189 protein-coding genes, 2 tRNA genes and 1 pseudogene (2 of these 192 only partly in view) are annotated in these 230686 nt (G+C 55.8%); 87 read left to right on the forward strand and 105 right to left on the reverse strand.

The annotated features are described in order from the left end of the window. Positions 1–1220, reverse strand: the 5' portion of a protein-coding gene (locus FTW19_RS07630) for a hypothetical protein (RefSeq protein ID WP_147647064.1). 103 nt of this gene lie to the left of the window's left edge; the window shows 1220 of its 1323 coding nt (coding positions 1–1220); it begins with the start codon at positions 1218–1220; its stop codon lies off the left edge, out of view. A gap of 230 nt (positions 1221–1450) precedes the next feature. Here FTW19_RS07630 and FTW19_RS07635 point away from each other — a divergent pair, with 230 nt between their 5' ends. From FTW19_RS07635 to FTW19_RS07645, 3 genes are all read left to right on the forward strand, one after another. Then, complete coding sequence (locus FTW19_RS07635) at positions 1451–5131, forward strand: carboxypeptidase-like regulatory domain-containing protein (protein ID WP_187143351.1); 3681 nt, start codon at positions 1451–1453, stop codon at positions 5129–5131. A 140-nt stretch (positions 5132–5271) separates the two neighbouring features. Next, on the forward strand, positions 5272–6270 hold the full coding sequence (locus FTW19_RS07640; protein ID WP_147647066.1) for a family 43 glycosylhydrolase: 999 nt from the start codon (positions 5272–5274) through the stop codon (positions 6268–6270). Positions 6271–6311: 41 nt separating this feature from the next. After that, the gene (locus tag FTW19_RS07645) at positions 6312–8444 is read left to right on the forward strand and encodes a TIM-barrel domain-containing protein (protein ID WP_147647067.1); all 2133 of its coding nucleotides are present in this window, start codon (positions 6312–6314) and stop codon (positions 8442–8444) included. A 65-nt stretch (positions 8445–8509) separates the two neighbouring features. Here the strand turns inward: FTW19_RS07645 and FTW19_RS07650 are convergent, their stop codons facing one another. Continuing rightward, positions 8510–9490, reverse strand: a complete 981-nt coding sequence (locus FTW19_RS07650; protein WP_147647068.1) for an SDR family NAD(P)-dependent oxidoreductase — start codon at positions 9488–9490, stop codon at positions 8510–8512. A gap of 114 nt (positions 9491–9604) precedes the next feature. On the opposite strand from FTW19_RS07650, the gene FTW19_RS07655 reads away from it, so the two are divergent. The 3 genes from FTW19_RS07655 to FTW19_RS07665 all read left to right on the forward strand — a co-directional run bounded on the left by FTW19_RS07655 (position 9605) and on the right by FTW19_RS07665 (position 12474). Continuing rightward, a complete protein-coding gene (locus FTW19_RS07655) occupies positions 9605–10183 on the forward strand; it encodes a TetR/AcrR family transcriptional regulator (protein ID WP_147647069.1) in 579 nt (192 codons plus the stop codon). Between the two features lie 111 nt (positions 10184–10294). Further along, a complete protein-coding gene (locus FTW19_RS07660) occupies positions 10295–10681 on the forward strand; it encodes a BlaI/MecI/CopY family transcriptional regulator (RefSeq protein WP_147647070.1) in 387 nt (128 codons plus the stop codon). Beyond that, on the forward strand, positions 10678–12474 hold the full coding sequence (locus tag FTW19_RS07665) for a M56 family metallopeptidase (RefSeq protein WP_147647071.1): 1797 nt from the start codon (positions 10678–10680) through the stop codon (positions 12472–12474). The genes FTW19_RS07660 and FTW19_RS07665 overlap by 4 nt, the downstream gene beginning before the upstream one ends. Before the next feature lie 167 nt (positions 12475–12641). Here the strand turns inward: FTW19_RS07665 and FTW19_RS07670 are convergent, their stop codons facing one another. The 10 genes from FTW19_RS07670 to cpaB all read right to left on the reverse strand — a co-directional run bounded on the left by FTW19_RS07670 (position 12642) and on the right by cpaB (position 21124). After that, complete coding sequence (locus tag FTW19_RS07670) at positions 12642–13553, reverse strand: NADP-dependent oxidoreductase (protein ID WP_147647072.1); 912 nt, start codon at positions 13551–13553, stop codon at positions 12642–12644. A gap of 126 nt (positions 13554–13679) precedes the next feature. Beyond that, positions 13680–14402, reverse strand: coding sequence for a class I SAM-dependent methyltransferase (locus FTW19_RS07675; protein WP_147647073.1), 723 nt, complete (start codon positions 14400–14402; stop codon positions 13680–13682). 16 nt (positions 14403–14418) lie between these two features. Next, positions 14419–16032 carry a hypothetical protein gene (locus FTW19_RS07680; protein ID WP_147647074.1) on the reverse strand — a complete coding sequence of 538 codons (1614 nt, stop codon included), beginning with the start codon at positions 16030–16032 and terminating at the stop codon, positions 14419–14421. 2 nt (positions 16033–16034) lie between these two features. After that, a complete protein-coding gene (locus tag FTW19_RS07685) occupies positions 16035–17096 on the reverse strand; it encodes a glycosyltransferase family 2 protein (protein WP_147647075.1) in 1062 nt (353 codons plus the stop codon). A 112-nt stretch (positions 17097–17208) separates the two neighbouring features. Further along, complete coding sequence (locus tag FTW19_RS07690) at positions 17209–17406, reverse strand: Flp family type IVb pilin (RefSeq protein ID WP_147647076.1); 198 nt, start codon at positions 17404–17406, stop codon at positions 17209–17211. 162 nt (positions 17407–17568) lie between these two features. Beyond that, entirely contained in the window at positions 17569–17766 is a 198-nt protein-coding gene (locus FTW19_RS07695) for a Flp family type IVb pilin (RefSeq protein ID WP_147647077.1), read from the reverse strand. A 67-nt stretch (positions 17767–17833) separates the two neighbouring features. Then, positions 17834–18157, reverse strand: a complete 324-nt coding sequence (locus FTW19_RS07700) for a hypothetical protein (protein ID WP_147647078.1) — start codon at positions 18155–18157, stop codon at positions 17834–17836. A 122-nt stretch (positions 18158–18279) separates the two neighbouring features. Continuing rightward, positions 18280–18717 (reverse strand): DUF192 domain-containing protein, encoded by a 438-nt coding sequence (locus tag FTW19_RS26410; RefSeq protein ID WP_432445169.1) that lies wholly within the window; start codon positions 18715–18717, stop codon positions 18280–18282. A 2-nt stretch (positions 18718–18719) separates the two neighbouring features. After that, on the reverse strand, positions 18720–20207 hold the full coding sequence (locus FTW19_RS07710; RefSeq protein ID WP_147647080.1) for a type II and III secretion system protein family protein: 1488 nt from the start codon (positions 20205–20207) through the stop codon (positions 18720–18722). 62 nt (positions 20208–20269) lie between these two features. Next, on the reverse strand, positions 20270–21124 hold the full coding sequence (gene cpaB / locus FTW19_RS07715) for a Flp pilus assembly protein CpaB (protein ID WP_147647081.1): 855 nt from the start codon (positions 21122–21124) through the stop codon (positions 20270–20272). 255 nt (positions 21125–21379) lie between these two features. Here cpaB and FTW19_RS07720 point away from each other — a divergent pair, with 255 nt between their 5' ends. Continuing rightward, the gene (locus FTW19_RS07720) at positions 21380–22774 is read left to right on the forward strand and encodes a hypothetical protein (RefSeq protein WP_147647082.1); all 1395 of its coding nucleotides are present in this window, start codon (positions 21380–21382) and stop codon (positions 22772–22774) included. A gap of 729 nt (positions 22775–23503) precedes the next feature. On the opposite strand, the gene FTW19_RS07730 is transcribed toward FTW19_RS07720, so the two are convergent. The 9 genes from FTW19_RS07730 to FTW19_RS07770 all read right to left on the reverse strand — a co-directional run bounded on the left by FTW19_RS07730 (position 23504) and on the right by FTW19_RS07770 (position 32272). Beyond that, positions 23504–24988: a pilus assembly protein TadG-related protein gene (locus FTW19_RS07730; RefSeq protein ID WP_147647083.1), complete on the reverse strand. Its 1485-nt coding sequence runs from the start codon at positions 24986–24988 to the stop codon at positions 23504–23506. An 11-nt stretch (positions 24989–24999) separates the two neighbouring features. Then, positions 25000–25461 carry a TadE/TadG family type IV pilus assembly protein gene (locus FTW19_RS07735; protein WP_147647084.1) on the reverse strand — a complete coding sequence of 154 codons (462 nt, stop codon included), beginning with the start codon at positions 25459–25461 and terminating at the stop codon, positions 25000–25002. Beyond that, positions 25458–26321 carry a TadE/TadG family type IV pilus assembly protein gene (locus tag FTW19_RS07740; protein WP_147647085.1) on the reverse strand — a complete coding sequence of 288 codons (864 nt, stop codon included), beginning with the start codon at positions 26319–26321 and terminating at the stop codon, positions 25458–25460. Before FTW19_RS07740 ends, FTW19_RS07735 begins: the two co-directional genes overlap by 4 nt. A gap of 34 nt (positions 26322–26355) precedes the next feature. Then, positions 26356–26778, reverse strand: coding sequence for a DUF192 domain-containing protein (locus FTW19_RS07745; protein ID WP_147647086.1), 423 nt, complete (start codon positions 26776–26778; stop codon positions 26356–26358). A gap of 471 nt (positions 26779–27249) precedes the next feature. After that, positions 27250–28164, reverse strand: coding sequence for a type II secretion system F family protein (locus FTW19_RS07750; RefSeq protein WP_147647087.1), 915 nt, complete (start codon positions 28162–28164; stop codon positions 27250–27252). A 10-nt stretch (positions 28165–28174) separates the two neighbouring features. Continuing rightward, the gene (locus tag FTW19_RS07755; protein WP_147647088.1) at positions 28175–29143 is read right to left on the reverse strand and encodes a type II secretion system F family protein; all 969 of its coding nucleotides are present in this window, start codon (positions 29141–29143) and stop codon (positions 28175–28177) included. Between the two features lie 10 nt (positions 29144–29153). Continuing rightward, positions 29154–30434 (reverse strand): CpaF family protein, encoded by a 1281-nt coding sequence (locus FTW19_RS07760; RefSeq protein WP_147647089.1) that lies wholly within the window; start codon positions 30432–30434, stop codon positions 29154–29156. A 32-nt stretch (positions 30435–30466) separates the two neighbouring features. Further along, positions 30467–31627: an AAA family ATPase gene (locus FTW19_RS07765; RefSeq protein WP_246153633.1), complete on the reverse strand. Its 1161-nt coding sequence runs from the start codon at positions 31625–31627 to the stop codon at positions 30467–30469. A 129-nt stretch (positions 31628–31756) separates the two neighbouring features. Continuing rightward, a complete protein-coding gene (locus tag FTW19_RS07770; protein ID WP_147647091.1) occupies positions 31757–32272 on the reverse strand; it encodes an A24 family peptidase in 516 nt (171 codons plus the stop codon). A gap of 392 nt (positions 32273–32664) precedes the next feature. Between FTW19_RS07770 and FTW19_RS07775 the strand changes: the two genes are divergently transcribed. Beyond that, positions 32665–34065, forward strand: a complete 1401-nt coding sequence (locus tag FTW19_RS07775) for a sigma-54 dependent transcriptional regulator (protein WP_147647092.1) — start codon at positions 32665–32667, stop codon at positions 34063–34065. Beyond that, positions 34062–35558, forward strand: coding sequence for a hypothetical protein (locus FTW19_RS07780; protein ID WP_147647093.1), 1497 nt, complete (start codon positions 34062–34064; stop codon positions 35556–35558). Before FTW19_RS07775 ends, FTW19_RS07780 begins: the two co-directional genes overlap by 4 nt. Before the next feature lie 146 nt (positions 35559–35704). On the opposite strand, the gene FTW19_RS07785 is transcribed toward FTW19_RS07780, so the two are convergent. Beyond that, a complete protein-coding gene (locus FTW19_RS07785) occupies positions 35705–36376 on the reverse strand; it encodes a TetR/AcrR family transcriptional regulator (RefSeq protein WP_147647094.1) in 672 nt (223 codons plus the stop codon). A 170-nt stretch (positions 36377–36546) separates the two neighbouring features. On the opposite strand from FTW19_RS07785, the gene FTW19_RS07790 reads away from it, so the two are divergent. The 3 genes from FTW19_RS07790 (at position 36547) to FTW19_RS07800 (ending at position 38495) form a co-directional block, all read left to right on the forward strand. After that, positions 36547–37218 carry a class I SAM-dependent methyltransferase gene (locus FTW19_RS07790; RefSeq protein ID WP_147647095.1) on the forward strand — a complete coding sequence of 224 codons (672 nt, stop codon included), beginning with the start codon at positions 36547–36549 and terminating at the stop codon, positions 37216–37218. Beyond that, the gene (locus FTW19_RS07795; protein WP_147647096.1) at positions 37218–37451 is read left to right on the forward strand and encodes a hypothetical protein; all 234 of its coding nucleotides are present in this window, start codon (positions 37218–37220) and stop codon (positions 37449–37451) included. The genes FTW19_RS07790 and FTW19_RS07795 overlap by 1 nt, the downstream gene beginning before the upstream one ends. A gap of 84 nt (positions 37452–37535) precedes the next feature. Continuing rightward, positions 37536–38495, forward strand: coding sequence for a helix-turn-helix domain-containing protein (locus FTW19_RS07800; RefSeq protein ID WP_147647097.1), 960 nt, complete (start codon positions 37536–37538; stop codon positions 38493–38495). 15 nt (positions 38496–38510) lie between these two features. On the opposite strand, the gene FTW19_RS07805 is transcribed toward FTW19_RS07800, so the two are convergent. Continuing rightward, entirely contained in the window at positions 38511–39647 is a 1137-nt protein-coding gene (locus FTW19_RS07805) for a glycosyltransferase (protein WP_147647098.1), read from the reverse strand. A 91-nt stretch (positions 39648–39738) separates the two neighbouring features. Here FTW19_RS07805 and FTW19_RS07810 point away from each other — a divergent pair, with 91 nt between their 5' ends. Then, positions 39739–40236 carry a hypothetical protein gene (locus FTW19_RS07810; RefSeq protein ID WP_147647099.1) on the forward strand — a complete coding sequence of 166 codons (498 nt, stop codon included), beginning with the start codon at positions 39739–39741 and terminating at the stop codon, positions 40234–40236. Between the two features lie 187 nt (positions 40237–40423). Here FTW19_RS07810 and FTW19_RS07815 read toward each other — a convergent pair whose 3' ends face one another. From FTW19_RS07815 to FTW19_RS07835, 5 genes are all read right to left on the reverse strand, one after another. Beyond that, the gene (locus FTW19_RS07815; protein WP_147647100.1) at positions 40424–41422 is read right to left on the reverse strand and encodes a YncE family protein; all 999 of its coding nucleotides are present in this window, start codon (positions 41420–41422) and stop codon (positions 40424–40426) included. 62 nt (positions 41423–41484) lie between these two features. Beyond that, complete coding sequence (gene chrA / locus FTW19_RS07820; protein WP_147647101.1) at positions 41485–42627, reverse strand: chromate efflux transporter; 1143 nt, start codon at positions 42625–42627, stop codon at positions 41485–41487. A gap of 4 nt (positions 42628–42631) precedes the next feature. Next, positions 42632–43534 (reverse strand): DUF1259 domain-containing protein, encoded by a 903-nt coding sequence (locus FTW19_RS07825; RefSeq protein WP_147647102.1) that lies wholly within the window; start codon positions 43532–43534, stop codon positions 42632–42634. 91 nt (positions 43535–43625) lie between these two features. Beyond that, positions 43626–44546, reverse strand: coding sequence for a chromate resistance protein ChrB domain-containing protein (locus tag FTW19_RS07830; RefSeq protein WP_147647103.1), 921 nt, complete (start codon positions 44544–44546; stop codon positions 43626–43628). 285 nt (positions 44547–44831) lie between these two features. Further along, positions 44832–46115 carry a hypothetical protein gene (locus FTW19_RS07835; protein WP_187143352.1) on the reverse strand — a complete coding sequence of 428 codons (1284 nt, stop codon included), beginning with the start codon at positions 46113–46115 and terminating at the stop codon, positions 44832–44834. A 268-nt stretch (positions 46116–46383) separates the two neighbouring features. Here FTW19_RS07835 and FTW19_RS07840 point away from each other — a divergent pair, with 268 nt between their 5' ends. From FTW19_RS07840 to FTW19_RS07855, 4 genes are all read left to right on the forward strand, one after another. Further along, complete coding sequence (locus FTW19_RS07840) at positions 46384–48081, forward strand: secretin N-terminal domain-containing protein (RefSeq protein ID WP_187143353.1); 1698 nt, start codon at positions 46384–46386, stop codon at positions 48079–48081. Positions 48082–48319: 238 nt separating this feature from the next. Continuing rightward, positions 48320–49315 (forward strand): nucleoside hydrolase, encoded by a 996-nt coding sequence (locus tag FTW19_RS07845; protein WP_147647106.1) that lies wholly within the window; start codon positions 48320–48322, stop codon positions 49313–49315. Positions 49316–49403: 88 nt separating this feature from the next. Beyond that, positions 49404–50879, forward strand: a complete 1476-nt coding sequence (locus FTW19_RS07850) for a hypothetical protein (RefSeq protein ID WP_187143354.1) — start codon at positions 49404–49406, stop codon at positions 50877–50879. Beyond that, on the forward strand, positions 50876–52651 hold the full coding sequence (locus tag FTW19_RS07855; RefSeq protein ID WP_147647107.1) for a multicopper oxidase family protein: 1776 nt from the start codon (positions 50876–50878) through the stop codon (positions 52649–52651). Before FTW19_RS07850 ends, FTW19_RS07855 begins: the two co-directional genes overlap by 4 nt. A gap of 80 nt (positions 52652–52731) precedes the next feature. Here the strand turns inward: FTW19_RS07855 and FTW19_RS07860 are convergent, their stop codons facing one another. Both FTW19_RS07860 and FTW19_RS07865 read right to left on the reverse strand, forming a co-directional pair. Then, on the reverse strand, positions 52732–53280 hold the full coding sequence (locus FTW19_RS07860; RefSeq protein ID WP_147647108.1) for a carboxymuconolactone decarboxylase family protein: 549 nt from the start codon (positions 53278–53280) through the stop codon (positions 52732–52734). A gap of 11 nt (positions 53281–53291) precedes the next feature. Beyond that, positions 53292–54551 carry an MFS transporter gene (locus tag FTW19_RS07865; protein ID WP_147647109.1) on the reverse strand — a complete coding sequence of 420 codons (1260 nt, stop codon included), beginning with the start codon at positions 54549–54551 and terminating at the stop codon, positions 53292–53294. A 170-nt stretch (positions 54552–54721) separates the two neighbouring features. On the opposite strand from FTW19_RS07865, the gene FTW19_RS07870 reads away from it, so the two are divergent. Together FTW19_RS07870 and pdxA are read left to right on the forward strand one after the other, a co-directional pair. Next, entirely contained in the window at positions 54722–55738 is a 1017-nt protein-coding gene (locus FTW19_RS07870; RefSeq protein WP_147647110.1) for a 2-keto-3-deoxygluconate permease, read from the forward strand. 45 nt (positions 55739–55783) lie between these two features. Continuing rightward, on the forward strand, positions 55784–56782 hold the full coding sequence (pdxA, locus tag FTW19_RS07875; protein ID WP_147647111.1) for a 4-hydroxythreonine-4-phosphate dehydrogenase PdxA: 999 nt from the start codon (positions 55784–55786) through the stop codon (positions 56780–56782). A 198-nt stretch (positions 56783–56980) separates the two neighbouring features. Here pdxA and FTW19_RS07880 read toward each other — a convergent pair whose 3' ends face one another. Then, a complete protein-coding gene (locus tag FTW19_RS07880; protein WP_246153634.1) occupies positions 56981–58741 on the reverse strand; it encodes a MutS-related protein in 1761 nt (586 codons plus the stop codon). Between the two features lie 217 nt (positions 58742–58958). Here FTW19_RS07880 and FTW19_RS07885 point away from each other — a divergent pair, with 217 nt between their 5' ends. From FTW19_RS07885 to FTW19_RS07900, 4 genes are all read left to right on the forward strand, one after another. Beyond that, positions 58959–59321 carry a GntR family transcriptional regulator gene (locus FTW19_RS07885; RefSeq protein ID WP_147647113.1) on the forward strand — a complete coding sequence of 121 codons (363 nt, stop codon included), beginning with the start codon at positions 58959–58961 and terminating at the stop codon, positions 59319–59321. Then, positions 59318–60181: an ABC transporter ATP-binding protein gene (locus FTW19_RS07890; RefSeq protein WP_147647114.1), complete on the forward strand. Its 864-nt coding sequence runs from the start codon at positions 59318–59320 to the stop codon at positions 60179–60181. The genes FTW19_RS07885 and FTW19_RS07890 overlap by 4 nt, the downstream gene beginning before the upstream one ends. Further along, a complete protein-coding gene (locus FTW19_RS07895) occupies positions 60178–61104 on the forward strand; it encodes an ABC transporter permease (RefSeq protein ID WP_147647115.1) in 927 nt (308 codons plus the stop codon). The genes FTW19_RS07890 and FTW19_RS07895 overlap by 4 nt, the downstream gene beginning before the upstream one ends. 306 nt (positions 61105–61410) lie before the next feature. Then, entirely contained in the window at positions 61411–62292 is an 882-nt protein-coding gene (locus tag FTW19_RS07900) for a creatininase family protein (protein ID WP_246153635.1), read from the forward strand. Positions 62293–62334: 42 nt separating this feature from the next. On the opposite strand, the gene FTW19_RS07905 is transcribed toward FTW19_RS07900, so the two are convergent. Next, positions 62335–63099 (reverse strand): 3-hydroxyacyl-CoA dehydrogenase, encoded by a 765-nt coding sequence (locus tag FTW19_RS07905; protein ID WP_147647116.1) that lies wholly within the window; start codon positions 63097–63099, stop codon positions 62335–62337. A 188-nt stretch (positions 63100–63287) separates the two neighbouring features. On the opposite strand from FTW19_RS07905, the gene FTW19_RS07910 reads away from it, so the two are divergent. From FTW19_RS07910 to FTW19_RS07935, 6 genes are all read left to right on the forward strand, one after another. Beyond that, the gene (locus tag FTW19_RS07910) at positions 63288–64442 is read left to right on the forward strand and encodes an acyl-CoA dehydrogenase family protein (RefSeq protein ID WP_147647117.1); all 1155 of its coding nucleotides are present in this window, start codon (positions 63288–63290) and stop codon (positions 64440–64442) included. Continuing rightward, positions 64439–65551, forward strand: coding sequence for an enoyl-CoA hydratase/isomerase family protein (locus FTW19_RS07915; protein WP_147647118.1), 1113 nt, complete (start codon positions 64439–64441; stop codon positions 65549–65551). The genes FTW19_RS07910 and FTW19_RS07915 overlap by 4 nt, the downstream gene beginning before the upstream one ends. Next, positions 65544–66335: an enoyl-CoA hydratase gene (locus FTW19_RS07920; protein WP_147647119.1), complete on the forward strand. Its 792-nt coding sequence runs from the start codon at positions 65544–65546 to the stop codon at positions 66333–66335. Before FTW19_RS07915 ends, FTW19_RS07920 begins: the two co-directional genes overlap by 8 nt. Positions 66336–66407: 72 nt before the next feature. Beyond that, positions 66408–67316, forward strand: a complete 909-nt coding sequence (gene prpB / locus FTW19_RS07925) for a methylisocitrate lyase (protein ID WP_246153636.1) — start codon at positions 66408–66410, stop codon at positions 67314–67316. Between the two features lie 27 nt (positions 67317–67343). Next, the gene (gene prpC, locus FTW19_RS07930; RefSeq protein ID WP_147647120.1) at positions 67344–68510 is read left to right on the forward strand and encodes a bifunctional 2-methylcitrate synthase/citrate synthase; all 1167 of its coding nucleotides are present in this window, start codon (positions 67344–67346) and stop codon (positions 68508–68510) included. A 33-nt stretch (positions 68511–68543) separates the two neighbouring features. Further along, complete coding sequence (locus tag FTW19_RS07935; RefSeq protein ID WP_147647121.1) at positions 68544–69992, forward strand: bifunctional 2-methylcitrate dehydratase/aconitate hydratase; 1449 nt, start codon at positions 68544–68546, stop codon at positions 69990–69992. 76 nt (positions 69993–70068) lie between these two features. On the opposite strand, the gene FTW19_RS07940 is transcribed toward FTW19_RS07935, so the two are convergent. Next, entirely contained in the window at positions 70069–70482 is a 414-nt protein-coding gene (locus FTW19_RS07940) for a hypothetical protein (RefSeq protein WP_187143355.1), read from the reverse strand. 193 nt (positions 70483–70675) lie between these two features. Here FTW19_RS07940 and FTW19_RS07945 point away from each other — a divergent pair, with 193 nt between their 5' ends. Continuing rightward, a complete protein-coding gene (locus FTW19_RS07945) occupies positions 70676–71749 on the forward strand; it encodes an AraC family transcriptional regulator (protein WP_147647123.1) in 1074 nt (357 codons plus the stop codon). A 67-nt stretch (positions 71750–71816) separates the two neighbouring features. After that, positions 71817–72965, forward strand: a complete 1149-nt coding sequence (locus tag FTW19_RS07950) for a glycoside hydrolase family 172 protein (protein WP_147647124.1) — start codon at positions 71817–71819, stop codon at positions 72963–72965. A 15-nt stretch (positions 72966–72980) separates the two neighbouring features. Here the strand turns inward: FTW19_RS07950 and FTW19_RS07955 are convergent, their stop codons facing one another. Together FTW19_RS07955 and FTW19_RS07960 are read right to left on the reverse strand one after the other, a co-directional pair. Continuing rightward, complete coding sequence (locus FTW19_RS07955) at positions 72981–74111, reverse strand: phosphatase PAP2 family protein (protein WP_147647125.1); 1131 nt, start codon at positions 74109–74111, stop codon at positions 72981–72983. A gap of 106 nt (positions 74112–74217) precedes the next feature. Further along, a complete protein-coding gene (locus FTW19_RS07960) occupies positions 74218–75090 on the reverse strand; it encodes a diacylglycerol/lipid kinase family protein (protein ID WP_187143356.1) in 873 nt (290 codons plus the stop codon). Positions 75091–75407: 317 nt separating this feature from the next. On the opposite strand from FTW19_RS07960, the gene FTW19_RS07965 reads away from it, so the two are divergent. The 3 genes from FTW19_RS07965 to FTW19_RS07975 all read left to right on the forward strand — a co-directional run bounded on the left by FTW19_RS07965 (position 75408) and on the right by FTW19_RS07975 (position 80439). Beyond that, positions 75408–76241 carry an acyloxyacyl hydrolase gene (locus tag FTW19_RS07965; protein ID WP_147647127.1) on the forward strand — a complete coding sequence of 278 codons (834 nt, stop codon included), beginning with the start codon at positions 75408–75410 and terminating at the stop codon, positions 76239–76241. Positions 76242–76909: 668 nt separating this feature from the next. Beyond that, on the forward strand, positions 76910–78130 hold the full coding sequence (locus FTW19_RS07970) for an alkaline phosphatase family protein (RefSeq protein WP_147647128.1): 1221 nt from the start codon (positions 76910–76912) through the stop codon (positions 78128–78130). Positions 78131–78645: 515 nt separating this feature from the next. Beyond that, positions 78646–80439 (forward strand): mechanosensitive ion channel domain-containing protein, encoded by a 1794-nt coding sequence (locus FTW19_RS07975; protein ID WP_187143357.1) that lies wholly within the window; start codon positions 78646–78648, stop codon positions 80437–80439. Positions 80440–80445: 6 nt separating this feature from the next. Here FTW19_RS07975 and rocD read toward each other — a convergent pair whose 3' ends face one another. Together rocD and FTW19_RS07985 are read right to left on the reverse strand one after the other, a co-directional pair. Then, the gene (gene rocD / locus FTW19_RS07980; protein ID WP_147647129.1) at positions 80446–81660 is read right to left on the reverse strand and encodes an ornithine--oxo-acid transaminase; all 1215 of its coding nucleotides are present in this window, start codon (positions 81658–81660) and stop codon (positions 80446–80448) included. Beyond that, positions 81651–82559: a dimethylarginine dimethylaminohydrolase family protein gene (locus tag FTW19_RS07985; protein ID WP_147647130.1), complete on the reverse strand. Its 909-nt coding sequence runs from the start codon at positions 82557–82559 to the stop codon at positions 81651–81653. Before FTW19_RS07985 ends, rocD begins: the two co-directional genes overlap by 10 nt. A 493-nt stretch (positions 82560–83052) precedes the next feature. Here FTW19_RS07985 and FTW19_RS07990 point away from each other — a divergent pair, with 493 nt between their 5' ends. The 3 genes from FTW19_RS07990 (at position 83053) to amaB (ending at position 87091) form a co-directional block, all read left to right on the forward strand. Further along, a complete protein-coding gene (locus tag FTW19_RS07990; RefSeq protein WP_147650535.1) occupies positions 83053–84438 on the forward strand; it encodes an acetyl ornithine aminotransferase family protein in 1386 nt (461 codons plus the stop codon). A gap of 26 nt (positions 84439–84464) precedes the next feature. Next, complete coding sequence (locus FTW19_RS07995; RefSeq protein ID WP_147647131.1) at positions 84465–85493, forward strand: DUF1338 domain-containing protein; 1029 nt, start codon at positions 84465–84467, stop codon at positions 85491–85493. A gap of 98 nt (positions 85494–85591) precedes the next feature. Further along, on the forward strand, positions 85592–87091 hold the full coding sequence (gene amaB / locus FTW19_RS08000) for an L-piperidine-6-carboxylate dehydrogenase (RefSeq protein ID WP_246153741.1): 1500 nt from the start codon (positions 85592–85594) through the stop codon (positions 87089–87091). A 79-nt stretch (positions 87092–87170) separates the two neighbouring features. Here amaB and FTW19_RS08005 read toward each other — a convergent pair whose 3' ends face one another. From FTW19_RS08005 to rfbF, 7 genes are all read right to left on the reverse strand, one after another. Then, positions 87171–88784, reverse strand: coding sequence for an alpha-galactosidase (locus FTW19_RS08005; protein WP_187143358.1), 1614 nt, complete (start codon positions 88782–88784; stop codon positions 87171–87173). A gap of 175 nt (positions 88785–88959) precedes the next feature. Continuing rightward, a complete protein-coding gene (locus FTW19_RS08010; protein ID WP_147647134.1) occupies positions 88960–89913 on the reverse strand; it encodes a TIGR01777 family oxidoreductase in 954 nt (317 codons plus the stop codon). Further along, on the reverse strand, positions 89910–90425 hold the full coding sequence (locus FTW19_RS08015) for an SRPBCC family protein (RefSeq protein ID WP_147647135.1): 516 nt from the start codon (positions 90423–90425) through the stop codon (positions 89910–89912). Before FTW19_RS08015 ends, FTW19_RS08010 begins: the two co-directional genes overlap by 4 nt. Positions 90426–90433: 8 nt before the next feature. After that, a complete protein-coding gene (locus FTW19_RS08020) occupies positions 90434–91114 on the reverse strand; it encodes a TetR/AcrR family transcriptional regulator (RefSeq protein ID WP_147647136.1) in 681 nt (226 codons plus the stop codon). A 342-nt stretch (positions 91115–91456) separates the two neighbouring features. Then, entirely contained in the window at positions 91457–93337 is a 1881-nt protein-coding gene (gene treZ / locus FTW19_RS08025; protein WP_147647137.1) for a malto-oligosyltrehalose trehalohydrolase, read from the reverse strand. Between the two features lie 672 nt (positions 93338–94009). Further along, positions 94010–95125, reverse strand: coding sequence for a CDP-glucose 4,6-dehydratase (rfbG, locus tag FTW19_RS08030; RefSeq protein WP_348641820.1), 1116 nt, complete (start codon positions 95123–95125; stop codon positions 94010–94012). Next, positions 95122–95892: a glucose-1-phosphate cytidylyltransferase gene (gene rfbF / locus FTW19_RS08035; protein WP_147647139.1), complete on the reverse strand. Its 771-nt coding sequence runs from the start codon at positions 95890–95892 to the stop codon at positions 95122–95124. The genes rfbG and rfbF overlap by 4 nt, the downstream gene beginning before the upstream one ends. Before the next feature lie 137 nt (positions 95893–96029). Here rfbF and rfbH point away from each other — a divergent pair, with 137 nt between their 5' ends. Beyond that, a complete protein-coding gene (gene rfbH, locus FTW19_RS08040) occupies positions 96030–97367 on the forward strand; it encodes a lipopolysaccharide biosynthesis protein RfbH (protein ID WP_147647140.1) in 1338 nt (445 codons plus the stop codon). A gap of 358 nt (positions 97368–97725) precedes the next feature. Here the strand turns inward: rfbH and FTW19_RS08045 are convergent, their stop codons facing one another. The 4 genes from FTW19_RS08045 to FTW19_RS08060 all read right to left on the reverse strand — a co-directional run bounded on the left by FTW19_RS08045 (position 97726) and on the right by FTW19_RS08060 (position 104031). After that, the gene (locus FTW19_RS08045) at positions 97726–98775 is read right to left on the reverse strand and encodes a glycosyltransferase family 2 protein (protein WP_222705545.1); all 1050 of its coding nucleotides are present in this window, start codon (positions 98773–98775) and stop codon (positions 97726–97728) included. A gap of 20 nt (positions 98776–98795) precedes the next feature. Further along, on the reverse strand, positions 98796–99296 hold the full coding sequence (locus FTW19_RS08050; protein ID WP_187143359.1) for a GtrA family protein: 501 nt from the start codon (positions 99294–99296) through the stop codon (positions 98796–98798). A 243-nt stretch (positions 99297–99539) separates the two neighbouring features. After that, positions 99540–101021, reverse strand: coding sequence for a hypothetical protein (locus FTW19_RS08055; RefSeq protein WP_147647143.1), 1482 nt, complete (start codon positions 101019–101021; stop codon positions 99540–99542). A gap of 268 nt (positions 101022–101289) precedes the next feature. Continuing rightward, positions 101290–104031 (reverse strand): hypothetical protein, encoded by a 2742-nt coding sequence (locus FTW19_RS08060; RefSeq protein WP_147647144.1) that lies wholly within the window; start codon positions 104029–104031, stop codon positions 101290–101292. Positions 104032–104221: 190 nt separating this feature from the next. Between FTW19_RS08060 and FTW19_RS08065 the strand changes: the two genes are divergently transcribed. Then, the gene (locus tag FTW19_RS08065) at positions 104222–104992 is read left to right on the forward strand and encodes a TIGR03435 family protein (RefSeq protein ID WP_187143360.1); all 771 of its coding nucleotides are present in this window, start codon (positions 104222–104224) and stop codon (positions 104990–104992) included. 53 nt (positions 104993–105045) lie between these two features. On the opposite strand, the gene FTW19_RS08070 is transcribed toward FTW19_RS08065, so the two are convergent. Beyond that, positions 105046–106710: an acido-empty-quinoprotein group A gene (locus FTW19_RS08070; protein ID WP_147647146.1), complete on the reverse strand. Its 1665-nt coding sequence runs from the start codon at positions 106708–106710 to the stop codon at positions 105046–105048. Then, entirely contained in the window at positions 106707–107591 is an 885-nt protein-coding gene (locus tag FTW19_RS08075) for a c-type cytochrome (RefSeq protein WP_147647147.1), read from the reverse strand. The genes FTW19_RS08070 and FTW19_RS08075 overlap by 4 nt, the downstream gene beginning before the upstream one ends. Positions 107592–107871: 280 nt before the next feature. Between FTW19_RS08075 and FTW19_RS08080 the strand changes: the two genes are divergently transcribed. From FTW19_RS08080 to FTW19_RS08140, 13 genes are all read left to right on the forward strand, one after another. Beyond that, on the forward strand, positions 107872–108669 hold the full coding sequence (locus FTW19_RS08080) for an aldolase/citrate lyase family protein (protein ID WP_187143361.1): 798 nt from the start codon (positions 107872–107874) through the stop codon (positions 108667–108669). Beyond that, positions 108666–109379 carry an SDR family oxidoreductase gene (locus FTW19_RS08085; RefSeq protein ID WP_147647148.1) on the forward strand — a complete coding sequence of 238 codons (714 nt, stop codon included), beginning with the start codon at positions 108666–108668 and terminating at the stop codon, positions 109377–109379. Before FTW19_RS08080 ends, FTW19_RS08085 begins: the two co-directional genes overlap by 4 nt. 28 nt (positions 109380–109407) lie before the next feature. Continuing rightward, positions 109408–110436 (forward strand): 3-dehydroquinate synthase, encoded by a 1029-nt coding sequence (locus FTW19_RS08090; protein ID WP_246153638.1) that lies wholly within the window; start codon positions 109408–109410, stop codon positions 110434–110436. Then, positions 110436–112214, forward strand: a complete 1779-nt coding sequence (locus tag FTW19_RS08095) for a thiamine pyrophosphate-binding protein (protein ID WP_147647150.1) — start codon at positions 110436–110438, stop codon at positions 112212–112214. Before FTW19_RS08090 ends, FTW19_RS08095 begins: the two co-directional genes overlap by 1 nt. After that, positions 112211–113275, forward strand: coding sequence for an NAD-dependent epimerase/dehydratase family protein (locus FTW19_RS08100; protein ID WP_147647151.1), 1065 nt, complete (start codon positions 112211–112213; stop codon positions 113273–113275). Before FTW19_RS08095 ends, FTW19_RS08100 begins: the two co-directional genes overlap by 4 nt. A 292-nt stretch (positions 113276–113567) precedes the next feature. Beyond that, a complete protein-coding gene (locus tag FTW19_RS08105; protein WP_222705546.1) occupies positions 113568–113786 on the forward strand; it encodes a hypothetical protein in 219 nt (72 codons plus the stop codon). Between the two features lie 109 nt (positions 113787–113895). Further along, positions 113896–114792: a ThuA domain-containing protein gene (locus FTW19_RS08110; RefSeq protein WP_147647152.1), complete on the forward strand. Its 897-nt coding sequence runs from the start codon at positions 113896–113898 to the stop codon at positions 114790–114792. A gap of 43 nt (positions 114793–114835) precedes the next feature. After that, the gene (locus tag FTW19_RS08115) at positions 114836–116119 is read left to right on the forward strand and encodes an MFS transporter (RefSeq protein WP_187143362.1); all 1284 of its coding nucleotides are present in this window, start codon (positions 114836–114838) and stop codon (positions 116117–116119) included. A 104-nt stretch (positions 116120–116223) separates the two neighbouring features. Then, positions 116224–116760, forward strand: a complete 537-nt coding sequence (locus FTW19_RS08120; protein ID WP_187143363.1) for a TlpA family protein disulfide reductase — start codon at positions 116224–116226, stop codon at positions 116758–116760. A 152-nt stretch (positions 116761–116912) separates the two neighbouring features. Then, positions 116913–117668 carry an SDR family NAD(P)-dependent oxidoreductase gene (locus FTW19_RS08125; protein WP_147647155.1) on the forward strand — a complete coding sequence of 252 codons (756 nt, stop codon included), beginning with the start codon at positions 116913–116915 and terminating at the stop codon, positions 117666–117668. 98 nt (positions 117669–117766) lie between these two features. Then, positions 117767–120106 (forward strand): pyrroloquinoline quinone-dependent dehydrogenase, encoded by a 2340-nt coding sequence (locus FTW19_RS08130; protein WP_147647156.1) that lies wholly within the window; start codon positions 117767–117769, stop codon positions 120104–120106. A gap of 1214 nt (positions 120107–121320) precedes the next feature. Next, on the forward strand, positions 121321–123165 hold the full coding sequence (locus FTW19_RS08135) for an HAD-IIIC family phosphatase (RefSeq protein ID WP_246153639.1): 1845 nt from the start codon (positions 121321–121323) through the stop codon (positions 123163–123165). Positions 123166–123203: 38 nt separating this feature from the next. Next, complete coding sequence (locus FTW19_RS08140) at positions 123204–123446, forward strand: acyl carrier protein (RefSeq protein ID WP_147647157.1); 243 nt, start codon at positions 123204–123206, stop codon at positions 123444–123446. Between the two features lie 179 nt (positions 123447–123625). Here the strand turns inward: FTW19_RS08140 and FTW19_RS08145 are convergent, their stop codons facing one another. The 4 genes from FTW19_RS08145 to FTW19_RS08160 form a co-directional block, all read right to left on the reverse strand. After that, entirely contained in the window at positions 123626–125155 is a 1530-nt protein-coding gene (locus tag FTW19_RS08145; protein ID WP_147647158.1) for an MBOAT family O-acyltransferase, read from the reverse strand. A gap of 34 nt (positions 125156–125189) precedes the next feature. Beyond that, entirely contained in the window at positions 125190–126149 is a 960-nt protein-coding gene (locus tag FTW19_RS08150) for a hypothetical protein (RefSeq protein WP_147647159.1), read from the reverse strand. A 645-nt stretch (positions 126150–126794) separates the two neighbouring features. Beyond that, positions 126795–127076, reverse strand: coding sequence for a hypothetical protein (locus FTW19_RS08155; RefSeq protein ID WP_147647160.1), 282 nt, complete (start codon positions 127074–127076; stop codon positions 126795–126797). A 756-nt stretch (positions 127077–127832) separates the two neighbouring features. Further along, complete coding sequence (locus FTW19_RS08160; protein WP_147647161.1) at positions 127833–128033, reverse strand: cold-shock protein; 201 nt, start codon at positions 128031–128033, stop codon at positions 127833–127835. A gap of 448 nt (positions 128034–128481) precedes the next feature. Here FTW19_RS08160 and FTW19_RS08165 point away from each other — a divergent pair, with 448 nt between their 5' ends. Both FTW19_RS08165 and FTW19_RS08170 read left to right on the forward strand, forming a co-directional pair. Further along, complete coding sequence (locus FTW19_RS08165) at positions 128482–129081, forward strand: response regulator (RefSeq protein WP_147647162.1); 600 nt, start codon at positions 128482–128484, stop codon at positions 129079–129081. 865 nt (positions 129082–129946) lie between these two features. Then, complete coding sequence (locus FTW19_RS08170; protein WP_147647163.1) at positions 129947–130342, forward strand: hypothetical protein; 396 nt, start codon at positions 129947–129949, stop codon at positions 130340–130342. 857 nt (positions 130343–131199) lie between these two features. Here the strand turns inward: FTW19_RS08170 and FTW19_RS08175 are convergent. Beyond that, positions 131200–132687, reverse strand: coding sequence for a two-component system sensor histidine kinase NtrB (locus FTW19_RS08175; protein WP_187143364.1), 1488 nt, complete (start codon positions 132685–132687; stop codon positions 131200–131202). Positions 132688–133392: 705 nt separating this feature from the next. Between FTW19_RS08175 and FTW19_RS08180 the strand changes: the two genes are divergently transcribed. The 3 genes from FTW19_RS08180 (at position 133393) to FTW19_RS26415 (ending at position 135550) form a co-directional block, all read left to right on the forward strand. Beyond that, complete coding sequence (locus tag FTW19_RS08180; protein WP_187143365.1) at positions 133393–133869, forward strand: hypothetical protein; 477 nt, start codon at positions 133393–133395, stop codon at positions 133867–133869. 152 nt (positions 133870–134021) lie between these two features. Next, the gene (locus FTW19_RS08185; RefSeq protein WP_246153640.1) at positions 134022–134384 is read left to right on the forward strand and encodes a hypothetical protein; all 363 of its coding nucleotides are present in this window, start codon (positions 134022–134024) and stop codon (positions 134382–134384) included. A 737-nt stretch (positions 134385–135121) separates the two neighbouring features. Beyond that, positions 135122–135550, forward strand: a complete 429-nt coding sequence (locus FTW19_RS26415) for a winged helix-turn-helix domain-containing protein (protein WP_187143366.1) — start codon at positions 135122–135124, stop codon at positions 135548–135550. 120 nt (positions 135551–135670) lie between these two features. Here FTW19_RS26415 and FTW19_RS08195 read toward each other — a convergent pair whose 3' ends face one another. Next, positions 135671–135886, reverse strand: coding sequence for a hypothetical protein (locus tag FTW19_RS08195; protein WP_147647167.1), 216 nt, complete (start codon positions 135884–135886; stop codon positions 135671–135673). Between the two features lie 938 nt (positions 135887–136824). Here FTW19_RS08195 and FTW19_RS08200 point away from each other — a divergent pair. Further along, entirely contained in the window at positions 136825–137277 is a 453-nt protein-coding gene (locus tag FTW19_RS08200; protein ID WP_147647168.1) for a hypothetical protein, read from the forward strand. 150 nt (positions 137278–137427) lie between these two features. Continuing rightward, positions 137428–137631 carry a hypothetical protein gene (locus FTW19_RS08205; RefSeq protein ID WP_147647169.1) on the forward strand — a complete coding sequence of 68 codons (204 nt, stop codon included), beginning with the start codon at positions 137428–137430 and terminating at the stop codon, positions 137629–137631. 413 nt (positions 137632–138044) lie between these two features. On the opposite strand, the gene FTW19_RS08210 is transcribed toward FTW19_RS08205, so the two are convergent. From FTW19_RS08210 to FTW19_RS25740, 4 genes are all read right to left on the reverse strand, one after another. After that, complete coding sequence (locus tag FTW19_RS08210; RefSeq protein ID WP_147647170.1) at positions 138045–138260, reverse strand: DNA-directed RNA polymerase subunit omega; 216 nt, start codon at positions 138258–138260, stop codon at positions 138045–138047. Positions 138261–138315: 55 nt separating this feature from the next. Next, positions 138316–138690 carry a hypothetical protein gene (locus FTW19_RS08215; protein ID WP_147647171.1) on the reverse strand — a complete coding sequence of 125 codons (375 nt, stop codon included), beginning with the start codon at positions 138688–138690 and terminating at the stop codon, positions 138316–138318. A gap of 345 nt (positions 138691–139035) precedes the next feature. Beyond that, complete coding sequence (locus tag FTW19_RS08220) at positions 139036–140064, reverse strand: radical SAM protein (RefSeq protein WP_147647172.1); 1029 nt, start codon at positions 140062–140064, stop codon at positions 139036–139038. Positions 140065–140269: 205 nt separating this feature from the next. Continuing rightward, positions 140270–140446 carry a hypothetical protein gene (locus FTW19_RS25740; RefSeq protein ID WP_187143490.1) on the reverse strand — a complete coding sequence of 59 codons (177 nt, stop codon included), beginning with the start codon at positions 140444–140446 and terminating at the stop codon, positions 140270–140272. Positions 140447–140489: 43 nt separating this feature from the next. Between FTW19_RS25740 and FTW19_RS08225 the strand changes: the two genes are divergently transcribed. After that, entirely contained in the window at positions 140490–140840 is a 351-nt protein-coding gene (locus FTW19_RS08225; RefSeq protein ID WP_246153742.1) for a hypothetical protein, read from the forward strand. Positions 140841–140899: 59 nt separating this feature from the next. Here FTW19_RS08225 and FTW19_RS08230 read toward each other — a convergent pair whose 3' ends face one another. Together FTW19_RS08230 and FTW19_RS08235 are read right to left on the reverse strand one after the other, a co-directional pair. Beyond that, the gene (locus FTW19_RS08230; protein ID WP_246153641.1) at positions 140900–143590 is read right to left on the reverse strand and encodes an ABC transporter permease; all 2691 of its coding nucleotides are present in this window, start codon (positions 143588–143590) and stop codon (positions 140900–140902) included. Next, positions 143587–143946 carry a PadR family transcriptional regulator gene (locus FTW19_RS08235; RefSeq protein ID WP_147647173.1) on the reverse strand — a complete coding sequence of 120 codons (360 nt, stop codon included), beginning with the start codon at positions 143944–143946 and terminating at the stop codon, positions 143587–143589. The genes FTW19_RS08230 and FTW19_RS08235 overlap by 4 nt, the downstream gene beginning before the upstream one ends. Before the next feature lie 83 nt (positions 143947–144029). On the opposite strand from FTW19_RS08235, the gene FTW19_RS08240 reads away from it, so the two are divergent. After that, a complete protein-coding gene (locus FTW19_RS08240; protein WP_246153642.1) occupies positions 144030–144296 on the forward strand; it encodes a tyrosine-type recombinase/integrase in 267 nt (88 codons plus the stop codon). Between the two features lie 64 nt (positions 144297–144360). Here FTW19_RS08240 and FTW19_RS08245 read toward each other — a convergent pair. From FTW19_RS08245 to FTW19_RS08255, 4 genes are all read right to left on the reverse strand, one after another. Beyond that, positions 144361–144477, reverse strand: a tRNA-Glu gene (locus FTW19_RS08245). 409 nt (positions 144478–144886) lie between these two features. Next, positions 144887–145567 (reverse strand): FtsX-like permease family protein, encoded by a 681-nt coding sequence (locus FTW19_RS26420; protein WP_147647175.1) that lies wholly within the window; start codon positions 145565–145567, stop codon positions 144887–144889. A 24-nt stretch (positions 145568–145591) separates the two neighbouring features. Beyond that, positions 145592–145738, reverse strand: coding sequence for a hypothetical protein (locus tag FTW19_RS25750; RefSeq protein ID WP_187143368.1), 147 nt, complete (start codon positions 145736–145738; stop codon positions 145592–145594). A 179-nt stretch (positions 145739–145917) separates the two neighbouring features. Next, the gene (locus FTW19_RS08255; protein ID WP_147647176.1) at positions 145918–148611 is read right to left on the reverse strand and encodes a glycosyl hydrolase family 28-related protein; all 2694 of its coding nucleotides are present in this window, start codon (positions 148609–148611) and stop codon (positions 145918–145920) included. Between the two features lie 235 nt (positions 148612–148846). On the opposite strand from FTW19_RS08255, the gene FTW19_RS08260 reads away from it, so the two are divergent. After that, positions 148847–150118 (forward strand): hypothetical protein, encoded by a 1272-nt coding sequence (locus FTW19_RS08260; protein ID WP_147647177.1) that lies wholly within the window; start codon positions 148847–148849, stop codon positions 150116–150118. Between the two features lie 592 nt (positions 150119–150710). Further along, positions 150711–151379, forward strand: a complete 669-nt coding sequence (locus FTW19_RS08265; protein WP_246153743.1) for a carboxypeptidase-like regulatory domain-containing protein — start codon at positions 150711–150713, stop codon at positions 151377–151379. 203 nt (positions 151380–151582) lie between these two features. On the opposite strand, the gene FTW19_RS08270 is transcribed toward FTW19_RS08265, so the two are convergent. Continuing rightward, positions 151583–152635 carry an IS110 family transposase gene (locus tag FTW19_RS08270; protein WP_147647179.1) on the reverse strand — a complete coding sequence of 351 codons (1053 nt, stop codon included), beginning with the start codon at positions 152633–152635 and terminating at the stop codon, positions 151583–151585. Between the two features lie 92 nt (positions 152636–152727). On the opposite strand from FTW19_RS08270, the gene FTW19_RS08275 reads away from it, so the two are divergent. The 3 genes from FTW19_RS08275 (at position 152728) to FTW19_RS08285 (ending at position 157894) form a co-directional block, all read left to right on the forward strand. After that, entirely contained in the window at positions 152728–155418 is a 2691-nt protein-coding gene (locus FTW19_RS08275; RefSeq protein ID WP_147647180.1) for a TonB-dependent receptor domain-containing protein, read from the forward strand. Between the two features lie 91 nt (positions 155419–155509). Then, a complete protein-coding gene (locus FTW19_RS08280) occupies positions 155510–156235 on the forward strand; it encodes an SGNH/GDSL hydrolase family protein (RefSeq protein ID WP_187143370.1) in 726 nt (241 codons plus the stop codon). 54 nt (positions 156236–156289) lie between these two features. After that, positions 156290–157894: a glycoside hydrolase family 28 protein gene (locus FTW19_RS08285; protein ID WP_147647182.1), complete on the forward strand. Its 1605-nt coding sequence runs from the start codon at positions 156290–156292 to the stop codon at positions 157892–157894. Between the two features lie 1863 nt (positions 157895–159757). Here FTW19_RS08285 and FTW19_RS08295 read toward each other — a convergent pair. The 10 genes from FTW19_RS08295 to FTW19_RS08335 all read right to left on the reverse strand — a co-directional run bounded on the left by FTW19_RS08295 (position 159758) and on the right by FTW19_RS08335 (position 175690). Continuing rightward, positions 159758–160072 carry a hypothetical protein gene (locus tag FTW19_RS08295; RefSeq protein ID WP_147647183.1) on the reverse strand — a complete coding sequence of 105 codons (315 nt, stop codon included), beginning with the start codon at positions 160070–160072 and terminating at the stop codon, positions 159758–159760. Positions 160073–160330: 258 nt separating this feature from the next. Then, positions 160331–160642 carry a contact-dependent growth inhibition system immunity protein gene (locus tag FTW19_RS26425; RefSeq protein ID WP_187143371.1) on the reverse strand — a complete coding sequence of 104 codons (312 nt, stop codon included), beginning with the start codon at positions 160640–160642 and terminating at the stop codon, positions 160331–160333. A gap of 132 nt (positions 160643–160774) precedes the next feature. Next, positions 160775–161164, reverse strand: coding sequence for a hypothetical protein (locus tag FTW19_RS08300; RefSeq protein WP_147647184.1), 390 nt, complete (start codon positions 161162–161164; stop codon positions 160775–160777). Positions 161165–161242: 78 nt separating this feature from the next. Beyond that, positions 161243–161554: a contact-dependent growth inhibition system immunity protein gene (locus FTW19_RS08305; RefSeq protein ID WP_147647185.1), complete on the reverse strand. Its 312-nt coding sequence runs from the start codon at positions 161552–161554 to the stop codon at positions 161243–161245. 280 nt (positions 161555–161834) lie between these two features. Next, a complete protein-coding gene (locus FTW19_RS08310; protein ID WP_147647186.1) occupies positions 161835–162152 on the reverse strand; it encodes an NTF2 fold immunity protein in 318 nt (105 codons plus the stop codon). Positions 162153–162586: 434 nt separating this feature from the next. Continuing rightward, positions 162587–162910 (reverse strand): hypothetical protein, encoded by a 324-nt coding sequence (locus FTW19_RS08315; RefSeq protein WP_147647187.1) that lies wholly within the window; start codon positions 162908–162910, stop codon positions 162587–162589. Between the two features lie 77 nt (positions 162911–162987). Next, entirely contained in the window at positions 162988–163890 is a 903-nt protein-coding gene (locus FTW19_RS08320) for an RHS repeat-associated core domain-containing protein (RefSeq protein ID WP_147647188.1), read from the reverse strand. Between the two features lie 130 nt (positions 163891–164020). Then, entirely contained in the window at positions 164021–164893 is an 873-nt protein-coding gene (locus FTW19_RS08325; protein ID WP_147647189.1) for a hypothetical protein, read from the reverse strand. Positions 164894–164976: 83 nt separating this feature from the next. After that, the gene (locus FTW19_RS08330; RefSeq protein WP_147647190.1) at positions 164977–170328 is read right to left on the reverse strand and encodes an RHS repeat-associated core domain-containing protein; all 5352 of its coding nucleotides are present in this window, start codon (positions 170326–170328) and stop codon (positions 164977–164979) included. 64 nt (positions 170329–170392) lie between these two features. Beyond that, positions 170393–175690, reverse strand: coding sequence for a beta strand repeat-containing protein (locus FTW19_RS08335; protein WP_147647191.1), 5298 nt, complete (start codon positions 175688–175690; stop codon positions 170393–170395). A 660-nt stretch (positions 175691–176350) separates the two neighbouring features. On the opposite strand from FTW19_RS08335, the gene FTW19_RS08340 reads away from it, so the two are divergent. Next, positions 176351–177298, forward strand: coding sequence for a DUF1152 domain-containing protein (locus FTW19_RS08340; protein WP_147647192.1), 948 nt, complete (start codon positions 176351–176353; stop codon positions 177296–177298). 264 nt (positions 177299–177562) lie between these two features. Continuing rightward, positions 177563–178729, forward strand: coding sequence for a tyrosine-type recombinase/integrase (locus FTW19_RS08345; protein WP_246153744.1), 1167 nt, complete (start codon positions 177563–177565; stop codon positions 178727–178729). Between the two features lie 95 nt (positions 178730–178824). On the opposite strand, the gene FTW19_RS08350 is transcribed toward FTW19_RS08345, so the two are convergent. Next, positions 178825–178902 (reverse strand) — tRNA-Glu (locus FTW19_RS08350). Between the two features lie 65 nt (positions 178903–178967). On the opposite strand from FTW19_RS08350, the gene FTW19_RS08355 reads away from it, so the two are divergent. After that, positions 178968–179675, forward strand: coding sequence for a queuosine precursor transporter (locus FTW19_RS08355; RefSeq protein ID WP_147647194.1), 708 nt, complete (start codon positions 178968–178970; stop codon positions 179673–179675). On the opposite strand, the gene dgt is transcribed toward FTW19_RS08355, so the two are convergent. The 5 genes from dgt to FTW19_RS08380 form a co-directional block, all read right to left on the reverse strand. Next, complete coding sequence (gene dgt / locus FTW19_RS08360) at positions 179672–180808, reverse strand: dGTP triphosphohydrolase (RefSeq protein WP_147647195.1); 1137 nt, start codon at positions 180806–180808, stop codon at positions 179672–179674. The genes FTW19_RS08355 and dgt overlap by 4 nt on opposite strands. Before the next feature lie 111 nt (positions 180809–180919). Next, positions 180920–183001, reverse strand: a complete 2082-nt coding sequence (locus tag FTW19_RS08365; protein ID WP_147647196.1) for a tetratricopeptide repeat protein — start codon at positions 182999–183001, stop codon at positions 180920–180922. Between the two features lie 90 nt (positions 183002–183091). Beyond that, complete coding sequence (gene purH, locus FTW19_RS08370; RefSeq protein ID WP_147647197.1) at positions 183092–184699, reverse strand: bifunctional phosphoribosylaminoimidazolecarboxamide formyltransferase/IMP cyclohydrolase; 1608 nt, start codon at positions 184697–184699, stop codon at positions 183092–183094. A 149-nt stretch (positions 184700–184848) separates the two neighbouring features. After that, complete coding sequence (locus tag FTW19_RS08375; protein ID WP_147647198.1) at positions 184849–185631, reverse strand: 3-keto-disaccharide hydrolase; 783 nt, start codon at positions 185629–185631, stop codon at positions 184849–184851. A 27-nt stretch (positions 185632–185658) separates the two neighbouring features. After that, complete coding sequence (locus FTW19_RS08380; RefSeq protein ID WP_147650540.1) at positions 185659–186567, reverse strand: dihydroorotate dehydrogenase; 909 nt, start codon at positions 186565–186567, stop codon at positions 185659–185661. Between the two features lie 129 nt (positions 186568–186696). On the opposite strand from FTW19_RS08380, the gene FTW19_RS08385 reads away from it, so the two are divergent. Further along, positions 186697–187188: a cupin domain-containing protein gene (locus tag FTW19_RS08385; RefSeq protein ID WP_147647199.1), complete on the forward strand. Its 492-nt coding sequence runs from the start codon at positions 186697–186699 to the stop codon at positions 187186–187188. Between the two features lie 86 nt (positions 187189–187274). Here FTW19_RS08385 and FTW19_RS25760 read toward each other — a convergent pair whose 3' ends face one another. Then, positions 187275–187421: a hypothetical protein gene (locus FTW19_RS25760; RefSeq protein ID WP_187143374.1), complete on the reverse strand. Its 147-nt coding sequence runs from the start codon at positions 187419–187421 to the stop codon at positions 187275–187277. A 192-nt stretch (positions 187422–187613) separates the two neighbouring features. On the opposite strand from FTW19_RS25760, the gene serS reads away from it, so the two are divergent. From serS to FTW19_RS08400, 3 genes are read left to right on the forward strand one after another with little or no spacing between them, the layout of a single operon-like run. Then, positions 187614–188933, forward strand: a complete 1320-nt coding sequence (gene serS / locus FTW19_RS08390; protein ID WP_147647200.1) for a serine--tRNA ligase — start codon at positions 187614–187616, stop codon at positions 188931–188933. Beyond that, a complete protein-coding gene (locus FTW19_RS08395) occupies positions 188933–189289 on the forward strand; it encodes a hypothetical protein (RefSeq protein WP_246153645.1) in 357 nt (118 codons plus the stop codon). Before serS ends, FTW19_RS08395 begins: the two co-directional genes overlap by 1 nt. A gap of 59 nt (positions 189290–189348) precedes the next feature. Beyond that, the gene (locus FTW19_RS08400; protein WP_147647202.1) at positions 189349–190044 is read left to right on the forward strand and encodes a LolA family protein; all 696 of its coding nucleotides are present in this window, start codon (positions 189349–189351) and stop codon (positions 190042–190044) included. 135 nt (positions 190045–190179) lie between these two features. Here FTW19_RS08400 and FTW19_RS08405 read toward each other — a convergent pair whose 3' ends face one another. The 3 genes from FTW19_RS08405 to FTW19_RS08415 all read right to left on the reverse strand — a co-directional run bounded on the left by FTW19_RS08405 (position 190180) and on the right by FTW19_RS08415 (position 194483). Continuing rightward, positions 190180–192624, reverse strand: a complete 2445-nt coding sequence (locus FTW19_RS08405; RefSeq protein ID WP_147647203.1) for an ABC transporter permease — start codon at positions 192622–192624, stop codon at positions 190180–190182. Between the two features lie 85 nt (positions 192625–192709). Continuing rightward, the gene (locus FTW19_RS08410; protein WP_147647204.1) at positions 192710–193702 is read right to left on the reverse strand and encodes an alpha/beta fold hydrolase; all 993 of its coding nucleotides are present in this window, start codon (positions 193700–193702) and stop codon (positions 192710–192712) included. A 151-nt stretch (positions 193703–193853) separates the two neighbouring features. Beyond that, positions 193854–194483, reverse strand: coding sequence for a DUF6624 domain-containing protein (locus FTW19_RS08415; protein ID WP_147647205.1), 630 nt, complete (start codon positions 194481–194483; stop codon positions 193854–193856). 148 nt (positions 194484–194631) lie between these two features. Between FTW19_RS08415 and fusA the strand changes: the two are divergent. Next, positions 194632–194907, forward strand: a pseudogene (gene fusA, locus FTW19_RS08420) (elongation factor G); the annotation flags it as partial. Positions 194908–195034: 127 nt separating this feature from the next. Here the strand turns inward: fusA and FTW19_RS08425 are convergent. The 12 genes from FTW19_RS08425 to FTW19_RS08480 all read right to left on the reverse strand — a co-directional run bounded on the left by FTW19_RS08425 (position 195035) and on the right by FTW19_RS08480 (position 208976). Next, positions 195035–195988, reverse strand: a complete 954-nt coding sequence (locus FTW19_RS08425) for an alpha/beta fold hydrolase (protein ID WP_147650541.1) — start codon at positions 195986–195988, stop codon at positions 195035–195037. Positions 195989–196599: 611 nt separating this feature from the next. Further along, complete coding sequence (locus FTW19_RS08430; RefSeq protein WP_147647206.1) at positions 196600–197097, reverse strand: PadR family transcriptional regulator; 498 nt, start codon at positions 197095–197097, stop codon at positions 196600–196602. A gap of 219 nt (positions 197098–197316) precedes the next feature. After that, positions 197317–198111 (reverse strand): NIPSNAP family protein, encoded by a 795-nt coding sequence (locus FTW19_RS08435; protein WP_187143376.1) that lies wholly within the window; start codon positions 198109–198111, stop codon positions 197317–197319. A 78-nt stretch (positions 198112–198189) separates the two neighbouring features. After that, complete coding sequence (ilvC, locus tag FTW19_RS08440; RefSeq protein WP_147647207.1) at positions 198190–199212, reverse strand: ketol-acid reductoisomerase; 1023 nt, start codon at positions 199210–199212, stop codon at positions 198190–198192. Between the two features lie 80 nt (positions 199213–199292). Further along, positions 199293–199910, reverse strand: a complete 618-nt coding sequence (gene ilvN / locus FTW19_RS08445; RefSeq protein WP_147647208.1) for an acetolactate synthase small subunit — start codon at positions 199908–199910, stop codon at positions 199293–199295. Positions 199911–199927: 17 nt separating this feature from the next. Next, a complete protein-coding gene (locus tag FTW19_RS08450; protein WP_147647209.1) occupies positions 199928–200455 on the reverse strand; it encodes a hypothetical protein in 528 nt (175 codons plus the stop codon). A 252-nt stretch (positions 200456–200707) separates the two neighbouring features. Next, on the reverse strand, positions 200708–202459 hold the full coding sequence (gene ilvB, locus FTW19_RS08455) for a biosynthetic-type acetolactate synthase large subunit (RefSeq protein ID WP_147650543.1): 1752 nt from the start codon (positions 202457–202459) through the stop codon (positions 200708–200710). Positions 202460–202784: 325 nt separating this feature from the next. After that, on the reverse strand, positions 202785–204485 hold the full coding sequence (gene ilvD, locus FTW19_RS08460; RefSeq protein WP_147647210.1) for a dihydroxy-acid dehydratase: 1701 nt from the start codon (positions 204483–204485) through the stop codon (positions 202785–202787). A gap of 12 nt (positions 204486–204497) precedes the next feature. Further along, on the reverse strand, positions 204498–205130 hold the full coding sequence (gene leuD, locus FTW19_RS08465) for a 3-isopropylmalate dehydratase small subunit (protein WP_147647211.1): 633 nt from the start codon (positions 205128–205130) through the stop codon (positions 204498–204500). Next, positions 205130–206554, reverse strand: coding sequence for a 3-isopropylmalate dehydratase large subunit (leuC, locus tag FTW19_RS08470; protein WP_147647212.1), 1425 nt, complete (start codon positions 206552–206554; stop codon positions 205130–205132). The genes leuD and leuC overlap by 1 nt, the downstream gene beginning before the upstream one ends. 39 nt (positions 206555–206593) lie before the next feature. Further along, a complete protein-coding gene (leuB, locus tag FTW19_RS08475; protein ID WP_147650544.1) occupies positions 206594–207670 on the reverse strand; it encodes a 3-isopropylmalate dehydrogenase in 1077 nt (358 codons plus the stop codon). A 124-nt stretch (positions 207671–207794) separates the two neighbouring features. Further along, complete coding sequence (locus FTW19_RS08480) at positions 207795–208976, reverse strand: 2-isopropylmalate synthase (RefSeq protein WP_147647213.1); 1182 nt, start codon at positions 208974–208976, stop codon at positions 207795–207797. 97 nt (positions 208977–209073) lie between these two features. Between FTW19_RS08480 and FTW19_RS08485 the strand changes: the two genes are divergently transcribed. After that, positions 209074–210003, forward strand: coding sequence for a LysR family transcriptional regulator (locus FTW19_RS08485; RefSeq protein ID WP_147647214.1), 930 nt, complete (start codon positions 209074–209076; stop codon positions 210001–210003). A 97-nt stretch (positions 210004–210100) separates the two neighbouring features. Further along, on the forward strand, positions 210101–210505 hold the full coding sequence (locus FTW19_RS08490) for a hypothetical protein (protein ID WP_147647215.1): 405 nt from the start codon (positions 210101–210103) through the stop codon (positions 210503–210505). A gap of 186 nt (positions 210506–210691) precedes the next feature. Here the strand turns inward: FTW19_RS08490 and galE are convergent, their stop codons facing one another. Then, positions 210692–211660: a UDP-glucose 4-epimerase GalE gene (galE, locus tag FTW19_RS08495; protein ID WP_147647216.1), complete on the reverse strand. Its 969-nt coding sequence runs from the start codon at positions 211658–211660 to the stop codon at positions 210692–210694. A gap of 388 nt (positions 211661–212048) precedes the next feature. Here galE and FTW19_RS08500 point away from each other — a divergent pair, with 388 nt between their 5' ends. The 3 genes from FTW19_RS08500 (at position 212049) to FTW19_RS08510 (ending at position 215877) form a co-directional block, all read left to right on the forward strand. Further along, on the forward strand, positions 212049–213155 hold the full coding sequence (locus FTW19_RS08500) for an energy transducer TonB (RefSeq protein ID WP_147647217.1): 1107 nt from the start codon (positions 212049–212051) through the stop codon (positions 213153–213155). Between the two features lie 115 nt (positions 213156–213270). Continuing rightward, the gene (locus FTW19_RS25765) at positions 213271–215184 is read left to right on the forward strand and encodes a hypothetical protein (RefSeq protein WP_222705547.1); all 1914 of its coding nucleotides are present in this window, start codon (positions 213271–213273) and stop codon (positions 215182–215184) included. A 102-nt stretch (positions 215185–215286) separates the two neighbouring features. Next, a complete protein-coding gene (locus FTW19_RS08510; protein WP_187143377.1) occupies positions 215287–215877 on the forward strand; it encodes an outer membrane beta-barrel protein in 591 nt (196 codons plus the stop codon). Positions 215878–215967: 90 nt separating this feature from the next. On the opposite strand, the gene FTW19_RS08515 is transcribed toward FTW19_RS08510, so the two are convergent. Continuing rightward, positions 215968–216564, reverse strand: a complete 597-nt coding sequence (locus FTW19_RS08515; RefSeq protein ID WP_246153646.1) for an outer membrane protein — start codon at positions 216562–216564, stop codon at positions 215968–215970. Further along, positions 216561–216746 carry a hypothetical protein gene (locus FTW19_RS08520; protein ID WP_147647219.1) on the reverse strand — a complete coding sequence of 62 codons (186 nt, stop codon included), beginning with the start codon at positions 216744–216746 and terminating at the stop codon, positions 216561–216563. The genes FTW19_RS08515 and FTW19_RS08520 overlap by 4 nt, the downstream gene beginning before the upstream one ends. A gap of 17 nt (positions 216747–216763) precedes the next feature. Between FTW19_RS08520 and FTW19_RS08525 the strand changes: the two genes are divergently transcribed. Further along, a complete protein-coding gene (locus tag FTW19_RS08525; RefSeq protein WP_147647220.1) occupies positions 216764–217345 on the forward strand; it encodes a DUF421 domain-containing protein in 582 nt (193 codons plus the stop codon). 10 nt (positions 217346–217355) lie between these two features. Here the strand turns inward: FTW19_RS08525 and FTW19_RS08530 are convergent, their stop codons facing one another. Beyond that, complete coding sequence (locus tag FTW19_RS08530) at positions 217356–217544, reverse strand: hypothetical protein (RefSeq protein ID WP_147647221.1); 189 nt, start codon at positions 217542–217544, stop codon at positions 217356–217358. Positions 217545–217611: 67 nt separating this feature from the next. On the opposite strand from FTW19_RS08530, the gene acs reads away from it, so the two are divergent. From acs to FTW19_RS08545, 3 genes are all read left to right on the forward strand, one after another. Continuing rightward, a complete protein-coding gene (acs, locus tag FTW19_RS08535) occupies positions 217612–219570 on the forward strand; it encodes an acetate--CoA ligase (RefSeq protein ID WP_147647222.1) in 1959 nt (652 codons plus the stop codon). A gap of 117 nt (positions 219571–219687) precedes the next feature. After that, on the forward strand, positions 219688–220290 hold the full coding sequence (locus FTW19_RS08540) for a hypothetical protein (protein WP_147647223.1): 603 nt from the start codon (positions 219688–219690) through the stop codon (positions 220288–220290). A gap of 205 nt (positions 220291–220495) precedes the next feature. After that, positions 220496–222871 carry a PAS domain S-box protein gene (locus tag FTW19_RS08545; RefSeq protein WP_147647224.1) on the forward strand — a complete coding sequence of 792 codons (2376 nt, stop codon included), beginning with the start codon at positions 220496–220498 and terminating at the stop codon, positions 222869–222871. A gap of 130 nt (positions 222872–223001) precedes the next feature. On the opposite strand, the gene FTW19_RS08550 is transcribed toward FTW19_RS08545, so the two are convergent. Further along, positions 223002–223562, reverse strand: coding sequence for a YybH family protein (locus FTW19_RS08550; RefSeq protein ID WP_147647225.1), 561 nt, complete (start codon positions 223560–223562; stop codon positions 223002–223004). Between the two features lie 57 nt (positions 223563–223619). On the opposite strand from FTW19_RS08550, the gene FTW19_RS08555 reads away from it, so the two are divergent. The 4 genes from FTW19_RS08555 to FTW19_RS08570 all read left to right on the forward strand — a co-directional run bounded on the left by FTW19_RS08555 (position 223620) and on the right by FTW19_RS08570 (position 229386). Then, positions 223620–224966 (forward strand): dicarboxylate/amino acid:cation symporter, encoded by a 1347-nt coding sequence (locus FTW19_RS08555; RefSeq protein ID WP_246153647.1) that lies wholly within the window; start codon positions 223620–223622, stop codon positions 224964–224966. Between the two features lie 32 nt (positions 224967–224998). Continuing rightward, positions 224999–226885: a 1-deoxy-D-xylulose-5-phosphate synthase gene (gene dxs, locus FTW19_RS08560; RefSeq protein ID WP_147647227.1), complete on the forward strand. Its 1887-nt coding sequence runs from the start codon at positions 224999–225001 to the stop codon at positions 226883–226885. Positions 226886–227149: 264 nt separating this feature from the next. Then, positions 227150–228658, forward strand: coding sequence for a glycerol kinase GlpK (glpK, locus tag FTW19_RS08565; protein ID WP_246153648.1), 1509 nt, complete (start codon positions 227150–227152; stop codon positions 228656–228658). After that, positions 228658–229386, forward strand: coding sequence for an MIP/aquaporin family protein (locus tag FTW19_RS08570; protein ID WP_147647228.1), 729 nt, complete (start codon positions 228658–228660; stop codon positions 229384–229386). Before glpK ends, FTW19_RS08570 begins: the two co-directional genes overlap by 1 nt. A gap of 925 nt (positions 229387–230311) precedes the next feature. On the opposite strand, the gene FTW19_RS08575 is transcribed toward FTW19_RS08570, so the two are convergent. Continuing rightward, positions 230312–230686: the 3' end of a glycerol-3-phosphate dehydrogenase/oxidase gene (locus tag FTW19_RS08575; protein WP_147647229.1), read on the reverse strand. It continues 1185 nt past the right edge of the window; the window shows 375 of its 1560 coding nt (coding positions 1186–1560); its start codon lies beyond the right edge, outside the window; the stop codon is at positions 230312–230314.

The raw sequence follows: 230686 nt of genomic DNA on the forward strand, positions 1-230686 counted from the left end.
GCCCGCGCGGCCACTTCATTCCAGGACGACTCCTGCGAGACGAATTCTCCCGCGATCTGATTGCCGAAGCTGTGCAGTCCGGCGAGGGACAGGAAGGGTTCATGCGTCACTGGATCAAAGGTCCGGGTCACGATGGCATAGTCTTTCGCCTGCGGCTCCGGATAAGTGCGAAGCAGGGACCATGACCGTTGCGGGTTGAAGGCGTCCCGGATGCGCGGCGGCCCGCTGTCAGAGTCGCCGCGGTCGAAGGTAAAACGCAGCCCGGCAACATTCTGTTGGGTCCAGGGATTGGAGAATGAGCCGATCGCAATGATCGGGTGGCCGCGAAGCTCGTCCATCTTCAGATCGGTACCCTGGCGAACCAGGGGAGTCTTGCCCTTCCGTTCCAACGCAAGCGTAACCGACAGTGTCGCCTGAAGGACCGGTAACGAGACGTGCCAGTTATGAAAGGTCTGAACGTCCGCCAGTCCAAGATTTATTGACTCGCCCGGTTTCAGCCGGGAGAACTGCTGCATGGCGTTGGGTTGGAACTGAAGTGTATCGGTGGTCGGCAGACTGACGACCGGCGAGGACGGAGCATCCAGGATGGGCTGCCAGAAACGATCGAAGTTGGTCGTGTGGGGGCGAAGCGCAAGCGTCATCCATACGGCCACGACGATAAGGGCAACGGCTCCGCTCCCCCAGAAGAGCCTGACGCGTCCCGGCATCGTCGCGTGCTGACCGACCGACTCTTCGGTTGCTGCGACGTGCGGGTGGTCTTCCTGAAGGGAGACCGGCGGCCGATCGATGGGGCTGGGCAGGGCTGAGTTGGGCTGGGGCGAGGGCTGGCTCTGCGTCTCCTGAAGCTTCCAATGAAACTCCGGAATATATCCCCCGGCCATCAGGTCGATCCGCACCGGCGTCGCAGATCGCTGACTGGAGTAGTACTGCGCTAGTCTCCGGCGGACATCGTTCGCCCTTACCCGGACGATGGAATCGGTTGCGGTCTCATAGTCGACCGCCCGGCCAAAGAGCTCTACACCCAGGAACCGTTCGGTCAGGCTGTCGGCGTCGCCGGCAAGGGCATGCTTGACGACGAACTCAAGAAAATCCCTGCACCGTTTACTGCTCGAAAAACTATCGCTGGTCAAAATTCTCGCCAGCTCATCTAGAGCCGCGTCTACCTGCTCCCGGGAAGGGGGCGACGCGTGCGCTGACGATTGCGCTAAAGAGGAAGTCATTGTCTTCTCGTTGGGAAACCAAGCATATCACGCTCGTAACGTGCTCGTAACGTTCTTTGTAAAAGCGCGCAAGTTATTGATGAGCTTCATGATGCGGCCATTCTGCACGGCTGAACTGTTCCAAACGTTGACACCCCGATTTCAGCAAAAGAGACTCGGCGACGTTCAGGAACAGGGTGCTTGACGAGTAGATGCTCCCTGTCCTTCGGATGCTCATTAGGAGGCTTTCAGTGAAAGCACGTATAGCAAGTCATCAACGGTGGGGTTGGAATCTGGCAGTCAGGTCGTTCGCAATCGGTATGCTCTGCCTTCTGTTCGCCGGAGCAATCGGTTCCTTACATGGACAGGTCCTGCAGCGGCTTCTCGGGAGGGTCAGTGACCCCTCAGGCGCTGTTGTTCCCGAGGCGACCGTAACTATTACGAATGAAGAGACGGGGGTGGTGACGACGACACAGACCTCCAAAACAGGAGATTGGGTCGCGCCTTATCTCTCTCCCGGACGTTACACAGTCTCGGCCGCAAGGCCAGGTTTCACCACCGCCATCGAGACCGGAGTCATTCTGAACGTCGGACAACTACGGTCAGTCGATCTTGAATTGAAGATCGGTGCGACGACGGAGTCCGTCACCACAACGGCGCACACCCTGGCGCTCGACACGGTCTCGGCCGACAGGCAAGCGGTGATCGAAGGTACAGCGGTCTCTGATCTGCCCTTCAACGCCAGGAACGTGATGGTCAGCACCATCGCAGTCCCAGGAGTAGGCAGCAAGAACGGCCTTAACAATCAGCTTCCCTATGGCAATATCACCAGCGGCCTGGTGGTGAACAGCTCGGCGCTGTCGATCAACATGGACGGTGTAAATAACATGTCCACCGGCTTCCAGACGATGTCGTACCTTCCGTTGGTCGATACCGTCCAGGAGATGGTTGTGGACACCACGCCGTATGACGCCGGTGCGGTAGGCTTTGCGACGGCCGGCAATCTCGACGTCCACTTGAAGAGCGGAACAAATACGTTGCACGGAACCGTGTACGAGTACTACAAGAGCACCGGCCTGGATGCGAACAGCTACCAGAACAACTACTTCGGAAGACCGAGGGCGAGTCATAAGAGCAACCAATACGGTTTTGAGCTCGATGGACCGGTTCGTATCCCTCTCGTCTATAACGGTGTCGATAGAACCTTCTTCACCATCGCGTTTGAGAACTTCCGCAACCTGACGCCAAATCCGATCACAACGTCGGTTCCCGGAGTCTTTGGTGGAGCATCATGGTTCACGCCGATCAATGGCTATTACCAGTTCAATGGCCTCGTCCAGGGAAATGGTGCGGCTATTACGCTCTACGACCCTGCATCTCCGAATGCCGCGGCGCGTAAGTCGTTTCTCAGCGAGGGTGCGCCGAATAGCTATTCCATTCCTGTATCGCGGGTGAATACGGCGGCTCTGAATATCCTCAAGTACTATCCGGCTCCGAATGTCGCTGCTCCTGCGGGCTCGGCTCCCTGGCAGAACAACTACTACTTCAACGGATCGATTCCCAGCATCTACCGGAACTTCATGATCAAACTCGATCACAATCTCAGTCCGAACGACCGCGTATCGGCCCGCTGGGGTTGGTGGAATCAGTTCCAGACAAGCAACACAAACGGCTTTGCCGCGAATAGTCCGGCGGTCTATGGCCAGTTCCCGAATGGGCAGAAATTCCAGACCTTCTTCGCCGACTGGGTACATACCTTCAGTGCGCACGCGGTCTTCAACTTCAAGGCGAGCGTCAATATGGACGAAGCGGAGAACAAGGCATCCATCCCCTTCGATACGAGTTCTCTGGGGACTCCGAATGTATCTGCGGGGGTGACGCAACAGAGCCTTCTCGGGTTCTTCCCGCAAGTAGGCCTCAGCGGATTTGCGCAGATGGGATCAACGGCAACGTCGATTGCCATCCACAATCAACTCAGCATCCTGCCATCCATCACACTGGTCCACGGTCCGCATGATATCCATATCGGACTGGACAACCGTGAGTACCAGATATCCGCGAAGCAGAATGCCGGTGGGTTCACCCTCACCTCGAACCAGCAGTGGACGCAGGCAAGCAATGCGAACACGGCGGATGCCGCCTCCGGCCTCTCGATTGCGTCGTTTATGTTGGACCACGGATATCTTTCGGCAACCGCTTCTGTCCCCACGGCCCCGAACACGGTCACTGGCGGTCTGGTTCAGCCGGCGCAGGAGTTCCGCTCGTTCCACTACTGGGGCGTCTTCTTCCAGGACAACTACAAGGTCAAACAGAATCTGACGCTCAATCTGGGATTGCGCTATGACTTCCCGACACAGGCCGTCGATCGTCACAACCGCTATACCAACACCTTCAACTCGACTGTCGTGAATCCCATCAGTGCGGCGGCGGGAAGCGTGTACACGGGCGGCCTTACCTTCTCCGGCGTGAATGGAACTCCGCGAACCCAGATCCCGCGAGCATGGTACCTGTTTGAACCGCGCTTCGGCTTCTCGTACAGCCTCAACCAGAAAACTGTGATCAAGGGAGGCATTGGAGGCACCTTCAACTGGGCGGCATATACCGGCTCGCAGACCGGATTCAGCGCGACAACGCCGCTTACTGCCTCTCCGACGACCCTCTACACAACGCCGACGTCAACGCTCGATACTCCATTTCCCGGTGGCTATGTTTCTGCTCCAGGAGCGTCGTTGGGATATCTTGCCGGTCTCGGCTCAAACATCAGTTATTACAGCCCGGACACGCGCTTCGGCGAGACCTGGAACTACTCCCTCGGTATTCAGCGGCAGTTGAGCCGAGGAGACATCCTTGATGTCAGCTACGAAGGGAAGTCCTTCACCAAGGGACCGACCGGCGACGACATCAACGTTGTGCCTGCGAGCTGGTACGCGCAGTGCAATGCCGAGATCGGTGGCAATCCCACTCTCTGCACCGCTGCGAATACGGCGAATCCCTTCAAGGGCGTCAATGGGTTTCAGGGAACGAACTTTTACACCGCGTCCACGGTGCAGAGTGGAGTCTTCAAGCAAGCCTTCCCGCAGTACACGGCGGTCTTCCAAAACGGAGCCCAGAACCATAACGGCCTGTGGCTGAACTCGTTCCAGGTCTCCGAGACTCATCGCTTTGCCCATAGCCTTACGTCCACCGCGAGCTATGCCTATTCCAGAATCATGGATAACAATGGATGGCTCGACTACACCTATCGCATCAACGCGAGAATCCAGGATCAGAACGACCTGAATCATCGCATCACGTTCACTGGTGTTTATCAGCTACCGGTCGGAAGAGGACAATCTTTCCTCGGGCAGGCAAACCGCCTCGTAGATGCGCTTCTCGGAGGATGGAAGGTCGGTGGGCTCTTCCTCTTTGAGACCGGCAGACCATGGCAGCCGCAATGCGGCGGTGGGCAGCACGCTGGTCTGGGTGGATCGACAGGCTGCCTGGAAACTCCCTTCGGCCTGAGCCCGATCAAAATGGCACGCACTGTGTCTGGTTCGGGGCCTCAGGTGATTCGCGGTGCAGCACCATGCGTGGGCGATCGCAATGCAACCACCGGAGCGATTGTTCTTCGCGCCTCGGCGATCTCCTACGGATGCCAACAGGCGAACTTCGTCTACAAGGCGCTCTATGCACCGGTGCAGCAGATCACGTCGTTCGGCATCCGGCTCGGAAACACGTCGGAGTTTGACGCTAATCTCAGCAAGAGCTTCAAGATGTGGGAGAACTACACCCTCATCTTCAAGGTCGATGCTTTCAACGCGCTCAATCATGCGGTCTGGAATAACAGCTATCAGACTACGAACGATGCTAACTTCGGCGCCCTGTTGAAGGGACCGACGGGGCAGGGCAATCAACCGCGACAGGTCCAGTTATCCGGCACTGTCCGCTGGTAAATGCGGGGGGGGCGCGTTCGTACAGGGCGTGCCTCCTTTGACGCAGGAATCCCGCTGCCAGCAGAATGGCTGCGACTGCTCCGCTGATTGTGCTCGGGCAGATCTTACGCATTCATGGTTCGCGGAAAGGATCTTGGAAGATGAAGAGGTCGAGGTGGCTGTTCACGTTGGTTTCCAGCATTTGTGTGGGTGTCATGTTGCAGCAAGCGTGCTCAGCACAGGAGAAGATCATTCGGCCGGGAGATGTATGGCTTGATGACCGTGGGCGTTCCATTGAGGCGCACGGTGGTGGGATCCTGAAGGTGAAGGATACGTACTTCTGGTTTGGAGAAGACCGCACTCCCACGAATGATCCCGATAAGCGTTATGTCTCCTGCTATTCCTCAACAGACCTGGTGCATTGGAAGTTTCGCAACCAGGTGTTGAAGCTGAGCAATCCTGAGAACCTTACCAACTGGATTCTGGAACGGCCGAAGGTCTTCTACAACAGGCAAACGAAGAAGTTTGTCATGTATGCCCACCTGGATGCTGCTGGCTACAAGCTTGCGCGCGTGGCCGTTGCGGTGAGCGACGCGGTAGATGGCGACTACAAGTACGTGAAGAGCTTTCGTCCTCTCGATCAGGAGAGCCGCGATATCGGTCAGTTTATCGATGATGATGGCGCTGCCTACCTGATCTTCGAATCGCGTCCGACGCACGGATTCTTTATCGCCAAACTCTCAAACGATTATCTGTCGATCGAAAAGCAGGTCAGCTTTATCCAGGCTCCGCTCGAAGGCGGAGCGATTGTGCATTACAAGGGGCTGTACTACGTTCTTGGCTCGCATCTCACCGGCTGGAAGCCAAACCCCAACGTCTATGCCACGTCCAAGTCACTGGCGGGGCCATGGAGTGAGTTCAAGGATGTCGCTCCACCGGAAGTGAACACCTATGCCTCGCAGTCGAGCATGTTGGTCAAAGTTACCGGGACGAAAGATACAACCGTGATCTATATCGGCGACCGCTGGAAGCCGTCTGCGCTCACTGATAGCCGCTATATCTGGATGCCGCTCGCGATCGGGGAAGGAAACATGAAGCTGCCTGAGCCAAGGCCGTGGACCCTGGACGTAAAGAGCGGCATAGCGGCGGTTCTTCCATAGCCGCGAAATTTGTTTGCACCACAACATACGAAGGAAGGTCGATGTCATCGAATCGGATTACGAGAAGAAGCCTGGCGAAACGTCTCCTGATGACGAGCGCTGCAGCCTCAACGCCAGGAGTATTGTTTGCTCAGGAGAAAGAACAGTCATCACGGCAAGCAGCAGACTGGACCGAGGTTCGCCCGGGTGTATGGAGAGCACGCATTGGAACTCCGGAGTCCTACACCCCGGTCTCAGGCCGGCTGGTGGATCCGCAGATCAACGGATTTGATCGCCTGCCTCATGTGGCCGAATCTCCACTTCCTTCTATCTCAGGCACTATTTCCATCCGCGGAACAGTCGTTCAATTGCCGCTCCGGCCCAACGAGCTTGTCTTCGGCTTAGGGTTGCAACTTCTTTCCTTCGATCAACGCGGGAAGAAGAAGACCATCCGCGTGAATGCCGATCCCAGGTTTGATTCAGGAGACTCTCACGCCCCCGTGCCGTTTTACGTCACGACCAAGGGCGTAGGGATCCTGGTCGATACCACTCGTTACGCAACCTTCTTTGTCGGGAACGCACGGCCCAAGCCGGAGGAGCCGGCAACGAACGTCAGCAACGTCAATCCTGATCCGAATTACACACACAACATTGAGACGGACGATCAGGGGCAGGTTACGGTGGAGATCCCGAACGCCGCTGGCGTCGATGTCTATCTCTTCGCCGGGCCGAGCATGCTGGATGCCGTGCGTCGTTATAACGTCTTTTCTGGCGGTGGTTTTGTTCCGCCGGAGTGGGGGCTGGGGTTCTGGTATCGGGCAGATTCACGGGCGACATCGCAGAGAGTCGTGTCACTCATGAAAGAGTTCCGTGATCGCAAAATCCCCTGCGATGTCTTCGGATTGGAGCCGGGCTGGCAGAGTCACTCGTACTCCTGCACCTTTGCGTGGGAGGGGCAACGGTTTCCGGAGCCGACAGCATTCCTGTCGGAGATGAAGGCGTTGAACTGCCGCGTCAATCTCTGGGAGCACGCTTTCGTCCATCCGGCTTCACCCATGTTTCCCGCAATGCGGTCACTGTCGGGAGACTATGGCGTTTGGGGAGGTCTGACTCCGGACTTTGCGGATCCTGCAGCAAGACGCGTGTTCGGCGAATACCATGGCAAGACCTTTGTCGATGCGGGTGTCAGCGGTTTCAAGCTGGATGAATGCGACAACTCTGACTACACCGGAGGCTGGTCGTTTCCTGAGCTCAGCCGTTTTCCCTCAGGGCTGGATGGGGAACAGATGCACAGCGTGTTTGGTCTTCGCTATCAATTCACCATCTGGGATGAGTATCGCAAGCGGAATCTGAAGACCTACGGTCTGGTGCGTTCCAGCGGCGCCCTGGCTGCGCCTTACCCCTTTGTTCTCTATAGCGATCTGTATAACCATCGAGACTTCATTCGCGGCTTGGCAAACTCCGGCTTTAGCGGTTTGCTGTGGTGTCCGGAGGTACGCGATGCCGCCAGCGAAGAGGATCTGCTGAGGCGCCTGCAAAGCGTCGTCTTCTCGCCGCTGGCGCTTGTGAATGGTTGGTACATCAAGAGTCCGCCGTGGCGACAACTGAATCGCAAGCTGAATAATGCGGGACAGGACATGGCCAACTGGGAGGCGACTGAGTCGCGCTGCCGCGAGATTATCGGCTGGCGCATGAGCCTGATCCCATATCTGAAGAGCGCATTTCATCGCTATGCGGCGGACGGAACTCCTCCGTTCCGCGCACTGGTGATGGACTGGCCGACTGATGCCCGCCTGACCAAAGTGGACGATCAATACATGATCGGCGATCGCATGATGGTGGCTCCGTTGTTCGCCGGAGAGGCAAAGAGGGAAGTTGTTTTCCCCGGCGGGAGCGACTGGCATGATTTATGGACAGGAGAGCTGATCAAGGGCGGCACTACAATTACAGTCGATCGAACTGCCGAGAAGATTCCTGTGTATGTGAAGGCTGGCAGCATTGTGCCCTGGGCCGATGTGGGAGCTCATACAGCCGCGCCGGAGTCCAGGCGTCTATCGGCGCGGGTATACGGTAATGGATCACTGAGCTTCAAGTTCGAGGGCGATGCCGGCGCGGAGATGCGGTGGTCTGGCGGGAAAGGGGCAGTCGCCGGTGAGACGGACTATCGCATTCATCACTGGCAGCACCTCGGTTGAGTAGCGATCGGGTAGAAGTACAAAGCGGAGCCATGTGGCTCCGCTTTTGTAGTTACCAGATGGATTTACGCGAAGGTCTCGCCCACCATCTCTTCGCTCTTCTTCCAGAGACCTGCCGCATTTGCGGGGTCGAGAGCGTAGCCGCGAACGCCTTCGCTGATGGCGCTGATCACTACGTCGTCTGCAACGATATGGCCAACGTGGCAATTCTCGCAGTACTGACCGCCGACCTCATCGCTACCGGCGACCACAGCCGCCCAGACAGAGGTTGAGGAACCCTGCGGAATGGTCTTGAACTCGAAGCCGCTCTTGCCTTCGTTGGCGAGCTGCTCATTGATCGCGTCGACCATCTTCTCGATGGCTCCGGGATCCATGTGACGCGCCAGCTCGGTCATAATTCCGCCGGGATGTACCGCGGCCGCGCGTACGCCGCGCCCGCGATGACGGCGGTCGAACTCCACGGCAAACAGAATGTTAGCCGTCTTCGAGCGTCCATAGGCAATGAAGGGTTCATACGGAGTGGTTTCGAAGTTCGGGTCGTTCAAATCGATATTCGAGAAACGATGACCGGATGAGGCAAGGTTTACCAGACGGCCTCCATCCTTGATGAGCGATGCAATGCGGTTGATGAAGACAAAGTGGCCCAGATGGTTGGTGCCGAACTGCGTCTCGAATCCGTCCTCGGTTTTGCCCAAGGGAGTTGCCATTACGCCTGCGTTCGCGATGATCACATCGAAAGGCTTGCCTGCAGCGACCAGCCTGTCAGCGGCCGCGCGGACGCTCTTCAGGCTGGCGAGGTCCAGCTCAATCAACTCAAAGCCACCGCCGCCGGCCTCAGCCGCTTTGGTGATCTCTGCGGTGGCTCGCTTCGCCTTTTGCAGGTCACGCGCGGCTCCGACGACATCTGCTCCATGCGCCGCAAGGGCGCGGGCCGTCTCCACACCCAGACCGGCGGAGACGCCAGTGACTAGAATTCGTTTGCCCTTCAGGCTGATACCGGCAAGAACCTCATCGGTGGTTGTTGTGTATCCAAACTGCGCTGCCATATTGCTTCCTCCGCATAGAACCTTTTGACCCGGACCGCGCCGGGGAGTAAAACGGAGAGTGTCTCCGCTCGGAAGATAGGATTACCGGAGACTCTCTCCGGATACAAAAAGATTATGGCTGGAAGATCCGCTCCTCCTGTTGCCCGTAAACCGCGCGCCGACGCACTGCGGAATCGCGAGCGAATTCTTGCAGTTGCGAAGAAGGCGTTTACGCGCAGTGGAGCCAATGCCAGTCTGGATGAGATCGCCAAACAGGCCGAAGTAGGACCGGGAACACTCTATCGTCACTTTCCGACTCGTGATGATCTGCTGGCAGCGGTCTACCGTTCGGAAGTTGAGAAGCTGGGTGAGGCGCAGGAGCGATTCTCGGCATCCATGCCGCCAATCGAGGCGCTGCGGGAGTGGCTGCTGCTCTTTGTCGATTACATTGCGGCTAAGAAGATCATTGCGCCGGCTCTTGAATCAATCGCCGGAGGGCCGTCGCGGCTCTACGAAAACACGACAGGTGTTTTAACGGGAGCGATCAACACGCTGGTCCGGCGTGCTGTCGAGAGCGGCGATGTGTTGCCGGATACGGATCCTATGGATCTGCTCCGCGCGGTCTACGGAGTGAGCAGCGTGGCTCCGGACGTGGATTGGACAGCCAGCGCCAGGCGCATGGTGGAGATTCTTATTCGCGGTCTGCGACCTTAGAGCGTTATCCCTGTAGGGTTTAATAGACGGATTTTTATGCCGAGAAAGTAATTTTCATAATTACGATAAAGATCGTTGACGTACGATTATAGTCGTACTAATCTCCTGGCTATGAAGAAGAATGCACCACTGCCGCTGCCAACAGAGGCCGAGCTCGAGATTCTGAATGTTCTCTGGAACTCCGGTCCTTCTACGGTTCGTGAAGTCCATGCTGTTCTGGGGCGTGATACCGGCTACACCACGGTGCTGAAACAGATGCAGGTGATGGCTGCAAAGGGATTGCTCAGCCGCAGCGAACGTTTCCGTTCCCACGTGTACGAGGCACGCCTGCCCAAACAGGAGACGCAACAGCGGCTTGCAGGCAATCTGCTGAACCGTGCCTTTGAAGGCTCGGCGTCTCACCTGGTGCTGGGTGCTCTCTCTTCCAAGCCGGTCTCCGCGAAGGAACTCGCTGAGATCCGGCGCATCCTCGACGACTTTGAAAGGGGATCGAAATGACGACCGGCCAATATCTTGCTCATGTCTTCGGATGGACGCTGCTTCATTTCTGCTGGCAGGGAACGCTGATCGCTCTTCTGCTGGCTTGCGTTCTCGCGTTGCTCTCAAAGCATTCCCCGCAACTTCGTTACGGTGTCTGTTGCGCGGCGCTCGCCCTGAATCTCGTCACGCTTGCAATTACGTTCGAACGCGTAGCAGTGAATGACGGGGGGCGTCTGCGGCATGCCGTCGTAAGTCCAAATGGATGGTTTGGAGGCGTGCCGGAGGACCTGGTCCAAGTGACCCCATCGCGGTTGGATGAACTCGAACAGGCGCTTGATCATTCGTTGCCGGTCGTTGTCATCGTGTGGAGCCTTGGCTTTGCGCTCTGCGTTACTCGTCTGAGCCTGGGACTTGCTGCTGCAAGACGTCTGAGGCTGACTGGTACGATGCCGGCGTCTATAGAAGAGACGCATCTATTCCTTGCTCTCCGCGAACGTATCGGCATCGATCGTCCTGTCAGATTGTTGCGCTCGGCGGTGGTGCAGGTGCCGGCGGTCGTGGGTTGGCTGCGGCCAGTCGTTCTAATCCCGATAGGCGCGCTCGCTGGTCTGTCTCAGGTGCAGATTGAGGCTATCTTTGCGCATGAGTTGGCGCATATTCGCCGTCACGACTATCTGGTCGGTATCCTGCAGTCCGTTGCTGAATCGCTGCTCTTCTATCATCCGGCCGTCTGGTGGATCTCGCACCAGATCCGTAAAGAGCGTGAGCTCTGCTGCGACGATCTCGCGGTCTCCTGGACCGGCGATCCGGTTCTCTATGCACATGCGCTCTTTCAGCTTGCAGCGCAGCGGTCCAATTCACCTGCAATCACACTCAATGCCAACGGAGGCTCTCTCACGATGCGTATCCGCCGTCTGCTCAACCAGAACAATCCGCCGGCCGTTCAACCTTTTGCGGTACTCTCTGTGCTTGCACTCGCGTTCATCGTAGCTGGTGTCTGTTTCAGCAGTGCACAAGCACAACACTCACTCACCGCAGTCGACCGGTTGAATATGATTCATGCCATCACGGGTGTGCATTCTGTCATCGACACGGCCTCCAAAGAGAGCAGCGATCTGATGGTTGCAAAGGTCGCTCAGCCCGCACAGCCGCTGCTTACTACCGCTGACTTATCGACGCTCGCTGTGGCTGATCAGAAGGAACAGGAAAAGAAGAAACCGATCAGGGTCTCCGCTTCGATTATGGCTGGTCAAATCGTTTCGACGGTAAACCCCGTTTATCCCGAAGCGGCCAGAAAGGCGCGGATCGAGGGAACCGTCGTGTTGCATGCGATCATCTCAGAGACCGGCGATGTCATGGCGCTTCAGGTGCTCAGCGGTCCTACAGCGCTTCTTGATAGTGCTATCGACGCAGTGCAGCAGTGGAAGTACAAGCCCTATCTGTTGAATGGGCAGCCAATCGAAGTTTCAACGACCATAAGTGTGACCTATTCGATCAGCGATGAATCCTCAGCCGTGGCTCCATGCACGACCCAGAACTCGGGATGCACGATGCCGGTGCTGCTCTCTGCAGTAGAGCCCGAGTATCCATCCCAGGCGCGCGAGGCGAAGTCGTCCGGGGTTGTGATCGTGAGCCTTACCGTCGATGAGAAGGGCACTCCGCAGAACCTCGCCGTATTCAGCTCTGCAGGGCATGGCTTTGACGAGAAGGCGCTCGAAGCGGTTCGCAGATACAGATTTCAGCCGGCGACAAGGAACGGTCTTCCAACAGTTGCGGAGCTGAAGATCACAGTTAACTTCCAGTTGTTCTAGAGATTTCTCTAGTCTCGGGACGGCTTATGCCGTCCCTCTTTCTTTTGGCCGCGCAGCCAGGGCGTTTCCCCTGTGGGTGTGATCAAGGGCCTCCGCATCTATGAGCGTCTTCCGCAAAGAACGCCGCTCTTCTGTCCCTCCGGGACACTCGGCAATAGGAAAACGCTCTAAAAGAGCAGAATCTTCCCTTGAGATCCGCCGCCATGCTCGGCCATGCGATGTGCTTCGGCTGCCTCGGTGAGCGGCAGTTCGGTACGGATAGGAAGCCGAAACTTCCCATCTCGAACGTCGTCAGCGAACTCCCGTACCTTGGATGGATCGGGAACGGCCATCATGGCATTGACGGTAATGGCTGGAAACTGCTGCGCATTTTTCGGCGGACCGACGACACTGCCGTACATCCCGCCACTTTTTACCTTCGCGATCAGCTTTGTGGCGATGTCTCCACCAATGGTGTCAGCCACTGCATCGAGCGGCGGCAGGGTCTTGAGGGCGTTGTCATCATCGAGTGCGAAAACACCGTTCGCATTCAAGCCCAGGGCCTGTTCGATCTGGGTCTTGCGTACGCCGGCGAGAACAGTTGCTCCTGCTTTGCGGGCAGAGTGAATCGCGGCTCGGCCAACGCTGCCGAGAGCTCCTGTGACAAGCACTGTTCTTCCGGCATGAACCTTTGCCGCGCGTCGGACCAATTGGTCTCCGGTAAGTGAGACCAACGGCAAAGCTGCTGCCGCAACCGGATCGACTCCGTCGGGCAGATGAGTCACGTCATTCGCCTTAACCGTCACCAACTCGGCATAGGTGTGCCAGGCCAGCGCCAGCACCTTCTGGCCGGGTTCGAACTGTGTCACTCCCGGTCCCGTCGACTCGACGATTCCACTGAGATCTCGTCCCAGAATGGCAGGGAACTGCAGCGGAAAGCGTTCTTTCGTTGCGCCGCTTCGCATCTTATAGTCGATTGGATTGACACTGGTCGCGAGCAGGCGGACCAGAATCTCACCTTCTCCGGGTACTGGATCAGGAACTTCCTCCAGGACAAGTTCTTCGGGACCGCCATACCTATGAATGCATACTGCCTGCATGCCGGCTGTTCTCCTTTCGAGCGAATGATGTTGTCGTACAAATGCCAGAGAGATAGAGGCGCGCTCCGGCGAATAACGATATGCCATGCAACGTTGGTTGACGAAACTGGCGAAAGGGATGCGTGCTCACCCAAGTGAAGCCCGATAAGGCGATCGCGCCAGCAACGCATATTGACCGCCCAGCGGGACCTTTGCAAGCAAGCTCTCGAGAGAAGCCATACGAGAATAAAGGCGTTCCGGAAGATAGAGAAAATAGTCAGAAAAAAGTGGTGCAAAGCCACAGCCGCTCATCAGCGCTTTTGCGTCCCTCGCGGTAAGAAGTTCGGCGTCGACATCTACCGGGCATCGACTGACAATGGCTCGCGTGACCGGGTTCCAGGGATTGTGCTCGATAATGCAGGCCAGCCCCCCGGGTGACAGGACTCGCTTGATCTCATTCATCAACAGCTTTCTCGCTGCCTGCGGAACATGATGATACACACACACTGCCGTTACGAAGTCTGCTGAACCGGTATCAAACGGAAGCTCGATCTGCGATTGCTGTTGGCGCACCTCGAAGCGGGTGCTGGAATCAAGCATTGCGGCAGATGGATCGCAGCCGCCTGCCCATGCGAAATGGCTTCCCGCTAACTCGAGCAGCTCTCCTTTGCCGCACCCTACATCCAGCCATCGTAGCGAACTTGTATTCAGCCCAGCCCGATGCAGGAGATCCTGAATCAGGACCCATTTTCTCTGGTGGAAATAGTGTGTCCCATGGGCGAACCGGTTCCTGATGGGATCTTCCAGCAACGCATCGTACGATGCCGCATACAGATCGAACTCTGGAGATAGTTTTTCGTTTGCCGCCATGCTATTTCCTTTTCGTTCAGCGCTCTAACCGTTCCATAATCCGGAAGCCATCGACCACCTGTACAAGCCGGTAGTGCGATTTAAGATATGGCTCCACGATGAAATCACCTGGGGCTACCTGGGTCGACGAGGGAAAGACCACGGCGGCTACCTGCTCGATGTTCTTGTCCCAGACAACGTAACGAACCTTGCGCTCCTCCAGAATTCGCACTGTCTCCTGAAACTGAGACGGCGTGTTGTAGTTGTAAACGAGGATGCTATAGGGAGTAGGGTTGGTTGTAGCGTCCAGGAAGTAATACCTCGGGGCATACGGGTAGACGAAAATCTCTTCTCCGGGAGCAGCATACTTTTCCAGGGCGGCGAAAACGTCCATAGTTTTGAACGTCCGGATGGTCCCGGCGCGGGTCGTGACGGAGTGCGAGGCCAGAAGCAGGCAAAGAAGGTTGAAAATGGCAAGGCTTGCCGAACAGACCAAGAGGAGACGCCTCGCCGCGATTGCCAGTGGTGCTCGGTACTCGCCTAGAAAATGAACACCCAAAATCATCAATAGCGGCGATCCGAAGACGAGATGAGTGACATCCTTACGATGAATTTCACTCAGCCATAGCGCTGCTCCGGCAAGCCAGTAGAGCAGAATCTCATTCCTGGCCAGATTCCATCGAAACCGTGCGCCCAACGCCGCCAACAGGCCGGGGAGTGCTATGACAAATAACAAGGGCACAATCAGCACAGCCGCCATTGGGACTGTCCATCCGAAGCCCTTTACTTTGACAACCCAGTGATCCCAGAAATTTGACAAGATGTCGTGAGCGTAAGGTACGGCATTGACCGCGGAGTAATGCTGGGAGGGCCAGATGAAGTTGACATAGATCAGGGCTGACAGGGCTCCCTTGTGCCAGAAATAAAGTGCAACGGCCGCAAGCACGGTAAGGTAGCTCCCGGTGAGTAATGCCATGGCAGACAGGGATGCGGCGCGGCGGAGCTTCAGCACAAAAAGCCAGACCAGAAACGCGCAGAATAAGAGGAGCCCCTTCGGTTGAAGGAAACAGGTCGTGGCGCCGGCAAGACCACCGGCTGCGAGTAACAGACTTCTGTTACCCCTTTCCAGCCATAGGAGCGCGCAGACAACCGCGGCCAATGCAAAGAAGTTGCTATCTACATGATGGCTGATGGCCGGCCACAGGCCACCGAAGCAGGTCGCAGCCAGCACGATGCTGGGAGTAATGGGGGACGTTCTGCATATGCGGCGCGATAGGAAATACATGGCGAGCGCCGTTCCTATCGACGTAATGAATAGACATATGCGGCTTGCAAGAAAGGTCTCTCCGAACACCTTAAAGAAGCCTGCAAGCCAATAGAACGTCCCCGGCCCAATCACTTCGAAGAAGTCGCGCGCAAAGACCTGGCCGTGCGCGACCCTGATCGCCCCATAATCCAGTGTTCCTTCATCGGAGCCGACAAGGAAGAGGCGCATGAACGGCAAGATGTATAAGGAGCCCCAGAATGCAAAGAGGACGAGACTTTTAAGCTGCTTGCTGGAGAGCACCTCGACCGGCTTTACTGCAGGTGCGGATACCAGCTCGATATCCATACTGCAATCAACGAAGTCTCTGGAAGTGTCGACAGGCATTGTTATGCTCGCAGGCTTGTGAGTGAGTTCAGCGTTGTCTCTGCCTCGATGCTATGATCGGGTGCTTCATCGGCGCCGATCACAACCGCCTTTCGCGGCTGAGGTTTTTCCAGAAGCACCGCACGTGTAAGCCCATGCTGCGGCGAAGAGACGTTGCACGTGTCGTTCACGACATAGAGAGGCCGGCCTTTGGTCTCTTCATAGGTGCGGGCGACATAGTCTCCCACGGCGCCCAGGGCCAGTAGAAGCATCCCGGAGAACGTGCACTGCATGGCGACAACGGATGCCCATCCGGGGATAAGTGTCTTCGTCCAAAGCGCCAGGTACAGCACCCATAAGAGGTACAGAAAACCGGCTCCGCCAAGGAAGCTGCCCGCCGCGATGCTTATCCGCAACGGAAATGCAGAGAACGAAGAAATACCTGTCCATGCAAAACGAAGCATCTTGGCGAGTGGATACTTCGTTTCGCCTGCTACGCGGGCACAGCGCCGAAAGGGAAGCAAGGCTTCTTTCATTCCCAGCCATGCAATCATGCCGCGCATGTACCGGTGTTCTTCTCGAAGAGAGCGGATGGCATTGACCGCCCTGTGGCTGAAGAGTCGAAAATCTCCAACATCCTGAGTGAGTTGATGGCTGGAAATCCGCGAAAGGGTCCGATAGAACAGAGCCGCGGTCCACCGTTTGAACCTGGTCTCCGACTCGCGGGAGATCCTCTGTGGCGACACAACGTCATAGCCTTGCTCATACAGTGCAAGCATCTCTGGCAGCAGCTCCGGCGGATCCTGCAGGTCTACATCCATGACCACTACGGCGTCACCATCGGCGAAGTCGAGTCCCGCCGTGACGGCAGCCTGATGGCCGAAGTTACGAGTAAAACGGAGCACCTTTACACATGGATCGTTCGAGGCGAGTTCTCCAAGAATCTCCGATGTCGCATCGGTGCTTCCATCGTCTATGAAGATAACCTCCCAGATCCGGCCGTGCAGTGCGGCGCGAAGGCGCGGGAGGAACAACGGTATTGTTTCCGCTTCATTGAGTACTGGAACCACAACCGAAAGAAGCATGGCATTTCACCTAAGTGTTCTGCGTGAGCCCGTTGACCTGAGGCAGAAAGATACAGCAAACAGACCGTACTGCAAGAAAGGTGATGCATGGCCGAAAGACCTGGCCAGACAATCACCCAATGGCATTGGTAAGCGTCGTGCCGATGTTCTGGAACGCGGTGTTGATATTGGTCGCCAGGGTGTTCATTCCGGCCGTAGCGGCGAAGGCGATGAGTGCAACCACCAGCGCGTATTCGATAAGATCCTGGCCTTCGTCTCCCAGAAGGACGGCTCGAACCATGACAGCAAGTTTTCTAAATTCGAATTTCATTGTGATGTTTCTCCTCTGAATGGTTAGCTTCAAACGTTCGAGATTTGAGCGCTTTGGAATTGAGTAGGGAGAGCACGGAAGGGCCACCTTAAGCGCCTCCCCCCTCAGAATCCCGCAGTGAAAATCAAGTACAGCTAGCCCAGCGATATGCCCCGCCACAAATCAGCCGATGGCGTTAGTAAGCTTCGTGCCGATGTTCTGGAACGCGGTGTTGATATTACCCGCCAGGGTGTTCATTCCGGCCGTAGCGGCGAAGGCGATCAGTGCAACCACCAGCGCGTATTCGATAAGATCCTGGCCGTCCTCGTTGCTCAGAACGTCCTTTACCGTCAGGTACATCATCCACATTTTGTTCTTCATGGTGAATCCTCCACTCCCTTTGTTTTTTTGTTCCAGTCGATGACTGGTTGACTTCATATCTTGATATCTAGCAACTGAGATGCCATTCCTTGTCGGTTGCCATATGCCGATAAATAGCCAGGAAATTGCGTGAAGCCGACTCCAGCGGCGCAATTAGGCAGGATATTGAAGCAGAATAATGCCGCTCTGGCGTTCTAAGTGTGCAAGCATTTGTCATTTCTTTGCTGATATCTACGACGGCATTTATCGTAAGTAGTGTTGTCGCTGCCGAGGCATTCATCTGCTCAATGAAATGCCACAAAGAGCAATAAATACGGGCTGTTGATGGCTTAAATGGAAACAACAATGCCAGATTCGCATTGTTGCCCGTCGTGATGATGTTATGAGTCATGTTGGAGGCCTTTAAGTAGTTTCCCTGTTACTCGGTACCTCGGAATGGGGTGCAGTGGCGTTTTCATTGCGGAAAACGCCCATAAATGCGGAAGCCTGCTCTACACCTGCAGGGAGAATGCTTTAGTCGTTCTTGTGGAGCGCCAAGGGTAACTCAAGCCGATCGCCGCGGCGCGTTCCGCTGCTGCAAACGGAGCCGGCTTCTAATTCCAGTACGGAGTGAGCGAGAAGACATAATGAAATCCTCCAGGGAGGCACGCTATGTCTTATTTTTCTTACTCGCTTATCACGGCTCAGATAGACAAGATCGATCGCGAACTGCATTCTGAAGGTGTGAATCCCCGCGCAGGGAACGATCCATAGGCCTCCTCCTTGTGCGAGTTTCTTTTGTCCAAGCAACCCTTTTCTGCGGGTTTTGCTTGTATCTGCTACGTCAATGCATCGGGCTAACTCGGTGCCGCGTGTTATATTTTTGACGATTAAATGGATCTCGGGCCTCTCCGCGTGTGAAGCGAAAATGCCCGAGATCCATTTGAGAAGAGCCATGGCGCTATGTTCCATCTTTATTGCTGTGGACTAGCTTGTTGTTGTGGATTGTCTGTTTCCCCGTTGTTCGTGAAGTTATACACGGCTACGGGAGTCATACTTTCCGTTTGCAACGTACGCCCTGGCTTCATGCTCTCAACCAGTTTCTCAACAGAAATCGTTGCTGGAGGAGGTATTGTTCCTGCGGGAGCGCTCGGGTTTTCCATGAGGGTGCCGGAGAGCGAAGGCAGGAATTTATCGGGGAATTTGATCTCCGGCCTGGGTGCTCCAGCCGGAATTGGATTCACGATTTCGGGAGTTATAATAACTACTAACTCCGTATTTGACTTAGTAACTGACATGGATTGGAAGAGCTTGCCGAGGACCGGGACATCGCCGATGAAAGGAATCTTCGACAGGTTCTTGGTTTCGCGATTATCGAGCAGTCCGCCAATTGCAAAACTCTGACCCTGGCCGAGCTCAACTTCGGTTTTGACCTTGCGCGTGCTGATTGCCGGAACATTGAAGCCGGATAACCTTACTCCGTTTGCGAAGTCGAGAGAACTGACCTCGGGTGCAACCTGAAGCCGGATTGTCCCACGAGGTGTAATGGTTGGGATGAAGTCCAGACGGACGCCAAACTCCTTGAACTGGATCGTCACTGCGCCGGTGCCGCTTCCAGTAACGCCCTGGACAACGGGGAACGGGAACTGGCCGCCGGCCAGAAAGCTTCCTTGTTTTCCATTGCTCGTCAGGACATTGGGTTCCGCCAGGACCTGCAATACACCAGTTGTCTGCATCGCCTGGAGTGTTGCGCCGAGATTCAAATCGGGCCGGAAGATGAAGATGTTCATCAGATCCGACAGGGCTATTCTCGACCCTGAACCGTCCTGACTGTTCTCGAGCGTTGGCGGTGCGAACTGCTGCGTCGTGACGGTACCAATACTGTTGGTGGCGCCCGTGCTGAAGACGTTCAGGCCAAGCTGTTGACCGCGGTTTCTGTCGACACTGGCGAAACGCACCTTCAACAGAATCTGCGGTTCGCCTGCAGGGACGTTGACATACAGCAGGTTGACTACCTTGCCGGCGGTAGCTGCGATCTGGACGGCCCGCTTGGAGCTGTCGAGATCCTTCACTGTGCCGCGAAGGAAGATAGAGCCTCCCTCGGCGCTGACGCGTACAGCCTGGCCGGGAAACTCGGTCCTGAGTTCACGGCGTATGGCTTCCAACTTGTCACCGGCGTCGGCACGGCCGCCGTAGACCTTCACGTTGAAGAACTGCCGGGCTCCTCCGGCCTGCCAGACAATGAGTGTGGTCTCTCCAGGGGCTTTACCGTTGATCATGACCTCGGAAGGGCTTACAGCGGTAGCCTCGGCGATGTCAGAGGAACCGACAGCGATCCGCGACACCGAGCGAAGACTATCAACCAGGACGGACTTGCCAACGGCGACTACCAGATCATTTGCAGAATCCTGCGTTGAGGCTCCGGGAGCAGCCATGGGGGTTCCGCTCGTCTGTGCATACATGGGCTTTCCGGCACAGACGGCACAAGACAGAAAAGATAGGCAAGCGATAATGAATGTGTCTCTCACTTTTTGACCTCATCTGAGACAAATTTTTCTTCCGTACGTTTTGATCCATTGAAGACCTGAACGAGATAGATCTGTGGGGCCGCTGCACGAACCACGCGAGGTGCTGATACTGTTCGCGGCTTCGGCGGTACGGGGCTGTTCTTATCGGCGAAGAGGTTCGCCATTACAGTGCCCGGAGGTTGAGCGATCTGGTTGTCGAGAGGGTTTCTCAGAACTAACTGGATGTGAGTCTGGTTACTTGCCAGACTGAGATCTTCTGCCTGCTCCGGAGTCACCAACAGATTGACGACCTGTACCGGCTTCGGCTTTCCTTCCTGATCTTTCTGGATGTCCGTGCCTGCTGACAGAACCTGGATATTCTGCAGCAGCGTCTTTACCTTCGGCCCGTCGACCGGATTTGGTGTCCCCGGCGGGTTTCCTGAGATCAAAACGTCGACGCGCATTCCAGGTGTTACGAAGCCGGCAACGCCGACGACGTCATCCACCTTGACGGCGCATGCGCGCATACCGGGGCTGATGGTTGCAGCCAGTCCACCACCTGAGCCCGATGCGGCCAGGCGGCTATCGACTACAGGCTCGTTCTGGTAGAGGTTGGAGACTACTCCTCTTCCGACTGCGTCCTTGAGATTGAGAATTGCTCCCTTGGGTGCGGGCGAGGCAATTTCAGAGTAAGTTACGTCGACGTCGCGAAGCACGCTGCCCAGCTTGATATCGGTGGTTGCTACAACGACGCGCGTCATATTCGAGTGCGACGCCAAAACGCGTTTCCCAACCAGGCGAGATACAAGCAAGCTGCAGATAGCCGCGACGATGAATGCACTGAAGAGAATGACTACCACTCTTTTATTCATTGGCTGAACCTATCCGAAGGCAGATAGAGTCGCTTGCCTTCGGTACCCAACGTCGCAATTGCTGTGCCAAAAAAGTCAGGGCTTGTCTGCCTGAAAGGCGGCGAAAGTGTGACCATCTGTATACCAATGGCAAAGGTGGTGTCCTCGCGTAGATACAGGGCGTTCGTTTTAGGTGACTTCAACGCGGACTGGGTTGGTCTGGGAATTGCACTTGTTTGACACATTGCAGTTGTCCAAATCGCGGAGCCAACCATCATGAGGCCGAGTACGCTTACGACGCTTTTTTCTGAACAGCCTTCTTCCAGCACTCCTCCATCTGCCGCCGTGATCTCGCTTCTGCTGCACGGTATTGGATTTGCCATTCTATTGACGGCTTCGCGGCACATGCTGCGGCTTCCCGCGCACGTTGTTGCTGAACGCTACACCGTTCGGCTTCTGAAGAATGCCCGGGTCGACGAATTTCGGAGACTGACAATCAGCGGCAGCGAGATGCAAACGGCTACACACGGTGGAGATCGCAATCTGGTGGCAGGCGGTGCGGCACCGGTGATGTCGGCTCCAGTTCAGGTCGCGCAGCCGTCACAGTCTCAAATGCTCCTACAGCCCGATGCGCCGCCCCGTCTCGTTGTGAAAGAGCCTGTGCCTGTTCCACTCGTTCGGTTGTGGTCTGCGGCGGAGATGCCGAACCGGATTCTTGTCGCTCCACCTCCACAGGAAGTTACTGTGGTGGCAACACGGCCCGCGCTGATCAAGCCGAATCGGGAGCCGAATCTGGCCGACGTCAGCATGACGATGACACCTTTTCCTGTCCAGGCTCCGATCTTTCCTGCAGGCACGACGTCTCCGATCATTGTGCGGAGCGCTGAACCGGCGCCCCAGCAGATTCCGATGACTGCTTCTACTCAGATGGAGCAGCCAACGCCTGCACAGGTAATCTCGTTGTCGGCCCTGCAGAGCGATGGGCCAGTGGCTATTCCCCTGGTGAATCAAGCCGTGGTGGCGAACTCTACTGATGGGCTTACACCTGGTCGCCCTGATAAAGCCACGGCCAACGGTAGTGGCGATGTTACCGGAAATCAGAATGCTAAAGGAGCGGGGGCCTCAGGCACGCCGACGATGGCGCAGTCGGGCACCGCAGATCAGAATGGTGCGGTGGCTGGTTCGGGAGTGGATAGCAAGCCGGCAGTGACTCACATCACGCAGCCGAAAGATGGCAAGTTCGGTGTCATCGTTGTTGGATCACCTTTGGCGGAGCGTTATCCGGAGATCGAAGGGGTATGGCACGATCGCGTAGTGTACACGGCGTATCTGCGTGTCGGTGCGAGCAAGAGCTGGATCCTGCAATACGCTCTTCCGCAGGAGGGAGACACAGTAGTCAACAGCACCTCACGGCCGGACGCACCCTGGCCCTACGATATGCTGCGGCCTCATCTCGCTTCTACTGACTATGACGCAGACGCGATTCTTATTCACGGGTTCGTTAACATGGCTGGCCGATTCGAAAAGCTGGCACTTGTTTTCCCCGCGGGATTCCAACAGGCGAAGTTCCTGCTGGATGCGCTGCAACAGTGGCAGTTCCGGCCGGCGCTGCAGGATGGACATGTTTCGATGGTCGAAGTCCTGCTGATCATTCCCGAAGAGGCAGAGTAGTTCGGGTTGCTACGAACTGCGCTCGAGCAGTTGTACGATGGCGGGGGGAATGCGGGTTCTTCGCTATGCTTAGGATTACAAGCCATAAAATATTCCTGTCATCCTGAGCGTAGCGAAGGACCCGCTTCACCTTTGCAGAATCTCTTACCCTTCAAAACCCTTTTCCACCACCAGTTCCTGATACCGCGGAACAGGGAGCCGCACGAACAAACTGGGATATGAATTTTCCCCAAATTTGGTTGTTTTGCTTGATCAGAGCGACTTTTTTTGCGCGCAGCCATCCGTTAACCTGCTTCTCGCGGCGGATCGCCATCCGGATATCAGTGAAGTGTTCAAATGGCGATGTGCCTCAACGCGACGGCGCAATTAATTCGTAACCCCGGTATAAAGCGTTCTAGACCGACTCACGAGGATATAGACGTAGTAGTGATGCTCTTCTTTCGGCACGATCTGCGGTCTCAGGCTTGCAGCGCCTCAGCATAACATCCTGCAAAGGTGAAGCAGGTCCTTCGCTTCGGCTGCGCCTACACTCAGGATGACAAACCATAAATGATCGGTTGTCACGAAACATATGAGTTGCTATCCCGAGCCGCAGTGAAGGAGTTGCTTTCCAAAAATCTCGCCGCGGAATGCCTTCATGATTCCTTAGAAACAGCACACTAGCAAAGCCAGGGCGTATCGACTGATTTGTCGATACGCCCTGGTTTGCGGTCAGATGCAGCTTCCAGCCTATTGCACCAGTGCGACCTCATTGACGTTTAAAATTGCAAGGGAGCTGAGGTTCATCGTGATGGCGCCATTGCCACCCAGTTGCAGCGCTCCAACGATGATCTCTCCTTGCACTAGGGTGCCACTTCCGGACCCGCCCTGTAGATTGAGCTGCTGGAACTGAGTTGGGGTGCTCAGCATCGTGGCGCGGGCATTAGTGAGATAGATGGTTCCTCTCAGCGTCATGGCTCCGCCGCCACCCAGGTTATGTGTAGTCGCGGCAGCTGTGCGGTCCTGGAAGAACAGAATGCCTTTATAGGCCGAGTCGGATGGCGAACCGATAAGGTTGATGGTGCCATTGGCTCCAAGGTTGAAGTTGCCGCCTCCCGTGTTGTAGACCATGATGCCGCCTCCGGTAGGCGTTCCGTCCCAACCTGTATTCGTGCCAAGGGATCCATCAGTAAATCCTGTAGCCATGTACATGTCACAATTTGCCGAGCAGTCCATACCACCGCTCTGGATGTAGTAGATTCCCGGCTTCATCACGGGAGTTTTATTCTTTCCATCAAGTCCGGTCGGGTAGATGCCAGGCGAAAAGAGATAGCAGGTTTTACCGGGAGATACCGGGCACCCGCTGGTGCCAGGCGTAAGTGCTGTCGGAAGTGGTGCGGTTGGGAGAGTCGCCAGAGTCGGTGGGTCGACACCGGCAAGAGGGTCCTGCATCCAGGAATCGGGTTCCACATAGTGTCCCGTGGTTCCATAACTTACGCTGGGAGATGTGCTCGGCCCTCCAGTCACACCAAGGTCGGCGCCCGTTCCCGTAGTGCAGTTTCCTCCCGTGTCGTTCGGGCCGGCATGGGAGAGGTCGATGCTGGAATTGCCTCCGGTGGCGGCTGCCGATGCAGAGGTGGAGTTGACCTGGATGCTACGGCTGGGACCTCCGCAGATCTTGATCGTAGGCGTGCCTTGCAGAGACAGAGAGCTCGCCATCGTTGGATGTGTCACAAGGATGGGAACCGGAGCGACGACACTGACGATGGCCGCTGTGGCCGTGGCGCTCACGGTTGTTGCCGTCTGACCAATGAGGGCGATCAGGAACGTATTCACGTTTCGGCTCACCGTGGCGCGAACAACGTTCACGGGATAGCCTGTCGCCAGGTTTACCCCCGGTGCGCCGGCGCTGCCAGGAAAGTCGATGGTTACTGTATCGCTGGCAGAACCGCCAAAGCTATTATTGCGCGCATAAACGCAAGGTGTTTTAGCGTCGCTTGTGCCGCATGTAAATGATCCTGATGTAGAAAATGCGGCCGTACCCGAGGTATTGGTGCTGTTGAAGACACTCATCATACCCGCAGTAGCGGCTGCATCTGCTGCCGTCTGCGCCATCTGTCGTTGCGAATACAGATGCGATCCATCTATACCCAGACCAATGGCGCCGATCAAAAAGATGCTCATTGCAAGCGCGACAATAATTACCGCCTGTCCATCTTCCTCTTTAAATCGCATAACGTAACTCCTCAGAAGGTAATAATTCCCTCGCTGGTGCTCCCCATTGTTGTATTCAGAATTGTGCTGAAGTACGGAATGAGTGGGTCATAGGGATAACTCACCGTAACCGTCACAGCCTTGCCTGCTGCATTGCTACCGTTGGGGTAGCCCACCGTGACTGTCAGTCTGGTGGTGTCGACCAGGCCGGCGCTGGCAAAGTTCGTGACGACGGTTGTGATCTGTGTGCATGTGCATGGGCTTCCCGGCCCGCTCGGCCCGTCAACGCCAGATCCTGTCCGATCTCCGCCGTGAACGATGGCATATCGTGCGCCGGCTCGAGCCGCATTCGCCACGGTGGTGTATACAAGCACCATCCTTCCCATCTCCACGACACCCGCCAACACGATGATGAACATGAAGGCGACCAGGCAGAATTCGATGAGGGTGCTCCCCTCATCTTTTTGCAAACGCCGGATAGCTTGAATTCTCATTGGATCGTCCTCATGACGGCCCGGCGACTGATCGTCGTCGGAGGCAGCGTCGCGTAGATGTTAAGAGAAGGGAACTGGAACGCGGAGATAAATGGAACGTAGGTATAGGTCACATCAATGCTGGTCAGCACATAACTCGCCGCCTCGGGATCCGAGGGGGGCGCTGTGCAGGATCCAGTAATCGTTCCATTTCTATTGGTGCAGACGCTTACGCTCAGACTTGCCGCATTAGGGAGCGAGGAAGCATCCTGCTGAATGAGTGTGGTGATCTGAGTCGTAGAAGGTACGCCAGGTGCTCCCACGGAAGCTCCGCCAAGGATGGCATAATCGGCGCCGGCGCGAGCGGCATTCGCGACCGTAATCCATGCGAAGAAGAAGCCGCCGAAATTAACCAGGTTGACGATGAGCAGGAAGACCAGGGGCAGGATCAGGGCATACTCGATCAATGCCTGCCCGCGGTTCTCCTGGAGACGCTTCAGAAAGTGGCGGAAGGTTTTTCTGTCCGCACCCCCGGGAAGAGCCTCTCTGGTAAGATCACGCGGGTTCTTTTCCGGCAGTACAAGAGCGAAGGAGACTCCACTTTCGTCTGAGCCCACTACCTGCCCCTTGACCGCAATCACGCGGTCAGGATCTGTTGCGGGAATGTCCTCTCTCTGCAACGACAGCATAACCAGCGTGCCGGGGTACCAGCGCTGATCGGTCACGAGGTAGAGCTTGTCGGAGCTGATCTCCCGTACCTTATGCGCCATGGGGGCACCTCCGTCCCAGTAGTGAGCCACCAACGGCACATCGTCCTGCCGCTCTGCCCTCCGTGTTTCTCGAAATGTTGGCCATACCAGCCACTCCAAAATCGCTCTCATATGCTGTCCATTCTCAGTGAGGTTTTTCTTTAGCTCACTCCCTACGAGCGCTGCGATGCGCTTCTTCTTTCACTGGGGCCAGGTGTTCTCTCATCTCCTCGGCAACACAGATCAACATCTGATCCCCGATCTGGGTATTCGTGGAATAGATCGTGTGAGTCGGCAGTTCCAGGACGCTTCCGGCCTGAGTCTTTATTGGTCCAATGCGAAAAGATGGGATGGATTCAACAAGGTGAATGACCCGGTTTTGTTCATCCAGATAGATCAGGTCGAGCGGGAAAAATAACCCCAGGGTATGAACGCCTTGAGAAGGCACCACCCATATTCCCTCGTCGGCCCGGAGTCTCAGTCTCCCGATCAATCCCTTCAGGCGCATCAAGATGGTGTCCGCCGCCTTCACGTTCAGGCTAAGGAAACTCTCCCGCGTTAGGTTATAAACGCAATACGTCTTTTCCATCTCGCTTCAATGCCTCGCAGGCGAAGTGCCACACATAGCCTTCGCACGCGAGTCTCCAATCTTTCCGTTTGCGAATTAAAGGTTCATGTTTTCCAACTCAAACAGGGTGGCCGAACACCTTTCTTTCCTCAGGGCCATACATGCAGCGGACAACTCGATACGACAACGAGATGTTGTACTGCAGCGTCCTCGCGTGCATGACCTCAGGAAGAGAGCGACGGCCCTTCTGCCAGATGCCGGTTTCTAGAGCATTTTTCCTGTTGCTGGGTATCCCGGTAGAGGGGTGCAGCGGCGTTTTCATTGCGGAAAACGCCCATAGATGTGCAAGCCCTACACGACACCTACAGGAAAAAGCTCTAGTGGACCCGGGTGCGGCGGCGATAGATGAGAAACATCAGCACCACGACGAAAAGCACACCAGATACGATTCGAATAAGCGTTACGTTGTCCATGGGAAGTCTCCTTGTTCTTTCAGTGGTTGAGGTATTTATCGAAGGACTCTGCCATGATGATGGCGGCAGGCCCCAGGGTGACGAGAAACAGTGAGGGGAAGATAAACAAGACCAACGGAAAAACGAGCTTCACCGTAGTCTTGGCTGCTTGCTCCTCTACTTTTTGGCGGCGCTGGGTTCTCAGCGTGTCAGAATGTACGCGCAGCGTCTTGGCGACACTCGTACCCAACTGCTCGGACTGTACAAGTACCGAAACGAGGTTCCGTACGCTGTCGACTGCTGTGCGCTCTGCAAATTGTTTCCAGGCGTCTGAGCGGGCGCGGCCGGCGCGCTGCTCCAGAACCACGATGCCCAACTCGTCGCAGATTGCTGGGTGAGCAAGGCGCAGCTCTTCGCTGGTGCGGGCCGTCGCCTGATCCATGCTCAGTCCTGCTTCGATGCAGATGGTCAGCAGGTCAAGCACATCCGGAAGCCCCTGCCTGATCTGCGTCTGACGGTTTGTGACCTTGCGTCCGAGCCAGAAGTCCGGTAGCAGGAATCCCAGTCCTAAAGCGATTGCATAGACAAAGAACTCATTGCCGCGCGCCAGCCCGCTGGCAAACGCAAGTGCACCCAATGTGAGAGGAACCAGCACTTTTGCGCCATAGAACAGGCTCAATGCTGAATCTTCGCGAAGGCCTGCTCGTATGAGACGCTGCTGGATAACAGAGACCTCCGCCTGGCTTTTCGGAAGAACGCGTTCGAGATGCCCCACCATGCCACCGAGCGAAGAACCCGTCAGTTGAATGGTGCGCAGAAGAGCATGCTCTTCCTTCGCGTGGGGATTCACGACCTCCCCGATTCGCTGGAGCATGGCTTCGCGGTAGAACAGCAGAAGGCCACCACTGACAATCAAGACAAAGATGATGAAAAATGTAACCGCAGCAAATAACATAACGCACCCTTCAAACCTTCATGTTGACGATCTTGCGAATAATCAAAGCGCCACTGACAGTCATGAACGCCGATAGATACAGAAGCTTGATACCGATGGCATGTGTCCACAGGGTGCTCATGGTCTTCGGATTGATCAGATAGAGCGCAATGCCCAGGACGATTGGGAGGAAAGAAAGAATCCATCCTGTCAGACGCCCCTGCGCTGTATGCACCCGGATCTGCCGTTTCAGGCGGAATCTCTCCCGGATCACGTGAGCAGCTTTTTCGAGCACTTCGGCGAGGTTGCCGCCACTTTCCTTCTGGATCAGAATTGCCGTGACGACAATACGCAGATCCTGGAGAGGCACGCGTTTCACCAGATTCTCCATCGCCGTTCTCAGCTCAAGTCCGTAGTTTTGTTCGTCGAAGCAGATCTTGAACTCGCCGCTGATCGGTTCAGGAGATTCGTGCGCGACAAGCCGCAATGTGGTTACCAGGCTGTGCCCAGCACGCAGGCCGCTTACCATCAGGTCCAACGCTTCCGGCAGCTCCTGTTCCATCTGATTGAAGCGGCTGGAGCGCTTGTAGAGGACGAAGGCCAGCGGCGCCAGAGCAAAGAGAACGCCGAGCAAGAGGGAAAAGATGAGGACACCCGTCCGCCAGTACAGCAGATACGCCGGAAAGACAAAGCAGGCGGCGGACATCAGTAGCAGAGCGCCTACCGTCCATTTCAATCCAGATTGGTAAAGCAACGTACGAAGCTGAGGGGCCAATTCAAGCTGCAGCAGCCAGCGATTGATCCAGGGAACAGCGCTGAAGAGTTCTTTCTTGCGGATGTCGACGACCGAATCCGCCTCCGACCGTCCAGTGGCCAGGGCAGCATACAGGTTCGCTCGTGCGCGTTCTGCCTGCTGCGACGCGCCGGCTCCGCCGGCTGTCAGCAGCAGCGCGCACGTGGCGAATACGCCGAAGAATACCAATACCAGAATCAGCCCCATATTCGCCTCCTTAGTTGACTTCCATCTTCTGTTCGAACAGCGCCGGCGACAGGAAAATGCCTGAGATGCGCAGCCGCTCAACAAACTTGGGACGGATCCCGCTCGGTTCAAAGACTCCAATCACCTTGCCGTCCGGGCCAACGCCCTTTCTCTTGAAGGTGAAGATGTCCTGCATACTGATCGTGTTCTCTTCCATGCCTGTGATCTCGGAGATGCTCATGACTTTGCGGGTGCCGTCGCTCATGCGGGAGACCTGTACGACAATCGCAATCGCCGATACCATCTGCTGGCGGACACTCTTCTCCGGAAGATTGAGGTTGCTCATTGCAACCATGGACTCAAGCCTGGTGAGAGCGTCTCTCGGTGTGTTGGCGTGAATGGTGGTCATCGATCCCTCGTGACCGGTATTCATTGCCTGGAGCATGTCGAAAGCCTCTTCACCACGGACCTCGCCGATGATGATGCGGTCGGGGCGCATACGCAGACTGTTGATCAGCAGTTGGCGCTGACGTACGGCGCCATTACCTTCTACGTTCGGCGGCCGCGTCTCCATGCGCACGATGTTCTCAAGGCCAAGGCGCAATTCAGCGGCATCCTCAATCGTCACAATGCGTTCGGTCTTCGGAACGTACTGCGACAGAATGTTCAGGAAGGTTGTTTTGCCGGCGCCTGTTCCGCCCGAGATAAGGATGCTGATGCGCGCCCGCACCGCGGCCGTGAGAAGCTCCATCATCTCCGGGGAGATGCTCTTCAGCTCCACCAGTTGATTGGCAGCCAATGGACCAGTGCCAAAGCGGCGGATGGACAAGGCCGGACCATCGAGCGCGAGCGGGGGAATGATGGCATTCACGCGGGAGCCGTCAGGCAGACGGGCGTCGACCATCGGAGAGGACTCGTCGACTCTGCGTCCGACCCTGGAGACGATCCGGTCGATGATCTGCAGCAGATGACGGTCGTCCCGAAACGCCGTATCAACGCGCTGCAACATGCCGCCGCGCTCGATAAAGACGTGGTTCTTGTCATTGACAAGAATGTCGGAGATGCTTGAGTCCGCAAGCAGAGGCTCCAATGGACCCAGACCGAAGACTTCATCCAGCAGCTCCGCTTCGATCTTTGCCTCTTCCGCGAGACTTAGCGGTACGGATTGCCGAGAGATGATCTCATTCACCATTCCGGCTACAGCCTGTCTCGCCTGGCTGTTGTTGACGCGTGACAGCTTCTCCAGGTCAAGCTTGGAAATCAGCGTCCGGTGTATCTCGGCTTTGAAATTGTCAAAATTTACTCGATCCATACTGGCTTCATCCTTTTGAATTCTTATCTCTGTTATCCGAACAAGCTGAACCGCTTTTTCTTTTCGGTCTTCTCTGCTGTGCCATGGGTTTCTCGCACCATCTCCCGGATCACTCGGGAAACCGGCGAGTCCTTGAGCACCAGCGGAACTGCTGTATTCTGCGCACTCCGGGCAGATGCCTCGTCATTTGGAATCTTCCAACGAGCGGGCATCGTGAGCGCCTTCGTGATGTTTTCTTCATCGATCACCAGGGAGCGCGGGGTATACCGGTTCAGCACCACCTGGACCTTGGTTCCCGACTTCGATAGAAGCTCCGAGACAATCCGGTTGGCATTACGCAGATCGGGGATACCAACCTGCGTTACCAGATACACGCCCGCTCCGTCGTCAACGAGTGCATGACCGGTAGCTCCCAGATGGGATCCCGCATCAACCACAACGTAGTCGAAGTTCTGCCGCGCAACCAACAACAATTGCTCGACTGCCTTACTCGACGGGTCGATCTCGATGTATTTGTCTGAAGCGGCCAGAACGGACAGGCCTGACTTATGTTTCGTCAAGAGTCTCGAGAGAAAATTAGAGTCCAGGCGATGAGCTTCTTCCAGCGCATCCGCCGTTGAATACTGGGGAGCAATTCCGAGCTGAAGCGCGACATCGCCGAGAGGGAGAGTCAGGTCGATCAGCAAGACGCTCTGGTTGCTCTCCGCGCATTCCTGCGCCAGGGCTACCGCAAAGTTACAGGCGACAGTGGTGACGCCCGATCCGCCCTTCGCCCCAATGAAGACCATCGCCTTACCGGCGGTCTTGCTTACCGATCGAGAAGCCGAGCTTCGCGCCGTAGCGCGGACCAGAGCCTCTGCGATCACCGTTGAGGAAATGGGTGGTGTCAGGAACTCGCGGGCTCCGGCACGCATGCAGCGAACCAGCATCTCCGGTTGGACCAGGGAAGAGTAGACCATGACGGTGGAGGCGCCGTTCGCACAGATTGCCTCCACCAGTTCCAGTGCATACTCCGGATCACTGTCCAGTTCAACAATGACAACGTCGTAGTCGCTACCTAACGGGGATGACTTATCGCCAAGATCAGGATAGAAGCAAAATTCGTGTGTCGTGTATCCCCAAAGCCCCGTGAGTGCATCTGCGACGAGCTGACGTTGTAACAGTTGGGGAAAAATGAGTGCAACAGATGTCACATTTCCTCCAAGCGCAGTGGAAGTATTGGCTGAATCTGTCATTGCTCGGTGGCCGTTTCTCGCTGCCAGCAATGTTCCCGACGATTGAGGTGAAGTTTGCATATTCATGGCCTATAAGGTTGCGTTACGTTACCTGGCAAAAAACGAGATGAGTGTCCCGATGGCAATTGCCGGAGCGTACGGCATCTTTCGCGTCAGTGGGTTGTTGAGCACCAGATCTGGGTGTGGCGTAAGTCCACGCTTTCTGAAGCCGAAGATAAGATCTCCTGTGCCCTGGAACATCTCGACTGCAAATCCTCCAGCGACTGCCAGGGCGACAGCGATGATTCCGCCCGCGATTCCGGTCATTACAAGAGCAACCAGCATCTGCGACGGTCCAACCCATGCACCGATTGCACCGCAGAGCTTGACGTCACCCATCCCCATGCCGCCCATCAGGCAAAGTAGGCCGAACAGTGCGGCGCCAACGGCCAGGCCGGCAGTGCTCTGCATAAGACCGTTGAGGCCATGCTGCAGGCCGGAGACAACAAATCCGGTGATAAGGAATGGAAACACCAGCCAGTTCGGGATACGCCGGCTGCGAAGGTCAGTGACAGTTGCCACCGCGACTACGATCAATGTTGGCCACCAGGCAGCGGAATGCATATGAGCTAACTCCCAAGGGAGAAATCAATGAAAATCACTGGACCCAGTTGCAATTGCCGATCCAAAATTTTGGGGCTGATTTAGCTCAAAGTGTTTACGGCTGTATACAGTTGCGTTTCAGGGTGGGTCCGGGACAATACACCAGGGAGGGCACAGGGAGAAGGGTGACGAATGCGGACTGAATCAATCCTTCTTGTTGCGCAAAGCCGTATCTGAATCCCGATCTGGGAAGCAGCACACCGGTAACTTACTTAAGTTGCAGTCGATTTATCTCGACGAATCCGGAAAGTGTGGCTCAGAATACAAACCAACATCAGTGCACTGGAAGTGCTAACGAAACGGCGGACGATGCCCGGATTGAGAAGCTCGCACGAGATAGAGGCACCAGAAACATGATTCGAATTGGACTGTTTTCAAATGATCAGACACTGCCCTCACTTCTCTCATCTGCACTTGGCAAGGAATTCGATGTCATCCAGGTCTCCATCAAAGACGAGAATCCGAGGTATCCGGGAAAGCCTCGTTATGAAGTGATCCTTCTGGATCTGGACTCGCTGCCGGACTCCCTGACCTTCTTTCAGAAGATGATCGCGTCGAAGATACCTGTCCTGATTCTCTCGAGCGATGGCCTGCGCTCCACCGCCATCGACCTTGTCCGGCAGGGAGCTTATGGCTATTGCCGCAGACCGCCATCGATTCGCGAACTGAAGACGATGCTGGTTCGCGCCCACGAGGGCTCCGCGCTACGCCGGGAATTGTCAGATAGACAGCATAGTGAAGAGACTGAGAGCCGGAGCCCTATTTTAGGGGGCAGTCCGCAGATTCAGCGTGTTCATGAACTGATACGGAGGGTGTGCAATATTAATGCATCCGTCCTTATCACTGGCGAAAGCGGCACGGGGAAAGAGCTGATCGCAAGCGGCATCCATAACCTCGGTTCCCGGGCAGACCAGCCATTCATTGCGGTTTCCTGTGGCGCCATCCCGGAGAACCTTATCGATACAGAGCTCTTCGGTTACGAAAACGACTCCTTTACGGGGACGACGGAATCATCAGTCGGCTATCTGGAGCTGGCGGGCGAAGGGACTCTCTTTCTGGATGAGATCGGGGAGCTTAGCCCTGCTACCCAGGTAAAGCTCCTGCGGGTTCTTCAGCAACGTGAGTTCAGCCGCCAGGGCAGTACGGAACCTATTCCCCTGAAGGCCCGGCTCATCTTTGCGACTCATCAGAATCTTAGCGACATGGTGGCACGCGGTGCGTTTCGTCAGGATCTCTATTACCGCATGAATGTTATTCGGATAGATGCTCCCCCGCTACGCGAGCATTCGGACGATATTCCGCAGATCGCAGAGCATCTCTTGAGAAAGTACTCGAAGAGCTTCCGCAGCCCGGTTATCAGGATCGAGGATGATGCGATGTCGATGCTGCAGGCCTATTCCTGGCCTGGAAACGTCCGTGAGCTGGAAAATGTGATCCAGCAGGCGCTGATCGTTGCGAATGGGGAAAGTATCCACCTGGAAGATCTGGCTTCCAACATCCTGGAGGAAACTCTTGTCCATATGGACGACGACTATCATCCGGGGGGATCCTTCGAGCGGCAGCTTCGAGACTACAAAGTCAAGCTGGCGACGTCCGCCCTTCGTGAAAGCAACGGTAATAAGACGCTGGCGGCGCGCAGCCTGAATATCTCCAGGGCCTATCTTCATCGGCTGCTTCGGATTGGAGAGCCAGATGAACTTATTAATACGGAGATTTCCGCTGAAAGGGAGTCGCCTGAAGCGGGCATGGCATGAGCGAAGGGACGGCCGTCGCTACGCAGATTGAGGCCGCAAAGGTCTCCTATTTGCGGCGGGTGTTCTCCTTTCCTGTCATGTTGGCAAGCCTTCTGGTTGTTCTGGCCGTACTGACCGTAAGGGGCCGCTTCGACGACCCCGATATGTGGTGGCATCTAAAGATGGGGAATGTTATTTGGGAGACCCATAGCATTCCACATACGGATCTCTTCTCCTACACGACAGCCCACCATGCTTATATTCCCCACGAATGGCTCTCGGAGCTTTCGATTTACGGGGCGTACCGATGGGGAGGCTACCCAGGCCTGATGGTCTGGCTGTGCTTCTTCACCTCAGCTTTACTTGTCTCCGGCTACTGTTTGTGCTGGCTTTACTCGAAGAATGCCAAAATAGCCTTTCTTGGGCCGCTGATAATCTGGCTGTTCTCCACGATAGGCGTCGCAATTCGGCCGCAGATCGTTGGCTACTTATTCCTGGTTTTTGAACTATTACTCCTCCATGCCGGGCAAACCCGCAATCCGCGCTGGTTTTTTGCGCTGCCCCCGCTCTTTGCCATTTGGGTGAACGCCCATGGGTCTTTCTTTCTGGGTCTTCTGGTCGCAGCGCTGGTGCTAGCCAGTTCGTTTGTTGATTTCCAGGCAGGCCTGCTGACCTGCCGGCGTTGGGAGGCGAGCAGGCGTGGAGCACTCGCATTCGCGGTAGCTCTTTCGATCGCGGCGCTCTTCCTGAATCCAATTGGTCTGAGCCAGATACTGTATCCCGTTGACACGCTGCTTCATCAGCACATTGGTCTCAGTCAGGTCGAGGAGTGGCAGGCGCTGCAATTTTCCGAGGGCCGCGACTTTGCATTCCTGGGGATCATTGCTCTTATCCTTTTGCTTCCGGCTATCCGCCGGACAGAGCTGTGGTGCCAGGAACTGCTGTTATTAGCCCTCGGAGCATGGCTGGCCGCCAGCCATCATCGCATGCTCTTTGTCTTCGGTATCCTGACCGCTCCCATACTGTCGCGTTTACTGGCGACCGCGTGGGACAACTACGACGCGGCACATGACCTCCCGGGGGCCAACGCAATCCTGATAGCGGTTTCCGTGCTTTTCGTCTTTTGGATGTTTCCATCGCAACGAAATCTGGAAAACCAGGTAGAGGGAAAAAGCCCGGTAAAGGCCGTAGAGTTCATCAGGAGCCATCACCTCCCAGGCCCGATGCTGAATGAGTACGTTTATGGCGGCTACCTCATTTGGGCGTCGCCTGGGAATCCCGTCTTTGTGGACGGCCGGTCCGATGTTTTTGAGGCCACTGGCGTTCTAGCTGAATTCGCCGAGTGGTCCATGCTTCAGGACGATCCGAACCAGCTTCTGGCAAAGTATCGAATCAATTTCTGTCTCATGGCGCGGAACTCGCCGATGGTACCGGTACTTGCTCTCATGCGGTGGAAGACCGTCTATTCCGACGACATCTCCGTCGTCCTCGTTCGTGATGAACAAGACCACTAACGTAAAGCCGCAAACCCATATGACCCGGTAAGCCAGAGGAATGCAGGGTGTAACCCCGTACTGCCGGACATCGCCAATGGCGCTGCAGCCTATTGCACATAGTTGACAGAGCGACAAGGAAATCAGGCACAGCGAAGACTTCTACGTCACCTGCGGCGCTGTGCCGAGCTCGCAATACCGGTTGCCCCCAGGCCTTTTGGTGGTAGGCCGGAGATCTCTTTGAGAGTCGGCATCACCAGGGAACGAAATAACCCGTCGACTGCCTTCGGAGGGAGCGGACACTTATTTTCGACCCACCAGTTGAGAACCAGGATGAAGGTTGAATCGATATACCGAACCAGAAGATCCAACGGTATCTGGTCCGCCTTTCGGTTCGCATGAAAATGCTTTTCAACATCTTCGGTGATCAGCACCGCTAAGGCGTTTTGAAGGTGTCCGTGCAGAACAGCCCGCCCCTTTGGTCCGAGCTTGAGTTCGCCGATATGCCGAAGCCGATCGAGATGCTCGAAGATCGGAAGACTGAACCAGAGAAGTCTTTCATGCTGGCTATCGCCGGATGCCGGGCGTGATGAACGGACAGTCCCCAGTATGTCGTGAAAGGTGTGGACCAGAAGCTCGTCCTTATCGCGGAAATGCATGTAGAAAGCGGACCGGCCAACATTGGCGCGGTCGAGTATTTCCTTGATGACGATGGAGTCATAGTCCCGCTCGTGGATCAGGGAGTGAAGCGCGTCGCGGAGAGACCTCTGGGTCCTGGTAACCCGCCGGTCTGTTTTTCTGACATCCGGAGCTGGAGTTTTGCGGTTCTGCGGAGACATGGCTTCCTTTCTACGAAACAAAACGAACAAAGGTATCTTGTTGTCCGCTAACGCACAGTGCGATCCTCGCTGTTCTTCCGTGCGAACCAGGTTCAGTCTAGGCTCGATTTCGAACAGACGTCCATTTTCAGACTCATGTTCCGAAACATAACCATCGAAAGAGAGGCTCAATGAAGACGGCAGAAGTGCAACAGTTACCCAAGACCTCGGGCCTGGTCCTCCATAAGGCCGCACAGTACGATCTCCTGCTCTGGCTGCTGACGCTGGGGAGAGAGCGAAATTTTCGGGAGCGTGCGTTAGGCCTGGCGAACCTGTCTCCCGGTGAGTCAGTTCTGGATATTGGTTGCGGAACCGGGACGTTGGCAATCGCGGCAAAGCGGCAGGTGGGCTCGAATGGGCGTGTGCACGGGATAGACGCATCGAGTGAGATGATCCGCCGGGCGTCCAGAAAGGCGAGTAAGGCAGGAACGGACGTCGCATTCCAGACTGGGCTGGTGGAATCTCTTCCGTTCTGCGATGGAAGCTTTGATGTCGTGCTCAGCACCCTGATGCTGCACCACCTGCCGGGAACATTACGCAGTCAGTGCGCCGCCGAGGTTCGGAGGGTATTGAAGCCGGAAGGCCGTTTGCTGGCCATCGACTTTGGAACCTCTCCGGGAGAGAAGGGCATCGTCGCCCACTTTCATCGTCATGGCCATATCAACCTTTCTGAGATGGCCGCAATCTTTCGCGGGGCTGGATTGCAGATTTCAGAGAGCGGCACGGTCGGAATCGGCGATCTTGAATATTTGCTTGCAGTTTCGCCATGTTGCGACGCATCTGCTGAACAAGGAGCACACTAATGTTGGCTGCAAAATCTCCGAATCGGCTCTCCTTGCGGCCCTGGGGCTGGGCTGTAGTGGCCATCCTGCTTCTAGCTGCGCATGGACTCGGTTTCTATTTTCTGCGGCATCTTGTGCTGTCGGCCACACTCGCTTCAGGCCTGATCGTTCTCGCCGTGGTGAAACATCTGGGAATCCTCAGCTCCCTCTATGCCAGGCGAAGTCGATCTTCAAAGACCGAAGCATCCCGGTAAGACGGGACAGGAAGATTGGTACACACGATCAGGCGGGAGGCCCCATCTTTTCTTTATGATTCGTGCGTGGTGAGGAGCCTGGCTATGCATAACGAGGATGATCACGGCACGGCAGATCGTCTTTCCGCCATTGTGGCGAACTCCCTGGACACACAGGCGAAGACTGAGGATCTGGCGCGTTTGGCCTACCAAAGCCGCACGCAGTTCCACAGGCTCTTCCGGGCAGTAGCGGAGGAGACTCCGGGAGCCATGCGGCGAAGGCTCCGGTTGGAAAGGGCAGCTTACCAGTTGGCATATACCGGGATGTCGGTCACGGACGTCGCCCTCGATGCCAACTTCGGTTCGCTGGAGGCATTCTCCCGAGCGTTCCGGAGGGCTTTTCGGATATCTCCAAGTCTTTACCGCCGCATGCGCGATCCGCACTTTCACCTGCCGTCATCCAACAAAATTCACTTTCTTACACCGGGATCCCCTACAAAAAGAGGAGGAGATATGGACCTATTCGATCGCTTTGCAGGCAATGATTCCTGGCATACGCGGCGTTTGCTGGAGTATGCAAGCACCTTAACAGAGGAACAACTGGACCGGCCATTGCCCACAGTCGTAGAGCTGCTGCCGTGGCGGGAGTCGAATAAGACACTGAGACAGCTGCTGGAGAACATTATCTTCACGAAGGAGGTCTGGACCGCGGCTCTCTCCGGAGCCGAGATGGATACGAAGGGGCCTCCCATGTCACAGCGCTCTCCGCAGGCGATGTTGCAGCGGCTCGAAAAGACCGATGTTGAACTGCATCGTATTTTGTGTGATGTCCGCAATCGCTCAGCCTGGGACGATACCTTCGTTGATGCTCTGTGTGAGCCGGCAGAGACCTTTACGTTCGGCGGCGTCTTCGCCCACATCATGACGTTTAACGCGCATCGCCGCCTGATGGCCCTGGATGCTCTACGCCAACTCGGCATCCAGACCGAAGGCTTCGGCGATCCCATGGAGTATGAGGAGAGCGTTGCGCCCTGGGACCGGCGCGTCGCTGTCAAAACCCCATGAAGGGGTATGGCCTGGCTACGTCGAAGGCGCCTCTGGGTAGGTGCGGTTCTTCCATCCGCCGCCTCGGCCCATATAGTGACGGAACGCTGAGGCAACGGTGGCGCCCAGGTAGAACATTGCAATGCCCGGAAGCGCGACTCCCCACAAGGGAGATCTGCGATATCGCCGAAGCGTCGGCTGCAAGGCGATTACCATCATGAGCCATGCGGCAGCGGCAAGCGCGCTGGTCAGACCATGTCCAAACAGGGCCAGCAGCACCGGAGCCACGTACAGTAATCCCATGCCCGCAATGCAGCCAAGCAGCATGAGTGGAGAATGGCCGAGCTGCACATAGGCAGTGCGTGCAATCATGTTCCAGACCTCGCGCCAGTCTGCATAGACACGCAATGACCGGGCAAGTTCGGCGTGTCCCAGCCAGATCTTCCCGCCTGAAGACTTGATCTGGCGAGCCAGAGCGCAGTCGTCGATCAGATGGTGCTGAATGCGGCGTACGCCATCGACGCGCTCAAGAGCTGTGCGGCGAACGAGCATCGTTCCGCCGGCCGCGCCGGCAACGGTGCGACGCGGGTCCGCTACCCATGCAAAGGGGTAGAGCATCTGGAAGAAGAAGATAAAGGCGGGAATCAGAGCTCGTTCCGCTGGCGTACTGCAGTGAAGGCGCACCATCTCCGAGACGAGGTCACGGCCGTTTGCTTCGGCTTCATGCACCAGCATTGCGACATGCGTAGATGCATGCTCGATGTCCGCGTCAGTCAGCAGGATATAGTCTGCACTTTGAGCCTCCGGCTGCACCAGCCCCTGGTGAACAGCCCATAGCTTGCCGCTCCATCCAGCCGGAAGAGGCTGGCCCGAGACGATCGTCAGCCGTCCCTGGTTCAACAGGGACGCGGCGATCTCCGCAGTCCCGTCGGCATTGTTGTCATCGACGAGGATGATGGAAAGCGCTCCTGGATACTGCTGCGCGAGAAGCGAGCTAAGACTGCGTCCGATGTTTTCAGCCTCGTCGCGGGCCGGCACGACCACCGCGACCTTCGCATCAGCGCAGGGCGTCTTGCTCTCGCGTAAGACAGGGCCGGAGCTCCAGAAACGGCCATGGAGTGCAAGCAGGTACAGCCACGCGGCGCAGCAGACAGCAGCAAGAAAAATGATCATCGGCTCGATTTATTGTCTCGCGAGCTGCCGGGTGTGGCTGTGTATAGTACGTTGTACACTCATCGACAACGATCAAACAGGGAGGTTGCATATGCGTCGTGCCTGGATGCGGACGGTTGTGATTGCTGCTTTTGTACTAGCCTTCGGTTGTGTCACCACCTCATGTTTTGCGCAACAAACTGCCGAACGCCAGATTCTGTTCGTCTGCGAACACGGGAATGTGAAGAGTCTTATGGCGGCGTCGTACTTCAATCAAAATATCCGCGAGTTCAATCTCCCATATCGGGCGGTAGCGCGTGGAAGTGCTCCTGATTCCACGACTGTGCCGGCACCCATCGTGCAGGGCCTGGGGCACGACGGCATTGATGTGAGCACCTTTCAGCCCACGAAGGTGAGCGCGTCTGACATTGCTTCCCCAGTCCGTATCATCCTGATCGGAACATCATTACCTGCCAATCTGCAGGCGAGCTCAAAAGTCCGGATTGAACAGTGGAACGATGTTCCTCCGGCCAGCGTTGATTTTGAAGCAACACGGGAATCTCTGAGAAAACACGTCCGGGAATTGATCGCACAGCTGCCCAGGCGCTAGTGTGGTGAGTCTAAAGTTCGCAACATAAATCATGAACAGCTTTGCCATCCGAAGCGTTGAAAAAGCAGGTCCTTCACTAATCACCCCAGCCAGCACAGCTGGCCGGGGACCCCGGACGTTCAGGATGACAACATTTACGACAAGAACTTCAGACTCAGGACACTAGGGCCGTTTGGACATATTGTCCCTACGGCGCTGGAGCAAACACTCGAATCTCCGCGGTCTGCGATCCTTGCCTGCGGACAGCGAGATAGAGCCGGTCCAGTTCAGGGGAATAAAGACCCGTTCGCGCGCCGCTGACGGTTTTCACGCGTCCGAGCTCTTCGTAATGATCCGGATCCTTCTGATGGAATACCGAAATCTCACCATCTCCTCCAATTGCATAGATACGGTGACGGCGCTGGTCCAGGAAAACGTCGTCGCAGTCGCCGACAACGGAGAGGCTGGCGATCCTTTGGCCGTGATCGCTATCAAGGACGATCAAGCGTGCTGGAAACCGCGTCACCACGAAGAGCCGGTGGTTCGCTTCATCCAGAGCCATGGGATAGTTAGCCAGCGGACCTCCTGTCCCCCACGAACCCAGTACTGATCTCGATTTGCGGTCGACAACCGTAATCTTTCGGGAACGCGGCAGGTTGACGAAGATGCGTGACCCGCCTTTCTCAAGCTGGAACGACTCCGGATGGGCGCCAAGTGGAATATCCGCGAGTTTGGCGCCGTTCTGGTCGAATTCGCCCAATGCTCCGGAACCGTAACCGACCCATATATGCTCACTCTCTGAGTCATAGCGAAGATTGTCGGCATCGTCTCCATATGAGATCGAAGTGAGCGACTTCCAGGATGCAGCATCGAATGCCCGTACCGATCCATCTTTGCCGTTGGCGACGAAGACCCGGTTCGTTGCGGGAACGAAGGCGACACCTTGCGGCTCGGTTAATCCAGGGATGGTATGAAGCCGCTTCTTCTCTCGAAGATCGATGACTTCCAGACAGTTATTCCCCAAAGCGGCGACAAACAAACGGTGACCCTGGAGATCGATCGCAAGATGATCGATACGGCCCTGGACATCTGCCATCGGAATAGTAGACTCGAGCCGCAGAAGCTCGCTTGTATTTGTCTGAGCGGTGGAGGTTTGAATGGCGGTCGAAAGCAGGAGGACGGCCAGGCTGCCGGTAATACGTGCCACCACTGTTCTTCTCTCGTTCGTGTTTCCCATCATGACCTCCGTGGGCTTGCCGATGCATGGCGCTAGCGAAAGATCAATATTCCAATAAGTCCGGCAGTGATCACCACCAGGGGTTCTGGAAGCTTCCACTTCCAGAGAACGCCGTAGGTTACACCGGCAATCATGATCCCGAGATAGCTCGTCACCGACTGCCGCGCAATGACGACGATTGCACCAGCGATAGCGCCAGTGGCGGCGGCCGTAACGCCTCTCACAAAAGAACGTAGGACGGTATTCGACGACAGCCTTCGGTAGATCGGCGCGAACAGGATCACCGCCAGATATACCGGCAGAAATACTCCAAGTGCGGCGAGACTCGCACCCACCAGGCCATCGGCGAGATAGCCGATAAAGGCTACCGTAATGACAACCGGACCAGGTGTAATCATGGCGACGGCAATCGCATCCAGAAACTGTTGCTCGGTCAACCAGTGATGGACTTCCACGACGCCTCCGTGCAGGAACGGGATAATCGCGAGACCGCTACCGAAGACAAAGAGGCTTGATTTGACGAAGTAACCGAGAATCTCCCAGTGTCTGCCGGCAGGCGTGGCGAACAGGCCCCCGATGAGAGGAACGACCGCCAGGTTCCAGGAGCGACGTGGCCAGTTTTGAACCGCAACTGAAATGAGGCCGGCGACGAGGACGAGCCATACGGCCTCATGTCCTGTGAAGGCAGTGGTGGCGGCAAGAGTCGCGGCGATGACCCAAAGCAGACGCTCCTTCTTAAGCGTGGTCTTCGCCAGTTTTGTTACGGAACGCACTATGATCGCGACCACAGCAGCGCCGACTCCATGGAAGGCAGCCTGCATCCAGGGCAGGCCATCGAATCGGATGTAGAGCAGTGAGATGCCCAGCACCATCAGGAAAGAGGGCGCAATAAACGCCACTCCGACGAGGCTTGCTCCCAGAAACCCGGACCGTACATATCCCAGGTACATCGCCAGTTGTGCAGCCAATGGTCCAGGCAAAAGCTGAGATAGCGCGAGGCCTTCCAAATAGTCCTGCTGTTGGATGCCGTAACGCTCGCCGACCAGATCGCGCTCCATGCGCGCTGCAAGGGCGATCGGCCCTCCAAAACCCGCGGTCCCGAGACGCAAGAAGTACAAGACGAACTTTGAAAGCGGTTGAACGTCAGTACTTTGTTCTTGCGTGCTCGGGGCCATGCGGTCATCTCCTTGTGCGTTGGGAGTTTGTAAGATCGAGTGCAGTCTTAAGGCCTTGCGCGAGCGTAACCGCATCGGCGTTGGCCCAGAAATGCATGAAGTAAAGGTGGGGCTCATCGAAGAGCATGTGATTGTGCATTGCGGTCACTTCGATTCCGTGCGTTCGCAGCGCCCGCAGCACAGGGTTCACTTCTTCTTTCAGAAGGACAAAATCTCCCGAGATAGCGGCTTTGCCTCCGCCGGTTGGCTGAAAGTTAATGGCGGTTGCGGTTCCCATCGCAGGAGGAATATCCATGCCGCTGTCTGAGATCTTCTCGGCCCTCGGGATACTGAATTGAAGGATTCCACCACTGACTTTGCCCGCCACGCCAATGGATTGCTCAATAGCCTTCGTATCCAGCTCGATGGTGGGAGCCGAGGCTGAGGCGGGACTCGCCGGTGCGGGTGCCGGTGTCTTCGTCAGTGCAAGAGCGGCATTCAGTGCGGTGGCAAGCTTGACCGGATCGCCGTGTCCGGAGATGTGCATGTAGACGATGTGAGGGGTTTCGCCCAGAAGATGGTTATGGATGGAGGTTTGCTCGATCCCATCTTGCTGCAGCTTGAGCATGACTGGTTCAATCTCATCTTCTGTAAGCACGAGATCCCCCATTACCATGGCTTCATTTCCCATCATTTTGAAAGCGGCCCACGATCCCAATGCGAGCCCCGGTGCAACGGTTGTGCCATCCTTCGTCACTTTCAGGTCACGCCGCGGCATCGAGTATTTGTAGACATCACCCGGCTGCATTTGCCCAGTACGTCCTCCCAGCGCTGCATCGACGGCCTTCCAATGATCGGCCGGCGCCTGCGCCAGGAGCGGGGTACAAAGACATGCGATACAGAAGACTACGTTGCGAGTGGTTTTCATGGCTCCTTCTTTCCGGTTGGTTATCTCTTGCGCGAACCTTTCACGCGTCCCATGAGCAAAAACGAGTTGCCCGTCACTTACCTGCTGGAAGTTAAGTGACGTGGTACATGGCTTCGATCAGGTCTGCGCCTCGCCTGAGAAGCTCTTCATCGGAAAGCCCTTGCTTCGCCCATCCCTTGAGGACCTGATTGATGGCGATGCCTTCCTGTCTCCCGAACCTGGGCTCTTCGAAGTCCGCATCATGAATGGCCTGTCCGATCCGTAACACGGCCTTGTCGCGAATCCCAAAGCGCATGCAGAGGACTTCGAATGTGCAAAGTTCGCCTTCATGGGCGAATCCATGTCCCTGAAACATATCGAACGGAATTGCCTTCGGATGTGCCGCCGGATCAGGGCCAAAGATAAAACGAGCCTTTGGATCGATGAATCGTTTGATGAGCCACGCTGAGGAGACACGGTCGATGCCTGGACGAGGCCTGGTCATCCATGTCTTAGATTGAAAGTCCATCGCGGAAAGTCTTCCTGCGCTGAAATGCTTCGTTTGCGGCCTCTCCAAAAGATCAATCGCCTTTTCTGTATCCCCCTGAAGCGAAGACTGGAAGAAGTCGATCTCTCGAATCTCTTCGAAGCGCCGCTTCAGGCGAGCCAACTGCGCCGCGGAAACCTGGCCTTTGCTTCCGGCCTCTTTGATATCTCCAAGCAGTGCTTCATAGTCTTTTTTTCGCTCGTCCCGGAAGCTTTGCATTAACTCTTCCCAGCTTGGGTCATCGATCGCACCGACCTGAAGCACGGAAACCTCTCCCCCGACTGCACGGATGCTGGTCGCCAGCCAGGCGAACCGTTCCTGATTCGCGGGCGTGTCAGGCAGCAAATATCCCGAGTTGCGTAAGGAGAGTGCTCCCGTCGCCTGGAGTTTCCGCCAGACTCCAACACGCTCGCTCGCCTTCTTCCCAGGCAGGAAAAATATCAGCAGGAGCCAGTTTCCTTCTTTTGGCGGCTGTTTCTTTGCCATATCGGAGCCGCGTTCCCCTCTTCAGTGCAATATGTCTCTTCACTGCAAATCTATGATATGTACATATCATAGATTTGTTATGGTGTATCACCACAAAGGAAGGAGTGTCAACTCGTTGCTGATTCGATAGCGGGCTCAACCGGCTTTGTTTACGAGGGCGGTCGCGCGTGTCTAGAGCATTTTCCCTGTTGCTGGGTATCCCGGAAGTGACGTGCAGTGGCGTTTTCATTGGGGAAAACGCCCATAGGTGCGGAAGCCCTACTCTACACCTACAGGGAAGATGCTCTAGCGGTCAGATCTGGCATCGAGGACATAGGGAGTCATTACGATCACGAGTTGCGTAGTGGTTTTATCCAGCATCGACTCTGTCGGCACGGCAGACGTCAGACCACGAATGGCTCGTGTCTCCGATTGACTCACATCGCTGACCAGCAGTGCGCTTCCGTTGTGCGGAACGGACAGAGATGTTGCAAATTCCTGGTTGTCAAGTATAGGAATACCATTCGCCTTCTGTCCCTGAAGGCCCCGTATCGTCTGATGGAGCTCCAGGCAAGTGTCTCCCTCTGCTGACAGATGCACTTTGGTCTCCAGCGTGACTCCCAGGTCTTCATACTGGATGCTTGGAGTAGTTGTGCTGCTGCTTGAGGATGTGGATGAGGTTGTCACGCTTGTTCTGGAGGTTTCAATCGGATATCTCTGTCCGAAGCGGAGCTTCCCGCTACTTCCATCTGCAAGTAGCAGGGTCTGCTCCTGCAGGCGCTCAAGCTTTGACCGTTGCAGGCTGGTTTGAACTGACGCGGAATCGAACTGAACGCCGGTGGCCGTGCGCCCTCCCCCGAAATAAACAGAAGAGTTTCCCAATACCGAGCTTCCGGCATATCCGCTAGCGATCAGTAGCGATGCAATCGTCAGGACGTCACCTTCGGAGGCAAGGCCCTCGCTAATGATCTCCTCAACGACCGATGCATTGTCCCGGATCAGCTTGTTGGCTTCCGTAAGTACATTGAAGAACGTGAACTTCGTCGGGAACTCGATGCCTGCTTTACGAGTGTTGGTGGACGTAACGAGGTAGGAACGCATTACAAGGCGAACGCGAGGAGTCGGGCGATAGAGATGCTCTGCGGTCCTGGAGATCTGGTCCAGCGCTTCGGGATCTCCACGGACGGTCAGAAGACCATCATGAAGAGATGCTCCTGGTAGCTCAAAAACTGTGGAGGCCAAACGAGAGATAACTTCCGATTCCTTGCGATCGACCACATTGTTGACGGGAATTATGGCGACGCTTTTCCTCGAGAAGGCTGATCGGTTTTCGGGAGTATTCGCAACAACAAGAGCAAGATGCTTGTTAATCGGTACAAAGAAAGAGTTGGTCATTATGCCGAGGACGTAGCCTGCCGTCGATAGGTCAGCTCCCTCCAGATCAAACCGGATAGACCGCTGTGGCGGAATGGATGGATGCGCCCACACAACATCAACACCATAGACGTGCAGCACTTGTTTGAGGATTGCCTTAGCATCCCCCTCAAGATGAAAGCTACGGCAGTCCTGACATGCGGGATTCTCGATCATTGACGAACTCTGTGTGGCCTCTTGCGCAAAGAGGCTAAGCGGGAAAGAGACAGCGAGTACAAGCGCTCCTGTTGCGATTCCATGACATCTCACACTACTTTGACGATGTTTCTCGACGACCGCGTACAGCTCGACATTTTTCGACAGCATACCTACGACAAAATATGTTGGAATTCGTCAAAGCCAGTAACTACACGAGTCAGAAGCAATCGTGCTCATCGTTTTGTGAGGCATGAGGCAAGGGCGATCTGTGTGGAGAGGGACGTTCATGTTGGAAGTATCTCCGCATTGTCTATTGCGGATCGGCGTTTGTTGTTGCCTGATGATTACGGGGCCGGTCGTGGCTCAATCTGCGAAAGCGCTCTACAAACAAGGCGAAACTGCCGAAGCAAAGGATGACTTTGAGGCTGCCCTCAAAGCATACGGCCTTGCATACGCAAAGAAGCCGGAAGACCTGCGTTATAAGGTAGCTCGGGACCGCGTTCGTTTCAGCGCGGCGATTCAGCATATTCATCGTGGTGAGGCTCTTGAATCGGAAGGGCACCAAAAAGAGGCGCTGGTCGAATTTCTCCGCGCCTTGGAGATTGATCCGAGCAATCGGGCCGCTACGCAGCAGGTCGTGCAGGTGAGAGATCAGCTCGACCAAGAAGCAGGGAAGCTGGTCTCCTCTGGAGGCCCTACGGCTGAGGACCTTGACCGACCGGGACCACCTGTTCATCTGGCCCCGTTCTCAAAAGAACGAATTACGCTCCACATGACGGAAGGCGTGGCGACACTTTATCAGACAGTTGGAAAGATTGCCGGGATCAATGTTCTGCTTGATCCTGAGCTTCCACTCAAACGTGTCTCTGTGGATCTTCAGGACGTTGGAATGGAGGAGGCTCTTCGTGTGCTTGAAGGGCTCTCCGGAACCTTCTGGACAGCGACCACGTCCAATACGATTTACGTTGCACAGGACACACGCACCAAACGTACACAGATCGAGCGGCTTGCGGTCCGCACTTTCTACTTGTCGAATGCGACGCAACAGCAGGACCTGAACGAAATTCTCACCGCTCTGCGGAACCTGTTCCCACCTACTACAAAGATCTTTTCCGTTATGACGCAGAACGCGATCGTCATTCGTGGGACGCCTGACGAGATCATGCTTGCAAAAAGCCTGATCCAGAGCCTGGATCGGCCAAAGCCCGAAGTGCTGATAGATGTCTACGTCATGGAAGTTAGAAAGGATAAGCTGCGCAACATTGGCATCTCGCTGCCTACGTCGCTCTCGGTGACCTCCAGTTCTTCGTCGACACTTAGTGGAATCGGGAGTACCTCGTCATACAGTTATTCCATCGGTCAGGCTGCGGTAGAGCTCCTGCTCACCGATTCGGATACGCGTGTACTGCAGCAGCCGAGTATTCGGGCGATCGATGGTCAAAAGGCGATGCTGAAGATCGGACAGAGAATTCCGATTGCGACAGGAAGCTACACGACGGCCACATCGACTTCATCGTCCGCGGTCCAGACTCAGTTCCAATACATCGATGTGGGAGTGAACCTTGATATCACACCCACCATCCATCAGGATCGCGATGTGACCATGAAGCTGGCGGTGGAAGTGTCGTCGCAAAGCGGCAGTACGACCATCAGTGGAGTGTCTGAGCCAATCATCAGCCAGCAAAAAGCTGAGCAGATGGTCCGTTTGAAGGATGGGGAAGTTAATATTTTGGCCGGTCTGGTTCAGAAACAGAGCAGCCGAAGCGTGAGCGGAACGCCTGGTCTGGGTGAGATTCCGGCCATCAAATATATGTTCAGTACGCAGGAGACGGAGACTGTGGATGACGAGATCGTCTTCATGCTGGTGCCGCATGTCGTCCGCATGGTCGAGGTCAATATTGGCGCGGCTCAGGCGATTGAGACCGGAGGTTCCGAGGCCATTCAACTCAACCGAATCTCGGTCCCACCGGCTTCACAACCGTAGCATCGGGAATCCATACTCTACTCCTCCAGGTTCGGGAGGTCCTTGGGAGGAAGCGTCCGGACAGGATGCAGGAAGTACCTATGGGCGTCCCGATTTACACTTGACAAGATTTTTCACAAGGGTAATAGTCTTCCATGTTCATCAAGAGACAGATGTTCACGTTGTAGAAAATTCTTACTTTCTGCCTTATCCCCTGTCCTGTGCTCCGAGCTGAGTAACTTTCAAAGGAACTGGGAAGATGCGAATTTTGAAAGGCGCCGTTACTTCGGAGAAGCGCACTCCGGTCGTTTTTCTTCATGATGCGGCCATCGACGAATTTATTTCGTCGATGTTGCTGACTGTGATGCCGGGCATCGATCTGCTGGGCATTGTCGTAATCAATGCGGACTGTATCGCCGATCCCGCGATGCAGGCATCGTCCCGGTTGATGCAGTTTATGAACCGCACCGACATTCCGGTGGCACTGAGCCGTGCGCGCGGATGGAATGCGTTTCCATGGCCATATCGCGGAGACTGCGTTTCATTCAATGAACTCCCCAGTCTGAAGCCATACACGCCGCATGTGTCCACACCTCCTCCTGATGGAGAGGCGCTGTTGGCGAAGCTGCTGGACGAGGCTATCCGGCAGCACACCCCGATAACCCTTCTAATGACTGGCCCCATGACACCGTTGGTGGATGTTCTGGGAAAGAACCCACTGCTGGCCGCCGGTATCGATCGCATGATCTGGATGGGAGGGGCAATCAAGGTCGACGGCAATATCGATCCCACGACGACAAACAACGTTGTCGCGAACAAACATGCCGAATGGAATGCCTTCTGGGATCCATATGCAGTTCACGATGTCCTCAACACCTTCGGCAGCATTCAGATGTTTCCACTGGACATCAGCAACTCGGCGCCTGTGAGCGAGCATTTTCGCAACGCGCTCGAAGCTCAGGGGCAGAAGTACCGGTATTCGCAGCTTGCGTATGAGGCGTACAGCCTGGTCACCAAAGAGCCGTTTTACCGGTTGTGGGACGTGACCGCTACCTGCTGGTTGACGCGTCCCGACCTCTATACTCCACCGACACCAATGCCATTGACGATCGTGCAGTGGGGTTTTGAACAGGGCTGGATTCACAAACCGTCCAGCGCTGGCGCTGAAAAACCCCAGGACGTCTTCTTCAGCTTCTCGAACATTCGAGGCTTCTACCAGTACGTTTTAGAGTTGTTAGCCACCGACGGCAATTAGATCAAAGACCAGAACTGCCATGGGTGGAACGCACTTCCGTGCCCATTTACGGGCGAACTTGCGCACTACAGGAGCAATGATGAAATCGATGCGAATTGTTTTTTCGGCCTTGGTGACTCTGGCGGCCATAACACCGCTCTGGGGACAGGCTCCGGTAAAACCGGACTCCGCAGCTGCGGCTGCATTTCGGGATGCGGTTGTGTCCGCACCGAAAAAGCCAACCACCACACCAGTCTTCAAGCTCAGTCACGACTATCCCCGCAGTGTGCCTGATACGTGCCCGGAATGCGCATGGCTGAACATCAATGTGAACTTCGGCACGAAATTCCCTCCACAGAAAGTGGAATCGCCGCAGTGGCATGGTCAGCACTGGGATGAGTACATCCAGGCCATTCTCGACTATGTGAAGCAGGGGCAGGATCCCCAGTTATCGAATGAAGTGGGCTGGAGAACCAAGGTCGACGGAAAGACCCGCTGGTACAACGTGCCGTGGATGGCATACGACCCAACCGCGGGCCGCGAGTATGTGCATGGCACGACGAACGAGCGCACGGCAACGCTCGGTGAGTTTTTGAAGGCTCCAGGTAGCGGGCCCCATGTTCAGTTCTTCATGGCCGGCATGACGGAGGCCTGTAAGACCGAGTATCCGTGGGGCTTTGAGTCGTGGTCAGTCGGTTATTACAACGAGTACGGTGGCTACGCGCTTGGCCGTACCGTTCCACCCAGCGGTGTGCCACAGATGGGAGAATACCTTGGCAGCGCGGTACCGGCGGGACTCCCATTTCCCACGGGAACCGTAGTGGTGAAGGTGCTTACGTCGAATGTACCGGTCGATTGCGTGCCTTTCCTGCATGGCTCGCCAGAGTGGATGGTGGATCGCCATAAGTACACGAAGGCCAAAGGCTATGAGTGTGATCGCGAAGTGCAATCTGACCATGTCGTTCAGGTGGATGTGGCAGTGGTCGATTCCCGCTCGCCATCGCGCTGGGTCTATGGCACCTTTGCCTATGACGGTGATACGCAGGGCAGCACCTTCTGGGATCACCTTGTTCCTGTTGGTCTGCAATGGGGTTCTGATCCATGGACGTTCCCCGCGGTTCCGGAGTCTGCCAGTCTGCCATTGCAGCAGAGCGCGATCAATACAGACATCGGTACCTTCCAGCATCTGGGCTGCAAGGACCGTCTTGCGGGGCCGGTTGATAATCCGCAGTCGTCATGTACGTCGTGTCATGCCAGCGCGTATGCCGCGCCGAAGGGAGCTCCCGGCGTTATGGGCGTAAATGCCCCGCCAAGCTTTGGCTTCGACGGTATGTGCCAGTCCTACTCGCTGGAGAATGCAGCGTACTTCCAGAACCAGGCCTTTCCGCAGCGCTTTCCCGGTGGACAGTACAGTGATGCGTTCTCTCTAGATACATCGCTCCAACTCGCGGTGGCTTTCACGCAGTATGGCTACTTCAACACGGATCATGCGCCGGTGGCTTGCACTGATCCCAACCAGATCAAGCCTGCACAGCAGAAGGTGGAAACGCTTCTAAAGATGAGGAAGAAGGCGGTGACGAAATGAAGAATGTATCCCGGCGTAACTTTATGGCACTGGCGGCGGGAGCCGCTGCCAGTGCGGCCGCTCCGAAGGGGAACGCACAGCAACATCCAGCGGAGCACCACATGACCATGGAGGAAGCAGCTCCGCTGCCGCTACAGGCAAACGAAGAGCACTTCGTGCCCGATTACACGCTTGAAGTGAAGTGGAAGATCATGACCATCGATGGTCACAAGGTAAAAGTTCGCGCTTATAACGACACGATCCCCGGACCGCCGATCATTGCTAAACCAGGCACCACGGTGAAGGTCCGCGTGAAGAATAGGCTGACGCCCTATGACTCGAAGGACTGGGGCGGCGACATGAACGTGCCGCACCAGTTGGACCACACCAACCTGCATCTACACGGACTGGACATTGCGCCGCATATCTTTGAACCTTTGGGCACCAGCGAGGTGACCGCTCCGATGATTTCGATCGGCCCGGGTGAGTATAAGGACTATCCGTTCGTCATTCCCAAAGACCAGTCTCCGGGCTTGAACTGGTACCATCCGCACGCCCATGGTTCAACCGCAGTGCAGGCTGTCTCCGGCATGGCAGGCGGCATCCTTGTTCCAGGCGCGATCGATGAAGTGCCTGAGATCAAGGCGGCCGCGGACTACCTTCTTGTAGTGCAGGACATCGGCCTCTTCAAGACCGATGAGCCGCATGCCGACTATACCGAGAGTTTCGAGCCGAAACAGAATGCCATCTGGCAGACTTTTGCCAAAGACAAGTCGGAGTCGGTCACCATTGATGGAAAGCCAACCAATCCCCCGCAAAGCTGTGGCTTCACCACCGGCGACTATCATCTGCGCTTTTACATGGTGAACGGAACCCCGTTCTTCAGGGAAGCGCACAATTTTGAGAAGCCGACGTCTCCGAAACATAAGCAGTTGGAGGCGCCAGTCTTCAAGATGCGTCCCGGCGAAGTGGCGCGCTTCCGCATGCTGAATGGCTGTTCTGACCTGATGATGCCGGTTCAGGTGGAAGAGCACACCATGTACCTGCTGGCCATGGATGGCAACAACTTCGATCATCCGTGGCCGAAAGAGTATGTCAATAATGCATCGCAGGTTGTTCTTGCACCGGCCAACCGCGCCGAGTTCCTGATCAGGGCGTGCGACACGCCCGGCAAGTACAAGATCCTCCAACTCGCGCAGAACGCCCAGTTCCTGGAGGCCGTGCAGAAGACCATCGCCGTGATTGAGGTAGAAGGCGAGCCGATGGACATGAAGATCCCTCGTGATCTTCCGCCTCTCACCCGCGATACGCCCATCCGCCCGGATGAGATTGTGCGTAAGCGCAGGTTCATCTTCAGCGGACGCTTTCCCGGTGAAAAAAATCCGGTGGTCGGCATCGACTTCATGATCAATAACCAGCTCTACGATGAGTTCGCGGTGCCGACGACCGTATATCGCGGTACCTGTGAGGAGTGGACGATCGAGGTTCCGGACTCGGCGCGCGGAGGCACGGAAGGCCATCCATTCCACATCCACGTGAACAACTTCGAGGTTGTCTCCCAAGCAGGCATCGAACCTCAGCATCGTCTCGTTCAGGACACGATCTGGGTAGCGCAGGATACGGCGACCGTCATTCGCATGCGCTTCCAGGAGTGGATAGGAAAGTCCGTCTTCCACTGTCACATTCTTCCGCATGAAGACACCGGCATGATGCAGAACTTCCTCATCTTGCCTGAGCATCCAAAACACCATCATCAACGCACGATTGAGTCACTGGGAGAGAAGAATAGCTAAAGAGCTTGCCCCCAAAAAAGAATGGCCGGATGCCATCAGGCATCCGGCCATTGTTCTCGTCGAGAGAGCTACTTGAGATGCTACTTCGGCGGGACGTATCCCTGCTCCGCAAGACGAGCTCCCATCTGGAGGTAAGAGCCTTCCTCCTGCGGCTGCAAGGTAGCAAGTCCATCGACGTAGCGGTTGTACATACAGAATGCCGCCGCTATGAGAACGGTATCGTGAATCTCAAGATCTGACGCTCCGGCGTCGCGGGCTATCTTCACCATCTCCGGGGTAACCTTCTTACCGTCGATCTGGACTGCGGCGGCAATTGCCAGCAGCGCCTTCAGCTTTTGCGAGATATCCGCTGTTTGAAAATCGGTCCATACATCGTTCAGAAGTGAGCGGTCGCCCCCATTCAGATGAGTAGCCGCTGCGCCATGGCTCATCTTGCAGAAGGTGCAATCATTGCGCGAAGACACAAAGGCTGCGATGAGTTCGCGATCCCGGGAGCTCAGGTCGGTGTTGCGCCCCGAGGTATAGAGCAAAACATGCGCCAACTCGCGCATGGGGGCCGCGGTCTCTGGACGAAAGGCAAAACCGGAACTGATTCCGGGAAGGTTCTCGGGAAGTGGGATGTGAGGCATATCTCTCCTTATTACTCCACCGCTGTGGACTCCAGCGTCATCGTGTCCAGTTCTGCTTCCTCAGCGCTGTATCGGGGTAGTGCGAAATTCATGAATGCGGCAATGACCGCGGTTCCTGCAAGTATAAGGATCGCGGAAGGGCGATAGCCGCCCATCTGGTCATACAACCGGCCTATAAGTACAGGCCCCGTCGCTCCTCCAATGGCATAGGCTGTCCATGTGAGGCCATAAAGTGTGGCGAAACGGCTCTGCCCGAAATAGCGCGCAATCAGGTATGGGCCAATATCTCCTTCGCTGCCCATGCTGAACCCAAGAAGCAGGGCGCCTGCAATGCCCATCGCTGCGTTCGACGCATACGCGAACAGCGTGATGCCTGCGCCGGCAAGCAGAAACATGAGGAACGAAAGCGTGGGTGCGTAGAAGCGATCGAGAAGCCAGCCGGTTAGCAGGCGTCCGCCAATACCGGCAGCACCCAGACAAGACAGGGCTATCGCCGTGTCTGAACCGCTGATGCCGCGTTCGCTCAGGAGAGCGGCAAGATGCGAGAGTGCACCATTTGCTCCAAAGCCGCCGAGCAGAATTGATCCCGCGATCAGCCAGAAGGTTGCCGACCCGAACACGCTGGAAGTGGCCGTCGGTTGCTTCCGTTCGGCAGGTTGCGACGCTGAACCAGGCATATTTCGCAGAAAGATGGTGGTCAGCGGAAAACCTAACAGCGCCAGCAACCCAAGCGTAAGATAGCCGGCACGCCATCCGCTGTTGTGAATGACATGTTGTGTGATCAGCGGCATTAGAATCGACCCCACTCCGCTGCCGGTCAGCATGAACGCCAATGCGGTTCCACGCATGGTGCGGAACCAGCTTAGAACGGCTCGTGAGTAGGACAACTGAGCGGTTCCATTTCCGACGACGCCGATAATGAAGTAGGTAAGGTAGAAACGGCCTAACTGCGGTGTAAGGCGGCTCAGCGAGAGAAGCGCGGCCGAAAATACGACGATACAGGGAAGCACTACTCTGCGAGGCGGAACGCGATCAAGCAGCATGCCGATGCCGGGCGAGAAGACCGCGACAGTCATCGCTGCAATCCCAAAGGTGCTTGAGATCGCCTCGCGCTTCCAGCCAAACGCGGCATGCAGAGGCGCGATAAAGAGGCTGAAAGTGAACGGGACAATCGCGGCGAAGCTGAACATTACCCCGAAAAACGCAGCAAGGACAACCGTCCAACCGCTATACCGCAGAGATCTCTCTGGAGTGAGTCGTGTGCTCGCCACGTGCCGGGCCTCTTTTGGGATGACAAGAGCATGATACCCGTGACTTACCTATAAATAGGGCCTCGGATGTGGAGAATAAGCTAGACGAATAAAAGGCGAATTTGCGAGATCCATCGGGCCACGGTAAATAATCAGGACGTTAGAAAGATCGAGAATCTGGGGCCGAAGGAATGCAGATCAAGCGAGCAATCGAACGAGTACCCGGCGGCATGATGGTCGTCCCTCTCTTGTGTGGAGCAACGCTCGCTACGTTCGCTCCGCACGCGGCTCCGTTCTTTGGATCTTTCACCAATGCGCTGTATACCGGAGCTCTACCGATCCTGGCTGTTTTCTACGTCTGCATGGGAGCGCGGATTTCGCTTGGCTCCCTGCCGCAGTTGCTGAAGAAGGGCGGAGCATTGATGACCACAAAGGTCGCTCTGGGGTTTCTTGCCAGCCTCGTCCTCGGGCATCTCATTGGCATTGACCCTGTTCGCACCGGGTGGTTTGCAGGTCTCTCCACGCTTGCTGTCGTCGCTGCTATCAACGACACTAATGGCGGCCTCTACATGGCGCTGATGGAACAGTATGGCCAGCCGGCCGATTCGGCGGCCTACACCGTGATGACGCTTGAGTCAGGCCCGTTCCTCACGATGGTTTCTCTTGGCGTCGCAGGCCTGGCGGCCTTCCCCTGGCAGACGATGGTAGGAGCGATTCTGCCTCTGGCAGTAGGGATGGTGCTTGGAAACCTCGATCCCGAGATGCGCCGGTTTCTCTCGCAGGGCGTCTCGGTTCTTATCCCTTTCTTCGCATTTGCAATCGGATGCACGCTCGATCTGCATCGTGTCGCGACCGCTGGATTGCTCGGCCTCACCCTCGGGGTAGTTTTAGTGTTTGTCAGCGCCATCTGCCTTATCGCCGCGGATCGCCTCATCGGTGGCGACGGCACCGCAGGAATTGCCGCAGCAACCACAGCAGGCAATGCCGCGGCCGTGCCGATGCTGGTAGCGGTTGCTAACCCCAGGTATGCAGCCGCAGCGGCATCGGCTACCGTGCTCGTCGCCTGTTGCGTTATCGTAAGCAGCCTGTTGGTTCCTCCGCTTACGGCCTTGTGGAAGACGCGTGTAGTCCGTCGGCAAGAGATGGATGCGGCTCTGCTATCAGGAGAAGTTCAGAGAGTTGCGGAGACGCCTGATTCCAATCGATGATCTTATAGGTACAAGCGGTCGCCATGCCGCAATAAGGAAGAGTTAATGACCCCGATCATTGCCATCACCATGGGAGATGCAGCAGGTGTCGGCCCGGAGATCATCGTTAAAGCCCTCATGCACAAAGAGGTCTATGAGCGTTGCCGGCCACTCGTCATTGGGGATGCTCGCCGGCTCAGACAGGCCGCTGAGATCGTTCATGCAGAGCTCACCATTCATCCCCTGATCGAAGAACGCCTCTCAGAGGCCAGTTTTACTCCCGGAGTGATCGACTGCATTGACCTTGCCCTGATCCCTGACGATCTTCCATGGGGCAAGATATCTCCAATTGCCGGAGATGCGGCTTACCGTTATCTCAAAGTCGCAGCCAGGCTTGCGATGAATGGCGGCATCCAGGCCATCTGCACCGCGCCGCTTAATAAGGAAGCGCTTCATGCAGGCGGTCATCTCTTTCCCGGGCATACTGAGCTGCTCGCATCGCTAACCGGTGCGGGAGAAGTCTCGATGATGCTCTCGACCCCGAAGTTACGTGTTGTGCATGTCACAACCCATATTGGTCTTATCGATGCCATTGAGAAGATTGATGCCGATTTGGTTGAGCGAACCATCACCCGCGCCCATGCGGCACTTGAGCGCGCCGGCGTCAAGGATCCACGCATCGGCGTGTGCGGCATCAATCCTCATGCCGGCGAGAACGGACTCTTCGGCCGCGGCGAGGAGGGCGAGAAGATCGTACCGGCTGTTGAGGCGTGCAGGAGCAGAGGGTGGGATGTGAAGGGACCGCTCCCGGCGGACACCCTGTTTTTTCTAGCTCAGCGCGGTGATTTCGACATGGTGGTCGCCATGTATCACGACCAGGGCCATGGGCCGGTGAAAGTCCTGGGGTTGGAATCAGGAGTAAATATTACCCTCGGGCTCCCCGTGATTCGTACCTCCGTCGATCATGGAACGGCCTTCGATATCGCCGGAACGGGCCAGGCCGACGAGCGTAGTTTGCTCGAAGCCATCAACCAGGCAATTCAACTAGCAACAGTTGGAAGCTAGTGTCCTGAATCTAAAGGTCATGACATAAATCACGAAGAGCTTTGCCCCCGAAGCCTTGAAAAGCAGGTCCTTCACTAATCACCCCAGCGAACAAGTTCGCCGGGGACCCCGAACGTTCAGGATGACAACATTTATGACAAGAACTTCTTAGACTACACACTGGATTGGTTGAAACAACGTGAGCTCGGATCTATTTCTTTAGACCTTCAGACCAATAAGCCGCATCAGCTCGACGCCGTTGCTCTTAGTGACTACGCCTTCTTGCAGAAGGAAGTCGAACTGCATCTTTCCGTCCACAATGGCATCTTGAAAATGCATATTTCTCAGCATGCCGTCTTCATGGTCCATATGGGTGAGTGAAAGATCATGCGTCGTCAAAATTCCGATGGCGCCGGCCTCGACGAGCTCACGCGTAACTCCTTCCGCACCGATGCGGCGGTCCTTCGAGTTGGTTCCTTGCAATAATTCATCCAAAAGAAAAAGCAGCGGTGGCCCGGACTGTTGCGCAAGGCTGCATATTGCTTGAAGCTTTTCGATCTCGGCATAGAACCGCGAGGCTCCACGCTGGAGAGAGTCATTGACCAGCAGGCTTGCCCCGATCCGCAGAGGCGTCAATTGCATCCGCTTTGCCCGAACCGGGGCACCGCACAATGCCAGCACTGTGTTGATGCCCACGGTACGCATCAACGTGCTCTTTCCGGACATGTTGGAACCGCTGACTAGCAGCACCCTGGCGGGCTCGCCGATGTCCACGCTGTTCCGGACGCACTTCGCAGCCGGAATCAGCGGATGGCCGAGGTATTCGGCGTGGAAGTTCCCCGGCCCGTCGACAAAGGTTGGAAACGGGTCTTCAGGATGTTCGTAGCTGTAGGCCGCCAGTGAGAGCAGCGCCTCCATCTCCCCAAGGCTGTCTAGCCAGGATGCCAGCGCATGGCCATGCCGCTCGCGCCAGGCATGAATCGCAAAAGCAAGCTGCACAGTGTACATCAGCGGTAGATTGAATAGCCTGACGAATGGATTTGCCAGAGCTTCCAGATAGTCGACAATCTTTCCCAGTTGCGCAATCGCTTCAGAGGCCGCGATATGTCCTGAGAAAAGTTGCTTCTGGATGCTCTGAAGATGAGGTCCTTCGAAATGCTGCTGCTCTATCTCGTGCAGCAGCGCTGAAACCAGTTTCAGATTCTGAAAGGCTTTGTCGGCACCATCGAGCGTCAGTGCTATCCGGCGTTTCAGATACCGTACAAGGCACCACTGCGCCACCAGCACCGCAAGCAGGGGGCCGGCGAATCCATGTGTGAGCCAGAAAGCCGCCGCACCAACCGCAAGAAGCGTGAGCCCCGCGGCAAGCCAGCGAAGCCAGATACTGGCGAATGGGTGAGTGGATGCTCCCCATTGCTTGAGCGATTCAGGCCATACTCCAATCGAGACGGCCTCGCCCGTGACCGCCATCTCTTCTCTAAAATCCAGTTGACCTCGAAGCTCAGATACTGCGTTCTGTCTACGGTAAATCGTCTCCGGCGAGGCAGCGTGAAGCAGCCACGCCAGCAGGCACTGTTCGCCCATGCGTGTCCGCGCTACGCAGAGCAGCTCGAACAGACTTCCTTTTCCGACGATATCCAGGTCCCGGGCGTAGAGACTGGACATAATCGCCTGCTCCGGTAGTGAGCGTTCCGTAGTTCGCGGCCAGTCGTCTCCAATCCGCGCCAGGCCCTTACTGTAAAACTCCACGGCTCGGCGTTCGTCTGCCTGTCGGCGCAGGACGCGTGAGTGATAAACCGCGACTGCGATGAATAACAATATCGGGATGCCCGGAAGCCAGAGGGATCGATAGGAATGGCTGCGCGACAACCAGGCGATGGCAATCGTAGCGGCGATGAGCAGCAGCTTCAGATAACCGAGGGCAATGTGCCGGGTCTCATGTCTTTCGACCTGCTGCTCACGTAGACGTCGCCGACGCATGTATTCCTCAACTGGAGACCAGGGAGACGAAGCTGCCATCTGCCTATTATCCGCTGGCAGCTCGGCCGTTAATGGCGAACCGGCTGGCGGTAGCGTTTTTCGATCCGGTGCTTTCGTGATGAAGTCTCTGAAAAAATCTCTTGCATTAACGGAACATCGTTGTAGTGTTGTACGTAACTAAAACAGTGCATCGGTCATCGATGCAAAGAAGGTGCTCATGGACCAGCTTTGGGATGACGGTCAGCCGATTTATCTGCAGCTACGCGACCGAATTGTGGCCATGTTTCTGGATGGCACGCTGCGCGAGGGCGATCCACTTCCATCAGTGCGGAACATCGCCGCGGAGTACAGAATCAATCCCCTGACGGTCCTCAAGGGCTATCAGGAGCTTGTCGACAGTGGTCTGGTGGAAAGCCGTCGTGGTTTGGGGATGTATATGCTTCCCGGGGCACGCGACCTGCTGCTGCAGGCCGAACGCCAGCGGTTTTTGACCACGCAGTGGCCCAAGGTCGTAGCGACCATCCGTCGCCTGGGGCTTCGCCCCGAAGAGCTTTTGAAAACGTTGAAGGAGGCGCAATGACTGCCTGCATTGAAGCGCAAGGACTCCGCAAAACCTACGGGTCGACCACTGCTCTCGGCGGAGTGGATCTCCACGTCGAAGAAGGCCGAATTCTCGGCCTGATCGGGCCGAACGGGGCTGGAAAGAGCACAACGCTCGACGCCATTCTCGGGCTGATTCCTTACGAAGGCGCCCTTCAGGTGCTTGGCTTGAACCCCTGGATGCAGCGTGAGAAGTTGATGCAGCAGGTCGCCTTCATCGCCGACGTAGCCGTGCTGCCGCGCTGGATCCGCGTCCACCAGGCGCTGGACTATATGGAAGGCATTCATCCGCGCTTTGACCGAGCCAAGGCTGAAACCTTTCTGGCAAAGACCTCCATTCCTCCCAAGGCTCGCGTGAAGGCGCTCTCCAAGGGAATGACAGCGCAACTGCACCTGGCGCTGATCATGGCCATCGATGCCAAACTGCTGGTGCTCGATGAGCCGACGCTTGGCCTCGACATCCTCTACCGCAGGCAGTTTTACGACTCGCTGTTGAACGACTACTTCGACCACCGCCGCACGATCCTGATCACGACGCACCAGGTGGAAGAGGTGCAGCACATCCTGACCGATGTGCTCTTCATCCAGCGCGGCAAGATCACCTTCTCCTCCAGCATGGAGGCATTCGAGACGCGCTACGCCGAGGTGATGGTCCAGCCAGAGAACCTGAATGCCGCCCGCGCGTTGAAACCGGTCTCGGAGCGGCAGGTCTTTGGCCGAAGCGTTCTGCTCTTCGACGGGCTCGAACCGGAGAAGGCAGCAGCACTTGGTGAAGTCCGCACTCCAAGCCTTGCAGATGTATTCGTTGCCATGATGACGCACCAGGGAGGGATCCAATGACCAGCGCCGAAACCCTTGCCATACCTTCTGTCGAGACAGAGAAGACGGTAAATGCACCGCGCCCCTTCTACTGGTCCATCCGTCGCGAGCTGTGGGAGCACCGCTCAATCCTGTTCGCTCCCGCCACCGTGGCGGCTGCGATCATTGTCGTCGCGATTGTGCGTATCAGCTTCCTCACGGCGTTTGTACACAATGGAGGCTCCGTACGCATGGAGAGGAATGGTGGCGGCCAGGACATTGTTGCCGGCATGTTCATGGTTGCGGCCGGCCTTGTCCTCATCACTGCCATTCTGACCGGTGTCTTTTATTCGCTCGATGCGTTATTGAGCGAGCGCCGCGACCGCAGCATTCTTTTCTGGAAGTCACTGCCCGTTTCGGACCGGACGACCGTGCTCGCGAAAGCCGCCGTTCCCATAGTGGTTCTCCCGGGGGTGGCATTTGTTATTACCATCGCGATGAACATTGTGCTGGCTCTGATCTTTTCGTTTGGCCTGCTCATCTTCCGAGAACCACTGGGTGATCTATGGAGCCAGCTTCCGTTCTTTCAGATCCAGGTCTTCGTGCTCTACTTCATCGTGACCTGCACGCTGTGGTATGCCCCTATTTATGGTTGGCTGCTGCTGGTCTCAAGCATCAGCCGGCGGGCAGCTCTTGTCTGGGCAGTGGTGCCTTTCATCGGCGCCGTGGGATTGGAGCGCTTCGCTTTCAGGACCGAGTATGTCGGCCGTTGGCTGCAGCATCGGCTAGCTGGAGGTGTACAGGCGGCCTTCCACTATGCCACGAAGCACAATGGCCCAATAGGCCTGAGAGATGCCACGCCGCTCGTCTACCTGGCGGAGCCGGGACTCTGGATGGGACTCGCAGCTTTCGCGATCTTCCTCTTTCTCTGCATCCGGATGCGCCGTTTCCAAGGGCCCATCTAGGAGCTGTTATTTGGGATGAAAAGAGGGTTTGCCTCCGATACCCATTAAGACTAGTCCGCGTGCAATCTTGATACAAACTGGTGTGGGGCCGGGAGAGACCGAAGGGTGTCTTCCGGCCAAAGGGCCAGCCCCGCGGATCGGGGCCGGTTCGATGGAGAAGCCTCCAAGCCCCCAGGCATTCTTTCTTCCACAGGTAACGACAAGCTCTCAATGGAATGTTCTATTGACTGAAACCCTATAGCAGGCGCTACCCTCGCATCGGGCCAGATGTGACGTGCCAGATACCTGCTATTCGGGAGATAGATCATGTACAGACCATTCATCGCGCGCGTCATTGCGATGGCAGCAATCGCCGTTTCGGCTCTACACGGCCAGTCACTCTCCACGCACTGGGAAGACCTCACAGCCCCTGATTTCGTTCAAGCGCTGCAACAGTCGAAGCAGACCTGCCTTCTGCCCTTCGGCATCATCGAGAAGCATGGTCCATCCGGCCCGCTCGGAACGGATCTGATGAATGGCCGCTATATCGCCGATCTGGCCTCCCATCAGGAATACACCATCATCTTTCCTCCGTATTACTTCGGTCAGATCGCCGAGGCGCGCTCTCAGCCTGGAACTCTCGCCTACCCAGCCCGCATTCAGATGAAGCTGCTGCAGCTGACGGTCGATGAGATGGCCCGCAACGGATGCAAAAAGATCATCATTCAAAACGCGCACGGTGGAAACACCATGCTGCTGCATTATTTCGCGCAGACGCAGCTCGATCAGCGGCACGACTACGTTGTCTATGGTTACTTCGCTACGCCGGCCTCGGATCTTCCAGCCGCCGCCAAGCCATCGAAGCCTGGCGTCGACGGTCATGCCGGCGAGGGAGAGGTCTCCAATATCATGGCGCACACACCGCAGGATGCTCATCCGGAACGCGCCGGCCAGCAGTCAGGTGCCGACCAGCAACGGCTTAGCCTTCCTGGAAGCGTCTATACGGGCATATGGTGGTATGCCAGCTATCCGAATCACTATCAGGGTGATGCCTCCGGAGCGACGGCAGCTCGGGGAAAAGCAGCTACGGAATTCAGCGCCAAACAACTGGCTGCCGCCATCAAGGCAATCAAGGAAGATACCAGCGCCGCAGCCATACAGAAGGAGTTTTACGATAAGGCCGATACGCCGGTTAACACCAAGCAGTAGCGCGTGCAAGCTCGGGCCAGGACGGCGAAACTCGGGGCTTATCTACTTCGCTTGCATGCGCAAGGCGCCGTCCAGCCGGATGGTTTCTCCGTTGATCATGATCTGCTCAAAAACGGAGCAAACAAGCTGTGCAAACTCTTCTGGCTTGCCTAGCCGGGAAGGGAAGGGAACGGTCTGCGCCAGCGAGTCCTGTACTTCCTGGGAGAAGCCGCTCATCATCGGCGTCAGGAAAAGTCCCGGAGCAATGGCCACAACCCTGATTCCGCTGCGCGCAAGCTCCCGCGCTGCCGGTAGCGTCAGGCCTACAACCCCCGCCTTCGATGCCGCATACGCTGTCTGCCCGATCTGTCCCTCGAACGCAGCAATTGAAGCGGTATTCACAATCACGCCTCGCTCTCCATCCGCAGTCGGAGTATTCTGAGACATTGCGGCGGCGGCCAGGCGCATCATATTGAATGTGCCAATCAGATTGACCGTAATGGCCTTGGTGAAGGTAGAAAGCGAATGAGGGCCGTTCTTTCCAACCACACGCTCACCCGGCGCAATACCCGCGCAATTCACCAGTCCATGCAACGCGCCAAACCGTCGTTTAGCTTCCTGTACGGCGTTCAGTCCATCATCTTCACTTGTCACATCTGTCGGCACGTATACGGCGGACTTTCCCAGCTCTTGCGCTAAAACGTTGCCTGTCGGGCTCACATCCGCGACGACAACGGAGCCTCCGCGACTCACCAGTGCGCGCGCGGTTGCAGCTCCGAGCCCTGAAGCAGAACCGGTGACAAGAAATGTTCTTCCCGCAATCTCCACTCGTTTCCCCCGGCATTTCCTGGTTGGTGACATCCTGATAGCGGACGCTATAAACTGCACACCACTTCGCGCAGAATGGCGAGACCCAACTTAGTGAATCCGAAAACCGCTGTCAACCTTGTGCGCAACCAATTGAATAATGGGGATCATGGCCGGCGGAACGGGACTTCTCACTGATCAGGAAGGCGATGGCACATCTCTTCTCTCTTACAGCCGAGCAACAGGAAATCAGCAATGTGGCGAAGAAATTCGCTGCGACCGAGATTGCTCCGCACGCTCTCGAATGGGACCAGGCAAGACATCTCCCATTAGACGTGATCCGTTCCACCGCACCTCTCGGCATGGGTGGGATCTACGTGCGAGAGGATGTCGGCGGCAGCGGGCTCGATCGCCTCGATGGTGTGCTGATCTTCGAAGGTCTTGCGACAGGATGTCCTGTGATCTCCGCTTATATCTCCGTTCACAACATGGTCGCCTGGATCATCGACACCTTCGGTGACGAATCTCAACGAAAAGCCTATTTACCCAGACTGTGCTCTATGGAATCGACGGGAGCATACGCGCTGACCGAGCCTTCGTCTGGTTCCGACGCCGGCGCTCTCGCTGCGAGAGCTGTTCGCGATGGCGACACGTACGTTCTAAACGGGGTCAAGCAGTTCATCAGCGGGGCCGGTGTACCTGGGACTATCTATATCGTTATGGCCCGTACCGCGGATACAGGTAGCCGCGGAATATCGGCGTTCCTGATTGAAGACGGAACGCCGGGACTCTCTTTTGGAGCGCATGAAAAGAAGATGGGCTGGCATGCTCAGCCAACTCGTCAGTTGATTCTCGAAGATGTACGAATCCCGGCGAGGAACCTGATCGGACAAGAAGGACAAGGCTTCAAGATCGCCATGGCGGCCTTGGATGGCGGCCGACTGAACATTGCAGCGTGTTCGTTGGGCGGGGCTTCCACGGCGCTGGAAAAGACGCTCCACTACGTCGCAGATCGGCATGCATTCGGAAAGCGCCTGGCCGACTTCCAGGCACTTCAATTCAGGCTTGCCGATATGGCAACCGAGCTCGAAATCGCGCGAACATTCCTATGGCGGGCCGCCGCATCTCTCAGTGGGCGCAGCCGCGATGCAACTGTCTTGTGCGCGATGGCAAAGCGATTTGTGACCGACGTAGGCTTTCACGTGGCGAATGAAGCACTTCAGCTTCACGGCGGTTATGGCTATCTGTTGGAGTACGGCATCGAAAAGATCGTCCGTGATCTGCGTGTCCATCAGATTCTTGAGGGAACGAACGAGATTATGCGGCTGATTGTCTCTCGGAGCCTTCTCGAGGACCTCAAGTGAGCGAGGTCGAAATCCGGGTCGAAGGCGCTTGCGGCCGTTTGACCCTGAATCGTCCATCAGCGCTCAATTCATTGACGCTGATGATGGTGCGTGAGCTTAAAGCTGCTCTACGGCAATGGATAGAAGATCCTGCAGTTGAGTTCATCCTGCTCGATGGCGCCGGTGAGCGTGGACTATGCGCGGGTGGTGATATCCGGGCCTTGTACGATGCAGCCCGATCAGGACGTCTCGAGGAAGCAGCAACTTTCTTTCGCGAAGAGTATGAACTAAACAGTCTGATCTCCAGTTACCCAAAGCCATACATCGCATTGATGGACGGTGTTGTCATGGGTGGCGGCATCGGTATCTCAGCCCATGGCTCACTCCGCGTCGTCACGGAACGTTCTACCCTGGCCATGCCCGAAACGAGAATCGGATTTATTCCGGACGTGGGCGGGACATTTCTGTTAGCCAGGGCTCCGGATGAACTGGGAACCTATGCAGCACTGACCGCCAGTCGTTTAGGCCCGGCGGACGCGCTTCTTCTCCGGCTAGGCGATCTGTTCATCTCGTCAAACGAAATTCCCTCGATGATCGCGGAACTAGCGCTCTGCAGGACGGCACTGGATGCGCACGAATTGCTCCTCAACAAGAGCGCAGCCCCATCGCCTGGTTCTTTGGAAGCGGAGCGCCAGTGGATTCGCCGCTGCTTCTCGAGGCAGACAATCGAAGAGATTCTCAACAGCCTGGACGAAGAAACGAGCGATATCGCCCAACGTGCCGCCGCGGAGATCCGCAAAAACTCGCCTACCGCGCTCAAGGTCACTCTTCGCGCTCTGCGGGATGCGCGGCACAAGGCTGACCTTGGCTATTCTCTGCGGCAAGAGTACAACCTTGCCATGGCGTGTCTGCAAAATCCGGACTTCCTCGAAGGAGTACGCGCGGCACTCATTGATAAGGACCAACAGCCTCGCTGGTCCCCCGATGACCCGGCTCGCGTCACCGGTGAACAAGTCGAGAAGTTTTTTCAGAACCACGAATTCCCACCCCTAAACCTGGGTCATACGTACTCACAACGAGGGGTGTCGGGCGACAATCGTAGAAATCTGAGTAGAGGGAACTATGGCTGAACAACAATTAAATCAAGCCGAAACATTACTGATCGAGACTCGCGGTCGTGTAGCTCTCATCACCCTGAATCGCCCCGGCGCTTTGAATGCTCTCAATAGGCAAGCGATGCAGGAGTTAGCGGAAGCGACACGCCACTTCGACCGCGATCCGAATATCGGCTGCATCGTGATCACTGGTTCCGAAAAGGCTTTTGCGGCTGGTGCAGACATCAAAGAGATGCAGCACCAGAGCTTCATGGACGTTTATCTCGCTGATTGGTTTTCCGGCTGGGAAGAGTTGACGCGCACCCGTAAGCCGATGATCGCTGCAGTCTCCGGCTATGCGCTGGGAGGCGGATGTGAATTGGCGATGATGTGTGACATCATCTATGCCTCGGAGACGGCGAAGTTCGGCCAACCGGAGATAAAACTTGGTGTTATACCAGGCATGGGCGGCACGCAACGGCTAACGCTCGCCATCGGCAAGTCGAAAGCGATGGAGATGTTTCTCACCGGCCGCGTGATGGACGCAGCCGAAGCAGAAAGGAGCGGCCTGGTCGCGAAAGTCTTTCCGGTCGATCGACTCCTGGAAGAAGCTTTAAAAACCGCGGAGACGATTGCAGCGATGTCGATGCCAGCAACCATGATGATGAAGGAAGCAGTCAACCGATCCTTTGAGGTCTGTCTTGCTGAAGGGATACGTTTTGAGCGCCGCGCATTTCACTCCATCTTTGCCACTCAGGACAAGGCCGAAGGCATGAGTGCCTTCGTCGAAAAACGAACACCCAACTTTTCAAACAGCTAGGAAGCCCCAGATGTTGGAGAAAATGCATTGACGCTCCACGGCGATCAACTTAGCGTTTAGACGGAGAAAAGTGTGGCGAATCAGGCGATGGAATCACCGGGACTGAAGTTTAGGACTGCCGTAAGAGAAGAGAAACCCCTGCAGATCGCAGGCGCTATTACGGCCTATGCCGCCCGCCTGGCGGAGGCAGCCGGGTTCCGTGCGTTGTATCTTTCCGGCGGAGGAGTCGCGGCAAACTCTCTCGGTCTTCCGGATCTGGGGATCAGCACGATGGAAGATGTCTTGATCGATGCTCGTCGAATTACGGATGCTTCCGCACTTCCGCTGCTGGTTGATATCGACACCGGGTGGGGTGGCGCCTTCAATATTGCGCGCACCATCCGCTCGATGATCAAAGTAGGAGTTGCTGCGGTTCACATGGAAGACCAGGTAGGCGCGAAGCGATGTGGACACCGGCCGGGCAAAGAGCTGGTCAGCCGGGAAGAGATGGTTGACCGGATTAAAGCGGCGTGCGACGCCCGCACCGACGAGAATTTTGTATTGATGGCAAGAACCGATGCACTGGCGAGCGAGGGGCTCTCCGCGGCTCTCGATCGCTGTGCGGCCTATATCGCGGCCGGCGCAGACATGATCTTTGCTGAGGCGGTAACCGATCTAGAGACCTATCCGAAGTTTGCAGAGCTTGGGGTGCCGATTCTGGCAAACATCACCGAATTTGGACAGACTCCGCTCTTCACGCTGGAACAGCTCAGTGAAGCGAAAGTCGACATGGTTCTCTATTGCTGCGCGGCCTACCGTGCCATGAATGCAGCTGCTCTAAAGGTTTATCAGACTATCCGAAAGGAAGGGACGCAGCAGAATGTCGTTCCGCTGATGCAAAGCCGCGCAGACCTTTATCAATATCTCGGTTATCACGCTTACGAAGACAAGTTGGATGAGCTGTTTTCCAAATCGAAAACGGATCCGGCTTCCAAACGGTAGCCGCATTTCAAATGCATGGAGCAACGTATGTCCGAAGCAACGGTACCTGGCTCAAATCCGGCTTTCAAGCCCAAGAAATCAGTTGCACTCTCTGGCACCCCCGCCGGAAACACTGAACTATGCACCGTCGGCCGCTCCGGCAATGACCTGCACTACCGCGGTTACGACATCCTCGAGTTTGCGGATACAGCCGAATTCGAAGAGATCGCGCATCTCCTGGTGCATGGTGTTCTTCCAAACGCCGCAGAACTGAGCGCATACAAACGAAAGCTTTGGGCACTACGCGGGTTGCCTTCAGAGGTCAAGGCCGCGCTGGAGTTACTGCCGGCGGCGGCACATCCGATGGATGTCCTCCGGAGTGGTGTATCAGCCCTTGGGTGTGCGTTGCCGGAAAAGGACGATCACAACCTCGCCGGAGCACGAGACATCGCCGATCGCTTGATGGCATCGCTCGGGTCGATGCTCCTGTATTGGTATCACTTTCGGATCCATGGAAGAAAGATCGAAGTCGAGACGGACGACGAGACGATTGCAGCCCATTTTCTTCATCTGCTACACGGCAAGACGGCGTCCCCAGAGTGGATTCGCGCAATGGATACCAGTCTGATTCTCTATGCCGAGCATGAGTTCAATGCATCCACCTTTACAGCGCGTGTGATCGCAGGAACTGGTTCCGATCTCTTTTCGTGCATTACCGGCGCGATTGGTGCTCTCCGTGGCCCGAAACACGGCGGGGCGAACGAGGTCGCACTGGATATCCAGAAGCGATACTCATCGGCGGATCAGGCTGAAGAAGACATCCGGCGGCGACTTGAGGCCAAAGAGGTCATCATCGGCTTTGGACATCCCGTTTACACGGTGTCCGACCCGCGCAACAAGGTGATTAAAGAGGTTGCGCGTCGGCTCTCTAAGGACGCCAACGATATGAAGATCTTCGAGGTCGCGGAGCGTCTGGAGGGCGTGATGTGGGAGACCAAGAAGATGTTTCCGAATCTGGACTGGTTCAGCGCAGTAAGTTACCACATGATGCAGGTCCCTACGTCTCTATTTACGCCTCTGTTCGTGATCGCCCGCACCTCGGGCTGGAGCGCACATGTGATCGAACAACGTATAGATGGGAAGATCATTCGGCCGTCTGCCAATTACACCGGCCCGGAACCGCGTCCATTCGTTCCTCTTGCGGATCGAAAATAGAATCAACACACCTAGTTGAAGATTGAGAGAGATATGTCCGGCGGATTTCTAAGCACGCAGCAAGAGTACGACCAGGTAATCGTGGACATCGTCGATTACGTGTACCACTATGTGATCGAAAGTAACCTCGCATATGCGACGGCCCGGTGGTGTCTTATGGATACGCTTGGTTGCGGTCTGGAAGCACTTGAATATCCCGCCTGCACCAAACTTCTTGGGCCTGTCGTTCCAGGGACAGTGGTACCGCTCGGCGCAAAGGTTCCGGGAACACAGTTTCAATTAGACCCCGTACAGGCTGCCTTCAATATCGGAGCCATGATTCGATGGCTGGACTTCAATGACACATGGCTGGCTGCTGAATGGGGACATCCATCGGACAACCTCGGCGCCATCCTGGCAGTTGCCGATTGGATCTCCCGTACGGCAATCGCTCAGGGCAAGCCAGCTTTATTGATGAGAGATGTCTTGACGGCGATGATCAAGGCACACGAGATCCAGGGGTGTCTTGCCCTCGAGAATTCCTTCAATCGAGTCGGCCTCGATCATGTGATCCTTGTGAAGGTTGCCTCGACTGCCGTGGTTAGCTGCATGTTGGGGCTGTCGCGAGCCGAGGCCCTTGCTGCTGTTTCACTCGCCTGGGTCGATGGGCAAAGTCTTCGCACATACAGACACTTCCCTAATACTGGTTCACGGAAGAGCTGGGCAGCCGGAGATGCAACCAGCAGGGCTGTACGTTTGGCCTTGATGGCATCTACCGGCGAGATGGGATATCCAAGCGCGCTGACGGCGAAGACCTGGGGTTTTTACGATGTCTCGTTCAAAGGGCAACCATTTCGTTTCCAACGCCCATATGGCTCATACGTAATGGAGAACGTCCTTTTCAAGATCAGCTTCCCGGCTGAATTCCATTCGCAGACCGCCGTAGAAGCAGCGATGACGCTGCATGGAAAACTGAGCGAGATCGGCAAAGACGCTTCAGCAATTCGAAAGATCACCATCCGCACGCACGAGGCCTGCCTTCGCATCATCGATAAGAAGGGGCCATTGAAAAATCCGGCGGACCGCGATCACTGTATCCAATATATGGTGGCGGTGCCACTCCTCTTTGGACGCCTTCTTGCCTCGGACTATGAAGATCAGGTTGCCAACGATCCTCGTATCGATGCCTTGCGAGAGAAGATCGAGATGGTGGAGGAGCCGCAGTTTACGGCGGACTACCATGCTCCCGAGAAGCGCTCCATCGCGAACGCCTTAACGGTCGAGTTGACGGATGGAAGCACTCTTCAGGAGACGGTGGAGTTCCCAATCGGACATCGTCTTCGCCGCGAAGAAGGTGTTCCGCTGCTCGAGGCAAAGTTCCGCAGGAACCTCGCGCGGCGTTTCCCGCCAAAGCAGCAAGACCGGATTCTGGCGGCATCGGTGGATCAGTCGCTCCTGGAAGCGATGCCTGTCCATAGTTATGTTGACATGTATGTGATCTAGCCCTGGTCAGAATTTAGGACGCCCTCTAAACGCACTAGAATGTCCACTTGTCCAGGAAGACAAGCAACTGGTTGCTTTAGAATCGCCATCCCAGATGTACAGTCGGGAACACACTGAGCTTATTTCCGCGAACGGTTTCTCCCGCGACGGAGACGTCCTTCGCACCAAACTGATAGTCCAACGAAATCCAGGGGCTCACATAGAAGTGCTCACCAACATTGAACCGGTAACCGACACGCGGGCCCAGGCCGGTAATGTTGTTGTAACGGCGTTCGTGCGTCTGGTTCAATTCATAACGGACCTGGGAATAATTGCTGTCGACGCCGAAGAACAATCCATCCAGAGGCCGCAAAGGGAAGTAGTCGAACTTGATCGTTCCTCCGCGGGAGTTGACGGTAAAAGCGCTGTTTCCGTAAGTCCACTGTGGAAGCTCAGCACCATATGTTCCAAGTTGGAGGCGAAACCTGCCCGCAGAAGAAGGGCGGGCCACGTGAGCGGAGAATCCTTTTAATGCATAAGCCATTGGATCGGCCTCAACTTCCCATTGAGCATGGGCGAAAGCTGATCCCGAAAAAAGCAGCGTGCAGCAGAAGAGCAATCGATAGAACATCTTTGTCAAAACCTTCTTTTGATCCTTTTTGTGCTTCGATTGCTACGATAGAGGCACTCTCTATGAGCAGTGAATGACGCGGCCGGACCAAAGTATTGACCGAAATGGCCACACTCGAATGACGGCGTCGATAGGCAAGATTTCACTTTCCATCCGAACTGTTCAGCCTGTTCTCGCCTACATTTCTGGCAAAGGCTATGACAGTTCCGACTTTCTGCGATCCAACAATGTCGATCCCTCGATCGTTCGCGATCCTGAAGCGCGTTTGCCTCATAATGTAGCGGTCTCATTGTGGCTGGCTGCAGGACGGCTGACGAATGATCCGAATCTGGGGCTTCATGTTGCCGGAGGTATTCGGCCTGGTGTGTATGGAGCACTGGACTATGCTGTGCGAACTTGCGAAACCCTGGGAGAAGGGCTGCAACGGCTTTGTCGCTATCATCGCTTTCTGCATGACATCGCGGAGACGAGACTCTCTGTCAACGGCGACCGTGCGATTCTCAATCATTTCCTGCCTCTCCCTGGGGGACCGCCAAGCGCAGTTTCGGAATATGTCGTGGCAAGTTGGCTGCTGGGCACACGTCAGGCTACCGGTTTAAATTGGACTCCCCTCGAGGTGCGGTTCCCTCACACAGCGCCGGCTGACACGTCTGAACACAAGCGGTTGTTCGGTTGTAGCCTGAAATTCGGATGCGAGAGAAGTGAATTGGTTTTTGCGCGAGAACTTCTCGCAACCCCTCTCCTAAAAGCCGATCCCGCTCTCCAGGCAATCCTGGAAGCTCATGTTGTAGCTATCATCGAAAGACTGCCAAAAGCAGAGGCGATAACAGATGCGGTTCGTCGTCATCTCGCCGGCGAACTGGGTAAACATCAGCCGAATCTCGAACGTATCGCACCCCGCATGCATATGACATCGAGAACGTTACGCAGGCGGTTGGATGAGGAAGGGACGAGCTTTCGCCAGATCCTCACTGATGTGCGACGTGAAATGGCCGTGCGCCATTTATTGGAAGGCCGTTTGGCTATTGGTGAAATCGCGTTTCTACTCGGTTTTTCAGAGCCCAGTGCTTTTCATCGTGCTTTCAAGCATTGGACTGGTCATGCGCCACTCGCCTATCGTGCGGCACCTCCGCAGACCGGATCTTGAGGAAGTGATATCCTCCACGTCGTTAAGAAATGTCGCAAATGTGATGTGTCGGAGGGTTTGCTGAGGCATGAAGTCCACAATCGTGTTTGTACTGTTCCTGGTTATGTCGTCCTGTTTTGTCCACGGCCAAGGTCTGGAGGGCTTTCCCGACCCCACGGTGCAGCAGACTTACACTATGCACCGGTCTTCGAGCCGTGAAGCTACCGGAGCGAATGCGGATTTCCGGACAATCACCCCTGGGGAAACTCTGACGATTCTTGATGTCGACGGCCCCGGCAGAATTTCACACATCTGGTTCACCCTGAATGCTCCGGAGAGCTATCACCTGAAGCGTGCTGTTTTGCGCATGTACTGGGACGGAGAGAGCACGCCGAGTGTTGAGACGCCAATTGGAGACTTTTTCGGTTTGGGCAATGGCCAGTACTATTTCTGGTCGTCGCCGGTTTTGTCTGTTGGAACGGATCGCTCTCTCAATAGCTACTTTCCAATGCCGTATGCCAAGCATGCTCGTATCACCGTAACCAATGAAGGCAAGCAGTCGGTCAGCAACTTGTATTGGAATATTGATTATCGGCAGGAATTAAAACCTCTACCTGCCGGTACGTTGTATTTTCACGCGCAATATCGGCAAGCGCAGCCGAATCATGGCTGGGTCTCCGACTGGTACGACAACGGTGATCCACGTGTGAACTACCGCCGCAACCTCGATGGCAAAGATAACTACGTATGGTTCGAAGCCAAGGGGCATGGGCAATTTATTGGTGTAACCATGTCTGTGCTGCAAAACCAGGATGGATGGTGGGGGGAAGGGAACGACCGGTTTGAAGTCGACGACGGCGCCGTACCGACGGTTGTAGGAACGGGATCAGAAGACTACTTCCTGGGAGCGTGGGATTTCGGCGCGCCTCAGAGTTTTCTGCTACACGGCTCCCCGGTGGTGGGCCCAGAGCTCGCTGGATCTCGATCAAGTGTCTATCGTTTCCATCTTGATTCGCCAATTCCTTTTAGCAAGTCGATGAAGGCGAGCATTGAACATGGCCATGCCAATGCTCGTTCCGACAACTTCTATTCCGTTGCGTACTGGTATCAAGCTGAGCCTCACGCGCCTTTTCCCGCTCTGCCTGAGATGAGTGAACGAATCCCTGCATTACAGGCGGTGGGCGGACCCGGCAATGCGAAGCAGCCTCGTCAGGAAGCTGACCCTCAGCCGAGGTGACTGTTATCTGATTGGCTAAAGAGGCGGCTGGCTATCATGATGTCGATAAATCGGAAAGTGATGATGGGCACGTACGACATAGTGTCCGATCATCCACCCGGCAATGGAGCCAAGGAGTACATCCGTGGGGAAGTGTTTTTCGGCAAGTACACGTGTAAGAGAGGTGGCTGTCGCTCCGGAATAGATTGCGACTTGCTTCCACCGTGACGGATATTCAGCAGCGATCACCGCGGCGGCGGACCATGCCGTCATGGAGTGGCCAGAGATGAAAGAGGAGTTCGTCCCCGAAGAGAGTTGGTAGAAGTTGCCGGCATAGTTATCAACATTACTAGGACGTTCACGAAAAGACGCCAGTTTGACGATTTGCTGAAAAATCTGAGCATCCCCTTCCGCTTCGCCGGAGAGCAGGCCTGTTTCTCGAAGGTGATCGTTATGAGTAGCGATTCCGATCCCGTACATTGCGGCCGACCCACCGACATAGCCATACTCCAAAACATAGGAGACATTATCAGCAGCGTTGTTGAAGCCAGGATCGTGGCTGACAATATCGCGGGCAACGCGACTATCCTGCGTAAGAGAAACCCCGGTCGCAGCTGCAACCGGGAGTATCCATCTGAAATCCCCTGGGCGGATATAGATGGGAGAGGTAAAAATACGATACGTATCGCCCACCACATTCAGCGGAATCTGCTTGAGCGTGACTGGTGGATGAGGGATGTCCTCAAGCGGAATCTTGCCCTGACCATGCGGTTTGGCGGTGATGAGTGAAGAGGGTGCGTTCGGCAGGTTGGCTTGAGTCGCCGGATTTGTCTGCGGTTGTGGTGTTTCCTTTTTTTCGGGCTTGTTCTGGTCGGCTGGAGCGGTGCTCTTCTGTGGCGTGGAGGAATCGTTCTGTGCGACAACCGATGTTGCGGTACAAATCAAAATACATATTACGAAGGAGAGCGAGCGCCGGTTAGTAACCGTTCTCACAACTGAGCCCCTCCTTGCCGTCTGCGGGAAGATAAATAAGACGATGAGGAAGGCTGAGAATTCTGCGCTACCGGTAAGCCCGACACAATCCCAACCATCGAAGCGCTCTAACTGCGGCACGAGAAACGTCATTATCACAAAGAAGATCGCGACGAGTTGGAGAGGCCGATTCATCGGTAACCTCTTGTCAATGACGTTAGATGCGCATGGACCTTACGTCGGGCTTAAGTCGGATAGCAGACAGTCTGTCGTCAAGATGGTTTCTTGATAGTTAGAGGCATTAGCCGGTAATAATCGGAACCTGAAGTGTCAGAAATTTTAACTGCAAAGGCAACTTCCCAATGAGTTCGCCGTCGATCTGAACTGGAAGTGATCCGCTTCCTTCAAGAATGACCTCTTGACACACGCTGATCCGAAGGTTGCGGCTCTGACCGTGAATGGCAAACAGCATTCTGGCCAATTGAAGGGCAAGTCTGAGTCTTCCCCTTTGCTGAAAACTGACAACATGGAATGTTGGCTGTTTAATGTCTGCATGTGGCGTCAACTTCAGGCCACCCGCGAAACGCTGGATTCGTGTGACGATGACCCAGTGAGCGACCCACTCCTCTTGAGGAGTTCGAATTGAAATAGGTTTTTCGTTATGTATCCATAGCGTGGCCAGGGCAGTCGCTATGATTCCGAATGTTCCGAAGCGGCGTGCTTGATATTTTTCGAAGATTTGGACGGCTGCAGCGTCAAAGCCCACACCAACGACGAACGCGAACGGGTGCCCATTGCAAACACTGACGGGAACCTTGAAGGTGGGCCCACGCATCAGCACTTCCGCAAGGGCAACAGGCGTGGTTGGTAGATCTATCTCCCGACTGAAGATGTTGGCGGTCCCAGAGGGAATCAAACCCAGCGGAATGTTCGAGCCGGCGATGCCGCGAAGCACATCATGCAATGTTCCGTCTCCACCCGCAGCGACGATTGCATCGAACTGCCCGCTTAGTGCTGCGTCTTTGGCGATACGCTCACCACGTTCATGTTGTGTCGTATCGACGATAGATATGTGGCAGCCAGCCCGCTGCAGTTCCCGAACGGTATTTCGAAACAACAAACGGCCTCGGGTGCCGGCGTTCGGGTTGTGGATCACGCAGAATCGTTTACGCAAGTCGGAACCCACATCGATCTAGAGCATTTTTCCTGTTGCCGGGTATCCCGGGGGAAACGTGCAGTGGCGTTTTCATTGCGGAAAACGCCCATAGATGAACTAGTCCTGCACTACACCTACAGGAAAAAGGCTCTAGCCGCGCTCGGTCGGGGATTGAAGATGCCGGCATGAAGATAATCATGACTGGGAATCGGCTGCAAAGAGAAGCTTAGAACATACAAGATGATCGATGAGGAGAGGTTGCCAGGCTTCGGAAAGAGAAGCCGCATCCGCATCTGCCTGAAGAATGCTTTGGGAGTATTGCAAGACTGAAGGTCATGATGAGTCGTCTCAGTAGTCTGGGATCTGATGACGGCTCTCAAGCAATCCAATCCGCGCGGATGGGAGAAAACCTCCAATTAATACAAGCCTGCATCTTAATCCATATCTATGGGGTTGAGGCTATGCCGCTCATCTCTTTGTTTCGCTGTAGGATCGCCCTTTTTACGGTCCTTCTGTTTACGGCTCCACTCATCGGCCAGTCCGTCCAAATGACCAATGATCTCTCTATTGGAATCTCGCCCCCTCCCCGACCTCCAGGCAAGGTCCACCGGGTTCAAGGGAGTGAACTTTCTGTCACTCTGATGATTCCAGACGGGAGCTATCGGCTCTTCAGCGCTACTCTGCAATGCTCCGCATGGACGGCAGGCATTGAATACGAGCGCCCTATGGGCCACATGTTCAGAATGCGTGTAGACTACGCCGCCGAGGTGATTCCTGTCTTTATCCTAAGTCAGCCAGCAAGGGCTGATTTTTGGGGGTATGCTATGACCGCCGACCAGAAATCGGTCCCTGGCATCTCTATCCTGCCTGTTGGATTTCGATTCCTGTTATTCGAGAACAGCAGAATCAGGCCTTTCGCCGTAGGAAAACTAGGGGGCGTTGTTTTCAATCAAAAGGCGCTCTCGCCTGCCGCAAGCAAGTACAACTTCAACATCCAGGCAGCCGCCGGCCTCTTATATGCGGTGAATAAGAGATATGACTTCCGTTTGGAACCCTTCGAATTTTTCCATGTCTCTAACGGTTATATGGCTGCAAGCAACCCCGGCATGGACGAGCTCGCAGTCCGAGTAGGAGTTACCTATCACTTTTCATCAACTGCGAAGGATTAGAGCATTTTCCCTGTCGGTGTAGAGTAGGGTTTCCGTATCTATGGGCGTTTTCATTGCGGAAAACGCCCATAGATGCACAAGCCCTGCCCGACACCTGCAGGAAAAATGCTCCAGGTCAAGGCCGCGAAGATGATCTTCACTGGAACCGGGCGCGAGGAGACTGTCGCTATGGATGAAGACAAGTGCTGATGTTGCGTCAGGTGGGATTACGCGAGCTTTTACCAGATCGTCAAATTCTCTTCAACGGTTCCCAATATCGTTCTCCTCATTAGTTCGGGGTTGCGGATGACACTGCTCCTTGCCTGTGGGCGAACGCAAGGCGGGATATATCGGCTCGTAGATCCAAACGGCAAAATGCCTGTACGAGGGGTCACAGGAGTGAAGGGGCCAAACCATGAGTGACCGCGAAGTCTTGCAGAACTGCTGTTGATGAGCCGGTTAGAAATGTGCCGAAGGTGGATGATGACCATCACCGCGGCGATCTCGCAGGTTAGCGGTCAAAAGAGAGCCGTACTGTGACGTCGTCCCGGTAGCCCTAGGACCAAATGACAGATGGTCCATTTCACCTTGATTTGTTCGATAACTGAGGAGCCTATCGCAGGAGCGATGCTGCCGCCGTTCCGATAGGAACCATTGCATAGAATCACAAATCACTTTTGGAGAAGGCAATGCATCAGACCCGGTATTCAAACCTCTTGGGCATCTGCACGCTTGCGGTTGCGTGTACTTTTAACGCGCACGCCCAGCAGATCAAGACCGTCTTCGTCATTGCGATGGAGAATCACAACTGGACGCAGCCCGCGAACAAGTTCTCCGGCGGCATACAGCAGATCTATATGAATCCCAACGCCCCGTTTATCAACAGCCTCGTCGATGGAACCGCCTGGGCGGAGGTTAATGACGTGACCCAGCACATCAGCGAGCAGGTTGCATACGCCAACGCCTATCACAACGTGCTCGCTACACCCAGCGGTGACAACCCGGACATCCATCCCTCGGAGCCTAACTACATCTGGGCGGAGGCCGGCAGCAACCTGGGCGTGCTTAACGATAACGACCCCTACGCGACCAACGGCCCAACCGTTCAAAACACGAAGCATCATCTCGTGACGCTGCTCGCAAACGCTGGTCATACCTGGAGGTCCTACCAGGAAGACACCGATCTCGCAAAGGATGCGAATGGCAAGCTGACGAACGTTCCGCTGTCCACTGATCAGTACACCGTTCCACTCAGCAGCTTATCCGGAAGATTCTCAAGCGGAGTCAACCAGTTCAACGGCTCCAACCAATACAACTACGCAGCCAAACACAATCCAATGGTGTTCTTCGCTGATACAAACGGCGGCAATAATGCGACTGCCTCGAATCCGCTCGCCCCGCAGTACGCGCCTTTGCAGCAACTTTTCACTGATCTCGCGAACAATACCGTAGCCGAGTACAACTGGATCACTCCGAACCAGTACAACGACATGCACACCACGCTCAGCGATGGCTACAAGGGCCTTACTGGTGACGCGGCCAAGATTCGCCAGGGCGATGACTTCCTTGCTCAGGTCGTGCCGGCCATCATGGCGTCAAAGGCCTACCAGGAGAATGGTGTCATCATCCTCTGGTGGGATGAGTCCGAAGAGGACGGTATGACCGGGGATAAGCCGGATGATTTCAGCCATACCGTTCCCGAGATCATCATCTCCAAGCACGCGCGGCAGAACGACCATGGCGTTCCCTACGCCAGCACCGTCAACCTGACGCACTCCTCCGACCTGAGGACCATGGAGGAGATATTCCACCTCACGCCGCTACTCCTTGACGCCGCAAACGCGCCCGATCTCTCTGATCTATTCCAGCCCGGCGCGATTCCAGGAGACAAAGTCAACAACGGCAAGTAACTCCGCAGCCGATTCGTCTGTTCTGGCTGATCCACAACAAGGCGCAGGTCCGCCAACCAGCGGCTACCTGCGCCTTTGGCCTTTGTTGAGTATCACGTACTCTCGGTAACTCAGCTCGCTAACGGCATATGCTTCCGCTCAGCAGCAGCGGATGCAGGATGGAAACAATTAGAAACATCTCTCTCGCATTGTCATTTCTTGCGGGCATGTCCCAGACAGGTAAGGTATGGGCGGTAGGTGCCGTCCCGAGCACTCCGGCCTCAGGCGGAGCCGGAGCGAGGGTAAAGAGTATCCTGTGGGCTAAGGCCGCTTCGATCTGAGACCTGATTGGGACGGCAGAGGACATGCGGAGTCAACCTGGAATATCCAATCAAGCATCTTCAATGACCGATAGAAGGCTCATAGAGCACGTTCTTTACGATGACCTCTCTTTGAGGGGCGGTTAGAGTCATTCGATTGAGCAAAAATAGGATTGATTCGGCAAACAAGCGAAGGGACTATGTGAAAGTATGCACATGACTCGAGCCCGTAAGCTGGCGATTGCGATTTTGCTAGTTGTACTTGGCCTCACGTTGGCGGGCTCTTTTATGACTCGTGGTGTGATGGAATATCTTCCTTTCCTGCAAGCCAAAAAGGGGAACTGGACTGGGGAGTATGTCTCGCACGGGATTGTCGACCAGCGACCATGGCAGACCGCGGCGACGCTGGCAGGCATGGCACAGTCCGCGGAAGAGCGGGAGTTGGCTCGCGAGGCTGAGAGGCTTGCAGATCACGAGGTGGATCAGGCGTTCTCGCAGTCTCTAAGGCAGGCAAGCCTAGTGAAGCCGCAGCTCAACGGTAGGGCACTCGCGCTGCAGCAACGCGTTACTGAACTCCAGGCAACTGTAAAAGGCGACCAAGCTAGAATTGCTGCGCTCACTGGAAGTTCGGGGGCGAAATCAGGTTCCACAGAGTCCAAGGATACCGATCTTGAAGTTGCAAAGGCTCAGCTTGGTCTCGATCAGAATGAATTGGCGGATTCTATCGAAGATCTTTCGCGTGAAAGCGGCGACCCACGAGTCAAGCTTCAACAGGAATTAGCGGCGCGCCAAGCCGCGGTAAAGAAGTACTACGATAGCGCTTCGAAGGACGAAGGGCAGACCGCAGTCAGTTCTGCAGAGCAGTACAAGACACTTGCGCAACAGGCCTTTGCGTGGTGGTCCCACCGCAAGCGAAGCCAGTTGATTTCGCAGGCTAAGCAACTGGCCCTGGCCGACGTAGCAGCCCTAACCGATGATCAGGCAAGAATGAAGGCGGAGGCATCTCAGATTGCTGCCAATGTTTCTGCGACAGCGGCATTGATGCCAAGCTCTGAACGCGTAGAGCAGTTGCAACGGTTGGCTGCCCAGCAGAATATTCAAAACATCCTGAACGACCGTCTTGGAGCACAGCAGCAGCTCGTAGCCTTATACGAGCGATGGGGGAAGCAGGTAGAGATACAGAACAAGATTGTCATTCATCTCATGTTGCAATCGCTGGCAGTCATTGCAGCTATCTGTGTGCTGACGATACTGGCTGGCTGGTTCGTGCAAGTGGCCCTGGAACGAATGTTCCACGAGCGCAGACAGAAGCAGACACTGAAGACTGTGTTGAATCTGAGTACACAACTCGTCGGCCTATTGCTGGTGCTGCTGGTTATATTCGGCGTTCCACGTCAGATGCCGACGATTCTAGGCCTGGCCACGGCAGGATTGACTTTGGTCTTCCAGGACTTCATCCTGGCGTTCTGCGGCTGGTTTGTACTGATGGGACCGAACGGAATCAGGGTTCACGACTGGGTGGAGATCGATGGTGTGGGCGGTGAAGTGGTGCAACTCGGGTTGTTCCGAACATGGCTGCTTGAGACTGGCAACTGGACAGCGAATGGCCATCCTACGGGCAGAAAAGTTTCGTTCCTCAATGGTTATGCGATCCGTGGAAAGTATTTCAACTTCTCCACCGTGGGACAGTGGATGTGGGACGAGATCAATATCAATATTCCGTCTGAGACGAGTGTTCATCCGCTCATCGAGAAGATATATGAAGCATCGGTGCAGGCTACAGAGGCCGATGCCAAGATGGCTCAGGAGGAGTGGAAGAGAGTAACGCACGAAGAGGGATCCCCGCAGTTCAGTGCTATGCCCTCTGTCAACCTGCGGCCGGCGGGATCAGGTGTTGATGTCGTAGTCCGCTACATAACGCGTGCCGGGGTGAGACTGGAAACTCGGAATCACTTGTTTGAGACAGTTATCGATCTCATGCGGGAATTGAACCCGCGCTCAGGTCATTGAACAGATCTAAATCTGTTCAATGACCTGAGTGATCTTTTCCAGACCCCAATCGAGATCGCCAGGGCTGATCGTAAGCGGTGGTGCAATACGAATAACCTTCTCGTGCGTCTCCTTGCAGAGAACACCGCGATCACGAATTTGTTCGCAGAACGGCCTCGCGGGCACGTTGAGTTCTATGGCGAGCCACAGACCAAGGCCACGAACGTCAACCACGTGCGGGCTACGAATCTGCTTTAGTTTTGCGAGAGCGTGGGCGCCTAATTCCGCTGAGCGCGTGGGAAGATCTTCGTCGACAACAACACGGAGCGCTGCCCGGGCGACGGCGCAGGCAAGCGGATTACCGCCGAAGGTGCTGCCATGATCTCCTGGTTGAAACACGCCAAGGACTTCACGCGAGGAGAGCACCGCCGAGACAGGATAGAACCCTCCAGAGAGCGCCTTACCGATGATGAGGACATCAGGCGCGATCTGGTCATGCATGTAAGCGAAGAGCTTTCCTGTCCGTCCAAGGCCTGACTGGATTTCATCCAGGATCAGCAACACATTGTTTTCGCGGCAGATGCTCGCCACTTCACGAAGATAGCCGGCGGGAGGAAGGATAATTCCGGCTTCGCCCTGGATTGGTTCAACGAGGAAAGCACAGGTGTTGGGTGTGATCGCGTTGCGTAATGCTTCGACGTCACCAAAGGGGACGTTCCGGAAGCCCGCTGAGAATGGGCCAAAGCCGTCGCGATACTGTGGCTCGGTAGAAAAGCCCACGATGGAAATGGTTCGTCCATGGAAGTTGTTGGCGCCGACGATGATTTCGGCGCGGTCCTTCGCTATTCCTTTGACCTTCTCACCCCATTTGCGGGCCGCCTTGAGAGCCGTTTCAACTGCCTCGGCTCCGGAGTTCATGGGCAGCGCCATGTCGAACCCAGTAAGATCGTGCAGATCGCGGAGCAGCAAAGGGAGTTGTGTGTTGCGAAAGGCACGTGAAGTCAGAGCTACCTTGCCCGCCTGTTCCATCATGGCACGAAGAATCGCAGGATGGCAGTGACCCTGATTCACCGCGGAATAGGCGGCGAGAAAGTCCAGATAGCGCCGGCCTTCGACATCGGTGACCCAGGCGCCCTGCGCGCTCTCAATGACAACATCGAGCGGATGATAGTTGTGGGCGCCATACTTCTCTTCGAGCGCGATTAGATCGTTAGCGGCGGAATACTGCGATGTCAGTTGCATGATCTCACGGTGTGATTCAGCGGTTGCAGATGTAGCTCCGGAGTCAACTGCATGACCAGACATTTAGCAGCGCCCCCGGCTTTAAGGAATTCACTCAGTTCAACCTGGATTACTTCGAATCCCCGAACTATAAGTTTACATTCGAGTTCAGAGCTGATGCGGTTGAGCACGATCGTTCTGCCAATGTTAACTGCGTTACATGCGAAGCTCATCGCATCTTCTTCGCTGACAACGATGCGCTGAGCTGGCGGGTAATAGGACTCGATCCTGGCAAGCGATGCCTTGTCAAACGCAGGTGGAAAGTAGAGCAGGGAGCCGTCTCTGAGCGGGGCAAAGCAGGTGTCAAGATGATAGAAACGCGGATCCACGAGGTGGAGACCCACAACCTCCACGCCCCATAGTTCACGAAGAATTGCGTGGCTGCTTTCGTGAGTGCGGTAGCCATATCCCGCCCAGAGGCGTAACCCGTCAGAGGAGAACAGTGCATCGCCTTCACCCTCGAACGCAATCTCGCGAGGCAAATCAGCGACTCTGTAACCAGCGTCAGCAAACCAGCGGCGGAAGTGTGCCTCTTCGTTCTGGCGCTCCGGGTAATAGAAGTTGCTGATCGCGACAATACCGGCGTGCGCAAGACCGGCATTTGCGGTAAAGACCATATCGGGCGAGCCGACAACAGGTTCAACCAGAAGAACATGCGTCATGCCAGACAGGACACGGTACAACTTTTGCCACTGCTGCATGGCAAGCGACAGCGAAGATTTACCCAGGTTTCCCCGCATCCACGGGTTGATGACATAGGAAACGCCATAAAACCTGGGCGGACACATCAGCAGCGCGGGAACAAGATGACTCTCGCCAGGAAGGGACTCTTGTTCCTTCTTATATGGCTCGGAAATCATGGCCTGTACCCACCCCTATGGTCTGGAGAATGGCAGAACATATACCTACGGGTCAACGAGAATGATTATTCAATGGGAGTTGAATAAATATTCATCGTCATTCCCGACCGGACCAAAGATCAGCTACTCTTCTGCTGCCGGGAGCAGGCAGTTGTGGTTTGTGGTATTCATTGCCTTCGACGTGCGCTATACTTTCGGCGAAACGGAGTCAAGCATATGTTGAGGCCTGACAATCCGACCAACGCCTTCGTGCTTATCGGAGTTCGGTGCAGAACGCGCCATAACTTGTCTGAGACGGCCCGGGCTGTTCCAAGCACCGTACGGCCGAATCTCTTCTCGGGCGACTAGCGCATTTCAATCCAAATCTCAGGAATACTGAGCCTCAGTTTTGCCTGACGGCTATCTCGTCGCGTTTCGATCGCGAGATCGGCCCTGGCTCAGAGGTGAAACCAGATTGCTCCCCAGCCTGCTGGAGGATTGTATGAGCATTGAAATGCAAGCATCTGTACGCGTTGCCAACTCTGATTTGCACGCAAAATTTGGTCCGAAGTTAATCACCAGCGTGCCAGGACCCCGAGCGCAGAGAATAGTGGCTGATGACCACCGTCTCATTTCGCCAAGCTACACGCGTGGTTATCCTCTCGTCGTGAAGAATGGGCGTGGCTGTCGGATTCAGGATGTAGACGGCAATGAGTTTCTGGACTTTACTGCCGGCATCGCCGTCGACTCTACCGGCCATTGCCATCCGGAGGTCGTGAAGGCGATCCAGGAGCAGGCCGCGCAGTTGATCCATATGTCTGGTACAGACTTCTACTACGATCTGATGCCGCAGGTCGCATCGCGCCTGTCTGCCATTGCGCCGATGCCGGGGCCGCATCGTTTTTACTTCGGAAATTCAGGCGCAGAGGCTGTAGAGTGCGCTTTGAAGCTGGCGCGTTACCACACAGGACGGCAAAACATCATCAGCTTCTTCGGCAGCTTCCACGGCCGTACGATGGGGGCGCTCTCGCTCACTGCTTCCAAGGTCCAGCAGAAGCGTCGTTTTGCCCCGTTTGTTCCTGGTGTCACGCACGTTCCATATCCCTATAGGTATCGCGGTACCGGCGGAGGTCCTCAGGAAGAGGAGGCGTACGGCCTGTCATGCGCACGCTTTCTAGAGGAGAAGTTGTTCAAGACAATGTTGCCGCCCGAGGAGGTCGCCGCCATCTTCGTCGAACCCATTCAAGGGGAAGGTGGATACGTTGTGCCGCCGAATATCTTCCTGCAGGAACTTCGGCGCATCTGTGATCGTCACGGCATCCTTCTTGTCGCTGATGAGGTCCAGTCAGGCGTTGGAAGAACAGGAAGGTGGTGGGCCATTGAACACTCAGGTGTAGAGCCCGATATCGTCTGCATCGCGAAGGGAATTGCATCCGGGATGCCGCTCGGTATCTGCATGGCGAAGGCTGAGCTTATGGACTGGGTTCCAGGGTCGCACGCAAGTACGTATGGCGGGAACCCCATCTGCCTCGCGGCCGCGATGGCGACTCTGAACATTATTGAGCGCGAAGGCATGAATAACGCTGCGACGGTGGGAGCTGCAGCTTTTGCAAGGCTCGGCGCCTGGGTGGAAAAGTATGAGATCGTTGGAGACGTTCGTGGACGTGGTTTGATGATCGGAGTCGAGATCATCGAGGACAAGCAATCGCGCAAACAGGCAGGTGCACTGCGCGACCGCATCGTCGATCTCGCTTTCGAAAGAGGGCTGTTGCTGCTTGGCTGTGGAGAGAATACGGTCCGGCTTTGCCCACCGCTGATCGTTACACAAGAAGAAACAGATGTTGCTCTCGACATCCTGGAGTGCGTCATAGAAGAATGCGTTATGCTCGCCACCCGATAACAGAATCTCGGAAAAGGAGAAGGAAGATGCCAACCAAGGTCGCTGTACTGCAGGGAACGCTCGAAGAGGTTGTCGGTGCAGAGCGCTCACACCGTCTGTTTGAAGTGCTCAAAGTTTCCGGAGCTCTCATGGAAGAGTCCGGTGCGAGCATTTCACGTGCAGGCATTGCACAAGTACTGAACATGATGCTGTTCGAAGATCTGTTGAACCGCGTGCCGGATGCAAAGCTCTACGCGGAAGACTGTCTTCGTGATGGCAAGAAGATCATGCATGATCATGGCGCGGTCCGCACCGTAGCACTGAGCGGAATGGGCACGCTGCCGGCAGGTGAAGAGGCAATCATCCGCATCCTGCGTCCGCTCGGTTATGCGTTGAACGGCGTCTATCCGCTGGAGCGCCTGAAGATGACCGGACGTTCGTATGCTCAGGTGGAGTACCCGGAGGAACTCGCACAGTTCTTTATCAGCGAACTACACCCGGACCGCTTTTCCGCGGAATTCCAGGCGGCCGTCCAGCGTGTCACATCAACCTCTCGCGACCCGCTTACAGCCGAGGCAAAGGCTCTCCTCATTGAATTGGAAACGCAGCGTTCTCTGTCTGTAGAAAAAGCGGTTGCGCTGTTGCCCGTGCTTGCAAAGGTCTTTAGCCGCCAGCATGATGATCCGGCTCTGGCCGACTACGAGACTTTGCTGGCTGAATCGGCAGAGATGGCATGGATTGCCACGGAAGGAAACGCCTTCAACCACGCTACGGACCGAGTCATCGATGTCGATCGGCTGGCCGAAGAGCAGAAGGCGCTTGGCCGCGCCATGAAGGCAACGGTTGAGACCTCGCAATCAGGCAGGGTTCGCCAGACTGCGTTCCTTGCGGCTCGGGTGCGACGTGACTTCCGCACAGAAGGTGGCAGCCTGATTGAAAAGGAAGTGCCGGGGTCGTTCTACGAATTCATCACGCGGCTTCCGCTCCCGGCAGAGGATGGAAAGACCAAGCTCGACCTCAGCTTTGACAGTTCCAATGCCCAGGCAATCTTTAAAGTGACCGCCAACCAGAAGTAGGCAGGTGCTCTTGCCGAGGTGCGGGCACAAGGCGACGCCGCCATTCGGTAACGGAGAAGTGAAAGATGACGAGCAATAAGAGTTCACTTGAGCAAGAAGTGCATCGATTGCTCAAAAATCTCGGGGTGCCGGCTACTGCTTATACGCATGGAGAACTGATCGTGCGGACACCCATCACCGGCGAGGTGATTGCACGCGTCGCGAAGACTGACGCGACAGCGGTCAACGATGCGCTGACGGCGGCACGGAATGCGTTCGTTGCGTGGCGTAGTGTTCCCGCTCCCAAACGCGGAGATCTGGTTCGACTGCTTGGCGAAGAGCTGCGGTCAGAGCTACCAGCGCTTGGCCGGCTTGTGACGATCGAGACGGGCAAAATCCTGTCAGAAGGTCTCGGAGAGGTGCAGGAGATGATCGATATCTGCGCCTTTGCCGCTGGACTATCGCGGCAACTCACCGGTCTCACCATCACGTCTGAACGCGCAAATCATCGCATGATGGAGACGTGGCATCCGCTCGGGGTTGTCGGCGTAATCTCCGCGTTCAACTTTCCGGTCGCGGTGTGGTCCTGGAACGCAGCACTCGCGCTAGTCTGTGGCAACGCCGTGGTATGGAAGCCCTCGGAGAAGACGCCACTCACAGCACTCGCGACGCAGGCGTTATTTGAGCGGGCGGCAGCCAAATTTGGCGGCGTGCCCGCTGGACTCTCGACCTTGCTTGTAGGCGACGGAGGCCTGGGGCAGATGCTTGTCGATAGCCCGAGCGTGTCGCTTGTCTCGGCAACTGGCTCGACTGCGATGGGGCGTGCCGTTGCACCGCGGCTCGCAGGGCGCTTCGCGCGAGCCATCCTCGAGCTTGGCGGAAATAACGCCGCGATTGTCTGCCCAAGCGCCGATCTGGATCTGGCTCTACGGGCCATCGCATTCTCGGCGATGGGCACAGCGGGACAGCGTTGCACGACGCTTCGACGATTGATCGTGCATGACACGATCTATGACAACCTTGTCGCACGGCTCAAGAAGGTTTATCACTCTGTCGTCATCGGCGATCCGCGCAAAACAGGCACACTGGTTGGCCCGCTGATCGATGCACGTGCCTTTGAAGCAATGCAGCGTGCTCTCGTAGAAGCACGAATGGCAGGAGCAGCAATCACCGGAGGAGAACGTGTCGCGCCAGATGTTAGTTCGGACGAGGCGTTCTATGTCCGTCCCGCGCTCGTCGAAATTGGCAGTCAGGCAGAGATCGTGAGGCGCGAGACCTTCGCGCCGATCTTGTATGTTCTGAAGTATCGCGATTTTGAAGAGGCTCTCCATCTGCATAATGATGTGCCGCAGGGGCTCTCGTCCTCCATCTTTACGCTCAACATGCGCGAAGCCGAGCGGTTTCTCTCCGCAAGTGGATCGGACTGCGGCATTGCGAATGTCAACATCGGCACATCTGGCGCTGAAATTGGCGGCGCCTTCGGTGGCGAAAAAGATACCGGTGGCGGTCGCGAGTCAGGCTCAGATGCATGGAAGCAATACATGCGCCGTGCTACCAATACCATCAACTACGGAACGGATCTTCCACTTGCACAGGGCGTGAGCTTCGAGATCGGCTAGTTCGTCTCCGATGGAGACCTTCACTTCTGAAAATAGCTGCCAATAGATCGGAGTTCTGACTGAGTGATGCTCCGGCCGGCTATTTGTAAATCTGAATTTTATCGATGTTCACACTCGTTCCAGCAGCATCGCTATAGGTGAAGGTCAGAGTATTGTTGCCCTTTTTCAGCACGATGGGCAACGATTCGAAACCATTGATAAAACTGAAAAGATGGACCGGGATAGGTGTTCCATCATTCACTCGCAATTGCAGTTTGTCCGTAATGAGGTGGCTGTCGACGTAGTAGAGCGTCAAGTGATATTTGCCAGACTCGGGCGCAACAACATGGGTGAATTCAAGGGACGCTGTATTCAACGGATCTTTCGGTCCGTGCAATGAGATAGCGTATCCCTGGCTGCACGAGGCGCAGGTCAGTAGTGCTGAATCTTCTTTCCGGAGATTGCCCGGCCACTCAGCTTCGAAGATAGCTCCTTTAGACCACATATAGGTTCCGCTGACTTTAAGCATGGCGGAGCCATGCGGCGGGAGGTGTGTGCGATAGCCTTCTGGCTGCGACGCGATGTCCTTGTGAGAGTAGAGGTCGCGTATCCGGATCTTTCCCGTAAGATTCAGATCACTCCATCGGAGAGCAACATCTGCGGCAGTGTCTGTTAGGTTTAGCAGAAGAACCGCATCCGTTCCGCTGGCCATGCTGCCCAACGGCTTGGACCATATCTCGAGACCCACGCTGTTTTCGGCAACTTTTACCGGTCCGGCTCCAAAAGGATCCTGATCAACCGCAATGACTTCGGGATTGGTATAGATCTTTCTTACCTCACCCGTCATCTTTGTAAGATCAGTCCCGGCCCATAAGGGAGCGGCTGAGATGGCCCACATGGAGAAGTGCGTTTGTGCTTCGATCATGTTGAGACCGCCATTTCCAACCTCGAGCATGTCAGGATCGTTCCAGCTATCAGGAGCGTTGAAGACGGCATGGAGCGCGTTCGATTTGAATCCAGCAACAACGTGCATCCAGTCAACCTGATTCTTTCGGTAACTGATGTCGGCATCTGTTCGCCATAGCTGTGCTTTTCCCTGAGCCCAGGTCCATGGACTTTCATTTCCCCAGGAACAGATATAAAGAAGCATGGGTCTTCCAGTTTCCTGGATCGCGGCAGCCATGCGTTCGTAGATCTCGCGTCCGGTATGCTCCGGATTGCGGTTGCAATAGTCCATTTCAATGAAGTCGATACCCCATGACGCGAATGTCCTGGCGTCCTGAAGTTCGTGCCCATAGCTTCCTTGATAATGCGGCTTTGGGAAGCAGGTATAAGGTCCTACGTCGGTATACGCGCCTGCTTTCAATCCTCGGGAGTGGATGTAATCGACAAGGCTTTTCATCCCATGAGGAAAACGGATAGGGTCGAGTATCAGCTCCCCGGAAGCCTCGCGGGCAGGGGCGATGCACTCCTGGACGAGGACATATTTATATCCGAGGTCACGCATTCCAGTGGCGACCAGCGCGTCGGCCTGATCCCGAATGGTCTGTTCGTTATAGTCGCAAAAAAACGGATTCCAGCTCGCCCATCCCATGGGCGGTGTCGGCGTGAGACTTTGTTGCGGGGATGCGGGTGACTGCGCGAAGGAGACTCGATTTGAGGCGCCGATCAGGCATGCCATCAGAATGAGAATCGCAATAGTCGGCTTTGGCATATACGCCTTTTCCCACCAGATTCCTGCCAAGCTGCGGTGTTGCAAAGAGATGAAAGTTCTCATATTGATGTTTCTTAGCAGTGAAATTTAGAGGAAGCGCACCAAAGTGTCCCGGGGGATTTACGAGCGTTTCCTAACGATGTACCGAAGTTTTCCTGATGCGATGCATCCACTGTTATGGATTGGCTTTCCTCCATTGGGCGACCAGATCCTGTGCAGCTTGAGGCCACGTTGGATACTCGAATTGAAAGCCGGCGTCGAGCAGTCGGCCTGGAACGACCTGACGACTCTTGAGTATTAGTTCGGATTCGGTACGCATCAGGAAAGTACCCAGCTCCAGCATCCACCTTGTGGTCGGCAGACCAAAGCGCGTACCCCATGTTTTTCGTAAAACGCCAAGGAACTCGCGATTCGGCAGTGGGTGGGGAGAGGCCAGGTTTACGGCTCCGGTGATCTCTTGCTTCTTAATGAGGAACTCAACTGAGCGAATAAAGTCGGCCTCATGAATCCACGAGACAAATTGAGTGCCAGGTAGCGTGGTTCCGCCGAGACCGTGGCGAACAAGATTCAGAAATACATCGAAGACGCCCCCTCGATCAGCGCTGAAGGTCATGGCGCTCCGGAGGGCAACCTGTCTGGTTCCAGGAGTCACGGCAGAGAAAAAGGCTTCTTCCCAGGCTTTTGCAACCTGAATTGAAAAATTCCAGGTGTTGGGGGCTCCCATCTCGTTACCGCCAAACTCCCCGGTCGCTTCATCCATTGGCCGATCAAGAGCATGGCGGTAGATTGTTGCTGTACTAGCATTGAGCCAAACCGCGGGTGGGTATTCCATCCTGGCAATGCCTTGATGGAGAACCCTGGTAGACAGGACACGGGACTCAAGAATTTCCCGGCGATTCTTCTGGGTGTAGCGGCAATTTACGCTCCTACCCGCAAGGTTGATCAAGACATCGCTGCAATCGATTTCGCCGAGCCAGGGTCCCAATGTGGAGCCATCCCAATGAACAACACGCCAGGGAGCCTTTTGCAACCTGCGGCTGAGAACAACCACACTATGTCCATTCTGGTGAAAGTGCCGAGCGAGGATGGTTCCAACCTGCCCGCTCCCTCCAGCAATGATGATCTTCATAGCATGGTCTCCTTAATCCGATGCGAGATGTCGGGTAGGTACTGTTCCCACTCTGAGGACTCCGCGACGCGCTTGATGACAGTATTGCGTTCACGCAGAAGAGCCAGCATGTAGCGGCGCAGGAAAAGAGCCTCGGCAATCAGACCGAGCAAGGGAAAGGGGGCGGCGACTGACAGGATGTTTTTCATCTCGGTATCGCCGGATTCCAGGCTCGCAAATAGGTGATCCGCCTGCATAGAACGGAAAATTCCGCGAACCATTGTGACCTGGAAATAGTAGGGCGATTCCATCGCGGTGATCTTGCTGGTCAGGTTTTGCCAGATACCGAAGTGTTTGGCTCGCCATGTGACTTCTTCAGATAGTCCGACGAGACCGGAGGTAACGCCTTCGACCGCTAAAGCTTGTTCTCCCGAATGAACATTCGAGAGCAGATGCACTTCAACACTACGGGAGAGGTCGAAACAACGTTCGATGGGGGCCTTAATGATTGTGGTCTCTTCGAGTCGGATCATGGTTGCTTTCACTCCCCGGGCAAAAGGTCTGCCTGTCGCAAAAGCAGAAGAACCTTGCTTCTGATTGGCTTCAAGACTGCAAGCTTTGCAAGTCCAAGCAGCTTCAGAGTAAGGTCGAGTGCTCCATCTGCCATGTGTCGTGTTCGCCGTTGATTCTCTGAAGAGTCGTACAGAAACATCACCAGGAGACCCATCTGAAGCGCCCATAACGCGACCGGAAGCAGCTCCTTGAGGTCATTGGGAAGCTTCTCTTCAGCAATTGCATTACGGAAGACCTGCGTACTGCGGCGACGAATCTCCGCTGTCCCTTGTCCAAGACAGGAGAGTGGATGTTTCGGCTCACCGGTATATCGGAACACCACTCCGAGCAAGTTCCGATCGTCCTTTGCCAAATCTAATTTTGAGTGAAGAGCTATCGCTAAGCGGGTCTTCAGGTGCCCGGTTTCAGCGAACACTTCTTCACACAAGCGTTCCTGCTCTGATTGAACCGTCTCGTAGTAGGCCTGGACAATCGCCTCTTTGCTCGGAAAGTAGTAGTAAGCGGCGCTTTTGACCACCATGGCATGCTTGGCGATCTCTTGCATCGTCGTGGGATCGAACCCCCGTTCTCTGAATAGCTGTAGAGCGCTATTAAATATCTGCCTCCGAGTCTGCTCGCCTTTGTCGGTGGCCGGATCAGATTTGACCATGGTCAAATCTTGCTCCTGCGAAGGACTCTCGTCAAGACATATTTGACCATGGTCAAAAGAAGCTTGATTTCATGCCGGGACTTACGGGAGTAGAACTTGGTATGCGAGTAGCCCAGATGTATCCGAGGTGCCGGATTCTTCTATTCTCCGGGCAGGCACCATGGAGCTGATGGGCAAAGCGGAAGCTCAGGGACCTCATTTCCGCCTTCTGGAAAAACCGATTCATCCTTCCGAGCTGTTACAGGAGATCAGAGCCTTGCAATGAGGGGCAAGCTCACGGTTTCCGGATGGTATCGGTTCCGCCTGCATTGCGCGTCGGTATATGAGGCACTGCGAACAGCTTCATATTGCTGCAAGCAGAATTGCTGCCGGACCGCTTATCCGCCAACCCGTGTCTGTGATGGGAAAGGCCACTGAAGATCCCCCGTATTGCAGCCGCTCACTATTCCAGATCATCTTCCAATGTGTCTTCTCGGGTGGAGCGAGCAATGGTTCAGGAATATGTTCGAGCTTGAGCGTCTGCCCTAGATTGACGAGAAGGAGATGGTCAAGCCGCTGCGTGTCTTCAGAGAAAAAGTAGCGCAGCAGAAAGCAGCCGTCGGACAGTACCGCTCCATCGATCATGCCGCGACCCTTCTGTGCGACCGCCAGCTCGTGTCTTCTTAGGTGCAGCAGGTCGCGGAAGAACTCGCAGTACTGCGTTGCTTCTTCTGTCGCTCGGTCGTCTGGCCCAAGCTTGCACCTCTGGAATGTGTCTGGGCTACCCGGATCAGAAAGAAGGTGTGCAAGATCCTCGGCATCGCGAACGGAGTCGAACTGCTTCAGAAAGGCGAGTCGTCCGCTTCGGACCTTCTCGTGTATCTCCGGCTTTTGGTCAGAGAAGTAGAGGAAGGGGCACTCCGAGCCGTATTCCTGCCCCATAAAAAACATGGGAGTGCCTGGTGTAAGCAACCAATAGGCCGCCATGGCACGATACAGTCCAGGATTGCTCTGGGTTTTAGGACGGGTTCCACGAAGTGTATTAGCGACCTGATCGTGGTTCTCCAGAAATGTGATCCATTGCCACGGTTCAAGGCGCAGGCAATCTGTCCCGCGCGGCGCTTTTTGCCATCCATAATATTGCCCCTGGAAGAGAGGGCCATACTTCGCAGCGGAGATAAACTCCTGAGGGCTTCCTGCGTGGTCGCTGTAATAAGCCTCTCGTCTTCCGGTAAGGCGAACCATCATGGAATGATGGAGATCATCGTTCCACATGCCGTCGAATCCATGGCCACCTTCGGCAAGCGGCTTAAGTTGATGGGACCATTGACGCTCGCATTCGCTCACCAGAATGATCTTCCGATTGCCGGCAGCCTCGCGCGCACGCCGGCTCATGGCAGCAAGGATATGCTCCTCATGATGTCCGGAATCAACGATCGCCTGTGTTGCATCAAAGCGTAAGCCATCGAGCCTGTATTCATGAATCCAGGCGGCAACGTTCTGCAGGAAGTATTCGCGCACATGTTCGTTGTCGAAGTTCGGAGAGCTTCCCCATTCGCTTGCCCGTTTGGAGAAATAGTCGCAGCAATATTCTCCGAAGCAGTTCCCATCGGGGCCGAAGTGGTTGTAAACGACATCAAGGAGAACAGCCAGGCCCACAGCATGAGCCGCATCGACCATATGACGAAGGTCATCCGGGCGGCCATAGCGATGGTACGGCGCGAAGAAGGCGACCCCGTCATAGCCCCAGCCGAATTCTCCACAGAACTCATGGACCGGCATAATCTCCAAAACGGTTATGCCAAGATTGCGAAGACGTTTGAATTCCCGTTCGGCAGCCCGATAGGTGCCTTCCTGCGTAAATGTGCCGAGATGAAGCTCGTACAACACCTGTCCGGCGAGTTGGAGCTCCTGAAGGAGCCATTCGCCGGTAGTCCAGGCATAGGAAAAGGGATCGATTACTTCGCTCCAGCCATGAGGTCCTTCAGGTTGAAATCGCGACGCCGGATCTGGGAAAGGTCTGCCGCCGTCCAGAACATAACGGTAAAGGCATCCCTGTTTCAGACCTGGAACATGAAGGGAGAAATATCCATCCTCTTGATTCTGCGCCGGATAACGCCTTCCGTCGTACAGCAATAACTCGACCCGCTTGATATGGGGAGCCCAGAGATGAAATTGAACGCCGGTAGGACTAACTGTTGCTCCCAGAGGAGGCTTCGTAGATCGACCGATTGAATCGTGCATTGCTCTACTTGCGATGCAGCCAATAGAGAAAGTGCTGCCCCAGAGCATTTTCCCTGTAGGTGTAGAGTAGGGCTTCCGTATCTATGGGCGTTTTCCGCAATGAAAACGCCGCTGCACACCCTTCCGGCCTACCCAGCAACAGGGAAAATGCTCTAGTCGTCTTGGCACATGCAAGCAGCAGGCCGCGGTCCGGCCAGATAACGTCGAACCGTACAACGTGGGGAGCATAATCCCAGGCTATATCTTCGTAATCATCATGCGCACGGATACAGTCAGCATTGAACGCGTCCGCCAGGATGAGGCAAATCTCTGCGAGTTCATCCGCAAGCATCAATCGACGTGTGTCTGCGGAATGATTCGAAGCATCTGTGCCGAGAAGCCTGCACTTTCCCGTAGAGAAAGCTTCTGACTAAAGAAGCGCGCAGGCATCATAGATTTCCGCGCAAGCATCATAGCTCGCATCGGGCCGGAACCCTTCCGATTCATGTTCGGCAAGGTCTGGAATAGGAAGGACGACAATCTGAAGGAGATTTCGTTTGGGCGGCGACTCTCGCGCAAGCGTGGCTGCTTGTCTTCCGAGAGACTTTATGCAGCCCGGACCTGATTGCGCGGCCAAGATAGCACCCGGCAACTTTGATCAACGGATCGGGGCGCAGGACGCGCCCCGATTCTCTAGACGATGTCTTTGGCGGAGGAGAGTGCACTGTAGCTTTCGATCTGGCCCAGGGTGAAGGCGTGCATGTCGGCCTGCGAGTCCCAGTTTTTATACCAGCGCACCAGGTACTCCAGTGCCGCATCGAGCCGTAGCGCAGGAGCCCAGTCAAGGTCGGCGCGGGCGCGGCTGGCATCCAGCTTCAGGTAGTGGGCCTCGTGCGGAGATGGCGCGTCGTCAATCACCCAGGAGGCGCCGTCTCCCCAGAACGCCGACATATGCTCCGCAATCCACGCCACGGGACGGGCATCATCTTCGATGGGACCGAAGTTGTAGGCGGTGGCGTATCTGGGATCATGAGTGAGCAGCCGTTCGGCGAGCTGAATATATCCGCGAAGCGGTTCGAGAACATGCTGCCATGGACGGATTGCATGCGGCCGTCTGATCAGAACCGGCTTTTGCGACAGAAACCCGCGGACAAGGTCGGGGAGGAGGCGATCGTTTGACCAGTCGCCACCGCCAATCACGTTTCCGGCTCGCGCCGTTGCAACGGCCACCTGATGAGTTTTGCCAAGCTGCGCAACAGGGAAGTATGACTGCCGGTACGCCGCGCTTACGATCTCGGCACAAGCCTTACTGCTGGAATAGGGGTCGTACCCTCCAAGCGGATCTGTCTCGCGATATGGCCAGATCCACTCTTTGTTTTCATAGCACTTGTCTGTCGTAACGGAGACGACAGCACGAACGCTCGGAGTCCGCCGAACGCTGTCAAGAACCTTCGCCGTGCCGATGACGTTGGTCTCATAGGTGCCGATCGGGTCTTCATACGAATGAAGAACTAACGGCTGCGCCGCGAGATGAAAGACCACCTCCGGAGCGAACTCCCGCATGGCGGCTTCGAGCTTGGCCGCGTCGCGAATATCCCCGCGAATGTCTTCGATCACCGAGCCGACACGAGCAGCGGTGAAGAGATTCGGCTCGGTGCAGGGATCGAGTGCATAGCCGCGAACCGTGGCGCCAAGCTGAGCGAGCCACAGCGCCAGCCATCCGCCTTTGAAGCCCGTGTGCCCTGTGAGAAAGACCTTGCGACCTTGCCAGGAGAAGGTCTGTGCCTGAGCGTGCTCGGCTGCTATCACCAGACCCTCCATGGGGCATTGCCTGAGTTCCAGAGCTCTTCCAGGTACTGCTTGTCGCGGAGCGTGTCCATGGGCTGCCAGAAGCCGCGATGCGAGAAGGCATGGACTTCCCGGCGTGCGACCAATGCTTCAATCGGCTCACGCTCGAACATCTGCCGGTCATCGGTGATATCGTCCAGTACCTTTGGTGAAAGGACGAAGAATCCACCGTTGATCCAGCCGCCCTCTTCAGCTGGTTTTTCGTGAAACGAGTGAATCTGTGTTCCGTTAAGTCCCAGACCTCCAAATCGAGCGACGGGCTGCACACTGGTCAGCGTTGCACTCTTTCCGTGCGAGCGATGAAAATTAATCAGCGCTGTGATGTCCACATCGGAGACGCCATCGCCATACGTCATGCAGAAGGCTTCGTCGTCTTTGATGTACGGGGCAACCCGCTTTAACCGTCCGGCTGTCCCGGTCGAGTCTCCGGTGTCGACGAGCGTCACACGCCAAGGTTCAGCTACCGAATCATGCACCGTCATTTTGTTTTCCTTCATATCGAAGGTGACGTCAGAGGTGTGCAGGAAGTAGTTGGCGAAATACTCCTTGATCACATAGCCCTTGTAGCCGCAGCAGATGATGAAATCTTTAATGCCATGCGCCGAGTAGATTTTGAGGATGTGCCAGAGAATAGGGAGGCCGCCAATTTCGACCATCGGTTTAGGGCGGACAGAAGTTTCTTCGCTGATACGGGTGCCAAGACCACCGGCAAGAATGACAGCTTTCATTTCAATCCTTTAGAAGCCAAAATGTAACCATGATACGGGGTGGGTCGTAATCAGGAAGCGATGAAAGTGTTCATCGCCATCTTGGAGATCGAATCGTCTTTCGACTCACAAAATTGCTGTGTATGCTAATTCTACAGATGACTGATAAAGCAGCAGCGATCCGCCAGCAAATCCTCGAATTGACTGCACAGTTTCACGCAGAGGCTTTTCCTGCCAGAAAGTTTACGCCAGGCACATCAGTCGTACCCGTCTCCGGCAAGGTGATCGGACCGGAGGATATCTGCTCCGTCGTCGACTCCGCGTTGGACGGATGGTTTACGACAGGGCGCTTCGCGAAGGACTTCGAGCGAAAGCTCGCGCGCTTTGTCGGCGTCCGCTCTGCCTCGCTGGTTAACTCAGGGTCGTCCGCCAATCTTGTTGCGCTCAGCGCGCTGACGTCGCCCAAGCTGGGGGATCGTCAGTTGAAGCCCGGCGATGAAGTAATCACTGTGGCCGCGGGATTTCCCACGACGGTGAACCCGATCCTGCAAAACCGGCTCGTACCGGTCTTCCTGGATGTCACTCTGCCTACCTATGAGATCGACGTCACGCGACTGGAGGAGGCGTACAGTCCGAAGACGAAGGCCGTCATGATCGCGCATACGCTGGGCAACGTCTTCAATCTCGATGCGATCACGGCGTTCTGCAAAAAGTACAATCTCTGGCTTGTAGAGGACTGCTGCGACGCGCTTGGCTCGACATACAAAGGCCGGAAGGTGGGCACCTTTGGGGACATCGCCACGGTCAGCTTTTATCCTGCTCACCACATCACCATGGGAGAGGGCGGAGCCGTGCTGACGGACAAGCCCGCACTGCAGGTCCTGATCGATTCATTCCGCGACTGGGGCCGCGACTGCTGGTGTGAGCCTGGCGTCGACAACACCTGCGGGAAGCGGTTTGATTGGCAGCTCGGCACACTGCCCTGCGGATACGATCACAAGTACACCTACTCGCACGTGGGCTACAACCTGAAGGCGACCGACATGCAGGCTGCCCTCGGCGTCTCGCAGATCGAAAAGCTGCCGCAGTTCATCGAAAAGCGAAAAGAGAACTTCGCTTATTTGAGAAACGCATTGAAGCCGCTCGAGGAGTTCCTTCTGCTCCCGGTGGCGACCGAGAACTCGGATCCCAGCTGGTTCGGCTTTCCCATCGGCGTGAAGACCAGTGCGCCATTTACGCGCGACCAGCTGACCCGCGCACTTGAAGCACAGAAGATCGGTACGCGCCTTCTGTTCGCAGGGAACCTGCTTCGTCAGCCCGCATATGAAGGTTACGAGTACCGCGTGATTGGCGACCTCGCCAATACCGACTTCGTGATGAACCAGGTCTTCTGGATCGGTGTCTATCCCGGGCTCACCACCGAGATGCTGGACTTCATCGCTAAGACGATGACTGAGTTTGCCGTCTCGGTCGATGAAGGGCTGAAGGTTCTTTAGAGGGTGTTGCTCAGTATCCCGAAAGGGCCGTACAGCGGCATTTTCATTGCAGAAAACGCCGCATAGATGCGGAAGCCCTACATGACACCCACAAGGAAATGCTGTAACCCGGGCGCGACTGCATCTACTTTGGTTTGAAACCGTTCCATCCGGCCATCCGCCGGATGGACTCATCCAGACCAACGGTCGGTCGCAGGTTCAGCAGGCGCTGCGCCTTTTGCACGGACGCGGCCGAAGAAGCCGGTCCCGCCGGTAATGAAGAGCCTTTGGCCTTTCATCTCCTCCAGCATCGGGGAGATTGCGCGCAGAATGTACTCCAGATCGGATTCGGGAAGCGGCCTTGGCGTCGTCGACTCTTCTAAGTCCCTTCCATCTCGATCGGCTGAGCCTGCGACTCCATGGAACTCATACTGGCCGCTTCGTATTCTATAGATACACTTTGAGGGACGGGCGTAGGTACCTGTGGCTCGATGTCGAAGTTAATCCGGTCGAGTTCAACTGCGTAAGGCCGCTTCTGTACCTGCGTGTAAATTGCGCCTATATACTCGCCCATGACCCCCATGAAGACCAGTTGAATGGACGCGATGAAGAACACCCCGATGACGGTTGGCGCCAGGCCCAGGCTGAAGGTATTCCAGAAGATGACTTTGGCGATGGTGTAAGCGACTGCGACAAACAATGACAAGGCCGCGCCACCGAAACCAACGAACGTGGCCAGGCGCAACGGAACCCTGGAGTGGTTGATTATCCCCAGCATCCCAATGTCATAAAGCGTGTACCAGTTATTCTTTGTGATGCCGAACTTGCGCTTAGGCTGATCGTAATAGATCTTCTTGTACGGAAGGCCTATCTCCGCGATCATTCCGCGGAAGTACGGATACGGGTCACCGAACGATCTGACAAACTCAATCACCTTGCGATCGTAGAGACCAAAGCCCGTGAAGTTTTGAAAGGTCTCAATGTTCGAAAGCCGCTCTGCAATCCTGTAATACTGCTTGCGGAGGAAGAAGACCAGCGAGTGCTCCTCGCTTGTCTTCTTGATCCCGATCACCATATAAGAACCAGCTTCCCACTCTTCGACGAAGGTGACGATCATGCTGGTGGGATCCTGCAGGTCCGCGACGATCAGCACGATGGCGTCGCCCGATGCCTGCAGCAGCGCGTGTATTGGAGACCGTATATGCCCGAAGTTACGGGCATTGATGATGACCTTCACATTAGGATCAGACGCGGCCAGGCGCTTGAGAATCGGCACAGTGTTATCGAGTGAGCTGTTGTCGATGAAGATGTGCTCGTAGCGATAGCGCCCGATTCCAGCCATCACGTTGCGAACCTGCCGATAAACCTCCTCGACGTTGTCCTGTTCGTTGTAGCACGGCGTTACGACGCTGATCGTCTTCAAGGGCACCTCGACAAGGAATGAAGCTTTTAAGCAGTATGGCTTTCTGTGGCTACCGCGGAATTCGATTGGGTTGGAAGGCCGGATTTATCAGTATTGCGTCGCGAAAAGGAGAAGTTTTTGTGCGCCAGGTAGGTATAAATCGTTGTTCCTCCCATAACGACGGCGCCTGCAAGATAAGGCGCGACGCCGCGCAGCGGAGCGATGGACTGCAGCAGCTTGGTGAGGACTGGAAGGATAAAGAGGCCTGGAATGGTTGCGCTGCCATAGACGGCAAAGCAGCGGAGCCACTCTTTGAGATAGTCTCCCTTGGTGCGAAAGACGAAGGTCTTGTAGGTAAGAAAAGACATCGTCACCCCGATAGGGGTTGCGGTGATAGACGCAAGATCGACCGTGAAAGGAAGATAGCGCGCCGGGAGCAGGTGGTTGTACAGCGCGACGAAGACTGCGTAACAGCCATATCCAAAGAGCGTGTTTCCAACTCCCACGACGAGATATCGCAGGACCTCCCGGGCCGGAAACAATCGCATGATCGTTCCCGCAACGCCGGGTTGACGAACCCTGGATGCCTCTGGGGAAAGGCTGGGACCGTTGCTGATCATAGTCTCCATTCTCTCAAAAATCGGTCCACAAAAGCGATATTGCCAGATAAAGGAAGCAAGTCTCAGAGCATTTTCGTTGTTGCTGGGTATCCCGGGAGGCGGAGTGCAGCCGTGTTTCATCGCGGAAAACGCCCATAGATGCGGAGCCCTACTCCACACCAAGGAAAAGCTCTAATGTTGCAAATGACCGTCAGTCAACGCCACGTTCCCGGATTTCAATAAGTAGATTCTGTAGCCGCGTGGGTTGATGGGATCGTACATACGGGTTACGTCCAAAGAATAGTTCGAGTTGAGAAACTCAACAAACTGTGGCCATTGCGCGATCTTTTCAAACGATTCCGGCTGACCGAGCCCCGATGTTGTCAGGACGATGACCCCGGGAGGATTGTGTTGAACTTCCTCCAGGAACATGTTGCGATAGTAAGCCGAGGGATGGCTGCCGGGCGGGCCGAAGAGCATGAAGTCGCCCAGGAATTTTGTGTGATGTACCAGGCCAACGCGGTACAGTGCGCCGAGACAGCCGGATACCATGTCAAGGCACTGCACCTGGTTCTGCAGTTTGGGACCACCCAGGCGATTAAGATCCAGCACAAGTGCGTCTGTCAGCTCAGAGTTTGGTTTTGCCCCATAGATCGAAACACAGTATCCGGGGATCAGCAGGAGAACGCCGGCGACGCCTGTCAATCCCAGGCCGCGCGTCCAACCCTGCATCTTCATCGCGCGGCAAAACTCCAGCCCCATCCACAAAAGCAGGAAGGCCGTAAGTGGATAACGATGGTAGGAGAAGCCTTTTCGCTGAGCGACGAAGGAAAGCGCTCCGAAGCATATTGTCACCGCGAGGGCCTGTCGCTCCCAATTCTTCCAGTCTTTGTTTCTGAGGGTAAGAATCAGCGTGATCAGCAGCAGGGGAATAAACGCAATGCGCGGAGGAAGAAGGATGAGAAGCGTGACTATATCAAGATTGCCTACCCCCGCGTAATAAGGCAGAAGGCGCTTCGTGATGCTCAGGAAATCACCCGTAGCATGATATCGAAGCAGGAACCCCGCGATGATGAGCGACGCGGCGGCGAAACCCAGAAGCGCGAACCCTATATAAGGAATGACTGCTTCTTTTCGTCTCCGCAGCGGAGGGATCGACATCAGCAGAAGAATGACGCCAAGGGGGGCAGCCATAGGCTTTAGCGAGGCGGCCAACCAGACCAGAAAGCCGAACGGAAGCATCAGCAGGGGGCGCCTTGCCCGCAGAGCTGAGAAGGCAAAGGCAATTCCGGCCACGATCAGCACCGTCATGACCTCTTCCCGTTGGGCGGCATTCCCGGCCCCCTCGGCTCCATGGATGATAGTGAACATCGCTCCGCCAAATAGCCCTGCCAGCCAGTCGTACGGCCAGGCGATCACGATCATGGATGCAGTAAGAACGGCGAGCAGAAAGAAGTCATACAGCCGCCAGCCGAGATCGCCAGGTCCAAAGATCCGCAATGCCCAACCTTCGATGAAGTAGGAGCCAGGCATGTTCATGTCGACAATGTCGCGGTACGGAGCCTTGCCGTGATCTATGAAAAAGTTGACGTAGTGCATGGCAGAGGTGTCCCACTGCCAGCTCCAGTTGATCGAGCGATACGCAAAAAAGAATGCGGCGACGCAAAATATCACAATGGACGCGGCCCGGAAAATTCCTATAAAACGAGGCGCTGGCGCTCTTTCCATCGGCAAAACCCCTATCTCAATAATCTATCGTTCAGGAGCTGCGCGTACACCCAATTTCTAATGGCGGACGTGTCGCCAGTGTAGGCCGCCATGACCTCCGGCTCTATTGCCACCGCTGCTCAATGATAGTGCGATTATGCCATGCCCATCTTGCAGAGCAGTAAAAAAAGACGTGTCTGTAAGGGAAGCGCATGTTGCGTGCCGAACGAGCGGCTCACTTGGTTATGCGGATCCCATCCAGGTAGATACGCGTCCCCACCCCACGAGGTCCGGCGTGTTTTCCTAGAACTGTGATCTTCACTTGATGTGCCCCGGCGGTCGCAAAGCTCTTGCCGTAGATGCCCACTCCGAAGATGTCATCCGCTGAATACGTGTCGACGTTGGCTACATCTTGACCGTCGATGTTGACTTCAGCTTCGCCGCATTCTCCGCACAAGCGTGTGAACCAGGTGAATCCTGTTCCGTCGAACTTGAACTCCATCGTGGCGTCTTTCTCTGAGGACGAGGTGAGAGTGCCGGCATACGCCGGTTGCAGGTTGGCTTCGTGCTTCCAGTCTCCGGTGAAGGACAGTCCAGCCGGTGAAGCATCGTCGAGTACGACAGCGCGAGTCGCCGCGACGGAACCCGTCGCCTCCGCGAACGGGGAAGCCAAACCTCCGCCATTGACAGCTCTCACCGCATACTGCGCACCCAGGTCGGCGCCTGCGGAGTGGTCGAAAAAGTATGCTCCCTTCGCGACCTTATCGATCACGATTCCGTCGCGTGCTACTTCGTAATAGGAAATCCATTGTTCATCGTGAGCCGGACTCCACCTTATCTCGACCCCGGGATAGCCCATATTACTGGCACTCGCCTTGCGTACATCTGCTGGTGATGTCGGTTTTGCGCGATAAAGCCCGCTGCCCGGGTGGAAGGGGACGTTCAGGTAGACCAGTTCGCCGGCAGCCTGGTGATTGATTGTGATGCCTGACTTCATCAGGTCGGCGCCCGTCCTGGATTCGCTTTGATTCGATTCCTGATACGAGACCAGATATTTGTCTGCCGGGTTAAGCCCTTTGGGCCATACAACGACAGGGCTGGCAGCAACGTGCTTGAGGATGATGATGCCGCGGTTCCCATCGCGGCTCAACCGCTCGAAATACATGGCCGGATCGTCGCCCTGTATCGCGGGGCGATACACATGGACCCATTGACCCACCAGGCCCACGTGTTCAAGGTAGTGGTAAATGTCGATGAGTCCCCGCACTCCTTCCAGCTTCGACGGATTCCATGTATCTCCCGCCATGTCAAAGTTGATGGTCAGCAGTCCACGCCACAATGCCTTGTCATATTGCTCTGGTTGCCAGTTATCCCCAATATCGCTCGATTTATCTGGAGGCAAAATCAGCGAAGCCCAGTAATTACGCAGTATGCCGACGGCGCCATCGCTGAACGAGATGCTCGAAGCATAGCGGGCATAGTCATATCCTGCATTCTTGCCTCCGTCATTCACACCCTGAAATGCGTAGCCGGGATGCCGATCGAGGAAGGTTTTGAGAATTGTGCGCAACCCTTGATCTTGTCCCAGTAGAGGCGTGTCATCTGTGCCGTGCTGCGCGGTGGGCGTGCTGTCATTGCGCCATTCGAAGGGACCAAAGCGGTCTGCGAATTCGTCCAACTGGCCTTCCAGGTAGCGAACGACTGCCGGGTTCGACATGTCCAGAGTGCTGCCCAAAAGCCAGTCCGGATGTTCCTGTGCCACCTTGGAGCGCTTGTCCACCGTATAAATGAAGGCATAAATAAGCTGCCCCATGTCATGCTTCCGCAAATATTCGCCCATCGTTCGGAAGTCGGGGCCACCCCAGTCGCCCGCGCGGTCCCACCAGCCCCAATCACGGTGGTAGACATCCGCGCCGACCTCGCTCATCAGGTCCGACATGCGAAACACTTTGCGGAATGCGGATGCGGCGTCACCATTGCCGCCAACCCAGGTGTTCCCCGGATCCTTCCAGGACGTTCCCTTCCACCACCAGCCCGCCATGCGGATGGCAGGGAACCAGTCCGCCCGCGTGTAGTCCCATAGATACTGATACTGCCAGTCCAGAACCTCGTTGCCGGCGTTGTCCAAATCGTTGCGGAAGATGCCAGTAAATGCTTTCGGCGTCGTCACGGAAGCACCCGGCGCCAGCGACTGATGGTAGCCCGCGACTTTCAACTGCATCGATATGGATTGATCTGCATTTGGCCTGAAGCTTGACGCCCATCGACCGAAGTAGTCGAAGCCGACCACGATTCCTTCTTGCCGCCCGCGATCGAACAACGCGAACCAGGGGGCATAGCTCGCGCTGCCCATCCTGAATCCGAATTTGGAACCCGTCGCGCCAGGGAACGGATCATACGAGTCGAAGTTCCGGTCGAGGCCCGGGTGCAGCGATTCAGTTTTCAGCATCCACGATCCTGGACGGTTCTCGCCACCCGTCATCCAATCCAGGTCGATGGAGCCAAGGTCGCCGAGCCGCGTGCCAATGTTTAAAAATTGGGGATCGGAAATGTCGACAGCAGCCGGTCCTGTATTTTTGTAAGTCGCCCATTCACGAATGATGGATCTTTCGGGGTAGACCACGTAGGACTTCGTTACCTCAAGCGTCCCATGCGTCAGCGTCAAATCCAATTCCCAGGATCCGTCAGCGTTTGGCTGCTTGTGCGCGGAATGCAGCGACCATTTGCCGTCCGTGCTAGTGACTTCCTGGCCGTTCCATGTCACACCGAACTCAGTGGGTTTCAGGCCCCTCTGTAACTCCCGGCCGTTGCTCCCATCGATCCAGCTCTCGGAATACAGTTTGCCGTCGGCGAAGGCTATCGTTCTGCGCACCTTCGCTGTGCAGAGGCACCAGGATTGCCGGCTATGCGGCGCTGATGGTGTCTGCCCCAGCATGGATGTCGCGAGCAGGAACAGTGCTAAGAAGATAGGCTTCATGGCGATCATAGCTCCAGTTCTTTCGACCTACAGGTATCGTATTGCACTTGCAGTTAGAGCATTTTTCCTGTTGGAAAATCGTGAAAGCTGCGGATCACTCTGCCGATGGCCAATCAACTCGAGTACAGTTTTGAATACCGTTGCTTTACGATGGGCGTGCATTGCGGTCTATCAATCGGAGGACAAACGCATGTCCGAGATCACCCGCCGTGACTTCGTCACTAACGCCACCCTCGGCATCACCGCCTCTGCGCTCAACCTGAAAGCCTTCGCCGTCTCCCAGAACGCGCCAGCCCGCTTCGAAGTTGCTTCCATCCGTCCCAGCCAACCTGGGGCTACTGCGCAGCAGGCCCACTTCTCTCCATCTTTTGGTGTAACGGATCGCTTCGATGCCGAGGCCGTTACGGTCGGCGACATCCTCGACATGCTTAACAATTGGCAGCTCGGACGCGTTCTGGGCGGCCCTGCCTGGATGAGGACCGACCGCTACGACATCCACGCCAAAGCCGACACGCCGATCTCTTCGGAAGAACGAAAGAGTGCTGTCCAGGCACTTCTCACCGAACGTTTCAAGTTCGTAGCGCACCAGGAGACCCGCGATATCCCCGCGGCGGTACTACTGGCTCCCAAGCGACCTGTGGGACTGAAGCCGGCTGCCGGCGGGGAAACTCCCTCCATGCACGTCGACGCACGTGGCGATCCCGTCTTCGTTGCAACGCCGATGTCAACAGTGACCAACTACCTTGCGCAGATGTGGCACTTGCCGGTAGTTGATCAGACCGGTCTGACAGGTACGTTCGACTTTTCCCTTGCACCATCGGCTATCGAGCACGTACGCGGTCAGACGTGGGGCGATCTGGTTCGTGAGGCGATGCTTGATTTCGGATTCAAAGTCGAGATGAGGAAGGTGCCCCTGCAAGTCACGATTGTAGATCGCTGCGAGCGGCCGAGCGAAAATTGAAGGGTGGACATCCTTCAACTTCTGAAAGAAGTGTGATTTTGGTGCAGGACGGTCTACTTTCCGTCCAGCGTAAAGCTGTAAAGAGTATCGCCCGCCCCGACGATGACGTTCTGAGTCCCGTCGAGCTCCCACGTCGATGGGCCGTTACTTACGGCAGATTCCAGCTTCGAAGACCAGAGAATCTTTCCATTTGCAGGGTCGAAGGCGGCGAGGTGGTTTGAGTCTCCGGTAAAGAGCAGGCCGCCTGAAGTGGTGAGGATTCCTCCAGTCATGCCACCTCCCTCTTCGCCGCCGGATTTAGCAACGTGCTTCCAGCGGACATCGCCGGTCTTCGTATCCAGAGCAATCAGAGAAGACTTGGAGTCGATGCGGCCGCTTGCTCCACCGGCGTACCCTTGGGGGTCCTTCGATGTGTCATACAGCCAGGCGATACTGTAGCCTTCGCTGGCGTTCACGTAGAAGAGCCCGGTTTGCGGGCTGTAGCTTGGCGCTGGCCAGTTGGTAGCTCCGTTTGCAGGTACGTCGACCATCGAGCCATCGACCTTTGGGTCTTTATCCGGATTCGGGATGGGCTGGCCGCGCTTATCAAGTCCCATGGACCAGTTGGCCGTAAGAGTGAAGGGCTTTGAAACAAGGTTTTTGCCGGTCTCGCGGTCGAGCACGAAGAAGTAGCCGCAACGGGCAGCCTGAGCCAGCAACTTGCGCGGCTTCCCGTCGATATTCGTATCAAACAGGATGGGAGTTTCGACGTTGTCCCAGTCATGGGTATCGTGCGGCGAACCCTGAAAGTACCACTTCATCTTGCCGCTGTCGGGATCGAGCGCAACGATGGAGTCGGTGTAGAGGTTGGCGCCCTTGCGGCTCTGCCCGGCATAGACCGGGTTGGTGTTGCCGGTGCCCCAGTAGATCAGATTCAACTCGGGGTCATAGGTGCCGGGCATCCAGGTCATGCCGCCGCCGTGGTCCATGGCAGCCTGCGTCGGCCAGGTCTCGGAGCCAGGGTCTCCCATCTTCCTCGGTTCAGACCACCACCGCCATTGCATCTCGCCGGTCTCCGGATCACGCGACTCGAGATAACCGCGCACGTCCATGGCATCACCGCCGACTCCGATAATGATATGGTTCTTCACGATAACCGCCGCCATGGTGGTGAAGTACTGCAGCTTCTCGTCAGCTACCTTCTTGCGCCAACGTTCTTTTCCTGTTCCCGAATCAAGCGAGATGAACCAGCCGTCGGGGGTGAGGAAATAGATCCACTTCCCGTACATGCCCACACCGCGTTGCCCGAGGACGTGACCGCCGTGATCTTCAAAGTCGTAGTGCCAGCGCTCTTTGCCGCTGCGGGCATCGACTGCAAAGACGTGGTCCGGGACGGTGAAGTAGAGAACGCCATCTACCATCAAAGGAGTGGACTTAATTGTGGGGTTCCCGCTGCCGCGAATGGTGACGCCCTCGATCTTGTACTTCCATTTCACTTTGAGATCGGCGATGTTCTTCTGATTGACCTGGTCGAGCGAAATATAACGGCGCCCCGAGTAGTCGCCATTGTAGGTGGGCCATACGTCGGCGGGTTTGGAGAAGAGTGTGAGCGCCTTGGAATCAAGGGTGGGGGCTGAGGTCTCCTGCGCAAACGCGGCGATACTGAGAGACGCAGCGGTAAGTGCCCCGAAGAGTGCCGTGCGAAAGAGGCGGGATGTGAGCAGGGTCTTCGGCGTCATTTGATCGTCAGTAGATAGCGGGTGAGGTCGTGGAGGTTTTCATCGGAGTACCTGGGTAGCAGAGCGCGGTGACCGGCGAGCTTGTCTGGGATCTCAACGTGGACAGAGTCGGTGATCCAAGTAGAGGTCTTGCCATCGTCGGTCTTAAGCGTGGTCTCGAAGTCGTCGTAGTGCTCGAGGGTGCCGGTGAGCTTCTGTCCCTCAGGGGTGGTGACGGTTGCGGTGACTGGGCCATGATCGGCGGGCCACGCGATGCGCATGATAAGGGCCGAGGGCTGCGAGTATTTCGTCCCGATCCCGGCGAGATCACCAGTGACGGAGTGGCAGGAGGCGCAGTTGGCGGCGAAGAAGGCCTTACCCTTGTCGACGTTGCCGGAGGTCATGGTCTCGGCGCCTTTATATAGGCCCCGGTTGGCGGCTAACTCAACGAGCTGGTGCAGGTACTCGGCGATATCGTGCTGCTGTTGTTCGGTGAGTTCAGTGAAGGGAGGCATGCCTGCCTGAGGGCGGCCACCGCGAATGACCTTGGCGATCTCGGAGTCGTCATCGTCATGCAGCACCAGCACGGAGCGGACGAGGTTGGGGCCGATGCCCCCGCGTGCTCCCTCGCCATGGCAGGCGAGGCAGTTCTGGTTGTAGAGTGGCTCACCGCGCTTGGCGGCTTCAGCGTCGGGCAGGCGCCCGAGGCCGAGTGCGGTGTGCGAGTCCATACGGCGACGGGGCCGACGGGCAGGGGGAGGAGCTTGCTGGGTCAGCTGCTGGGGATGGTACTCCGGCTCCTGAGCGCCGACGAGGATCGGGGCGAGATGGAGCGCGTCGGGCAGCGCGGAGAAACAAAGCAGGCCAGTTACTGACAGCAGAATCGCTCGTGTTCTCGTCATGCCTGCGTCAAATGCCCCTTGTCTGTGCGGAATTCCCGTTCGCTAGTCGCGTGGACTCGTTCGCCGAAAGTATAGCTTGCAGAGCAGAGAATTGGCTCGCTCGGTGACGTCAGGTCATCTTTCGCGCGGGAGCGACGATGCAACAAAATCACGCAACCTGCGGAAGTGAATTTGTCGATACAACCCTAGTACCGTCGATTGTTAGATGGTAATCTGCGGATACCGAAGCTCACACGATCCCACAACCAAACCGTAGCAGAACCGATGGCAGGAGGCCTACGTGAACTCGCAAGAACGCAAGATGTTGGACATTCTTAAGCAGGGCCGGGACGAGTACGGATACGTTGCGGTGAAAGCAGAGTACGAGGCCGAAGGGACGCGCGTCGATGAGCTGCTGCGTCTTGTGGAAATCTGTCGGAAAGCCAATCTGAAGCTCGCCGTCAAGATAGGTGGCTGTGAAGCCATGCGCGACTTGATGGAGACTAAGCAGATTGGCGTGGATTACATCATCGCACCGATGGTCGAGAGCCGCTACGCGCTGTCGAAATTCGCAGAAGCCATCGGCAAGGTCTACACGGACGGGGAGCGGGCGGATACGGAATTCCTCTTCAATCTCGAAACAATCAATGCGTATAACGTGCTCGACGAGTTGATCGAGTTTGCGGCTTCGGCTCCAGAAATCGCTGGTCCGGTGTTCGGGCGCGTGGACTTTTCATTGTCAGCCAACCTCGGGCGTGACGCCATCAACACGCGCGAAGTGACTAATTACGTTCTGGAAGTCGGACGCAAAGCCAAGGCCAAGGGGCTTGATCTCGTGGTCGGGGGCGGCGTCTCGTCCGATTCGATCCCCGTGCTGAAGGAAATGGTGGATGTGCACCTTACTCGATTCGAAACCCGCAAGGTCATCTTCAACGCGGAAGCAGCCCGTGCCCAGCACATCGATCAAGGTCTGCTGAATGCGGTTCATTTCGAACTTCTCTGGTTGCTCAACAAGCGCGAATACTACGGTGCTATCCATAGGGAGGACGCCAAGCGTATCGATATGCTTGAGAAGCGATGGGAAGTTCTAAACAAATGAGCTTGCCGGAGCAGCATCTGCTTGTGTTCGGGGCATCGGGGGCCATCGGTGCGGAAATCTGCCGCATGGCTTCCGATGCATCATGGCAGGTGACGGGCGTTTCTCGTACTGGTATCGAAGAAACAGGCCGAATCCGTTCGATTGTTGCCGACCCACTTGCGCCAGGGTTCTGTGCCGAGCAATTAGCCTCTCAAGTCCCCTACACGGGGATATGCTGGGCTCAGGGAATGAATGCCACTGATAGTGTGTACTCGGTGCAACAGGCCAAAAACCTGGAACTCTACTCGGCTAATTGCCTGTACATCCTGGAAACCCTAAAGATTCTTCTTGGGGAAAAGCTGCTAGCGCCGGGTTCGCGTCTTTGTGTGATTTCTTCTATTTGGCAGAATCTGGCCCGGCAGAACAAACTTTCGTATTGCATGACGAAAGCGGCTATTCAGGGGCTGGTGCTCTCTGCTTCGGTGGACTTGGCGCCCGAAGGGCACCTGATTAACGCTGTTCTTCCGGGCGCGGTGGATACGCCGATGACCCGAACCAACCTCTCGGCGCAGCAGATCGATCGGATGACCGGTGGAACGGAGTTTCACCGCCTGACGTCGCTTATGGATGTCGCGTCGGCCGTCTTGTACTTGTGTTCGCCGCAAAACACCGGCATCACGGGGCAGTTCATTTGTGTAGATCTAGGATGGAGCCGTGCCCGCATCGTTTAGCATCCAATCTGCGTCCGGTAGTTACGATGTGTCTGTTCAGCAGGGGAGCTTTGTCACTCTGCTGGAGCAGGTGGAAGGCGCCACGATTTTAGCCGATGAGTTTCTTCGGCCCCTCTTGGTCAACGCAGGCGTTCCAGCCACATTTGTTCAGGCGATTGAAGAGAACAAATCTCTTGAAGCCTCGCCTCTGCTGATCCAGCAGATGCGCGCTGCGGGGGTGAACCGGCAGACTCGGTTGATCGCGGTTGGCGGCGGGATTGTTCAAGACATCTCGGCGTTTATCGCTTCGGTCTATATGCGCGGCATCGAGTGGACGTACGTGCCTACGACGGTTCTTTCGATGGTTGATTCCTGCATCGGCGGCAAGAGCTCGATCAACGTCGGCCCATACAAAAATCTTGTGGGAACATTCCACCCTCCTGTGCAGATCACGATTGATCCGGCACTTATCACGACCTTGCCCCAAGCCGACCGCGCGAGCGGTTTAATCGAAGCTGCGAAGATTTGCTTCTGCAGGGGGGAGGACGCATTCAACGAGTACCTTAGCTTTCAACCCTCGGCGTCCATGCCCCTCGCAGATCTCGAAGGTGTCATCAACATCAGCCTTCTTTCGAAAAAATGGTTCATCGAGATCGACGAGTTCGACAAGAAGGAACGTCTGCTCCTGAACTTTGGCCACACGTTCGGCCATGCGATTGAGGGGGCGACGCACTTTGGCATTCCGCATGGCATCGCAGTTGGGCTGGGCATAGCTTGTGCTCTCGAATTCGGAGAGATGGCCGGTACCGAATATAGTGCAACCCCGGCAGTGCGGTATCTGCGGGATCACATCGCGAATCTGGTGAGCTCTTGCCCCGATGTGGGCGAGCGACTCCAGGCGATGTCGCTCCAAGACGTGCTGGACCGCTTCCGCAGCGACAAGAAGCACGGCAAAGACTTTTACACCCTGATCCTAGTCAGTGAGAAAGGTGCCGTTGAGCTTCGCCGCTTGCCTAAAGACAACCAAACCATCGCCCGCGTCCAGCAGGCGTTTGAACGAGTGATCGGCAAATTCTGATGAGTGAATCGAAGTACAGCGATGTTTTAGCAGATTGGCTCCAGCAGCTTGGTTATACGCACTGCTTTTTCGTAGCGGGTGGAAACATCATGCACCTTCTGGAAAGCTGTAGTCAGCGTATGACCTGCATCCCCGTTATGCACGAAGTTGCTTCCTGCATTGCGGCGGAATACTTCAACGAAGTGCATCTCGGAGGCAAAGCCTTCGCGCTTGTTACCGCCGGCCCTGGGATGACGAACGCGGTGACGGGCATCGCAGGGGCGTATCTGGAAAGCCGCGAAGTTCTGGTCATTGGCGGACAGGTAAAGGTCTCGGATCTGGCACGCGATGAAGTCCGGCAGCGTGGGATCCAAGAGATCGATGGTGTTGCCATAGCTAAGCCCATCACTGAGAAGTCACTGCGCTTGGAGCGCGTGGTAGATCGCGCAACGTTTGCTGAGATGACAGTCAGCGGAAGCTCTGGCCGAAAAGGGCCAGTGTTCCTTGAAATCCCGCTGGATCTCCAAGGTGCGCGCGTCGATGCGAGCGGGTTAGAGACGCCTCTACGCAGCGCCGCGCCGGTCATGAAGCAGCTGCCCCCAGATCTGATTGGGGAGCTCGCTGCTAAACTGCGCAGCTCCAAACGGCCCGTCCTGTTGCTGGGCGCGGGTATCGATCGGTGCGTGAGCGACTCGATGCAGGAGTCTCTTGCAGAGTTCGGTGTTCCGGTATTTCTTACTTGGAATGCCATGGACCGGCTGGGCAGCGACCATCCGATGTACTTCGGCCGCCCGAACACGTGGGGTCAGCGGTCCGCCAATATTCTTCTTCAACAGTCGGATCTCCTCCTTGCCTTGGGCACACGGCTGAGCCTGCAGCAGACTGGATTTAACTGGCAGAACTTCGCTCCCCTTGCCGAAGTCGTGCAGGTGGATTGCGATCCCGCCGAACTGGCCAAAGGCCATCCTATCGTCGACTTGAAGGTCTGCGGAGATGCCAATGAGGTGCTTCGCGAGCTGCTCAGCCACAATGCAGGGAACCACACCGACTGGGTCCAATTTTGTCGCTTCGTTCGCGAGCAGCTTCCCCTCGTAGAAGAGAACCAGACGGGCGAAGGGTACCTGTCGCCGTATGTATTTGCGCAGCAGCTCGGCCAGCTCGCATTGGATTCGGACATAGTGATTCCTTGCTCCAGCGGGGGGGCGTTCACGACGATGATGCAGGCCTTTTCCCAGAAGCTCGGACAACGCATTGTCTCGAACAAGGGGCTCGCCTCAATGGGGTACGGGCTAAGCGGAGCTATTGGCGCGGCAGTGGCCGGCAAGGGGAAGCGTACGATCCTCGTGGAGGGTGATGGCGGCTTCACCCAAAACATGCAGGAGCTTGGAACTGTGCGCCAGAACCGACTCAATCTGAAGATATTTGTCTTCGACGACCACGGCTACGCCTCAATCCGAATGACCCAGCGGAATTACTTTGGTGGACGGTACGTGGGCTGCGATATCGAAACCGGTCTTGGCATGCCGGACTGGACCCACCTGTTTGCCGCCTACTCCATTCCGATGCTCCGCATCGGGCCAGGCTTTGCAAGCGATGCCGAGTTCCTCAAGCACTTCGACGCAGAGGGGCCTGCCGCATTTGTGGTCAGCATCGATCCCAAACAGACCTACTTTCCTAAGATCACCAGCCGCGTCACGGCCAGCGGAAGCATGGAGTCGAACCCGCTCCACGTTATGTCTCCCGATCTTGAACCGTCCATTGCCGCAAGGGTTCTGCCTTACCTTCTGGAGCGCGAATGAACTTCTCTCCGCCGATTGAAGAACGCGACCTGGAACTGGTGCTGCAGGCGACAGCATCGCTCTGGGACCAAGCGCAAGGGCGCCGAATCTTCGTTACCGGTGGCACAGGATTTTTCGGCGCTTGGCTGCTGGAGAGTTTCGCCTACATCCGGCGCAAGATGAAATTGGACACCACGCTTGTAGCCCTTTCGCGGCGGCCTGAGGCATTTCGTGACAAAATGCCGCATCTGTTCAGGGAGGAAGGCATTGAACTGATTGAGGGCGACGTCCGTGACTTTGCCTTTCCCGAAGGCACCTTTCACTACGTGGTTCACGCTGCCACGGAAGCGAGCGCCAAGCAGTTGGCCGAACAGCCGGGCCAGATGCTCTCGACGATCCTCGGCGGGACAGAGCGAACGTTGCAGTTTGCGGCGGAACACGGGACGAGACGGTTCCTCCTGACGAGCTCCGGAGCTGTGTACGGCCGCCAGCCCAGTGAGATAACTCGTTTACCGGAAAGCTATTCGGGCGCGCCCGATCCCACACAGGCGGGGAGCGCCTACGGCGAAGGCAAGCGAACTTCAGAGCTTCTTTGTTCGTTGTTCGCCAAACAATATGGCATAGATTGCGCCATTGCACGCTGCTGGGCATTCTGTGGACCGCATCTGCCGCTGACAAGTCACTTTGCCATAGGGAATTTCATCCGCGATGTCATCACAGGCGGCCCTATCCGCATCGGCGGAGACGGAACTCCGACACGCTCTTACCTCTACGCGGCAGACCTCACCATTTGGCTTTGGACCATGCTCTTCCGTGCACCTTCTATGCGGCCCTATAACGTAGGGTCTAGCCAGGGCATGTCGATCCGAGACCTTGCCGAGGCTGTACGCGATGCACTCGACTCGAATGCGGAGATCGAACTCGCGGCCAAGCCGCAACCGGATGGTCCTATCTCGCGTTACGTACCCTCGATCGAACGTGCTGAGTTTGAGCTGGAGCTTCGCCCGACGGTTTCACTGCGGGAGTGCATCCGCCGCACCGCTGTTTGGTACGGCTGGAGTGAGAACGCAACCCAGTTATAAAAAAATTAGTATCATCCGCCCAGCCTACAACGAAGAAGATAACCTCACACCCCTCGTTGAACGGAACGAAAGAGCGTCGGAGAGGTCATATCCGCACTTGCTCAACGTGCCCTGGTGCCCCCGAAACTGGCCGGAAGACGCGAAACGGTGTGCCCTGTTGTCGACCAATCCAGGGACTCCGCGTATAACTTCCGAATTGGTGCATCAGCTGCGTGAGGAATTGCAGTGACGCGATTTTTGCTGGATGTCAATGTGTTGATCGCGCTGATTGCTGATGTGGGCGGGGTCACTGATGACAACCTTTATGGCTCACTCGGGGCATGAGTTCTGGCCGGATAATGTCACGCTGCTGGATGGCAAACATACTGACTCTGCGCGTCTGCCGGACTCCGCCCAGGTAACGGACAGCTATCTATTAACGCTGGCTTCGGGCGGAAAACCGGCGACTTTCGACTGGCAACTTGTCACCGATGCTGTGAATGGGGCGCAGGCTTTGCAGCTGATTAACTGAAGGCAAGCAGGTCTCTACTTCACCCAATAGATTGACAGCTCGGAATTCAACTGTATACAGTGTTGCGGCACGCGGCAATGCACTGATCCAACACTGCATAAGGAGAGCTATGTTCCGTTCATTGCTCAAGCTGGGTATTGCTTTAGCTGCGTGGGTCCCATGTTTGCGTGCGCAGAGCTACCCGCCGGCTCCTCCTATTCCTGGGCAGAATGTGAATGGCATGCATATCTATATCCGAGCAGGATTGAAGACGCATGCGGCGGGCTTGCATGACTATCCGCAGTTTCTTGCGGACTGGAGCAAGGTACTGACCGAGCACGGCGCCGTTGTGGATGGTTCGTATCATTTCCCCACGGATGATGAGCTTGCGCATATCGATGTGATCGTCTTCTACAAGGGTGACTCTGGTTATTTGACGGACAAGCAGAAAGCGACGCTCGAAGCTTACATAAAGCACGGCGGTGGCCTGGTAAGTATTCACGATACGATCTGCGGACCAGATCCGACCTACTTTGCCACAGTCTTTGGCGGAGCGAAGAAGCATGGTGAGGTGAACTATACCTGGGATGCTCCAATCCCATACACCGTTGTCGACAAGTCCGATCCGATTATGCAGGGAATGGCAGATATGACTCTGCCGGATGATGAGGCATTCTTCAGCATGACATGGGCGCAGAATCCCAAGATCCATGTGCTGGCGACTACCGTGGTGGCGGCAACGCCGACCGCTGGTACACATAAAGGAGAGGTGGTGCCGCAAATCTGGACCTACGAACACACGCTTCCAGATGGACAGCCGGCGCGTGCGTTTGTGTGGATGCAGGGGCACAAATACGAGAGTTTCTCTAACACGCAGATTCAGGCAATGCTGTTGCGTGGTATCGCGTGGGCGGGTAAGCACCCGGTGAACGAACTGGTAGATTACAAGGCCCCGCCGCAAAGGAATCGCACGCCAGGGGCGCGGGCGGAAGTTCCTGGTCAATACGTGCAGAACCAAAGACAATGAAATGCACGCCAAGGGTGCTGCGGAAACGAGATTGAAGTTGTCGATGAAGCCGACTCGTGCTCGCTACGGTGTTGTTGCGCTGGCGATTTCGCTGGCTGTGCTCTCTTATGTGCAGCGAGTGGCTATCTCGCAGGCGGCTGTTCCAATCGCTCAGGATCTTCATTTGAGCAAGGCACAGATGGGCCTTATCTTCGGCGCCTTCGGTTTGTCATACGCGCTGTTCGAACTCCCGATGGGACTGCTCGGTGATCGTATCGGTGTCCGCCGCATTCTCCTGCAGATCGTATTCGCGTGGTCGGCCTTCACCGCATTAACCGGTGCCGCATGGAATGTGGCCAGCATGTGGGTGATTCGTTTTCTCTTTGGCGCTGGGGAGGCTGGCTGTTTCCCAAACCTGACGCGCATGTTGAGTGTCTGGTTGCCGCGGAACGAGCGTATCAGGGCTCAGTCCATGATGTGGGCTTTTACACGATGGGGCGGTGCTGTCACGCCGCCATTGGCGCTGGCGTTGATCACTCTGGTGGGTTGGCGTTGGGCGTTCGTACTCTTCGCACTTATGGGTGTGCTTTGGTGTGTCGTGTTTTCCATATGGTTTCGCGATGATCCCCTACGGCACGGCAGCGTAAACGTTGCAGAGGCCGATCTGATTTCGCAGCAGCGCGCGCTGACAACCCATGTTGGGGAGCACAATTGGCTGAAGGTGCTGCTCACGACTCGCGTCTTGCTGCTGACGCTGCAGTACTTCTGTTTCTCGTTCGTTTGGTATTTCTACATCACCTGGCTACCCACATACCTGCGCGAAGCGCGGGGACAGACCGTCGCGCGTGCGGCCACGCTCTCTGTGATTCCGTTACTTTTCGGAGGAGTGGGATCGCTGCTGAGTGGTATGTTGCCGCTGCGCATGCCGCGCCGCATTGTCGCCTTATGTGGCTTTTTGTTTACGGCAGTGCTGCTGTTTGTGTTTACGCGCATCACCGGCGTATTGCCGGCGATGATCTGTCTCGGCTTTGCAAGCTTCTTCAGCGATATCACCATGCCGATCTCCTGGAATACGTGCGTGGAGATCGGTGGTCCATACACCGCTACAGTGGCTGCAACGATGAACATGCTGGGTAACCTTGCCGGCTTTGTTGCGCCGGTATTCGCAGGTTTTCTTCTGCAGCGCAGCGGCGGCGATTGGAATTCCCTGATCTACACGATGGTAGGGGCGGCGTGCGTCTCCGCAAGCTGTTGGCTCGTGCTCGACCCAGAGAGTAGGTTGTCTGCTCCGGGGCAGGGAAGCTCAGTACAAATGTTGGACGCTCAGGCAAAAACGAATTCCTTGTAAGTCGAGAACTGTATTGAATATTGCAAATGCTGGCTTTACATGAGGAATTGCGGTCAGTTTTTGGGATACTATGCCACTGTACTAGCGACAATTGGAGGCGCGTCATGCGGAGAATATTCATCGCGATAGCCTTTTCAGCGTTGTTGATCCAGAAAGCAACAGCGCAAAAAAATACGTCGGCTATGTCTCGGCACTACGGTCATGGGATACCTCCATTATCTCCACTAAAGAATTTAGATAATAAGACTTTCAACATTCCGGCACCGCGAGGTCATTGGACCCTTCTCTATTTTTGGGCAGACTGGTGCGTTCCGTGCATAAAGGAGGGTATTCCAGAGCTGGCTGCCTTTGTCAGGTCCAACCCGAAGGTATTTCCCAACGTACAAATTATTGCTATACGGTTTAACAGCAAAGAAGAAGCTGGTGACTGGAATCTCTTCAAATCGACCACAGAAGGTCTGGAAAACACGCTCTGGCATGGGCCGCTACCGTTTCCTGTTGTGTACGACGCTAGTACGAAAATGACCTCAGATTGGGGCATCCATGAATTGCCAACATATGCATTAATCGACCCTAACGGAAATCTGGTGCCTGACGGAAACCTTAAGATGCTGAAAGAAAAGATTAAAACTAAACAATAGCAACTGCCGATCTATACGGCATCCTGTCCTATGGGAAATGCAGCCAATCCAACACTTATCGTTATTGTTCCGTTTCGTGATCGAATACAGTTACAGAAATCTCCAGCCGGTCCCATGTAGTTATTCCGGACTCTCGAAAAACAGGTGAGACGATGGTCATCGATTTATCTGGCAGGACAGCAGTTATCACCGGCGCAAGTCGTGGCCTTGGAGAGGCGATGTCGCGGGCCCTGGCGGAAGCTGGCGCGGCGATCGCGCTGGTGGCGCGCGATGTTGAGCGTCTCAAGGCCGTCAAGTCCGCCATCGAGGCGAAGGGCGGCATTGCGGAGTTGTTCACCGCCGACGTGACCCGCGAGAGTGATGTGACCCGGCTGCAGGAGCAGGTTCAGGAACGCTTTGGTGCTCCCCAGATCCTAATCAACAATGCTGGAACCAACATCCGTAAGCCGCTGATCGAGTTCACCCTAGAGGAATTTCGCAGTGTGCTCGACTCCAGTCTGATCTCCACGTTTCTACTATGCCGCGCGTTTGTGCCTGGTATGCAGGGCACAGGCTTCGGGCGCATTTTGAACATGACGTCCGTCATGAGTCATGTTTCACTACCGGGGCGCACGGCCTACTCGTCGGCGAAGACGGCGCTTCTTGGATTCACACGCGCACTTTCACACGAGCTCGCGTTAGAGGGCATCACCGTCAACGGCATCAGCCCAGGGCCTTTCGGCACCGACATGAACCTGCCGGTGATGAACAATCCCGAGGCGAATGCGCAGTTCCTGGCCAGCCTTCCGGTCGGACGCTGGGGCAAGGTGGAGGAGATCGGTGCGCTCGCGTGCTATATGTGCTCAGAACATGCCGGCTTTATCACTGGAACGGACATTCTTATCGATGGTGGCTGGACTGCGAAATGAGCTCAACCATAGGCATAAGAAAGCGAAACAAAACGGGGAGCGAGGTCAGTATTTAGGGGATAAGTAGAGTTTTTGCTCCAGGAAGGGCGGCAGGAAAAATGCAATTCAAATCAGGATTGACTAGGGGAGGGTCGCTCAGCCTTCTGTCCACATTCTTATTCGTGTCACAATTTGCCGCAAGCGAAGGTGGTCAGAGCTCCCCCGAAACTAAACCTACATCCCTGACGGCGCCGGGTGATTGGCCAATGGTCGGTCGTGATTCGACAGGGGCACGTTATTCCCCGCTGACACAGATCACCCCGGAGAATGTGAATAAATTAGCGGTTGCATGGGTTTATCACATGAAGCCGGCAGCAAGTACCGGCACGACGCAGTCTCCCTCAACAGCTTCACCGGCGATATCGAGCTTCCATCAGTCGGAAGATCAGCCCCTAGTGATCGGTACGACGATGTATGTAGTCACTCCCTACAGTCGAATCGTTGCTTTGGATTCGGCAACGGGTGCGGAGAAGTGGGTGTTTGATATTCCCGACGATGACAATGCTTCGATGCGTGGCTGCGCCTATTGGCCCGGCGATGCAACTTCAGGGCCTTCCATCATCTTCGGCACTCGTCTCGGACGCATGTATTCGATTAGCGCAGCAACGGGACGGATCAACTCCGACTTCGGTACCGACGGGATGGTTAATCTCAAAACCCCCGAAGTTATGACGACCGGCATGGATAAGAGCTTTATTTTGCCTTCTCCGCCGGTTATTTATAAGGGATTGGTCATTACAGGTGCGGGACCTGGGGAGGGGCCGGGAGGAGCATTCGGGGGCGTTGGTCCTGCCGGCGACACTCGTGCATGGGATGCACATACGGGCAAGCTGGTATGGACGTTTCACTCCGTTCCGCGGCCGGGAGAGCCAGGACACGAAAGCTGGACAGGCGATTCCTGGAAGGATCGGTCGGGCGTCAACGTCTGGGGTTACATGACGATCGATGAGGCGCGAGGCATTCTCTATATGCCTCTAGGTGCGCCTAATAATGATCGCGTTGGTGTGGATCGGCCAGGCGATAATTTATTCGGTTCTTCGCTCGTTGCCGTCAATGTAAATACGGGTAAGCTGCTGTGGTATTTTCAAGTGGTTCACCACGACATCTGGGATATCGACACCCAGTCGCCACCGACTCTGTTTGATGTAAAGCGCGCCGGCAAAATCATCCCCGTGGTAGCCACTGTTAATAAAAACGGATTGATGTTTATTCTCGATCGCGTTACGGGCAAGCCGATCTACGGTGTTGTGGAGCGACCGGTTCCTGCAAGTAATGTTCCTGGAGAAAAGGCTTCTCCAACACAACCGTTCCCCGTGCTTCCCGAACCGCTTTCGCAAACAACTCTAAGCCGATCGAATCTATACAAGGACACCCCTGAGCATCAGGCATGGTGTGAACGATATGTCGACGACAACAATATGCTCCTCGGAGATGTATATACCCCTCCAGCATTAGATCGCTATACCGTCGTTCTGCCCGGGACACAAGGCGGCGTGAACTATTATGGCGGGGCGTTCGATCCTAAGCTCGGTCTATTCATCGCCAATGTGAACAATCTTGCGCAGCCGGTGCGTGTGATACGCAGCGCTGATGGGAGCTATATCAACTCGGGGCCGCTCGCGGGCGTGGTGCGTTTCTGGAATCCCAGCAACCACTTACCTTGTGGTCCCACGCCCTGGGGAGAGTTGGTGGCTGTCGACGTCAACACCGGAAAGATAGCATGGCGCTCGACACTGGGAGTTACCGACAGCTTGCCCGAGGGGAAGCGGAATACCGGTAGGCCCGGCCTTGGCGGAGCTATCATCACGGCCAGTGGATTGGTCTTCATTGGTGCTACCGATGACTCTCGCTTCCGGGCATTCGATGCAAAAAACGGAAAAGAGATTTGGACAGTCAAATTGCCGGCTTCCGCAGAGGCTACGCCGATTACCTATACCGCAAATGGTAAGCAATATGTAGCTGTTGTCGCGACCGGGGGCGGTCTCATCGGCGCGAAATTGGCCAGTGACTCATTGATGGTGTACAGCCTTCCCGATGCGAATGGCGAGGTGGTATCTCGGCGGGCACAGCCTTCTGCAACAGCGCCGCAGGTATCGTCCTCTGTGAAGGCAACGCCGACCGTGGCTACTCCACAGCTTATGAAACAACTAAGCGCATCCGACCTCGCTCCCTTTCCGACGGGTTCAGGTCGAGAGACGACTCTTCGCGTGTGCTCCGGCTGTCATTCCGTTTCAATGATAGCTACGCAGCATCTTGATGCCCAGGCGTGGAACGATCTGGTTCAGGTTATGGCTGGTCGTGGCGCTGTGGCTAGCGATACAGAGTTCGAACAGATCGCAGCTTACTTAGCAAAATCGTTTCCCAAGCATCCACCATCGGCTCCGCCTGCTCACCCCTAAAGCATGACCCAGCAACAGGAAAAATGCTCTAGAGAGAGTAATGTGTTCTTTTGCACCTTCGAATCGAATGCAAAACTCTGTCTAAGTCTTTGAAAGGATTTGGCGTCCCCAGAGAGTTTGAGTTGGAGCACACTGCTAAAACCTCAAAAGACTGGATTCACTGCGACATGCTTCGGCGCAGCATAAAACAAAGCACCTAGACGCCTGATTCTCTTCGAACTTGCCCTGCCGCCTATATCCCTTCCGGATATTGAACATGCTTCGAGTTCGCTTGCAGCATTGTCCGGTGGCACTATTGGTGATCATTGATCGTCGTGACTAGCCTGCGGATTTTGTATGCTGGCTCGACCCGCCCCAAGGCTCCCACTCCTGTAACACCGGCAAGATCAGGCCGGGCTTGTGGGTTTCTCTGGAACTTCAACGCCTGCCCACCGACCTCTACCGGTTCTACAAGCGTTGATTTCACGATCCCCAAAAAGGCTACACGGCCTCCAACTACAAACGTTCCCCATTTATTAAGTCCAGACGGGATTCTGAATGCTGGACCTCTGCGACGGCAACTCGCATTAGCATCCGCATGAATAACACCTCTTATAGATTGGAACGAGGATACACCCATTTCTTGCATTCAATTTGTATTCGCAGGATGGGTCTTCTCTGACCTAAATGCTCCATTACGTGGCAGCCATGTCCCACTGGTCAACCAGGAATTATTCGACAAAGTCCAAGATGTGCTGGCAGGAAGGCGGGGGCGGCCTGATTGGCGCTAAATTGGCCAGTGATTCGTTGGTGGTGTACGGCCTCCCCGATGCTAATGGCGTGGTGGCATCTCGCCCCACACCACCTTCTCCAAGGGCGCCGCAGGTATCGTCCTCTGTGAAGGCGGCGCCGACCGCGGCCACACCGCAGCTTATGAAACAACTAAGCGCATCTGATCTCGCTCTCTTTCCGAAGGGGCCGGGTCGAGAGACGACTCTTCGTGTATGCTCCGGCTGTCATTCCGTCTCAGTGGCAGCTACGCAGCACCTCGATCCCCAGGAATGGAACGATCTGGTTCAAGTTATGGCCAGTCGCGGCGCCATCGCTAGCGATACAGAGTTCGACCAGATTGCTGCTTACTTAGCAAAATCGTTTCCCAAGCATCCACCATCACCTCCGCCTGGCCACCGGTAATGAGTCTCAGAGATTGTTGGAACGGCTAGAAGCCGGGCCGAATGGAGCCCAAAGGCCCGAACCGGCTCGAACACGGTATCCTTGGTCCTATGAGCGACACCGAAGTCCCCCTTCTCTCCACCTTCGCCCTTGAGGACATCCTCATGAAGCGCAAGGGCCTGAAGCGACGGCTCTCTGCCCGCCCTCACCTCCGCCCGGTCCGCATCGCCATCCTGGGCGGCGCCACGACGAATGAAGTCGCCGATCTGCTCGAGCTCTATCTCATCGAGTCCGGGTTCCTTCCTACCCTGCATCAGGCGGAGTACGGCCGCTTCTACGTAGACGCCGTGCACTCCCCCGAAGCCCTCATTGCCTTCGCCCCGGACATCGTCTACCTCCACACCTCCGTCCGCGACATCCAGGCTTTCCCGCCCATCAACGCCACCGAAGCCGACCTCACCCAGTACCTCGAAGCAGAGCTCCAACGCTACCGGCAGATCTGGACCTCCCTCGGCGAAAAGCTCAACTGCACCATCATCCAGAACAACTTCGAGCCGCCCGTCGAAGCCGTCCTTGGCAACCTCGATGCATCGCTCCCCGGTGGCCACACCCGTTTCGTCAATGAGCTCAACCGCGCCTTCGCGACCTCCGCCACAAATAAGCTCCTCATCAACGACGTAGCCTCCATCGCTGCCCGTGTCGGCCTCGATCGCTGGTTCGACGCCGAGCGTTGGTTCTCCTACAAGCTCCACACCACCCCCGAGGGCTCGAACGCGCTGGCCCTGTCACTCGCCGCCATCGTCCGCGGTATCTACGGCAAAACCCGTAAGGTCCTCGTCCTTGACCTCGACAACACCGTCTGGGGCGGTGTCATCGGCGACGACGGTGTCGATAAGATTGCCATCGGCCGAGAGACACCCCTCGCCGAGGCTTATACCGCCTTCCAGGAGTACTGTCTCTCCCTCCGCAATCGCGGCATCCTCCTCGCCGTCTGCTCCAAGAACAACGAGGAGATCGCCAGGCAGGGTTTTGAGCATCCCGACTCTGTCCTGAAGCTCGAGCACATCTCCTGCTTCAAGGCCAACTGGGACCCCAAGCATCAGAACATCGAGGCCATCGCCCGAGAGCTCAATCTCGGCGCCGACTCCTTCGTCTTCGTCGACGATAACCCCGCCGAGCGCGCCATCGTCGAAGCTCAGGTCGCAGGTATTGCCGTCCCCAACATCGGCAACGAAGTCTCGCACTATGCCCGCATCATCGAAGCAGGCCGCTACTTCGAGCAAACTTCCTTCTCCAAGGAAGACATCGAGCGCGCCGCCCTCTACCAGGAGAACTCTCAGCGCGCCGCCTTCGAGTCCAAGTTCGCCGACTACGGCGAGTATCTCGATTCGCTCGAGATGACCGCCGAGATTGCCCGCTTCAAGCCGCTCTACCTCGATCGCATCACGCAGCTCACCAACAAGACCAATCAGTTCAACCTCACGACCCGTCGCTACGCCCAGCACGAGATCGAAGCCGCAGCCATCAACCCCGATGCCATCGGTATCTACGGCAAGCTCACTGACCGCTTCGGCGACAATGGTCTTATCTCCATCGTGCTCGGCCAAAAGCAGGGAACTGAGCTCGACATCGAGCTCTGGCTCATGAGCTGCCGTGTTCTCAAGCGCGACATGGAGCAGGCCATGCTCGATGAACTCGTCCGCCACGCACAAGCCATCGGGATTACCGCGCTGCGCGGAACTTATATCCCCACCAAGAAGAACGGCATGGTCGCCGACCACTACGACAAACTAGGCTTCAACCCCGTATCCGAGACTGAAGATGGAGTTAAAACCTACCTCTTCGACCTGCATGAATACGCGCCGCGCAACACGCACATCCGGCTGCTTGACGCCACGGAACTCTAAACTCCCGATGCTATACTTCGCCTAAAACTAGGAGCCCTATGGACAGCAGCGCAATTCTTTCGGAGTTGCAAGACATCTTCCGCGATGTGCTTGATCAGCCGGACCTCGTTCTTACCCCAAAGTCGAACGCCAGTACCGTTGAAGACTGGGATTCTCTCGCGCACATCAATCTGGTGACGGCTGTCGAGAAACGCTACAAGATCAAGTTCGCCCTCGGCGAGTTGCAGGATCTCAAGAACGTCGGTGACATGGCTGACCTCATTCAAACCAAGCTTGCCTAGCAACGAGACAAACGCAGGCGGCCGGCATCGAAGCCGGCCGCCTGCGATATTTTCTCCATGCCAGCGCTAGAGCATTTCTCCCAATGGCGTAGAGCGGAGTTTTGGCTGTTTGCGCCGTTCCCGCAAAGAAAACGGCATTCGCAGATTTTTCCAAAAGCTACAGTATTAGGAGAAATGCTTTAAAACTGGAAGTACAGGAACCGCGTCGTAGCATCGAGCAGCAAGATCACAGCTACGAACATCGCCGTGATTCCCAGGCTCCATACTGCATTTGCCTGCCACTTTAATCGCGGCAGCAATGTCGGTAGCCAAACGTGATCCTTATCCGTCTGCTCCAGAATCTCCTGCGTATTCGGAGCGCCCCACACGATCAGCAAGGCAAACCCGATCGCCAGCGTCGCCAGCTTCAGATTACCCATAAACTTCGAGATCGCCGGAAGCTCACTCAGATACGGAAATCCCGCATAAGCCGTGCCCGCGCCATGCAATCCAAACATCGTGCCGACCACGTAGCAACCGTCGCCTACGTTCGCCGCTCGGAAGAAGACCATGCCCACAAGTACGCATACGAATGTCAGCAGAATCATCACCGGCGCCGGAACTACCTGGTGCAGACGATGCCCGCGCGGTGTCCATAACCGCCACGCGTGGTTCACCGTGAGATAGAAGCCATGCAGCAATCCGAAGACAAGATACTGTAGCCCTGCCCCATGCCAGATGCCGGCCAGAAACATGGTCGTCATCAAGGGAAACGCCACCATGCTTGCAAAACCTTCAGGAGTGGTCTGTGCCTTCTTTGAAACCTTCTTGCCCGCGTCCATCCGCCATCCGTTTACCTTGCGCACGATTGGCGTATAGAGATACTCGTTCAGATAGCGCGACAGCGTCATATGCCAGCGCGTCCAGAATTCGATCACACTCTGCGACTTGAAGGGAGAGTTGAAGTTAACCGGGAAATCCAGGCCGAACATCTTCGCCAGTCCAAGCGCCATATCCGAATAACCGGAGAAGTCGAAATACAACTGAACCGCATAGCTCAGGATGCCGACCCACGTGGTTGTAAAGCCGGCCTCATGGACATGACCGAACATGGCATCCGCCAGCGGAGCCACGCGATCCGCAATCAGCACCTTCTTCCCCAGGCCAAGCATGAACCATGTCACGCCCAGGGCCAGGTTGCCAGACCGCAGCCGACCAATACGGCCCTCTTCCAGCTGTGGCATCAACTCGCGCGGATGGATAATCGGTCCCGCAATCAGGTGGGGAAAGACGGTCACGAACACCGAGTACGGAAGCAGCCCCTGCCTCTTCGCAATATTCTGGCGAACGTCGATCAGGTAAGCAATCTGCGTGAACGTAAAGAACGAGATCCCGAGCGGCAGAATCACATTCGCAAACCCGCGCGGCATCGCGCCATGGGCATGCAGGAAGTTCAGAATCGGAAACAGATACTTGTAATAGACCAGCAGCGAAAGATTGACGACGATGCCGCCGATCAGCCATCGGCTGCGACTGCTCTCGCTTCTGCCCTCTCCCACGCGTGTCGAGACAAGAAAGTTCATCAACATGGACCCGCACAGAAGCAGCAGGTAGATCGGGTTCCAGTAGCCGTAGAAGAACAACGAAGAAGCGGTCAGCCAGAAAAGAAGTGCGGGCCGTCCAAAACGCGATAGAAGCTGATACCCAATCAGCGCTATCGGCAGAAACATAAAGATGAAAATATTCGAGGAGAAGAGCAAGCTATCAGCGTCCTCCCTGCATCGCGCGAATCTGCTCGCCTATCATCGCCGAAACCTTGGCCGCACCCTTGGCATTCATATGCATCCTTTGGCCGTGCTCATCCGCGTAGTCCGTCACCGGGTACTGCGGCAACGGCAGGTCGTCCACCAGTCCTGCAAGATGGGCCTGATAGAAGGGAATCCCTTGATCGCAGTTCATCACCGGTGTTGCATCGACTACTACTGTCGTGCCATTCCCGCTATACTTCGACCGCAGACCCGCAATCCACGTAGGATCCGGTTCATACAAACGCGTTGGCATACTGCAGCTCTGCAGGTCCGGTATATTGACCACCTTCAACTGTCCTAGGTCCCGCTCACGCACGCGCGCCTTTTCATCTGAGATCGGCTTCGACTTCACGCGGGTCAACGCCATGCGCAATCCCTGCTCGGCCCATCCCAGCGTCGGTCCAGGATGCGTCGCCAACGTCCATGCCGTGCCCAGCGTGTGCTCCTCGCGCACCCGGTAGGTGATTGCCTCAAAGAAGCCCACATGCTCCCACGCGAACGGACGGCTGAGTCCCTCCGGAGCGTAGAGAAAGACAATATATTTCGGACGTGGATTCTGTGACAGAAACTTGTCCACCGGCTCCGTGCCGCTCACCAGCGTTACCCCGCCAAACTCCGCGATGTTGCACGCCGTAAGACCCGACTTCTTCGCAATAACCTTCGGATCAGCCCCCACCATCGCGGTGGAGTCGCCGTACACCAGCACCTGGCAATCACGTCCGTTGAGTTTTGCCCCATAGCCCAGGTTGGCCATGTAGGTATTGCCCGCGCGCAGCGCAAACCATTTGCTCGGAATAATCACGAATGCGGCGGCAAACATCAGAAGAGGCGCGGCTACTATCGGTAGGAGGTAGAGCAGCTTGGCTTGCCTATTTTCCAGTGCTTCCCGCGCGCCGTTCTCAACAGACGGTCTCAATCCGATGCCCCTGGTTTTTGAATTTGCGGCTAGATTTTAGTATGCCATACCCCCCATTTGGGCTAGCTTACTGCTGCATAAATATAGATCTGAGCGGGAGAGGCTGACATCCCTGTATAGGTCGCCGGGGGATGCGTACATGCCCTTCATTTAAGAGAGCTATGGACTGCAGATCAGAGAGATTGAACAAGTGCGCAAATTTCTTCACGGTCTATGCCCGCGCGCGCTTCCATGGATTGAACCGGGCCTGCGACGACTCCGATCAGTCCAACTCCAAGTAGCGCACGTCAGCGCCTTGCGTCTCATGCGCGTAGTAGTGAGTTTATTGAAATTCTCTGGAGATGTATTTGACGCGCCCGACGGGATTCGAACCCGTGTTATCGCCGTGAAAGGCAGCAAGGTGAGGTAACTCATTGAGTCTAAAGGGAACGGGTGCCTCCTAAGTCCCTCAAAAGTCCTCAATACGCCCGTTATTTGGCCGGCTATTGGCTGGCCCATTCGCTATTGTTTCCGATTGATCGGAAGGTTTATGAGGATTGTGGAAGGTTCCCATGACTGCCCACACAGACGCTCTTACTCCAGCCGAAGCCGCCGTGACCGCTGGTGTCTCCGTGCTTTCACTGGTTTCTCCAATTTTCAACTTAGCTACGCCAATCCGAATTGCTTACGCAGGATCTTGTCGAACAAAGGCCGGGGGAAAAAGCGCCGGGCGAATGCGACCTGACGTGCGGTGTTTCCGGATGGGTAGCGCAGAAGCGGAGTCTTATCGCGCGCCGCAGCCGGGTCTGCAGCGGCCATCGAATTCTCAAACGCGATGAGATATTTTGCGCGGCTCGGATTGTAGATTGCGAGCGGTTTGTCGGCTTGGACAGTACTGGATTCGAACGACGTCTTCGTGGCGGCAGGTTCAATGACTGCTACACGCACGCCAAATTCACGCACCTCGTGTGATAACGATTCGATTTTCTACGTGAATGACGTTCTCAGATTTGAGCGGATGCAGCCTTCTCTGAAAAGCCTATACTTGCCACATTGGGAATGGTCCGCTTGCAATGAGCCATCGCTAAAAATGAGCTCCGGGCCAACGGAGGGACATGCATTACTTCAGGGGCTGGCAATGCCGAAGCTGCGGTGGTTACACGGCGATCGCAATTGGTGTGGAGATGACCTCCTCTGTTCCTGATGCGGCGCCAGTATTTCGTTGGCGATCTGCAGAAGCCACTTGCGAAAAGTGCGGGACGGTGACGGCGATATGTTGCTCCGGCTTACTGGATATGCCGATGAAAAAGATGGAGGACCAAGCTTCCTGGGATTTCGCCCGTACCGCCTGTCATTCAAATCTCAACGCCCTGACAAACCTTATTGAATAGAAGGTGCGGAAACTTGTCCGAATGGGCATCCGCAGAACACGCAGTGTTAGCCTACCGGCTGACTACTAAATCGCCTAGAGCATGGGCACCATAGTATTGATGGCGAGATAACGAACTTCCTGTGCCAGGTTTTTCTTCGCAAGGGCATACCAAAAAGAGAAGCGCCGTTCGCGTCCGGCGATGCCGCAGTCAATCTCTATAGATGCATCCCGTCTCCTTTTAATGCGAGGTGAGCGGAATGAACGTGATGCGGATCGCGAAAGAAGAAGGGCAGCCTGTGGCTGCCCTTCTTCTTCTTCTTCCCAGATTCGAGTTAGGCGATCTGGACGTTTTCAGCTTGCCAGCCCTTGGGCCCCTTGCTGACATTGAACTGAACCTGTTGGCCTTCCTGCAGTGAGCGAAAGCCGTTGCTCTGGATGGCGCTGTGATGGACGAAAACGTCTTCGCCGTTATCGCGACTCAGAAATCCAAAGCCTTTCGCGTCGTTGAACCACTTAACTGTTCCTTGTTCCATGATGTTTTCCTTTATGACTCGATTTACCGCTGAACGCAATTTGGGAATTTGTGCGAGTAAAGCGAGGAGCCAGAACAAGCAGGAAGACCAGATCGATTCCAACGACTGTTATTAGTCTAGCAGCATTCCGGAATCAAAATCCGAATATTGCTCAGATCGTCCGCAAACCGTCCTCCTCTCGATGTTTGAAAGAATGCTCCTATCTATGCGCGGGAAACGGCGATAAGGCTCGCCCAGACCGTCCGAGGATTGAATCTTGTCGATCTCTCAAAAATGGATGTCGCAGCGGTTCTCCTCAAAATGCGCGTGCATTTCGATTTAGGGTGAAAGTATCTCCCGGGATATGATTTTGTAAATTAATTCGCGGCCTGCGGATTGAAATTGCAGCGGAATTCCCTAGAGTACTGAAGACGAGGCGGACAGAGGACATCGGCTAAAATGTAACCACGTGTCTACGAGGCCCTTTCCATATCGTGTACTCGTTGTAGATGATGATCCTTTATTGCGGGAGTTGGGCTCCGCGTTGCTTGAGAACCAAGGCTACGAAGTTCGCTGTGCGGAAGACGGCTTTGAAGGACTGGCAGCTCTTAAGCAGTCCCTTCCTGACATCATTATTTCCGATTTACGCATGCCAAACATGAGCGGTTTCGAATTTCTATCTGTAGTCCGCAGACGCTTTCCTCTTATCCCTGTCATCGTTATTTCAGGAGAATTTATAGGCTTGGCTGTCCCAGATTCGGTCCTTGCGGATGCCTTTTTTCCAAAAGCTGGCTACAAAATGACTGAGTTGTTCTCGAAGATGGAGGACTTGCTTCACGAACTACCTGCGCGGCCGAGGACGGAAAGCCACGGGAATGCCGCAGTTTGGGTGCGGAATGGCAAAGGAAGAATTGCTGTTACCTGTCCCGAGTGTTTACGCACTTTCCCGTTGGAAAGTGCTATTACGGGAGTTAACATTGCAGAATGTGATTTCTGCTCCAGTAAAGTTCGTTTCGAAATCATCGACAATGTCCACAGATTTGTTTCTGTTGCAAAGCCGGAGATATGAGCGAATTGTCATAACTCTGGCTAGGGTACGGGCTACGGGCGGAAGAGACGTTGCTGACGACCTCAAAGGCAAGCTCAAAAGAGGGATGCAGTCAAGGTCAACTCCTCGGCTGCATCGCCGAAGGCATCAGCGATTTCTTATACAGTCGACAAGTCCGTGTTCGTATCCTTTTGGAATTGAATATGACGAATGCACTTCGGCCGAGCGAAGCGTTGGGAGTTGGGAGTGCTTCTCTCGTGAGGATTGAACTTTAAAGCTCGTGGAAACGCGTCCTCACCGGAGGCGATCACGAATGGCTTGGATGACGACACCCACGAGCAACGAAGTCCAGGCAACAGTGAAGATCACCATAAGCGCTTGAGCCTGATGTGCGTCACGTGGATAGGAAACAGGGGATTCTACGAAGCGGCTGTGAAAGCTTCGCTACGTTTCACCGCGTATTCGAATTACTCCATCCATCCAGATTGGATGAGCGAGTGGAGCGGCGATGTAGCAGGATAGTACCCCGGGGAACTGGTCACTCCCGCACAAAAAAACGATCAATGAGCAAAATTGAACGGCACGAAAGTGAGCCCCGTGGGATACTTCCCGAAAGCTCTTCCATGTCTTGAGCTTCAGGCAGGATGTATGGTCCCCCGCAAAGCAAGGCGCCTTATTGGAGACGATAAGCATCATCCCGGCTGTCGCTGCCGCGCCTTACGGAGCCGGGATGGAGATACATGCTACTCGCCGATGATTTTTCGTTTTTGTTGAGAATCCTGCAAGAAATTTCGGCCTTGCTTCTTTTGGATACGACGATAACGTGGCGATATCCAACCTCTTCCCGTGCTTGGTCCTAACTACGAGAATATGAGAGAGTCCTACGATGCGTATTGTCGCACTAGTCATGCTTGTACACGGGTCAGCTAAGATGCCCGGCGATCTGGAACTTGTGACGGAAAAGTTCGACGAAGATTGGAGCTTCGTGCGGTCGGGAGACGCGCACTGGCTGGGCCAAGAGATCAGGGCGCGTGGAGGGCATTTCATCAGGATTACGGAAATGACGCTAAGAAGCGGACTGGGGACCACTCCGCAGGAAGCGATTGCAGGTACTCTCAGACTGGCTCTTAATCACATAAGTGAGCGCTTCAATACGGTGCAGATCAAGCATTTTGAAGTCAGCCAGTATCGAAATCTCTTTCTGGCCAGAGTGAAGATATATCCCTATCAGATCCAGCAGAATGAAACCTTGTCTGTGTCTGATGAAACCGTGGTTCATTGACTGCTGGTTGAGGCGCCGGCGATTACAGGTGCCCAGCTCGCATCAGTCATGTCAGCGCTGTTGTTCGCTGTATCGGCGGTCAATTCCGCTAGCTGTCTAATGCATCGGAAGGGTCATCCGGTTAAGGGCGGAGAGTTCAGCGATCAGGCCCTCTGGGTGATCTAGCCACTGATGGGATGAGAATCTGTATTTTCGGGGCTTCCCCGCGAGATGGATGTTCCTGTCTCGGCTCAACTCCGCCGGCTGCATCTTGTCTCGTCAATTGCCACCGTGTCAGTGACGAGAACATAACGTTCCCTTGCAACGCCTTAGAGGCTGCCGCCAAGCTGTTCACACATGGTGAGCAGATGGTTACGCAACAGAAGCAGAAGGCTGCTCGGAACGCTTGTGTCGCATGGCATTGCGCTCGCACGTATAGCAATGCCAGGGGTAAAACCCGATCCACTTCAAAACTATGTGGAGAGGTGTTCTGCGTCGAAAAGACCTCACCAAGATACCGTTGCAATTCCCCCGACCGCATTTCATGGCTATGCTCCTCCCTCCGGATGATTGCATCCGAACTTCGCATTTTTCTGGTCTTTGCGGGTAAATGCCAGGTGGCCGCAACGATAGCGTGAATGGGACCTGGGTCCATATGTGGCGAGCCTATCATTTGAACGTAATCTCTTCGATTGCATCTATCGGCTCACCGTTGTCTGTTCGGTCAGAGTTGCAATCAAAATCTGTGCAGCCACTCAAGAGTCAACAAATGGACCGGTATGCACGCATTTGGAGGGGAGTAGGGCAGCCACCAGGGCGGGCACGGGCGGCATCAGAAACATAGGGAGCACCCCTGGCAACGAGGCGGTACATCCTCTTTAGAAAGCCGGTAGAAATAGCCGAAACACCGTACCTGAAGCATCCTTGCGCTGGCGGCTTCTTACTGTCAGGTTTCCATGATGTCGCTTCACAATTTCTTGACTGATCCATAGCCCCAGGCCATTCCCATCGATTCCCTTGGTCGTAAAGAAGGGATCGAAGATCTTCGACTGCACAACGGGGGACATGCCATCACCTGTGTCAGCGACTGTAATCACTAGACCTCGCTTCAAGCATGTCTTTCCCCTCAATTCGCGTGTGCGGAGAATGAGTCGACCACCATGGCTCATGGCATCAATCGCGTTCGCAACCAGATTACTCACGACCTGACGAATATCTCCTTCAAAGCAGGACACCGGTGAGCTTGCCATGAGGTCCATCTCCACCTGCACGGCGACACTATTAAGTTTTCTTTGATACAGAGTAAGAACCGTTGTGAGCAAATTTGTTGGGCTCACGGCCTGTGGACTCGATGATTGCTTATGAAACCGTAGGGTCTGGTTAACGATAATGGAGACGCGGCGCAACTCCTGATCCGCGATATCCAAATATGCCATCACCTCAGGCCGGTTTTCTTCCAGGCGGGCAAGGTAGAGCAGGTTCGTCAGAGCCGCAAGTGGATTATTGATCTCATGTGCGATGGAGCTCACAAGGCGGCCGACGGTTGCAAGCTTTTCACTTTGAATTAGAGCCTGCTCCGCCTGCTTGCGTGGGGTAATGTCATGGGAGATTGCCAAGAGATGGTCGATCTCGCCGATGAGGTTTAGCTCCGGTAATAGTTTGATGTCCCACCATACAGATTCTCCCTTTGAGGTCATGAAGTGGCGCTCATAGTGTCCGTCACTCCCGGAACGAGCTGCCTTCATCGCATCTTCAGCGCCGCATGAGCTTTCCTCTTTTTTCCAGAATGAGCGCGACGAAGCTCCGCGTATTTCCGTAAAGTTGGGGATACCAATCCGCTCCTGTCCATCGAAGTCCATCGCAAGCAGATTGCCATCGAGGTCTAAATGTTCTACGCAGATCCCGTTGCTTCGAAGTATTGATCTCATCCGCGCCTTACATGTATCCAGAGCCTGGATCGCATCGCGAGTCTGGTACTGTTTTCGCCGCGCATGAAGTGCACTTTGTAGCACACTGGCCAATGTGTGGAAACTGAGCGGCTTTTCTAAGATCGTCGTCGATCCACGAGACAACAATTTGCTGAAGCTGTTCTTCGATGCTCCATCGGGTGTAAGTAGCAGTAAAAGCGGTAGATCTGACCAGTCTGGCTGTGTGTCGATCAATTCGAAAAGCCGTTCCGCCAGCGAAGATGTTAGCGCTTCCTCCGTCACCAGAATTGGGCCTGACAAGTCGCGGCCATTGGAAGTCAATGCGCCGATCGTTCCTAGTGCGATTGTGGTGGGAATCCCTGCTCGTTTCAGTTGTGAAGAAAGCCTCTCGGCTTGATGGATGGTGTGCGTAACGATTTGGACAGCAAGATCGCTCATTGGCGGGCCGCTTTCAACGAGCGCCATTCCGCGGCAGATCTGGCTGCCCTCGAAGGAGCGTCTACGGAAAGTCTCGATCCGGCGTGGCCGGACTGCCAGGCTATTCTTCCTAGCGAGAGGTCTACTCGTAATCACTACGATGCGTTCTAGCTCTTCACCGTCGCCTTGAAATCGCTAAATCTAGAATCACTTTGTCGGTTCTATTGTGGAAAGACAGGCGGGCCTTATCGCGATTCTTTCAGATAGCACGAACGTTATCAGCCGGCGGGCACTTCATTACCTTGAATTCCACGCATGACCCTGCCAGCGTGCGAACCCGCTTCTCTGTAAGGTCGAATGGAGGACAAAACGTCTTCACCGTTACCAGAGCGGCTGATAACCCCAAAAACCTTCGAATCGTTAAACAACTCCACCGTCCACAGTTCTATAACTATCTTCTCTGGGATTCAATGTACTGACGAACGCAAGTGGGGGAGATGCGCTATGTTAGTTCAGGAACTCGCGAGAAAGCCAATCTAATTCCGCGGCCTCTTGCCGCAGGAGCAGTCTATCCGGCTCTGCTCTGAAATATCCATCTGCAAATTTTCAGACGTATTTTACCGAAGCGCATCTAACAGACATCCACTTCCGACGTATCCGTTAGCGATAATCCCGCCGGAAATGCAATCGCGACTGCTCGTCACGTTCTGTCAGGAGAAAAGAACAATGCGCAAAACTATCGTACCTGTGACTGCCGAGATTCCCGAAATACGAGCTGAGCGTCGACCATGGTTGGATCTCGAGTATATCGCCCACGTGGAGCTTTCCTCCGAAGACCCAGAATACCCTTTCGAGAATGCACTCAAGGACACTAGCCTGAAATCATGGAAGGCTGCAACATCAGGTGTGCAGCACATCAAGCTGAGCTTCGACAAGCCGCAGGCGGTCAAACGGATCCATCTACAGTTTTTGGAAAGCAGCCTAGAACGTAGCCAGGAGATCGCTTTGTATGCTTGGGCGGAAGACCAGCCGCGCAAGGAACTAGTTCGACAGCAATGGGCATTCAGCCCTAACGGTTCAACATCAGAGACGGAAGACTATTATTTCGATCTCAGACGGGTTAGGTCGATCGAACTCCGAATCGATCCGGGCCGTCACGATCAGACCGCTATAGCGACATTACAGTCCATCAGGATTGGATAATGCGAAAACGATGGCATCTCTTCTCAATCCATGCCGCGAGCGATATTCACCGTGTGAGAATGCTTCCTCACAAGCGTCCACTGATTCATAAAAGTTTATCGGGCTGTTCCGTAGCGGATAGCCGTGCCACGCCAGAGCATGCTGGAGGCATCATGACCCTGCAACATAGTATCTCTCCACGGCCGTTAGCTCTTTGGAAGGGGCTCAATGCTCCGGAGCCTGCCATGAACTATATGGCTGTTGCCCAAAGCCTCCTTGAGATCAAGGACCTGCAGAACTCCCCCTCCGTCAGCATGTGGCCATTCTTGGTTGATACGCAGCAGACCAGATACATCAACCAGATCAGCATCTATGTCGATCCCCAGATCACGCGGACAGGATGCCGCACTTTCTACATGAACGCAGTCGCCTTGAGGCTTTGGCGTGTGATGGATAAGGCCGGCGTGGCAGTTGGCGAGTGTCATCGGCCACCCCGCACCGCTGTGCTGGCCTTCGGCATGCCGTTCAGCGAGTAGCTGTGAGTCCCAGGGCAACAAAGACATTACAGTGGGGAAGGGGTTCGCCCGGATATGTTGAAGCATTCTTAGCTGTTGTCGGACCAGTAGTCCAGGGCCACCCGCTCCATTGGCTATCATTCCGTAGTCAGTGACATCGGTTTGTAACACTGCCAGCCATCTTACCCTCCATGTCGAGAACCACACGATCACCACATTGGGCAGGGGGAAAGGTCATTGCGACGGGGCCAATCGATTCTGCAACGAAGATCTTCACATTTCTGAAGCTGTCCGGGCGTCGACGCGGTCCCATCGTGTGGCAGGCATTCGAGTTGCACCGATCTGCTCACCTGGATTTGTCTCTGTTTCCCAGTCAAGGTGAGCTATTTAGCTCAGTCATTAGGCCGTACCTTCTGAAACAATGCAAGTGCTATTGAAGTAGCGCCGAAAGACAACATGTTTGCTAGTTCGTGCTTCTTGCTAAATATGTGCATCGGATCGCCCTCAAGGTAGCAAATGCGCAATCGTCAGGCAGGCTCTCTCTGGTTAGGTGTTTGTGTTGGAAATGGTCAGATTTGACCATGTAAACCGACGGTCGAAAGCTATCCTAGCTCCCGAAGACGCGATGAATGCATTCATCATGCCTTCACAAAAATGGCGTGTACTTCAGGCCTCAGGAGCCCTCGATCATCCAGTTTGGAGAGTACGTTATGGACATACCGTCCCAGCGGCTGCTACGGGGACTTGAGGTCATCCACATGACCCCGAAACAGTTTGAGTTGCTTGCGTTGCTCCTTGGGGCAAAGGGACAAACGGTGAGTAACTTCGTCCTGATGGAACAGCTATGGAGTGATTCTAAAGTCGCAAAATACAATCTCACGCAAGCTATCCACCGACTGCGCCTCACTTTGGGTAAGCTGCCTAATCGAGGAGAATATATAGAAACAGTTCGGCATCGCGGTTACCGTATCTCTTCCAAAGCACTTGTAGCGCCGCCGCCTCGTCCCGGTCAGCCATTTGAAAGGTCCTCCTGGTCGACGAATCAAGACGCGCCAAGAAGCATGAATGCTGCGCTGGTCAGGCGGCATCGTGAGATCTTTGTTCCCTCATCGACGTGGTCGAGGGTGGTGAAACAGATTATTTCGATTGTTACAGGCTTTGCAAAGGGTATCAGGAGGAGCCCATGATCCCAACCACATGCGAGATTAGCTCTCGAGGAGATACGATTCTATTTCCTGTGACTTCGTATTGAAGGCTTTTAGCGATCTCTGTTTTCCGTGTTTATCAAGGTAAATGATCACATAAGGCTAGATACGCTCACAATGCAGGTCGATCCCCACCTCTTCCTCTGTGTAAAAGTGAAAGAAGCGTTTCTTGACTAACCAGATCTCTTCTCTTTCTTCAGTGGATGCGATGTGATCGCCCACCAAAGGAATACAACCGATCTGAGTCGCGTCGAAAGTCTTGGTTTTCGTGAATTCACTCCCGGCAGGGCTGAAAAACGAAACGGTGATTTCTCTCATGCCAAAGCGTATCACTTAAGATGAGCGCAGTGCGGCGATTGTCGATGGGCGAGGCTCCTTCCAGGGAAGCCGCCAAGAAACGTCAATCTATTGGTCGAAACGCGCACCCGGAAAGCCATCCTCACAGTTCGATCCGAACACTCCACTCCCACCAGCGTCCGCGAGTTATGTCAGTTTAGAGAACTTTCATTCATCCGCTGTATCAAAGGATCACTGCAGGCTGCCCGTTGATGCTCCGCAGATGTGTGCTCGGATGAGACCTTTCACATTCGCCTCTCAGTGCTCGGTCTAAAGCTGCAATGCTCGCGGCGCCATCGGTTGAGAGGACTTCTCCTTCAATGAACAGACCGTAGATCACTTTGCAAGTCGGGCACATCCAGGGTGGCGAGAGCTCAACCGAAAACTCGGGGATCCCAAAGACGGTGGCATTCTCACGCACCGCATCGACAATGATTTGCTGCGCCATGCTTGATGGTCTACGCCCTGAAAAGGGTCTTGTCAAATGATTGCGATTGTGTGGCTCTAGGCGAGTTCGAAATGTGGAAAGGTCCACCCTTCTCGCTTGCCTTGCCACGGGCGCCACGGGTCCTCACCGTAGAAATTATTTCGGAAAGCCGACTGGGATGGAGATAGCGACCTTGCCGGCCGAGCATACTAGGGTTGCCACGGCCTGCTACGCACGATCTTTTGATCCTGGCGCGGAATGGATTTATTGCAAAAAGAAGTGTCCCAAACGTGCGACAGAGCTCTCTTAATAGAAGCACGAAGCATGCAAAACTCCGTTAGCTCTCACGATACGGAGGTGGCTTTATGCGGTAGGGAAGTAATCCCAGTCGAGCCGAAAGCGTCGCCCCTATGTAAGGCTGTTTCGCTAGTCTGAGAAGAACCCGCGTGGCCAGCGCATTTATCGCAAAAGAGTGCGGGCTTGGAGTATAGCGATGAGGATTTCACACTTCTCGAAAATGCCCGCACAACCGATTGACGGTTATGAAGCCGATCCGATCATGGCTGGACCGCACATGCAACTTAGACAGGAACAGGGGACCCCAAACGCGGTTGGATCCACCGACGGAGATAACTCCGCGTTAAGATACTCCAGAGGTTATTACCTGCACGTATCTGCGGTGCGCCAGGCATCGGCGGGTGTTCCCATAGACCAGATGAAAGCCGTAGAAGTGGCAGCCTGGTTACATCTCGCTCGTCCGTCCAGAGCCAAGGTCCGAAACGTCTACTCTGTCTTATTTACACATGCCTGCCCGAACACACAGAATATCTCGCAGGTCTGTCCCAATGCCAGTCTGGTCCTGCTCGAAGGTGTCACTTACTTCGCTCCGATTCAGCGTCCAGAGCAGTTCAACACGGTGGTGCCGAGTTTTCTGCGCGGATTGTGAGCTACGAATTCTTTGATAGGAAGCGGCGCGACGGCGTGTGCAGGCGTATGCTTGGTCTAGCAAGAACAAACCTTACTCGCCTTCAGCTTTTCCAGCTTTGCTCCAGACGAGCCACTTCCAAGCACGTAACGGCACGGATGGAGACTCGGCATGAGCGGATATTGGCAGAAGTCTGACGTTAAGAAGCACCTTTCTCGTAAGGTGAAGAAGCTTATTATTTTCTCGCCGGAACCGCTTGTGCCCGGCGCCTCAACGCTTGCCGATAACGGAACGAAGCCCATCGATGAATCAGGGTCGATACCGGCTTCGGTCGCCTGGTCGCGGGAAAAGCTGATCGACAGACGTTTGCCGTGAAAGTACCTTTGCTCTTTCTTGAGAAAGGCTTTCCTTTTATTCGTCGCGCGCACTCTCTATTTGCGGCAAATCGCATCAATATGAAATTTGAACTGATGAAATGGGGCGGACCGATACCCCATCTCCTGTGGCGGGGGCGCAGTTGTCCTCGTTGTACGTCTATCGAATTCCACCAGGAAGAACCGGGATTGCGTTTCAAAATCTTCCGACGGTGGTTCGGCCTTATGCCCGTGCGATGTTCCAACTGTTGGAGGCGCCACTATTGGTTCTCTATGACAAAAAGATAATTACTCAGAAGCGCAATAGCCGATGATTTGCCGCTGCCTCTGCGGAAAGTTCGCGTCCTGTTTTGCAGCAGGGCCGTGATGCTCCTGATTACCTGGTGGGAGAGCTGCGTCCAGAATCGCGCATTCTTATGCGGCCAGAAGCGCTTTGTGGTCTCGAGACGGCAACGTTATGAGCCGGCCGTGAAATGCACCGCTGCCGATACCGTCGAGTACTGCGGTAAGGGTACCGTCAAAGGGATTTCCGTTGACGTGAATGCGCCGGACGCTTTGAGAGACTGTATGGCAAAGGGTAAAGCGGTTCGGAACTTGATCAAGAGCACGATAGACCTGAAGTGAACGCACGTAATAATCCTTTCGGGGAAACTTGCAGATGTAGAAGGTGAGTGACGAAATGGTGTTAAGCACCGAATGGCGTTCCAAATGCGAGCACCGCTGAGTTTGGAGGTCGATGTTGGGTTCCGATCTCCCTTGGATGCTTTCCCATGGCTTTCCAGACACGGAGTGCCGCTGCATTCATATAGAGCAGGCGTGCATGTTTGCGATTGTAGCCCTCGCGCGTGTAAACACTGATCGTCGGAAAGATATTCGCTTCATCCACCATCGCGAGAAAAGCGCCCATGCTAAATGCCGGAGCATTGCGGATGTCCTGCACCTCAATGGCATCTTGCGCGACGATGATGTAGTCCGAGGATTCTGAAAAGAATTCGGGAAGCGTTTGCAGGGCGAAGTGATTTTCGCTTCCTGATCTAACTGGATATATCCACGGATGCATGGAGGCCTCCTTCAGAGGCGAAATGAGTAGGCGTCTCTGATGCTCCCATTGTGGTTCGGCGTCTGCCGCTTTCGCGCAAGCGATGAGTCCGTCGCAGATTACGTCCGAAGTGTGGGAATGTATCGAGAACGGACAACTCGTCAGGTCAGGCGGAAGTTCATTGCAGCTCCGATCGTCCGGTGGCGTACCTGGTAAAGGACTCGTCTGGAGCGAAGAGGACGGCTGAAGGCGAGAAAGCGTATTTCTGCGTCTGTTATAAGTCTACTCCCTCGGGCACAGGAGGACGGCCGACTTGCTGAAACATCTTCATCGAGTGGAAGGAATGACGGAAGACGTGCAGACCGATCAGTTCTGCAAAATCCGGAACGGTACATCCTCCGGAACCGATTGAGGCCGCTTGAATATGGTTGCTGTCTTCCTCCAGTACATGCCAATGGTGTCGGAAATATCGAAGAGGTGGCCTGCCGTAAGCCTGCCTAATACCTTGTGGTGGCCGACTGCGGCCAGGCCCATGGAAGCGATACAGCCGCACTGAGCGCAATCCGGATCTCCGCCAAACTGACATGGTGTGATCTTGGTCTTCAGGTCCGCGGAGATTGTCTGCGTCGTGCGTGCAAAGATACATTCGGCCGGGCTGGAGGGCGGAGTCTGCATCTCCCGGATGAGCGATGCAGACATATCCAGAATGGGATAATCTTCCCGAAGTCTTAGAAGGTCCGCGATCACGAACGCTCGCTGTTCAGTTGTGAGAATCTCCGGGCCGGCCGCGCTTCGCTGTGGCGTAAACAGGCTGAACCATACTTTGTTGATCTCCGGACGTCCGCTCCAGAACTTGAGAAATTCCTCCAGATAGCCAGGCCGGGCCGCAACGTCTCCCGTAATCGTGGAGTGGATCGTAACCTTCGCACCGGCAATATTTTTGAGAATTCGCTCATAAGTTGCCGGGCTGCGCCGTTTATCGTGGTCTGCCTGAAGTCCGTCGATAGAGACAACGATGTTCAGGCGGCGCAATCTGTTCCATGCGGCAGGTATGACCCGGAAAGCGCTGGTCACAACCTGTGTATGGATACCGCGTGCTTCCAATTGCGGAAGCAGCAACTCCAACTCGCGATAGCGCACCAAGGGATCACCGCCGACAAGAGACAGATGCAACGGTTTTTCGCGGTCGACGATCGCAAGAACGTTGCTAACCAGTTGCTCACCTTTGAAATCTGAAAGTTGTCGGAGTTCCGAGCTATTCCCGAGATGAGCAGGGTCAAAGGCATAACATCCAGGACACCGGAGCGGACACTCCTTTGTGATCTCGATGGAGAGAGACGGTTTTCGGCCCGTGAGGATACCTCTCCATGCCTTCAATACTTCAGTCGTCTTCATCTGTCTCCATTCAAACGGATCGTATATTCAAATCGGATTACCGTCATGAGATTCCTGCATCTCACTACTATTGGACGTCATCGTGCGGCTTGGGTTTGTAGGCTCACGACCGATTATCGCGACTGGCGCGATTCTCACACGTAAGTTCGAGAGTCAGCCATGTGTCGCAGTGAACAAGGGCCGGAGATAAAGCGAGGCAGCTCACCTACAACTCAGAGCCAAAGAGGGTGACGCCCAGGAAGAAAAGAGGGAATTCAGTTCGCAAGATGTGCCAGCGCACAACCAGCACCGCAATGGCTTGTTCGCTTGGGCAATCTGTTTCCAAGAGGTAGGTGTTGATTTTCTCTCTCGGTCTTGATCCGGCTTGTTTGCCGTACTGCACGGAAGACTGGATTCTTTGCAGACGTCTCATCGACGATGGATGTATGGTGCTGATGCCATGGGCGGCTCCCATCGGGGCCGGCCAGAGACCACGCAATCCGCGGGCTTTACGGGAACTGCGTGAGCACGCCCCACACGTCACGCTTATCGTAGACGCGGGTATCGGTCTGCCGTCTCACGCGTGTCAGGTGATGGAATGGGGGTTCGACAGGGTACTGCTAAATACGGCTGTATCGCGTGCTCGTGATCCGGTTCGAATGGCGAGTGCATTTGCAACAGCTATCAGGGGAGGCCATAGTGCTTTCCTCGCAGGTCCAATGAGCGTGCGGGAAATCGCTGTTGCGAGCACGCCCGAAATAGGGCGTCCTTTCACGGACAGACGGTCAAACCTTTAAAGTCATTTGATTAATATCCCAGCCTTTGGCAATGCCATAGCGCATCAACGGGTAGGCAGTTACTGAATACGAAGAGCGGCTAACGGATCCACACGGGAAGCCCTTCGCGCCGGTAAATATCCGGACATCAGAGCTACTGCAAGGATCGCTAACATCATTACCAAATAGGTAGTCATGTCCCACGGTGAAGTACCGAAAAGCAGGGATGCAATGAGGCGGGCCGATGTGATGGAGACAACTGTTCCCGTCACAATGCCAATAGCAGCAAGACGTAAGGTGCTAAGGATGACGTCACGCCGGACGCGGCCCGTGGTTGCCCCAAGTGCCATGCGAACCCCAATTTCCTGGGTCTTCTGAGTGACAGAGTAGGAGATGATTCCATAAATGCCCAGGGCGGCCAATAGAACGCCGAGAGAAGCGAAGGCACCCACAAGCATCATGAAGAAACGGCGCGGAGAGACGGCGCGATCGACGATTGTGCGGAGGGGGCGGAACTCAGCGGCAGGCTGCCTGGGATTCAGGGCACGCAGAATGTGCAGGATGCCGGTGGCAAGCGAAGCCGGCGGAAGACTCGTGCGAATCACAAGCTGCGCTCCAGCCGGGTCTTGCTGTGTCGCCGGATAATAGATTTGCGATCCCGTCCCCGCCTCAACATCCTCTTCACGAACATCATTCACAACGCCGATCACATGATCTGCCTCCTTGCCGCGCATGAGGATCTTTCCCACCGCGCTTTCGCCGGGCCAGTACACTCGTGCCGCGGAGTGATTGATGAGAACAACTCGTTGACTCTGCAGATTGTCGGCCCAGGTGAAATCACGGCCTTCGAACTGAATGCCCATCGCACGGAAGAAACCAGGGGAAACAACGTACACGAGGGGAGATGGGAGCGTACCTCGTGCGAAAGTCTTTCCTTGCGGAGCCGGTTCATCCCACTGGCGATTTGGGCCAAGTGGAAGATAGTCTGCTATGCCGGCGGCTTCGACTCCAGGGAGTGCGCTGATTTGCGTAAGAGCCTGCTGAAAGATGGCACCACGTTTTGCCGCAGCTGCTTCAAAAGTCGGAGCGCTATCTTCGTAGTCGAACTTGATTGACGCGGCACTGTCTGGCCGGAATCCAAGGTCAACGTCCAGAACCTTCAAGAAGCTGCGCAGCAGCAATCCGGCACTGATCAAAAGAACACATGCGAGGGCGATCTCAGAGACAACCAGTGTTGAGCGAAGACGCTCGTGAGTGCGACCAAGGCCCGCTCTCTGTCCCGAATCCTTGAGGGCCTCCTGATGATTGACTCTTGACATTCTCAGACCTGGAAGAAACCCGAAGAGAAGCGCAGTGAAGGTGACGATGAGAACAGACCATCCTGCTGCGTGGCCGTCAATCCGCAAGCTGCTGAGCAGGGGCAGCGCCAGCGAACCCTGATGGGAGAGCCATCTGAGCAGAATCGCAGCCAGGGCAATGCCGAGAACCGCACCCGCAGATGAGAGTACAAAACTTTCCATCAACAATTGACGCACGACGCGGCTGCGGCTTGCGCCAAGCGCGCTGCGGATAGCAAATTCCTTGGCGCGGGCCGCCGAGCGGGCCAGCAGAAGATTGGAAAGATTAACTCCAGCAATGAGGAGGATCAAGCCTACTGCGGACCACAAGATGATGAGTGAACGACGCAATGCCCCGGTAACATGGTCCTTGAGCGACACAGGGATAAGATCGCCTTTGTAGCGGCCCTTGGTCTCGGGGTATTTCACATTGAAATAAATATCTGGAGCAATGCGGTTGGCATCGTCGAGTGCCTGGGCTGCCGTCACATGCGGCTTGAGACGGCCAATGAGAGTCACAATGTTTCCCCAGTCGCGAGCCTGATCAAGATACAAGGGTGTGAAGACATCGATTCTGGTTCCCGGGGCAAACACCGCGCCGAAGTCGAAACTTGCCGGCAGCACACCGACCACCGTAACCAACTCGCCAGCCTGTCCGCTTAGGCTGATTGGCTTGCCGATGATGTTTGGGTCTGCGGCGAATTGCCGTTTCCAAAAGGCATTGCTCAATAGCACCGCCGGTTGACTGCCCTTACGCCCTTCGTCAGCCGTGAAGAGGCGCCCCATCGCCGGCTGAACTCCCAGGACCTGAAAGAAATTGCCAATGACGTCGAGACCCGTTACTGGAACTGGATCGCCATGACCTCTCAAGCGCAGATTGTCTGCTGTGGAAAAGGCAAAGTAGCCCGTGACGTCCTGAAACGTACGGTTTCCGGCGCGGAATTCGTCGTATGCGTCGGCGGAGTAGGTGGCACAGGAAAGGCCGCATTCGCTTGGAGGTGGAGCAATCCATACCAGCCGATTCGATTCAGGAAACGGAAGCGGCCGCAAAAGTAGCGAGTTCACCACGCTGAAAACAGAGATGTTCGCGCCGATCGCTAATGCCAGAATAAGAACCGATATTGCGGCGAATCCACGATCACGAAGAAGGATGCGAAAGGTGTATCGCAAGTCCTGTTGCGCATCGGTCCAATAATCGTTGAAGCGTTTGCGCTTCTGGTCTTTTTGTCCAAAGGCTTTACCTACGTTCCGTATCATGCGAAGGTCTCCAAACTGGCGCTCTGCTTCTTTGCGCGCCTCCCCGGGTTGCCAGCCTTGCGCGATCAACTCCTCCGTCTTGGTTTCGAGATGAAATCGCAACTCATCGTCGACGTCGGCAACCGGGTCTGCGCCAAAAAAGCGTGCATAGCGGCGCCACATGGGAGTGGGTATCACTTTGCTACCTCCGATAAGGAAGGCTCCTTCGCGCTAAGAACCTTGGCAACAGCGGTCGCATACGCTTCCCAGGTTTTGATTTCGTGATGCAACTGGCGTCGTCCCTCAGACGTGAGCCGATAGAACTTTGCCTTGCGATTGTTCTCGGACAATCCCCAGTCAGCCGCAAGGAGTCCTTTACTTTGTAAGCGCCAGAGCGCGGGGTATAGCGTACCCTCCTCCAGCAGCAGAGCGTGGTCGCTGTGCCCCCGGATAAGACTGGTGATGGCATAGCCGTGGAGAGGACCCCACACCAATGCTTTGAGGATAAGAACATCGAGCGTGCCGCGAAGAAACTCGAGTTTGGTGTCCACCATTCTCCCCTTTGATTGCAAGGGGAGAATTTCATAGTTTCCCCTTTGAACGCAAGGGGAATGTACCGATCTGGCTATCGACGGTCATGCGGTATCACATCCAACCGGTGGTTAAGCGGCTTGGCATCAAGAAGCAGGTCAGCTGGCATACGTTCCGGCGAACCTTCACCTCGTTGCTCCATGCAGATGGGGAGGACGTGAAGGTGGTTCAGGAACTGTTGCGGCACGGGTCGGTGAAGGTAACGATGGACATCTACGCGCAGGCGCAGATGCCGGTCAAGCGAGAGGCACTGAGAAAGGTAGTGGAGATGATGCGACCGGTGGCGGCCGACAGGGCAGTGCTGGGCGCATGAAAATGGGGGACCCAGAGGAGCCCCGGCGATTTCCGGGGTTTTGCGCTAAGTTTTTTGGAATGTTTGGCGTCCCCGACGGGATTCGAACCCGTGTTATCGCCGTGAAAGCGCCGGGCAACTCGCAACAATAACGCATTGCTGAGAATCAGAATGCATCGGAATGAACCACAGCAACAGGAACGAACAGCTTAAGTGCTCCTCAATTGTCCGCGACGATGATACGCCGAATTGGCCAGTCTACATCAGGAATGCGGTTCGCTGAAGACGAATCAGGTCTTGGACAATCTAGCAACCGTCCCAAATGCCGGGTCGCGAGCCGGGGTTAAAATCCGGACGGCCGACAATCATCTGTCGATCCGAAGGACGGAGATATGGAGAATGCCATGGGACTCGAAAAGTCGGTTCACCTCTACACAGCCCGAGAACTCGGGGACCTCACGGAGATGCATCCTGAGGCTCTTCTTGCTGGACCCCGCGTAGCACAACCATCGACCCACATCTGATGGCGCAGAAGTCGTTAACATGGTGGCTGATCGGATCAACAGTCTCAGGATCTCTAGCTTTCGTGGACGTGCATGGAAGCCACTCTATTAGTTGTCGCGGAGAGCGACCATCGGATCGATGCGGGTGGCCCGGCGGGCGGGCAAGAAGCAGGCGATAGCCGACGCGACGAGGAAGACGGCGGAGATGATGGCGAGAACGGCGGCGTCGCGCATACTGCTTTGGGTCCAACGATGGACCGCGTCGCTGAGGCCGATGCTGAGGAGGCCGCCGAGGACGAGTCCGATGGCGGTGGTTCGAGCGGTGGAGGCGAGGGTGAGGAATAGGACATTCCATTGAGGAGCGCCCAGGGCCATGCGGATCCAGAACTCGCGGGTGCGCTGCTCGACGGAGTTGGCCCTACACTGGCGAGACCGATGGTGGCGAGACCCGGGGCTACGAAGGAAAAGATGGCGAAAAGGATTGCGATGAAGCGCTCGTGCGACCAGACGAACAATGAGAGGAAGTCGTCGAGGGAGTAGGCGGTGCTGATTGCCTGATTTTGATTGAGGTTGCGCATATTGGCGCAGATGGCGTGAAGGAGCGTGGTGGGATCTCCGGTGGTGACGAGAAGATCGTTTAGCGCTGTACGGCGCGTCTTTGCAGAGAGAATTGCAAATGGTTAAGGGTGCATGGCCGTGGGCACGGGCCGTAGCCATGCGCGGCATCAGACTACCGGCACCTGCGAGTGAGGCGGCTCCGAGTTTCTTTCTGCGCGAGATGTGATTCATGGTTATTGCTCCGTGGGATGGATTTCATTCGGGATGAGCAGGTGAATGCTGCACTTCGATGGTCTGCGCGCCGAACTTCAGTGCAAAGGACCTGCCATGCCACTGGAAGGTGCCGGGTAGCGAGGACGGCAGCGTGATGTTAAAGATGTCGCTGTTTTGGATGTGTCGCACGGAGTTGGTTACTCAATGGATGTTTCGAGAGGTTCAAGAAAGGAGAACAGGCACGGGAGGTCTCCGCGCAAAGTCAGGAGATAAGGAGGGCTTGGCCATCGCGTGGCGGACATCATCGGTCCATCGCCTGTGGCTCAAGCCCCAGTGGAGCGCAGCTCCAAATAACAAGACAGACGACGTTAGGGAGCCGCCAGGATTTCGGGAACAATGAAACCGGCTTCTGTTGGTGCCGTATAGATTGGCGTACGGTTGATCACATCTGTAAAAGGGTTCGTCGTCGCGCCTGCTCCAGCCTGACAGGAACCCGCAGCCCATACATAGAAGGGATAGCTTTGGGAGGCCACTGTTTGGGAACTCGTAGGCTCTACTTCTTCTATGAACGTAGATTCCACTTTTGATCCGCCACTAAGGATATACATAGCGGAGGTTGCACTGGTTGTGCTCGTAGTTGAACCCGCGCCGGCACACGTTGTTCCCGGAACAGTACTGTGACTCCCTGGTTGTGTGTAAAAGAATCCCCCGATGATTTCATTTGTCGAAGGAGAGTTGAGGCTGGCAACAATATTGCTGGGCCCTTCTGTTTTGAAGCCAAAAATCCATAGAGGGGCGCCGTTATTGGTGACGCGCGACGATCCAAGGGTTGCCGATTCCGAATTGAATTGCCTTGCTAAAACATAGTTGTTTCCATCGATGCGAGCGGGGCTTCCCGTCGTATTTTCGAGGAAGAGTTCTCCGGCGTCGGCCAAGCGGTGCACCTGGCCGACGCCAATACTGTAGTGATCCCGTAGTACCACGGTACGAGCGATCATGTTGTTGAGAGGAGCATCTGCTTGTACGGCATACAGTCCACTTACGGACGCTCCTGTAGCGTCAAAGGCCAGGCGTTCGATCACGACGGTTGGTGCATAGGGGCAGCTGCCTGAGGTGTCGCTCACAATTTCGAACATTGGGGTGCCTGACGGGAAGTTCGCGGTAGCGGAAGGCAAAATGCGGATCGTCGAATTCATGCCCACGACCCGGTCAACCCAAGAGGGGATTTTGATGGGAGAGGATATGTACCAGATCCCATGGGGAAGGTACAGCGTGGACGTGCTTCCGTTCTGACAGGTCAGTGCCGCATTAATCGCAGAGGTTGCATCAATTGGCGTGGTAACCTGATCGGTCCACTGTGCGGACATCCCTGATGCCGGGGCGAACCACTGCGAAGCCACATCGTAGGGAAGCACTGGCGTGTCCAGCTTGAGAGGAAGAAGGAAATCACTGCCTGAGTTATAGCTTTGAGCGCGAATGGTCCCATTGATCGTCCCGGAAGAGCCGCCAAGGTTGCTCTGTGCGGATGGAAATGAAGTGTTGCGAATCGACACAACACCCCCGGTCGACGAAACGTTATTGATCAGGGCTGATCCAGCCTGATCGATCCTGCTATTGGCGAGAATGACCATTCCGTTGCCCGTCGAATTCGTGATGGCAGATGAGCCATGCCCTGACTTAATCCAGATGGCATTTGCATTGATCAAATCATCAGCATTGAAGATTGCGCCTGAAAGTTGATTGTCGAACGTCAGATGCTCCAAATTGATCGAGCAACAGTTATAGGCGACATCTACGCCGCGGTTATACCCGGATATCGAGACATTTTCTACAAGACCTGGTCCCAATACGCCTCGTGTCATGTCGATTCCCATTCCAGTGCTTGTGGAACTCGTATCTCCAAGGAGAGTCACATTGCGGATTGTGCCCATATTACTTACCAGGAAGCTTATTCCTGTGGCGGCTTGATTCCCGCTCGCACTGGTATCGACGGTTAAGTTTTCTATTACATTGTGGAATGCCTGATTTCCGAATTGCTGGTAAACGCCTCCGGATAGCGCCAGGATGGATTGAGTGAAAATAACAGGAGTGAGCACTGTGACTGCTGTCGCAGTCGCGGTCGTACTGGCACTAATCGACAGGGTGACAGAGTTGCTCCCGATCGCTGCAATGGTCGTTCCCGGACGTATGGCTGGCCCACGCAACTGCTGATTGACATATAGACCGGAAACGTTGGAGACATTCGAGATGACTCGATTTCCTGCGGTTGTATTTCCGGTAAATTGAAGGTTCGGCAAGGTATTTGCCGCAAGTTTGAGTACGCTGCCCGCCTGACTCTCTCCGACAAACACCATGCCGTAATCGGGCGTTCCATCGCTATAGTTCTTCGCCAAGGGCAAACAAGCCGGGTTGCTCAAAAGGTACGTGCCGTTTGGGAAAAAGACAATCAAGTCTTGCCATGGCGCCGCAGCCCCATACTTTACACCGTTGTGGGTTAATGTGGTGTTGTTCAGTAGCGCCTGTATCGCGCAGGCGGCGTCCGTCGTACCGGTGTTATCGACTCCCCCTTGGGTCACGACGTTCAGAAAGCCGGCACCTGATAGGGAAGGGTCTGCTAATGGAATCTCTTCAACATACGACACCTGCCCAGCTACCGTCGGAGCGTCCCACAGTGTTGGGGAAATAGTTGGAATAGGCACGGAAGCGGAGGCAACATCACTGTCCAGATATCCAGATGCAGTTGCGTATGCCTGAACCGTGCTGGTTGTGGTGATGGATAGAGGAGACGAATAGACCGGCGAGGATGGCGTCGGAACAGACCCGTCGAGGGTGTAATAGATTACGGAACCGGGTGTAGAGTCAGTGATCGTAACGGGCCGGAGCGTTGTGTACATCGAGCCCCCTACCGTAATTGTGGGAGAATCTGTTTGTGTTGAGCCTTGTGCCTCGACGGAAACACCGTAGAGGATGGTCGCAATCAAAACGATAGAAGCCGTACGGAACTCTAGCTTGGATAGGGCAGTTGCAACGAGCCAATAGAGAGATGTGGCCGGAAATGTCATCGTATTATCCTCAAAAATGCCTGCTACACATTCGGAACCGAATAACAAAAGTCTTCGGCTGACGTTATAAGAAGGAGTCGATGTGGCGGACAAGCGTTATCGGGATAAATGGGAAGGGTTTACATGAGTCCTTCTCGAATCTCAGCACGATTTCGGGGGCGCAGGGAGGCCCTTGACAGGGGTTTCACGGATTTATTAGTTTTCAAAAGCTCCGTTAGGAAGCGGACGATCAGAGATGGAAGGACAGACCACGACGCCTGGATGGATTCCACAGACTGACGCTGAAAAAAGTGCTGTCCTCAATCAGCTTGATCGGCTTCTGGCTGATCCGTCATTTGCGCGGAGCCAGAGGTATCCAAGCTTTCTGCGCTTTGTTGTCAGTCGCGCACTCGCTGGTGAATCTGATTTGCTAAAAGAGCGTATCCTCGGGATCGAGATCTTTGGGCGTAAACCCGACTACGATACGACGGAAGATCCGATCGTTCGAGTTACTGCCACGAAAATTCGCAAGCGCATCCTGGCATATTACGCGCGACCAGAACATTACAGTGAGTTGAAGCTGAGCTTTCCGGCGGGTTCGTATGTCCCAATCTTTGAGTCACCGCTAGAGGGAAGCCAACCGGAACCTGCAGCCGAACATCTTCTGCCGGTCTCCATGGATGGGATCGAAGCTCAGCAATCTCCGAAAAACGGGGAAGCAGAACCGTTCCCGGTGGCCAAGGCTCCCGCGAGGCCATCGTGGAAAATCATATGGGCGGCTATGTTCTGCCTACTCATAATAGCTGCGGTCTGCGTGTTGGTGTGGCGAGGCGAACGCAAGAGCGCCTTCGACGCGTTCTGGGGCTCCCTGCTAGGTTCGCATCAGAACATATTGTTGTGTATTGGAGATGAGCCTCGCGGTACAGTTGCACTGATGGACGCTTCCAATCCGGTCCTCCCGAGCGTCCCCGGAAATCCGCCGTCCATTGTAGACGTAGACAATGTCGGCCCGGTATCAGCCATTGTCAAAATGCTTTCCACTCATGGACAAGAGTCCACGGTTCAGGGACAACGCAGAACAACACTCTCAAACCTTTCGGGTGGGCCAACAATCCTGCTTGGTGCGTACAACAATGTGTGGACGCTGCGATTTACACAGAATATGCGGTTTCACTTTGCCGATGAGATGGAAAGCAAGACTTATTGGATTGAAGACCGCAATAATCCAGGAAATCGTGCATGGATGCGTGACATCCGAATGCAGGCGACGGAAACCGGGACAGATTATGCACTCGTTGCACGTTTTCGGGCCCCTGATACCGGCCAGCCGACTGTTGTGATCGCCGGCATTAGTCACTACAGCAACTTGGCCGCGGTCAATTTTCTTCTCTCCGCGGAAGCCTTGCGGCAGCTAGATGCGATCGCTTCTCCACACTGGCGCGATGCCAACCTGGAGTTCGTCCTGAAAATGACTAAAGTTGACGGTCATACGGGCACGCCAGCCATTGTGGCTGCGGATGTCTGGTAGTTCCCACGCCTTCGAACGATCGCAGAAATTGCCGCAAACCGTATATTCTCCTGACACAAACCTAGCTGTCGTTGCGGCTCCGTGTATCCTGAACGGTTCTTTGCCGGTATCGCATACGGAGACGAGACCGTTTTGTGTTGCTTAAAGGTCAGTCGAGCCCTGTGCCTTCGTCTGTCACGTGGCTTAACCTCGAAAATACATAATCCGAATCAGCTCACGCTGCTATCCGTACTGCTTCTCGGTTTCCGCCTCAGAAGGAGGCTGAATTTGTGGATGAAAGCCATTTGTGAAGGCTACTGTTATCAGGTTACCTGCATGGTTTATCTTCCCGGTTACCCGTAAATACTTGTCAATCATCTCCTGCGATCTCTATAACCCAAATGCTTTCAATACAGCATTTTCTGCCGCAATGAGCCCGCCCGGTGTTTGAGAGGCTGCTTCCAGCACAGATCGTGAATGACAAAGGAGTGATATGAACAGACCGAAGAGGCCGGAAAACTTGCGGATATATCGCCCGGGTGTTTTGACTGAGAGCAGGGAGGAATTCCCCTCATGGAACCAGATCCGGGGAGGTTTTACCCCGTTGTCCACGATGGTGTCGTATCTCTGGTCAAGGCCCGTTCTGCTACTCATCCTGCTTGCCATCATTGTCTGTAACGCGCATACGCAAACAATTTATGGTGGCCTGACAGGCACCGTACTGGATCCGACTGGGATCCCAATTCAGAATGCATCTGTGACCATTCGAAGTGTGGAGACCGGGGTCGTAATCTCAATCAGTACAAACGACCATGGCTTATACACAGCAAACACCCTAGTGCCCGGGGTCTATACGGTTTCCATCAATGTATCCGGGTTTAGTCCGGTACGTGTGACGGGGGTTGTTGTTGCCGTCAACGCGACCCGGCAACTGGATGAAACATTGTCACTTGCGTCGACTTCTGATCAGGTCGTCGTGACGGCGGCTTCTCCGGCACTACAGACCGAGCGAGCGGATGTCAGCTATGAGATCTCGACGGAGATGATGGAGAACCTGCCGACTACCTCCACAACAGGCCGCAACTTTCAAAGCCTCTATCAGTTGGTTCCCGGAGCGACCCCTCCCGCCGAACAAAATTCGGCCAGTGGCAATCCGCAACGTTCCCAGGCCACCAATGTCAACGGAACGCCGAATATTGCCAATAGCACCAAGATCGATGGCGCCATCAATACCTATCCGTGGGTGCCCTTCGATAAGGAAGAAGACTGTGTCAAGGGGTAAAAAGAGCGTACGTCATTATTCGATGCGAGGGCACCGTTTGAGAGTCCAGAGGCAAGGGGTTAGAGGACCGGTGTCTTCTGGGGTAACTCAACGCTGCATCACATCTCTGTGGGGCCTAGCCCCACCAACCATCGATTCGACCGTATACAACAGGCCATGATGCTTCTATGCGGACATCCAGCCTGTGCTGGATGCGAAAGCGCTCACTCAACGTCACGACCATGGATGGCCAGGGGCACCCCCGAGCTGCTCTCGATATGGGCGATCTCTGGATAGCGTTTGTTCAGCCTGAGCATCCAGTAGAGTCGCACTGCTAACCTCCTTGCTGCCGCCACCTTGGCCACTGCTTTCGGCTTGTGGTGGCAGCGAGCCTGATACTGCTTTCGAAATCCCTCATCCAGCCGGCAGGCCGTCTGTGCTGCTTCCACCAGCAACTGGCGCATGAACCGGTTACCCTGCTTGCTGATGGCTCCCAGTTTCCGCTTGCCGCCCGAGGTGTATTCGCTGGGGATCAGGCCCAGATAGCTGGCGACCTTCCCGCTGTACTCGAACCGGCTCACATCGCCGATCGTCAGTACGAAGGCCATCGCCGTGATCGGGCCGACTCCCGGCTGGCTCATCAACAGCTCCGCCTTCGCATCCTCCCTGGCCGCTTGTACGACTGCCTCATCCAGCTCCTTGACCTGCCGGTCCAGACCCTTCATCAGTTCCAACAGATCCTCCCGTCGACGAGCACTCCAGCCCTCCAGGGGAAGCTTTTCCAACTCAGCCCTCCCCCGAACGCTCCACAGCCGCGACTGCTTCTGTACGCCACGGTTCATCGCCAGGTGCTGCAGCCCGTTCTTCACCCGGGTCCGGATCTCCACCAGCTTGTGTCGGTGGATCAGCAGCTGACGAAGATCCCGCTGCTTGGCTGAAGGCGTCCACAACCGCGGAAACCGGTCCTCCACCAGCAGCTTCAGGATATGGTCCGCATCCCGGCGGTCCGTCTTCTGCTTCCGTACATAGCTGGCTCGGATCTTCGCCGCATCTCCGACCCACACCGTGTGACCCAGACTGCTTAGAAGATCAATAAACCACTGCGCGTTGCCGCACGACTCGATCCCTACAAGCGCTCCTGGAGACAACGACCGGTAGAACCGCTCCGCCTCCCCATCACCGTTGACTAGCTTCGCTTCCCGGTACTCGCCAGTCTCCTGATCTAAAAATGAAACCTGCTGCCACTGCGGATGGAAATCACAACCTACAATCTGCATAAGAAGGCTTCTCCTGATCTTCCCGATAGGTCAGTCCTCTAACCCTTACCTATCTCGATCTTCGCTGAAGCCTTCTTCCTTATCCCATCAATGTGATTGCGTACGTCCCATCGCAGGATGCCATCGCGTCCGTTAACTTCTCGACTAACTCCTTCACCGCAGAGCAGGGGCTTGCGGGTGGCGCCGCGATCAATGTCATCATCAAAAGCGGAAGCAACAAACTTCACGGAACATTATTCGAGTACAACCAGAGCACACCATACAATGCAAAGACATGGAAGTATGCGGCAGCGACCGTACCAAAAAACATGTTCAATGAATTCGGGGGATCGATCGGTGGGCCCATTCTCAAGAATAAGCTCTTCTTCTTTTTCGACATCGACCGCTTCACCCAGCGAAAGACTCTAAGCGGCTACTACAACATCCTCGATAAGAACAGCGCGCTAGCCAAGGGAGATTTCAGTGGGGTTTCTGCCACAATCTATAACCCAGCGACGGGAAATGCGGATGGATCGGGCAGAGCAGCATTTGCAAACAAACAGGTTCCGGTTTCCTCAGTAGCACAGAAGCTCATCGCCAGCTTGCCCTTGCCGAATGTGGCCAGCACATCCTCCATCACCAGCAACTACTTCGCGACGACAACCTATAGCTTTGATCGCTACCACCTCGACAGCAAAATCTCATATACGCCGAACCAGAAAATGTCCATGTTTGGGCGTTATTCGGAGTCTCCGGCCACGATCAACGACCCGCAGGCGCTTGGCGCAGCAGGCGGCCCAGCCGTTGATAATGGTCAACCGGGCTTGGCCCAAAGCCGCGTTCAAAATATCGGTCTTGGCCTGACCTATGCGGTTTCTTCCAGGCTGTTCTTTGATACGAATGCTGGCTACACGCGGCAGTTTATTCAGTACGCGCCTACGAATTTAGATTCGAACTATGGTTCCGATGTATTGGGCATTCCAGGGACAAACGGTTCGACGACGAACTATGGAGGGCAGCCGTTCTTCCAGTTCGTCAGCGGAAGCTTCACCTCGTTGGGGAACACGCAGCCTTCCAGCCCGGGCCAGTTCCGCGACAACCAATATTCCTACAATGCCAACGGCACCCTTCTGCGCGGACGCCACACCTTTCGTGCAGGGGTGGAATATACGCATGCCGCGTTGAACCACTTCCAGACAGGTGGAACATACGGTCCACGTGGAGGCTTTGTCTTCTCCGGCGCAATCACTGCGCTCAAAGGTGGAGCTGCGCCTAACGCCTACACATCACTTGCCGACTTCATGCTCGGCTTGCCCCAGGCGTTTGGAAAAGCCACACAAATCCAGGATCCCAATGCCCTTCGCTTTTCCTCCTACGCGGCCTACATCCAGGACACATTTCAAGTCACACCGAGAATGGTCCTCACATACGGAATCCGTTATGAACGTTATCCTTTCGCTGGTCGCGATCACTCAGGTGCATACCGCTATGACCCCATGACGGGAAATGTTCTGATAGGCGGTAAGGGGGGTGTCCCACGGGACACAGGAGAGAAGATCGGGTGGGGAATGGTCGTGCCTCGTCTGGGCGTTACCTATCGGCTTGACGATAAAACGGTTGTGCGCAGTGGTTTCGGTATGACGGTTGACCCGGACAACTTCCGTTATCTCAGGGACTCCTATCCCGCTGTGATCCTTCAGTCTTACAACGGAGCATCGAGCTACAACGTGGCGGGATGTCTCAATTCTGGAAGCTATGCCCCCGTCGGTGGTTGTCAGACAGTAGGAATTCCTACAGCAACGCTTCCCGACCTGAGCCTTGGGACGTTGGCATTGCCGGCAAGCGTCAGCACAAATACTGTTCCGCAAAACTTCCGACGCGGGTATCTTTACACATACAATCTAGCGTTTGAACGTCAACTTCCGGCGTATCTGGTCGCAACAATTACCTATGTTGGAACGAAAGAGGTCCGTGCGACGTCGCCCGTGAATATCAATGCTGGAACTGTCGGAAACGGTCAGGCAGGCAGGCCGCAGAACATCGCTTTCGGAAAGACAGCCGACATTTTCGAAGAGGCTCCGTTCGGTTCTGTGAATTACAACGGTTTGCAAACGCAATTGCGAACGCAGCACTACAAAAGCGCCCAGGCGGGTGTCATTTACACGTGGTCGCACGCCTTCGATGTCTCGGACAACAGCACCTATGGAACAATCCTTTTTGCTGATCCTGCCTATTACCGGCGCAACTATGCGACATCGGGTTACGACAGGACGAATAATCTGCAGGTGTGGGGCGTTTTTCGCTCTCCCTTCGGAAAACAAGGCCGTTTCGTGCAACAAGGATTGGCAGGCATGGCGCTGGGTGGTTGGCAACTCAACACAACTCTCAGCAAAGTCAGCGGCACACCCTTAACGATCGCGGCTTCCACGACATCGCTCAACGCTCCAGGCAGTACACAAGTTGCCGACCAGATAAAGCCAACGGTCGCCATTTATGGCGCTCATAATACTGGCAACGTCTACTTTGATACCTCAGCTTTCGCCGCAGTGACCGCAGTGCGGTACGGAACAAGCAGCCGCAACTCCATACGTGGTCCAGGCTACTTCACCTGGAACGCAGGGATGTTCCGCTCTTTTTCCATCTGGCATGAGTCTACATTCCGCTTTGGTGTAGAAGCATTCGATGTGACGAACACGCCCGGCTTCAGCAGTCCCGGCGTAAACATTTCGGGTTCCGGGTTCGGCCAGATTACAGGTGCCTTCAATAACCGGACGATGCGCATTAGCGGCAAGATAGCTTTTTAGTTTCTGGAGTGTGCGGGAACGGGTGTTGCATTGCGATATGCGCCCTCGCCCGCATATCCGCTATAGGCAACAAATTATGTGGAGAAAACCTGTGACCACCTTGCGGAATGTCGCATATCTCATGATTTCAATTGTGCAGCTCTTATCAGGAGCAGCTTCCACCGCACAGAACCGTTCCGCAAATGAGATCCCTCTTTTTCTGATCGGAGACAGCATCTCCCTTCAGTACACGCCTTATCTCAAAGAAGATCTTGCCCCCCGGGTTGCCTTTTCGAGAAAGGAGGGAACCGTCCACGCGTCGAACCTTGATGTGCCGGACGATGCGAACGGCGGAAATTCCAACATGGTGTTGTCGTACCTCGAAAAGAGATATAAGGATAAAACGTTTGCTCCAGCGATTCTACTGGTCAACGCAGGACTTCACGACGTCAAGCGCGATGTGCATACAAACCAACTGGCCGTCCCGCCTGAGATTTATCGCCGTAATCTGATGCGGATCGCTTCGCTCGCACTCAAACATCACGCCACGCTGATCTGGGTGAACACCACTCCTGTGGACGACATCCGTCACAATCGTCTGTCCCATGATTTTCACCGTTTCGATTCCGACGTGCGCACGTGCAATCTGATTGCGAGCGCTGTCTTTCGCGCAAAAGCCGTTCCCATCATCGATCTCTACGAATTCACAGCCAAATCGGCCACAACCCATTACATCGATCACGTGCACTATGACGATGCCATGAGAGCGTTGCAGGCTGCGTTCATCGCTGGCGCTGTCAATGCTCTGGCAGATGCGCTGCAATTGCACACTAAATAGTGATTGACGTACTGCAGAAAAACCACTCGACGCATGGAAGGTTGAACGAACTTAATGCTGCGCAGAGAATTTTTTAGAACTCCCCTCCTGGCGGTCGGCGCCACGCTGCCGCTCGCGTCCGTCCATGGCGAAGGAACGGCTGTATATGACGTGCGACGATTCGGTGCCCACCCTGACGGAAAAACCCTTTGCACTGTGGCCTTGCAGCGAGCGGTCGATGCGGCATACCGCGCGGGTGGCGGACTGGTCTACGTTAGCCCGGGCGTCTATCTAACAGGAAACGTCGAGTTGAAGAGCCGGGTCTGTCTCTATCTCGAAGCCGGGTCAGTCTTGCTGGGAAGCACTCGCATTGAGGATTACACGGAACAGGCAGGGGCGGTAAGCGGTGCGGATGCGAATGGAAGACATCTTCTTTACGCGCGAAAAGCAGAAGATGTTTCTCTCTGTGGCATGGGCCGTATCGACGGCCAAGGCGAGCATTTCTGGAAGAGAGTCAACCGCAGGCCGATTGCGCCGGAGGATTTATGGAAAGACGTAATCACATACGATTACGCACCTGCGGATGGTAATAAGCGGCCTTCCCCCATGATCGAGTTCGCTGAATGCCGCAATGTTCACGTGTCGCTTTTGACGATTCAGAATTCCGCGGGATGGACGCTTCGTCTTGTTGCATGCGACTCTGTCACGGTTCAGGGCATCAAGCTGCGTAACCCGATCTATGGCGTCAATACTGACGGAATTGACGTTACTGCATCCCGCAATGTTGTCATAACGGGCTGCGACATTCGAACCGGAGATGATGCCATCTGCCTCAAGAGCGAAAACCCGTACAGTGATCTTTCTCTGACGAAGAATGTCGTTGTCAGCAACTGCGTCATAACGACCTCGTGCAATGGCTTCAAGATTGGTACAGGGACTCAGGGCCGCTTTGAAAATATCGTATTTACCAACTCTGTGATTTATAACGACGCTACAAGCCCATTGAATGCCCGTGTGATTGGTGGTGTATGCGTCGAGATGGTTGACGGAGGCATCATAGATGGAGTGACGGTTTCCGATGTGAGAATGGCCAATGTACGCACACCAGTATTTGTTCGTCTGGCAACTCGAAAACGATCAGGCGCAACCGCACTGAGTAATGTTTCTATCCGAGGCATCGATGCATCCGGCGCCTTGCTGACCAGTTCGATTACGGGACTCCCGGAAACGCGCGTTGCGGATGTCACAATAAGCGACTGCAGCTTCAGGACGACCGAAGACAGCAGGGGAGCGCAAATAGTCCCAGAGCTTCCATCCGATTATCCCGAACCTCGCATGTTCGGCCGTCTTCCCGCATATGGCTTGTATGTTCGTCATACAGATCGGCTTCGCGTTCGCAATGTCGAATTTATCTCAAGCGTTACGACCGAGCGGCCAGCCGTCATCTGCGACGATGTGGAGGACGCCATTCTTGATGGAATTGAAGCAACACCTTCCTCCGTGTCGCCACTGATTCAAGTGCAAGACGCCCGCAAACTTTTTCTCACACGAACTCGACTCAAAGAACCTGGACATACGCTTCTTTTAACCAGCGGTACTTGTCAGCAAATCCAGGTTGCTGGTAATGCGCTAATGGATCAACAGAGGGAAATTGTATCCAAGAGAGCGGGTGATCGGTAATCGCTATGATGAGCCGGATACATCAAAGCGGAGCATTGGCATCTTTACGATCTCCTAATGATGTGTTGGCGAAATTGGCTGTGGCTTTGGATGTGACCATCGAGGATCTCCTTTTTGTCGAGGGTCTCAAGGAGACTCCAAAAGAGATTAGAGACCAAATAAATCGTTGGTTGGAAACCACAGATACAAAGAAACTACGTGAATACTACCGTCTGCTTCTACTCGTGGTTGAATCTTAGCCGAGCTTTCCGATTTGTTGAACTTGTGTAATGAAGATCCCCCTATCCATCGGCGATGACCTCGCTCTTTACCTAACGCTGAAGGGCGCGGCGCTGTGAAAGCGGTGTCTTCGCAGAATTCGTCTTCATTATCTCGGGCGCGTCGGTTGGCTGCGTGACGGGTTGGGAGAATCGCTCTGCCCGATACACTTCGATCACGAGAGTACCTACATGCCGAACACCTCCGTTCTCCACGAGCCGTTTTATTGGCAACGCCAAACAGAAGTGTTCGAAGACGCCGTTTTGCGAGAGTTCTACCAGGCCCTAGATCTTGGTGGCCCACTTCTACGGCGGGTCCGTCATTACCTAGGCGGGCGCGGATAACCCCAGGGTCAAAGGCCTCGTCTACGCCGCGGCAGTGATGCCCGCGGCAGGGAAGCCGCAAGCCATTTGCTCGAACGGTTTCCAGCAGCACATTTCCCACGTCCGTCGAGGCGGTCATCTACATCCTGCCCGACGGAACCAGCGGCACATATCTCCTCTACCAGGCCGATTTGTGGGGCAAAAAGGGTGCCGAAATGTGTCCTTTTGCACCTTCGAATGGAAGGCGAAACTCCGTGTGAGTCTTTGAAAGGATTTGGCGTCCCCGACGGGATTCGAACCCGTGTTATCGCCGTGAAAGAAACGGTTCAACTCGCAACAATAACGCATCGCTGAGAATCAGAATGCATCGGAATGAATCCCAGCAACAGGAACGAACAGCATAAGTACTCCGCAATTGTCCGCGACAATGATACGCCTACTTGGCCAGTTTGCATCAGGAATGCGGCGGACCCTGAAAACGAATTAGGTCTTGGGCAACCTCGAACGCCGATCCCAAATGTGCCGGCCGCAAGCCAAGGTTGAAATCCGGGCGAAGACTCATCTGTCGATCCGAAGGATGAAGATCTGGAGAATGCCATCGGCTCGAAAAGTAGATCCACCTCGACGCCAGCCCGAGAGCTCCGGGACGAGACCGTTTGCCCGCATCCGACCGAGCCATCTGGAAAATATGGCGCACTAGTCTAAAGCTTTAGCGATATCGTCTCCGACCTTCTTTAAGGACTTCCTCCGAGACAAAGCCTTTATTGCACCGATCACAGTAAAACCCATCGATGAACTGCTCTAGTGGGCGCTCGCGGACACTCTGGTCCTGAACGTCGTCCACCCGAAGGTCTGCATGGTATTTAAGTCGTGGATCCTTGCCAGGAGCCGGGACCCATGCCTCATCAATGAGCAAAAGCTTCGGACGAACCGCCGATGATGAACCACAAACGGGACAAGCTTCGAACTGCATGATGATCATTATCATGCTGATGTGAGATATGAGCTCACAAAAAGAGCCTCCCTCAGTCCCTCAAGGGCCTACAATACGCGGGTTATTGGACGGCGGTTTCGCCATTGCTTCATGGTGGTTCTTGCCCCATCCCTTAGGTGGAGAACGCTATGGACGCTGCTGGGAGTTCCCATGGCCTTGTACTGGCCGGTCTGGCTGCTCTTCCATCGAATCCCCGCATGCTACTGGCAGCACAACTGTATATAGGAGTCTTCGCTGATGAACTTTCCTTTCGCGGGATTGTAGTACTTCGCGATCGGAAGGTATCCCTCATTTGAAGTCGAAGGTGTAGCACCGCGCGAAGGCTTTCACGATTTCCTCGGCGACAGCTGGATGCTTTTGCCTGAATTGATCGGAAGCCAGCTTTTCCATCTCTTCAAGATTGACGGCAGTGAGCCGGGCATCAGAGACGTCGAAATCATCCTCTAAAGATTTGATTAGGGGAAGCAGCTTAGTGGCATCCTCGCCAAATTGATCTGCCAGCCGCTGGTCACTTCGGCTAGGCATCGCGCTTTGGCCCCATCCGGTCCAAACACGTACCGCCTCAATGAGTTGTGCGGAGTTGAGGACGTTCATCTCGACCATAACAAAACACTCTCTCCTCTATTCGGGCTATCGCTCGCTTCGCGTCAGGATTTGCCTCCGCTTGCCTCGGTTGAGACATCGCTGCTGCGAAAGGCTTTGCCGGCGGACGATATCCCCGGAATCCAGATCCTGTCGGGACGCGGATCGATCACAGTTCAGCGATGGTGGCGTCCTGGTTTGAAGAGATCCGTTTCGCATGCGTCTCACCATACTTTGGTTGGTCTATTCGGTTGGGGAACTCTTATATGTCCTTTGGCGTCAGTTTGGGATGCCTTGAGAAAGTCTGTCCGCAACACTTTCGAGCCAGGCTTTCGCGGTGAGGCCGTCAGCACTCGGAAGATAGTAACAACGAAGCTCTGTGAAAAGTCTTCTCTCTAATTCTTTCCCGTCCGAGTACCGTGTAGAGTACATCCGTATCGCGTTAGAAACTGTGCGAAGCTCCTCGGGCGTTTTCCAGCGAGCAAAATCGTCTACGACCGCCTCCGTGGTGTCAGCCTCGCACAGCCAATCTTCGTGAAAATAAGCTCCGAAAAATTTTCGAAGCAATCGGAATTCATCGAGTTCACTCATGGCAAGGGAAACCCTGTCAAAATATAGTACCCGCCGGAACCGTCCAGCCTTTTCTAAAAGACGATAATTTGACGACAGTTAGGAACAACAGTGGGTGTACGTTGAGGCCATGGTGGAAATGGCCAAGGACGTTCAGAATCCAGCTGGGATCAACGTCAGATCTGATTTGTTCTCTTCAGAAACCGAATCAGCAATATTCCAACGATCAGCAGCGGCATGCTCAAAATCAAGATCGGATACCCGTGGCCTATGGCCCCGACTCCAGCCCAGACTCCAGAAAGCAAGATCAATAGCGTTAAGCTCCCTCCCAAAAGGATCAGAACGCTCCCGAGCAGTGCCAGACAAACAGCTTTCACCGTTATCTCCTTTATCTGGGATTTGTGTGGAGCGCCTGAAATTCATCGCGCCAGATTGCGTTACTGCGAAGGGTATCACCTTGGAGAACCCGGACGTCTCCGCTTCCGCCGGCAGCAAATCGACTGAGGCTTGCCGCCATGCCAACTGTTGCGGGATCGCTCGCACTATCTTCCCCAAACCGTTTGTGAAAGCAGTCGAAAATCTAATTCCCAGGTGATTCAACAAATACGAAATGGCAGTTTATTAGTTTGGGATGTCTTGAGAGAAGCGATTGGCTATACCTTCCATCCAAGCCTTTGCAGAAAGCCCTGTGCCACTCGGCACGTAGTAACAACCGAGGTCCTTATCAAGTCCCTTCTCCAGATCGCGGTCATTCGAGAATCGGGCGGCGTAGCTTCGTATCGCATTGGCTACCAGGCGAAGCTCTTCTGGGGTTCCCCCTCGCGCGTAGTCATCTACAACGGCCTCGGTTGTATCAGCGTTGCAGCGCCAATCTTCATGAAAATACGCTGCAAAAAAATTACGAAGCAATGAGAGTTCTTCGTGTTCACTCATGGTTGAGGGAATCCCGTCGAACATATAGTACCGCCCGAGCCATCACATCGCCCCCCTGTGTACACCCTGAGGTTAGCGTCGAACAAAGCAGCACACACATATACCCGCATCGCAGTTTTCATTGGTACTGAAACGCAAATGGTCGTAAGCAAATCAAATAGCGATACCATTTACTCGCACCCGCACGATCTGCCAGCCGTTGAAGCAGCACTTGCCTTACCAAACGCAGCGGAATCGCCTGCACTACCAGGATTCGGGCGAGTTGGGCATTTGCTACAGGTCATTTCATTCGTTCGATTACCGTCAGGCATCCGCCGTGCTTGTTGATCCACACAGCAAAGCTGCCACCCACTTGAGGGCGCCCTTCCTTGTCCTTGAGCATGCCCTGCACTAGCCAAGCATTCTTGCCGATTCTCGCTCGCAACGGCAACTGAGCATTTACCCGCTCCTGACCGAACTGGGCAATGAGTACGGCTTCTGCGATGTGCTCGGCGGTTTTCTCGTCCGGTACGTAATCAGGATGAGGCAGCGTTGTCCGTGTGTTTTGTCCAACAGCGACCATCGTCGACAGCAACAAGAGACCAAAACGTCTGTGCATCCTCTCCTCCCTTTTAGAACCTTCAGAACTGCTTACAGCCGCAGTTTCTCCTCAAAGTGCTACCGTATTCCGTCACTGGATGACCGGAACAGGTAGGTTCTGCTCGATCGTGCTGCGCGGCATCTGGGCAGCTGGGTTGGGCTCAGGTTGCATCAATGAACTACATCTCTGCCGCAAAGCCGCTCATCGCTTCTATTGCTCTCTCTCGTCATTCGGGGAAAAGTAATTATCTATATACAGTTCAGCACCAAATTCTCCTAGTCTCTTGAGGAGGGCTGCGGACAAGGTCGGCCCGCCATCGATTGATGACTGAAAATTTCCACACCACCACACAAGGGCTCCCGCTACCAATAAGAGCAAGGTGGCAAGGCTCTCATCTCGATTCCCATGCAATTCGTGGCTGCACCAGCTGCCCGGCGCAGCAATAACGAACGCTAGGACAAACCTTGACCAACCGGCTCGCGCTGTTTCTTAATACGTTCCTCGCGGATCGCCCTCCAGAACATCAGAATGAGCCCTAAGATAACTTCCGGAAAAAGCACACGATCAAAGATCTTATGATCTGTGCCTGGGGAGGCAAGGCGCTGCCACATGTGAGCTTGGAGAACGATGATACCTCCTAGTCCAGCTATCCAAAGAGCCGCGAGCAACAATTTGATCCAACTCCACCTGGGAAGTCTGTATGCACACCAGATGACAAACCAAATAATTCCCCAAAAAAACGGATCCAGCAATGAAGCAACCAGTACAGGCATCATCCGCCATTCCTCCCGTAAAAACCTTGGCCCCTTCCTCTGGGCAATAAGCACCTTCAGCCGCCGTCACTACGGAAATACTATTGGCATCCGCAACTGCGACCTTTCATAGCATTTCCAACTCCTCCGCCAGTAGCCGTGGAAATCAAGCTGGCATTGCCAGCGAGGAGGCTCTCAGCAAATGTAAGGGCATTTCCAGTGAGACCGGCCTCGGCACCAAGCGCTTCAAGTCCTACTCCGAGTCCTCCGCCCAGTCCTGCTCCTACGCCAGCTCCTGCAACTTCTCCCCAGTTGTAGCATCGAGGACTCATGTTTTGCCCATGACGCCACTTATGAAACGCCTGTCCAGCCAGATCAGCTCCGGCACTGATGGGAACACTTGATACGGCGCCTTCTGTTGGGTCGAGTAAGCCGAGTCCGAAACCCGCGGCCGCGCCGAGGACGGCTCCTCCGACCACGTCTTGCCAGTCCCAATCATCGCCGGTCATTGCGCCCAAACCGCCGAAGACGCCGCCATTAATTGCGCCGACCACCGCCCCAAACGGCAATCTTCCTGAGGGATCGTTGAAGTCGATGGGATCAGCCCCAACATAGGCATACTTATTAATTCCGCCGGAGAATCCAGCAGGGTCTTCTGAGAGGAACCTGCCGACTGCCGGATTATAGTATCTGGCGCGGAAGTAATAGAGTCCGGCGGCATCCAACTCTCTACCTGTAAAAGCCAAAATGTTTGTTGAAGGATTACCAGATTGGGTAGTGATTCCAAATGGATCGTAGGCGTACTGAGTTTGGATTGTCCCACTCGCGTCTGTCAGAGCGACCGTGCTTCCTAATGCATCAGTCAGAAAGTTGAAAGTTCCGCTCATATCAGTCCTGACGAAGTATTCGTCGATATAGCCAGTCAACAGATTAGCCGTAGGAGATCCGCCACTGATCTCTTGGACAGCGTTCGATCTGTCGTAGAGAAGGTTTGTGCTTCCCATTCCCGCAATGCTCTTTGTGACTCGTCGTCCAAACGCATCGTAACCGTATGTGGCTGCGCCTCCGGAATCGATGGAAGTGAGCTGATTACGTGCATTCCAGGAATATGTGTGTAACCCGTCGCTCGTCAGACTATAGATAGAGGCCGAAGCCGTACAACCACATTGTCGCAAGCATCTGTTCAGAAGATGCCTCGCTGTCCAATGGAATATTTACCTCCCAAACTCCCTGGTTGCCTGGTCGCAACGATGGTAGCTTTGCCGCTGAGTTTAGCTTCTTCGCCGTGCTGTCGTCCGATGCGAAGAGGCGAAGCACTCCAACTTTTTTCTCCGGATCGACAAAAAAACTCAGCGCTTGGGCAGCGGGCGTCACATCTGTCATCCCTGCTGCATCCCTATATTTGATATCGACCTGTTGATAATGCCTATACCCCCACACGTCATGCTGACTCAGACGCTCCCAATCGGAGACCTCGGGCAAAGTCGGAGCGCTGTGATTTGCCGAAGATAACCTCCCTGCCATCGACTGGAGGCTTCCCATGTCATTCGAGATCAGGAGGTAAGAATGAGCAATCTGAGTAGCGTAGAAGGCCTGCGGTTCATGCCGCCCCTCTGTCGGTTTTGCTAACCATTTCCACGTCGCCCCACCTGCCGAAGAGATCGGCCCAGGCTTCTTGGCAAGTGTGCCAAGGTCAAGAACGCTGCGTTTTCGAAGGAGGACGACGTAACAGAACTGCGACTGCACTCCCCCGAGTCCCGCTGGCGGCCGGAAGTCTTTGGCCCCTACTAAGACAGCATCAGCGTCGTTAAATATTTCGACAGATGTCTGTTGTCCAAGGACGTTGAGACCTCCAAGCAAGTCTCCATATGGAATACGGAGAGTCCCAGAAATGCCCCCTGGAAGCCCTTTATAATCACCTGAATCCCCCAGCAAGCTCGCCTTCACATAAAACACGGAATCAAATTGACTAAGAAGAGCCGCCGCCGCCTGATTTGTGTTAGCCATGCTCCGGTGACATCCAGATAGAAGGATAACGAATAAGACCGGCACTCCATATGCCCGCATCGCAGTTTTCATGATCGTTGCCCTCATCGTATTGGCGTGTTCCAACCGACAGATCCAGGAGGAGCCGTAGGGTTGAAGCCGCCAGCAGTACCGAGACTATGTGCAGCACTGTTGCTGTTGGGTCCATGCCAACTATAAGGAATTGTGTTTTGCGGCCAGTTGTTAGCCGCGTTTAACAAATTGTCAACCCCAGTGCAATTATTAGGTGAAGAGCCGCTATCCCAAGCTGTAGGAGCGCCAAGATTATCTGGACCAGCACCGGTTCCACCCGGTGTGACCGGAGTTACCCATTCGTTCAGCATCTGATTTGCACCAGTTTGGGGCCAAGGGCCACCTGAAATCAAATATTGTTGTCCACTGCTGCCTTGTACGTACCAGAACGAATGTGTAGCACCAATCATCTTTGCTCGCCAATCGTCGACGGGTCTATATTTGAGTTGAGCAAAGCATTTAGGTTTGCAACTCAGCCCCATTGGATCTTCGAATGACATTGGATTGTCGAGCACATACGAATAGAGATTCGTGCTGCCGCCGTTGAACCCAATCGGATCTTCGGAGAGGAACCTTCCTGTCTGCGGGGTATAGTATCTGGCGCGGAAGTAGTAGAGTCCGGCTACATCGAATTCTCTACCTGTAAAAGCCAGGCTATTCGTTGAAGAAACGCCTGATTGCGTCGTGTTACCGAATGGATCGTAGCTGTACTGGGTTTGAACAGTTCCACTCGCATCTGTCAGCGCTATAGTGCTCCCCAACACGTCCGTTAGAAAGTTGGATGTCCCGCTCGCATCCGTCCTAGTGAAATATTCGTCTATTCCGCCAGTCAGGAGATTTGCTGTCGGAGATCCGCCACTGATCTCCTGCACTGGATTCCATCTGTCGTAGAGGACGCTGGTACTCACTGCTCCAGATATGCTCTTCGTGGCTCGCCGCCCAAAGACATCGTATGCGAATGCGGCGGAACCTCCAGAATCGATCGATGTGAGTTGATTCCGCGCATTCCAGGAATACGTGTGCAGCCCATCGCTGGTCAGGTTCCCGTTCAGGTCGTACGCAAGAGTCATTGAAGCTGATTGTGTAAGCTGGTTGTTTACGTTGTAGAGGTTTCCGGTAATGGACTGAGGCAACATCGTCCTTGCGAAACTGCCAGCGACTGAGGTTCGACGACCCGCGCCATCGTAGCTATACTTGAGGTCCCCGATCGCGAGGGATGCCGTGCTATATGTGATCCCGGTGAGTTGGGATGCGACGTCGTATGCATATTTTGCGACAATGCCGTTTGGGAGAGTCATACTTGTCCGGCGCCCCAACGAATCATAGCCAAACTGAACGTTCGATGTTCCTTGAGTGATCTGGGTTAAGCGATTGCCCGTGTCGTAAGTGTAGGAAATTTGAGGCTGTCCGCTGATGGTCATCGTTTGACGTTTCCCAATGGCATCAGAAGTATAAGCTATCGTGCCTTGCGGCGAAGTCACAGAGGTGACGTGGTCGAAATCATCGTAGGCTATCGTCGTCGTACCTGCACCCGAATCGACTGCCTGCGTTATTCGGTCGCCAGCGTCCCATGTATAGGTGATCGAACTCTCATACGTGGGACCGGCTGCCGTGCCAAAACCGATAAACGTCGGGCGGTTTAGAGCATCGTATTGATATGACGTAACCTTTCCTCGTCTATCCGTATACCGGATCAGGTTTCCGTTCGGGTCAAATGTCGACGAATCAGGATTGCCTAGTTGATCAGTTTTTGCCTGTAGGCGATCCATATTGTCAAAGACGAAAGATGTGGGAGTTGCAGTATTGCGTGCATCGGTTACGCTGGCGACATTTCCATTAGGATCGTATCCAAATGTTGTCGCGCTTCCCATGGGGTCAGTGAGCTGTGTGGCCTGATTGAGGGAGTCAAAATTTATCTGCTGAACTTGTCCGAGCGAGTTCGTTATGGATGTTGTTCGACCAGCCTCATCAACAAACAAAGATATAGACCTGTGGAGAGCGTCGGTAATCCCGCTTAGATCGCCGCCCGAATAAACCACCTGTGTTGTGTTTCCGGCCTCATCCGTAATCGAACCCAGTTGCCCAGCGGAATTGTAAGAGCCCGTAACAGTCGTGCCGTCAGCATTTGTGATTTCGACGAGGTTGCCAATATTGTCATATTGCAATGCGATGGTCTGTCCCACTGCATTCGTCAGGGATGCCAGTTGGTTGAATCGCGGCTCGTATACGAGAGAGGTCGTCGTTGCGTTGGCAGTTCCGCTCAAGCGAGTGATACTTGTGGGATTGCCCGTCGCGTCATAGGTGTAGCTGGTGGTCCGGTTGAGTGCGTCGGTGACACTTAGTAAAAGCCCTGTCCCTGCCTGGCGGTTGTACGTGATCGTTTGTTGCTCAGGCTTTCCAAAAGCGCGAATGTCGGAACTCACGAAACCGTCTGCGTTGAAATAGACCTTGCGGACGTTTCCCCGTGGATCGGTGACATCAGTTTCAAAGCTTGTCAGCCCCGGGACAACGTAGGTGGTAATCCCCAAGGCGTTCAGCCCGTAATTGAAGAGGTATGTCGAACCGTCCACCATCACCTGCTTCCACACCATGTTGTGAGAGTCATAGTAGTTCGTCAAATACGTTATGTTCCTCGCGTCTTTGATGGTGGTCATATTGCTATTGCCGTCATAGCCGAAGGTTGTTATGCCGCCATTGGCGTCCTTGACCGTACTAAGCCGCCCAGTCGTGTCATACGTGTAGTAGACCGTTCGGCCGGCGTTGTCGGACGCCTGGGTCACACGATTTGACGTGTCGTACGTATATTGAATCCAACGTCCGTTCGGCGAGGTCACTCGCGTCAGATTGTGATTCTGGTCGCGAGTCAATGTGAGGGTATTCCCGTAGCGATCTACGACACCGATAAGGGCCGCTTGAGAGAACGTAGTCGCCCCAAAGCTTTCCGGGAAAAACATCCGCGTCCCATCCTTCAGGGTCAACGTCCACCCACTCTCACTCCTGCTTGTATCCCAGACGATCGTGGAGCCGTAAAAGGGTGTTGATATGCTGAGGTTTTTAAAGACACCGTCCCCAAAGCCAATGCCATTCGAAACGCGATCATAGCGAACGCGTCCGCCATTTGGCAGAATGAGATCCATATACGTATACGTGCTTCCATCTCCGGCGAGATAGATGTCGTAGTTGGACATTGTCCCGATGCCAAATGCATAGGAATTCGAGTCCATTTGGCGATACGTACGGGTTAACGTAGCCGGGATGACGTCCGGTAGAGCCAAGTCCGTCTTGCTATACACAAACAGGCCCGTTTGCAGGTCAATGGGTTCGCCGTCTTTGCCCTGGTCATTGGCGCCATTCGGCCCCGTCTTTGGTGGTGTGCTGGTGTTGCCGACCATTGCACCTGTGAACTCATAGATGACGACACCGGGATTGGGAACAATCTGTTTGGCGTCGGCGGTGACGAATCCCTGACCGTACACATACCATCCTTTTGCGTCCGCATCGTAGTTCCAGAAATTGAAGCTTGTGCCAGACGGCAGTTGAGCGGGGTTCGGATAGAACAGGCGAGCGCCCGGCGCGTTGCTTCCTTCGTCATATCCTTCCAGGTAAGCGCCTCCGGGTTGAATCGTGAAGTAGATCGGCACCTTGACGCCTTTGGGCAATGGAAAAGGGGGCTGATTGATCGGTATAGGCGTGATGCCAACCTTTGTGACCGGTTTGTCGTTTCTATCGTGGATCACTGCGCCGGCAGGCAAATGAAGCTCCAGACCTGGCAGGAGTGGCGTGGACACGATCGTCTCGCGATCGGTAGGCGAAGGAATCGTTACTTGATTTGTCTTATCTAATGCAGTCATCCAGATCGTGTACGGAAGAACGTTTGTCTCTTTGGCTATGATGTCAACGCCATCCTCATAGATTCCATAGGTGAGATTCCCATTCTTCGCGGTCGAACCATCAATCCACATCACTTGATGACCGCCGGGGATATTGGTCAGCAGGAACCGGCCAGTCCCATCGGTATGTGCAACAACATCGCCGATCTGCAATGTCGTGTTGCGTAGTGGCTCACCATCGAGTTGCAGGACTTGTCCTGACACAGCGGTGACACCTTTCGGAGCCTTCAGCGGCGGCAGCTTGCGTGCTGGGGAGTTGAATGGGTCAGACGGTCCTGAGGCGGGAACGAGGTTGCCCGTTGTTGCATCCGTGCCATCGCCAAGCGTTTTGAAACGAACAGTACTGTATGCGAGCTGGCTTCCTGCGGGATCGGCAGCTCCTGAGATCGCGAGAGTGTAGTCGCTTCCGGCGCGGAGAATCTGCGAGGGAGTTACGAAAACAAGACGGCCAGCTTCCGCCGCAACTATTTGAACCGCAACGTCTCCGTCCTGCCCCTGAAGCGTCACGGTCTTCTGAGTGAGGCTGGTTACGGCCAGTGGACGGGAGAATCGCAGCGCAATGATCGTGGAAAGAGGGACGTGTTGCTCGCCGTCCTGAGGGAGAGAGCGGGCAATGGATGGCATTGCTGCGTCATTGTTTGCGGGCACAACGGGAAGAATCTGGACGGTCTGTGTCGCCGGATAGAAGATTTCGGAAGAAGTCAGGTTGTTACCGTTGGAATCCACACCTCCCTTGAAAAAAACCGTCCCATCCGCTTGAAGCGACGCAATATGAGCCGCTCTGGATAGAGAGAGTTTGGCATTAGCGGTCTCGCCTATGGAGCTCCGGTAGTCCCAGAACTCGAGTAGATTTGTGGCCAGTCCAGATTCAGAGACGCCACCTGCAATTAAGACTCGTCCGTCGGTGAGTAGCGTTGTTGTATGGAACGCTCGAGGCGCGAGACCTGACGTCCCAATGGGATGGAAGGTGAGGGTGGCCGGGTCAAAGATTTCAGCGTCCACGAGTATCGTCCTGTCAGATCCTAAGCCGCCAAGAATGAGCACGGTTCCATTTGGCAGGACCGTCTCAGTGTGGCCGTACCTCGCTTTCAAGAGACCGGTGGGAAGCTGCGTGACTCCGCCGGTAATAGGATCTTCGATGAACGCACTACTAACTGCATTTTCTCCTTCCGTTCCGCCGGTCAATAGCAGGCGGCCATCAGGTAATAATGTCGAGCTCTGGCCAGAAGTCCTCTTCGCGGCATTCGGATGTGTCGTTTCTACTTCGCTAGTGCCAGATGCCTTGGCAGCTTGAAGGACAGTTGTTAAGAATGCATTTGCGGCGGGTCTTTTCGAGGCTGTGTCAGCTTCATGTCCGCCTACACCGGCCAGAGCGTGAGAACAGTCACAAGTTGTGAAAAAGGCGATTGCGACAGTGCAACGCACGAGTAACGCGATGAAGAATCTAGTGCTTTTCATATTTGAGCCACTCCGGTGTGCAATCGAGCCTTTCATTTGCCTATCCGATACTTGAGTTTGTCGTTGAATCGATTTCGCTGATGTAGGCACGGTCCACTCCTCACTGAATCAACGAGGCAGTTACCGTTACTCCGCCGGTGCCCAGTGCCGGGTCAATCAAGACCGAGTACGTTCCTGTAGTCGGCAAAGTCAGATTGCCTGTATTCGCGGAACTTGCGCAGGAAAAGCCACTGTTGAGGGTGCTGCCGTCTGGCTTGAGAACTGCATAGTTCCAGCAAGGGTAATAGCTCGCGTTCGTCATGGAGACGTTCACAACCTGGTTCGCACTTCCACTGAATGTAAGGTTGAAGACCTGGCCTGCGAGCGTACTACTTACCGACGCTGGAGTATTGAATGTCAGCGATTGGCTGATCTGCTGAGTCAGGATCGCGGTTAGTCCACCGACACCGGCGCCGGGGTCGATCAATATCGAATATGTTCCCGAACTCGGCAGGGTCAAAACACCGGTTGTGGCTCCGCCTCCACAAACAAGGCTACTTTTCAGCGTACTGCTGTCCGGATTGAGAAGGGTGTAGTTCAAGCACGAGCCGTAAGTGTCGCTCGCCAATGCAAGGTCGATGATCTGGTTTGTACTTCCGCTAAAGGTTATGTTGAAGATCTGGCCCGCGAGTGTACTGCTTATTGGCAACGGTGTATTGAGCGTCAGCGACTGGTTGATCCTTTGAGTCAGGGTCATCGTTAGGCCGCCAACACCTGGGCCGGGATCGATCAATAACGAATAGGTTCCCGAACTCGGCAATGTCAAAGCACCAGTTGAAGCCCCACTTCCACAAACAAGGCTACTTTTTAGCGCGCTACCGTCTGGATTGAGGAGGGTATAGTTCAAGCACGGGTTGTACGCGCTGCTGGTCAATGCAAGGTCAACAATCTGGTTTGCACTGCCACTGAAGGCTATGTTGAAGAGCTGGCCCGCAAGCGTGCTGCTTATTGACAGCGGCGTGTTGAGCGCCAGCGACTGGTTGATTCTTTGGGTCAGGGTTGCTGTCACTGCCCCGACACTGGATCCGGGATCGATCAGTAACGAATATGTTCCCGAGCCAGGCAGGGTGAAGACACCGGTCGCAGCCCCGCTTCCACAGATGGGTCCATTTTTCAGCGTGCTGCCGTTCGGGTTGACAATGGTATAGCTGAAGCAGGTGCTGTATGTCTTGTCTGTCAGTGCCAGATCAAGGATTTGGCCGGCTACTCCGCTGAATACAAAGTTGGCTTTCTGGCCGGGATAACTTGTACTGATCAGTGTCGGGGCAGCAAACTGCAGAACTCCCGTAACGGTACTGAATCCGTTTAAGGTGATCGGCGCAGCGCCAGTCGTGCCACCGGGGTCTATTCCGACCGTGTATGTACCGCTGTAGGTGAGGGTTTGAGTTGGAAGGTATCCGCCTGAACCGCACCCAGTGGTGGCGAGCTGATTACCGAAGGGGTCGATTAGCAATAGGCTGCAATAACCGAAGCTACTGCTACCTACGTTGATTGAAACGTTCTGCCCCGCAACCCCATCGAACAGCATCAAACCAATTTTTCCCGCCGTGCCAATCGAAACAGTTTGAGTGCTGTTCGTTGTCATCCGCCCGGTGAATCCAATATCTGTTGCGGCATGTGTTCCGAATGGAACATAAAAGTCCTGCGTACTTGTTGCCATCCCGGACTTGGTCCCGACGGAGATATGTCCTGAGGCTGTAGATCCAGGCAAGGACACTGTGAGTGAAGTGGCCGTTGCGGCACTGACGGAAGCGGCAGAAAGACTGATTTTTACTACATCATTGATCGGTGTCGGATCGAATCCCGTTCCGGTGATGGTGATCGAAGTGCCCGGAACCCCACTCGTTGGAGTAAAGCTTGTGATCGTCGGAGCGCCGGTGCCGCTCGTGACGGTGAAAGGCCCTGAACTTGTGGCAGACCCACCGGGCGCTGTAAGGCTCACAGTTCCAGTTGTCGCGCCGGTCGGAACGCTGACTATCAGTTGAGTGGCGCTTGCGGAGGTCACCGTCGCCGACGTTCCATTGAACGCGACTGAATTCTGGCTTGGTGTTGCGCTGAAGCCGGTTCCCGTGATTGTCACTGCCGTTCCGACCGGGCCACTGCTTGGCGCCAATTGGATAATCGCTGTCTGTGATGATGACTGGCGGCCGATTGAAAGAAGATTTCCGACCGCATCATACTGATACGTGGCCGTATCGCTCTGAGAATCCGAAACGCTTATCAGTCGTCCGCTCGCATCGTATGCGTAGCTGATAACGGATTGTCCCTGGAGAGTGAAGTTGGCGGAAGTTGCGCCGGTACTGACGCTCAATCCGGAAATGGTTGCACTCGTGTAACCGGGGCTCGCTGCGGTGGCCGTATATGTTCCGGCGCTGAGGCTCGCGATCGAGTAGTTTCCAGAGGAATCGCTGGTCGCGGTTCCCATGACTTCTCCTCCCTGTGACATGCTTACGGTGGCGCCGCTGATTCCGGTGACTCCATCCGTTTTAGTGACGTGACCTGAAACGGTTCCAGGTGTCGCCAGAGCGAAATTGGCTGTAGCCGCTGAATTCACCGTCACGGCGATGTTTGGAGTTCTGCTGGTGCCATAGCCAGTTGCCGAGGCGATTACGTCATATGTCCCCGCCGCCAGGTTGGCTATCGAATAGGTGCCGTCCGCTGCTGTAGTGGCATTGCCGGCCACTGTTCCAGCTTTTAGGACTTGTATATTGCAGCCGGAAATGGGACTCCCATCGGAAGTCTTGGTCACCGTTCCTGCCAAACTACCGCTGCCGATTGTGAAAGCCACACCATTACTCAACAAGCCGTTTGCTGCTACGACGACCTGGCCGCTGACGGTACCCGCTGGAACCGGAACAACGATCTTGGATACAGACCAGCTTGTTGGGCTTGCGGTCATGCCGCCGAACGTAACGTACCCAGAACTTTGTAGTGCGCCGAAATTCGATCCTAGGATTGTGACGCTTGTCCCGGCGACGCCAGAATTGGGCGTTAATGAAGCGATCGTTGGGCCTGTAGTAAACACGATGCCATTACTGCTGGAGCCATTCACAACCACGGTAACGGGGCCGGTTGATGCGCTTGACGGCACTGGCGCGACGATCGATGTGTCACTCCAGGACGAGGGTGTAGCGACTATCCCGTTGAAGAGCATCCTGCTCCCACCCTGTTGCGCACCGAAGTTTGCCCCTGAGATGGTCACGGTTGTGCCCGTGCCGCCTGAGGTGGGCGAGAGCGAGGCTATGCTGGGCGCCACGGAGAAACTGAATGAATTACTGGCGATGCCACCGGCGGTCACAACGACGGGACCGGTTACGGCGCCTGCGGGAACCGTTGCGACGATGGATGTGTTTACCCAGTTCCCAAGCGTGGCCTGCACGCCGTTGAACGTGACGGTTCCTTGTGTCGTGCCAAAGTTATAGCCCTGAATCCTGACAGCGGATCCCACCGCACCCGCAGTCGGCGCGACCCCGATAATCAGTGGCGTTACGGTGAAGGTCCCACCGCTGACAACGACGCCGGATATGGTCACTGTGACAGGCCCCGTCGAAGCCCCAACCGGTACGGGTGCGACGATCGTGTTGCCGCTCCATGATGTTGGTGCGGCGGGTATGCCATTGAAGCTTATGCTGCTCGATCCTTGCGAGGCGCCGAACCCGCTGCCACTCACCGTGACGGACGTACCTACGGGCCCGCTCGAAGGCGAAATACCCGTAATTGCCGGGAGCACGGTGAAGGAGCTCCAGGTTGTACTCTGCCCGGCAACCGTTATAACAATTGGTCCCGTCGAGGCGTTTGCCGGTACTGGTACGGTAATGCTCGAATCCGTCCAGTTCGAGGGAGTTCCCGCGACACCGTTGAAGGTGACAGTACTCGATCCCTGGGTCGATCCAAACTGCCCGCCAGTGATTGTCACTGATGTTGCAGCTGCACCCGATGAGGGGGATACGTTCGAGATGTATGGATATAGGACCTCAGGTATTGTGATCGCAGAGTCGTAGTTGAGATTCGGCGTTCCCTCAATGTAAAGCTGTATCTTCACGGATTTGGTGATGGTTCCGGCGGCCGCGTTCCAGACCCCTATCTGGGCATATAGCTTGTCGGTTTGATCGAGCGTCATAGCGCTCGGAATCGAACAGGTGAATGTATATTTCGTGAGCGTCGTCGTCAGATAAGTCGTGCCATTCTGATAACAAAGGCCCGTCAACGATCCCGAGCCATTGATGTAGCTGAGAGCCACATACGGCTCAAGTCCCGAGACCGAAGCCGTCTCATTCATCCAAAGATTGAAGGTGAGGCTTGTTGAGGCCGGAATATATCCAGGGACGACTGCTGCCGTCGTAAACGTATTGATGAACGTGTATCCGCCGCTACTCCCTTTGAGATCTACGCTCTGGAAGAAAGTGCTCGCGGTGTCGGGTCCCGCGGTGCTCAAGAGAAGCGTCCCAGACACTCCTCCCGTCTCTTGGTGAAGGTGGTAAGGCGCGGTCGAAAGAACGCCTACGACGAAGTAAAAGTTGTTGCTTGGATTCCCCCCAACGGTGACAACGACGTTGCCAGTGGTTGCTCCAGACGGCACAGACGTCGCGATCGAGGTGGCCGACCAACTTGTGACACTGGCGGATACTCCGTTGAAGGCAACTGTACTGCTCCCTTGACTACTTCCGAAATTAGCTCCGGTAATCGTTACGGAACTGCCTGTCGCCGCCACCCCTGGACTCACCGAAGTGATACGAGGCCAGGCAGTAAAAAGAGCTCCGTTGCTATTGACACCGCTGGTCTGAACGACAACGTTCCCGGTCACCGCATCTGAAGGGACGATGGCAACGATCGATGTATTGCTCCAACTCGTAATGGAGGCATATTGACCGGATTGGTAAAAAATGACGTTTCCATTTCCCTGGGAGGCGCCGAAGCCGCTTCCCGTGATCGTTACGGACGATCCAGTCGGTCCGGAAGTCGGCGAAATGCTGCTAATCGTCGGCGTTGGGAGGAGCGTGAACGCAACGCTATTGCTCGTCCTACCGCTTACCGTAACAACGACATTTCCTGAACTCGCGCCCGATGGGACTATTCCGACAATGGAACTGGCGGTCCAACTGGAAATGCTCGTCACCGCCGTTCCGTTGATCTTTAAGGTGCTCGTTCCTTGGCTCGCGCCGAAGTTGCTGCCGCTGATATTTATCGTGGCTCCAACAGCCGCTGCATTCGGCGAAATGCTGCTGATATTTGGGTTAGCAGCGAGCGCAGCCGTGTCGAGTGAAATCACGAAAGCGAGAACCCAGAAGAACGGTAGCGAGCGCCTGGACCCACACGTACGGTGCAGTAGCCATGCCAGAATTGGCCTTATCGTTGTCATAATCGAACTCTCCGCTTGCAGACATCCAGAGCCTCGAGAAAGCGCCCCTATCGAATTGATATCGGGAATAAACTAGCCTGATTGGTCTTAGAGCGACGACAGAAAATCACGAAGTCTCTCCCGTTCTTGCAGATTGAGCCTCTTGATAAAAGGCATAGGTGTCCGCAGGGCTGACGTATCGTCAACTCAAAAGATCTATCGATTGTCTGAGGATTATCTAAGGAGAGAAGTAACTGAGGTAGCTTGAGTCGATAGTGGCTTGCGCCGTACCGGAATAAATATGTGAGTAACTAAGAAATGAGAAAGCACGCAACATGGGTATCACCTCGGGAGGCAAAGCAAATGGAAACCCAAAGCTCAATAAGCGTTTGAGCTTTCAAGTACGAAACGTAGCACTTGTGAGAAAGCTTCACGATATTGCGGACAGATTTGCACATTGTCAATATGTTTTTACGCGTCGAGTGCAAAATAGTTTGTTACTCCCATTCTGGGAACAATTTTCTGCAGATCACCGGGAGTGTGCAAACGATTGCAACTATTTATGTCGGTTACATAACTACCGCATTACATGTCAGTTTGTGCTCTCATAGTACCGATAATGCGAATTGGGAATCTCACCTTTGTGTGCGAGCCCATCTGAGCCTTCGAGATAATCAGGGAATGGACAAACTTTATTTACCGACCGCGTTGGAAGATAGTCGGCGGGTGCTCGTTGCGGGGGCGGGCGGTGGTTTCGATGTCTATGTAGGGTTGCCGATTTACGAGCGCCTTAAATCGATGGGAAAGACCGTGTTTCTGGCGAACCTGTCGTTTGCACAACTGAGGGCGACGACTGCGGTTGAACTTCATCCGGCTCTGTTTGAAGTGAACCTAAACACAAAGGGGGAAGAAACCTATCTTCCGGAGCGGAGCCTTGCCCGTTTCCTTTCGCAACGATTTCAGGAGCCTCTATCGGTTTATGCAATCGACAACGTAGGGGCGAAGCCCGTGCGAGCGGCATATGCCCATCTCGCCTCAATGCTTGATATCGATGCGGTGATGCTAGTGGATGGCGGCACTGACATTCTCCTTCGTGGCGATGAAGCGAGCCTGGGAACGCCGGCAGAGGACGCGGTCAGTCTCTCGGGTGTTCACTCTCTGGATATTCCAACACGCATCTTAGCCTGCCTGGGGTTTGGCATAGATACTTTCCACGGTGTATGTCACGCGAGTTGGTTGGAGAACGTTGCAGCACTCACGGCTGTGGGCGCTTTCCTCGGCGCTGGAGCATTGATTGCGAAGATGCCCGAAGTGCAACTCTACCTCGATGCAGTATCCCACTCCGAATTAGAGACTCCGAGCCGTGCCAGCATCGTAAACGCATGCATTGCCTCGGCAATCGAGGGGCAGTTTGGTAATTTTCATCGTTCACGCAGAACTCGATCAAGCGAGCTTTTCATCAGTCCACTCATGACTTTGCTTTGGACTTTTGACCTTGAAACGGTAGCGAAGCGGAATCTTTACCTCGACACACTCCGCGAAACCGAGACAAACCGCGAAGTTCTACTTGCTATCGAGGGATTCCAAGCCACTGTGCGCTCCAGACCTCCACAGCGGATCCCATATTAAGCGTTGTCTTGTCGCCGGCCCTAGTCGGGACACGAGGCCCCGAAACGATACTTCGGAAAGTCGACCCGGACTGAGGCGGCGACCTAGCGGGCAGAGCGTCCCAGGTTTGACACGATCTACGACGCGCGATCTTGCGATACCGGCACGACGACTGTCGGAATGGCTTTACCTGTAAAAAGAAGTGTCCTAAACGCGCGAAGGCAGCCTTGTCGGGACACGAATCGTGCAAAACTCCGTTAGCTGTATGAGACGGAGGTGACTTTTATGCAGCAGGGAAGTGTCATCCAGGCGAGCCGAAAGAATGGTCCGGACGTATGGTTGTTTCGTTGGTCCGAGAAGGATCTAGGCGGGCGGCGTGTGTATCGCAAGAGAGTTATAGGAACCATTTCGGACTACGTCGATGAAGAGGCTGTACGTCAGGCGTCAATCGGCATCCTGTCGGAAGTGAATGTCAGATCTAGTCAAGAACGGATCGGTTTTATAACAGTTGACCAACTTTGCGAGCACTTTGAGCAACGTGAAATTCGATCCGGCCTGAGCCTTTGGAGCATCTCGACTGAAAGAACCTATCGAGGCTACATTCGTCGGTGGATTCGACCGCGGTGGGGATCATTGTCCCTGGATGAGATCAAGGCTGTGGAAGTCGAAGCCTGGCTGCATCGCCTCAATCTTGCTCGTGCGTCCAGAGCCAAGATCCGAAATGTCTTCTCAGTTTTGTTTACACATGCCTGCCGATACGAACTGTTTGACAGCAATCCCATACGGTTCGTCCGTCAGAGTGCTAAACGCCGCCGAGCTCCAGACGTGTTGACAGGCGCGGAAATCAAGGCGCTCGTTGAGGGGCTGGCTCTACGCGAGCGAACTCTCGTCCTACTTGCGGCGTCGACCGGCCTACGGCAGGGCGAACTCTTCGGACTGAAATGGTGCGATATTGACTTCGAACACAACGAGATCAATGTAATCCGATCTTTCGTGTGCGGTGCCGAAGGCCGATGTAAAACCGAGTCCTCACAAAAGCCGGTTCCTATGCACTCCCAGCTTGTCTCGTTGCTAATGACGTGGCGGGGGCAGTGCAACTTCCAATCGCCCACTGACTGGGTATTCGCCAGTAGACTGCACGGCGGGCGAAAGCCTTATTGGGGAGCTTCAATCCTCCGCCATTTCATTCGTCCCGTCGCTAAAGCTGTGGGTATCGACAAACGGATCGGATGGCACACTTTCCGGCACACATACTGCACCCTTCTCAGGAGCCTGGGAGTTGAATTCAAGGTGATGCAGGAGCTGATGAGACATTCGTCTCTGCGTTCCACGCTCGACGTGTATACCCAAGCCGTAGGTCCGGCAAAGCGGGCTGCGCAAGCTGCCGTGCTTTCACTCTTATTCCCGGTGGCCGGGACAGATCTGGACTCAGAGATCATTGGAACGGCCTAGAAGGTTCGATTTATGGGTGCAAAAAGGGTGCAAAAATGTGTCCTTTTGCACCTTCGAATGGAAGGCGAAACTCTGTGTAAGTCTTTGAAAGGATTTGGCGTCCCCGACGGGATTCGAACCCGTGTTATCGCCGTGAAAGGGCGGTGTCCTAGGCCGGGCTAGACGACGGGGACGCTTAGGCTGAAGTGCCTTGGCGCAGAATTGCAGGCCTCTATTACGCTATCAATACTGGAAGCTCATGTCAAAAATACAGCCGCACGGATACAAGTACCTTGATGCCCTGATCACCGCATTTGTCGTAATTCTGCTGGTCAGCAACCTGGTGGCACAGAAGATCTGCCGTATCGGACCGCTAGAGGTCAGCGGTGCGGTGATCCTGTTTCCCATCACCTACATCTTCGGAGACGTCTTTACCGAAGTCTACGGCTATGGAGCGTCGCGCCGGGCCATCTGGCTCGGCTTCTTCGGAACGGCGCTGTTGTACGCGATGGCCACCATCACCATCTCATTGCCTGCGGCCAGCGGATGGCATAACCAGGCGGCCTTCGAGACCGTCTTTGGATTTATTCCGCGCATCCTGTTTGCCAGCATCATTGCGTATTTCCTGGGGGAGTTCGCCAACAGCTACACCCTGGCGCGGATGAAGCTGGTCACCAACGGCAAGATGCTGTGGACGCGCACGGTGGGTTCCACCATCGTCGGTCAGGCCGTCGATACCGCCGTCGTAATGACGCTCACCTTCGGTTTCACGCTTCCGTGGGCCGATATCGGGCGGCTGATCGTGACCGGCTACTTGTTGAAGGTGGTCTATGAAGTGCTGGCTACACCGGTGACCTACGCTGTAGTGGGCTGGTTGAAGCGGTCAGAGGGTGTAGATGCCTTTGACCAGCACACCAGCTTCAATCCCTTTCACTTCGGCGGTGGTGAGCTCGGTGACCGCGATTAGAGCTTGGTAACCAATGCCCCGTACTGATCGAGGATGTAAGAGTCGGTCATGCCGGCGATATAGTCGGCAACGGTGCGGGGCACACCTTCGGTCTCCAGATCGCCGTAATAGTTGCTGGGAAGCTGGCTGGGGTTCTTGACCCAGTAATTAAAGAGCGACTTGATGACGATAACGCCGTGCTTGCGCTCCACATCCAGCGGGCCGCAGGTATAGAGCGCCTCGTAGAGATAGCGCTTTTCTTCCAGGCGTATCGCCTCGATCTCCGGCGAAAAGACGGCGATTCGGTAGGGGTATTCGCGGATCTGTTCCAGCGTCTCAATGCCCAGTTCTTCGATCTGGCGCGTGACGTTGTTGATGACATCGTCGGTAAGACGATGTTGCATCCACTGCAACGCCTCGTGGAAGAGATACTTCTGTTCCACGCCCGGATGCCGGCGATGCACGAACTCATAGAGCTCGCGAAAGATGGTGAGATGTTCGCAGAGTTCGCCAACTTCCAGAATCTTTGATTCGACACCATCATCCAGATCGGCGGTCAGGTAGGCAACCTCATCGACAAGATCGATGATCTGGGCTTCGAGCGGTGGCCGCTGGCCGAGGAAGTATTCTGCAAGCTTTGGATATTTATCGGCCGGGTAGTCGCGCGAGTGTTTGATGATGCCTTCCCGGACACCGAGGGTCAGGTTCAGGCCGCGATGCGCGGCGTAGCGCTGCTCGAAGCGTTCGACCGTGCGGAGAGCCTGCAGATTGTGATCGAACCGCAGCCCGTGCGGCTGCAGACACTCGTCGAGGGCGCGCTCGCCGGTGTGACCGTAGGGTGGATGCCCTATGTCGTGAACCAGGGCGAGCGTTTCGGCAAGTTCGACATTCAAGCCAAGAGCAGAAGCGACCTCGCGCGCGATCTGAGCGACCTCAATCGAGTGGGTCAGGCGCGAACGGAAGTGGTCTGAGGTGCGGGTGGAGAAGACCTGCGTCTTACCGGCCAGGCGGCGAAAGGCGCGTGACCCTACGACGCGATCGCGATCGCGTTCAAACGGCGAGCGCGACATCCGCTCTGGGTAAGGCCATTTGCGCTGGATCAGCGGATCATCCGCATCGCCGCGTACAGCATAGGGTTTGCGCAAGGTCGACATGCGATCGTACGAAAAGAAGCTCCTAACAGCAGGCTATCAGCCGGAGGGTTAAGGAAAAGGAAAAAGGCCAGCCTGAGGCCGGCCTTCTCCTTGGCAACGAAAGCTGTCTGGTTACTTGTCCTGCAGGGCTGAGGTGCGTGAAGGCGTAGCGCGGGCGAGCTTGACGCGGGCGCTGTCGAGCTTCTTCTGCACCTTGGCCTGGTCCGCCGGATCGGCGTCCGGGGCCAGAGCCATCTTGTATTCCTTCATCGAGCGCTCCCACCAGGTGACGGCTTGCTTCAACTTGCCGGTCTGGAGGTAGAGCTCACCCAGATGGTCATAGACCGTCGGGTCGGTCGAGATGCGATCCTTCGCCTTCAGCAGGTACTCCTCGGCAAGCGTGTACTGCCCGCTCTTGAAGTAAGCCCAGCCGAGAGAATCGAGATAGGCGCCGTTCTGCGGATCGAGCTCGACAGCTTTGCGGACCATGTCGAGAGCTTCATTCACCTTCTGCCCGCGGTCGGCCAGCATATAACCCAGATAGTTGAGGGTGGCGGCATTGTTGGGGTCGAGCGTAAGCACCTTGCGGAACTCGATCTCGGCCTGATCAAAGAGCTTCTGACGCTCTGCCAGCGTACCACGCGAGAAATAGAGGTAGATCTTGTCTTCGTTGCGCGAAGTGATTCCTTCCACCTGTGAGAGCTGCTCGTCGGCATCTTTCCAGCGCTTCAGCCGGATGTACATCTGCGCGAGCTGCATGCGGGTATCGCGATCGTCGTCACCGCCCAGCTGGGCCTTGGCAATCGTAATCGCTTCGTCAACCTTGCCGGTATCGGCGAGCGTGCCCGCATAGACCATCTGGACGGATTTGTCTTTGGGCAGAGCCTTGGCTGCCTCAGCCGCGGCGGCCGTCATCTTCGCCCATTCGTGGTTATCGCGATAGGCATCGACCTCACCCATATAGCCACGGGAGACGTTATCGCCGCCGAGGGCGATAATCTGCCTATAGGCGTCGACGGCCTGGGCGGTCTTGCCCTGTTCCTTGAGCACAATGCCAAGACGATCGAGGAAAAGCCCACGATTGTTCTTTTCGCCATCGGTGTAGTTGCCATCGGCGTGAGCTGTGTCGCCAAGCAGCTTGGTCAGCGTTGCGACAGCATCATCGAAGCGGCCGAGTGAATCGTAGAGAAGGGCTTCGTTGTAGCTGAGCTCAAGCGAGTCTGTGACCAGGGTCTTGGCCTTCTTGAGCGTGGTGAGTGCTTCGTCGTAATGTCCCTGCCGGCGCTGGATCTCGGAGATGCGGATGTACGACTGAGCATCCTGCGGCTCTGCGGTGACGATGTCCTGGTATTGCTTCAGAGCGGCGTCGAACTGACCATCCAGCAGCAGAGCACTGGCAAGGCCGCGCTGCGCGTCGAGATTGTCGTTGTCGATATCAAGAGATCGCTGGTAGGCAGCAGCGGCCTCCTTGGGCTTCTTCAACTGGTCATAAGTCAAGCCCAGGGAGTACTCCATCCGCGCGGTACGATCCGTGATGGGCAGCGCGTTGATGAGCTGCGCGATGCGGTCGTATTGGTTCTGTTCCCCATAGAGGCGAACCATCGCGAGGATGACCTCTTCCGAGGTTCCGTCAAGCTTCTGCGCCGTCTTCAGTTCTCCTTCAGCCTTATCGTTCTCGTGGTTCAGGGCATAGAGCTGGCCGAGCAGAAGATGATCTTCCACGCTGTCCGGCTTCAGACGGACGATGGCCTTGTACTCGGTAAGAGCTAACTGCAGCATCTGCTGCGACTGATTGTTGGGTGTTCCATCGCCAAGCGAGCGGAGATAGATCTTGCCCAGGATGTTGTGGGCTTCCACATCATCGGGATTCTTCTTGACCTGTTCCTGCGCGACCGAAACGGCTTCACGGACGCGGCCAAGTTTCAGATAGAGATCGGCAAGACCATTCTGCAACTGTGCTGAGTCAGAATCGGCATTCAACGCCAGCTTGTACTCTTCGATAGCCTGCGTGGCGTAATCGGTGCGGCCCTGGTTGATGGCCAGCTCTTCATACATGTGGGCGAGGCTGTAGTGGTAGTAAGCAGCAGAACGATCAGGACCCCTGGGCGGCTCAGGCGCGTTTTTTTGCTGGGCAGCAACGGGCAGGGTGGCCAGCAGCGCAGCCGCCGTGAGAAAGACTGGACGAGCCGAAAAGATACGCCGGAAGAATGTCATCAGGTCCTAGGGGCGGCTGGTAGCCGCGTCACTTGGGGTTAGACGATTGTACCCACAGGTGGGATGCTGACAACCGTCAGCATCCCTATATTATCCGTGACGGAAGTGACGAATTCCAGTGAATACCATCGCCAGGTTGAGCCGGTTGGCGGCGGCAATGACGTCAGCATCCTTGACCGAGCCGCCCGGCTGAATGACGGCCGTCGCTCCAGCCGCTGCCACGGTTTCCAGGCCGTCCGGGAAGGGGAAGAAGGCATCGGAGGCGGCAACGGTCCCGGCCAGCGGTAGAACCGCCTTCAGGGCGCCGAACTTCGCAGCGTCTACGCGCGACATCTGCCCGGCGCCGATACCGACGGTTTGGCCGAAGACCTCCTGGCCGTGAGCCTCGGCACGGGCATAGACAATCGCGTTTGATTTCACATGCTTACAGACTCGCCAGGAGAAGAGCAGGGCTGTCAGCTCCTCCGGGGTGGGCTCGCGGTGGGTGACGATCTTCAGGTCACCGGCTTCGATCCTCTTGCGATCAGCATCCTGCAGCAGCAGGCCGCCGGAGATCTGCTTGATGACCTGCTGAGCTGGGTGCGCCTTCACCTCAACCAGCCGCAGATTCTTCTTCGCGGCAAAGATAGCCTGAGCCTCAGGAGTAAAGCCGGGGGCGGCGATTGCTTCAACGAAGAGCTTGGCCATTTCAGCCGCCGCGGCTTCGTCAACCACCCGGTTCACACCAATGACGCCGCCGAAGGCGGAGATGGGATCGGCAGCCAGAGCTCGGACGTAGGCGTCGGCGACCGAGGTGCCGGTGGCCGCGCCGCAGGGGTTGGTGTGCTTGATGATGGCGACCGCAGGCTCTGCAAATTCGCTGGCGAGCTCCCAGCAGGCATCCAGATCCACCAGGTTGTTGAACGACAACTCCTTACCCTGCAACTGTTTTCCGGCGGCGATGCCTTTGCCGGAGGCATCCAGATAGAGCGCTGCCGACTGATGCGGATTCTCGCCGTAGCGGAGGGTCTGCGCCAGTTTGAAGCCGAGCTCGAGGTGCTGCGGATACTCCCCGGTTTTGGCCTCCGGCTGGGTCAGAACCGTTTCCGGCTCGGCGTAAGGCAGTTTCGCCAGGGTCGCGGCGATGGCGGAATCATAGGCGGCGGTGGTGGCAAAGGCAGTTTGGGCCAGCCGCCATCGGGTCTCGCCGGAGAGCTGGCCGCTGTTGGCCTGGAGCTCTGAGGAGATGGCGGCATAGTCGGCTACGCGGGTGAGGATGGCGACGTCCTCGAAGTTTTTGGCGGCAGAGCGCACCATCGAGGGACCACCAATATCAATGTTTTCAATCAGTTCGCCGAAGGTAACGCCGGGCTTGGCGGCGGTGGCCTCGAAGGCATAGAGGTTGACTACAACCATGTCGATGTCCTCGATGCCGTGCTCGCGGACGGCAGCGACATGCTCAGGAACGCTGCGGCGATGCAGGATACCGCCATGGACCTTGGGGTGCAGCGTCTTGACGCGGCCATCCAGCATCTCGGGGAAGCCGGTGAGGTCGGAGATATCGCGAACAGCAAGACCTGCGTCACGCAGCGTCTTTGCGGTGCCACCAGTCGAAACGAGCTCGACGCCCTGCGCGGCCAGGGCGCGGGCAAAGTCGGTGAGTCCGGATTTATCGGTGACGGAGAGGAGGGCGCGGCGTACAGGCTTCAGGTCAGTCATTCCGCCTTCTATTTTAGGGGAGTGGGGGATTACCGGTTGGGCGAGGTGTCCTGCAAAGGCGAAGCGGGTCCTTCGCTGCGCTCAGAATGACAGACCCGAAATATATCGGTTGTCATCCTGAGCAGGGCGAAGGATCCGCTGTTTGAGAGCTACGGCAGTTCGCGAGCCCAGATATTACGGAAGCTGAGCGGCTCGCTCTTGTCGCCATGGGCTTGCAGCTTGATCGGCGCGCGGTCGTAAGCCTTGTAGACCGGCGGGCCGATGTACAGGGTTTCTCCCTTGAGCTGGAAGTGGTTCTCCACCAGTACGCCGTTGAACAGCACGGTAGCGTAGGCCGGAGTCTTTACAGAACCATCGGTGTTGAAGGTCGGCGCAGTCCAGATGACGTCATAGCTCTGCCACTCGCCGGGCTTCAAGCCTGGGTTGGCAAGCGGGATCGCCTGTTTGTAGAGGCTGCCGGCCATGCCATTGACGTAGGTCTTGTTCTGGTAGGAGTCCAGCACCTGTAATTCGTAGCCTGTGTCGCCGGTACCGGTAGATGCGAGGAAGATGCCGCTGTTGCCGCGGCCCTGGCCTTCACCGGCGATGGTGGCAGGAACACGCCACTCAATATGGAGCTGGTAGTTGCGGAAGGTTTTCTTCGTCTCGATGTTGCCGACGCCCTTCTCCTTGTTCACGGTGAGGATGCCGCCATTGACGCTCCACTTTGCGGAAGACTTGTCACTGACCTGAACCCATTGGTCGAGATTTTTGCCATCGAACAGCACGATCGCGTCCGAGGGAGGAGGCGTGGTAACGGCGCCAGCGGGAGTCACAACCGGCGGGACCGGCGACCAGACCTCGGTGTCTTCTGGCTTAGGCTTGGCCGTCTCCTGAGCGAAGACGGCAGTTGCGGCGAAACTTAGGGCGACGGGAAGCAGTAAGCGGCGCATGCCGTGCCAGCATACGTCAGAGCGGCCTCAGGCGGAAAGCATGGCTCCGGTAAGATCGCGCACCCGCTCCACGTCGTGCGAGCGGCACCAGGACCTCACGCCGGTAGCGATGACCTCCACCGCACGCGGATCTGCGTAGCTTGCTGTGCCCACCTGAACCGCTGTAGCGCCAGCCAGCATGAACTCCACGGCATCTTCCGCACAGACAATGCCGCCCAGGCCGACAACGGGGATCGCCACGGCGCGCGATGTTTCACGGACCATACGCACAGCGATCGGTTTGATCGCCGGGCCGGAGAGTCCGCCCGTGGTATTGGCGATGCGCGGCTTGCGGGTCTCGATATCGATGGAGAGCGCCAGGAATGTATTGACCAGCGAGACGGCGTCGGCGCCGGCATCCTGGGCGACCCGCGCCATCTGCCCGATGTTAGTGACATTGGGAGAGAGTTTCACCATGATGGGCCGCTGCGTTTCTCTACGGATGCGCGCCACCAGGTCGTAGAGCATCATGCCGTCGGTGCCGAAGACCATGCCGCCGTGCGAGGTGTTCGGGCAGGAGGCGTTCAATTCGTACATAGCGATACCGTCGGCCTGGTCAAGAGCGCGGACGACCTCAATGCAGTCTTCGACGGTGTAGCCGAAGACGTTGGCGATGCAGACGGCTCCGCGGATCTGGCGAATCTTCGGAAGCTTTTCCTCGATGAAGGCGCGGACGCCGACGTTCTGCAGGCCGATGGCATTCATCATGCCGCTGGCGGTTTCGATGATACGCGGCGAGGGATTGCCGGCCATGGGCTCGGCCGAGAGGCCCTTGGTGACGAAAGCGCCAATCTTGTCGAGCGAGAGGATGTCTTCAAATTCGACACCGTAACCGAAGGTTCCGCTGGCGGCGATGACAGGAGAACGAAGCTCCACGCCGGCGATAGTAACGCGCATGTCGGGCGACTTGATCACTCTTTCTCTATGTTATCGCCCATGGGCGTTTCACGGTCTGGAAGGTAAATTTGACAAAAAACAGGCGAATTGCGGTGTATCGTGTGGGCACTTATTCCTAGGGAGGGTGCCATGCGTTGTGATCATCGTAGTGTTGCCCTGTTTGCCTGCTGTTTATCGATCGGTGCTTTTGCGGCCGCGCAATCGCCGGAGCCAATGGTCTTCAAACCAGCGGTTGGAACAACAATGACGCATCATCCGGCTCTGCCGGCATGCGCGCAGCTTGCGGTTCAGGAAGGAGACCCGTCGAAGGGGAGCTCCACGATCCTGATGAAGGCTACTGCCGGTTGCGTTATCCCTTGGCACTTCCATACGGCCAAGGAGCGCCTGGTCATTGTTAGCGGAACCGCTAAGGGCGAGATGCGGATGAAGGATATGAAGCCGCTAACGTTGAAGGCAGGTGATTACCTGGTGCTGCCAGCCAAGGAAATTCATCAGTTCACCGCCCTAACGGCAGTGACGCTCTTCAATTTCACCGATACCACCTTCGATATTCACTATGTCGACGGTGCGGGGAAAGAGATTCCGCCCGATCAGGCGGTGAAGACAAAGAAGGCGAAGTAGATCACTGCGCGACGGCGACCATGTCGACAGTGCAGGAAAAGAGATTCCGCCGGATCAGGCAGTGAAGACCAAGATGGCGAAGTAGATCACTGCGCGACGGCGACCGGAGTCTCGTCGACTTCTTTGTATCCGGTGGGCACTTCAAAGAGTTCCTGTGGAGGCTCGTGGCGGTCGACATTGCGGACGGCGACGATCTGTTCGCCGGAGCGCGGGTCCTTATGGCTTATCAGCATGTAGATCTGCAGATTCCGTGGATGAAGGTCTGCGGCCCGCGGTAGTCCGGCGGCATGGGCTGCTGGGCCGAAACGGCGGTGGCAGCGAAAAGGGCGATGGTTGCCAGGGAAGAGGAGCGGAGCATCGGGAACTGCACCTCCGCAGCCAGCATAGCGCAGCCGGGCGGGCCGGACGATAGAATAGAAGCAACTATGTTGGATCTGGGATTTGTCCGGGCGAACCTGGACGTGGTTAAGGCAAAACTGCGCCTGCGCGGCATGGACCCCGAGGCGGCGTTGGGCGATTTCGCCACGCTGGACGCGGAGCGTCGCGCAGCGATCACCGAGGTGGAAAACCTGAAGGCGGAGCGTAACCGGCTCTCGGCCGAAGTGGCTAACATCAAGCGTGCCGGCGGCGATGCTGCGTCGGTGATGGAGCAGACGAGGTCCTTAAAAGAAAAGATTGAAGGCCTGGAAGGCCACGCTGCGGAACTGGATGCGGCGCTGCTGAAGACCCTGCAGGCCATTCCTAATCTGCCGGCTGACGACGTGCCCGAGGGCGCCGACGAGCATGGCAATCTCCTGATCAAGACCTGGGGCGAGAAAGCCAGCTTCGATTTCGAGCCGAAGCCGCACTGGGAGATCGCCGAGGCCCTGGGCATTGTGGACTTTGAGCGCGCTGCCAAGATCTCCGGTGCGCGCATGGTGGTGCACTTTGGCCAGGGAGCCCGCCTGGAGCGTGCCCTGGCGGCCTTCATGCTGGACCTCCACACCCGCGAGCATGGCTACATGGAGGTGCTGCCGCCCTTCATGGTGAATTCGCGCACCCTGTTCGGCACCGGGCAGTTGCCGAAGTTTGCCGAAGATCTCTTCCACTGTGACGACAGTGGCCCTTATGAAGGCGAGCTGAAGGACGGTGATCACTGGCTGATCCCGACCTCGGAGGTTCCCATCACCAACCTTTATGCCGGCGAAACGCTGGACGCGGGCCAGTTGCCGATCAGTTATACCGCTCATACGCCCTGCTTCCGCGCCGAGGCCGGATCGCACGGCCGGGATGTGCGCGGCATGATCCGTCAGCACCAGTTCCAGAAGGTAGAGCTGATCAAGTTCACTACTCCGGAGACTTCACCCGAAGAGCACGAGAAGCTGACCCACAACGCTGAGACCGTGCTGGAGAGGCTGGGCCTGCCGTACCGGCGCATGCTGCTGTGCACCGGTGACATGGGCTTCAGCTCGTCGAAGACCTATGACCTTGAGGTCTGGTTGCCAGGGCAGCAGACCTACCGCGAGATCAGCTCCTGCTCCAACTGCGGCGACTTCCAGGCGAGGCGTGCCGGCATTCGCTACCGCCCTGCGGGCGCGAAGAAGAGCGAGCTGCTGCACACGCTGAACGGCAGCGGTCTGGCTGTGGGCCGGACGTATCTGGCGATCCTTGAAAACTACCAGCAGGCGGATGGCACCGTGCGCGTGCCCCCGGCTCTGGTGCCTTACATGAATGGCGAAACCGTCATCGGAAAGCAGGTACGCTGATGCGGCTCCTTCGTAACTACATCTTCTGGACCTATGAGCGGGGCAGCCTGCACTACGACATCATGGTCACGCTCATTCTGGCGTTCCTGTTTATCTCGCCGCACTACATCGATTTCAAGGATCGTCCGCAGGACAGCCCGCTGGAGCCGACGCAGACGCTGGTGCAGGAAGCCGGCAGCGGCTATGTCTATACCTTGCGCCCACAGGACATCCGTCATGACACAGGCGACCTGAGTGGCGACCTGCTGTACGCGGTTGTTCAGTACGCCGGTCCGGTGACGATGGACAGGTATGAGGTCGTGAAGGACGCTCATGGCAAGGTGATCCGGTACAAGGTCTGGGTCCATCGCCCCTAGCGAAGGTGACCTTTCCTGGCTGGTTGCATCCAATCACTCTGAGGATTTGTTGAAAGCCTATGCGCTTTGCATTCGTTAAGTTCACTGCCGCGGCCGCGCTGATACTGGCCGCTTTCTCTGTGAAACCATCGTCGGCCCAGAACGCCGACGTACAGAAGATCGTGCAGCAGATGGATGCCGCCGCTGCGAAGTTCCAGTCCGCAACAGCCGATCTCCGCTGGGATAACTATGAGCGGGTAGTGCGCGAGACCACGACGCAGACCGGCATCATCTACTTCCAGAAGAAGGGCAATGCGACCGACATGGGCGCGGTGATCCAAAAGCCGGCGAAGAAGGTGGTCGCCTACTCAGGGGGGCTGCTGAAGATGTATGAGCCGAACATTGACAGTCTCACGCTCATCGATACCAGCAAGAACCAGGCTGAGGTAGAGAGCTTTCTGACACTGGGCTTTGGCGGCTCAGGAACAGCACTGGAAAAGCAGTGGGCGATTACTTCGCAAGGTACGGAGACGATTGACGGCGTGCAGACGGCGAAGCTTGACCTTGTTCCTAAGCAAGAGTCCATCAAGAAATCGTGTACGCATATCACGATCTGGCTGGACACTGCTCGAGGTGTCACGTTGAAGCAGCAGATATTTATGCCCTCGGGAGACCAGAAGATCTCCTACTACACCAACATCAAGGTCAACGGGAAGATCGACGCCAAGACCTTCGAGATTAAGACGACGAGCAAGACTGCAGTGAAGAGGCCTTAGTCAAAGTTAGATGAGTGACGAGAAACCCCGGCATTTGCCGGGGTTTCTCGTTTGGCCGTGGGACTTCAGTTCTCCCCCATTGACGCTCTCAGGCGCTCTCAATTTAGCAATGAGGTCTCTTGTGCGATTACAAGATCATTCGTGCCGTAAGGCAATAAGCGGATTAACAAAGGCAGCGCGAGTCGCTGGCCAGACGGACGCTAGAAAAGCGGATGCGGCTAAGAGAAGTGCTACCGACGCGAATGTCGTGGGATCATCCGACTTCACGTCGTAGAGCAAACTTGTCATGAGCCGCGTTAGTCCAAATGAGACGAGGAGGCCGATGGAGATACCGATGATTGCCGTCCTCATTCCCTCACATACAACCATGCAAACGATGCGTCTTCGGTCCGCACCGAGTGCCATTCTTATCCCAATCTCGTGCGTCCGCTGAGCTACTGAATAAGCAATGACTCCGTATATACCGATCAGAGCCATCAGCAGCGCGGATATCGCAAACGTTCCCAGCAGAAATAGATTGAAACGGCGAGGAGAGATGGATTCTGAAAGGGCCTCCTCCAGGGTTTCTACGTTGTACACAGGCTGAGTGGGGTCGATGCCAGAAACCAGTTGCTGGATCGCGCTTCCGTTTGGTCGGTGGTCTCCCGACATTCTTACGAAGGCATGTACTGACATGGACTTGGTTAGCGGAGCCAATTCATACGAAGCATACATTTCGGGTTGCGTTTCAGCGTCCAGCTGCGAGCCCCGAAAGTCTGCCACGACGCCGACGACTCGCCCTATAACGAAGCTCCCATTGACCTCCTTGCCCACAATGTCCTTATCTCTCGTGAGACCGCGAACAAAGGTCTCATTTACAAGAACGTCGCCGTACATCATCTCCCGGTCGGATGGCCAACGACCCGAAACAAGCGAAACGCCCATAGCGCGAAGATATCCTGCAGAGACAGCTCGGATGCTGGCGAAAGATTCTTGCTGCGATCGTGTCTCTACTCCCTTAACTCTTACCTTGGTGTGCAGTGTGTAGGTGTCTAAACCCGCCGCCTGCGCGCCGGGCACGCTTTGTAAGCGATCAAGCATTGTATGCAGGTAGAACTGTCTTGCCGGCCAGCCACTATACTGTGTGCCCGAAAGAGACAGTCGGAGGGTGAGGATGCTTTCCGGGGAGAGGGACGATGCATGATTGCTCAATCGCCAAAAACTTTTGACAAGCAGGCCAGCACCTGTAAGAAGCACGATCGCAAGAGCGATTTGAACGCAAACTAGCAGGCTTCTTATCTGGATACCAAATGCTCCCTGAAATAAATTCTGAGTCGTGTCTTTCAATGCTGCTTGGAGATCATCTCTCCAAAGCGTCACTGCGGGTGCGAATCCGAAGAACAGGCCCGTTGCTGTTGAGACGGCAAGCGTAAAAAGTAAAACAGAAGGATTTAGTCCCACTTCTGCCAGCCGCGGGACTGCCTGAGGCCAAAATCGAGCGATCACGTAGAGCGCCCAATGCGCAAGAACTAACCCCGCGCCACCTCCTAACGAGGATAGAAGGACACTTTCGGCGAGGAACTGGCGAATGACACGAGTACGACCGGCGCCTAAAGAGGCGCGAATTGCAATCTCTCGTTGCCGGGTGTTCGCTCGCGCGAGCAGAAGATTCGCCACATTCACAACTGCAATCAGGAGAACAAAGCCCACCGCAGCCAGCAGGACCAGGAGTGCCGCACGAGCATTCCCGGAGATCTTGTCACGCAAATAGGCAACGTGCAGGAGCGGATGTCGGATGGGAGTTGGATATTGTTTAGCGATATTGCTATTGATGATCTGCATCTCAGCATTCGCTTGTTCAATAGAAACCCCAGGCCTAAGCTTGCCGACAGCAGATATCCACGGTGGGGCCGGACCGCTCGAAGGTGATTCACGTATCTCATCACCTGGTGTCTCGATCGATTGTGGAAGAGGTATGTACGCAGCGATCTCTCGTCTAACGTCTCCCGAGTAAACCAGCTCAGGAAAAAGATAGCTAAAGCCCTTTGGAAGAACACCTATAACCGTAACCTCATACCCATTCAGTGTGGCAGCTTTGCCAACTACATCTGGATTACCTCCAAAACGCCTTTCGAAGAGGTCATACGATAAAACCACTGCATGCGATTCCTCTCGCGTGTACAGGCGACCTAGATAGGGTTTTACTCCCGTAATATCCCAGAAATCTCCGCCTGTAGAAGCCACGGTCTCCTGACTGGATATGCCGGAAACAACAAGCGCTAGATCATGATTCGCAAACGCCGCCATTGCCTCAAAGGACTGTGCCTGACGTTTCCAGACCATGAAATCTGCCCTGGAAGCCCAGTCGTCATGTTCTGCATCTCTATACTGTGCTATCCACACCAGGCGGCTTGACGCGGGATAGGGTAACGGGCGAAAAAGCACGGTATCCACAATGCTGAACACCGCGGTATTCATGCCAATCACGATGCCTAGTGTTGCAATCACTACTGCGGCAAAGCCCCAGTTCCGTCGCAATGTACGGACTGCGTACCGAGTATCTTGGAGCAGTTGTTCGATCCAAAAGTGCCGTCGGCTCATGGATGGAAGATTAGTACGATATTTGTCGTACGTCAACGATTTGTGTCGTATTGAGAGGAGGTCGTCCGCCGTCAAAAAATATTGATTACTGTTTTAGGGGGGTGCGGTGAAGAGCAGCGCTCATTGTTTCCCGAATTGCTGCAACTACTGCTGCTGGATCTTCAAGGTGAATAGCGTGCCCCGAATCTTGGACCTCTATGACCTTGTTGTTCGTGGATAGAGTATGCTCCGCTCTCTTTGCCGTGATCTTTTCTTCGTGAGAGGCGTGATCTTGCATGCCGATCATAATGACCAGTGGTTTGTCTCCGAAGGGGTGCCCAAAGTCCTCCAACTCGTACAGGAACTCGAACTCCTCCGGCGTGTAATCGTCCTGCTCGGTCAGTCCTACCTTAGGCGGCAATGTCTGTGCCCAGAGCTGCAGCTTTTGAATCTCAAGCGGTAAACGATCAAATGGGGGTTGAATCCTGTGACTCTTGTATTTCATCGCCCGTTCCCGCTCCGCATCAGTGATTGGGATAGGAGGACTGGTTTCCATGGTGTGAATAGGTGGGATCGTTCGTTTGGCCAAATCTCGTACCCGGACTAATTTCCCCCAGAAACCGAGGGTCGAATCTGGGCTTGGTGTGTCAACGAGAACGATACCGGAAGTTTCATCCGGATACCCCTCCGCGAACGTCATCATAACCAGGCCCCCGATTGAATGACCGGCGACGACATACGGACCTCTCTCGCCAGATAGCTTCAGAGCTCGCTCCAACTCGTAGGCTTCTTGTCGCAGGGTTAACGGTTGCGGACCGGGATCGCTCCACGCCGAGCCCGCACGATCATAGGTGCAAACGCGGGCAGAACTTTGTAGTTGCTGTTGAACTAAGTACCATACAAAAGAAAAGTCTCCGCCTCCCGGCGAGAGTACAACCGTCTGCTTCCCTCTGCCCGTGCAGTAAAGGTGAAGGCGGTAGCCACCAAGGTCAACCATTTTGCCCAGAGGCATGGGATTTGCCGGCTGCGAGTGAGCAGTCGCGGCAAAAATTGCAAGCAGGGTCATATTCCAAAAAGCAGATCGAATATTCCTGGCCATCGCTGTCCTCGATTGCGTGTTCTTGCCCGTTCTCGATCCTACCGGCTCACCAGATGAAAAGACCTGCTAATTGTTTAGAACACCGCTTTGACAGATCACAAAAAGTGCCCAGCGATCGGGGCATCCTATTTCGCGCTCAAAAGAAGGCACGCTATGGCTTCATGGATTCCGGCTGCGCAACTTCATCCGTCACTTTTAGGTGATATGCCTCAGCCAACATATGTTTGTAGACCATTAGCGGTGGGAGCATAGCCCGCTCGCGTCGCTCCGTAAGATGCTCTGGATCTTCCACTGCATACATTTGCATCTTTCCGTCGGCGAATTTGAAATTCATCCCATACCGCTGCGGCTTGCCCGAGGCGACAAGAATCTTATCAAGCAGCATCGCGAAATCGGACTCGGGGATCTGCTGGTTTCTGGCGAGTCTTTCTAATTGCGGCAACATCCCTCGTTGCCACGTGTGGTCGGCAGAATGGTTCAGGATCAAGAGTGCCTGGCTTGCCCCTTCACTTCCAACCAGTCGGAATGTGGGCCACCCGTACGTGTTTACAATCTCTTTCAATTGCAATGTCAATGTAGCGTCTGTGTCTCGCTGCTGTTTCCTCAGCGCATCTGTCCACTCAGCTGGCGGTAAGGTCATCATGAGCCGACGTGCATCCTGATCGCGTTGATATATCGCCTGTAGCTTTTCGCGAAGCACCGGATCAGTGCCTTTTCCCCACCGCTTTATTAGGGCATCATGCTGTGCTTCGACTGCTTTTTCCCACGTTACTTGCTGCAAAGCAATATCTTGGCCACGAGCAGCCGTTGCCAAAGATAGCGCGGCGATGAATAGGAGGCTTCGCACGGGTAAGAGGATAGCAAATAGCTGAGACGGTATCACGCCCCTGCGAAGCTTTCTGACATAGAACTGAGGAGGTGACTCCTTGCCCCAGCCATTCATTATCTCGGTAGAGCCGAAGACCAAGAGTGAATCAGGAGAAATGGGTATGGCGCTGGCGAAGCTGGCGCAGGAAGATCCCACCTTCAAGATGCACACCGACCCTGATTCGGGTCAGACCATCATCTCGGTATGGGCGAGTTGCACCTCGAGATCATCGTTGACCGCATGATGCGCGAGTAACAAGGTCGAAGCGAATGTTGGTAAGCCGCAGGTGGCCTACCGTGAAACCATTCTCTCCATTCTCCAGACGGCCGGAGGTTTCCGGCCCACACTTTATAGCAAGATCGAGTAACCGTTATGATCCCTTGTCGGCTAACTGCAACACATGTCAGCCTGAACCGCGCATTGACGCTGAATATGAATGTGGGAATAGGCCAGTCGCTCGGATTTTATTCGGGCAAGCTATCGATAAAACTCTTCACTTCTTTAAGAACATCGGCCTCATTGGACAAAAACACTTGGTGATCAGCGTGCGAAAGGCGAACCACGTGTGCCGAAGGCACAAGTCTCTCAAGCGACGCAGCTGCGATTTCTGTGCCGTGACCATTGCCCATTGCGAAGATTGCAAGGACTGGAACACGTGGTTCTGTGAACTTTCTTTGTCCGTCGAAGACCAAACCATTGTGTTCGTTTGGAATCCACCTTCCAACGCTACCGTCTGAGTTCGTCACAAATTCGTTGCGAAGCTCAGCTTCCGGGAAGGTGAATCCCTGGACTCGAACTTGGTATGCCCTATACGCAGGAAAACTGGCACGGTCAGCCGCAGTTGGCGGAGGAGGATCGGATCCTCTTTGGGGCAGGTTTTCCCAGTAATCTCGCATGTTCTGAAGGTCTTTTAGAAAAACAGGTAGATCCGTGTCGATGAGTTCATGCACGATGGGTCTTGAGTACCGGGTTTGCTTTGCAAAAAGTTCAAGCTGCTTCTGAAGTACCGGTAAATCCAAATGCCAGTCGCCCACCTTGGGGTCGTATAACGCAAAGGAGTAGGCAGCCTCAAGATAAACTGCTCCGGCGATACGTTCTGGGCATCGAGTGGCTATCGAACTTAATTCCTCACCGGCGATCGATTCTCCCACCAGTATTGGCTTGTTCAACTTCAAAACATCCAGAACGGCGACGACGTCGTCTCCAAGCCGGTCGGCTCCATAACCATCGGCGGGCCGGCTTGAAGCACCGTATCCACGTCGGGTTATCCCGTAGACGTGATACGTTCCGGTGAGTTTTGGCGCGAAATCATCGAATATGTGAGCCGTGTCCCCAAGGCCGCTGAGAAGTATGACTGGCCTGCCAGTTCCTTTCCAATCGAGCACTTCCAGCTGGACACCTTTGTCTGCGGTGATCATCTGCACTGAATGAGGGGATGTATCGTGCCAACTTGCCGACGTTGCATCACTAACGTGGTTCTGTCCGGGACAAGATAAAGCCGCGAAAGAAAGCTGCGAAAGCAGCAGTAGCTGGCTCAATAGACGACGCAACGTGCAATCGAAAAGCATTCGAATCTCCGTAATTTCGATTGAATAAAGTGCTGGCTGTTGAGGCTATTTACCGAGGTGTTCAATGCGTATGGGTGCCTGAAGCTTTCGTGGGAGACCTTGTACTGCACTAGCAGGCTGAGCCGAAGTGAGAGGCTTAGATGACCTGCTTAAGGCAGATACGAATGCTAAAAGGAGTATTGAAGCTGCAAGTCCTGCCTGAACCAAGCGTGTTGGACTCATTCCTGAACTAACGATTTGGCACCCTATTCCCTTAATCCGACTTTGATACACATCATCGTCATCTTTTGCGTGTTGACGCAGGAGCGAGATCATTCCGTCCCGCAGCATTCGGAATGCGCCTCTTTCGCGACACTCTTCATCAAAGATCCAGAGCATCTCGTTCGAAAACCTATCGCGAAATGCACGTGGATGAAGGCGAAGAACCAACCGATAGACAAGGCGTGAAAACGTTATGGCCTTCATACATTTCCCGGCCTAATGTGTTGAAGACGTGATCTGGCCTTCCGGACGATTTGTTGAAGCCGATCTATCTCCGCAGACAAAGCGGCCCACCCGTCCGATGTCAGAGTGTAAAAGCGTCGTTCTTCATCGCTCTGCGATGACGGCTTGAGAACATCCGCGACCAACCCAAGATCCATCAGCTTTTTCAGGTTGTCATATAAAGTTCCAGGACCCGGTCTGTAATGGCCTTCGGAATGACGAGCAATCTCTTGGATAATCCCATAGCCATGCAAGTCTCCCGCTGCCAGGGCAAGAAGGATGTGCAAGGTCGCAGGCGATAGCGGTGGCGCTTTTTCCAAACTAGCCTCCTGTCGGATTCCGACTATATCGGAATCCGACTGTGGAAGGCAATGGGTACTCAATAAAAATCGTATGTAGTACGGGCGTCTGTAATCGTGAAGGGATCGCAGTATTGGCCATCTCTGGTATGGAATCAGCCCTGTAGGGGCGAGCATCCGCGCCGTGCGGCTGCCTCCGGACGGCGCTTAGTGTCGAAGACTCCAAGCTCACGGGTTTTTCGATGATGATGCTGCTCTGAGATATTGATCTGGATGTACAAATCGCCTGCACAATTCCTACACAGCGAAAATTGTACTTTTCAATGCCAATCAAATCAGTAGGATAAAGAACCGTTATCACACCTGCGGGATGACAAACAAAAGCGTTCGAATCTGCTAAATCTGTGAGCAAGCCAGCGGGCTCAGATAGAGGTTCGTAATATTGCTCACGATCTCTGCATCCGTATTTCCCGGCCGGTGCGATAGCTCCTTCCATGCCGGATCAGAAGCGAACTTCGACCAGTTGGCAGAAAGCGTCGGCAGATCCGGGAAGGTGAGCATGTAGGTGAGATTTGGTAGCAACGGCCCGGTGAGAGCACTGCCAAAGAAGACCGGGGCTAGGCCGGATCGGACAAAGATCTCAATCTCTCCGTTGTTGAACATTTCGACCTTCTTCAGGTGCGCGGCATAGCCGGAGCTCTCATAAGTGCGGAGCTGGAAGATGCGTTTGCCGGGCTTCGGCGCTGTGAGCTTTGGCCAGCCGGTAAAGGCGGAGAAGATCGAGCTTTCTACGCGGATAAACGCGGGTGTTGCGGCAGGTGCATCCCAAAAGCCGGCGGCCGCCTTGAGAAACTCCGCGTCCTTCGTGAGGCGCTGGTTGACGGTAAGCAGTGTCTCGGCTGAGTTGGAAGGCAGCAACAGGTAATACGTGGGCGTCTCCGGTCCGATATCGACTTTGAAGGCGCCGACGGGCGAGATTCCCATGCGGTTGAGTGAGGGAATCATCGCCTGCGCAAAGAAGTTCTCCGTCAGTTTCGGTCCGGTGCCATTGCGGAGTGTGTACTTGCGGAGTTCATAGAACTCCTGTGTCGGGGCGGACGGTTTCTCCTGCATCTCTGCCTCGCTGGATTTAAGGGTGATGGCTGTGGCCGCGCCTGCGGCCATGGAGCGGATAAATTGCCGCCTCTTCATGAATGGAAATCTCTCCTCGAGAGACATCCTATACAAACACGAAGGCCCCGGTCTTTCGACCGGGGCCTTCGTGGCTGATTACACCTTGACGACGTTTCCGTCCTTGACCTCGACCGGATCGAGGAAGGGCATGGACTTGCGCAGATCCTTGCCAACCTTCTCGACCGGATGAGCAGCCTCTTCCTTACGGATACGCTCGAAGCCTTTGCGGCCGGTCTCGTTCTCTTCGATGAACTTCTTGGCGAAGGTTCCGTCCTGGATGTCCTTCAGCAGGCCCTTCATCGCATCCTTCACGGCCGGGGTCACGATGCGCGGTCCGGCAACGTAGTCACCCCACTCGGCAGTGTCGGAGATGGAGTAGCGCATGTACTCAAGGCCACCGCGGTACATCAGGTCGACGATCAGCTTGAGCTCGTGCAGTACCTCGAAGTAGGCCAGCTCGGGCTGGTAGCCAGCCTCGGTCAGAACTTCAAAGCCCGCCTTGACCAGGGCAGCCGTGCCGCCGCAGAGAACGGCCTGCTCGCCGAAGAGGTCAGTTTCGGTCTCTTCCGTGAAGGTGGTCTCAAGAACGCCGCCACGGGTGCAACCGATGCCCTTGGCGTAGCTCAGAGCCAGCTTCAGGGCGTTGCCGGTGGCATCCTGCTCCACTGCTACCAGTCCGGGGACACCACCGCCCTCGGTGAAGACCTCGCGGACGCGATGGCCAGGGCCCTTGGGGGCGACCAGCGAGACATCCACGTCGGCAGGAGGATTGATGGTGCGGAAGCGGATGTTGAAGCCGTGGGCGAACATCAGGGTCTTGCCGGCGGTGAGGCCTGGCTCAACTTCCTTGTAGACCTTGGCGGCCGTCTGGTCGGGAACCAGCAGCATGATCACATCAGCCCACTTGGCAGCTTCGGCTACCGGGAGCACTTCCAGTCCGGCGTTCTTCGCCTTGGCCTCGTTCGGCGAACCGGGACGAAGGCCGACCTTGACGTCCACGCCCGAGTCCTTCAGGTTCAGCGCATGGGCGTGGCCCTGCGAGCCGTAGCCGATGATGGCGACTTTCTTCGCCTGGATAAGAGAGAGGTCTGCGTCGTGGTCGTGGTATGCCTTTGCCATTCTTCTTCCTTTTCGTGGTTACGTAGAAATTCTAGTGGAACCGGCCCCGGGTCGTCCCGGAGGGCAATAGGGAAAACGCTTTATGTTTCGTCTTCCTCAAACTGGTTGGGGAGGTCGTCTTCTTCCGGACGGACCGGATAGGCGACCGGCTGTTCTGCTGGCGTTTTAGTGCCCAGGGCCTTTAGCACCTTGCTGGTGTGGTGTCCGCGGCGCATGGCCATGCGGCCGGTGCGTGAGACCTCCAACACGTCATAGTTTGACTCACGCAGGACCTGCAGCAGACCCTCGATCTTCGAGGCGGAGCCGGTCATCTCCAGCATGATGGACTCCGGCGCCAGATCAACGACGCGGGCACGAAAGACCTGTGCCAGCTCAAAGATCTGGGTGCGCGAATGGACGCCGTGGGGTGAGTTGGGGCCGGCGCCGACCTTGATGAGGCAGAGCTCGCGAATCACGGCTTCTGCGCGCGAGGCCTCATCGACCTCGCGCGTGACCTCGAGCTTATAGAGGGAAGCCCGGATGCGGTGAGCCGCGTTCTCGGCGCCCTCGCACACGATAGTCATGCGCGAGACTCCCTCGCGCTCACTCTCACCCACGGTCAGCGAGACGATATTCACCGAAAGGCGGCGAAAGAGGGAAGCCACGCGCGTCAGCACGCCTGGCTTGTCGTCAACAAGTGCAATAAAGGTATGCAGCATCTGATCTTCTTTCCTGGCTATTTCGTTGCGGTGTAGGGCGCTTCGGTGTCCCAAAGTTCGATCTCTTTGTCGCCGGAGACATGCAGGACACCACGGTCCCACAACTTGGATGGAAGCTTGGAGAGCGTGTAGTCACCGGCTCCGTGATAGCTGCCGCCACAGGGCGGCTCTCCCGGAGCATATTTTTCGGCGGCGCACTTCTTTCCGCGGTAGATATGCGCCCGGAAGTCATTGCCCTTCGGAGCTTTGATCTTCAGCGATGGCAGCGTACTGGAGCGTGCGGCATCGCGTACCTGCCAGACCAGCGATTCGATCTCGTCGTCTGTGGCATCTTCCTTCACGACGAGTGTGGCTGTGTCGTTATCGAAGTGAAACAGAGTGAATTGCGGTGCAGAAACCGTGGGCCGTGCCGGATAGGTGACGGCGGGTTTGGCCGGCTCCTTTGGAGCCGGCGCTGATTTCGGTGCCGAATTACATCCGGCCAATCCAACGGTCAATAGAACGATTGAAGGCAAAAACGCAAAATGAACAGGAGCTCTGGTCATGCGATGCCTCCCGTGAGCAGTAAAGATGCTGTTGCCGCGAATGACATAGCGCCAAAGGCGCGTTCCATACCAGCCTGGGGCGTAGCCCCAGGTATAAGACGTATTACGCATGAGGGCTGAAGGCCCGATCTATAATCGCCGCCATGCCCCAATCGCTCTCGTTTTTGCTGATCCATGTGGTGTTCAGCACGAACCTGCGCATCCCATGCCTGCGTGAGAAATGTTGTTAGACGTTTCGAGATTCGCACGGATTTAGTCCTCCGCCGTTTCGATCAGCGGGTTCGGACGGCGCACCATCTCGTGCAGGGCGCTTCCCGGGGCGATCATCGGGTACACGCCGTCTTCCTTCTCAACCGCGAAGTTGATCAGGAACGGAGTAGAACCGGTGCGGGCCTTGGTGACGATCGGCGTGACTTCCTTGCGTTGCGTGATGTGCGCGGCGGGAATGCCGTGCGCATCGGCCAGCTTTACGAAATCCGGCGACAGGATCGGCGAGCAGGAGTAGTTCTTGTCGTAGAAGGCCTCCTGCCACTGGCGCACCATGCCGAGGAATCCGTTGTTGATGACGGCGATGTTGATGTGCAGCTTCTCCTGCACGATGGTCGAGAGCTCTGCTGCCGTCATCTGGAAGCCACCGTCTCCGGCGATCACCCACACATCCTTCTCGGGCGCTGCCATCTTAGCGCCAATGGCCGCAGGCAGAGCAAAGCCCATGGTGCCCAGGCCGCCGCTGGTGACCAGGGTGCGGGGAGCGTTGTGGCGGAAGTACTGCGCCTCCCACATCTGGTGCTGACCTACGTCGGTAACGATGATGGTCTCGGTCTCGCGACCGGCGGCTACTGCCTCGCGCCAGATGTCGTGAATCACGTGCGCGGCGTAGAGGTGACCGTTGTCGGGCAGGTTGACGATGTCGCGTACCGCTGCTTCGCCCTTGCTGGCGTTGATCTGCTTCAGCCACGCCGCATCGCTGGCGGCGGGCAGCATGGGCAGCAGCGTCTGCAATACCTCGCGCAGATCGCCGATCAGAGCAACGTCGACCTTGACGTTCTTGTTGATCTCCGACGGATCGATCTCGATGTGGATCTTCTTCGCCTTCTGCGCGTAGCTGGTGAGATTGCCGGTGACACGGTCGTCGAACCGCATGCCAAAGGCCAGCAGGAGGTCAGCTTCCTGGATAGCGTTGTTCACCCACGACTCACCGTGCATGCCCATCATGCCGAGCGAAAGCGGATGCGAGGCAGGGAAGCTGCCCAGGCCCAGCAGTGTGCTGGCCACGGGAATGTGCATGCGCTCCGCAAAGGCGATAACCTCGGCCTCTGCGCCGGACTGGTTGATGCCGTGGCCGGCGAGGATGACGGGCTTCTTCGCGTTTTTTATGAGCTCAACTGCCTGCAGAATGGTGCCGGACTCAGCGCGAAGCATCGGGTGCGGGCGCGCCGGCGGCGGTGCCGCGTCTTCGAAGTTGAAGACGCAGGAGGCCTGCTGCGCATCTTTGGTGATGTCGACCAGCACCGGTCCGGGGCGTCCATCTTGTGCGATCTGGAAGGCAAGACGAACCGTGGGAGCGATGTCTTCGGCGCGCGTCACCAGGAAGTTGTGCTTGGTGATCGGCAGCGTGATGCCGGTGATATCAACTTCCTGGAAGGCATCGGAGCCCAGCACCTTCGAGGAGACCTGACCGGTGATGGCGACCATTGGAATCGAGTCGAGCATCGCGGTCGCAAGACCGGTTACAAGATTGGTGGCGCCGGGGCCGGAGGTGGCCATGCAGACGCCAACCTTGCCGGAGGCCCGGGCATAGCCGTCTGCCATGTGCGAGGCGCCCTGTTCGTGGCGAACCAGCACATGGTGAATGGGGAACTTGCGTAGAGCGTCATAGATGGGGAGGATGGCGCCGCCAGGATAGCCGAATACCGTGGATACACCCTCGCCTACCAGGGTGGCCCATAGAATTTCGGAGCCGGTGAGCGTGGTGTTACGGATGGCATCGATGGTGTCGGTCATATATTCCTCCTTTGTTACTGACGAGCTACTTTTCTTCTTCAATAAGGCAATCGCATGAAAATAGTTGGCCATGGCATCGAGGACATTCCTCAAGGTCACAGCCCGGGTGGTGATAGTTACCCGGGAGGCAGCCACAGTCGCCACAGCGACGTGGCTGACCATCCCGATATGCCAGATTCCGAATGCCAGAGTCGTCTTCTTCGCCAAACTTGATTGGCATCAACTCTCCGTCAGTAGTCGGAACTTTTTGCAAGATGCAGCCGGCGGCTTCGTTCATTTCAAGATTGCATTGACCGCAGATTGCCATCTGTTCTTCCCTTCGTGCTTAACTCGTTACCGCTCCAACGCTCGCGCTGGAGACGGAGTTGGCATACTTTGCAAAAACACCGCGCTTGTATCGAGCCTCCGGAGCCTTGAACTCTTTCAGGCGTGCGGCCAGCTCTTCGTCACTGATCTCGAGCGTGAGCTTGCGATTCGGAATATCGAAGGTGATCAGATCGCCTTCGCGCACTGCAGCAATCGGTCCGCCGAGCTGAGCTTCAGGAGCGACGTGGCCGGCCATCAGGCCGCGGGTCGCACCCGAGAAACGTCCGTCCGTCAGCAGGGCAACGGTCTCCGAAAGCTCCGGAATGCCCTTGATGGCGGCGGTGACAGCCAGCATCTCGCGCATGCCCGGACCACCCTTCGGTCCTTCGTAGCGAATGACGCAGACATCGTTCGGCTTGATCTGTCCCGCCTCAACCGCTGCGAAGCACAGGTCTTCCGAGTTGAAGACGCGTGCCGGGCCCTGGTGATAGATGCGCTCGTGGCCCGCGACCTTGATGACGCAGCCCTCGGGCGCAAGGTTGCCCTTCAGGATGACGAGACCGCCGGTCTTCTTCAGAGGCTTGTCGACCGGGTAGATCACGGGCTGGCCTGGAGTCTCGACCGCTTCCTTCGACTCCTCGGCGAGCGTCTTGCCGGTGACGGTGATGGTGTCGCCTTTGATCAGGCCCGCGTCGAACAGACGCTTGGCCAGTACGCGCGATCCGCCGGCGTCCTGGTAGTCCTTTGCAGCGTACTTGCCACCTGGCGACATGTCGCAGATGTGCGGCGTGCGCTCGCTGATGCGGTCGAAGTCCTCCATAGAGATGGGGATCTTCAGCTCATGCGCGATGGCGATAAGGTGGAGCACCGCGTTGGTCGATCCGCCTGAGGCGGCGACAGCGGCAATGGCGTCCTCGATGGACTGTTTGGTGAGGATCTGTGATGGCTTGATGCCCGCCTCGGCCAGCTTCATCATCAGCTTGCCGGCCTCGCGGGAAGCGTGAGCTTTCTCCGCCGACATGGCGGGAACTCCGGTCAACTGGATGGGTGAGATGCCGAGGAACTCACCGGCCATGGCCATTGTGTTCGCTGTGAACTGTCCACCGCAGGCGCCGGGACCGGGACAGGCAGCGGCTTCAACAGCCTCAAGCTGGTCGTCACTGATCTTGCCGGCAGCATGCGAACCGATCGCCTCAAAGACGTTAAGGATGGTGATCTCTTTGGTGGTGCCGTCTGCCTGTGGCAGCTTGCCGGGCATGATCGATCCGCCGTAGAGCATCATGCCGGGGATATCGAGACGCGCCAGCGCCATGATGGCCGCGGGCATGTTCTTATCGCAGCCGGCGATACAGACCAGGCCGTCAAAGCTGTTGCCGCGCGCTACCAGCTCGATGGAGTCGGCGATGACCTCGCGAGAGATCAGCGAGGCCTTCATGCCCTCGGTGCCCATCGTGATGCCGTCAGAGATGGTGACGGTGTTGAACTCCATCGGGGTGCCGCCGGCCTCGCGGATGCCCTGCTTCACTGCCTCGGCTACCTGGCGAAGGTGGAAGTTGCAGGGGCCGATCTCGGTCCAGGTATTGGCGATACCGATGATGGGCTTATGCAGATCTTCTTTGCTGAAGCCCACGCCGCGCAGATACGAACGGGCTGCGGCGCGGTTGGGGCCTTCGGTCAGAACGACGGAATTCTTCTTTGCGGGGCTGAGTTTCTCGCTCACAATCTTCCTTCTTTACGCGGTTGCGGTCTTGGGTGCAGACCAGAATTCGTTGTCGTGTTTCGCTTCAAACTTGTCGAGTGCTTCGCCGTGTCGCAGCGTCAAGCCGATATCGTCCAGTCCGTTCAAGAGACATTCCTTGCGGAAGGGATCGATCTCGAAGCGAGCCTTGAATCCCTGCGCATCGGTTACGGTCTGCGCTTCGAGATCAACCGTGATCTCATAGCCGGGCGTCTGTGCGCGCTGCATCAGCGTGTTGACCTCGTCGTCCGTAAGGCGCGCGAGAACGATGCCGTTCTTACCTGCGTTCGAGAAGAAGATGTCGGCAAAGGTCGGTGCAATGACGGCGCGGAAGCCATAGTCGCTTAACGCCCAGGCAGCGTGTTCGCGGGAGCTACCGCAGCCGAAGTTCTTGCCGGCCACTAGAATCTCCGCGCCTTTGTACTGCGGGGCATTCATCACGAACTCAGGGTTCGGCATTACGGAGTCGGGTACGTCAAGTTCGTAGCGCCAGTCGAAGAACAGAAACTCACCGTAGCCGGTGCGCTCAATGCGCTTGAGGAACTGCTTGGGAATGATCTGGTCGGTGTCGACGTTCGCGCGGTCAAGAGGTACGGCGATGGAAGTGATCCTGGTAAAGGGCTGCATTAGTTCTTGCCTCCGTTGTTCGGCCAGTTGCGCACATCGGTGAAGTGGCCGGCGATCGCTGCCGCGGCCGCCATCTGCGGCGAGACCAGGTGCGTGCGTCCGCCACGGCCCTGACGGCCTTCGAAGTTGCGGTTCGAAGTTGAGGCGCAGCGCTCACCCGGCGACAGGATGTCTGGGTTCATACCCAGGCACATGGAGCAGCCTGGTTCGCGCCATTCGAAGCCTGCATCCTTGAAGATCTTGTCCAGGCCCTCTTCTTCAGCCTGCTTTTTCACGGCCTGCGAGCCGGGAACCACCATAGCGGAGACGGAAGAAGCTACATGGCGGCCTTTCACGATCTCGGCGGCAGCACGCAGGTCTTCGATGCGGCCGTTGGTGCAGGATCCAAGGAAGACACGATCGATGTTGATTTGCTCGATCGGTGTGCCGGCCTTCAGGCCCATGTACTCAAGGGCGCGCTCGTAGCCCTTACGGTCGATCTCGTTGGTCGCATCGTCCGGAGAAGGAACCTTGCCCTCGATGCTGGTCACCATGCCGGGCGAGGTGCCCCAGCTTACCGTCGGTGTAATCTCGGCAGCATCGATGTGCAGCTCGCGATCGAAGGTTGCACCTTCGTCACTGGGCAACGACTTCCAATGAGCCAGTGCTTCGTCCCACGCTTTGCCTGTCGGCGAGAAGCGGCGGCCCATCAGGTAAGCAAAGGTCGTCTCATCCGGAGCGATCATGCCGGCACGTGCACCGGCTTCGATGCTCATGTTGCAGACGGTCATGCGCCCTTCCATCGAGAGCGCTCGAATAGCCGAACCCGCGTACTCGACGGCATAGCCTGTTGCACCGTCGGTACCGATGATGCCGATGATGTGCAGAATGATGTCCTTCGCGGTCACTCCGTAGGGAAGCGTGCCGTCGACGGTGATGCGGAAGGTCTTCGGCTTTGACTGCGACAGCGTCTGCGTGGCCATCACATGCTCCACTTCAGAGGTGCCGATGCCAAACGCCAAAGCTCCGAACGCTCCGTGGGTCGACGTATGCGAGTCACCGCAGACGATCGTCATGCCCGGCTTGGTCGCACCCAGCTCCGGCCCGATCATGTGCACAATGCCCTGCGAGGCGTCCTGCACATCGAAAAACTCGATGCCGAACTCCTTGCAGTTCTTGCGCAGTGCATTCACCTGCGCTGCCGAGGTCTGGTCGAGGATATGCAGACGGTCCTCCGCAGAGGTCGTTGGAACGTTGTGATCGACCGTGGCGATATGACGGTCAGGACGGCGCAGCTTACGTCCCGCCAGGCGCAGGCCGTCGAAGGCCTGCGGTGAGGTGACCTCATGCACGAGCTGCAGATCGATATAGATCAGCGGTGGCTCACCTTCCGGTGAGGCGACGAGGTGGTTGTTCCAGACTTTCTCAAACATCGTTTGCGGCATTGCGAGTTCCTCGATAAAGCAGATCCCTGCGGGATGAAACTAAAGTTTGATGGCGTCGAGTACGGCCTTGCTCATCTCGCCGGTCGATACCTTCTTCTGCCCGGCATAGTCGCCGCGCGCGATATCGGCAGTGCGATAGCCGGCTGTCAGAACTTCCTGTACTGCGGCCTCGACGGCGGCAGCTTCCTTCTCCAGCCCGGCGGAGTGACGCAGAACCATCGCAGCGGTCAGAATCGCGCCCAGCGGATTGGCGATACCCTTACCTGCGATATCCGGAGCCGAACCGTGAACCGGCTCATACAGATTGACCTTGCCGCCAAGCGTCGCGGAGGGCAGCATGCCCAGCGAACCGGTGATGACACCGCACTCATCGGAGAGGATGTCGCCGAAGAGGTTTTCGGTCAGCACAACGTCGAAGCTGCGCGGCGTATTCATCAGGTGCATCGCCATCGAATCGACAAGCTGATGCTCCAGGGTCACATCCGGATAGTTCTTTGCGACCTCGCTAACAACGGCGCGCCAGAGCTGCGAGACCTCGAGAACATTGGCCTTATCGACGGAGGTCACCTTCTTGCGGCGCTTCTGTGCCAGCTCAAACGCGATCTTCGCGACGCGAGCTACCTCGGCCTCGCTGTAGACCATGGTGTTGTGCGCCAGCTTCTTCTCCTTATCCCACCAGCGCGGCTCACCAAAATAGAGACCGCCAAGAAGCTCGCGGACGAAGAGGATGTCGGTTCCCTCCGTCACCTCGGCACGCAGAGGTGAGTTGTCAGCCAACGGCTTGTAAGCAACCGAGGGGCGAAGGTTGGCGTAGCCGCCCAGCTCCGCGCGGATCTTCAGCAGGCCGGCCTCGGGACGCTGGCTCGGCGGATAGCTGTTGAATTTGTTGTGGCCTACAGCGCCCAGCAGCGCGGCATCGCACTTGAGTGTTGCCGCAAGCGTTGCTTCCGGCAACGGTGAGCCGTCGGCATCGATGGCCACGCCGCCGATGCGAAGATCCTCATACGTAAAGGTGTGGCCGCCATGCTTGGCCACAGCGTTCAGAACGTTCAGAGCTTCGTTCGTAACTTCGGGGCCGATACCGTCGCCGGCCAGGACTGCAATCTTGAGGTTCATTCGTTCCTTTGACACTTTCGTAGTCTCCGGACCCACCCTGACATTGCGAGGGTGAGGCACCCGGCGGTTCAAGATTCATGGAGCGGTTTCGCCGCTCCGTTACGGAATAGCAGCAAACACAGGGTTATACCGTCGGTGCGGACTCCGCTTCGAGCAGCGCCACGATGTCCTGGTCGTAGATCGACTTCTTACGGTCCGCCAGCGCCGTGAAGCGGTGATAGATCTCGTTGATCTGCTCGTGGTTGAAGTTATAGCCCAGATCCTTCAGCTTCTGCTCCAGGCCACGGCGGCCGCTGTGCTTGCCCAGCACAATGGTGTTCGCCACAACGCCGAACGAAGCCGGCGTCATAATCTCGTATGTCAGCGGATTGGCCAACACGCCATGCTGGTGAATGCCGCTGGCATGAGCGAAAGCATTCTTACCAACGATTGCTTTGTTCGGCGATGGCGTGAAGCTGATGATCTGGTCCAGCGCCTTGCTGGTGGCCCCAATCTGCTTCAGGTCGAGGCCGCTGGTGAAGGGGTACTGATCCTTGCGAATGGACAGAATCGCCGCGACCTCTTCCAGTGCGGCGTTGCCGGCGCGCTCACCGATGCCGTGCATCGAGACCTCGACCTGGCGCGCGCCACCGAGGACGCCGCTGATAGTATTGATCGTTGCAAGGCCAAGATCGTCGTGGCAGTGCGTGGAGAAGATCACCTGCCCGCTGTTGGGTACGCGGGCCCGAACCGTCTCAAACATCGTCTGGTACTCGGACGGTGTCGAATAGCCGACCGTGTCCGGAAGATTGATGGTGGTTGCTCCCGCCTCGATGGCAATCTCCACCATCTTGCACAGGAAGTCGATGTCGGATCGCGTCGCGTCTTCGGCGGAGAACTCCACGTCCTCGCAGTGCGATTTGGCCAGGGCCACCATCTCACCGGTCTGGTCTAGCGCCTGCTGGCGGCTCATGCGGAGCTTCACTTCCAGGTGCAGATCGGAAGAAGCAAGAAAGGTATGAATTCTGTTCCGCGCCGCGGGAGCTACGGCGCGGGCAACCGCCTCGATGTCGTCGCGTTTGCAGCGGGCCAGACCAGCGATACGGGGGCTCTTGCCATCGCGGCCAACTTCGCGCGCGATCGAGTGTACGGACTGGAAGTCACCGTCAGACGCGATGGGGAAGCCGGCTTCAATGATGTCCACACCCAGCAGAGCTAGCTGATGTGCAAACCGAAGCTTCTCGTCGTGGTGCATCGTGCATCCCGGCGACTGTTCGCCGTCACGCAGCGTGGTATCGAAAAAGAGAACGCGATCGTTGGTCGACATACTTGGCCTTACACCTCTGCTTCCGGTTATGATAAACCCCACTTATCGAGCGAGTCTGGTCGATTAGTACTTCTAATACTTCAATAAGCGAGCCGCCGTGGACCTCTTTCAGATGGAAACCTTCCTCGCCGTTGCCGAGGAGAAAAGCTTCTCTCGTGCCGCACTGCGCCTTCACCGCACCCAGCCGGCGGTAAGCCAGGTAATCGGCAAGCTGGAGGCGGAGTTGGGCGAATCGCTCTTTGAGCGCCAGACCGGCTCACTCACTGACGCCGGCGAGGTGCTGCGCGAGTACGCTATCAAGCTCGTCAATCTGCGCGACGAGGCGGGTTCGGCATTGAAGGAGCTTCGTTCGCTGCATCGCGGCCGTTTACTGCTGGCGGCCAATGAGTACACCTGTCTCTGCCTGCTTCCGCTCATCCACGAGTACACCCGGCGCCATCCGAATGTAAAGGTGGAGGTCCAACGCTCGCTTGCCAGCCGCATCGGCGACGATGTCCTGGCCAATTCGGTCGAACTTGGCGTGCTGAGTTTTCAGCCCTCCGACCCCCAACTCCGTTCCGTCGTGATCTTCCGTGACGAGCTGGTCTGTGTGGTCAGCCCCAACCATGCGCTGGCAAAGGCAGGTACGGCGTCTGTGAAAGAACTTGGCCGCGAGCGTTTTGTCGCACACAATATTGCCTCGCCGCAGCGGCAACGAGTCTTTCAGGCGTTTGCCCAGCATCGGACAAAGCTCCCAATCTGGGTTGAGCTTCCGTCTCTGGACGCGATCAAGCGATTCGTGGCGATGGGCAACGGTGTGGCCTTATCCCCCAAGTTGACCGTCGCTTCCGAGTTGAGAACAGGCGCCTTGGTAGAGGTGAAGGCCCGGGAGCTGAACTTCGAGCGCAAGCTTCGCGTGGTGTATCGCAAACAGACGGCTTTGTCCCATACCGCACGCGCGTTTTTGAAGATTGCCGAGGAGTATGCGGTGCAGCAGGGGGATCCATACTACTTCCAGGCAGAGCGGGTTTCACGGGTTGGAAATTAATCGGTTGGGCCGAGACAATTTGCAGGGCTCAAACGTTTCCAGTGTGGGCGCGTTCTCTGGCAGGGACGCGCCGATGCAGGTCAAAGGGGTAACTTCCATGAACCTGAAACAAATTGTGATGCGGGCGGCGATTCTGGCTGCCTGTACTGTGGGTCCAGCCACGCTCAGCGCACATGCGCAGGGAATGGGCGGAGGTATGGGCCAGATGACTCCCGAGCAGCGCAGTGCCCGCCAGCTCGAGATGATGAAAACCCGGTTGAACCTGTCCGAGGACCAGACGAGCAAGGTCAAGGACTTTATGGCCGAACGCGATAAGAAGATGGCGGATTTGCGTTCGAGCGGCGGCGACATGGAGACCATGCGCCCGAAGATGATGGAGATCCAGAAGGACTACTCCGACAAGGTCAAAGGTATTCTGACGGACGATCAGAAAAAGACCTACGAAGAGATGCAGTCTCAGATGCGTGGCGGCGGTCGCCCCGGCCCACCGCCTCAGCAATAGAGCATTTTCCTCGTGGGAGTAGTGTAGGGCTTCCCATCTATGGGCGTTTTCCGCGATGAAAGCGCCGCTGTATGCTCTTTCGGGATACCCAGCAACGGGAAAACGCTCTAAATCCTTTCTTGTTATCAAAGACCGAGGGCCAGGGAGCAAATGCTTCCTGGCCCTCGAGGTCTTTGACCTTGAGATCTACGCGTATCGCTTCTGGTGCCATTCCCAGGCGGAGGCGATGATCTGGTCCAACTCAGGGAAGTTCGGTTTCCAGCCGAGCTCGCTCTTAATCTTGTCCGAACTGGCAACAAGAACAGCGGGATCTCCCGGGCGGCGCGGTTCTTCGATCACCGGAATCGCGTGACCGGTGACACGGCGTGCCGATTCAATCACCTGGCGCACGGTAAATCCCTGTCCGCTTCCGAGATTGAAGATGTGGTGGCCGGGCTGTTCGAGCGCCTTGAGCGCCAGGATGTGGGCTTCTGCCAGGTCCTGAACATGGATATAGTCACGAACACAGGTACCGTCCGCGGTGGGGTAGTCCTGTCCGTAGATTTTGATCGATTGGCGACGACCGAGCGCAACGTCCAGAATCAACGGAATCAGGTGCGACTCCGGCTCGTGCGCTTCGCCATATCCTTCGATGGCTCCTGCGACGTTGAAATAACGCAACGCGGCATAGCGCAGACCGTGGATCTCGCTCATCCAGCGCATCATGGTCTCTGAGAGCAGCTTCGACTCGCCATAGGCATTGGTTGGTTGCAGCTTGGCCGTTTCGAGGATCGGCGTCGATTCCGGCTCTCCATAGCAGGCCGCGGTGGAGCTGAAGACGAGCTTGTTCTGTCCGGTAGCTAACATCGCCTCCAGAAGGTTGAGGGTGCCACCGGTGTTGTTGCGGAAATAAAGTTCCGGCTTCTTCATACTCTCGCCGGCCTCGATGAGAGCGGCGAAGTGAAGAATGGCATCGAACTTGCCTTCCCGGAGCGTCTTTTCGATCAGCTGGCGATCAAGCAAATCCCCTTGGATAAAGGCCGCTTGTGCGGGAAGAGCACTGGCTTTTGCGTGACAGAGATTGTCATAAATTGTGACTTTTGCTCCCTGTTGCAACAAGATACGGGAGACAGTCCCACCGATATACCCGGCCCCGCCGGTCACCAAAAAATTCATCGAAACCAATTTCCCTCTTCCTGCAACCAATGTATCAGCGACCTCCACTCAGAATTAGGACAAGCCGGGTGGAGAAAACTCCCTTGCGGAGCAACATTATGGGTGGAGGTTCTATCCCGCGGTGAACTGATTTCACGACTTTTTTCATTGCTTTCGCCGATGCGATTCAGGAAGATAGGGGTATACCCCCCGGCTCGTGGCTAAATTCCCCGAGTTGTTCCTTCGCTGTTGCACGGCCGAGCCGACTGTAATGTTAGAGCCTTTGCTGCTGCATTCTTGCTTTTGAGCCTGCCCTTGGTAAATCGGTTCCTGCTGCTCCTGCGACCGTTGCCGCAAGAATGCGTCAGTGTGAGGACGAGGAAAGCGCATTTTTGAGGATGGAATAACGATGGCGAGACAGACACAAACCGGATACACCGGCCAGCGCGTGGTTGCCGCGCAACAGAACGACATTGCCTTTTCGCACTTCGGAATCATGAATACCGGGAAACAGGGACGGGGCTCCCTGTTTTCGGCACTTGTTATCAATGTGACATTGTTGGTGGTTGCTCTCATTCTCACTGCAGCCGCAAAGAAGGTCTCAGAAGCTCATAAGCTCACCATGTTGACGGCTCCTTCCACGCCGCCGCCGAAGCCTGAGCCCAAGCCGGAGCTCCCGAGACCCAAACCACTTCCGAAGCCGCCAGTCATTCCTCCTACGCCCCCTAAGATTAAGATTCCTGAGACCAAGCTGCCCGATGTACCAAAGCCGCCTGAGATCAAGATGGAAACTCCGAAGCCCGTCGTGCTTCAGCCGGCTCCTCCTAAACTGGTTCAGCCGCCTCCGGCGCCAGTGAAAGTGAATCTCGGTCAGGCCCAGGCCGCCAGTGTCGTTAACAATTCGACGCATCCGTCAGCTGTCGCCCTTGGGCAGACAAACAATCCGATTGCTCCGATGACGGGACCAGCAACCAGTCCGGTGAACCTTGGCCAGCGCGGCATGGCTGGTATGCCTCCGGGAAGTGGCATGGGACCGCCGTCGACCAAGGTAAATCTTGGTTCGGGATCTCCGAACGGAACGCTGGGTGGCAAGGACAATGCGGCGCAGCCGGTGCAAGGTGTAAAGCTGGGAGTTGCTGGTGGAACGGGTCCGTTGAATTCCACCGGGCGAGTTGCCGGACCTGTAAATCTGGGGCAAGCGGCGCCTCCGCCTATGCCCAAGCCGGCAGCGCCGACAAATGTATCTGCCGCGACTCCGCCGAAGGTGCTGTACAAGCCGAAGCCGGAGTATACGGACGAGGCGCGTAAGCTGCATCTGGAAGGAACCGTCTACGTAAAGGTCCGCGTGACTGCCTCTGGAGCAGTGCAGGTGCTGGGCATCAGCAGTGGTCTGGGGCATGGTCTGGATGAGTCGGCGCTCCGTGTCGTCCAGGCGATGAAGTTCTCGCCGGCAATGCAGAACGGTCAGCCAGTGGACTGGTCAGGTGTTGTAAACGTAGGCTTTCAGATGTTGTAGGACTTTCAGTTTTTGTTGTTCATTTTTTGAATGGTTGTAGTTGAAGTCATTATTGAAAGAAAGCGGCTTTTCCCCGCCTAGGAGTCAGGAAGATATGATTTTTCGTAAATCTTGCATGGCAGGCCTCGCCCTCGCCTCGATGATGGTGCTGGCGGCACCCGCGCACGCAATTAAAATTCTGCCGGGCAAGAAAAAGCAGCCAGACGACACCGGATACACCAAGCCAACCCCAGCACAGAATCAGTTGATTGATCGCGCCATCGCGCGCGAAGCTGAGGTGATCAAGGTTCTTAAAGAGCGGGCTCCGCTGACCGAGGTCTACATCCAGACCATGAAGCCCGATCCGGATCTGCTGCAGGTGCCCGAATCCGACCAGCACTTCCTGGGGCGTGTTGAGTTCAATAAGGTTATTGGCGACAGAACCTACGAGACCTCCAAGACCAGCTCCGGCGGTAAGATGGGCTTCTTCAAGAACTCGTTGAGCTTTATCACTGGTCTGGGCAAGGCGCTGAACCTGGAGTTCAATGAAGCCGGCTTTATGCAGATGCTGCTGATTGACTCCAAGGACTTCGATCGCCAGCACTACAACTTCTACTTCGTCCGTAATGACTTCCTGGGTTCCGTTGCGACCACCGTGTTCGATGTGCAGCCCGCGAAAGGAAGCTATGGACGCTTCTTCGGCCGCATCTGGATCGAGCGTCGCGGGGGCAACATCGTTCGCTTCAACGGCAGCTTCAACGGCAGCCAGGCGACGCACAGTGAGTACTACCACTTCGATAGCTGGCGCACTAATGTGCAGCCGGATATCTGGTTGCCGAACTCGTTTTATGTAGAGGAGAGCAATCCGAAGGTTCCTGGCAACATCGTCAAGTTCAAGGCGGTTGGGCACATCTGGGGTTACGCGCTCAAGGTTCCTGAGAAGGAAGTCGAGAACACCTCAGTTGAGGTGCAGGGCGCAACGGATGTCTCCAACGAGGCTCAGGACGTCAGCCCGCTCGGTGCGCAGCGTGAGTGGGTACAGCAGGCGGAAGACAATGTCATCGAGCGTCTGACCAAGGCCGGTCTGCTGGCCGCGCCCAGCGAGTTCGATAAAACTCTCGAGGCCCTCGCCAACAACATTCTGGCCTATAACCAGATTCCGCTGTCGCGCCCCATCCGCGTGCGTACGCTGCTGACGGAGCCGCTGGAATCGCTGGCCGTCGGAAACACCGTACTGCTGAGCAAGAGTGTGATCGATACCACGGCAGTGATTACAGCTGATGGTGCGCAACAGGCCGGGAACCTGAACGCCATCCTGGCCTTTGAGGTTGCACACATAATCCTTGGACATCGCCTGGACACCAAGTACGCCTTCAGCGATCGCCTGCTCTTCCCGGACACCTCGGCGTTTACCCATATCCCGATGCATCACACGGATAAGGACAACGAAGAGGCCGCCAAGAAGACCGTTGATCTGTTGAACGCCAAGGAGCTGCAGGATGCCTCGACCTACTTCGGGTTGTATTTGCAGCAGCTGTCTGCGCGCGTGAAGGCCCTTCCTGATCTGAACAAGGCGATGATCGGCGACTCGCTGATCAAGAACGACAAGGACAAGGATCCGACCTTCTGGCTGGCCGCGGTGCAGGCAAAGGGAACGAAGCTGGACGTGAAGGATCTGAAGCAGATGGCAGCCATGCCTCTGAGCAGCTTCCTGAAGTTCGACCCCTGGACCGACCAGGTCATCACTCTGCATGCCGCTCAGGAGCCGATTCTGAATCCGCGTGACAAGATGCCGTTCGAAGTGACGCCGATTTATCTGCGGCTTAGCTACTACACGGCCCCCGCAGCACCGGCCGCTGCTCCGGCAGCAGGTGCTCCCGCTCCGGCAACCGGCGCCGCGGCGCCCGCCGCAGGTACGGCAGCACCGGTGCAGCAGCAGGCAACACCGGCTCCAGTGGATGGAAATCCCGGAAACGCTCCTCAAACCGCTCCTGCTCCACAAAATGGAGCACCGGCTTCTGGTACCTCCACTCCTCCCCAGAACCAGTAATTTCCTCGTAAGACGGGGGCCTTCGTGCCCCCGTCTTATGTAGACAGAGATAAAGGTTGTGTTAGTTGACCCTCATTGCTGGCAGTTCGGGGTCAGGGAAGGTTGGATTTCTTGCAGGTAATCAGAAAGTCTCTCGCGCTATTCTCACTCGCTGTCGCGCTGCCCGCGGTACATGCTCAGTCGGTTTATACGGCGAGCCGAAGAGCTGACCTTCAGGTCGGCGGCGGTTATTCGATCGCCAAACCCGACTCGACCGCGGATAAATTCAAGGGGTTCTACCTCTATTTCGATCTCGACTTGAAGCATCACCTGGGAATTGAAGGTGAGTTTCACAAGGTCAATCAGGACGACCCTGGGAAGGAATACGAGAAAACGTATGAGATCGGGCCTCGATACAGCCGGTCATTCAAGGATGGTCTGTTCCGTCCGTACATCAAGGGGATGTATGGACGCGGGGTCTACAATTTTCAGCTACCCGGAACTAGTACTGCTTATGCGAACTTGGCCTACAACATCTGGGCTGCCGGCGGTGGTTTGGATGTCCGCGCGAATCGCCGGATCAATATTCGCGTGTTCGATTACGAATATCAGGATTGGCCTGGATATCAGCCTCATGGCATCGCGCCACAGGTAATGTCGTTTGGCGTGGCCTATCACTTCGGTTCCGACAGTCGCTATCCGACGAAACGCTAGAGCATTTCTCCTAAAGGTGTCGATAGAAGAAACTGAAAAGCCCCTGTCTGGACTGTCCAGACAGGGGCTTTTTGCTGCGGTTGTAGCAGTTTAGAAGTGGTAGGCGAAGCCGACCGCCGGGGTCGAGATGACGGTATAGCGGCGGGTTGCTACGGAGTCGAGACCGAAGTTCGGCGCCTTCAGCACGAAAGCGCGGTAGGCGACACGCAGATCCCAGCTCGGGCTGAGCTCATAGGCAACACCGGCACCGAAGAGCGCGCCGATGTTCGTGTTCTGCTTCGTATCCAGACTGGTAGTACCGAAGTCGCGGATCGGGCTCATAATGTAGCCGCCAACGCCCACCTCAACAAACGGGTTGTAGTTACCGTAGTTGCGGGAGTAGACGTAGGCGCCTGTGATCTCCTGCTGGCGGACATGAACCGCGGGCCGGGTAAAGCTGGTGCGGAAGTAGTCCGTGTACTGCGAGAAGGAGTAGTTCACTTCCAGGCCGCTGCGCGGGGTTACCAGGTAGCGGTAGCTGACCAGACCGCCCATGGTCATGCTGGCATTTAGCTGGGAGCCGTTTCCATTGACCTGAGGCTGCCATACTCCGATGGCGCTCACGCTAATGTCTTGCCGGCTCTCCTGCGCCATCATCGCGCTGCCGGCACTCAGCAGCAGCGCACCCAACAACATCCGTTTCATCATGCTTCGGTCAATCCCTTCAAAATCGCGCGGAACTCCACCGCCAGAATCTGGCCGGCAAAAGACAAGAGCAATCCACTGCAAACAATTGTACCTGTCCGGATGCCGTCCCCGGTTGGACGATTCTTCATCACCTGCGGTGAGGTATTCTGCGGCAGAAATTCCCACCCGGAATTTGCGGACACGCCCTGGAGACCTCCTCATGCTCGAACATATGTTCCACCTGCCCTCGACGGTTACGCTTCTCGAGAAGATTCTGCGTCCCGTCCTGGTGTACCTCTGCCTGATCGGTTTCCTGCGGCTCTTCGGCAAGCGGGAGCTGGCGCAGCTAAATCCGTTCGACCTGGTGGTTCTGCTTTCGCTGTCCAATACAGTGCAAAACGCCATCATCGGCGACGATAACTCCGTTTCCGGAGGAGTCATCGGGGCATTTTCCCTGCTCGCCATCAACTGGATAACCAGTGTCGCCCTGTACCGGATACCGAATCTGGATCGCGTGTTACAGGGGAACGAGACGGTGCTGATCCTTCACGGGCGGGTGGACAAGAAGGCGATGGAGCGGGAGCATCTGACGGATCATGACCTGCTGGAGGTCATGCATAAAGAGGGCTTCCATTCCTTTGAAGCTGTTGATCTCTGCAGTCTGCAGCCCAACGGGACCTTTTATGTGGAAGGGAAGAAGCCCTCGGCGATGGAGGAGAGCGCTCGCGAGATGAGGGAGGGCATCGAAGCCCTGCGGCAGGAGATTGCGGCGCTGCGAGCACAGTTAGGACAATCGTCGTAGCGGAAAAAGACTATCCCTGAGTACTGTCAAGCTTGGCAACGGCTTTGCGATAGCGTTCGGGTGGTACGGGAAGCCGGGCGTCGCGAAGCGCCGCGCGATAGCCGCCCATATAGATGGAATACATGACCGCGAGCGCGCAGCCTACACCGAACATAAAACCGAACATGAATCCAAAGATGGCGCCCCAATGGAATTCCATGTGGTGAGTGTACCTGTGGCCGGTCGCTATTTTGACAAAGTACAATCGTGGTCTCACTAGGAGCTGCATGTCGACTGTGTCTGAAACAAGTTTTGATTCGCTTTTACGAGAAAACCGAGTTTTTCCGCCGAACGCTGAGTTCGCTGCACGGGCCCATATAAAAACGCGAGAGCAGTATGACGCCATGTACCGCCGCTCCATCGAGCAGCCGGAGGAGTTCTGGGCGGATGCGGCGCGCGAGCTCGACTGGTTCGAGCCATGGACGAAGGTCCTGGAGTGGGAGCAGCCCTGGGCGAAGTGGTTTGTCGGCGGCAAGCTGAACCTCAGCCACAACTGTGTCGATCGTCATGTGCAGGGCAGCCGTGCACAGAAGCCCGCGATCATCTGGGAGGGAGAGCCGGGTGAAGTCCGTACCCTGACCTTTGCCGAGCTTCTCACCGAGGTGCAGTTGGCGGCCAGCATGCTGAAAGAGGCGGGCGTCCAAAAGGGAGATCGCGTCGCGATCTACATGGGCATGTGCCCCGAGTTGGCGATTGCTCTGCTGGCCTGTGCCCGCATTGGTGCGGTACACAATGTGATCTTCGGCGGATTTGCAGCGCATGCTCTTGTCGACCGGATCAATGATTCCGGCTGCGTTGCGGTGTTGACCCAGGATGGCGGATACCGTCGCGGCGGAGAAGTGAAGCTGAAGCCCATCGTTGACGAGGCATTGAAGAGCTGTCCGACGATCCGGACCGTGATCGTCCATCGTCGCACGGGATCAGAGGTGGCCATGACTCCTGGCCGCGACTTTTGGTGGCATGAGCTGACCGCGAAGGCGTCGCCGAACTGCCTGGCCGAGTCCATGGATGCCGAGGATCCGCTGTTCATCCTCTATACCTCCGGAACAACCGGCAAGCCTAAGGGGCTGGTGCATACCACCGGCGGCTACGCGGTGGGCACATATCTGACCAGCAAATATGTGTTCGATCTGCAGGAGGACGATGTGTACTTCTGCACCGCCGATATCGGCTGGATTACAGGACACAGCTACGTTGTCTACGGACCGCTGCAGAACGGCGCAACCGTGCTGATGTATGAAGGCGCGCCTAACTGGCCGGAGCCGGACCGTTTCTGGCAGATTATCGACCGTCACAAGGTGACGATCTTCTATACCGCCCCTACGGCGATCCGTGCATTTATCAAGTGGGGCGACGAATGGGTCCGCAAATATTCGCTGGCTTCGCTGCGTCTGCTGGGCACGGTAGGTGAGCCCATCAATCCCGAGGCCTGGATGTGGTTCCATCGTGAGATCGGGCATGAGCGCTGCCCCATTGCCGACACCTGGTGGCAGACCGAGACCGGCGGACATATGATTGCGCCGATTCCAGGCGCCATTGCCGCCAAACCCGGATCGGCCACTGTGCCGTTCTTTGGTGTCGACGCGGCCGTCGTTACCAAGGAAGGGGAACCCGTGCCGGATGGCCACGGTGGTCTGCTGATCATTCGTAAACCCTGGCCCTCAATGGCGCGTACCATCTACGGCAACCCGGAGCGTTATGTTGCCGCCTACTGGTCGGAAATCCCGGGAGCGTATTTCACCGGCGACGGGGCACGGCGGGACGCGGACGGATATTTCTGGCTGATGGGCCGGGTGGACGACGTGATCAACGTCAGCGGACATCGCCTGGGAACGGCGGAGATCGAGTCAGCGCTGGTTGCCCATCCTGCTGTTGCGGAGGCTGCTGTCGTTGGCCGTCCGGATGACCTCAAAGGTCAGGCGATCTCTGCTTTTGTCACGCTGGAAGAACACGTTACAGCGACAGACGACTTGAAGCAGGAGCTGCGTAAATGGGTTGCCAAGGAGATCGGCGCCCTGGCGCGTCCGGACGATCTGCGCTTTACGCAGACTCTGCCGAAGACCCGATCGGGTAAGATCATGCGCCGTTTGCTGCGTGAACTGGCGACCACCGGAGAGGTAAAGGGCGACACCACGACGCTCGAGGATTTCACTGTCATCGCAAAACTGCGCGAACAGGACGAGTAATCTTCCAGGACGGCGGGCAGACTTCTTCTGCCCGCCTGCATCACAGGGGGTGCACGCCAGATATCGGCACTCAAGATTTGCTTGAGAGTACCGATATTCAAGGAGAGACCTCCCCTGGTGATCAAGCTGACCGCAATCCGTGTTGTCTGCCTCGCGCTGCTGTGCGCTGCTCCCATGGCGCATGCAACTGAAGCTGCTGGAACTGCAAACGGACTCGACCTTTCGGTGGAGCCGGCATTGCAGATGCAGCCCTCACTCTATATCTCTCATTCGCTGGTACTGCCATACGCTCGTCAGGATTTTTCCTATAACGGCAAGGCAGGCGCAACAGGGGAGAGCCGTTGGTTTACACTCGCACGCAGATTTGGGGGCCGGAGCTATTTCCCGTCGGCATCCCAGGCTGCGGTCTCTGCGGCCCATCCGGCATTTGCCCAGTTAGGTGAGTTGCCGACGTATGCAGGTGGTATGTTGCGGCGCTTTCCGCAGGCTCCGGAAAACTCTTCCATGCGGGTCCGTGACTTTAGTCTGGGGCTCAGTTCCCGAACCCTGATCTCCATGGGGATGGGTGTTCTGGACCGCGCTAACGGAGTGGTTGCTGCTTTGGGGCTGAGTACCCGATTCGGCCGTCTCTCTGTAGAGCGCGGAGAGAGCAGCGCTCCCGGTCAAGTCATGTCGGTGCGGCCGGTTACGGTCTTCCGTCTCGAACTTCCCTGGCATTAGGACGCGCCTAAGTCTCGAACCTCTCTGGCCGCACCAAATCTGATAGTTTTCATTGCTCTTTCGTTTGCGTAGAGCATTTCCCTGTAGGCGTACAGTAGGGATTCCGCATCTATGACCGTTTTCCGCAATGAAAACGCTGCCGCATTTCTCTTTCGGGATACCCAGCAACAGGGAAATGCTCTAGGATGCATAACGTTAGATAACGATGAAGAGCAGCCTGATCCGGGACGAGCAGTTAAGGCTTCGCGCGCTCGAACAATACGAGATTCTCGATACTCCGGCAGATTCGGCGCTGGACGATATCTCGCGCCTGGCAGCGCAGATCTGCAATACTCCGGCCGCTGCGATCGGCCTTCTGGACACGAATCGGATCTGGTTCAAGTCTCACCCCGACTGGGAGACGCCGGAACTTGCCCGTAACGCCTTTCCCGGCGATGAGACGCTGCAGGATGCGAACGTCTATGAGATCCCCGATCTGTCGCGGAACAAGCGCTTTGGAGCGAACGGTATTGCCTTCGGAGAGGCGACCTATCGCTTTTATGCGGGCGCCCCTCTAACGACTCCTGATGGAGCGCGTATCGGTCTGCTGTGTGTGCTGGACACAGTGCCGCGAGCCCTGAACGATCAGCAGGTTGAGGCGTTGGAGGTTCTCGCTCGCCAGATCGTCACCCGTCTGGAACTCAGCACCCGGATGCGATCGATGGATCGTGCGTCCCGCACGCGGCAGCGTGTGGAGACAGCTCTTACCGTGGAGCGCAACTTCGTCTCTGCAGTGCTGGATACCGTGGGAGCCCTGGTTGCGGTGTTGGATACAGCTGGCCGCGTCGTCCGCTTCAATCGTGCCTGCGAGATCATCTCCGGATACCAGGTTTCGGATCTGATCGGCCAGCATCTCTGGGAGAAGCTGATTCCTGAAGAGGACATCGAGGACGCGATTGCGACCTTCGAAAGCATCGCCCGCGGCAACTTTCCCACGACCTTCGAGAACTTCTGGCAGACGCGCGATGGAAGCATGCGCCATATCGCCTGGAGCGCGACAGCTCTGCTGGATGAACAGAACGAAGTGGCCTTTATCATCGCCACCGGTATCGACGTTACCTTGCAGCGTGAAGCCGAGGCGACTCTGCGTGAGAGCGAAGCAAGGTATCGGCAGTTGATTGAGGGCTCGCTCGGTATGGTGTTTACCCATGCCGAGGATGGAACGCTGATCAGCCTGAATCGTTACGGCGCGGAGAGCCTCGGATACAGCATCGATGAGATGGTGGGCAAGCCGTTGGCGGACTTTGTTCCGGCCGACGAAGTGGATGCAGTGGAGGCGTACCTGCAGGCGGTCTGCACCAGCGGAGAAGCCCAGGGAGAGCTGCGCTTGTGTCACCGTAATGAGGAAGTGCGAGTCCTCACCTACAGGAACCGGCTGATTGAGACTGAAGGCCGGCCGTACTACGTTCTCGGCTTCGGTGTGGATATTACCGAGAAGGTACGAGCGGAAGAGCGTCTGCGTGCACTGCGCCGTCAGAGCGATTCGATCCTGGCCAGCGTTGGTGACGGCATTCTGGGTATCGATCTGGCAGGCACAATCACTGTGGTCAACCCCGCCGGAGCGCAGATTCTCGGCTACAAGCCGCAGGATCTGCTCGGACGAAACCTGCATGAAACCATCCACCATACCCGTGTGGATGGATCTCCCGAGCCGGCGGAGGGATCGAAGATCCAGGAAGCGGTCCATCTCTCAGAGCCGGTTCGTGTCAGCGACGAGATCTTCTGGCAGAAGGACGGCACACACGTTCCAGTGGATTACGTCGCAACGCCGTTGCTGGATGAAGGCGAGGCCGTCGGTGTCGTGGTAGCGTTCACTGATACCACCGCGCGGCGCGAACTCGACCAGATGAAGGACGAGTTTGTCTCGACCGTCTCGCACGAATTGCGTACGCCGCTTACGTCACTGCGCGCGGCACTGGGGATGGTCGCCAGCGGCGTGCTAACGTCTCGACCGGAAAAAGCGCAGCAGATGCTGGATATCGCCGTCGGCAACACGGACCGGCTGATCAATCTCGTCAACGACATTCTGGAGTTGGAACGTATTGGTAGCGGCAAGGCAGAACTGCATCAGTCCAACGTGTCCGTCGGCGACTTGTGTCATCGTGCCGCGGAGCTGCAGCAGACATCGGCAGCAAAGGCAGGGATTGGATTCCGCTTTCAAGCAGAGAATGTTTTTGCCTGGGCTGATCCGGATCGCATACTGCAGTTGCTGACGAACCTGATCTCCAATGCCATCAAGTTTTCGCCTGCGGAAAGTGAAATATTTCTTGCTGCCACGTATGAAGCGGATGGTGAGGTTTGCGTCGCTGTTCACGATCAGGGTCGTGGTATTCCCGCGGATAAGCTGGATCTGATCTTCGAGCGCTTTCAGCAGGTGGATGCTTCGGATTCTCGGGCTAAGGGAGGAACCGGCCTGGGGTTGGCCATCTGCAAATCCATCGTGCAACAGCATGGCGGTGAGATCTGGGTGGAGAGCGAGCTGGGACGGGGATCGACGTTCTATTTCACGTTGCCCAGCCGGCCCAGCAGCAATCTGCGATGACGCATATCTCTGAGATTCGCATCAAAATGATGTCATCCTGAACCAAGTGAAAGCCCAGCATTTTCAATGCTTCGGACAGCAACACCCTTCACCGTTTATGGCGCGAACTTTAGGAAACGCGCTCTAGCGCTTACTTTGCGTTGCCCGGCTTGGGCAACGCGCAGCACTCGCCGGCGATAGGCGCATCGTTGGCACTTGCATCCATCGCGACCTTCCATTCGCCGTTGATCTTTTTCCAGATGGTGATGTAGCGGCCTTCCACAACGATGGGCTGGCCGTTCTTATCTTTGGAGTGCCCTTCGTAATGTCCCCAGGTAAAACCCATGTCGCCGCTTGGGCCCATCTGCGCGCCCTGGGGCTGCCAGGTTAGCTGATAGTCCTTAGGGTCCCACGTTGCCTGCTCGCCAATCGCAAGCTTGCCGAAGGTAGCGGCACGTCCGTTGTTCAATATCACGGCATCATCGGCGAACCAGCTCGCGAAGGCTTTGCCGCCGCCCTTCTCGACGGCTTGATTGAAGCGGCCTTCCAGCTCCATCAGGAAGACCACTCCCGGTGACAGGGTCGGCGTTGTCAAGGGGCTTTGCGCCTGCTGGTTCGGCTGATTGTTCTGCCCGAAGCCCAGTTGCGCGGTGGCAGCGTGGGTAGCCACGGCGGTCACGGCCACCCAAAGCAGAAGGAATGATCGACGCATCTCCAGAAACCTCTCTTCGAGACAGATGATATGCTCCGCACGATGGCTCTTCCAAAAATGCAACAAGCACTGGCCGTGGGCGGTGTGACTCTTTTTGCTGCCGCGGCGGCGGCCAGTCTTGCAACCGTCTCTCCTTCTCTTTTAACGCTGGAAGAGGCGTGTCGTCTGCTCGGGCTCGGCCTTTTCGCCATCTTCGCCTGGAAAAGCCGTTCACTGACTCCATGGATCTTTTTTGCGATGCTCGCCGGCGGCGAGCTGGGCCATGATGCTCCGGTTTTTTCGGCGAACCTGAAATTTCTCTCGGATATTTTTTTACGTCTCATTAAGACGATCGTCGCCCCCTTGATTCTTGCCTCCCTCATCAACGGCATCGCCGGTCATGGCGAGTTGAAGCAGGTGGGCCGCATGGGTGTGAAGGCGCTGATCTACTTCGAGGTGGTAACGACCTTTGCACTCGCCATCGGTATGGCTGCGATCAATATCAGCAAGGCGGGCGTGGGATTGACGCTGCCTGCTGCCAGCGGAACGTTGCCGCCGGCGGCTCCGATGCACTGGCAGGACTTCCTGGTCCACGTCGTTCCGGAGAACATCGCCAAATCGATTGCCGAGGGGCAGATCCTGCAGGTTGCAGTCTTTGCCACGATCTTCGGAATTGCGCTGGCACTGCTGCCTGAGGAAAAACGTACGCCGTTGGTCCGCCTCATGGAGTCGTTTGCTGAAGTGATGTTCCGCTTCACCGGTATCGTGATGTATCTGGCCCCGGTGGCGGTGGGCGCCGCGATGGCGTACACCATTGGGCACATGGGAGCGAGCGTTCTTCTGCCGCTCGGCAAGCTGCTGCTCACTCTGTACATCTCGCTGATAGCGTTTATTCTGCTCATCCTGGTGCCGATTGCCTTGTGGGCAAAGATTCCGTTGCGCCGGTTTGTGGAGTTTGTCGCAGAACCTGCGACCATCGCTTTTGCGACCGCAACCTCGGAGGCGGCCCTGCCGACGGCCATGGAAAACATGGAGCAGTTCGGCATTCCTCGGCGCGTGGTTGCCTTTGTGATTCCAGCGGGATACAGCTTCAACCTTGATGGTTCTGCTCTCTACCTGGCGATGGCTTCGTTGTTTGTGGCGCAGTCGGCGAATATCCACATGGGCTGGGGCGAACAGGCGATGATGCTGGCCATGCTGGTTCTCACCAGCAAAGGTATAGCCGGTGTGCCGCGTGCCGTCCTGGTGGTGCTGATGGCAACTGCCACCACGTTCAATCTGCCTCTGGAGCCGATGCTGGTGCTGCTTGGGGTAGATGCGGTGATGGATATGGGACGCACCTCCCTGAACGTTATCGGGAACTGCCTGGCGTGTGCCGTAATTGCCCGCTGGGAGGGGGAACTACCGGCGTATACTGAAGAGTAACCCCGGCGGCCAATTGCCGTCGAACCATAATAATGAGCCTGCTTCAACAGATACATTCGCCTGCGGACGTAAAAAAACTTTCTATCCCCGAACTCTCTCTTCTGGCAGAGGAGATCCGCGAACGGCTTATCGTTGGTGTCTCAAGGACTGGCGGCCATATCGGGCCGAACCTTGGTGTGGTGGAACTCACCATCGCCATGCATTATGTCTTCGATACACCGCACGACAGCTTTGTCTTCGACGTATCGCACCAGGCCTATGTCCATAAGTTGTTGACCGGCCGCGCCGATCGGTTCGAGACCATCCGCCAGCCGGATGGTCTGAACGGGTTCATGCTGCGCACCGAGAGTGAGCATGACAGCTTCGGCGCAGGGCATGCAGGCACGGCGCTCTCGGCTGCGCTGGGCATGGCTGTAGCGCGCGATATGAATGGTGGCGACGAGCACATCATCGCTCTGGCCGGGGATGCCGCTTTCACGAATGGCATCACCATGGAGGCGCTGAACAATATCGCCTCATCCACAAAGCGGCTGATTGTGGTGCTGAACGATAACGCCTGGTCGATCGATCGCAACGTCGGCGCGATTGCTTCCTATTTCCACAAGATCGTCACCAACCCGACCTTCGTTACCTGGCATGATCGCGCCGTCGACCTGATTGAGCGCATCGGTGGTAAAGCGGCAAAGCATGTAGCACAGAAGGCTGAGGGCGCAGCGAAGGGGCTTATCGGTCCCGGCATGCTCTTTGAAGAGTTTGGCCTGAACTACTTTGGACCGATCGATGGCCACGACCTTCCCCTGTTGATTGAGACCTTCAAATTCCTCAAGCAGCAGAACAAGCCGGTACTGCTGCATGCGATTACCCAGAAGGGCCGCGGCTTCCAGCCCGCGCTCGAGAAGCAGAAGAAGTTCCACGGCCTGGGGCCGTACGATCCTGAGACCGGCGAGACTAAGCCGACGGGACAGAAGACATATTCAGAGATCTTTGCCGAGTCGCTGACAAAGCTTGCCGACAGCAACGACAGGGTCGTTGCCATTACCGCGGCGATGCCTAATGGAACGGCGCTCGATCTCTTCCGGCCGCATCATCCGAAGCGCTACTTTGATGTCGGTATTGCGGAAGAGCACGCGGTGATCTTCGCTGCCGGTATGGCTACCAAGGGTTATAAGCCCTTCTGTGCTATCTACTCCACCTTCCTGCAGCGCGCCTTCGATCCCATTGTGCACGATGTCTGCCTGCAGAATCTGCCGGTGGTCTTCTGCATGGATCGTGGCGGACTTTCGGGTGATGACGGCCCGACACATCATGGTCTGTTCGACATCAGCTATCTGCGCGGTGTTCCAAACATTGTGCATATGGTGCCGAAGGATGAGGATGAGCTGGCGGACATGATGTACACCGCGATGCTCTATGATGCGCCGTCGGCGATTCGCTATCCGCGTGGTATTGGACCGGGCGTTGCAGTGAAGGAGAAGCCGGTTGCGTTGGAGATCGGCAAGGCTGAGGTGATTCGCGATGGTCACGACGTGGCGATCTTCGGCCTGGGCGCATTGTTGCCGCTGGCCGTGACGATGAGTGACCGTCTTGCCGCCGAAGGACTCTCCGCTGCGGTGATCAATCCGCGTTTTGCCAAGCCAGTCGATCGCGAATGCATCGCCGCCTATGCGCGCCAGTGCGGTCTGATCGTCACCTTCGAAGATCACGTGCTTGCCGGAGGCTTTGGGTCAGCGGTACTGGAGGCTCTGAATTCGCTGGAGCTGCAGGTGCCGGTCATTCGTATCGGCTGGCCCGACGAGTTCATCGAGCATGGCAAGGTCGATGCGTTGCGTGAGAAGTACGGCATCACCGTGGAGGCCGCGATGAAGCAGGCGCGTCCTTTCCTCGATGCAATCGCGCAGAGCCGTTTGGTGGCCCACTAGGTTTTAGCGAGGCACAATCTTTTTCTTTGTCATTTCGTAGCGACGGGAGGGAGCGGAGAAATCTGCTTCTCTACCCATGTCTCCGTATCTTGCGCTACAAGCAGATTTCTCCACTCCCCTTCATCCCGACCAGCTTCGCTGGTCGGGGAATCCCGGTCGCGAAATGACAAACAAAATTCTGCCCGACAGTTCCCAGACGTAATCACATGTTGCTTCCTGATAGTCGAACACGATACAAAGAGACGGCTCTTGGGGAGAACAGTTTTGCAGCCTGCCGGATATATCGGAGCCCTGGATCAGGGCACCACCAGCACACGATTTATGGTCTTTGACCGCCGGGGACGCATCGTCTCCGTGGCACAGAAGGAACACGAGCAGATCTATCCGCGGCCAGGATGGGTCGAGCATGATCCGCTCGAGATCTGGCGCCGCACGCTTGAAGTCGTCGATGAGGCGGTAGATGCCCGCGGTCTTCGGCCGAAGGACTTCTCCTGCATCGGCATCACCAATCAGCGTGAGACGACTGTTGTCTGGAACCGCAATACCGGCCTTCCGGTCTACAACGCCATCGTCTGGCAAGACACCCGTGTTGCCGACATGGTCACGCGTCTTTCGGCGGAGGGCGGCAAGGACCGCTTCCGCGAGCAGACCGGTCTACCGTTGACCACGTACTTCTCCGGCCTCAAGCTGAAGTGGATTCTCGATAACGTGAAGGGCGCCCGCGAGGAGGCCGAAGCAGGCAACCTGCTTTTCGGCACTATCGACAGCTACATGCTCTGGAACCTGACGGGCGGTGTCCACGGTGGCGTTCACGCGACCGATGTCACCAACGCCAGCCGCACGCAGTTGATGAACCTTGCCACGCTGAATTGGGATGAGGGCATTCTCGCCGCTCTCGATATCCCAAAGCAGATGCTTCCGCAGATCAAGTCATCGAGCGAGCACTTCGGCAACCTGCATCGCACCAGTCTGGAGGGCGTAGGAATCTGCGGCATCCTCGGTGATCAGCACGCGGCCCTGGTGGGTCAGACCTGCTTCTCTCCGGGTGAGGTGAAGAATACCTACGGCACAGGTTGTTTCCTGCTGATGAATACCGGCGAGGAACGCAAGCCCTCAACGCATGGCCTGCTGACGACAATGGCGTATAAGTTCGGCGACAAACCGCCGGTCTATGCACTGGAAGGATCGATCGCGATTGCAGGAGCGCTGGTGCAGTGGCTTCGCGATAATCTCGGCATCATCTCCAGCAGCGACCAGATTGAGCCGCTGGCGCAGACAGTGAATGATAACGGCGGCGTCTACTTTGTGCCGGCGTTCAGCGGTCTGTATGCGCCGTACTGGAAAGACGATGCTCGCGGTGTGATCGCCGGTCTGACACGCTTCGCCAATAAGGGACACCTCGCCCGTGCTGTGCTGGAAGCTACCGCTTTCCAAACGCGAGAGGTAGTGGAGGCGATGGAGCAGGACTCTGGGATTCAGCTCACGCAGCTTCGTACTGACGGCGGGATGGTGGCCAACGAACTGCTGATGCAGTTCCAGGCCGATATCCTCGATAAGGCCGTGATCCGTCCCGCAATGCGCGAGACGACGGCGTTGGGCGCAGCCTATGCAGGCGGGCTCGCCTCCGGATACTTCAGTGGCACAGACGAGTTGCTCCAGAACTGGGAAGCAGACCGGACCTGGAAACCGCAGATGGATGCCGCCGAGCGCGAGGATCTCTTTAAGACCTGGAAGAAGGCTGTGACACGGACCTTCGCATGGGTGGAGGGTTGATGCTTTCTCCGTTTTTCGGTGAGTTTATTGGTACGGCAGTTCTGATCCTGATGGGCGAAGGTGTCGTCGCCGGTGTAGTGCTGAAGGGCACGAAGAGCGAGAACGCCGGATGGATCTCCATTACTGCGGCATGGGGTTTCGCCGTCTTCTGCGGCGTGATTACGGCGATTGCGTGCGGCTCTCCGGGAGCGCATCTGAACCCTGCGGTGACTGTTGCTGTTGCCGTGCATACTGGCCAGTGGAGCACCGTGCCGGCGTTTGTGTTGGCACAGATACTTGGCGCCATGACAGGCGCGGCGTTGAATTGGTTTTTCTGGCTGCCGCACTGGGCGATGACGGAAGACCAGGGACTGAAGCGGGCGGTCTTCTGCACCTCTCCTTCGGTACGTAAGCCGTGGCTGAACATGATGCAGGAGATGATCGCGACCAGCGTGCTGCTGCTGGTGATTGAGTGCATCGGATCGAAGCTTCTTGCAGTCTCCGGTCCCGCTCCGGGCCTGGCGCCATACCTGGTAGCGATTCTGGTTTGGGCTATTGGACTTTCGCTCGGTGGAGTGACAGGGTATGCCATCAACCCCGCTCGCGACTTCGGTCCACGGCTAATGCATCAGCTTTTACCGGTCGCGGGCAAGGGAAGCTCCGACTGGTCTTATGCGTGGGTGCCGATCGCTGGACCGATTCTCGGCGCGATTGTCATGGGGCTGGCCTTCCGCTGCCTGGGGATCTAGTTGCTGGTTTTGAACTGCCCAAGCTCTGGGTGCCCCATCCATCGCATATCGGGGGCCCGACGAACTTGTTCGTTGGGGTGATAACGCGATGGGTGGATATTCGCAAATCAATTTGCTGAGAGAACTTTTTGCGTTACTGCTCAATCCACAAAAGCAGTTCCGGAGGACGAGAAGTATGCGCGGAAAGCTGATCCTATTTGTGCTTATATTCTGCATCGGTTCAACGCTAGCCACGGCACAAAATGTCACCACAACAGGGGGAACCACCAAGTGGCTGTCTTAGTTCTCCTGATCTTTATTTTCGCCCATCTCGTAGCGGCGACGATATTCCTGTGTGCTGGGCTATGGATGCGGCGCCAGTACTTCCTGGGTGGTGCTGGGCACCATATTCGGCACGGGAAACCTTATTCGCTGCTATGCCTCATTTTGGCAATAGGACTCGATGTATTTTGCGCATTCTCCAAGCTTTCTGCGGGCGTACTTCTGAAAAGCTTGCTTTTGTCTAGTGCTGCATTAAGCGTATGTGCAGTGGTACTTGAATCGCTTTCTTATACACGAGGAAGATGGGCAGTCGTACTGTCTGCCATTGTTATTCTTGTGAGTCGTCTGCCATTTTTGTTGCCATGAGTATTGCCTATCGTCGATCGAGCACACGCTGTGCTAGCCCTCTTAGCTTCCGCCTCCAGCCGCCTTTAGGCGGATAGCTTCCAGGCTCCGTGGTTGATGCAGTAGCCCAAAATCCCAGTTTTACAGTAGATTTGCTCGCAATCCCCTCTAAATAGCGGCCGTCATCCCGCAGGGATCTGCTTTTCAGATTTTTGCTCGGGCCAAAAGCGTGGGTAGAAAAGCAGATTTCTCCGCTGCGCTACGAAATGACAAATAGACGGCGCTTTGCACGTTCGATGACAACAAAAGCAGGTTTGACCTAGCCTGGCAGATAAAATCGTGCCGCCAACTCCCTGAACGCGGCAACCTGCTCAAACCGCCACTCGGTCCCGTGTCCAAGCTCACGCGCGAGTAGCTCCGCGACCTTCGGCGCTGACCGCACTGCAGCCTTCGCATCCAGAAGCAGCGCACGCATTCGTCGAGAGAGAACGTCTTCGACCGTCCTTGCCATCTCTTCGCGAGCGGCGTAGACAACCTCAGCTTCAATGAAGGGAAGTGCTTCATCCAGCTTTGCACCTAAGGATGCATCCGTGGTGATAAGCGCTTCCACGGCGGCACGGTCAGTCCCATAGCGCGACAGCGCATTGTGGGGATCGCCGGCTTTCAAGGGAGCGCCGCGCAAAGGCAGCTTTTC

The sequence above is a fragment of the Terriglobus albidus genome (genome assembly GCF_008000815.1).
Taxonomy (GTDB): Bacteria; Acidobacteriota; Terriglobia; order Terriglobales; family Acidobacteriaceae; genus Terriglobus; species Terriglobus albidus_A.

Coding starts and splice junctions, on each gene's coding strand:
- galE (WP_147647216.1), bottom strand. CDS start 211,660: ATGAATTTTTTGGTGACCGGCGGGGCCGGGTATATCGGTGGGACTGTC.
- dgt (WP_147647195.1), bottom strand. CDS start 180,808: ATGTCGACCTTGCGCAAACCCTATGCTGTACGCGGCGATGCGGATGAT.
- FTW19_RS07970 (WP_147647128.1), top strand. CDS start 76,910: ATGCATCAGACCCGGTATTCAAACCTCTTGGGCATCTGCACGCTTGCG.
- leuD (WP_147647211.1), bottom strand. CDS start 205,130: ATGCAGCCCTTTACCAGGATCACTTCCATCGCCGTACCTCTTGACCGC.
- FTW19_RS07920 (WP_147647119.1), top strand. CDS start 65,544: ATGGCTGAACAACAATTAAATCAAGCCGAAACATTACTGATCGAGACT.
- FTW19_RS08425 (WP_147650541.1), bottom strand. CDS start 195,988: ATGATCACCGCAGACAAAGGTGTCCAGCTGGAAGTGCTCGATTGGAAA.
- chrA (WP_147647101.1), bottom strand. CDS start 42,627: ATGGCCCCGAGCACGCAAGAACAAAGTACTGACGTTCAACCGCTTTCA.
- FTW19_RS07880 (WP_246153634.1), bottom strand. CDS start 58,741: ATGCGTCGGCGACGTCTACGTGAGCAGCAGGTCGAAAGACATGAGACC.
- FTW19_RS08320 (WP_147647188.1), bottom strand. CDS start 163,890: ATGGGAAGCACAAACCTTCTCTACGACAGATCGAACGCTGTCCAAGAG.
- FTW19_RS08125 (WP_147647155.1), top strand. CDS start 116,913: ATGGTCATCGATTTATCTGGCAGGACAGCAGTTATCACCGGCGCAAGT.
- FTW19_RS07810 (WP_147647099.1), top strand. CDS start 39,739: ATGCGTCGTGCCTGGATGCGGACGGTTGTGATTGCTGCTTTTGTACTA.
- FTW19_RS08215 (WP_147647171.1), bottom strand. CDS start 138,690: ATGCATCCGTGGATATATCCAGTTAGATCAGGAAGCGAAAATCACTTC.
- FTW19_RS07955 (WP_147647125.1), bottom strand. CDS start 74,111: ATGAATCGGCCTCTCCAACTCGTCGCGATCTTCTTTGTGATAATGACG.
- FTW19_RS08225 (WP_246153742.1), top strand. CDS start 140,490: ATGGTGCTGATGCCATGGGCGGCTCCCATCGGGGCCGGCCAGAGACCA.
- FTW19_RS08490 (WP_147647215.1), top strand. CDS start 210,101: ATGAACCTGAAACAAATTGTGATGCGGGCGGCGATTCTGGCTGCCTGT.
- FTW19_RS25760 (WP_187143374.1), bottom strand. CDS start 187,421: ATGCTGATAAGCCATAAGGACCCGCGCTCCGGCGAACAGATCGTCGCC.
- FTW19_RS08135 (WP_246153639.1), top strand. CDS start 121,321: ATGGAGCCCAAAGGCCCGAACCGGCTCGAACACGGTATCCTTGGTCCT.
- FTW19_RS08430 (WP_147647206.1), bottom strand. CDS start 197,097: ATGCTCGCCCCTACAGGGCTGATTCCATACCAGAGATGGCCAATACTG.
- FTW19_RS07645 (WP_147647067.1), top strand. CDS start 6,312: ATGTCATCGAATCGGATTACGAGAAGAAGCCTGGCGAAACGTCTCCTG.
- FTW19_RS07745 (WP_147647086.1), bottom strand. CDS start 26,778: ATGGAAAAGACGTATTGCGTTTATAACCTAACGCGGGAGAGTTTCCTT.
- FTW19_RS08375 (WP_147647198.1), bottom strand. CDS start 185,631: ATGCGCCGCTTACTGCTTCCCGTCGCCCTAAGTTTCGCCGCAACTGCC.
- FTW19_RS07695 (WP_147647077.1), bottom strand. CDS start 17,766: ATGAAGAACAAAATGTGGATGATGTACCTGACGGTAAAGGACGTTCTG.
- FTW19_RS08265 (WP_246153743.1), top strand. CDS start 150,711: ATGGTGTCGTATCTCTGGTCAAGGCCCGTTCTGCTACTCATCCTGCTT.
- FTW19_RS25765 (WP_222705547.1), top strand. CDS start 213,271: ATGGCAGGCCTCGCCCTCGCCTCGATGATGGTGCTGGCGGCACCCGCG.
- FTW19_RS07830 (WP_147647103.1), bottom strand. CDS start 44,546: ATGGCAAAGAAACAGCCGCCAAAAGAAGGAAACTGGCTCCTGCTGATA.
- FTW19_RS08305 (WP_147647185.1), bottom strand. CDS start 161,554: ATGAGTGAACACGAAGAACTCTCATTGCTTCGTAATTTTTTTGCAGCG.
- FTW19_RS08070 (WP_147647146.1), bottom strand. CDS start 106,710: ATGACGCCGAAGACCCTGCTCACATCCCGCCTCTTTCGCACGGCACTC.
- FTW19_RS08145 (WP_147647158.1), bottom strand. CDS start 125,155: ATGTTTCTGCCGATAGCGCTGATTGGGTATCAGCTTCTATCGCGTTTT.
- FTW19_RS08065 (WP_187143360.1), top strand. CDS start 104,222: ATGTCCGAGATCACCCGCCGTGACTTCGTCACTAACGCCACCCTCGGC.
- FTW19_RS07945 (WP_147647123.1), top strand. CDS start 70,676: ATGACGCGGCCGGACCAAAGTATTGACCGAAATGGCCACACTCGAATG.
- FTW19_RS08005 (WP_187143358.1), bottom strand. CDS start 88,784: ATGCCAAAGCCGACTATTGCGATTCTCATTCTGATGGCATGCCTGATC.
- FTW19_RS08205 (WP_147647169.1), top strand. CDS start 137,428: ATGAGCGGATATTGGCAGAAGTCTGACGTTAAGAAGCACCTTTCTCGT.
- ilvC (WP_147647207.1), bottom strand. CDS start 199,212: ATGGCAAAGGCATACCACGACCACGACGCAGACCTCTCTCTTATCCAG.
- FTW19_RS08240 (WP_246153642.1), top strand. CDS start 144,030: ATGCGGTATCACATCCAACCGGTGGTTAAGCGGCTTGGCATCAAGAAG.
- FTW19_RS08120 (WP_187143363.1), top strand. CDS start 116,224: ATGCGGAGAATATTCATCGCGATAGCCTTTTCAGCGTTGTTGATCCAG.
- FTW19_RS07730 (WP_147647083.1), bottom strand. CDS start 24,988: ATGCGATTTAAAGAGGAAGATGGACAGGCGGTAATTATTGTCGCGCTT.
- FTW19_RS07720 (WP_147647082.1), top strand. CDS start 21,380: ATGAGGCCGAGTACGCTTACGACGCTTTTTTCTGAACAGCCTTCTTCC.
- FTW19_RS08435 (WP_187143376.1), bottom strand. CDS start 198,111: ATGAAGAGGCGGCAATTTATCCGCTCCATGGCCGCAGGCGCGGCCACA.
- FTW19_RS08525 (WP_147647220.1), top strand. CDS start 216,764: ATGCTCGAACATATGTTCCACCTGCCCTCGACGGTTACGCTTCTCGAG.
- FTW19_RS07805 (WP_147647098.1), bottom strand. CDS start 39,647: ATGATCATTTTTCTTGCTGCTGTCTGCTGCGCCGCGTGGCTGTACCTG.
- FTW19_RS07935 (WP_147647121.1), top strand. CDS start 68,544: ATGTCCGGCGGATTTCTAAGCACGCAGCAAGAGTACGACCAGGTAATC.
- FTW19_RS07650 (WP_147647068.1), bottom strand. CDS start 9,490: ATGGCAGCGCAGTTTGGATACACAACAACCACCGATGAGGTTCTTGCC.
- FTW19_RS07975 (WP_187143357.1), top strand. CDS start 78,646: ATGACTCGAGCCCGTAAGCTGGCGATTGCGATTTTGCTAGTTGTACTT.
- leuB (WP_147650544.1), bottom strand. CDS start 207,670: ATGAACCTCAAGATTGCAGTCCTGGCCGGCGACGGTATCGGCCCCGAA.
- FTW19_RS08175 (WP_187143364.1), bottom strand. CDS start 132,687: ATGAGCGATCTTGCTGTCCAAATCGTTACGCACACCATCCATCAAGCC.
- leuC (WP_147647212.1), bottom strand. CDS start 206,554: ATGCCGCAAACGATGTTTGAGAAAGTCTGGAACAACCACCTCGTCGCC.
- FTW19_RS08480 (WP_147647213.1), bottom strand. CDS start 208,976: ATGTCGACCAACGATCGCGTTCTCTTTTTCGATACCACGCTGCGTGAC.
- FTW19_RS07840 (WP_187143353.1), top strand. CDS start 46,384: ATGTTGGAAGTATCTCCGCATTGTCTATTGCGGATCGGCGTTTGTTGT.
- FTW19_RS26425 (WP_187143371.1), bottom strand. CDS start 160,642: ATGAGTGAACTCGATGAATTCCGATTGCTTCGAAAATTTTTCGGAGCT.
- FTW19_RS08330 (WP_147647190.1), bottom strand. CDS start 170,328: ATGAAAGGCTCGATTGCACACCGGAGTGGCTCAAATATGAAAAGCACT.
- FTW19_RS07665 (WP_147647071.1), top strand. CDS start 10,678: ATGACGACCGGCCAATATCTTGCTCATGTCTTCGGATGGACGCTGCTT.
- FTW19_RS08075 (WP_147647147.1), bottom strand. CDS start 107,591: ATGACGAGAACACGAGCGATTCTGCTGTCAGTAACTGGCCTGCTTTGT.
- FTW19_RS26415 (WP_187143366.1), top strand. CDS start 135,122: ATGACCCCGAAACAGTTTGAGTTGCTTGCGTTGCTCCTTGGGGCAAAG.
- FTW19_RS08345 (WP_246153744.1), top strand. CDS start 177,563: ATGCAGCAGGGAAGTGTCATCCAGGCGAGCCGAAAGAATGGTCCGGAC.
- FTW19_RS08255 (WP_147647176.1), bottom strand. CDS start 148,611: ATGACATTTCCGGCCACATCTCTCTATTGGCTCGTTGCAACTGCCCTA.
- FTW19_RS07900 (WP_246153635.1), top strand. CDS start 61,411: ATGTACAGACCATTCATCGCGCGCGTCATTGCGATGGCAGCAATCGCC.
- FTW19_RS08185 (WP_246153640.1), top strand. CDS start 134,022: ATGACCCTGCAACATAGTATCTCTCCACGGCCGTTAGCTCTTTGGAAG.
- FTW19_RS07750 (WP_147647087.1), bottom strand. CDS start 28,164: ATGTTATTTGCTGCGGTTACATTTTTCATCATCTTTGTCTTGATTGTC.
- FTW19_RS08195 (WP_147647167.1), bottom strand. CDS start 135,886: ATGAGAGAAATCACCGTTTCGTTTTTCAGCCCTGCCGGGAGTGAATTC.
- FTW19_RS07780 (WP_147647093.1), top strand. CDS start 34,062: ATGAGCGAAGGGACGGCCGTCGCTACGCAGATTGAGGCCGCAAAGGTC.
- FTW19_RS08130 (WP_147647156.1), top strand. CDS start 117,767: ATGCAATTCAAATCAGGATTGACTAGGGGAGGGTCGCTCAGCCTTCTG.
- acs (WP_147647222.1), top strand. CDS start 217,612: ATGTCGACTGTGTCTGAAACAAGTTTTGATTCGCTTTTACGAGAAAAC.
- FTW19_RS08355 (WP_147647194.1), top strand. CDS start 178,968: ATGTCAAAAATACAGCCGCACGGATACAAGTACCTTGATGCCCTGATC.
- FTW19_RS07655 (WP_147647069.1), top strand. CDS start 9,605: ATGGCTGGAAGATCCGCTCCTCCTGTTGCCCGTAAACCGCGCGCCGAC.
- FTW19_RS07850 (WP_187143354.1), top strand. CDS start 49,404: ATGCGAATTGTTTTTTCGGCCTTGGTGACTCTGGCGGCCATAACACCG.
- FTW19_RS07845 (WP_147647106.1), top strand. CDS start 48,320: ATGCGAATTTTGAAAGGCGCCGTTACTTCGGAGAAGCGCACTCCGGTC.
- FTW19_RS07675 (WP_147647073.1), bottom strand. CDS start 14,402: ATGGCGGCAAACGAAAAACTATCTCCAGAGTTCGATCTGTATGCGGCA.
- FTW19_RS07950 (WP_147647124.1), top strand. CDS start 71,817: ATGAAGTCCACAATCGTGTTTGTACTGTTCCTGGTTATGTCGTCCTGT.
- FTW19_RS07770 (WP_147647091.1), bottom strand. CDS start 32,272: ATGCATTCCGCTGCCTGGTGGCCAACATTGATCGTAGTCGCGGTGGCA.
- FTW19_RS08410 (WP_147647204.1), bottom strand. CDS start 193,702: ATGGCCAGGAATATTCGATCTGCTTTTTGGAATATGACCCTGCTTGCA.
- rfbF (WP_147647139.1), bottom strand. CDS start 95,892: ATGAAAGCTGTCATTCTTGCCGGTGGTCTTGGCACCCGTATCAGCGAA.
- FTW19_RS07710 (WP_147647080.1), bottom strand. CDS start 20,207: ATGTATGCACAGACGAGCGGAACCCCCATGGCTGCTCCCGGAGCCTCA.
- FTW19_RS08220 (WP_147647172.1), bottom strand. CDS start 140,064: ATGAAGACGACTGAAGTATTGAAGGCATGGAGAGGTATCCTCACGGGC.
- FTW19_RS08450 (WP_147647209.1), bottom strand. CDS start 200,455: ATGACCAGAGCTCCTGTTCATTTTGCGTTTTTGCCTTCAATCGTTCTA.
- FTW19_RS07795 (WP_147647096.1), top strand. CDS start 37,218: ATGTTGGCTGCAAAATCTCCGAATCGGCTCTCCTTGCGGCCCTGGGGC.
- FTW19_RS08530 (WP_147647221.1), bottom strand. CDS start 217,544: ATGGAATTCCATTGGGGCGCCATCTTTGGATTCATGTTCGGTTTTATG.
- FTW19_RS07640 (WP_147647066.1), top strand. CDS start 5,272: ATGAAGAGGTCGAGGTGGCTGTTCACGTTGGTTTCCAGCATTTGTGTG.
- purH (WP_147647197.1), bottom strand. CDS start 184,699: ATGACTGACCTGAAGCCTGTACGCCGCGCCCTCCTCTCCGTCACCGAT.
- FTW19_RS08405 (WP_147647203.1), bottom strand. CDS start 192,624: ATGAGCCGACGGCACTTTTGGATCGAACAACTGCTCCAAGATACTCGG.
- FTW19_RS08310 (WP_147647186.1), bottom strand. CDS start 162,152: ATGCACAGACGTTTTGGTCTCTTGTTGCTGTCGACGATGGTCGCTGTT.
- serS (WP_147647200.1), top strand. CDS start 187,614: ATGTTGGATCTGGGATTTGTCCGGGCGAACCTGGACGTGGTTAAGGCA.
- ilvN (WP_147647208.1), bottom strand. CDS start 199,910: ATGCTGCATACCTTTATTGCACTTGTTGACGACAAGCCAGGCGTGCTG.
- FTW19_RS07855 (WP_147647107.1), top strand. CDS start 50,876: ATGAAGAATGTATCCCGGCGTAACTTTATGGCACTGGCGGCGGGAGCC.
- FTW19_RS07965 (WP_147647127.1), top strand. CDS start 75,408: ATGATGAGTCGTCTCAGTAGTCTGGGATCTGATGACGGCTCTCAAGCA.
- FTW19_RS07690 (WP_147647076.1), bottom strand. CDS start 17,406: ATGAAATTCGAATTTAGAAAACTTGCTGTCATGGTTCGAGCCGTCCTT.
- FTW19_RS07895 (WP_147647115.1), top strand. CDS start 60,178: ATGACCAGCGCCGAAACCCTTGCCATACCTTCTGTCGAGACAGAGAAG.
- FTW19_RS08050 (WP_187143359.1), bottom strand. CDS start 99,296: ATGCGATTGTTTCCGGCCCGGGAGGTCCTGCGATATCTCGTCGTGGGA.
- FTW19_RS08335 (WP_147647191.1), bottom strand. CDS start 175,690: ATGACAACGATAAGGCCAATTCTGGCATGGCTACTGCACCGTACGTGT.
- FTW19_RS08235 (WP_147647173.1), bottom strand. CDS start 143,946: ATGGTGGACACCAAACTCGAGTTTCTTCGCGGCACGCTCGATGTTCTT.
- FTW19_RS07740 (WP_147647085.1), bottom strand. CDS start 26,321: ATGAGAGCGATTTTGGAGTGGCTGGTATGGCCAACATTTCGAGAAACA.
- FTW19_RS07660 (WP_147647070.1), top strand. CDS start 10,295: ATGAAGAAGAATGCACCACTGCCGCTGCCAACAGAGGCCGAGCTCGAG.
- FTW19_RS07800 (WP_147647097.1), top strand. CDS start 37,536: ATGCATAACGAGGATGATCACGGCACGGCAGATCGTCTTTCCGCCATT.
- rfbH (WP_147647140.1), top strand. CDS start 96,030: ATGACTGATAAAGCAGCAGCGATCCGCCAGCAAATCCTCGAATTGACT.
- FTW19_RS07885 (WP_147647113.1), top strand. CDS start 58,959: ATGGACCAGCTTTGGGATGACGGTCAGCCGATTTATCTGCAGCTACGC.
- FTW19_RS08095 (WP_147647150.1), top strand. CDS start 110,436: ATGAGTGAATCGAAGTACAGCGATGTTTTAGCAGATTGGCTCCAGCAG.
- FTW19_RS08180 (WP_187143365.1), top strand. CDS start 133,393: ATGCGCAAAACTATCGTACCTGTGACTGCCGAGATTCCCGAAATACGA.
- FTW19_RS08260 (WP_147647177.1), top strand. CDS start 148,847: ATGGAAGGACAGACCACGACGCCTGGATGGATTCCACAGACTGACGCT.
- FTW19_RS08295 (WP_147647183.1), bottom strand. CDS start 160,072: ATGGTCGAGATGAACGTCCTCAACTCCGCACAACTCATTGAGGCGGTA.
- FTW19_RS07785 (WP_147647094.1), bottom strand. CDS start 36,376: ATGTCTCCGCAGAACCGCAAAACTCCAGCTCCGGATGTCAGAAAAACA.
- FTW19_RS08325 (WP_147647189.1), bottom strand. CDS start 164,893: ATGGCTAACACAAATCAGGCGGCGGCGGCTCTTCTTAGTCAATTTGAT.
- FTW19_RS07910 (WP_147647117.1), top strand. CDS start 63,288: ATGGCACATCTCTTCTCTCTTACAGCCGAGCAACAGGAAATCAGCAAT.
- FTW19_RS08100 (WP_147647151.1), top strand. CDS start 112,211: ATGAACTTCTCTCCGCCGATTGAAGAACGCGACCTGGAACTGGTGCTG.
- FTW19_RS07870 (WP_147647110.1), top strand. CDS start 54,722: ATGCAGATCAAGCGAGCAATCGAACGAGTACCCGGCGGCATGATGGTC.
- rocD (WP_147647129.1), bottom strand. CDS start 81,660: ATGCAACTGACATCGCAGTATTCCGCCGCTAACGATCTAATCGCGCTC.
- FTW19_RS08285 (WP_147647182.1), top strand. CDS start 156,290: ATGCTGCGCAGAGAATTTTTTAGAACTCCCCTCCTGGCGGTCGGCGCC.
- FTW19_RS08500 (WP_147647217.1), top strand. CDS start 212,049: ATGGCGAGACAGACACAAACCGGATACACCGGCCAGCGCGTGGTTGCC.
- FTW19_RS08020 (WP_147647136.1), bottom strand. CDS start 91,114: ATGGTCAAATCTGATCCGGCCACCGACAAAGGCGAGCAGACTCGGAGG.
- FTW19_RS08060 (WP_147647144.1), bottom strand. CDS start 104,031: ATGAAGCCTATCTTCTTAGCACTGTTCCTGCTCGCGACATCCATGCTG.
- FTW19_RS07735 (WP_147647084.1), bottom strand. CDS start 25,461: ATGAGAATTCAAGCTATCCGGCGTTTGCAAAAAGATGAGGGGAGCACC.
- FTW19_RS07670 (WP_147647072.1), bottom strand. CDS start 13,553: ATGCAGGCAGTATGCATTCATAGGTATGGCGGTCCCGAAGAACTTGTC.
- FTW19_RS08160 (WP_147647161.1), bottom strand. CDS start 128,033: ATGGAACAAGGAACAGTTAAGTGGTTCAACGACGCGAAAGGCTTTGGA.
- FTW19_RS07680 (WP_147647074.1), bottom strand. CDS start 16,032: ATGCCTGTCGACACTTCCAGAGACTTCGTTGATTGCAGTATGGATATC.
- FTW19_RS08170 (WP_147647163.1), top strand. CDS start 129,947: ATGCGTATTGTCGCACTAGTCATGCTTGTACACGGGTCAGCTAAGATG.
- FTW19_RS07700 (WP_147647078.1), bottom strand. CDS start 18,157: ATGACTCATAACATCATCACGACGGGCAACAATGCGAATCTGGCATTG.
- FTW19_RS07775 (WP_147647092.1), top strand. CDS start 32,665: ATGATTCGAATTGGACTGTTTTCAAATGATCAGACACTGCCCTCACTT.
- FTW19_RS07835 (WP_187143352.1), bottom strand. CDS start 46,115: ATGATCGAGAATCCCGCATGTCAGGACTGCCGTAGCTTTCATCTTGAG.
- treZ (WP_147647137.1), bottom strand. CDS start 93,337: ATGCACGATTCAATCGGTCGATCTACGAAGCCTCCTCTGGGAGCAACA.
- FTW19_RS08140 (WP_147647157.1), top strand. CDS start 123,204: ATGGACAGCAGCGCAATTCTTTCGGAGTTGCAAGACATCTTCCGCGAT.
- FTW19_RS08110 (WP_147647152.1), top strand. CDS start 113,896: ATGTTCCGTTCATTGCTCAAGCTGGGTATTGCTTTAGCTGCGTGGGTC.
- FTW19_RS08550 (WP_147647225.1), bottom strand. CDS start 223,562: ATGCGTCGATCATTCCTTCTGCTTTGGGTGGCCGTGACCGCCGTGGCT.
- FTW19_RS07685 (WP_147647075.1), bottom strand. CDS start 17,096: ATGCTTCTTTCGGTTGTGGTTCCAGTACTCAATGAAGCGGAAACAATA.
- ilvB (WP_147650543.1), bottom strand. CDS start 202,459: ATGACCGACACCATCGATGCCATCCGTAACACCACGCTCACCGGCTCC.
- FTW19_RS08340 (WP_147647192.1), top strand. CDS start 176,351: ATGGACAAACTTTATTTACCGACCGCGTTGGAAGATAGTCGGCGGGTG.
- FTW19_RS08400 (WP_147647202.1), top strand. CDS start 189,349: ATGCGCTTTGCATTCGTTAAGTTCACTGCCGCGGCCGCGCTGATACTG.
- FTW19_RS07790 (WP_147647095.1), top strand. CDS start 36,547: ATGAAGACGGCAGAAGTGCAACAGTTACCCAAGACCTCGGGCCTGGTC.
- FTW19_RS08545 (WP_147647224.1), top strand. CDS start 220,496: ATGAAGAGCAGCCTGATCCGGGACGAGCAGTTAAGGCTTCGCGCGCTC.
- pdxA (WP_147647111.1), top strand. CDS start 55,784: ATGACCCCGATCATTGCCATCACCATGGGAGATGCAGCAGGTGTCGGC.
- FTW19_RS08085 (WP_147647148.1), top strand. CDS start 108,666: ATGAGCTTGCCGGAGCAGCATCTGCTTGTGTTCGGGGCATCGGGGGCC.
- prpC (WP_147647120.1), top strand. CDS start 67,344: ATGTCCGAAGCAACGGTACCTGGCTCAAATCCGGCTTTCAAGCCCAAG.
- FTW19_RS08570 (WP_147647228.1), top strand. CDS start 228,658: ATGCTTTCTCCGTTTTTCGGTGAGTTTATTGGTACGGCAGTTCTGATC.
- FTW19_RS07755 (WP_147647088.1), bottom strand. CDS start 29,143: ATGGGGCTGATTCTGGTATTGGTATTCTTCGGCGTATTCGCCACGTGC.
- FTW19_RS07990 (WP_147650535.1), top strand. CDS start 83,053: ATGCAAGCATCTGTACGCGTTGCCAACTCTGATTTGCACGCAAAATTT.
- FTW19_RS08395 (WP_246153645.1), top strand. CDS start 188,933: ATGCGGCTCCTTCGTAACTACATCTTCTGGACCTATGAGCGGGGCAGC.
- FTW19_RS26420 (WP_147647175.1), bottom strand. CDS start 145,567: ATGAATCACATCTCGCGCAGAAAGAAACTCGGAGCCGCCTCACTCGCA.
- FTW19_RS07860 (WP_147647108.1), bottom strand. CDS start 53,280: ATGCCTCACATCCCACTTCCCGAGAACCTTCCCGGAATCAGTTCCGGT.
- FTW19_RS08385 (WP_147647199.1), top strand. CDS start 186,697: ATGCGTTGTGATCATCGTAGTGTTGCCCTGTTTGCCTGCTGTTTATCG.
- FTW19_RS07825 (WP_147647102.1), bottom strand. CDS start 43,534: ATGAAAACCACTCGCAACGTAGTCTTCTGTATCGCATGTCTTTGTACC.
- FTW19_RS07890 (WP_147647114.1), top strand. CDS start 59,318: ATGACTGCCTGCATTGAAGCGCAAGGACTCCGCAAAACCTACGGGTCG.
- FTW19_RS08515 (WP_246153646.1), bottom strand. CDS start 216,564: ATGATGAAACGGATGTTGTTGGGTGCGCTGCTGCTGAGTGCCGGCAGC.
- FTW19_RS07985 (WP_147647130.1), bottom strand. CDS start 82,559: ATGATTTCCGAGCCATATAAGAAGGAACAAGAGTCCCTTCCTGGCGAG.
- FTW19_RS08365 (WP_147647196.1), bottom strand. CDS start 183,001: ATGACATTCTTCCGGCGTATCTTTTCGGCTCGTCCAGTCTTTCTCACG.
- FTW19_RS08115 (WP_187143362.1), top strand. CDS start 114,836: ATGAAGCCGACTCGTGCTCGCTACGGTGTTGTTGCGCTGGCGATTTCG.
- dxs (WP_147647227.1), top strand. CDS start 224,999: ATGAGCCTGCTTCAACAGATACATTCGCCTGCGGACGTAAAAAAACTT.
- FTW19_RS08200 (WP_147647168.1), top strand. CDS start 136,825: ATGAGGATTTCACACTTCTCGAAAATGCCCGCACAACCGATTGACGGT.
- FTW19_RS08010 (WP_147647134.1), bottom strand. CDS start 89,913: ATGAAGATCATCATTGCTGGAGGGAGCGGGCAGGTTGGAACCATCCTC.
- FTW19_RS08380 (WP_147650540.1), bottom strand. CDS start 186,567: ATGCGCGTTACTATCGCCGGCGTGGAGCTTCGTTCTCCTGTCATCGCC.
- FTW19_RS07760 (WP_147647089.1), bottom strand. CDS start 30,434: ATGGATCGAGTAAATTTTGACAATTTCAAAGCCGAGATACACCGGACG.
- cpaB (WP_147647081.1), bottom strand. CDS start 21,124: ATGAATAAAAGAGTGGTAGTCATTCTCTTCAGTGCATTCATCGTCGCG.
- FTW19_RS08270 (WP_147647179.1), bottom strand. CDS start 152,635: ATGCAGATTGTAGGTTGTGATTTCCATCCGCAGTGGCAGCAGGTTTCA.
- FTW19_RS08555 (WP_246153647.1), top strand. CDS start 223,620: ATGCAACAAGCACTGGCCGTGGGCGGTGTGACTCTTTTTGCTGCCGCG.
- FTW19_RS08015 (WP_147647135.1), bottom strand. CDS start 90,425: ATGATCCGACTCGAAGAGACCACAATCATTAAGGCCCCCATCGAACGT.
- FTW19_RS08315 (WP_147647187.1), bottom strand. CDS start 162,910: ATGATGCCTGTACTGGTTGCTTCATTGCTGGATCCGTTTTTTTGGGGA.
- FTW19_RS07995 (WP_147647131.1), top strand. CDS start 84,465: ATGCCAACCAAGGTCGCTGTACTGCAGGGAACGCTCGAAGAGGTTGTC.
- FTW19_RS08105 (WP_222705546.1), top strand. CDS start 113,568: ATGACAACCTTTATGGCTCACTCGGGGCATGAGTTCTGGCCGGATAAT.
- FTW19_RS26410 (WP_432445169.1), bottom strand. CDS start 18,717: ATGGAACATAGCGCCATGGCTCTTCTCAAATGGATCTCGGGCATTTTC.